Consider the following 230,686-nt stretch of genomic DNA (forward strand, 5'->3'; position numbering starts at 1 on the left):
TGGCACGATTGAAGTTAACAAGAACATCCGTAATGGCGTTGACATATGTAACGGCTATCTTGTTTTTATAGACTCGATTAGAGAAGTACGTTTTTGTGCCCATCGCCATTCTCCTTTCCCTTCATAACTAAATGATATCAGAACAAATGTTTGGTGTCAACACAATTTTATCTCCTCCGGAGGGGCGAATCATCCCCCACTTATTATTGGTGTTACCCACCTTCACATAATGGAAGTAGGGGTCTTCTCGCCCGTGAAAAGATAAAAGCGACCAAAGTGGCCGCTTTTATTTTGCATATTCAACTGCTCTCGTTTCCCGGATTACCGTCACTTTTATATGGCCTGGATAATCAAGCTCATCTTCAATACGCTTACGAATATCTCTGGCAATTTTTAGTGATTCTAAATCGTCAATCTCATCCGGTTTCACTATAATTCGAATTTCACGTCCCGCTTGAATCGCAAAGGATTTCTCTACACCTTCATAGGATTCCGAGATTTCCTCCAATTTCTCCAACCGTTTGATATAATTTTCGAGAGTTTCACTTCTTGCCCCTGGTCGAGCAGCAGATAAGGCATCTGCGGCAGCAACAAGTACAGCAATGATAGAAGTTGGTTCTTCGTCTCCGTGGTGTGAAGCAATGGAGTTGATTACCACTTCGTTTTCCTTATACTTCGTTCCTAATTCTTTTCCGATTTCCACGTGACTTCCTTCCACTTCATGGTCGATCGCTTTTCCGATATCATGAAGTAGTCCAGCCCTGCGAGCGAGCGTTTCATCCTCACCTAGTTCGGCAGCTAATAGACCAGAAAGGTAAGCAACCTCTGTTGAGTGTTTTAATACATTTTGACCATAGCTTGTCCGATATTTTAAGCGACCAAGTATTTTAATAAGGTCTGGGTGCAATCCATGAACACCAACCTCAAACGTTGTTTGTTCCCCTACTTCACGAATATATTCATCTACCTCACGTCTGGATTTTTCAACCATTTCCTCAATTCGCGCTGGATGAATTCTACCATCTTGAACGAGCTTTTCAAGCGCAATACGCGCTGTTTCTCGTCTAATCGGATCAAATCCTGATAGTATGACGGCTTCAGGAGTATCATCAATTATTAAATCGATTCCTGTTAAGGTTTCTAACGTTCGTATATTACGGCCTTCACGACCAATAATACGACCCTTCATTTCATCGTTTGGTAGGTTTACAACGGATACTGTCGTCTCTGCAACATGGTCAGCTGCACAACGCTGCAAAGCAAGCGAAAGAATACTTTTGGCCTTCTTATCTGCTTCCTCTTTGGCCCGGTTCTCAGCCTCTTTTATCATTAACGCCGATTCGTGGGATACCTCATTCTCTACACGCTCTAAAATAATCTGTTTTGCTTGATCAGATGTATAACCAGAAATGCGTTCGAGCTCTGTCTGCTGTTTGCCTAACATAGCTTCCACTTTGCTTTCCGTTTCTTCAATTTGTTGTTGTTTTGTTGCTAGAGAATCTTCCTTCCTCTCCAACATTAGTTCACGCTTATCCAGCGTTTCACCTTTACGGTCCAGATTTTCTTCTTTTTGCATTAGACGGGTTTCTTGTTTTTGGATTTCCATTCGTCTTTCACGAAGTTCTTGGTCTACCTGCTGACGAAGTTTGTGATTTTCATCCTTCGCCTCCAAAAGCGCCTCTTTTTTGGCGGCATCTGCGTTCCGATACCCTTCTTCAACGATTTGCTTTGCCAATTGTTCTGCACTAGAAATCTTCGCCTCAGCAATAGATTTACGAATCACATACCCAACAACAATACCGACGATTAGGGCAAGCAAAATGGAGATGATTAAGACAACCATGGTTTCACCTCCTCTTGCTATAAACTTGTACAATTCATTCCAGTCGGCATGTACAACGTTTCATTAAATTAACCTTTATTCGATAATGGATTGTATAATAAATAAACAATTATACATACTAATTTTAATCTTGGTGCCATCTATTGTCAAGGAAACGTCAAATTTATGTAACATACATTTCAAATATTTTCATAAGTTATGTTGTTTCATAGCATCTGTTGTCGAACTAATTTCAGAATTTGCAGTGTAAAAACGCGCGAGATTTTTGGGATTCGGGGTACTTTTCTTATTTGTTTCTGTAAATGGGTGTTCTATTTTTTAATATTTATAAAAAAAGGATACGAATCGATGTCCGATTTGTATCCCTAATTCATAAATATGTGATAGAATGTTCGGTTTACATGTCCAAAGCTTCTTGAGCGTCCTCTGCTGCTTCTACTTCTGTGGTGTCTAATCCGTGATGCTTTCTTATGAGACTATGAATCTCATTCATAATTTCTACATTATCCTTTAGGAACTGTTTCGCATTTTCGCGGCCTTGTCCAAGACGCTCTTCATTATAGGAATACCATGCACCACTTTTTTGCACAATATCTAGTTCTGAGCCAATATCGATTAGTTCTCCTTCTTTTGAAATTCCTTGTCCGTACATAATGTCCACTTCCGCTTGTCGGAAAGGAGGAGCAACTTTGTTTTTAACAACTTTAATTTTAGTTTTATTTCCAATCATTTCATTACCTTGTTTAAGGGTTTCCGCACGACGCACTTCAAGTCTTACAGATGAATAGAATTTAAGGGCACGTCCGCCAGGGGTTGTTTCTGGGTTTCCAAACATAACGCCTACTTTTTCTCTTATTTGGTTAATGAATATAGCTGTTGTCCTTGACTTATTGATTGCACCAGAAAGTTTTCTAAGTGCTTGTGACATTAATCTGGCTTGTAGGCCAACGTGGGCGTCCCCCATCTCTCCTTCGATTTCCGCTTTTGGTACTAAAGCGGCAACGGAATCAATGACGATCATATCAACAGCACCACTACGTACAAGAGCTTCCGCAATTTCAAGCGCCTGTTCACCCGTATCTGGCTGAGATAGCAGGAGATCATCAATATTAACACCAAGATTTCTTGCATATACAGGATCAAGCGCGTGCTCCGCATCGATAAATGCAGCTTGTCCACCAGTTCGTTGTGCTTCTGCAATTGCATGAAGTGCTACAGTCGTTTTACCAGATGATTCAGGTCCATAGATTTCCACTACGCGTCCACGTGGGTATCCACCAACTCCAAGTGCTACATCCAATGCAAGAGAACCACTCGGAACGGTGGCTACTTTTTGTTCGGCTGATTCTCCAAGTTTCATAATCGAACCTTTACCAAATTGCTTTTCTATTTGTTTTAACGCCATATCTAGTGCCTGTTTACGATCACTCAATCAAATTTCCTCCTTATAGTACATCCTCTTCCATCAATCTACTACTATCATAACTTGTTTTATGAGATTTGCCAAGTAGTTAATCGAATAAATGTTCTCTTATTTTTGCAAGTTAATAATACAACGAAAAAAGTACTTTCTATACACAATAATTGTTTTTTTGTGGTTCAAAACGTAATGAAAACAGTTTTCCCGATTAGCGAGCGGACTCGTAATTCTTTTTAATTTGTTGCCAAAGAAGCTCATAGCCTTTTTTGACAGTTCTATTTCTAATCGTCTCACGATCACCAGAAAAAGTATATTCTTTTACTACAGTTGGAGATCCCTTTTGAGAAATCGCAATATACACTGTGCCGACTTTTTTCCCTTCTGATTCGTCTGGGCCTGCTACACCAGTAAAACTAACGCCAATTGATGCATCCAATTTCTTCATTACATTTTCCGCCATTTCGGTTGCGCACTGCTTACTTACTGTGCCGTGTGTTTTAATCGTTTGATCGGAAACACCTAACACTTTCTGCTTTACAGAAGTAGCATAGCATACAATACCACCTTGACATACGGAAGAAGCTCCAGAAACTGCGACCATTTTATCCATGAATTTCCCACCAGTAAGACTCTCTGCGGCAGCAATTTTCCTTGTGGATTCTTTTAATAATGACACAACTTTTTGTTCAATCGTTTCTTCGTCATACCCATAAAAATAGGAACCAGAAATGGCTAGGATTTCTTGTTCTGTTTGATTGAGCATATCATCTGCTATTTCTTTTGTTGCTGCTTTTGCCGTTATACGGATCGCTACTTCTCCTTCTGAAGCGAGTGGCGCAATTGTCGGGTTATCTTGGTTTACGATAAGCTTCTTTAAGTCATGTTCTAGTTGGGATTCTCCAATTCCAATAAAGCGTAACATTCGTGATTGTATTACTGCATTCAAATGCAACTTATTTTTGAGATGAGGCAGTGCTACGGTGGAAAGCATATGCTTCATCTCCCTTGGAACTCCAGGCATAAATACCCATGTGGTATCGTCATAATCGATGATCATCCCAGGTGCCATTCCAACTTCATTTGATAGAACGTAGGCTCCTTCAAAGATTCTCGCCTGCTTTCGATTATTTAAAGTCATTTGCCGGTTGGCACGCTTAAAATACCCTTCTATTTTGTGCATGGATGCTGGCTCTTCAATCAAATGAAAGCCTGTTATTATTTGAAATGCTTCTCTTGTTAAATCATCGTCTGTTGGTCCAAGCCCACCTGTAACAAAAACAAGTTCAGACCTTTTTCCTGCATGTTCAAACGTATTGGAGACCCGTTCCAGATTATCCCCAACAACACTATGATAAAGTGTATGAATCCCATATTTGGCAAGTTGTTCTGAAATCCATTGTGCGTTCGTATTTGATATTTGTCCTAAAAGAAGCTCGGTGCCAACTGCTACAATTTCAGCTCTGACCTGTCCCATTATTTAGAATCCCTCATTACATGCCAATTTTTCACAAAGTAATCTACTCCAGAATAGATTGTGATGATCAGTGCTATGTAAAGCATGATGCTACCAAACGGAAATCCAATGTAAGAGAAAGGAAAATTATGCAGTAATAAAACGGAAACCGCAATAATTTGTGTCCATGTTTTTAATTTCCCTGCCTGGCTAGCAGCTAATACAATGCCCTCTCCAGCAGCTACAAGGCGTAGTCCCGTAACAGCAAGTTCTCTACTAATAATTAAGATTACAATCCAGGCTGGTGCAAACCCCATTTCAACCAAAAGGATTAGTGCAGCAGAGACGAGCAGTTTGTCGGCAAGTGGATCTAAAAATTTCCCAAGATTTGTTACAAGATTAAATTTTCTAGCGTAGTACCCATCAATCCAGTCCGTTGCAGATGCAATAATAAATAAAACGCCAGCAACTAAATGCGAAATTGGTAATACTCGTTCCCCAATTGGAATTTCACCCCAATCAAATGGAACGCTTAAAAGAAGAATAAAGATAGGAATTAAAAAAATACGTGAAAGTGTGATCCGATTCGGTATGTTCACGGGGTTAAAGCCTCCTGTAAAGTTCATTTTCACAATACAAACCCTTCCCGCACTATAAAGGTGGAAAGGGTAACAGCATGTACAATTTCTATTTCGTTTGGTTGCCTATTTCAATCCAAATCCTTTGAAGCACTTCTTCGTTTGGATCGACTTCATATGTTAATGGTACTCCATTTATGGATATAGCTAAATTCGGAGCACTTCCAACCCGAAAGTACAATTTTTCTTCCCCTGTCAAATCAAATTGGATTGGCGATTTATCGGCCTGTAGAGTTTGTGAATAGAAAGATTTACCCTTGCCATTTTCCACCTGTAACCATGATTTCGTGTCTGTTTCAAATTCTACCACAACACTGTCTCCAGGGTTCACTAGTTCGTAAACTGTGACAGGTTCACCTGACTCTGTATCTTGATTTACGACGTTTAGTTGAGGTTCTTTCTCTGCTGGTTTTTCATCAGATTCATCTTCTTTGGGTGTTTCAGAATTACCCCCATTGTTATTGTCTGATTCCTCATTATCCGTAGATGCTTCGGGATCATTAGGTTCTTCTGGATCAGATTCAATTATAATTTCTTCTTCTCCATTATCTTGTTGCCCAGACTGGGGGGCATCGTTTGTAACAGATAGCTGATAAAAGTACCAAACAAGAAAAATAGCACCGACAATTAATAAAACAACCGCAACAGACGGTAAGAAAGAGAAAATAGCAGGACTTTTTGATGAAGAAGCACTTTCTTTTCTATTTCGTTGTGCACGTGTATATTGAATAGAGCTATCATCTGTTACTTTTGGTAGCTCAGACTCATACTCCTCCATTAATGCTTCAGAGTCTATACCTACTGCTGCAGCATACTCCTTGATAAACGCCCGAACATAAAACCTACCTGGCATTACATCAAAATTACCCTTTTCAATTGCCTGCAAATATCTTTTTTGAATTTTGGTGATTTGCTGCAATTCCTCAAGGGTTATGTTCTTAGCCTCTCTAGCTTCTTTAAGTCTCGCTCCTATTTCCATATTTAAAACACCATCCATTTTTAAAAATCAAGCATGGAAAATCCATCGTCTTGTGACATGCTTGGTTTCTCCATTGTGTCATACGTGATTTCCTCGTTTTCATCGCTTCTTAATTCTATAATATAATCAAAGTCATCAAGCTTGTATTCCGTCTGTTGGACAAACATATCTGGATGCTCCACAACTTTTGTTGCTGGAAGTCGTATGATCTCTCTTACAAGTTGCCAATGCTTTTCGCTTGCACGTCGGGTTGAAACGATTCCATCAATGATGTACAAATTATCTTCGTTGTATTCATCTTCAATTAATTGACTTCTAATTGTTTGTTTTAATAATGTACTGGAAACAAATAACCATCGCTTGTTTGCGCAGACGCTAGCAGCAACAATCGATTCTGTTTTTCCTACACGTGGCATCCCCCGGATACCAATTAGTTTGTGCCCATCCTTTTTAAACAATTCAGCCATGAAGTCGACCAATAGTCCTAATTCATTTCGTACAAATCGAAATGTTTTTTTATCATCCACATCACTATGTATATATCGACCATGACGTACTGCAAGTCGATCCCTTAGCTTTGGTTTTCTAAGTTTTGTTATGTTAATCGTATCCATTGTTTGTAAAATCGATTTTAAACGTGTTATTTGTTCATCGTGTCTAGATAAAAGCAACATCCCACGCCGGGAATTTTCCACACCGTTAATTGTTACGATGTTAATGGAAAGCATCCCTAATAATGAGGATATATCACCTAATAAACCTGGTCGGTTATACTGGATTTCGTATTCAAGATACCACTCTGTCTTTTCCATAAAAAAGCTCCTTTTCCAATAAGAAATCCTGTTACTTTCATCATATATGATTTTTATCGTTTAGAAAAGCAATTCTTAGAAGAAATTACTCCTTTCACACTCATTTGCATGGAAATGAGAAAAATTGCTCAACTTTTGTCGTGATGTACAAGTTCACATAGAAATTGCTCAATTCAAATTTCAACTGGTATGGAACTGTAAAGATAAACAAAACCCCTGCTATAAATAATCAGCAGGGGTTTTGAATGTGATGTAGTTATCTGCCATTGCCTTGATTTTGAACTAATTTCACCATTGCATTTGCAATTGCATGTTGTTCATTTTTAGAAGCAGAATTCCATAATTCACGTAGTACCGCTTCTTGATCGTTTTTCGCATCCACTTTTGTGGCTAAATAATCACCAATCTCAAATGCTAAATCATTAACGGCATTTTTATTCATGCCTTGCCCTTCCGCCTGATTTAAACGATCCCCTAGAAAGTCTTTCCAGGATTCAAAATTTTCAAGAACAGACATTTTAACTCCTCCTTCATTCTTCTTTCGACTATAGCTTTTGATTTTCCGAAAAGTTTATACATAAAGAATGAATGAATGAATTCAAATGTCACCATCCGCCAGAAACTGTCATCATTTCCCCATGAATATAAGCGGATCTTTTATCCATAAGAAAAGAAACAGCATGGGCAACCTCGTCAGGAAGACCTTCTCGATTGAGAGGAATTTCCTCTATAATTGCCTTTTTTTCTTCTTCCGTTAAATTGCGATTCATCTTTGTATCGATAAAGCCTGGGCTAATTCCGTTTACACGTATGCCACTACGCCCGACTTCTTTCGCTAACGCCTTCACAAAAGTATTCTGTGCACCCTTGACTGATGAATAAACAACCTCACAACTGGCACCTACCTCCCCCCATATGGAAGAAATAAGAAGGATGTGTCCCGTTTTTCTTTGTAGCATATCCGGGAGAAACTGCTTCGTGATCATCCAAATAGCCTTTACATGTAGACTGAGCATTTGATCCATAACGTCCTCTTCTGTATCCTGAAAAAGCCCGTTATGTGCCATACCATTCACAAAAACAATCGCGTCGTATGTTGGATGTGTTTGTGAAAGAAACGTTTGTATGCCCTCATTTGTACTTAAATCCGCTTGCATAACATTAAGTACTGATTCGAATGGTAGCACTCGTTCCAGTTGTTCAATAGCTTCTTTATTTTGGTTGTAATGAAGAACTAGCTGCATTCCATCCTTGGCTAATTGTTTTGCGATGGCTACGCCGATTCCTCCACTTGCTCCTACGAGTAAACATGTTTTTCCCATACCCGATCTCCTCGTATAGTATATTTAAGAAGGAACGATCTGGCAAACGGAAATCCTGTCTTCGTCAATCCATTGTTCAACAAATTGGTTCGCCTCTTTTACTGTTAGCTGTTCAATCTCTGGCAGGACATTAAATAAATCAATGCCAAGCAAGTGGTAGTGTGTGAACTGGTTCGCCACAAATTCAAGTGAGTTCATCGCCCTTAAAAACATGCCGATTTTTTTCCGTTTCATCCGTTGAAAATCCTCTTCCTTAATGGACGAGTTTTTTAATCGGTGTAACATTTCCTGAATCGTATCGGCTAGCTGATCGGGTTTTGTTGAGTTCCCGCCAATAATGGAAAATCCAAAATCCCGCTCCAAATTCGTTTCAAATTGAAAGCTATGATCAATTAAATCCTGCTCATAAAGTTCTTGGTAAAAGGAGCCACTTTTTGAAAAATAATAATCAAGTAGCATCTCTGTCAAAAGCTCGTTGTGCAAAAATTCCTGTTCTGAATTCAATTCCCCTTTTTCTTTAATGCCTACCATACATTTTGCAGTTGATACTGGCATTTTTATGACACGCTTTTTTTCTGCTACACGAGCAGGTTCATTAGGAAAAGAGCGCTTTATTTCTGTTGGTTCAACAAAAGATTTGTTTGCTTGATTTTCTTCAATGAGCTTCATCATTTCTTCCGGATTGAAATTGCCTGCAACAAAAAATGTCATATTCGATGGGTGGTAAAATGTGTTGTAGCACGTGTATAACGTATCTTTCGTTATGTTTTGGATCGAATCAACCGTTCCAGCAATGTCAGTTCGCACAGGGTGTTTTTCAAAAAGACTTTGAATCGTTCCAAAAAAGGAACGCCAATCTGGTTGGTCATCATACATTTTTATTTCTTGACCAATAATGCCTTTTTCCTTTTCAACGGATTGTTCGGAGAAATAAGGTTCCTGCACAAAGTCAAGCAAGGTTTTTACATTTTCTTTTATATTTGTAGTTGCAGAAAAAAGATACGCAGTTTTAGTAAAAGAGGTAAAAGCATTTGCTGAGGCTCCTTGTTTTGTAAAATCCTGAAAAACATCCCGATCTTTTTTCTCAAATAATTTGTGCTCAAGAAAATGGGCAATCCCATCTGGAACCGTCACTTCCTCTGTCTCCCCAATCGGTACGAACGTTTGATCAATCGAACCATAATTAGTAGAGAATATTGCAAAAGTCTTGGCCATTTCTGGCTTAGGCAATAGAAAAATTTGTAAGCCGTTCTCTAGTTTTTCGGAATAAAGGGTTTCTTTTAACTGGTCATACGATGTTTTATTCATTCATATCTCCCCCTCATTTGTTAAAAAATAGACCGTATCCAATTCGATTTTTGTTGCTACGTTCATTAAGTCGGCTTTTGTTACGTTTTTTATTCGTTCCATTACTTGCTCAGGTGTTATTTTGCTTTTCGCCAGTACCTGATGGTATAAAATCTCAATTAACCCTTGTGGATTATCCATTGTCTCTAATAATTGGTTAACGACAAGATTTTTTGTTTCTTTAACCTGTTCCTCGGTGAAATTACCTTGTCTCATCTGTTCCATTTGCTCTTGAATGATGTCATTCGCTTTGTCAAAATCAGTTGGAGCAATCCCACTGAAAACAAGCAATAGGCCTTTGTGACTTTCAATCCTTGATGCGGCATAGTAGGCTAAACTGTTTTTTTCTCGAACATTAATAAATAGCTTAGAGCTGGGGAATCCACCAAAGATACCATTAAATACCTGCAACGCATAATAGTCGTCATCACCGTACGTAATGTTCGTACGATAACCGAGGTGTAGTTTCGCCTGTTGAATGCTTTGTTTTTCCACAATATTTTGTACTTCTCTTTTTTTATGAACATCTTTGGCGTTACGATCGTTATGATCGATCGATTCCTCACGTTCTTTGAAATGCTTGTTTACTAAGCCCTTTACGTAAGATGCATCAAAATCACCTAGCACATATACATCCATTTGATCCTCTTTCAACAATTGTTGATAATATTCAAATAAACTGTCAGGAGTAATTGTGTCAAGATCCTCTAAGTAGCCATGAACATGTAAACGGTATGGTTCATCTTTACACATTTCGTCTATTAAGCGCATATTGGCATAAGCCATTTTATCATCGATGATCGAGTCTATTTTTGCTTTTAATGTTTGCTTTTCTCTTTTTACAATTGTTTCGTCAAACATGCCATCCTTCGACTTTGGTTCAAAAATAATCTCACTGAGTAAGGTTACTGCACGATCAAATATGTCTTCCTTTGTTGTCAAGTACGTCTCATTTGCAAACTCGAGCCGGAGGGATAGGATGTGCTCCTCCCCTTTTTTAGAACCATCAATGGATAATGTCGCACCAAAAAGATCATCTAAAGCGATACGTAATGCTCTTGCATTTGGATGGTTTTTCGTACCCTGTTGCAAGATATATGGAAGCAATGCACGCATCGTAATGGTTTCCCTTGTTAGTGGAGCCTTCAATTTCACAACGATATTAATCGTTTTATATTTTTCACTTGTAAGGAAGTGAATGTTGTAGCCATTTTTCTGGACAATTTCTTCTTCTGTTGATTTCATAATAGACAGATCCTCCCAAAAATAAAGGTACTCTTAGCATTTCATAAAGGTTAAAATATATCCAGTCTTTCGTATGTATTTCATGTATTTCATATCCTATGTTAAGAAAAAATTTGTTGATTGTAAAAAGATAAAACCAGGGTTTACCAGGTTTTATCTACTACCTTTAATATATGGTTCTCCATTTGCTTTTGGTGCTTCTGCTCTTCCAATAAATCCAGCCAAAGCTAGTATGGTTAACACGTATGGCGCAATCAATAAATAAACCTGTGGAACATTTTCTAATAAGGGAACACCGGAGCTAATGACACTTAAACTTTGAGCTAGCCCAAAAAACAATGCTGCACCCATCGCTCCAAGCGGATGCCATTTACCAAAAATAACTGCGGCAAGAGACATAAAGCCTTGTCCTACAATAGTGGAACTGGAAAAATTAAGGGCGATTGTTAAAGCAAAAACAGAGCCACCTAAACCACCAAGTGCACCTGAAATCATTACAGCGATATACCGCATTGCATACACGTTAATCCCATTCGTATCTGCTGCCATCGGATGTTCACCAACAGAGCGAAGACGTAGACCAAACGGCGTTTTATAAAGGATATACCATCCGACAAAGGCTAACGCGATCGCTAAATAAGAAGTCAAGTACATATTTTGAAAAAACAAACGACCGAGGATCGGAATATCGGCGAGTATTGGAAAATCAATTGTATAGAATGGATAATCAACCATATCTGTTTGCCCTTTACCGTACCACTGTTTTGTTAAAAAGACACCTAAACCAAGTGCCAGAAAATTAATCGCAACACCACTTACAACCTGATCAGCACGAAAGGATACTGAGGCAACAGCATGTACAATGGAGAAAACCGATGATATGACCATGGCAACTAGGATCGATATCCATGGAGTTGCTGCACCAAATGTTTCACCAAAAGCAAGGTTAAAGACAATTCCAACAAATGCCCCCATTACCATTAAACCCTCTAGTCCAATGTTAACAACACCAGATCGCTCACTAAACACTCCTCCTAGGGCAGTAAAAATAAGAGGGGCAGCAAAAAACATAGCTGGTGGAATGATGGACTGTAATACATCTATAAAACCCATTTTATTTGCCCTCCTTTTTCAAACGCAGTAGAACCCAACGGATCATATAGCTTGATGCGACAAAGAAAATAATTAATGCGATGACAATTTCAACTAATTCAGTAGGAACACCTGCAACTGTTGGCATATTAAGTGCACCAATTTTCAAGACTCCAAATAATAGCGCAGCAAGGACAACACCAAGTGCCGTGTTACCACCTAATAATGCAACCGCGATACCGTCAAACCCAATATTTGTGAATCCAGATTGAACAGATATGTAACCAAATGTTCCTAAACCTTCCATAGCGCCTGCGAGACCTGCAAATGCTCCTGCAATTACCATGGACAATATGATATTTTTGTCAACGTTCATTCCTGCATAATTAGAAGCATGCCTATTATACCCAACTGAACGCAATTCATAGCCTGCTGTCGTTTTTTCTAAAAGAAACCACATGATGAAGGCAGCAAATAATGCGACGAGAATACCATAATGAAGACGGGAATAATCCGTTGCTTCCATTAACCAATTAGACATGAAGGATGCAGACTCAGGTACTTTTTCTGTGGAATCTTTTTGATCTGTCAGTACATTCCGCACAATAGCGTTTGTGGTAAAAAGTGCGATGTAGTTCATCATGATCGTAATAATTACTTCATGAACACCTAATTTTGCCTTTAACAAGCCTGGGACAAATCCCCAAATGGCTCCTGCTATTGCGGCGGCAATTACAGCTAATGGGAGGTGTATGATCATTGGCGCTTCTATCGTAAGTCCTACCGTAACGGCTGCCAACCAACCTACAATAACCTGGCCTTCTGCACCAATATTAAATAGCCCCGTACGAAAGGCAAAAGCAACAGACAACCCAGTTAGAATATAAGGGGTGACTTGCCGTATTGTTTCTCCAAAGAAATACAGATCGCCAAATGAGCCATTCCATAATGCTTGGTAACCAAGTATTGGATTATAACCAAAGGCAAGCATAATGATCGCTCCAGCTAATAACCCTAGCAACACAGAAACCACTGGAACGATAATGTTAAAAAAACGGTTAGAATACATTACTGCACACCTTCTTTCTTACTCGTACTCCCTGCCATAAGAAGACCAAGCTCTTGCTCATTTGTATCTTCAGGTTTAACACTTGCAATAATTTCACCATCAAACATGACGACAATGCGGTCGCTTACATCCATAATTTCATCCAATTCAAAGGACAATAACAGAACAGCTCTTCCTTTGTCACGCTCTTCGATTAATTTTTTATGAATAAACTCAATTGCACCTACATCTAGACCCCTAGTTGGCTGAGCGGCAATTAATAAGTCTGGTGACCGGTCAACCTCTCTACCTACAATGGCTTTCTGTTGGTTACCACCAGAAAGTGCCCTTGCTTTTGTAAATTCACTCGGAGTACGAACATCATATTCTTCAATCAACTTTTTCGCCTTGTCAAAAATAGTATGAAAGGAAAGGACACCGTTTTTGGAATACGGCTTTTGGTAATACGTTTGCAATACCATATTTTCACCAATAGAAAAATCGAGAACAAGTCCAAATTTATGGCGATCCTGCGGGATATGAGAAACACCAGATTCTGTAACTTTTCGTGGTGATAAGTTGGTTATTTCTTTATTGTTCAATTGAATACTGCCAGACTCTACCTTTACTAGTCCTGTAATTGCTTCAATTAATTCCGATTGACCATTCCCATCAACACCCGCTATCCCAACAATTTCTCCACCGTTCACTTGAAGGTCCAGCCCTTTGATCACTTCTAAATTCCTGGCATCCTTTACCCGCAAGTTTTTCACAGACAGAATCGTCTCTTTCGGTTCAGCTGGTTCTTTTTCAGTTTTAAAACTAATTTCTCTTCCGACCATTAGAGATGCCAGTTCAGAAGGAGTCGTCTCAGACACATTTACTGTCCCTATGCCTTCCCCTTTTCGAATTACCGTACATCTGTCACAAACCTGCATGATCTCTTTTAGTTTATGGGTAATCAAAATAATAGATTTACCCTCATTCGTTAAGGACCGCATAATTTCTATTAATTCATTAATTTCTTGAGGGGTTAAAACAGCGGTCGGTTCATCAAAAATAAGGACGTCTGCTCCCCGATAAAGAGTCTTTAATATTTCTACACGCTGTTGCATTCCAACCGAAATATCGCGAATTTTAGCAGTTGGGTCTACCTTTAAACCGTAGCGTTCTGAAAGTTCTTTTACCTCTTGTTCAGCACGTTTTAAATTAATTTTGCCCCCTTTTTTGGGCTCGTTTCCTAATATGATGTTTTGCGTGACCGTGAACGTATCCACCAGCATAAAATGTTGATGTACCATCCCAATGCCTAAATCATTCGCTACATTTGGGTCGGTAATTTTTACTTCTTTCCCTTTAATACGAATTTCACCTTTTTCCGGCTGATACAAACCAAATAAAACGTTCATGAGTGTCGATTTCCCTGCACCATTCTCCCCTAACAATGCATGAATTTCTCCATTCTTTACTTGTAAGGTAATATTATTGTTCGCCACGATTCCAGGAAATTCTTTTCGAATGTTGAGCATCTCCACAACATAGTCGTTCACTGTATTCACTCCTTGATTACAATAAGACTGATTACCCGCACATAAAAGTTCTAGCACATTAAAAAATCACCAAAAGAAAAAGCTGGAAAATTAGGTTCCCTTTTCATTTGACGGTTTTCAACCAAAAACCATAATAGCTAAGAAAAAGGCTAGAGTTTTCTAGCCTTTTTCAATTATTTGTTACGAAATATTTAAAGTGAATTAATATATGTCTCAAGATCGTCGCGAGTACTAGGAACCTTTAAATCACCATTAACAATTTTTTCCTTCCACTCTTCAATCGCTGAGATAATGTCTTCTGTTAATGCTTCCTTGTTTGAACGAGCAACACCTACACCATCATCTTTTAAACCAAATTCTAATTTTTCTCCCCCTGGAAATTCTCCGTTCATTGCTTGAGTTGCAACTTGTTCAACTGCAACGTCAACGCGCTTCACCATGGAAGTTAGTGTAACGTTCGTATCCCCAATCGCACCTTCTTCGTTTTGGTCACGGTCAACACCAATTACCCATACATTTTGGTCCGGATTGTTCTTCTTTATGTCTTTTGCCTGTGCAAACACACCGTTACCTGTTGCACCTGAAGCATGATAAATTACGTCGATCCCTTGACCATACATATTAGAAGCGATGATTTTTCCTTTGTCAGGTGCATCAAATGCACCAGCGTACTGTACGTCAATCTCAATATTTGGATTTACGGATTTTGCTCCAGCACGAAAGCCTGTTTCAAACTTTTTAATTAAATCCGATTCAATTCCACCGACGAAACCAAGCTTGTCCGATTCTGTTTTCATCGCTGCTGCAACTCCAGCAAGGAAAGAACCTTCATGCTCTTTAAACGTAATACTTGCAACGTTTGGTTGCTCCACGACATCGTCTACGATGGCAAAATTTGTTTCAGGATTTTGGCCTGCTACAGTGTCAACCGCATCTTTTAATTTAAACCCAATACCATAAATTAAGTTAAAGTTTTGGCGAACTAAACGGTTTAGGTTACTTAAATAATCTGCATCACTTTGTGATTGAGCATAATCATAACCAGTTTTTTCTTCTAAACCGTTATTCTCACCAAATGATTGCAAACCTTCCCAAGCAGATTGGTTAAAGGACTTGTCATCGATACCACCAACATCTGTTACCATAGCCGCGCTAAAGTCTCCACCTGCTTCCGCTTGCTCTCCATCTGTTCCTTCTTCATTTTCTGATGCATTTTCTTCACCATTTTCATCGTTTGAACCACCATTTGAACCTTCTTCTTCAGAAGAACCACATGCGCTTAAAATCATTCCAAACGCTAGTAACACTACAAATAATATTAGAAAACGTTGTTTTTTCAAAAAATTACCCCCTACATTTGGTTTTGTTCACTTAGTTTTTACAAAAGTTCCTAGCAATTATACAAGCTTCGTTCAGAAAACATCACCCCCTATAAAGTTGGTAGGGAAATAGTATAAAGCTACGTCAGAAAACCCTTACATCCTTTTTCTCAGCACATAAAATAGAAAAACATCCGATCGAAAATAATTTAACGAATAAAGAACTGGTTCGTCACTGCTTGTGTAGTGCATTTGTTTAAGCAACAGAAGCGATTGATCGGGCTCACAATGTAACACAGGAGAAATACGTTCATGATAGCCTATTGGCTCTATATATGTCACAGCATATGCGATTTGTTTGCCAGCATACATTTCAATACTTCGAAATAAGGAATCCTGTTTATGTATTTGATTAACAGGCACAAACTGCTCTGGGATTTTATCAATGCAATAAACAACCGGCTCACCATCTGCTGTTCGTACACGTTCGATCTCCGCTATTTGACGCAAAGAAACCTTTGAAAACCTGTCCTTGTCCGCATCGGTGGGCTCAATCAATTCAGTTGATAAATATTGGGAACCAGGCTCTTTCCCAGAACGTTTAATCATGTCTGTTACACTATTTAATTGTTCAATTCCCGACGAAAAAATGGCTTTTGCATTCACAAATGTCCCAACCCCATGACGTCTCGTAACAATGTTTTCTTCTTCTAGCAGACGGAGAGCTTCCCTTAATGTTGCCCTGGATACACCTAGGTTTTTAGATAATTGAAATTCAGAGGGTAGTCTTTCTTTTTCTTTATAGACCCCATTTTTTATATCTCGTTTTATTTGATCGATTACTTGCAAATATAACTGACGTGTATCTGCTTTAATGGACATGGTGTTCCCTCCAAAAACAAAGTTGCATTTAAGAGATCTGACATCTGACGTATGACACTTTATTCGACATTAATATAACATTTTTTCCTTTAGAAATAAATAGTTTTATACAGAGGAGGTCCAAAAAGTCACCAAATGATAAGCGGCACATCTCGGGCCCACACGATGTGGGTCATGCAGGCATTGCCACAGGACGTGGCGGTCTTAGCCTGTATTCCTTAAATGACTTGTTTCTAATTTGATGACTTTTTGAACACGCACTTATACGTTTACGATGATTTTTCTTCTGTTACTCCTGAAACAAGAACGACCCTCGGCTTACTACCTTCGTATGGGCCGACAATTCCTCTTTCCTCCATCGCATCAATCAATCTAGCTGCCCTTGTATAACCAATTCTGAATCTGCGTTGTAACATAGAAACACTTGCACTTTGCATATCAATCACGAGTTGAACCGCATCATCATATACATCATCATTAATCTCTTGCTTCACTTCACTTTCTTCCTCTGGTATCATTTCATCTTGATATTGTGCTTTTTGCTGTTCAATACAATAATCGACAACTCTTTCCACTTCTTCATCTGACAAAAAAGCACCTTGAATACGTGTCGGCTTCGATGATCCAACTGGTATAAATAACATATCACCCTGACCTAACAATTTCTCAGCGCCACCAGAATCCAATATCGTTCTTGAATCGGTACTTGAAGAAACGCTAAAAGCTATTCTAGAAGGAATATTTGCTTTAATTACACCTGTAATGACATCAACAGAAGGACGTTGTGTTGCAATGATCAAATGAATACCTGCTGCACGAGCCATTTGTGCCAATCTTGTAATCGCATCTTCCACATCATTAGATGCAACCATCATTAAATCAGCAAGCTCGTCCACTAATACAACGATGTAAGGAAGCTGTGGTTGTTGATCCGTACTCGTTTGATTGTATTTTTTAATATACTCATTATAACCTTCAATGTTTCTTGTTCCAGTGTCAGAAAATAGCTCGTAACGCCTTTCCATCTCATCTACCACCTTTTTAAGTGCGCGAGATGCTTTTTTTGGATCGGTTACAACTGGTGCCAACAAATGTGGGATGCCATTGTATATATTCAATTCCACCTTTTTCGGATCAATCATCATCATTTTTACTTCGTGTGGCTTGGCACGCATCAATATGCTCGTAATAATTCCATTAATACACACACTTTTCCCGCTTCCAGTTGCACCTGCAACAAGTAAATGTGGCATTTTATTAAGCTCAGCCATCACAGCATCTCCTGAAATGTCACGACCTAAAGCAAAAAATAGTTTTGATGCCTGTTGCGCTTGTTTCGTTTCCAATACCTCTCTTAATGAGACCATCGCAACTTCTTGATTTGGAACCTCTATCCCTACTGCCGATTTACCTGGAATTGGTGCTTCAATCCGTATATCTTTTGCAGCAAGAGCAAGGGCAAGATCATCATGAAGGTTTACAATTTTACTTACCTTAACACCGGCATCGGGATAAATTTCATATTTTGTGACCGCTGGACCGACATGCACTTTTGTCACTCTTGCTTTTACTCCAAAGCTATGAAACGTCCTTTCTAATTTACGTACGACAGCTTGAATTTGCGAGCGTTCCTGTTGTTGTGCATTGTGTGTTGGTTCTGTTAACAAATCCATTGGAGGTAAGGTGTAATCCATATTTTCCACTTCTGACATCGGCAGGTTTTCTAATATTTCATCCTCTTCGTTCGTTTGGCTCTTTTCATTTTGGACATTGTTATCTTTTGTATTTTTTTTCGTTTTGTTTGAATAAGCAACATCGGTAAAATCCTGTATTTCTGGTTCGATTACATGCACTTCATCACTATTATCAAGCACACCTTTATCAGCTCCTGTTTCGATTGGGACAGACCACATTTCTTCAGCGACTTGTTTTTGCTTTGCTTCTCTTTTTTCTTTCTTTTCCTTTTTCATTTGCTTCAGTTGTGCCAGCTGCATTTTCATTTGTTTTTTTGTTTTGGAATAGACATTGCTGAAAAAATCTGAAATAGAAATTTCCGTTAAAAACAATCCTCCAACAATTAGCGAGAATACTGCTACGATCTTTGCACCTACAGCAGAAAACAAATAATAGCAAAAAGCAAATAAAAACGCACCTACCATACCACCGCCTAAGTTAGAAGACGGCACCGTTCCATCCATGTAAGCAAAAATGTGTCCCCACGTTGTTTTAATGATAGACGGTGTTACGGCTTGCGAGAGAACCGCTTCGAATGTTTGGATATGTGTAAGCAAGAGAATACCTAAAAAAATAATATAAAGTCCGATAAGACGTTTATGTAAAAAAGGAAGTAACTGCCTTTTTATCATCAAATAGAGTCCTGTTCCTGCTAGAAATAAGGAAGCTAGAAAGTACCATATTCCAAAGAAAAACCGAAATATATTTTCTAAAATAGTAGGAATGGCCCCATCGCTTATTATGTTAGCCCCACTTCCAAAAACCGCTAAAAACACGAGCAGTAACCCTAATACTTCATACTTAACCTGTTTATTTAATTTGTTCGACTTTTTTCTGCTTTTTCTTTTTTTAGCCATGTTTTTTCACCACTATTTTCATTAATCTTTTACTCTCAGAGTAAAACTATCATTCCAGCCTAGTTCATATCAATAGCATAAACCCTTGCCATCGATTCTGACAAGGGTTACTTTGCTTTTCATGCTAACTTGTTTTTTGTGTCCCATTTTCTATGAAATGATCGTACCTGGTGCTAAATCACTTTTCATAAAATCCTGTGGGTTGGTTGATAGAACTTGTACAATTCGATAAGATCCATTTTTAAGTCTTGTAGCTTGAACACTCACTCCATTTACCGAGATTAATTCGAGATTGGAGTATTTCGATTGGTCTTCAGGAAAAATATCATGTTCACTTAACGGAGTATACAATATCATTGTACAAACTTCCCGTCTTCTGGTTTATTTGCTTCTATTAATCCATTTAGCTTGACCATTGCTTCTTGAACGCCACCTACTTCGTTAATTAATCCATATTTCACAGCATCTTCTCCAATTACATTTGTACCAATATCTCTTGTCAAATTACCTTTTTCAAACATCAATTCCTTGAACTTTTCCTCTTTAATATTAGAATGGTTCGTAACAAAGTTGATGACTCTATCTTGCATTTTATCTAAGTATTCAAATGTTTGTGGGACACCGATGACGAGACCAGTTAAACGAATGGGATGGATGGTCATTGTTGCCGTTGGTGCAATAAATGAAAAATCTGTCGAAACCGCAATTGGTACACCGATTGAGTGCCCACCACCTAAGACAATCGATACGGTTGGCTTTGAAATAGAAGCGATCATTTCAGAAACAGCGAGACCGGCCTCCACATCTCCTCCCACCGTATTTAGAATAACAATTAACCCCTCGATTTTCGGATTTTGTTCAACCGCAATTATTTGAGGAATTAAATGTTCATATTTTGTCGTTTTATTTTGTGGTGGCAATGTGACATGACCTTCCACTTGTCCAATGATTGACAACACATGAATATTTGAATCAGGCGCCTGTGCCACGTTTGATTGGCCTAATTGTTGAATCTTTTGTACAAGAGAAGATGGTTGACTTGATGGATCTTGTTCGTCTTGTTTTTGCGTGTCTTTGTCCTTATCCATTATTTAAAACGCTCCTTTCCTGTCCTTACTATGGTAGTATGGACAATCCAAAAGCGATACATACAAATGATATAACTGTGTTCGGAACTGATTTTCATTTTAAATGATAAATACATGTAGTATTTAATACTACATGTATTTTCTCTTACTACGTTATCGTGTACTTAGTAAGATCGAAAGTTCATTTCTCTCTTCTTCCGTTAATGGTACGAGTGGTAGCCTAACATCACCCACATCAAATCCTTGTAATTGTAGTGCTGTTTTTACAGGTGTCGGTGATGGAGCCATAAACATCCCCTTCATGATTGGTAATAATGAACGATGAAGCGCCGCTGCTTCCTTTACATTTCCATCATCATAGGCTTGGAGCATTTTCTGCAATTCCTTACCAATTACATGCGACGCAACGGAAACAATACCAGTTCCACCAATAGCTTTTATTGGGAGGGTCAAGGAATCATCACCACTATATACCGTAAAGTTTGCATCTGTTTTTTCAATGATCTCAGAAATTGCTTCAAGATCACCAGTAGCTTCTTTTGTCGATACGATATTAGGTATCGCAGCCAATTCGATGATCGTTTCAGCTTCCAATTTTGATGCGGTTCTTCCAGGAACATTGTACAGCATGATTGGCAGATTCGTCTCTTTTGCAATTGTCGAAAAATGTGCATACAAGCCACGTTGATTCGGTTTATTGTAATAAGGAGAAACGACTAGGAGCGCTTCAACCCCAGTTTCTTCTACTTGTTTCATAAACTCAATTGTCCCTTTAGTAGTATTGCTGCCTACCCCTGCAATCACCGGAATTCGGTTGTTAACAGCTTTTACTACATGCTCAAAAAGAATTATTTTTTCCTTTGAACTTAGAGTTGGTGATTCACCAGTAGTACCTGCCACCACTAAACCATCCGTACCATTTTTTATCAAATACTCTACTAATTCGGAAATTTTTTCTACGTCAAGTTTCTCATTTATATCAAAGGGCGTCACCATTGCGGTCAATACTTTTCCGAAGTTCATTTTTGGCACTAAACTCCTTTCCTGACTTAAAGTGCGTGTTCAAAAAGTCAGCAAATTAGAAGGTCGACTAATGTCGCCACGTCCTGTGGCAACGTCGACACTAGCACGTCCTGTGCGTCGCAAGCAGGTCGAGGCGGCGTAGTTTTGAGTAACGGAACGTATGCTTTTAATACGTGAGTAACGGAAAAACAAGCCATTTAAGGAATACAGGCTAAGACCGCCACGTCCTGTGGCAACGCCTGCATGACCCACATCGTGTGGGCCCGAGATGCGCCGCTTATCATTTGGTGACTTTTTGAACAACATCTTAAATAGAGGCATTCATAAGTTATCTTAGAATTCCTCTAAATCCAACTGGAATGTATCATGCAATGCATTCACTGCAGTAATTAAATCCTTTTCGGGAATTAATACCCAAATTGTTGTATGGCTGTCTGCTGATTGAAGAATTTGAATGCCTGAATTGGTTAAGGTATGGACAATTTTAGCTGTTACCCCTGGTACACCAGTCATCCCTGCTCCAACCATCGAAACTTTAGCACAATTTTTCGTGAGCTCCGGTTTGTATTGTAAGCCTTGAAGAACTTCGACCGCTTTATCTGTATGCGCCTCCTGAATGGTATAAACAACTCCAGTTGGCGAGATATTAATAAAATCTACTGAAATACCTGCTTCAGCCATCGCTTTAAACACTTCAGATTGTAGTTGATATGGCTCTTCTTTTGCTTTTACTCTAATTTGTGTAATTCCCGATATATGAGCAATACCAGTTACTAACCGATCTGGTATATCACGTCCTCTTTCTGGATCTCTAGAGGACGTTACAAGTGTACCTAATCCTGTTGAATTCGTTGATCTTACTCGGATAGGCACTTCTGCTTGCATGGCAATTTCAACGGCTCTAGGATGGATCACTTTTGCACCCTGATAGGCTAGGTTACATATTTCTGTATAGGTTACGACATCCATTGTTCTAGCCGATTCTACTACCCTTGGATCTGCAGTCATAATACCTTCCACATCCGTGAAAATGTCGATGTAGTTGGCTTGTAACGCTGCACCAAGTGCGGCTGCAGACGTGTCACTTCCACCTCTACCGATCGTCGTAATATCACCATTTTCATCCTGGCCTTGAAATCCCGCTACTACAATAACATCATGATTTACTAATTCCCTTAAAATCCGATCTGTCTTCATCGATTTTATTTTTGCTTCTGTAAAATCACTCGTTGTCACGAAGCCTGCTTGTGCACCAGTAATTGCCATGGAATGGATTCCTGACTTCTTCAATTCATTCGAAAAAACGACAGATGCGATCGTCTCCCCACAGGAAAGTAACAAATCCTGTTCTTGCTTTGATATAGACGTTTTTGGGAACCCGACTAATTCTAATAAAGAATCGGTTGCATAGGGATCAGGATGTCGTCCCATTGCTGAAACTACTGTGACAACCTTGTATCCCTCACTAAGGGCAGTGTTAATATGATTGATTGCTTTTGCCCTCGTTTCCTTATTCTGTACAGACGTTCCACCAAATTTTTGGACTAAAATATTCATTTATGACACCTGGCCTCACAACAAATTGTATTTCACTAAGCTTTCTGCAATTTGAACGGAATTCCACGCCGCTCCCTTTAGTAAATTATCTGAAACGATCCAGAGATGAAATCCATTCGTTGTGTCCAGATCTTTACGGACTCTACCAACAAATACATCACTTTTACCAACTGCACTTAATGGCGTTGGGTACACTTGGTTAGAAGGATCATCTTCCAATACTACTCCAGCCGCGCCATTAAGTGCACGCTGAATGTCCGCTACACTAGTATTCTCTTGGTCTATTTCAACGTATACACTTTCAGCATGTGAAGTGAAAAAAGGAAGACGCACACATGTCGCAGCAACAGATAGCTCTGGAGCATGCATGATTTTTTTCGTTTCGTTGATCATTTTCATCTCTTCAAACGTATACCCATTTTCCTGAAAAACATCTATTTGAGGAAGTGCGTTAAATGCGATCGGATAATGATGTGTTTCATTCTTTACAGGTAAAATTTCTGGTGTTAGCTCTTCTCCATTCAAAAAGTCTTGAGACTGTTCTCTTAACTCTTCCACTGCAGCCGTACCAGCTCCTGAAACGGCTTGGTATGTTGATACAATAATACGTGACAAACCAAACGCATCTTGCAGTGGCTTTAGTGCCGCCACCATTTGAATGGTTGAGCAATTTGGATTTGCAATAATACCTTTATTGTTTTTAATATCCTCTTCGTTTACTTCAGGTACGACTAAGGGAACATTTTCATCCATTCGATACGCACTTGTATTATCAATTACAACAGCACCGCGCTTTACCGCTTCTGGTGCAAATTTTTTAGAAACAGATCCTCCCGCGGAAAACAAAGCAATCTGCACATTTTCAAAGCTTTCTGGTGTAGCTTCCTCAACCGTAAATGTTTCACCCTTGAAATTTATTTTCTCACCAGCCGAGCGGCTCGATGATAATAATGTTAGCTGTTCAATCGGAAAGTTCTTTTTTTCTAATGTTTCCAGCATTTTTTGTCCTACCGCACCTGTAGCACCTACTACGGCAACATGATATCCTTTTGTTTGATTTCCCATGTAAAATCTCCTCTCCGTTACTTACATATAAATAATAAATAGAATACTCAATAGTATATATTCTACCATACTCTGTTGTAGGAGAGGTAAAGAAAGGTCGAATTTACCTTTGTGCGTGCGGAATAATAATTGGCTGTAACTGTTTAAACTCTAATGCACTTTCGACCGTTGGAACTAATTGCTTCATATCTGCAACTAATGAATTCGGTTTTTTCTCTGGATTGTCTTGCCCAAATGGAATAAAGTAAATGTACTTCGCAGCCATCAATTTCATTAAATTCACTCCGTTAAATCCTAAGGCATCATTTGTTGAAATACCTAACACAACTGGATTTTGATTACGCATCGTTGCCTTTGCAGCCATTAGTGGTGGGCTATCGGTCAATGCGTTTGCAAACTTGCTCAATGAATTACCAGTTAACGGAGAAATTACCATGCAATCCAATGGGTTTTTTGGTCCGAGCGGCTCTGCTTCAGGTATGGTTTTAATCAATTTGTTTCCCGTTATTTCTTCTATTCTTTTTAAATGATCCTTTGCATTCCCAAAATGGGTATCTGTGTTTTGAACGGTATAGGAAACAATCGGAACCACTTCTGCTTTTTCCTCATGTACCAATCTTTCTAACTGTGGAAAAATTTCTTCGTACGTACAATGGGATCCTGTTATTCCAAAACCAATCCTTTTACCTTCTAAAGACATTTTACATTCCCCTTTCTTGGAAGTGCTCTTTTACAAGCTGACTAATCACACTGCCTAGAATTCCACCTGCTGTTTTAGGTGCAACAATTCCTGGAAGCCCAGGTGCCATCAGTGCTTTAATCCCTCTCTTTTTTGCATAGTCAAAGTCTGTTCCACCTGGCTTTGAAGCAAGATCTATAATGAGAGTATGTGATTTCATTTGTTGGATCGCACTTTCCGTGACTACTAATGCAGGAATTGTATTGATTAAAATATCACATGCGTCAACATGGTGATCTAGGTCTTGAATCTCAAAAGGTGTAAGTCCCATTTCTTTTATTCTTGCGATATCCGCTTTATCCCTTGCTCCTACTGAAACATGTGCTCCTAATGCAGAAAATTTGCTAGCAACACTCATTCCAACTCTGCCTAAACCTAGAACAATTACGTCGGAGGAGTGTATCGTAAAATCGGTATTCTGAATCGCCATCATAATTGTTCCTTCTACTGTTGGAATAGAGTTATAAATTGCAACGTCATCACGGTTGAACAATGGAATTAATGTTAAATTTGCTTCCTCGATCACTGTTTTATTTAAATAATTCGTTGTAATTCCTGTAAATACGAGACAGTGTGTTGGTAGTTTTTTAAGCCAGTTTGACGTTATTTGGATATCTTTATCTGTAAATACCGTTTCAACAAATCCATTACCATCTGAACCAGGAACAGGTAAAATAATCGCATCTAGATCTTCTGGTTCTAAATCATCAAAATCAACTTGATGTGCACCGACAAAACCTTCTTTTAATTGGTCAAACCCTACAAGTGAAATTTTTGCATTTGTAGATGTAGACAACTCCTTAATCATTTCTAAATATCTAGCGTCCCCGCCAATAATGGCTATGTGTTTATTCGTATTCATGCTTTCACCTCTCAAAAGGTTTATCGCTACTCTTTGTTATACTATGAGGAAACAAAGAGATAGTGATAATTCTTTTAGTGGAAGTTCAAAAATACCACTCATTTCCTCTATGAACCACTTTTTATAGCTTAAAAACGAACAATAGAAAAAAGGACGATAACCAATTTGGTATCGTCCTTTGAGTAACTACTATTCCTGATATATTGTATTTTCGAACAATGGAATGGCGCACTCCACCCCTATTTCAGCTTGTATTACGATGTAGGGTTGTTTTTTTCAATAATGATCATATCTTCCCCTACTTTTTTTATATCTTTCCAATAAATTCTTTGGTTACTTTCACCCTCCTTCTTCATCCCAAACCACTTATAATTAGGAATGACGAAGGATTTAATTTGACCAGTTCTTTCATCAATCTCTAAATCCGTTTGACCTAGAACACCTAATCTGGAACCGCTCCTTACGTCAACAATTTCCTTCCCACTAAGATCCCTAAACCGCATTGGAGATCCCTCCTTATTCTCAACATGGATTCAACATTCTGGTGTTCCGTTCTAAGAAGATACTAATGCACTAGATGATTGTTGATCAAAAATCAGTTGAATAACCTCATTTATGGAAGTATGGTTGACCGCATTAATTGCAGTGATCATTTCGTCAAGTGTACGATGTCTTTTTAAAATTAATTCGTTTTTTCCATTTCTGCTCATTCTTGCATTCGTACTTTCTAAGCTTAACATTAAATTACCTTTTAATTGTTCTTTACTATTGATCAGTTCTTTATCTGTTAAACCATTTGTCATTAAGTCTTGTATCGTAACATCAATTGTTTCTCTTAAGACTGGTAGATGTTCCTTACTTGTTCCAACATAAATTGTCAGTAAACCATTATCAACAAAAGAGCTATGATATGAAAATACCGAATATGCCAATCCTCTTTGCTCACGAATCTCCTGAAATAATCTTGAACTCATACTTCCGCCAAAAACATTGTTCATGACAATTAAACTGTACATTTTGTCCGCATCAACAGGTAAACCCCTATACCCAATGCAAAGGTGTGCCTGCTCCGTTTCTTTCCTTTTCTCAATATGTTTTGACAAAAAGGATGGTGTTTCAAATGACTTCTTTGTCTGACTCGTTGTATACGTACCAAAGCGGTTTTCTATTGTTTTTATATACGTTTCGTCTACATTACCTGCAACAGATATCACTACATTTTCAGGCCCATAATACTGATCCATATAAGATCGCAAGTCATCAGCTGATAAAGAACGCAGTGTGTTCTCCGTACCTAAAATCGGAAAACCGAGTGGATGCTTTCCATAAGATGCCTCCGAAAGAAGATCGTGTACAATGTCATCAGGCGTATCTTCAGACATCTTTATTTCTTCCAACACTACTTTTTTTTCTCGTTCCAGCTCCTCTTTGTCAAACGTTGAATGAAAGAACATATCACTTAAAATATCCAAAGCATAATCTTTATGTGTATCCATTACCTTGGCATAGAAGCATGTATATTCCTTTGAAGTGAATGCATTCACTTGTCCGCCTATTGCGTCAAATGCCTCAGCAATATCTTTGGCCGACCTTTTTTCTGTTCCTTTAAAAAACATGTGTTCTAAAAAGTGTGATACCCCATTATTAAAATCTGATTCACTTCTGGACCCAGTATAAACCCATATCCCAATTGTAACGGATCTTACTGCTGGCATATCCTCTAGTACAATTCTTAATCCGTTCTTACATGTGTGTGTATGTAGCAATTTATTGCGCCTCCTAGTTAGGTAAATAATTTTCCTAGGCTAGAGTATACATTTCTTGTTCTCTAATACCTTTTCTCAGTTAATAGTTTGTCTACAGTACCAATTTTAAGATTTTTCTGTTTTATTTTTGAAATCAAATCATTTAAGCCTTTTTCAATAACAGGAGTAGGATGCATCAAGATCATCGCACCTGGTTGTATATTCGCCATAACACGATTTACCATAACAGATTTGGTAGGTTTCCGCCAATCGATCGTATCCACTGTCCATAGAAGCGTCTCCATTTGAAGAGTTGAGGCGCCTTCTACTACACCGTTATTGAAGCTACCGCTAGGCGGAGCAAACCATTTTGGTTTTGTGCCGATGATTGCCTTAATAATGTCGTTCGTTTTTTGGATTTGTTGGGTACTTTCTGCTTGAGATAAACGTTTCATATCTGGATGGTTATAGGCATGGTTTCCTATTACATGACCTTCCTCTTTTATCATTTTTAATAGGTCAGGATTTTTTTTTGCCCATTGTCCTTCGACAAAGAAAGTGGCTTTCACATTATTTTTTTTTAATGTTTGAAGAATACTCGGAATATATTCGCCACCCCATGATACATTGATTAGAAAAGAGACCATTTGTTTATCAGGATTTCCTCTGTAAATTGGGGCTGGCGGAAGATCTTCCAATGTTACTTCAGGTTTAATCTGTTTAAAGACAAGTAACGATTCATCGAATTCCCCTTTTTCCTTCATTCTATTAAAGGATTTTTTGACATCCACCTTTAGTCCATTTAAGCCAGGCGTTTTTTTCCAGACTTTATCAATCACAGCATTTTGTGGTTCCTCTTTATATTCTTCGCTTTTTCTTTTAATTTCGTTATAAAGGCTTTGATCTTTTTTAGACATAGAGCTGACCGGTGCTGCAAGATTCTCCATCTTATTCATTTGAAAAGGGTTTGGTTCTGTTTGATAGGCAACAACTAAAAGAATCATAAAAGCCATAACATGGATAACGACACGATTCAATCTGCATCCCTCCTTGTTTTAACCTATGAAAAGGAAGGACAAGGTAGAACATTCCATTTCAATACAAAGATGGATCTCTAGCTATACATTAAAAAAAGAAACTGGTAATCCAGTTTCTGTCTTTATTTTACACATTTCAATTTATGAAGATTTTCCCTTTTCTTCGATTAAAACGGCTTTACGTGAAAGATTAACGCGTCCTTGGTTATCTATTTCCTTTACTTTTACCATGATTTGATCACCGATAGATACAACGTCCTCAACCTTACCGATTCTCTCTTCTGCCATTTCGGAAATATGGACAAGTCCTTCTTTTCCTTTATAAAGCTCAACAAAGGCTCCAAACTTTTCAATCCGTTTGACAGTACCTAAGTACATTTCTCCAACTTCTACTTCCCGAACAATATCTTCTATAATCTTCTTAGCTTTCTCATTCATCTTTGCTTCAACCGAAGAAATAAACACATTTCCATCTTTTTCAATATCAATTTTAACGCCAGTATCTTCAATAATTTTGTTTATTTGTTTTCCACTTGGCCCAATTACATCTCGGATTTTTTCTGGTTTAATTTTCATTGTAAGAATTTTTGGTGCATATTTAGAAAGCTCTGTTTTAGGTTCTTGAATTGTATCCAGCATATGACCTAGTATATCCATACGTCCTTTTTTTGCTTGAGTCAATGCTTCCTCCAAGATTTCCTTCGATAAACCTTCTATCTTGATATCCATTTGTAAAGCAGTTACCCCGTTGGCAGTTCCTGCTACTTTAAAGTCCATATCACCTAAAAAGTCTTCCATACCTTGAATATCCGTTAAAATGGTATAATCATCACCAGATTTAACCAATCCCATCGCAATTCCAGCAACAGGAGCCTTAATTGGAACACCTGCATCCATCATTGCCATCGTGCTTGCACAAATACTTGCTTGTGAAGTGGAACCATTTGATTCTAACACCTCGGAAACAAGTCGAATGGTATACGGGAAGTCCTTTTCAGAAGGAACTACAACTTCAAGTGCTCGTTCTCCTAGCGCACCATGTCCTATTTCACGTCGACCAGGACCTCTAATTGGACCAGTCTCTCCTACACTAAAGGAAGGGAAGTTATAATGATGCATGAAACGCTTTGAATCATCCAAATCCAGTCCGTCCAAAATTTGAACGTCACCTAGAGCGCCTAATGTACATACACTTAGTGCTTGGGTTTGTCCTCTTGTAAATAGTGCTGAACCATGTGTTCTCGGTAACACTCCAGTTCGAGAAGACAAAGGGCGGATTTCATCTACTTTACGGCCATCTGGACGAACTTTCTCTTTCGTTATTAGATGACGTACGCCATTCTTAACCATCTTGTCCAAAATAGCTTTTACTTCTTTAACTGTCTGTTCTTCTGCTTCTTGTGATTCGTATTCATCGACAATGGTTTGTTTTGCCAAGTTTATTGCATCTTCACGAGCATGTTTGTCAAAAACCTGGATAGCTTCGTGAATTTTTTCTTTTGCTTTTCCTTCAACCTCTGCGGTTAAATCTGGGTCAAGCTCTACAAGATTAATTTCCATTTTTTCTTTTCCAACTGCAGCGACCACTTCTTCTTGAAACGAAACAAGACGTTTAATTTCTTCATGACCAAACATGATGGCTTCAAGCATTACTTCTTCGGGAACTTCATTAGCTCCAGCCTCTACCATATTAATAGCATCCTTCGTTCCAGCTACAATTAAATCAATATCACTTTTTTCCTGTTGGTCAATCGTTGGATTAATGATAAATTCTCCTTCAATCCTACCTACAATCACCCCAGCAATCGGTCCACCAAACGGGATGTCAGAAACTCCTAGCGCTAGAGAAGAACCTACCATCGCTGCGATTTCTGATGAGCAGTCCTGGTCTACGCTCATTACTGTACTGATCACCTGAACCTCATTACGAAATCCATCTGGAAATAACGGACGAATTGGACGATCAATTAATCGAGATGTTAAAACTGCTTTTTCACTTGGCCGTCCTTCCCGTTTAATAAATCCACCTGGAATTTTTCCTACCGCATACAACCGCTCTTCATAATTTACTGTTAGAGGAAAAAAAGGTAAATCTTTTGGTTCCTTTGATCCTGTTGCAGCAACTAATACAGATGTTTCTCCATACCGAACCATACACGCACCATTAGCCTGCTTTGCAAGCTCTCCGACTTCAACGGTTAAGGTGCGACCTGATAGATCAATGGAGAATACTTGTTTTTCTTCTGCCATTTTGATTTGTACCCCTCTCAACTAATTGTACTTTCATTCGTATTCTTACAATTTCAAAAAATTATATGTAAGGTTTTTCACGTATAGAAAAAGCGGGAGATCTCCCGCTTTTCAATAGACTTAACGACGCAAGCCAAGTTTTTTAATTAATTCACGATAACGTGTTACATCATTTGAACGCAGGTAGTTAAGTAAGTTACGACGTTTCCCTACCATTTTCAATAGACCACGACGTGAATGGTGATCCTTCTTATGAACACGTAAATGTTCATTTAAATTCGTGATGTCTTCCGTTAGGACAGCAATTTGAACTTCTGGAGAACCAGTATCATTTTCATGAGTTTTATACTCATTAATGATCTCATTCTTACGTTCTTGTGTGATAGCCATCCTTTCACCTCCTAAATATTAATAATCCCCACTCCCCTAGCAAGCGTTGGTGAATCGCACTGCCAAGCGATGGTTCACGTATAATAGATTACATCTTTTTAGCCGAAATTGCAAGTATTAGCAAGTAACTGAAGTGAATTATTGCGATTATTTTATTTGGTTGTAAAGTAGCTCCGAACGTTTTGTTCATCTTGCTTCAATTGGTTAACCAATTCTTCTACACCGTTAAACTTTTTCTCTTCTCTAACAAACTGCTGCCATTCTATTGTTAATTCTTCTCCATAGAGATCTCCTTGATAATCAAGCAGATGAACTTCTATCGAAGGTGCATCTGGTTTGTCCTGAAAAGTTGGTTTGTAGCCAAGATTAGCCATGCCTTTATATTTATTTTTATGATGCATTACATGTACTGCATAAACCCCCACCTTTGGGAGTAAAAAAGGATCACGAGGCTCAACGTTTGCTGTTGGGTAACCGATCGTTCTGCCACGCTTGTCTCCTTCTACCACAATTCCTCTCACCCTAAGGGGACGATCCAAAAGTTGGTTGGCTTCTTCCATATCTCCTTCGGCTAAGTAGGATCTAATTAACGTAGAACTAATCTTTGTTCCATTATTGACTATTTTAGGAATGATCGTCACTTCAAATTGGTTATCCGAATGAAGTGGCAAGGTAGCAGTAGACCCTTTCCCTTTGTATCCATAGCTAAAATCAAAGCCTGCTACTAGGTGTTGAATACGTAAACCAATAATAAAATGATCAATAAAAGCTTTTGGGTCTAATTGAGCAAGCTCACTGTTAAAGTGAATAATATATAAACGATCCACACCCATTTCAGTAATGAGCGCTTCTTTCTCCTTTAAAGGTGTTATGTAGTTTACGTGCTTCCGGTCTTTTTTTAAGACAACAGATGGATGAGGATCAAATGTAATAACAGCACTTTCTTGGTCATTTGCTTTAGCAATTTCCACTGCCGTTCCGATTACCTTTTGATGTCCCTTATGGATACCATCAAAAAAACCGATTGCTGCTACAGTGTCTGGTAGATCCGTTTTCGTTAAGTTGTGTGGATACGCTAACGTGTATGTTTTCATCCTATCACCTACTTTCTATTCGTTAAAAACACGAACTGGTTTAATCTCGCCAGCATTTTTAGGGTTAACCTGATAAATAGCCAAAAGCTGATCCTGAAATTGAATTCTGAATTTGTCTGTTTTTAATACTTGCTGAGGTTTTTCTAATTTCTGTCCGTGTAAAATTTTTACAGAAGTTGATTGATCAACCTCATATACATCAAGATGATCAACACCCTTCTCCACTGGAGCCAAAATATGTTTCGTGTTTCCGTCCTTTATGGCCTGCTCTATTTGCTCAAACGTATAGCTATGCTGGGCTTCAAAAGAACCAGTAGAGATACGAGTTAGATCATACATATGGGCAGCATACCCTAGTGCTTTACCAATATCGACACAGAGGGTGCGAATATACGTCCCCTTTGAACATTTTACAAGAAAATCGAATGTAACGCCATCATCTTCCTTCTTTATGCTTCGTGGATTCAATTGTATTTGATGAATGTTCACCGCTCTAGTTGGCCGCTCAATCGTTTTTCCTTCTCTTGCGTATTCATACAGTTTTTTTCCATTGATTTTAACGGCAGAATACATTGGAGGTATCTGTGTGATCTCTCCTTTAAATTGATTGAATACGTGGTTGATTGTTTCCATTGATGGTACTGTGTCAATGGGTGTTTTTTCCACAATGATTCCATGACGATCTTCTGTTTCAGTTGTTGCACCTAAATAAATAGTTGCTTGATACGTTTTGGTTGTGTCTGTTAAAAAAGGGACAATTTTCGTAGCTTTCCCAATACAAATCGGAAGAACCCCTTCTACCTCTGGATCTAGTGTACCAGTATGGCCAACCTTCTTCGTCCCGAAAAGTTTTCTTATCTTTATGACACAATCGTGAGAAGTCATCCCTTTTGGCTTCCACAAAGGAAGTATACCATTCATTTCCATCCCTCTCTTTTGTCCGATCTCCTATTTCTCGCCCGCAATTCTTTATGTACAAACGTAAAACCCTTGTTGCAAGAGACAAGGGTTTTGCGTTTGTAGCTTAATTATGATCGTTCAGTTCTCTTAAGATATGCTCGATTCGATTTCCTTTTTCGATTGCTTCATCAAATTCAAATAAAAGCTCAGGAGTTTTTCTTAAGCGGATTCTTTTTCCAATCTCTGATCGAATAAACCCTTTAGCCTTAGCAAGACCCATTAAAGTGTCTTGCTTTTGCTTTTCATCGCCTAACACAGAAATAAACACCTTTGCCTGTTGAAGATCACCAGTCACCTCGACATCTGTAACCGTAACAAAACCGACTCGTGGGTCTTTAATTTTTTTTCCCAAAATGTCGCCCAGTTCTTTTTTCATTTGTTCTCCAACGCGATTCACTCTAAGATCGCTCATCTTATCACCTCTTTTTTAGGAGGGTATTTGTTTTATGAAAAGCGGATTTAAGTCACACGCACTTTTACAGCTTATAACCATTCCTTATTCGTTCTCCCGCGTTCTATTTCAGGAAAGGAATCCATCTTTTTTAAAGCGTGCTCGATTACTCGTTCTGCTTGCACACGATCACTAGATACAGTGACTATTCCAACAAGTGTTCGTTGCCAAAGGTCTTGGTAATCTAATTCACTAACCGATACATTATATTCATTTTGCAATCTGGTAACAATCTTTTTTACAACGGATCGTTTTTGTTTCAGGGATTGTGCATGATAGATCAAACACTCTGCTTCCACAAATAAGATCATGTCCTTTTAATTTCTTCCATTACATATGCTTCAATGATATCTCCTTCTTTCACATCATTGAAATTCTTAATGGTGATACCACATTCATAATTTTGCGCAACTTCTTTCACATCATCCTTGAAGCGCTTCAATGTGTCAATCTCTCCCTCATATTGGACAACACCATCACGAATGATACGAACTCCGGAGTCACGAGTAATCTTTCCATCTGTTATATAGCTTCCAGCAATTGTACCTATTTTTGAAACTTTGAAGATTTCTCGGACTTCTGCCTGACCAATAACCTTCTCTTCGTATTCTGGATCAAGCATACCTTTCATTGCGGATTCGATTTCCTCGATCACCTTATAAATAACGCGGTGTAAGCGGACATCCACTTTTTCTGATTCAGCTGTTTTTCTTGCGTTTGCATCTGGACGAACATTAAAGCCAATTACAATTGCATTGGATGCAGACGCTAAAATAATATCGGATTCCGTGATCGCACCAGCACCAGTGTGAATGATTTTAATCTTAACACCTTCAACATCAATCTTTTCTAATGAGGATGCTAATGCCTCAACTGAACCTTGGACATCAGCCTTTAAAACAAGGTTAATTTCTTTCATATTCCCTTGTTTGATGTGTTCGAACAAATCGTCTAAGCTTACTTTCACTTTATCGTTTCTTTTTTCTACGATATGTTTTTGTTGTCTCGCTTCCCCTATTTGGCGGGCTTTTCTTTCATCTTCAAATACCATGAATGGATCCCCTGCCTCTGGGACACCACTTAGACCCGTAATCTCTACAGGAGTTGATGGTCCAGCGGTTTTTACTCTCCGCCCTAGGTCATTTACCATTGCTCTTACACGGCCAAACGTATTTCCGACTACGATCGAATCACCGACATTCAGTGTGCCGTTTTGCACAAGTAAGGTTGCAACAGATCCGCGTCCTTTGTCAAGTTCCGCTTCGATCACTGTTCCGGTTGCGTTTCGATTCGGATTTGCCTTTAATTCTTCCACCTCAGACACGAGTAAGATCATCTCTAATAAATCATCTATTCCCTCTTTCTTAATTGCAGAAAGTTGGACAAAAATCGTATCACCACCCCAATCTTCTGGGATAAGACCATGCTCAGAAAGCTCCTGCATAACACGGTCAGGATTTGCTCCTTCTTTATCGATTTTGTTAACCGCGATGATAATTGGAACTTCTGCTGCCTTTGCGTGGTTGATCGCCTCAACTGTTTGAGGCATTACTCCATCGTCCGCGGCAACAACTAAGATCGCAATATCGGTTACCTGAGCTCCACGTGAACGCATACTCGTAAAAGCAGCATGACCTGGCGTATCCAAAAAAGTGATCCTTTTATTATTTTCTACTATTTGATAGGCACCAATATGCTGGGTAATACCACCAGCTTCTCCTTCCGTTACTTTCGTGTCACGGATTGAATCAAGTAATGTTGTTTTTCCATGGTCAACATGCCCCATAATCGTAACTACTGCTGGGCGTTCAATTAAGTCTTCTTCCTTATCTTCAGTGATAAAATTGTCAAAGTCAGTAGCATCTAATACAATTTCTTCCTCAACCTCAACACCATATTCTTCACAGATTAATTCAATGGACTCAGCATCAAGATTTTGGTTTTTTGTAGCCATTACACCTAACGTCATTAACTTCTTAATGAGTTCAGATGTATCCTTGTTAATCTTTTCGGCCAAATCACTAACTGTAAGTCCTCCAGAATACGTGATTTTTTCTGGTGTAGCAGGCTTTTCCTTTTTCGGCGGATTTACTTTAGCTTGAGATTGGTTATTCTGCTGCTTTTTTCTATTATTTTTGTTCGTACCTTTCCCCTTTACACTTGGTTGACTTTGGCTACTTTTTTGTTGGTTCGGTTTCTTATTTGATTGCTTTTTTTCTATCTTTTGATTCGAGGAATTTTTAGCTTGCTTATTGTCACGTTGTTGAACCGTTTTATCATTTTCGCCTTTACCTGGTTGCACTTTATTACTTCCTTGGTTAAACGATTTGTCTAATTCCACCTTCGTTTGATCAGATATCGTAGACATATGATTCGAAACCTCTACATTTAGTTCTTTTAACTTATTAATAACCTGTTTACTTGATAACTTTTTTTGTTTAGCATATTCATATACACGTAATTTACTCATACGTTCACCCCCGAATAGATTCATCGAGTATTAATTTGATTTTGTTAGCGAACCCATCATCTAGGATTGCGATAGCCACTCTTCCAGATTTACCGATTGCCTGAGAAATCGTATCACGATCATCTACAACATAGAATGGCACATTATAAAACTGACATTTATCGGACAGTTTTTTTCTCGTTTGTTTTCCAGTATCGTTAGCAAGCAACACGATTTTAGCCTTCTGTCTTTGGATGTCTTTCACAATGTTCTCCTCACCTAATGTGCATTTTCTTGCACGCATTGCGAGACCTAACAAATTCAAATATTTATTACTCAATTTTATTACCTTCTATTAATTGTTTTAATTGTTTATAGATTGATGGATCAATTGTTGTATTTAATTGACGCTCCAATGCTTTTGTTGTTTGTGCTTTATCAATTACATCGAATTGTTTTGTCACGTAAGCACCACGTCCATTTTTCTTTCCAGTTGGATCAACAAATACTTCCCCATCCTTGTTCCGGACAACACGGACTAATTCTCTTTTTGGTTTCATTTCGTTTGTGACAACACATTTTCTCATAGGAACCTTTTTCGCATGCACCATTTCGTTTACCTCCTATTCAAACAGATCGTCATCAATCTCAGAATAAGAATCTATTGTAAAAGAATCCTGTATAAGTCCTTCTTCTTTTGCTTCAGACTCGCTTTTTATATCGATTTTCCAACCAGTAAGTTTCGCAGCTAATCGAGCGTTTTGTCCGCGTTTGCCAATTGCCAACGAAAGCTGATAGTCAGGAACAATCACAGTCGTAGCCTTTTCTTCCTCATTTACGAGAACATCCACTACTTTAGATGGACTTAGCGCATTAGAAACATATATGATTGGGTCTTCTGACCATTGAACAATATCAATTTTTTCACCCTTTAACTCATTTACAATTGCTTGGACACGCTGACCTCTTTGACCAACACATGACCCGACTGGATCAATCTCTGGATCGGCTGCGTACACAGATATTTTAGAACGATCCCCTGCTTCACGAGCAACAGAACGAATTTCAACGGTTCCATCATAGATTTCTGGAACTTCCATTTCAAATAAACGTTTTAGTAACCCTGGGTGTGTCCTTGATATAAAAATCTGTGGCCCTTTGTTGGAATTTTCGACTTTCGTTACAAAAACCTTCAGTCGTTCATGTACGTTGTATTGCTCTGTTGGCATCTGTTCTCCCTCAGGTAACCTTGCTTCTACCTTCCCTAAATTCACATAGACAAATCTTGGGTCTTTTCGCTGAATAATACCTGTCATAACGTCTTCTTCACGATCAACATACTCGCTAAAAATGACGCCTCGTTCCGCTTCTCGCACTCTTTGTGTCACAACCTGTTTTGCTGCTTGAGCCGCAATCCGACCGAAGTCTTTCGGTGTAACCTCTACCTCTACAATATCGCCTACTTCGTAATTTGGGTTGATCTCGTTAGCTTCTGTTACGGACATTTGTTGATGAGGATCTTCTACTTCCTCGACAATGTCTTTTCTAGCAAACACATGCATTGTGCCTGATTCTTCGTTTAAATCGATTCGAACATTCGTTGCAGACTTGAAGTTCTTTTTGTAAGCAGAGATTAAAGCGGCCTCTAAAGCTTCCATAAGAACGTCTTTATTTATTCCTTTCTCCTTTTCCAAATACTGAATGGCATCAAAAAGCTCAGAACTCACGTGATTTTTCCCCCTTTAATTAAATGTTACTGCCAATCGTGCTTTCGCTATTTTTTCATAAGGAAGTTGAATTTCTTTTTTATTTGCTTTCACTTTAACCTCTAATGTAACAACATCATCCTGAAAAGACTTCAACTTTCCCTCGATCTCTTTAGCACCATTTATAGGCTCGTAAAGCTTTACATAAACCGCATTACCTATATTGTCTTCAAAGTCCTGTTGATTTTTAAGTGGACGTTCGACTCCCGGTGAAGAAACCTCTAAGAAATAAGGAAAGGTAACTGGATCTTGTTCATCTAATTTCTCACTGAGTTTTTCCGATACACGACCACATTCCTCAATATCGACTCCCCCATTTTTGTCAACAAACACGCGTAAGTACCAATTATTACCTTCTTTTACAAATGAAATATCTACAAGTTTTAACTGCAATTCATCAAGGATTGGTTGAACAAGTTCTTCCGTCATTTCTGTTACATTGGTACCCAACCTTCACCCTCCTTTTCGATATTCTTCCTAAAATAACCTAGTATGCTTAGTATGAGCAAAATCTCAACATTCATTTAGGCTTTTAAATAGAGATCATTCTACAGTTTTAACGATAAAACCCTTGCCATTAAAGTAATTGGCAAGGGATAACAAAAGCTCATCATATTCCCAGGTCATTTCGCCTAAAATAGAACCGTAACAAAAGAAACGAGTATGAAGAAAGAGTGGGGGGCGCCCACTCTTTTCTTTCCTTCGTATCATTCCTAACCATGTAAAATATATCACATGTTAGTAAATGTTGCAAGGAACCAGTTTTAAGAGGTTGACTTTTTGAACTTCCTCTTTAAGAGGTTTAAAACAAGGACAGTTGATTTTTATCTGCCATCCCTTCTAAGCAACCATGTTGATCAAGGTATTCTAAAACTGTTTTTGAAATACGACTTCTTTCTCGTAAATCTTCCTTAGATAAGAACTCCCCTTCTTCTCTTGCTTTTACAATGTTCAAAGCAGCGTTCGTCCCAAGTCCATCAACAGCATTAAATGGTGGAATTAAAGAATTTCCGTCAACAATAAATTCAGTTGCACTTGAACGATAGAGATCAACCTTTTGCAATGAAAACCCTCTTTCACACATTTCCAAAGAAAGCTCTAATACGGTAAGAAGATTTTTCTCTTTTGGTGACGCATCATTGCCTTTCGCTAAAATTTCTTCGATTCGCTTCCTGATCGCAGATGATCCTTTTACCATTGTTTCTAGTTCAAAATCATCTGCACGAACGCTGAAATAAGCCGCATAAAAGAAAATCGGGTAATGCACTTTGAAATACGCTATACGAACGGCCATTAATACATAGGCTGCAGCATGGGCCTTTGGAAACATATATTTTATTTTTTTACAAGAATCAATGTACCAATCTGGAACACCGTTTTTTTTCATTTCCACGATCCATTCGTCTTGCAATCCCTTTCCTTTTCTTACAAATTCCATAATCTTAAAGGCCAAGGATGCATCTAACCCTTTGTGCATTAAATAAACCATAATATCATCACGACAACCGATAACGTCAGGAAGCTTACAAATACCGTTATTGATCAACTCCTGGGCATTACCAAGCCACACGTCCGTTCCGTGTGATAGTCCCGAGATAATGACGAGCTCACCAAATGAATTTGGCGTTGTATCTTCTAACATTTGGCGAACGAATTTTGTTCCAAACTCTGGAACACCAAGTGTCCCTGTTTTACACATGATCTGATCTGAGGTAACACCAAGAGATTCCGTACCAGAAAATATTTTCATAACCTCTGGATCATCGATTGGAATTTCTTTCGGGTCTAATCCACTTAAATCTTGTAACATTCGAATAACGGTAGGATCATCGTGACCTAGTATATCAAGCTTCAACAAATTATCATGAATCGAGTGGAAATCAAAATGAGTCGTTTTCCATTCAGAATTCCGATCATCTGCTGGGAATTGGATTGGTGTGAAATCATATATTTCCTTATCATCTGGAACAACAATTATTCCACCTGGGTGCTGTCCTGTTGTACGTTTCACACCCGTACAGCCTTGAACAAGACGTTCAACCTCAGCTCCTTTATAATGGAGTTGATGATCACTAGCATATCCCTTCACATAACCGAATGCCGTTTTTTCTGCCACTGTACCAATCGTCCCTGCTCGATATACATTATCTTCACCAAACAAAACTTTTGTGTAATTGTGCGCCTGTGGCTGGTAATCACCTGAAAAGTTCAAATCGATGTCGGGAACCTTATCACCTTTAAACCCAAGAAATGTTTCAAATGGGATATCTTGCCCATCTTTTTTCAATGGAGAGTGACAGGTTGGGCATTCTTTATCAGGTAAGTCAAAACCACTTGCATATGACCCGTCTGTAAAAAATACATTGTATTGACAGCTAGGACAAACATAATGAGGTGGTAATGGATTCACCTCGGTTATTTCTGTCATTGTTGCGATAAGCGATGAACCAACAGATCCCCTAGATCCAACCAAATACCCATCCGTTAAGGACTTTTTAACGAGTTTATGAGAAATTAAATAAATAACCGAAAAACCGTTACTTATAATGCTGTCTAATTCTTTTTCTAATCTTTTTTCGACAATTTCCGGTAAATCATCTCCATAAATTCGTTGGGCACGAGCATAGCTCAGCTCTCTAATTTCTTGATCGGCACCATCGATATTCGGGGTGTATAAATCTTCCTTGACAGGTTTCATTTCTTCAATGGAATTTGCAATATGCTGTGTGTTTTCAACTACTATTTCCTTTGCTTTTTGTTCACCTAAAAAATGAAAGCTTGATAGCATTTCGTTTGTCGTTCTAAAATGCACTTCTGGTAAGGTTTGTCTACTTAACGGATTACCGCTTTGTGATGCGATTAAAATTTGGCGATACAGTTTTTCATGCGAATGAATATAATGTGTGTTCCCTGTTGCAACCGCTTTTTTTCCTAATTTATCTGCCAATTCTACTAAATTTTTAATAATATCAAATAAATGTGCTTCATTATGAACGAGTTCCTTTTCTATTAGGTGATAAAAGTTCGTTGGCGGTTGTATTTCGATGTAATCGTAGAATGCTGCTACCCGTTCTGCATCATCCTTTGATTTTTGCATCATCGTTTCAAACACCTCGCCTTTATCACAACCTGAACCAATTATTAACCCTTCTCTGTACTTTTGTAAGACAGACCTTGGAATACGAGGAACGCGATAAAAGTAGTTAATGTGTGCCATTGAAACAAGCTTATACATATTTTTTAACCCTATTTCATTTTTAGCGAGAATTGTGCAGTGGTATGGCCTAGATCGTTGGTATGCTTTGCCTTCTCCCATGTGGCGATTAAACTCGTTATGATAATAGATTTCATTTTTGGTAGATTCCTTGATTAACTTCCACATAAGATACCCTGTTGCTTCCGCATCATAAATTGCTCGGTGATGTTGAGTTAGTTCTATATCGAGAAATTTACAAAGTGTATTTAGTCGATGGTTTTTTAACTCTGGAAACAAGAATCTAGCTAGTTCGAGCGTGTCAATTACTGGGTTGCTGGCTTTTTCATACTCAATACGTTTTAGCCCTTCATTAAGAAACCCCATATCAAAACTAGCGTTATGTGCTACTAAGATCGCATCCCCCATCCATTGATGAAAATCTTTCAAAACGTCTCCTATGTCAGGTGCATCTTTGACCATGTCGTCTGTGATACCTGTTAAATCGATCGTTGTTTGGGAAAGGGTTTGGTGTGGATTCGCAAACGACTCAAACCGATCCACGATTTCACCATCTTTTATTTTAACAGCTGCTAGCTCAATTATGGTGTCGTATACGGCAGATAAACCAGTAGTTTCCACGTCAAAAACGACGTACGTGGCACTTGCTAATTCAACGTCATGCTCGTTATATGCGATAGGGACACCATCATCAACAATGTTTGCTTCTAGACCATAAATTATTTTCACTCCATGCTTAGCACCTGCAGCATATGCTTCTGGAAAGGACTGGACGACAGCATGATCGGTGATCGCAACTGCTTGATGTCCCCACTTTGCCGCTTGCTCAACTAATTTTGAAGCCGACATAACTGCATCCATTTGGCTCATTGTTGTATGCGCATGAAGCTCGACACGTCTCTCATTTTCTGGGGATGTATCTTTACGTTCTTTAGGCTTCATTTCATTGATATCCTGTACCATCATCGTTAATTCGCTTGTATAGTTATCCGTCTGAATACTTCCTCGTGCCTTTATCCACATACCTTGTTTTAATTGCTGAAACTTTTCTGCATCCTCGTCACCCTTTGAGAACATTTTCAAATGGAAAGAATCTGTGTAATCGGTAACCTTTACAATTAACAAATGTCTTCCAGAACGGAGCTCTCTTACATCCACATCAAACACGTACCCTTGGATGGTTACTTTTCTTTCCTCTTCTAGGATGTTCTCCATCGGCTGTATTTCATCTTGAATTGGATAACCGATCATAACAGGACCTTCACTGCCATTCTGATCCTGTTTCTTTTCCCGCTCTTCTTTTTCACGTACTGTCTTTAGCACCAATTGCTGGTCTTCAAGTGCTTTTTGTTCCCTGAATTTTTCTATTTCCGCCATTTCCGTTTTTACATCGATCGTTAGCATGTAAGACATTGCACCAATTTTCTTGCAATATAGCTGAAAGGCATTTTCTAATCGCTTTTTTAAAGCGGTAGCTTCTGCTTGATTTCTAGCAGTTAACTCAATTTTATTGCCATTTACTCGTGGCTTTTGATCATGTACTAAATCGCGGTAGGCTGGAGATAGTTGTCCTGTTTCTTGAATGAATGCTTGCCAATATGTACATACATCATCATCATGTAATGCTTTATTTGAAGTCTGTATCGTCCAATCTACATTGGCTATATGAGAAAATGTTGTCTGCAGTTTCATCGTAAAGATACGGTAAATATCGGGTGGCAGTACGTTTGTAAGCTGTATGTGAAAGTGCCAAGCTTTTTCTATTTTGAACACTTCCAGTTTTTGAAGCTTGCTTTCATGAAAGTACTTGGATACCATTTCTTCAGGCATTTCGATCTGCTGTAACAAAAGTTGCATTTTTTCATGTTGGGAAATATCCATTTATTTCTCCCTCCCCGTATCTAAATTGAAAAAAATTATTACGATATCTATTTTACTACCAATGAAAACCCTTGTCATTATGAAATAACAAGGGTTTTCACACTCATTTTATGGAAATGTGTTGTTACAATGCTAATGCTTTTGTTACACGATCTAATAAATGAGACACGTGCACTTCTTCCTGTTGCCCTGACTTTCTTTCTTTAAATTCAACGTATCCTTCGTCAGCACGTTTTCCAACCGAAATCCGATAAGGGATCCCGATCAAATCACTGTCTGCAAATTTCACTCCTGCTCGTTCTTTGCGATCATCGTACAATACTTCTATCCCAGCATCCTCAAGTATTTGATGGATTTGTTCTGACAATGAAACTTGTTCTTCTTTTTTTACATTTAACGTTAATAAATGGATCTGGAAAGGCGCAATGTTTTGCGGCCACGTAATACCATTATCATCATGGTATTGTTCCACAACTGCTGCAAGTGTTCGGGAAACACCGATTCCATAACAGCCCATTATCATTGTATTTGCTTTACCTTGATCATCAAGGTAAGATGCATTCATTTTTTCAGCATAGAACCGTCCTAACTTGAATACATGTCCGACTTCAATTCCTTTTGCGAACTGAATCATGCCGTGTCCATCAGGAGAAACATCTCCTTCTGTAATAAAACGAAGATCATGGTATGCCTTCACCTTAAAATCACGTTCAGGATTGACGTTAACAAAGTGATACCCATCTTCATTTGCCCCACAAGTTGTATTAACCATATTCTTTACGGCGTTGTCTGCAAGCACATCTACTGTGTCAGGGGCTCCAATTGGCCCAAGGGATCCAAATCCAGCACCAATTGCACTTTTGGTCTCTTCTTCCGTTGCCAGTTCAACGGTACTTGCTTTATAAATATTTTTTAATTTTATATCATTCACTTCATGGTCTCCACGGGTAACGACCAACACTAGTTGATCATCGACTTTAAACATTAATGCTTTTAGACCTTTGTCAAGTGCATGATGTAAGTACTCTGCAACATCTTTCATTGTCTTCTGATTCGGAGTAGCTACCTTTTCAATTGGTTGAAGTGCTTCCTCTGGTTTCTGGTAGGAAGTTATCACAGGTGCCATTTCGATGTTTGCTGCATAGGATGAAGTATCTGAATATGCGATTGTATCTTCCCCAACATCAGACAGTACCATGAATTCATGTGTATCCTTTCCCCCCATCGCCCCCGAGTCAGCAATCACAGCTCTAAAATTTAAATGGCATCGTTCAAATATCCTATTATAAGCATCAAACATTTTTTGATAAGATCCATCTAAGCTTTCAAAAGAATCGTGAAAAGAATACGCATCCTTCATTATAAATTCTCTTCCACGCAACAATCCGAACCGTGGTCTTTTCTCATCACGAAATTTCGTTTGTATTTGGTAAAGCATTAGTGGAAGCTTTTTATAGCTTTTGACCTCGTCACGAATAATACTAGTGATCACTTCTTCGTGCGTTGCGCCAAGAGCAAATTCACGTTGATGACGATCATTTAGTCGTACTAATTCAGGGCCAAATGTATTCCAGCGCCCTGATTCCATCCATAATTCTGCAGGTTGCATTGCTGGCATTAACATTTCATGTGCCCCTGCTCGATTCATTTCTTCTCGTACGATTTCCTCCACTTTTCGTAATACACGCTTTCCAAGTGGTAAGAAACTATAGACCCCAGAAGCGGTCTGCCGGATGAAACCAGCGCGAACTAATAATTGGTGGCTTTTCAATTCTGCTTCAGCAGGGGTTTCTCTTAGTGTAGGCACTAGCATTTCACTTTGTTTCATCCTGTTTACACCTCCATATTAAGTTTTCATAGACATACTATAAGTGCGTGTTGAACAACCTCTATAAAAATAACCGTTGAATGTCGTTCCATGTAACCACAATCATCAATAACATAAGCAGTGCAAAACCTATAAAATGCACAACTCCTTCTTTTTGTGGGTCAATCGGCTTTCCTCTTACCGCTTCAATTCCTACAAATAGCAACCTACCCCCATCTAATGCAGGCAACGGTAATAAATTAATAATACCTAGGTTAATACTTAATGCTGCAGTCCAAGTTAGATACGTATATAAGCCTCTTTGAACAAACTGATCTGTTGCATCATAAATTCCAACTGGACCAGAAAGCATATCAATTGAAAACTGACCAGTCACAAGCATACCGAGGTTAACTAAAATTAACTTTGTCCATTCATATGTTTGAACTACGCTGTTTTGTACGCTTTTTATTACTGATTTTTCTAGTGCTAGTTGAACACCTATTTGACCGATAGTCGTGCCTTGTGTTTCCACTTTTTGTGGGATTACCGTTAATTCTTGTGTCTGATCATTTCTATTTATGAGCATCGTCAACTCTTCTTCAGGGTTATCTTGGATAATTTTCGTAAATTCCTCCCATGTGCGAATCGATTCCCCTTCAATCTGAACGACTTTATCCCCTTTTTGAAAACCAGCCTCTAATGCTGCACTATCTGGTTGAACGTCTCCGATTATCGCTTCCTCGGCGGGTACCCCTTGGATCAAGCCTATGATTAAAAACACAAAAATCGCTAGAACAAAATTCATCATCGGCCCTGCAAATAGCTGCATTGCTCGTTGTGGAATGGTTTTGGAGGCGAACTGTCGATCATAAGGAGCAATTTGCGTTTCCTTTTCATCCATGACAAAAAAAGCTTTCGGATCGACATCAAAGATTAATTTTTCATCTTCATCCACTTCATAACCATGAATTTTAAGGCTGTGATCTAAATCGGCTTTTTCCACTTCAATAACCCGTGCATGTGAATGCTTAGATTTATTGTTCACAATAATTTTGTTCACTTTTTGCTGCTCATTAAATTCTAATCCGATATGATGACCTGGCTTTAATTCAATTATTTCAGGGTCTTCTCCAGCGACGCGAACATAGCCCCCAACGGGTAATAATCGAATCGTATATACTGTTTCGTCCCACATAAACGAGAAGATTTTTGGCCCAAAACCAATCGCAAACTCTCTCGCTAGCATTCCTGAACGCTTTGCAAAAATTAAATGTCCTAACTCATGAACAAACACAAGTAGACCAAACATGAAAATAAAAGCTATGATCGTAGTCAAAAGAAGCACCTTCCTTTATTCTATAAAAGATTTAACAAGTACCCGTGTTTGTTGATCAACCGTCAATATCGTGTCTAAATCGGGATCTTTCGTTACTTCGTGCTGATCTAGCGCACGAGCAATAAAGTCTTCAATCATTAAAAACGAAATATGTCCCTTCAGAAACAGTGAAACAGCAATTTCATTGGCTGCGTTTAATACCGTCGTCATTGACCCCCCCATTTTTCCTGCTTCGTATGCCATTTTTAAACAGGGGAATCGCTCAAAATCCATATTTTCAAAGTGTAGCTTCCCTATTTCTATTAAGTTTAACCTTTTTGATACTGGAAGTTCAAGTCTAGCGGGATAAGTTAGTGCATATTGAATAGGTACTCTCATGTCAGGTGATCCAAGCTGTGCTATGACACTATTATCATTATACTCAACCATGGAGTGAATAACACTTTCTCTATGCATGATGACATCAATTTTTTCATAAGGGATGTCGAATAACCAGTGTGCTTCAATCACTTCAAGTCCTTTGTTCATCATGGTAGCTGAATCAATGGTGATTTTTGCTCCCATATTCCAATTTGGATGTTGGAGTGCGTCTTCTACTGTAACGGATTGAAGCTCGTCTCTTTTAACGTCACGGAAGCTACCACCAGATGCGGTTACGATTAAACGATTCATATCCTGTCGATTTTCACCATTTAAACTTTGAAAAATTGCTGAATGCTCACTATCAATTGGTATCATTTTCACGTTATTTTTTTTAACTTCTTGCATAACAAGGTGCCCCGCAGTAACAAGCGTTTCTTTATTTGCCAGCGCAATTGTCTTTTTTGCTTTAATCGCTTCTAGTGTTGCAGTAAGTCCAACGCTCCCCATAACCGCATTCACAACGATATCCGTGTTGGAGTCAATGCTAATCTCCACCATACCATCATTTCCAACTAAAATATTGGTATGCAGCTCGTTTAATTTATTTTTTGTTATCTCGTCTTGTACGACTACTTTTTTCGGATTGAATTCTTTGATAATGTTTATTGCTTTCTCTATATTTCGGCCAAATGCGATTGCATACAGCTCAAATTCATCTGGATGTTGCCTCATAACATCCAACGTTTGCAATCCGATTGATCCGGTCGCACCTAATAAGGTAATGCTTTTCATATGACACACTCCTACTCCATCCTATGAGATAAATTGGATAAAATGCAATAATGGAAAAATAAATATTAAGCTATCAAACCGATCCAAAATACCACCGTGACCAGGTAAAAGATTGCCTGAATCTTTTACGTCATAGTATCTTTTAAAAGCAGATTCCACGAGATCTCCAATTTGACCAAATCCAGATACCAAAATGGTAACGAGGAGAACCAGTACTGTTGAATCACGAACAGGAACGATCAATTGAAGGATTAATGCAACAATACAGGCAAGTACAATACCACCGATTGCACCTTCCACGGTTTTATTCGGACTGATCTTTGGCCATAGCTTTTTCTTTCCAATAGCTCGTCCAAAAAAATAGGCTCCCGTATCTGTTGCCCAAATGACTAGAAACGCGTAAACAATATAAATCAGTCCTGCTTCTCTCGTTTCCATTAAATAATAAAAACCCATTCCGACATAAATCGCAGATAGGATAAGGAACCCTACATCCTCAAATGTAAATCTATTTTTAACTAACACCGTATAGGCTAATAATAACAGTACCGCTAGCAGTGTAATTTCAGATTTTTCCAAATAAAAGTTCTCAAGCCATGACCATTCATCATATGGAAATAATAAAAACCATAATAACAAAAATACAGTCGTAGAAGGGATAAAATACTTCGTTGTCTTTCTCATTTTTAACAACTCGTACAATCCAATTGATGCAATCATATAAATTAAAAGCTTAAATATCCATCCACCAAATATAACAATAGGAAGAAAAAGAAGGATTGCAACCACAGCTGTTATTATTCTTTCTTTCATCCTTTTTCAGCCCCTTAAATTCCGCCATAGCGACGCTTTCTAGTTTGGTAATCAGCCAGCGCCTTTTTTAACAATTCTTCACTAAAATCTGGCCATAATACATCTGTAAACCAGAATTCTGTATAAGCGGATTGCCATAACAAAAAATTACTTAAGCGCTGCTCACCACTTGTTCGTATTAATAAATCAGGGTCTTTCAAATTATGGGTGAACAAATAGTTTGAAAACATCGATTCATTAATGTCATCATTCGAGATTTTATTTTCATGGATATCTGATACTATTTGCTTTACTGCGGATATCATTTCATACCGACTGCCATAATTCAACGCAAAGTTCAAAAGTAAGCCATTATTGTTCTTTGTTTCTTCTTTCGCATGTTGAACCGCGTCTTTCGTATGATATGGAAGTCCTTTAAAATCACCAATTGTTTGAACCTTCACGTTTTTCTCTATTAATTCGGGTAAATATGTATTTAAAAATTCTACTGGCAGCTTCATTAAATATTCTACTTCATTTTTAGGGCGCTTCCAATTTTCTGTAGAAAAAGCGTATAATGTTAATACTTCTATTTCATACTTAATCGAAGCTGTTACTATTTTTTTCACAGTACTCATACCTTCTTTGTGACCAGCAATTCGAGGGAGTCCGCGTTTGTTCGCCCAGCGGCCATTTCCATCCATAATGATCGCAACATGTTTTGGCAAATTATCCATTTGCAAATAAAGGGGACATGGATCGTCTTGTTCATTCTTTTTAAAAAAGGGAAGTTTAATTGGCATAAGAATAATCCTCCATCAGGCCAAGGGAAATTTATCGTGTTTCTTCTTTCATCATTTGTTACATTTTCATTTTAGCATACTATTTTAAAATTTGGACCTGGTGCTAGATTTAAATGGAAATAATCACCTGTAGTATGAGAAAAACCCTCTTCATAGTAGAGGGTCATCTTTACTCATTTTACATGGTTACAACTTAAACTTCCATAATTTCTTTTTCTTTGTTCTTTGCATGTTGATCAATCTCGCCAATGTGGTGATCTGTTTCTTTCTGTACATCATCTTGAAAACCGCGCAGCTCGTCTTCTGTCAGGTCACCGTTCTTTTCTAATTTCTTCAACTGGTCATTTGATTCACGTCGAATATTGCGAACATTTACTTTCGCTTCCTCCGCGTATTTCCCTACAACTTTTACTAATTCCTTGCGTCTTTCTTCTGTTAGTGGCGGTATATTAATACGGATCACATTCCCATCACTGGATGGCGAAAGTCCTAGATCTGCCTTTTGAATGGCTTTCTCAACATCTGAAATAGATGATTTATCAAAAGGTGTAATTAACAACAGTCTCGCCTCAGGAGTTGAAATGGTTGCTAATTGATTAAGTGGAGTGGAAGCACCATAATAATCTACATACACACTATTTAATAGGGACGGATTTGCTCGACCAGCTCTAACAGTTGCTAATTGTTTTGAAAAAGATTGAACTGCCTTTGACATTTTTTGTCTTGTTTCATTTATAACAGTTTGTGACATCTTTTTATTTCCCCCTTATTACTGTTCCTATATTTTCTCCTAAAACGGCCTTTTTAATATTCCCATTCTCTTTTATAGAAAATACAAGTAATGGAATATCATTATCCATACAAAGTGAAGAAGCTGTTGAATCTAGTACCCCTAATCCTTCATTTAATACATCCAGGTAAGTTAATTCCTCATATTTTATCGCATCTTGATCCCATTTTGGGTCAGCCGTATAAACGCCATCTACATTGTTCTTCGCCATTAAAATGACTTCTGCTTCAATTTCAGCTGCTCTTAGTGCAGCTGTGGTATCTGTTGAAAAATACGGATTTCCAGTTCCTGCGGCAAAAATAACGACTCGTTTTTTTTCAAGGTGGCGAATCGCTTTTCTTCTAATATACGGTTCCGCTACTTGACGCATTTCAATGGATGTTTGTACCCTTGTTGGTATACCGAAATTTTCTAAACTATCCTGTAGAGCTAATGAATTCATGACAGTTGCAAGCATACCCATGTAATCTGCATTGGCACGGTCCATTCCCATCTCGCTACCTACTTTTCCACGCCAAATGTTGCCACCACCAACAACGATTGCTACTTCCACACCTAATTCTGATACTTCTTTAACCTGCGCCGCAATGGATTGAATAATCTTTGGCTCAATGCCGTATCCTTGTTCACCACTTAATGCTTCTCCACTTAATTTTAACACAATTCTACGGTAGCGAGCTGTTATCATAATTACCTCCATATAATATGTAATTTTTAATCTTGGTGACGAATGAACGTCTATGCGAAAACAGGGAACACTTTGTGCTCCCTTGTTTTCCAGTCTAAGTGTTATTTCTTCACTTGACTCATAACTTCTTCAGCAAAATTGTCAACACGCTTTTCCATTCCTTCGCCAACTTCATATCGTACAAAGTTTTTTACAGACGCTCCCTTACTCTTCACATAAGCCTTTACCTTTTGGTCAGGATCCTTGACAAAGTTCTGTTCAAGTAAACAAACTTCTTCGAAAAATTTACTAAGGCGACCTTCTACCATTTTTTCAACAATATGTTCTGGTTTGCCTTCGTTTAATGCTTGTGTTTTTAACACTTCACGCTCACGATCAACTTCATCTGAAGAAACTTCATCACGAGATATAAAACGAGGATTCACTGCAGCTACGTGCATCGCAATATCTTTAGCAGTTTGCGGATCATTATTACCTTCTAAAACGGTTAAAACACCGATGCTTCCGCCCATATGAAGGTATTCACCAAAGGCGTCATTGTCACCTTTTTCTTGAATAACAAATCGACGTAAGGAAAGCTTCTCACCAATTTTCGCGATGTTTGAATTAATATATTCCTGAACGGTTTCTCCATCTCCATGCAGCTTTTGCTCTAACGCTACTTCTACAGATTCGGGTTGTTGCTTTACTAAGTGTTTACCCAACTCAGCAAGTAATTGTTTAAACTGATCATTTTTTGTGACAAAATCTGTTTCACAGTTCACTTCAAACAATACTGCTGTATTTCCGTCGACTTCGATATATGTCGAACCTTCTGCAGCAACACGATCTGCTTTTTTCTGTGCTTTTGAAATACCTTTTTCACGAAGGAAATCAATTGCTTTGTCGATATCTCCTTCCGTTTCTTGTAATGCCTTTTTACAGTCCATCATACCTGCACCAGTTTTATCGCGTAGTTCTTTAACCATTTTTGCAGTAACTGCCATGTTATTTTCCTCCTTGAGAGTTATATGTAGATAGAATTCTTATCTTGAAAAAAGGTGATAAAAGGTTCCCCTCTTATCACCTCAAACCTTTGTTACTCTGTAACAGCTTCAGCTTCTTCCTTTGTTTCAGCTGGGTTCTGTGTTTGCGCTTCTTCCGTTACTTCTCCTTGTTTCACTTCTAGTATAGCATCTGCCATTTTAGAAGTGAGAAGCTTAACGGCACGTATCGCATCATCGTTTGCAGGGATGACATAATCGATTTCATCTGGATCACAGTTTGTATCAACAATTCCAATTATCGGAATGTTTAATTTATGCGCTTCCGCAATTGCAATTCGTTCCTTACGAGGATCAATTACAAATAATGCATCTGGTAACTTAGTCATTTCTTTTATTCCACCGAGAAATTTGACAAGTCGTTCTTTTTCTTTTAGAAGATCTACAACCTCTTTTTTAGGTAGTACTTCAAATGTACCATCTTCCTCCATGCGTTCAATATCTTTCAAACGATTGATACGTTTACGAATTGTTTGAAAGTTCGTAAGTGTTCCACCTAACCAACGCTGGTTAACGAAGTACATTCCTGAACGAATTGCTTCTTCTTTGACAGATTCTTGTGCTTGTTTTTTAGTACCTACAAAAAGAACGGTACCACCATCAGCAGCAATTTCTTTAACGTAGTTATATGCTTCATCAACCTTTTTAACTGTTTTCTGCAAGTCGATGATATAAATTCCGTTACGTTCCGTGAAGATATACTTCTTCATTTTCGGATTCCAACGGCGAGTCTGGTGACCAAAGTGTACACCAGCTTCAAGTAGTTGTTTCATTGAAATAACTGACATTCTTTTTCCTCCTAATTGGTTTTTTAGCCTCCGCTTGCGTCATCTTTATGCTAGGACTCGTTATATTCAACCAGCAACACCTACATAAATTAACAAGCGTGTGTATTAACACCAAAAGTTAATATACCATATCCATATCGAGCAAGCAAGTATATTATTCGTTTTCAGGGTGGAATTTAAGCATTAGTTCCACCTCAGTCCTCCCACAATGAAGCTCTCTCGCAATTGTATCTATTGATCTCCCTTGATCATAAAGAGCATAAATCCTTCCGCGTAACGATTGTTCTAATACATCTTTTGACTCGTTTGTAATGGGAGGGTTATACAGCTCTGGTGGATCTTCTTCCCAATCCTCATCAACTGATTGAATGTCCTTTTCTTTGTGATTATCCTGTTTCATGCTTGTAGTATTACCTTTTCTTGTCAAGTAATTCAAAAGTTTATCGTTTTCTGCTTTAACCTCTTCCAGATAACCAGTGAAAACTTCTTCTATATCTCTCATCATCTTTTCTTCGTTTAACTGATTACTAGTACTGTTTTTTTGCCTGGTATACAAATAATAGAGTCCGACAATTGTAAACAGATGAAGTAACAAACTAACTAAAATAAAAATTGAACTCATACGAATCCCTCTATCCAATTACATCAACCGTTCCTCCCTGATAATGGTGATTGATGCTTTTATTCATCTTCCTATGTGGGTTGGTGCTTTTGGTTTTTAGTGAAGCGAACTCGTTTCAGCAAGCTGAAACATCGGGGAATCAGATGGAGTCTCGACTCCACCTGATTGGAAGTTCCCACCTACGCTTCGCTTAGAGGTGGGGGTCTAAAACCCTAAAACCATTTTAAAATTAATTCCCTACCTTTTCCATGACAGCCTTTAATTTATAAATTGCTTTTTGATGTATTTGAGAAATTCTTGAAGTGGTTAACCCCATTACTTGACCGATTTCAGTTAAGGTCAACTCTTCCTTATAAAAAAGACTTATAACCAATTGTTCCTTTTCGTTCAATTGATGGATTCCGTTCGCCAGTTCTTCGTGTGTTTCCGATCGGGTAAGTAATTGTTCTGGTTCCATAGCTTTTTCATCTGGCACCATATAACCAATCCCTGATACATAATCTGTATCGCTTTGAGTTGGCTTTTCTTCAATTGAGAGGAGTTTAGAAAACAACGTATCTTTAACGGATTCTTCCACCTCATGTTCGGTCATATTAACTCTCTTAGCCACTTCCTTAGACGTAGGTTTTCGTTGAAGTTCTTGTTCGAGTTGCTGGTAAGCATGATCCACATTTTTTATCTTTTCTCTCGTAGATCTCGGCAACCAATCTTCCCGTCTTAGTCCGTCCAATATAGCACCACGAACTCGGAAAGAAGCATAGGTGTCAAATTTAAGTTGACGGTTCGGTTCGTATTTATTTAATGCGTCATACAAGCCTAGCAAGCCAAAACTCTCCAAGTCGTCCTTACTTACATTGGAAGGGAGATGAATCGAAATGCGTTGAACATGAAATGAAACGAGATAAAAATATTTATTAATTAATTCATTTGCTGCGTCCTGGTCTTTATCCTTTGTCCAACTCATCCAACACTGTTCTTCGTGTTGAAACATTTGTTGTGGCAAAGCATTCACTCCTTTCCCAAATGAATCGATTAGTTTGGTGCTGCTCTTGTTCAACTACCATTATCATTTATAGGGACTACAACGACTGTGGAAGCTGAATTACAAAACGAGTTCCTTGATCCAACTTTGTTTCAAATAAGAGGGAACCGTCAAGTATTTCTACTTTGTTTTTCACTACATCCATTCCAACGCCTCTTCCTGACACATCTGAAAGCTCGCTAGCAGTTGAAAATCCACTCTCCATTACAAGAGCAATCATTTGATGATCTGATAAAGTATCAGCTTGTTCCTTCGTTAACAATCCATTAGCAATTGCCTTTTCTGTAACCCTTTTTTTATCCATACCAGAACCATCATCTGATATTTCAATGCATACATAGTTTTCACTGTGATAGGCTTTTAATTGAATAACACCTTCATCAGGTTTTCCTTTTTCAGCACGTATATCAGGCATTTCTATTCCATGGTCAACAGCATTTCTGATTAAATGAACAAGCAAATCACTGAGTTCATCCACAATCGACCTTTCTATTTCTGTTTCCCCACCGATAATATCTAACTTTATTTGTTTGTTTAATTGACGGGAAAGCTGACGAACCATTCTAGGAAAACGATTAAACACATAATCGATTGGAACCATTTTCATGTTAAGCATGATCGATTTGATTTCATCTGTAATTTTTGTCATACTATTGACCGTTTCTTGTAAATTGCTATGTTTCAAGTCATGAGCTAGTAAATCAAGTCTGTCACGATCAACGACTAGTTCCTCGAACAGGTTCGTTAATGCATCTAATTGATCCATGCTTACTCGAACAGTGGTGCTGTTTCTTTTCTTTGTTTTTAATGGCTTTTGAAGTTTTACGACTGTTTCTTTTCTAATCTCACGCTGCCTACTTGCATCTTCACTAACATCTATGAGCATTGCTTCTAATTGGTCAACCGCTTCAAATAAGACATCTAACACGCTTGAATCAACGATTAATCTCTTATTTCGAACTGCCTCCAACATATCTTCTATTTTATGGGTTGCATTTGTCATGTCCTGTAATTTCAATGTCGCGGACATTCCCTTCATTGTGTGTACAGATCGAAACATTTCATTTATCGCATCTTGATTAGAAGGGTTTTTGTCTAATTTTAGTAGTTGGCTAATAAATGTTTGAAGATGCTCTTTGCTTTCTTCAATAAACACATCTAAATATTGGCTTGTTTCCATTGATGTATCACCTAACTTTTTGAACTTCCTCTATTAGATTCTCTATCGTTCTCTAAAAAAATGTTTCAGTTTCGTGACGAAAGCAAATGGTGGTTTTTTGGATGACGAACGATTGACGTTCTGGTCAAGATATTGTTGAACGATTTGAGTCATTGTAATCGTAATATCTGCTTTTGGACGGAACAACAAAAAGGGAACTTGACTCGTAACCGCTTGTAACACAATTTTGTCTTCAGGTAAGATACCTAAAGGAATAAGTTCCTTTTCTAAAAAACTACGAACAACATGCTGCAATCTTTCCATTGTCTGTTCGCCGATTCTCCTATTTAAACTTCTATTAACAATAAGATACATAGGTAAAAACGGGCTTTTCCTTGAGGCATGTTTAATCATAGCGTAGGCATCTGTCATTGAAGTTGGCTCTGGTGTTGTAATAACGATACACTCATCTACCGCAAGCATGTAATAACTGCTTGCTTCTGTTATTCCTGCACCCATATCAAAAATGATAAAATCGTAATCATTTAACAAATGGTTCAACTGATGCAAAAAATAATCGAATTTGGTTTCATCCATCGTAAATATGTCGGTTAAACCCGACCCGCCAGCAATATAGGAAAGGCTATTTGGCCCTGTTTCTACAATGTCCTGAATCGTCAGTTGTTCATCAAACATGTTTACGATCGAATTTGATGCGGTTAATCCAAGTAAAATATCAATATTCCCCATACCTATATCTAGGTCAAATAGCAAAACCCTTTTATTGTGGTTGGCTAAACAGAGGGAAAAATTTAATGCAAAGTTAGACTTCCCCACTCCTCCTTTTCCACTTACAACCGCTATCGTTTTAGCTTGTCCAATAGTGCGAAGCGACTCAATTTTTTTACGCAAATTCTTGGCTTGATCATTCATGCTGATAGTCACCAACTAACATTTCACTAAGGGAATCAACTCGAATCTCTTTAATATCATCTGGTACGTCTTGACCATTTGTTATATAGGAAATACCGACCTGATGGGAAATACATAAATTTAATATGGATCCATACTGAGAGGTTTCATCACTTTTTGTGAAAATGAGTTGTCCGATTGGAATGTTGTGAAATTGAGAGTATATGTTTTCAAGATCTGATTGCTTCGTCGTAAGTGATAAAACAAGATATGTTTCGAATTCTTTGTCAAAATCAAACATATTCCGAAGTTCTTCTACGTACAATGGATCCCTAAAATTTCTACCCGCTGTATCTACTAATACTAGATCATAGTCTTTAAACCTTTGCTTTGCATTTCGATAGTCTTCTAGATTATATGCAATTTCGATCGGAACATCTAATATTTTTGCATATGTTTTCAATTGATCAATAGCAGCAATTCGGTATGTGTCTGTTGTAATAAAAGCTACTTTCTTCTTATCCTTCAATACACTTTCCGCTGCTATTTTAGCTATTGTTGTTGTTTTTCCAACCCCTGTCGGACCAACTAAGTGAACAAATTTTTTATCATAGCGAATTCCGCCGAAAGTACAATTTGCAAGCTGCTTCTTTATTTCCTGTTTTAATGCAGTTCTCATTTGCGATTCCGAGTCTTGCCCATGTTTAAGCGTTTCTTGCATCACATTTTTCGTTATTTTTCCCGCAATTTCCGGATTCACTTCTTGCTCAAGCAAAAATTTAAAGATCGTATCAAAATCACCATATTGAATCACATTTTGTTGAATGGTATGTTTTTCTATCCATTTTTTAAGCTCTCTAATTTCCCTAACAACATCCCCATTATTTTCGTTTAATACGGCTTGTGAAGCTTTTGTTGGCTTGGAAACCTTCTGAATCGTATTTGTCGTTTCTGTTCTCTTTGGCTGGGGATCCATCGCAGCAATAAGTTGGATATTTCGCTTTTTAAAAAATCCTAGAAATCCGCCTTCCACTATTTCTTTAGAATTTAAAATGACCGCATCCGCCCCGAATTCCTTCCGTACTCGTTTCATTGCTTCAGTCATTGTCGGTGCAACTATTTTTTTTACTTTCATGCAACATTCACCACCCCTATGCTTTGAACCTCAATATCAGGACTAAGTTCATTGTATGACAGTACGACAACTTGAGGCATAAAACGGTCTAACAATTGTTTCACATACATTCGAATTGCTGGTGAACACAAAATAATCGGTGTTTCTTCTTGAATCGATACTTGTTCCAGCTTTTCACTTACAGAACGAATAATGGTTTGTTGGGTGCTTGGATCTAACGATAAATAGTTGCCGTGTTCCGTTTGTTGAATTTGATCGGCAATTAACTTTTCTACATCGGAAGCAATGGTAATTACTCTGATCAGGCTTCCTTCTGCAACATACTGTTTACTAATTTGCGTTGCAAGCGATTGCCTGACATACTCTGTTAACAGCTCGGTATCATTGGTCATTTTTCCAAAATCAGCTAATGTTTCAAAGATTACTGGCAAATTACGGATCGAAATGTTTTCCCTTAGTAGCTTAGACAAAACCTTCTGAACATCCCCGATAGAAAGCGGATCTGGAACGACTTCCTCTACAAGTATTGGATATGTTTCTTTTAAATGATCTACTAACTGCTTGGTTTCTTGACGCCCTAACAATAAATGAGCTTGCTGCTTTATCACTTCCGTAATATGTGTCGACACAACAGATGGAGGATCCACAACAGTATAACCTAGTAACTCTGCATCGTCTTTGACGTCTTCGCTAATCCACTTTGCTGGGAGTCCAAAAGCTGGCTCTTTCGTTGTTATTCCCTCCAAATCGTCTTCATCTTCTACCCCAGGACTCATAGCAAGGTAATGATCTAGAAGAACTTCTCCATTGGCAACCTCATTTCCCTTTATTTTAAGTCGATACTCGTTAGGGTTCAACTGTATGTTGTCTCTAATCCGAACTACTGGGATAACAATTCCTAGTTCAATGGCTAGCTGTCGGCGAATCATTACAACCCGATCTAACAAATCTCCTCCTTGTGCAGCGTCGGCAAGTGGGATAAGTGCATAGCCGAATTCAAATTCAATCGGGTCTAAACTGAGTAAGCTCGTAACATTTTCCGGGGATTTCATACTCTCACTTTCAGCCTCTGCCTGTTCTTCTTCACTTGGCGGCTCTTGGAGTCTTTCTGTCCTTAATAACCAATACCCTCCAAACCCGAGAAACAATGCAATCGCACTCGTTAAGAAAAAATTAATCGGGGTTAAGCCTAGTAAAAAAATGGTTCCAGCAGCAATATAGAGTAACTTTGGATAGCGCAACAGTTGATTTGTTACGTCTGTTCCTAAGTTCCCTGTAGACGCAACTCTAGTGACAACAATACCTGTAGCAGTTGCGATTAACAATGCAGGAATTTGGCTTACCAAACCATCACCAACCGTTAACCGCATATATGTATTTATTGCCTCTGTAAAGCCCATTCCTAACTGAACCATCCCAATTATTAGCCCAAAAACAATATTGATCAATACGATTACAATACCGGCAATGGCATCCCCTTTGACAAACTTACTCGCACCGTCCATTGCTCCATAAAAATCTGCCTCGTGTTCAACTTTTTCTCTTCTTTCCTTTGCTTGTTGTTCGGAAATCAACCCTGCATTTAAATCCGCATCAATACTCATTTGCTTCCCTGGCATTGCATCTAACGTGAACCGCGCAGCTACTTCAGATACACGTTCTGCACCCTTGGTAATAACAAGAAATTGTATAATAACTAGAATTACAAAAACAACAAATCCAACTAGTGGATTGTCTCCTATAACAAAGGTACCAAACGTTTCAACCACACCCCCTGCATTTGCTTCAGACAAAATCGAACGGGTAGTTGATACATTTAAGCCTAGACGAAACAGGGTAAGAAGCAGTAACAAGGAAGGAAAGATTGAAAATTGCAATGCTTCCTGCATGTTCATTGCCACCAAAATAACTAGGAGGGCTAATGTAATATTTAGTAAAATGAAGATACTTAAAAGCCATCCCGGTAATGGAACAACAAGCATCACAATGATTAAAATGACACCCAATAATACGGATAGGTCACGAACAGCCATATCTTTCTCTCCTTAAAGAGGTTGTACCCTCTACACTTTCTTTTTCAACTGATAAACGTACGCTAATATTTCTGCAACAGCTTGAAAAAATTCTTCCCCAATAACATCTCCAATTTCTACTTGATCGTACATCGATCTAGCCAATGGACGATTTTCAACCATGGACACTTGGTGGGCCTTCGCTATTTCTTTTATCTTAAATGCAATATGATCTACACCTTTAGCGACAACATATGGGGCATCTGCTTTTTGTTCATCGTACTTAATTGCAATGGCATAATGGGTTGGGTTGGTAATAATGACATCAGCCTTTGGAACTTCACTCATCATTCTTCTCATTGCCATTTGACGTTGTTTTTCTTTTATTTTTGATTTAATTAACGGATCCCCTTCAATGTTTTTATTCTCGTCCTTAATATCATTCTTTGACATTCGAATATTTTTTTCGTAATCATATTTTTGATAAACAAAATCGATAGCAGATAATAGTAAAAGGACAATCGAGGCCATAATTCCCATTACTACAGTTGTATTACCGAAAAAAGCTAGCGAGCTTTCAACATCTTTTCCAGACGTCATCATCATTTCGTCTTTATTGAACCAGAGGACCGAAAATGTGACGGTACCAATAAAGACGATCTTTAAAAGAGATTTAACGAGCTCAACAAGTGCTCTGGCAGAAAATATCTTTTTCGCTCCTTGAATCGGATCTATTTTTTTTAAGTCAAATTTCAACGTCTCTGTTGTATACAAAAACCCAATTTGCGTTAAGTTCGATAGTAATCCAGCTACTATGGCAACACCCATTATCGGTGCGACTGCTTTACTCATCTCCAAGGTTGACTCAAAAAAAATTTGGCTGACACTTTGTTCTGTTACTTCCCATTGAATATATTCTGTAAAGGACAGTGTAAACATGCTGGTCATCACATTTTTCATATAGTCACCAACAAAAAGGAATAAAAAGAATATCAATAACAGCATAATAGCTGTGTTAACATCTTGGCTTTTGGCAACCTGTCCTTTTTTCCGAGAGTCCTGTCTTTTTTTGGGGGTCGCTTTTTCAGTTTTTTCTCCTGCAAAAAATTGCAGATCTAATGTTAATTCCATCTTTACACACCCCCAAATAGCTGCATAAGTCCTCGCATCGTTTGAAGCAACAGGTCGAACAAATTTCTTACTAACATAATGTAAATAGCCATTGAAACGAATAGTATGACAAAGCCAACTAAAATTTTCAGTGGAAGTCCCACTACAAATACGTTTAACTGTGGAACCGTTCTTGCAATGATTCCCAATGCCACGTCAACTAAAAATAAACTTCCAACAACAGGGATGGCCATTTGAAATGCGATAACAAACATTTTATTAAAAGTACTCATTACGAACGTAACAATGGATTCATTCTCAAATGGAACGAAACGATCTATTTCGATAAATTGATAGCTGTAGAAAATACCATCAATTAATAGATAATGTGCATTCACAGCCAATAAAAATAACAAAGCAATGGTATAAAGATATTGACCCATTAAAGGACTTTGCGCACCTGTTTGTGGATCGATGACATTCGCGATCGCAAACCCCATTTGGTAATCGATGAATCCTCCTGCAATTTGGATAGCAGATAAAATAATAAAAGCAATAAGTCCAATTAATAATCCAACTGCAGCTTCTTTTAGTAGTAATAAAAGGAATATCTCATCCAATGGAATAACAGGGATATCAATCGTATAATACATCATCCACGCTAAAAAAAATCCAAATCCAATTTTGAAAAAACTCGGTATATTTCGATACGAAAATATAGGTACCGTAACAAAAAAGGATGTAACTCGAACTAAAATTAATAGAAATGCTGGTACACTTTCTAATGGAATCAAACTAATCATTGTTTACCCTACAAACATCGTTAAATTTTTAAATATTGTTGCCGTGAATTCAACCATTTTCGACAACATCCAAGGCCCAAAAAAAACAAGTCCGACTAAAACGGCGACGATCTTCGGGATAAAAGCAAGTGTTTGCTCTTGAATTTGAGTTGTAGCTTGAAAAATACTTACAAGTAATCCGACACCAAGAGCCAGGATTAATAAAGGCCCTGTAACCAACAAAATCGTATATATCCCATTTTTTGCAAGAGAAACGACAAATTCACTACTCATCACATGCCCCCCTTTTTTGAACAACCTCTTAAAAGCCTTGGAGAAGGGAGTATGTTATTAAATACCACCCATCAACTAGTATGAACAAAAGTATTTTAAACGGTAACGAAATCATTACTGGCGGCAGCATTAACATCCCCATTGACATTAGTACACTTGCAACCGCCATATCAATAACTAGGAATGGTACAAATATCATAAAACCCATTTGAAACGCCGTTTTTAATTCGCTTATCGCAAACGCGGGTATAAGGGTCGTCAATGGTATGTCCTGCACTGTTTCTGGTTTTTCTATTTGCGCATAATTCATAAATAGTGCTAAATCCTTTTGCCTCGTATATTCCGCCATGAAATCTTTTATTGGAACAGTGGCTCGAGTGTATGCTTCATCTAATGTAATTTCTTCACTAAATAACGGCTCAAGCGCTTCTTCATTGATTTGTTGAAAAGTAGGTGCCATCACAAAAAAGGTTAAAAATAGTGCAATCCCTATTAATACTTGATTTGGCGGCATTTGTTGTGTTGCAAGTGATGTTCGAACAAAGGATAGAACAATGATAATTCGAGTAAAACTTGTCATCAGAATTAAAATGCTTGGCGCAAGTGAAAAAACGGTCAACAATAACAATAGCTTTACAGATGTTGATACATTTTGCGGATCAGAGCTTGAAAAAATATTCACAAATTCATCCATTCGTATCGTCATCCTTGTCTTTATGTTGATCCATTATTTTCCTTCTACCTGTTTTCAACCGACTTAATTCATTTCTTAACAATTGTTGAAATCCATCTTGATCGGCTTTATTTCCGTTTTTACCCGCACCACTTTTACTTGATGAAAGCAACGATGAAAATACATTCATTGGTCGGAGGGTGTCCACATCATTTTGATTTACTAGTGCGTCTTTTGTACTTTCGTCTGTGATTTCTGACAGCATTTCTACATTTTCACCAACTCCAATGACAAAAACCCTATCCCCAATCCGGACGATTTGAATCGATTTGTTTGGGCCAAGTCCAACGCCCCCTAAGTTCTCCAAAGTACGAACCTTATGAAATGCTTTGTTTTTACTGTTCATAAATTTTAATAAGAAATAGATGAGTGCCAACACAAGAATAAGTGCAAGAAAAAGTTTGACTATATCCAAAAATAAAGAAGAATTCGATTCCGATTGGTTATCATTAAATAAAGGACTACTATCTGTTTCATTAGTAGAGCTCTGGTCCAACTCGGGACAATTCGCATCTTGTTCAATACATTGCTTTGCGTTTTTTGGTGCCCCCTCAACTTGATCTGGGGAAAGAATTCCAATCACCAAAATAGTACATAAGATAGCCCATACTAATTTTTTCATATTAATCTCACAACCTATTCCAACACTTTTTGAATGGATTCCATTACACGATCTGCCTGGAATGGTTTCACAATAAAGTCCTTTGCTCCAGCTTGAATCGCATCCACAACCATCGACTGCTGTCCCATGGCCGAGCACATAATTACTTTTGCCTCTGGGTTTATTTTTTTTAATTCCTTTAAAGCCGTTATTCCATCCATTTCTGGCATCGTTATGTCCATGATCACTAAGCAGGGTGATAATTCTTTATATTGATCAATTGCTTGAAGGCCATCTTGTGCCTCCCCGACTACTTCGAATTCATGTTTTAACAAAATATCCTTGAGCATCATACGCATAAATGCCGCATCATCGACAATTAGTACTTTGTTCGCCATAATAACCCCTCGCTTTTTGCTAATTCAAATGTTTCAAACGATCTGATTGGCTTAAAATATCTGTAACACGAACACCGAAATTTTCATCTATTACAACGACTTCCCCTTTCGCTATTAATTTATCATTCACTTTAATATCAACTGGTTCTCCTGCTAGTTTGTCAAGTTCAATGACAGAGCCAGACGATAAATCTAAAATATCTTTAATCGTTCTTTTAGTTTGTCCAAGCTCTACTGTTACTTGAAGTGGTATATCTAATAGCATATTTAGATTTCGTTGTTCACCTTTTGTTACATTCACATTTTCAAAGTTTGAAAATGCTGCAGGATGCATCTGAACGTTTTGATCTACCATATTTGCACCAATGTACCTTGGTTCCTTATCGGTGTTATTAGCCTGATAAGTTTTGTTTGTTTCGTTGGTATGCTTCGTTACAGAAGCTGTTTCTTCTTGATTATCCATCGGGTTGAGCAATTGATCTACGAGTTCCTTAGCAAAATGAACAGGAACGAGCTGCATGATGTTTGAATCAATTAAATTACCTATTTTAATGTTAAAAGAAACCTTAAACAATATTTCTTGAGCTGGAATAACAGCACTTCCATTATCCTCCGTATCCAAAACGCTTATGGAAGGAGGGGAAATAACGATTCGCTTTTTAAATATCGTTGACATACTTGTTGCAGCTGTACCCATCATCTGATTCATTGCTTCCTGTACAGCACTTAAATGAATATCGTCCAGTTGCTCTGCTGGGTTAACGCCGTCCCCCCCAAGCATTAAATCCGCAATAACAGCTGCATCTATTGTTTTGATGACGAGTAGGTTCGTTCCTTTAAATCCTTCTGTATAGTTTACTTGAACACCGACTTGTGGCTGTGGAAATTCATCTTGTAAATTTTCCTTTAAAATAAGAGATGTTTCAGGTGTAGTGATATCCACCTTTTGGTTGAGAAGCTTAGACAGAGTAGTTGCTGAACTACCAAACGAAATATTTCCAATTTCCGCTAATGCATCCTGTTCCAATTCGGATAAATAATGTTCCATTAATGGTTTTTCCGTATGTGGTTGTTCTGAGTTTGGATTTGTACTTTCTTCTGTTTTTTTTAAAAGCGCATCAATTTCGTCTTGTGACAACATGTTATCGTCATTCATCCTTATTCCCCCCTTTAATATCATCGATAACTTGTACGGCAATTTTTTTCTTGCTTTTACCTGGCTGCACATAAAACTTTGGTGCTTCATCGACCATTAACACTAATGGATCGTGAATAGATTGATCAAGCTGGATCACATCATTTTCGCTTAAGTCAAGAAAATCATTGATTTGAATGGAAGCATTTCCCAAAACCGCACTTATCTTTACTTTTGCTGTTTCGATGTTTTTCGTTAAATTATCGTATTCTTCAGGTTTCGTCTCTTTTGATCCAGTTTGCATCCAGTAATGCACAGAGAGTTTTGGAATAATTGATTCAAGCACTACATGTGGAATACAGATGTTAATCATTCCGCTACTTTCTCCGATCGTTGTATTTAAGGATATAACTACAACCGTTTCGTTCGGTGATACCATTTGTAGGAACTGAGGATTGACTTCAAATTCCTCTAGCATAGGGTCAATTTCTGCTAGAGAACTCCATGCTTCTTTTAGATTATCCATCGCTTTTTCAAACAACTGGGACATTAATAGCGTTTCGATTTCTGTAAGGTTCTCAATCTTGTTTACAGTGTTCCCTTTTCCTCCAAGCACTCTGTCCAACATCGCATAAGCAATATTCGGATTGAATTCTAGCAAAATACGCCCATCTAACGGTGGAACACTATAAATATTTAATATCGTCATGTTAGGAATGGAACGTATAAATTCTTCGTAAGGAATTTGGTCTACAGATGCAACTGAAATTTGCGCGTATGTCCGAAGTTGGGTTGAAAAATACGTCGTTAACAGCCTTGCAAAATTTTCGTGAATTCTAGCTAGACCTCGAATTTGATCCTTTGAAAAACGGAGGGCTCGTTTAAAATCATATACTCTTATTTTTTTTGTTTGTTGATCATGTTCTAGTTGGTTTGCATCCATTTCACCTGACGAAAGTGCAGATAGTAATGCGTCGATTTCGTTTTGGGATAATACTTCATCTGCCAACAATGTCACCTCCAGTTCAGGAACAATTACGTTATATAGATAATCAGGAATTCATCACATGATACACGTTTACTTTTATTGCAAAATCTTATCGATCGTATAAACATCAACAATATTTCCGTTTTTCATCAAACCATTCATTTTCGTTGCGAGCATTTGCTCGAGGTCTGTGAGTGAACGATTAAAATCTTCCTCATTTAATTTAACGAGCTCCTTAATTAAAATGTTTTTAAGCTGGAATTCTCGTTTTTCTGCTTCTTCTTTTGCTTTTCTACTATCAGTTACAATTTTGAATTGCAAGCGAACAAAGCTACCATCCTTTAAATCCCCTGTAATCTCAGAAGTTTGATAAGAATTCTCGATCATTTCATCCAGTGTTGGTTCTCCACTAGTCTTTTGTTCCCCAAAAACGTCTAAAACGTAAAGGAGTGCGCCGACTCCCATAACAGTTATCGTGACCAATATTGCGATCATGGTTTTCATTACTTTACGATTCACCGCTGTCACCTGCTTTTTGTTGGATAGCGACGATCCCAACCTGTTTGTAGTAATTTGTCATCAATTGAACGATTTCTCTTTCGGATTCTTTTACGACTAATCTTTTGTTGTTCACTAATGTAATGGTCGTGTCAGGAAAGGATTGAATTTGCTCAATCAACATAGCATTTAATAAAAAAGAATCCCCATTTAAACGTGTGACTGAAATCATATTGGAGGGGGAGCAATGGATTAAACCAGCCCCCCACACCTCCCTTATTTATCGTTTGAGATTAACAAGCTCTTGCAAAATCTCATCAGAAGTCGTGATAATTCTTGTGTTTGCCTGGAAGCCACGCTGTGCCACAATCATTTCCGTGAATTCTTCAGCTAAGTCTACATTTGACATTTCAAGTGCTCCTGAAACTACCGAAGCAGTACCATTTTGTTCTGGAATAACAAGATCATTTACACTATCAAAATTCCCATCATCCGTGAAAACACCTGCATTAATTGTTAGCTGAAATGTATTGGAACCTGATTTTTCGAGTCCACCAGGGTTAGAGAAATTAGCTAGTCTGATCTGTCCTGCATTTTGGACTACCCCTGTTTCATCCACATAGGTGACAGCTCCATTGTTTTGAATACTAAAGCTCGCTGCTTCAGCCGGAATTTGAAGTCTATCCACATTCCCATTATTTTCCCCCAACAAATACTTACCATCTGAATTTACAATATAGCCATCGTTATCCAAGTAAAAATTCCCTGCACGGGTAAAGTTAATCGTTGTTTCTGCTAAGTCTACCCCTTGAGTAGGATCGGGGTTCCCGTTACCATCCAATGGATTCACTAGATTTTGACCGAGTACAAACATGCCATCTCCTTCTAAAGCCAGATCTAACGGCCTGTTCGTCGTTTGCCTGTTTCCTTGTGTTTGGATGTTGTCAACTGACCCTACCTGTGAACCTAACCCTACTTGAGATGGATTTATTCCACCACGTAGTGCATCCCCATTTTGCACTACCGGACCTTCTGCTCCAGATAATGACTGACTCATCATGTCTTGAAAAGTTGTACGTCCCTTTTTAAACCCACTCGTGTTTACATTAGCTATATTATTACCAATCACGTCTAGCTTCGTCTGAAACCCCTTCATTCCCGAAATTCCCGCATACATTGAACGTAGCATATATGAACATTCCTTCCTATTTTAGGTTGAATAAACCACTTTCTGTCATTCAGTGGTTTCGTAGGCTTCCTGTTAAGGTCCAGCCCTTAATCATCTAACAAAATCGTCCCATTAATATTTGTAAAAATTTTACTTGACGCTTCACCTCGATCCAAAGCTGTTACAATTGTTTTGTTTTTTGCACTTACTAATAGGGCAGCATCTTTTGTCACTACTAGAGAATCTGTTATTCCTTTTTGACTCGCTTCATCGATCTTCTTAGAAATTTCCATCCATTGTGTTGAATCAATCTTAATGTTTCGCTCTACTAGTCTTTGTTTCGCATGCTTACTAATCTTTAAATCTTGTACCTCTGCCAAAACATCCGAAAAAGTGGATCCACCTTGCTGTTGAACAGGCTTTGTTTGTTTTGGTAATGGAAATGGCTGTGGGCGTAACTGCTGTATGCGATGATCCATTTACGTCACCCCTTTTTACACTTTGGGCTCACTAACTCTCGTTATACTCTCAACATCTATCTTGTCACCACCATCTAACTCTAGTAATGCAACCCCATCCTTTTGACTCACAGCTACGACGAGACCCTGTTTAGAATCTACTACTTTTCCAGTTTCATCATTTAAAACCGGATAGGTCACTTTCTTACCAATCAGGTTGCTATACTGTAGTACTGGTGAAACAGTCTGGCTTTTTACGAGCTGTTCAATCGAACTAGACATATTCATCGTTTGCTCCAATGAGGAAAAAGTCGTCATTTGAGAAATAAATTCTTTATCATCCATTGGTTTCAAAGGATCCTGGTTCTGTAACTGCGCCATCAAAATTTTCAAAAATTCATCTTTACCAAGCGAAGAACTTGTTGATCCTCTTACTGTTTGATTCGTTAAATAATTAGCAGGATCAATTTTTGTCATGTTTTTATCACCTACACTTTCTCATTCACCAAAATGTCATGAAAGCTTAATTCAGATGGTGTGTTTCCTTGATTTTGTTGTTGGCTCTGCTGTTGCTGTTCATCCTTTGCTGCATCTTTAAATCGTTCTTCTTGTTCAAGACTATATAGATCACCTAGAGAAAGCGGATCCGTCTTTTCAATTACTACTTGTTGCGGTGAAAACATATGTCTTAGCTGTTGCAAATTGCCTTCAAGCATGTCTTTGGCCACCTGTGTCGTAACAGAAATCTTCACGACCATTTCTCCATTTAATTGCGTGAGCTTAACGACCATATCTCCCATATTTACCGGTTTCAATTTAATCGCCAATTGCTCCATTCCATTCTTTTGCAGAAATTTACTTGTCTTCAAAACACGTTGCAGCTCCTGCATTACCTGCTGTTCCTTCGTCTCTTGGTTAGCCGTTTGGTTAACATAGATGACATACTGTTCAAGTTTAGTCATAGGTTGTTGGGTAGGTGTAAGATTGGATTCCTTTATTTGTACGGATTCATCTGCTTTGTACCTTGCTAACGCATTGCTTACCCATTTACTTACGTCTGCGGAGGTTACTTCCGCATTATTTGCATATCTTTGTTGACCAACTAAAGTACTTCTATTCTGGTATGTTTGAATCAACTGGGTCCAGATGGCTTGTTCCTTTTGTGTGCCCTTATTCGTTAACACCTGTGAAGCATTATCGTTTTTACTAGTTTGCTTTGTTACTGCCACCCATTGCTCCAACAAATTTTTAAGTACAGCCGCTTGTTTTTTGGTAGGTGCTTGATCCTCTATGCTTTTTAAGACATTGATTGCCTTATCCCATAAAGCGGATAACAGCATGCCATCGTTTATCAAGTCAGGCTGAACATTTGTCTTTTCAGCCGATTCCATTGGCATCCATTCTTCTAGACTTTGTTCTAATGTCATACCTTGTTCCCCTAATTTCCTTAGTGCAGATTGCAGCTCCTTTACCAACGCGTCACTCATCAAGCCCGTATTTCCTGTTTCACCATCGACATCAGCTAAAAGAGCTCTAAGTTCTTTTAACTGCGCTTTTGAAAATTTTGAAAGTAGTGTTTGAGTACTTATTTCCACTGTTGTTCCTTCTATTGATAAACGATTGGAGCTACTTTTTGTTGGATCAAGTAACTGTTTTATTTGTTCAATTATAGTAGAAACGAGTTGATTGCCATCCGTTACGGTTGCATCTGTTGTATTAGAAGATTCTTTTGCTTGATTCAGAAGCGTAACAAAACGATTCGTAGACGGTGTTTGAACATTACTTTTCTTGGTGAAATCGACTAGTGATGGCGCTTGTTTTATTACCATTCCCGCAGCTTTCATCTTATTATCACCCCCCTTCAATCATTCATCTCTTCACCATTTAATAAGACACTGGCTAATTTAGCCGCTTCCGCTGGTTCCATCGCTGCCAAAACATTCCCACGTTGTTCGGTAGGTAACGTTTCGAGCAATTTGGTCGCGGTCTTAATCTCAAGGTTAAGTAATATTGGGGCAGCAGCTTCAGGATCCATTTCTTTAAACGATGCTGAGAAACTTTGTAGTCGATCATTTGCTTGTTGTTCGGTTAGCTGAAGCTCCTCCTTCTCCTTGATCAGTTTTTCCAATTCCTTATTTAAATCAGCAATTTTCCCGTCCTTTTGCTGTATAGCTAATTCTAATTCGGTAATCGTTTCATTTTTCTTATTCAACTCATTTTCGAGAGAACTTGCTTTTTTCTTTTGTTCCTCTTTGGCCATTTCTTCCTCTGTCACAACCAATTTAGAAACAAATGGTACGTTGTTCACCAATTGTTTTGCCTTATTACCAACGTTTATACCAGCTAATGCAGCAATGATAGTGGCAAGTACAAGGGCAAAAATAAATGGAATAACGACGATGAATAGCCACTGAAATGGACCTGTTGAAGCGTTCGTTTCCTTGTAATTTTTCCCTGCCATATCCTCACCTATTTCCGTTTACATATTGTCGGATCGATATTTCATCCATTTGTTCATTTTCTTGCTTTGTCAGCTTTTGATGATAAACGATAAAATCATTATGGATTAACTGCTCCATTTTTTTTACTTCCATATGTGCATTTGTCAATTTACCTTGCTGTTTTTCCATTTCTGCCCTTGCATTGTTGACAGCAATTTGAACATGTTCTATTTGGTGTTTTAATCGTTCAAGATAGCTATGCTGAAACGTGATCGTTGCAATTGGTGCTGATCCTGAAAGTGTAGAATGGTACTCTCGTTCCGCTTCTTCTTTTTTCTTTAACAAATGAAAAAGCTCCATTCCGATCTCTTCAAAACTGTCAACGGCTTTTTTATACATCTTGTAGGCGTCGGTTTTTTCGTGTTCTCTTACTTGTAAAATTTTTGTGTAGGACGATGTCGCCATTAATCATCACTCCCAAAGGCTAGACTGTGTAGCTCCTTTAAAGAAGCATCCCTTGTTGCTATTTCTTGGACAGATTGCTTTAAAAAATTAATTATTTTAGGGTGGTACCGTATCGATTCATCAACATCTCGCCGTGTCCCTTGTTTATAAGCACCAATCTGTATTAGCTCTACATTCTCTTCATAAGTTGCCAGGAGGGAACGAATTCGCTGTGCCGCATTTATATCGTGGTCAGAAGTAATGTGTGGCATCACTCTACTAATCGATTTAAGAATATTGATAGCGGGAAACTGTCCTTGTTCCGCTAATTTTCGATCCAGAACAAAGTGACCATCAAGAATCCCTCTTACCGTATCTGCAATCGGCTCGTTTAGATCATCACCATCAACTAGCACCGTATAAAAAGCTGTTATGGAACCATATTTACTTGTTCCAGTACGTTCCAGTAGTTTTGGTAAATTCGCAAAAACAGACGGTGTATAACCTTTGGTAGTTGGTGGTTCCCCTGTTGCCAATCCAACCTCTCTTTGAGCCATTGCAACCCTTGTCACGGAATCCATTAGCAAGTTTACTTGGAATCCTAAATCACGAAAGTATTCACTTATTGCTGTTGCAGTATAAGCACCTTTAATCCTCATTAGTGCTGGCTGGTCGGAAGTAGCTACGATAACAATTGATTTCTTTAATCCTTCCTCACCAAGATCCGTTTCGATAAATTCTCGCACTTCTCGGCCGCGTTCACCGATAAGGGCAATAACATTAATATCTGCATTACTGTTTCTTGAGATCATTCCGAGTAATGTACTCTTCCCAACTCCACTACCTGCAAAAATGCCTATTCTTTGGCCTTTCCCAACCGTTAACAACGTGTCGATCGCTCGAACACCCACCTGGATCGCTTCCCTAATGGGTGGTCTTTCTAACGGGTTAGGAGGTGATTGTTCAGTCGGATATGTCGTTAATCCCTTTGGTAGAGCTGAATGATCGAGAGGGTTTCCTAATGAATCAATAACCTTTCCTATTAACCCTCTCCCTACTTTTACTTTAAGCGACTGGCCTGTAGACTCTACGAAACTACCCGCCCCTATTTCCTTCAATGAATCATATGGCATGAGTAGAACCTTCTCATTGTAAAAGCCGACTACTTCACTCAAAATCCGTTTCTTTTTTTGGCCAAGTGTATGAACGTAGCATACATCCCCTACACTCACTTCTGGACCTGTAGACTCGATCATCAGACCAACAACGCGATGGACCTTTCCATACCGTTTGTAGGTATCTATTTGGTCGATGGCATTAAAATACATGTCAAGGTTCACGGGATTCCTCCTGGGATAACTCATTTGCGTGTTCAAACAGTTTTGTCCTTATTTCAATCAATTGACTATCAATACTTGCGTCGATTCTTCCAAAAGAAGACTCAACAATACAACTTCCAATCGGCAAATCTCCATCAGGATACATCATCAGATCTGCCTGTGTACGCAAAATGGTTTGCAGCTCTTCCTTTTGATTTAAAAGGAGCGGATAATCATTCGGATGTGCATAAACGGAAATGTTGTCTTGATCCCGAACTTCCTTTAATACACCCTTCACTATTTCGATAAAATAGTCTGGCTCTTCTTCTAGTTTCATTCTTACTATTTTCGAAGCTGCTTTTAATGCTAAAGCTAAAATCGTTTGTTCACTTTGTTGAAGAATGGTAGCATAATCCTTTTTGGCGAGTTTCAGAACGTCTTGAGCTTCTTTCAAATATTGTTGATATTGTTCTCGGCCTTCTGCTTGTCCTGCCTGTAATCCATCTTGGTAACCTTTGTTTTCTGCTTCTGCTAACATGCTCTTTCTTGATTGTTCTAAAGCATCTTTTCCTTCTTTTATCTCAGACTTTGCCTTAGCAAGAATGTTGGCAGCTTGAGCCTTTGCCTCTTCAACAGCTATGTTTGCAGATGCTAACTTCCTATCAATTTCCTGTTCTATGTCAGTGTCTATAGTTGAATCATCAGGCTTTGGTGCGATGTTTGTGGTAATCGGCTTAATTTCTATAACCTTCGTTTGTAAGTCAGAACGACTATATTTATAAATTCTAGACAATGATATCGTCACCTCCGCCACGAGCAATCACAATTTCTCCTGCTTCCTCGAGTCTGCGAATCGCAGCTACGATTCGAGTCTGTGCTTCCTCAACATCACGCAGTCGAACAGGGCCCATAAATTCCATTTCTTCTTTAAACGTTTCCGCCATTCTTGTTGACATATTTTGAAAGACAATTTCTTTTACTTCTTCACTTGCAACTTTCAGTGATAAGCGAAGATCATCATTTTCAACTTCTCTAATAACACGCTGAATAGCGCGGTTATCGAGGGTAACAATATCTTCAAAGACAAACATTCGTTTCTTAATTTCTTCTGCGAGTTCTGGATCTTGGATTTCAAGCGCATCTAATATGGTTCGTTCGGTACTGCGATCTACACCATTTAAAACTTCCACTACAGCTTGGATACCACCCGTTTTTGTATAGTCTTGAATCAAACTGGAGGATAAGTTTTTTTCTAAAACCTGCTCAACCTGACTAATTATTTCAGGTGAAGTAGGATCCATAATAGCAATCCGTTTCGCTATATCAGCCTGTAACTCCTGTGGAAGATTTGATAGTATCTGACCAGCTTGTTCAGGATCCAGATAGGATAGAACAAGTGCTATCGTTTGTGGATGCTCATTTTGGATGTAATTTAATATTTGAGAAGGATCCGCTTTGCGCGCAAAATCAAATGGTCTCACTTGTAATGTTGATGTCAATCTATTGAGAATATTTGTTGCTTCTTGTTGACCTAAAGCTTTCTCCAAAACTGTTTTTGCATAATTAATACCACCTTGAGTAATGTAGTCCTGTGCAAGGGCGATTTGATGAAATTGGCTCAAGACGTCTTCTTTTTGCGCACCTTCTACCTTTTTTACGGAAGAAATTTCAAGCGTCAGTTTTTCGATTTCTTCCTCTGTCAAATGCTTAAACACCTTCGCAGAAACATCAGGACCTAATGATATAAGTAGTATGGCAGCTTTTTGTCTTCCAGTTAATTCTTCTTTTTGCCTTACCATGTTTATGCCTGCCCCCTAGTCTTCCGCAATCCAGCTTCTAAGAAGCTTAGCAAAATCCTCTGGTTCATCGCTGGCCATTTTTTCAAGTTGTTTGCGACGTAACGAAGATTCTGTTTCTTCACTCTCTTCCATATTCGGAACTGCCATTGGCTGTTGGTCTTCCATTTGCACATCTTCCACTACTCCCTCTTTTTTCCTACGACGAAGTAATGTTCCAACGAGCAGTAGAATGACAAGTAGCAGCCCAGCACCTACTCCATACAACCACTTTGGAATAACTGGTGCTACATTTTGTGGTAACCCTGGTTTACCGTTAAATTCTTGAAATACGATTGACACCTTTTCAGTCGGATTCACATTGCCGTAATCTTTCGCGATTGTAGTGGATACAATAGAGTTTAGTATAGAAGCTATTCCTGCACGGACAGCATCTTCCTCTTCGGCAGACAAATATTGTGTTTCTCCGTTTTCGCCAGTTTGTGATTTTGAATTATCTATTGCTACTTGGATACCTAAATCACGAACTTTATATGGGCTTTCCACTATGTTTTTTTTGATTCTGTTAAATTCATTATTTATCGACTCTTTTACCATTTCATAATCGCCGTTGTTACCATCTCCTGCTGCAGGGTAATTCGGAACATCTTCATCACCTGTTCCAACTTCACCCCCAACTGGTGGATTTCCAGTATATGTTTCTCGAATCGTTTCCACGCTCACTGGAAGTCCTTCCATTTCTTGCTCACTAACTGGCTCAACAATTTCTTCTGTTCGATTTTCTTGGGTGAAATCGATATCTGTTGTCACAGATACCATTACTTTATCTTGTCCGATCATCTGTCCTAACATCTGTTGCACGCGACGCTGTATATCTCTTTCCGTCTCTTTCTTTACATTTTGTTGATACGTGTACATGTCTGTATTACCAAAAGAATTTGTATTTTTTAAATCAAAATACTCAAAATATTGGTTCATGATGACGATATTATCTGTAGGGAGGTTTGGAACAGACTTCGAAACGAGTCGATAAAGAGATTCAATTTGATTACCTTTCGGTTGATAGCCTGTTTCCGTATTAATAACGATCGATGCAGAAGCCTCTTGACTAGCATCACTTACAAAAACAGGGGCTTGCGGCTTGTTGATCATGACTTTGGCGTCCTTGATCCCTTCAATGCTCTTAATTAAATTTGCAAGCTCTGTCTGCATAGCATCCAGTTTAATGACGTCAAATTCATTATCGGTCATCCCCCAAGAGGTGTTTGCACTAAAAAAGGAATAATCAATATTTCCACTATCTGGAATCCCTAGTGTTGCAAGATCGACAAGTAAAGTGTCAACCTGCTCTTCTGGTACAGTAATCGTTTGACCTGCATTTTCTAGCCCGTACTTAATGCCACGGCTGTCTAATTCGGCTTTAATTTGGCCCACTTCTTGGATTGATAAATTATTGTATAATGGCACCATTTTTGAAGTGGCTGCAAGCGTACTGGTCAAACCTATTAAAACAATCAAGGCAATCACTGAACCAAGTAACAGCATTTTCTGTTTCCTTGAACGGTCTGCCCAAAAGACTGTGATTTTCTCTTTATATACTTGTAATCTTTGTTTCATAATTGTCCCCACCAAACCGACATATTTCTATGGATAACGCTATTTGGAAGAAGTTTCATAAACTTCATGCCTATACTTGCATTCTCATGATTTCGTTGTATGCATCGATTGCTTTACGCTGTACTTCGACCGCAGTTTGGAGAGTTATACTTGCTTTTTGTGCGGCAATCATTACATCGTCTAAATCAGTGATCTCTCCTTTTGCAAGAGCTTGTGTTTTTTTGTCTGAGACGACTTGTGCTTCGTTCAATTTTTCGATTGCCCCCTTTAGGCTTTGTGCGAATTCTTGCTGTGCTTTACCAGGAGAAACTTTAGTTGGGGTCATCTTGTCGATGAAATTAGTAGTTTGCATAGCACCTACTTTACCAAGTGAATCCATTTACATATACACCTCACTTCTAATCAGAGACTCGAATTCTATTCTTACTTATTTGCCAATTTCTAATGCTTTTAATAGCATGTTCTTCGAAGCATTTAGTGACGTGACATTAGCTTCATAAGACCTTGTTGCACTCATTAAGTCAACCATCTCTTTTAAAGGGTCCACGTTCGGCATCTGTACGTAACCATCGGCATTAGCGTCAGGGTGACTTGGGTTATACATTAATTTAAATGGTTCATCATCCTCTGTGATTTTTGACACAACAACGCCCTGTCCTGGGGTTGAGGATCGATTGGTGGCCTGTTCTAAGAAAGACCGAAAGCTTTGATCCTTAGGTTCAAAGACGACCATTTTTCTTCGATATGGTTCATATTCTCCATTTTCGTTTACTGTTGCACGTGTTGTCTGCGCGTTCGCAATATTGGAGGATGTTATATCCATTCTTAACCTTTGTGCCGTCAACGCACTTGCGCTAATATTTAATGATTGAAAAATGCTCAACCTTATCTTCCCCCTCTAATGACTGTTTGCAGACTAGAAAATTTTCCATTGATGCGATCTACTAAACTTTGATAATAGATTTGATTTTTTGCAAGTTCCGTCATTTCTTTATCCATATCGACATTGTTTCCATTTTGATTATATGTAGTTGACTGGTTTGTCGTAATTTTAAATGTAGATTCATTCACATTTGAACCAAAAGCAATGTGTTTTGGATTTGTTCGTTTCGCCCGAAAAGTAGAACTCTGTAATGTTTCATTAAGAATCGATTTAAACGCAACTTCCTTCGTTTTGAAATTAGGAGTATCTACGTTGGCAATGTTGTTCGAAATTGTCTTGTTTTTTAAAGAAGCATAATCTAATGACTGTTCCAGCGTTTGTATTGTGTTTCCAAACAACGACATATTTATCCCTCCTTTTTTTCAACCCTCATAAAAAGTCTATTCCTATCGAATATTGTAATTTAATTCATATCATGTGTCTATGGAATTTTGTAGAATATGGCTTTAGTTCCCTTTTCTTTTTACGGATTTTGGGTCTTTCGTATGAACTTTAAACCAGTATATTCCACGCAGGCTAAAATTGTCGTCTTATTGTTTTAATTGTCACTTGTTGCTATTATCACACATTAATGAATCAATGGAAATACTTATTTTGAATGTAAAATTATAGAATGAACAACTAGACGAAAAGATAGAGGATCCATCGAAAAAAAAATGAAAACAATAAAAAACCTTATTCTGCTTTTACAGAATAAGGTTTTTTATTTAACTAATTTTTCATTTTTTGAAGCTCAACAAGGAACTTATTATTTAGCACTTTGATATATGTTCCTTTCATTCCTAATGAACGGGATTCAATCACACCTGCACTTTCAAGTTTCCTCAATGCATTTACGATAACGGAACGTGTTATTCCTACCCGATCGGCAATCTTACTTGCAACAAGTAGTCCCTCATTACCATCGAGTTCTTCAAAAATGTGTTCAATCGCCTCTAACTCACTAAAAGAAAGAGAGCTAATGGCCATTTGAACAACCGCCTTACTTCTTGCTTCTATTTCAATTTCCTCGGCTTTTTCGTGTAGAATTTCCATGCCAACAACAGTAGCACCATATTCCGCAAGTAGCAAATCATCGTTGTCAAAGCTTGCAGACAGTCTGCTTAATATTAATGTCCCTAAGCGTTCGCCCCCACCAATAATTGGCACAATCGTTGTCAGGCCATTTTTAAACAAGTCGGGATTTTCAGATGGAAATGCTGTATATTTGCTGTCGATATCAATATTCGGTGTTGTTTCTTGTATACCAAACAAGCTTTGTGTATATTCTTCTGGAAATTGTCTCTCCTCTAACATAGTCTTCATTCGGTCATTCTCAATCTGTTGATTAATCGCAAATCCGAGCAGCTTTCCTCTTCTACTTAAAATAAAAATGTTCGCAGTAATGACATCACGCAGTGTTGCAGACATATCATTAAAATTCACGGACTTTCCTGTTGTTTTTTGCAACATTGCATTCAGTTTCCTTGTTTTGTCTAGTAATTCCATGTTATCCTCCAATTTCCCTATAGAGAGCTTCTATAGTATATATTGACTTAAATCTTTATTTTTAGCAATTGAACTTAATTTGTCATTGACATAGTGTTTCGTGATTTCAATCGTTTCCATCGTTATGTCTGGAGCTTCAAATGACAATTCCTCTAGTAGTTTTTCCAATATGGTGTGTAGTCGCCTAGCACCAATGTTGTCTGTGTCTTGGTTAACCTCGTATGCAATTTCTGCAATCCTCGTTACAGCGTCATCTGTAAATGTAACATTTATACCTTCTGTACCTAATAATGCTTGGTATTGTTTAAGAAGCGCGTTAGACGGCTCAACTAGAATCTTCTTAAAATCTTCAACTGATAATTTGTCAAATTCAACCCTGATCGGAAAACGACCTTGCAGTTCTGGTATCAAATCTGACGGCTTTGCCATGTGGAAAGCACCTGCAGCCACAAACAAAACATGATCGGTTTTGACGGGGCCATGTTTGGTCACTACCGTCGATCCTTCAACAATCGGCAGTATGTCTCGTTGAACACCTTCTCGGGATACGTTTGCAGATTGGTCCCCTTTTCCAGCCACTTTGTCTATTTCATCAATAAAGATGATGCCAGCCTGTTCTGCTTTTTGAATAGCTTCTAGCGTCACTTCATCCATATCGATTAATTTTTGTGCCTCTTGCTGAGTCAATACCCTCCTTGCTTCAGAAACAGGTAATTTTCTTTTCTTTTTCTTTTTAGGCATAAACTGACTAAATGCATCTTGCATGTTCATTCCCATTTGCTCCATGCCTGAGCCTTGGAGCATGTCAAACATAGAAGGAGATTGCTCTTCAATGTCAATGCTTACCATTGTATCCTCTAATTCGCCTAGTGCAAGTTTGTGCTCAACTCGTTTTCTTTTATTTTCAATGTCTTGACTTTCATCGGGTTGCTCTTCTTGATCAGGATCATCCGCCTGTTGTGCGGAAAATATCATTTCAAGAGGATTTTTAAAGTTTGATTGTTTTTTAACCTTTGGAACAAGTAGTTTTACCAATTCCTTATTTGCAAGCTGTTCCGCTTTATCCTGCACGCCTTTCATCTTATCTTCTTTTACAATGCGTACCGACATTTCAACAAGATCTCGAACCATCGATTCCACATCTCGTCCTACATAGCCTACTTCTGTAAACTTTGTCGCTTCAACCTTTACAAAAGGGGCACCAACAAGTCTTGCGAGTCGTCTTGCCACTTCTGTTTTTCCGACACCTGTTGGCCCTATCATCAAAATATTTTTCGGAACAATTTCATCTTTCAATTTATTATCTAAATGCATTCGACGATATCGATTTCTTAATGCAACAGCTACAGATTTTTTTGCGTTTTTCTGGCCAATAATATATTGATCCAATTGCTCAACAATCTGCTTCGGCGTATAATTTATCGCCATTTTGTTTTCTGCCTCCTTATCATTCCAGTACTTCTAGCGTAATTTGGTCGTTCGTAAACACACATATTTCACCAGCTATTTCAAGGGATGCCTGTGCAATTTCCTTCGCTGAAAGCTCCTTTGCATACCCTCTTAGCGCTCGACCTGCACTCAATGCATAATTCCCACCTGAACCAATCGCCAAAATACCATCATCTGGTTCGATGACCTCACCTGTACCAGAAACGAGAAACATCTGCTCTTTATTCATTACAATTAACATTGCTTCCAGTCTGCGTAGCACTTTGTCACTTCTCCATTCCTTCGCTAGTTCAACAGCCGCTCTTGCAAGGTTACCGTTATATGTTTCTAGTTTTCCCTCAAATTTTTCAAATAGTGTAAAAGCGTCCGCCACTGAACCAGCAAAACCTGCTAATACCTTTCCTTTATATAACGTACGAACCTTACGTGCTTTATGTTTCATCACAACTGCATTTCCTAATGTCACTTGGCCATCTCCACTCATAGCACTTTGGCCATTATGCTGAATAGCAAATATAGTCGTTGCGTGAAAATCATGATTCATCGTCAGATTCCACCTCTTTCATTGTTTCCTTTTTGTCAGCTCTAGGATGGCTTCCCATATATATTGTACGTAAACGGTCTTTCGTCACATGTGTATAAATTTGTGTAGAAGACAGATGTTCGTGTCCAAGTAATTCTTGAACCGCCCGCAGATCCGCTCCATTGTTTAACAAATGAGTTGCAAAGGTATGTCGAAGCTTATGTGGATGTAAATCGATTGTAAGGGCTGCTTTGTTTACTATTTTATCCAAAATAAATCGAATTCCTCGAGTTGTTAATGGGTTGCCATGTGCGTTCAAAAAAACTACTTCTGTCTTGTTGTTGGCTTTTTTTAACATTTCGGTTCTACCATTTTTTATGTATTCCTGTAGAGCACTTTCGGCAAATTGACCAAACGGAACATACCGCTCTTTTCTCCCTTTTCCATGCACCAGCATCGTACCCATATAAAAATCGATATCTGAAAGTGTTACGTTCACACATTCACTGACCCGTATACCAGTAGCATATAATGTTTCAAGGATGGCTTGATCCCGCTGCCCTAAACTAGTGGATACATCACTTACAGTAAAGAGTTTTTCTAATTCCTTTTCATATACAAAATCAGGGATTGGGTGATCTGCTTTTGGAAGCGATACACGAAGAAATGGGTTACCAGATAATTTTCCTTCTCGCTCCATAAATTTATAAAAACTTCTCGTACTAGAAATCTTTCTTGCGATCGTTCGTTTCGTCAGCTGTTGATCATATAGTGTAGTCAAAAACAACCGAACTGTATGATAATCTACATCTTCAAGTGCTGAAATCCCTTCCAATTCTAAAAAGTGTTGAAAGGATTTCAGATCATTCAGATAATAGCGAACAGTATACGGAGACGCATTTTTTTCGATTTGTAGATACTCCATAAATGCTTTGTTCTCTTTTTCAAAAATTCCCCTCACCCCTCAAGGCGTATAAATAGTAACATACATAACGAATGAAGTGCAATAAAGTTAACACAATTGTAACAAAATTCTGAATTGCGCTTTACATCGCTCCATTATATCGTATCCTATTTTGATCTATTTAAAACTAAAAATTAGAATTTTTTTTACTCTTTAGCTAAAATGCCCTTTTTATTGTTATCTGTCAAGTAAATGAGCTTGCCAAAGCATAATTATAGCTTTACATGAAAAGACTGTCAATCAATTGAATTTATTTTTAAATCCGTGAACATCCTCTTTTAAGTGAATCTTTCAATAAGAAGTGACCCAACTTTTATCTAAAGAGGAACTTTCGTGTTTGAAAAACCTACATGTAAAAGTAAAAAACTACTTGAATGTTTTCAAGTAGTTTTTTTATAGTGATCCTAATTATCCTGCTTATCTTCTTTATAATCACAATTTGTACATTGTACTTGTGTACCTTTTTTTGATTTCTTTTCCACTAACAACGAATCACATTTCGGACAAGGCCTTGTAATTGGTTTATCCCATGAGATAAATTCACAATCCGGATATCGATCACAGCCATAGAAAGTTCTATTTTTTTTAGACTTTCTTTCTACTACATTTCCCTTTTCACATGTCGGACATGTTACACCAATCTCTTTTAATATCGGCTTGGTGTTTCTACAATCAGGGAAATTAGAGCATGCCATGAATTTCCCGTACCTTCCCATTTTGTAAACCATATCATGGCCACATTCCTCACAGGACTCTCCAGCTGGTTCGTCTTTTATTTCAACCTTTTCCATTTCTTTTTCTGCTATTTCTAATCGCTTATCAAAGCCTTGGTAAAATTCATCAATGAGTTTCACCCATTCTATTTTCCCTTCTTCAACCGCATCAAGATCCTTTTCCATTTTTACAGTGAAGTCAACGTCAACGATCTCCGGGAAAAATTCCTCGACTAATTCAATAACGATTAGACCTAGTTCGGTCGGTACGAACCTTCGATTATCTAACGTTACATAGCCCCTCCGCTGAATCGTGTCAAGAGTTGGGGCGTATGTAGATGGCCGACCAATCCCTTGCTCCTCCATCGCCTTAACCAGTCTTGCTTCGGTATAGCGAGGAGGTGGCTGAGTAAAATGTTGATTTGGTTCAATACTTTTGGCTTCAACCTTTGTTCCTTCCTGTAAATCTGGCAGTAATTTATCTTCTTCTTTTTTATTGTCATCGTTTCCTTCAATGTAAATTTTCATAAATCCTTTAAACTTCACCTTTGAACCAGTTGCTCGAAACTCCACTCCTTCATTCATAAGGTGAACGGTCATTGTATCCATAATTGCAGGTGCCATTTGACTTGCAACAAATCGATCCCAAATCAGTTTATATAAGCGATATTGGTCACGAGATAAAATACTTTTGATCGATTTAGGGTCACGACTTACCGAAGTGGGGCGGATGGCTTCGTGTGCATCTTGAGCACCCTCTGCATTTTTCCGCTTTTTATTCTCCCCTAGAAATTCTTTACCGAAATTCTCTTCCACATATTGGGCAGTATCTTTTTGTGCTGTTTCGGATATACGTGTAGAATCGGTTCTCATATAGGTTATAAGACCTGTTATGCCTTCCTTTTTACCTAAGTCGATCCCTTCATATAGCTGCTGTGCTACCATCATTGTCTTTCTTGCGCGGAAGTTTAGTTTCCTCGCAGCTTCTTGTTGAATAGAGGATGTTGTAAACGGCGGAGATGGATTCCGTTTACGTTCTCGTTTGTTTACTTTTTCAACAACAAATTTTTTCCCTTTAAGTTTGGAAAGGGTTTTTTCTACTTCTTCCTTATTACCAAGTGCTTTTTTCTCCCCATCATATCCGTAGAAGACACCTTCAAATTCTTCTTTTCCTTTTAAAAAGTTCGCTTCGATTGACCAATATTCTTCGGGTTTAAATTGTTCAATTTCTTTTTCCCTATCACTAATCATTTTAACTGCAACAGATTGAACCCTACCAGCACTAAGGCCTTTTTTTACTTTCTTCCAAAGTAATGGACTAATATTGTAACCTACTAATCGGTCTAAGATCCTTCTCGCTTGTTGTGCATCAACTAAATCCATATCAATTGATCTTGGGTGCTTAAAAGATTCTTTGATCGCTTCCTTTGTAATTTCGTTGAAAACGACTCGACACCCTGAGTTCTCATCGATATTTAAACTGTGGGCTAGATGCCAAGCAATCGCCTCACCCTCTCTGTCGGGGTCTGCTGCAAGATATACCTTTTTCACTTTTTTTGCGGCACTTTTTAATTCTTTTAAAACGGGACCCTTGCCGCGAATCGTAATATATTTCGGGTTAAACTCTTCCTCCACGTCAACACCCATTTGACTTTTAGGCAAGTCTCTCACATGTCCCATCGATGCTTTTACTTTATATTTTTTTCCTAAATATCGCTCAATTGTTTTCGCTTTAGCTGGAGATTCTACAATTACTAGATAGTCTGCCATGTTTTTTCCTCCCAGGAGGTACTTTTCTATTTTTATTAAATTGATTTCTTCATTGTTCGCGCACATTGTTTACTATAGCCTAAATTTTGATAAATGAATCGACGGTAAATCTTCCCTGATAGTAAATACTTTTTTAAGGTTTGTCAAACATCATTCTTTTATTACGTCATAAACAGGGCATCATTTTCTTCGTTATCCGACAATATCCGACTCCATTTGTCCTGTAAATCGTTCCAATCGCTTATTATTTCATGGGTATTTTGAACTAATTTAGCACCATCTAAAATCATTTTATGACAACCACTAGATTGAGGCGACAAAATCGATCCTGGAACAGCATATGCTTCTCTGCCTTGCTCCAATGCTTGATCAACTGTTATCAATGAGCCGCTTTTATCTTTTGCCTCGACAACCAATGTCCCAAAGCTTAGTCCACTTATAATTCGATTTCTTTCGGGAAAATGAAATTTTTGAGGAGGAACATGTGGTGCATATTCGGAGAGAACGAGTTGGGTTGAAGCAAGTTGCTGAAAGAGACCTTGGTGTCCCTTCGGATAAATGTGCTCAAAACCACCTCCTAAAACAGCAATCGTCCTGCCTGAATAGCTCATCGTAATCCGATGTGCCAAACCATCAATCCCCATTGCCATTCCACTTACAATTGTGAACCCATATTCAATTAATGGTTTTAATAAAAATGTCATTTTTTGCATCGCTTCTTTAGTCGGATTTCTTGTTCCGACCACACTTAATGATGGATGTGACTGCAAGATACTGACATCTCCCGTCGCATAAAGTACAAACGGAGGATCGATAATGGTGCGTAATATTTTCGGATATTGTTCATCAAATAGCGTAATAATCTTGTAGGTTTTCATGTCCTGGAAAATGGTTGATAACAGTTGTTTGTCATGGAGGTCTTGATACAATTGAGTAGCTCTAGAACTGGGAAGGGAAAAGTTGTGCGTAAATGAAGAAATGGGCCAATGATAGAGATGCTCAAGAGTTGGATCTTTTTTTAATATCCTTCTAATCAAAGGTCTAGTTGCACCTCTTGCACGATGCAGGTGGATAAGTCTTATTCTTTTATTCATATGATCACTCTTTCGATAGAATATAGGATGGAAACAAAAGGATAGTGGGGGCAATAGAGGATGAAGAGGTTGTTCAAAACTGTGCCGCCTCGATCTGCTTGCTTCTAATTTGCCGACTTTTTGAACACGCACTTGAAGGAGAAAATAGGCTGACCCAAAAAGCCAGCCTATTCAAATAACTATTCATTAGTGTGTTTTACACTTGTCATATAAACCATTATCTTTTAGCACATTTATTAAGGTATCTCCCATTACGGCTGGAGTTTCTGCAATCTCAATTCCACAGCTATTCATCACTTTAATTTTTTCATCAGCTGTACCTTTTCCACCAGATATAATGGCTCCAGCGTGCCCCATACGTTTTCCTGGAGGTGCAGTAGCTCCGCCAATAAACCCTACAACTGGTTTCGTCATGTTCGCTTTTACCCACTCTGCTGCTTCTTCCTCTGCGGTTCCACCGATTTCACCGATCATCATAACAGCATGTGTATCTGGGTCATCGTTAAATGCCTTCAGTACGTCAATAAAGTCGGTGCCATTAACTGGGTCACCACCGATACCAACTGCAGTAGATTGACCAAAGCCTTGCTCAGAAAGCTGATGTACAGCTTCATACGTAAGTGTACCAGAGCGTGACACAACACCGACATGACCTTTTTTATGAATGTATCCAGGCATAATGCCGATCTTGCACTCTTCTGGAGTAATTACACCAGGACAATTCGGGCCAACAAGACGGGTCTTTTTGCCTTCCATATAGCGTTTTACCTTCACCATATCCATTACAGGGATATGCTCTGTTATACAAATAACAAGATCTAATTCAGCATCCACCGCCTCTAAAATAGCGTCTGCTGCAAAAGGTGCTGGAACGTAAATAACCGATGCATTTGCTCCTGTTTCATCTACCGCATCCTTTACGGTATTAAATACTGGTACACCTTCTACTTCTGTTCCGCCTTTTTTTGGTGTGACACCACCAACTATTTTCGTTCCATACTCAAGCATTTGTTTTGTATGAAAAAGTGCTGTTGAACCTGTAATACCTTGAACAATCACTTTTGTATCTTTATTTACAAATACACTCATTTTCGTCCGTCCTTTCTATATAATTGGGTAGCTGCTCATTTTTACTTTACTAAAGAAACAATCTTTTCTGCACCGTCCGCCATGGACTCAGCAGCCGTAATATTAAGGCCAGATTCCGATAGAATCTTCTTACCAAGATCCACGTTCGTTCCTTCTAGACGAACGACCAATGGTATGCTTAATCCAACCTGTTTTGTTGCTTCAACTACGCCTTCAGCAATAACATCACATTTCATGATGCCGCCAAAAATATTAACAAAGATACCTTTTACATTAGAATCGGACAAAATGATTTTAAATGCCTCTGTTACTTTCTCTGCAGTAGCACCGCCCCCAACATCAAGGAAGTTTGCGGGATCACCGCCATAATGTTTAATAATATCCATTGTTGACATTGCAAGGCCAGCACCATTGACCATACAGCCAATATTACCATCCAAAGAAATATAGCTTAAATCGTATTTAGATGCTTCAATTTCTTTTGGATCCTCTTCATCTAGATCACGGTAATTTACAATATCCTTTTGACGGAAAAGTGCATTATCATCAAAGTTGAATTTTGCATCCAGCGCTAATACGTCTCCCTCTCCTGTTGTAACAAGTGGATTGATTTCAGCAATGGAGCAATCTTTTTTAACAAAAACTTCATAAAGACCCATCATAAACTTGACGGCCTTAGACAATGTTTCCTGTGGTATGTTAATATTAAAAGCTAACCTACGAGCCTGGTATGGAGAAAGACCTACTACTGGATCAATTACCTCTTTAAAAATTTTCTCAGGTGTTTTCTCTGCTACTTCTTCAATTTCTGTACCGCCTTCTTCTGATGCCATCATGACAACCTTTGATGTTGCCCGATCAAGCACGACTCCAACATAATATTCTTTTTGAATATCGCAGCCTTCTTCTATCAGTAAACGTTTTACTTCTTTGCCTTCTGGTCCAGTTTGGTGTGTAACAAGTGTTTTGCCTAAAATTTCTTCAGCATATGTACGCACTTCATCCAGCTTTTTGGCAACTTTGACTCCACCTGCTTTACCCCTACCACCAGCATGGATTTGTGCTTTTACAACTGTAACATCTGTACCTAAAGCTTGTGCAGCCTCAACTGCCTCATCAACGGTATATGCAACACGGCCATTTGGCACAGCAACGCCGAAATTTCGCAATATTTCTTTGCCTTGATACTCGTGAATGTTCATTATTCATCCTCCCATCAATTTTGTCACTGCATTTACATTGTATAAAAAAGAGTCGTATATTGTCCACAAATAGCTATTGTTTTAAATGTCTATCTATTTGAAAAATATAGGCAAAGACTTCTGCAGTAGCTTGATAGAGCTCTTCTGGAATTGTTTCATTTATAGAAAGTTCGCCTAAAAGTTCAACGAAACTATGATCTTCTTGAATAGGAATGTTGTTGTCTTTCGCTTTTTGTATCATTGTTTCGGCTGTATAGCCCCGACCACTTGCAGTTACTTTTGGGGCTGTGTCCTTCATTTGATCATAACGAAGCGCCACAGCCTGCTTCTGATTATTTTTATGTGTTGTCATACTCGAAAATCCACCCCCTGTTTGATCTTGGGCTGACCTGAAAAGCTGTTGTTTTCCGCTTGATGTTGTTCTTGATGAATCGATTTTACTTTAAGAGAAGTTACATGATAGTTCAGTCGTTTTAAACCTTCTGTTAATGTTTGACGATAAGAAGCAACTAGTGGCCCAATAAGTTTATGGTCATTGTAAATCGTTATGTGTAAGGCTTTTTTTTGTACATTCATATCTATTATTGTTTCTTCCAGTTTTTCTAGGTTAAGATAAAATAAAATTTGACAATCGTTTGGGTCAAGTTTACCTTGTTCATTTTTATGGCCGTTTATGTCAACACGGATGTCTTGTTTTAAACCCAAACTTCCGCCCGGAAACTGGAAACTTAGTTGAATGAATGTATCTGTTTCTTGTTGTGTCATGAGCTGTGCGCCACTTAGAGCTTGAGCCACTTCTGGTAAAAGTTTAGCTAAACGAATCGTTTCCTTTGTTGTAATTGCTTGGTAAATAGAAGGTGTGATCGGTAGCTGACGTCTAAATAACTCTACTAAGATAGAAATGGTCTCGTTTTTATTTTTTGAATTCCCAAGTATGTCAAAAGCGTTCTGCAATTCAGCCTTCGAAAATGGTATTTTTTGCTGTAGTAAGCTTTGAAATAAACGGCTTTGTTCCTTCGTACTTGTGAAACGAAGCTCCTGTAGCAATTGCTCGCTATTCAATCGTGTTTGGTCAAGTGGTCTTTCTGTAACGACTTTTAATCGTAAGTATTGCCCAACTGAACCAACTCGAAATAAATAATTTGTGTTAACATTTAACGCAGCTTTAAGCTGAGCAATCATTTTTTCATTGCCAATTTTCACAAGAGCACGTTCATTAGGATAGAACTTCAGAATTTTACCTGTTACCATTTGTCCGGGTTGTAATGATACGTTCCTGTTAGCTCCACTATTTTGCAATGATACGTTCCTGTTAGCTCCACTATTTTGCAGTGCTTGTAACACAGTACTGATCGTACGAACCCCCATCTTAATCGCCCCCTTGCTGTACCTTTATACGATTAATTGGCGCAAAAGTTTTACGGTGATAAGACGTTGCACCATACCTTTCAATTGCTTCCAAATGCTTCTTCGTCCCATATCCCATATTCGTATTAAAATCGTACATCGGATGTTTCTCATGTATTTCCCTCATTATTCTGTCTCTTGTTACTTTTGCGATCACACTTGCAGCTGCAATAGATACACTTTTTTGGTCACCTTTTGTAAGCGCCTGACTGTTACAAGGTATGTCAGGTAAATGAATCGCATCAATTAATACATAATCTGGCGAAATAGCTAGAGAAAAAAATGCTTGTTTCATTGCCTTTTTTGTTGCTTGAAAAATATTGATCCTATCTATTTCATCACTTTCGACAATTCCAACCCCATAACTAGCAGCCTCTCGTATAATAATAGGATAATATTTCTCTCTTGCTTTTTCCGTTAACTGTTTCGAATCATTCAGTCCAGGCAAATAAAAATCCTTTTTTAATACAACACACGCTGCCACTACTGGTCCAGCTAATGGCCCTCTACCAGCTTCATCCATTCCAGCAATCCATTGTTTCCCGGCTACATATTGCTCTTGCTCATATGTAAGCATTCTCTGATACTTTTCCTTCAATTCTAACTGTTTTTGTTGAACCCTGTCATACTTTTCGATTAATTGTTGTATCCCTTTTCGCTTATCTTGACGAAGCTGTATCAGCATTTCTTCCGATAATTCTTCTTTAAATAAAAGATTACTTACTTCTGTAATGGTATATGTTCGATTCATAGTCACTCCCCCGTGTCTTTTCCTATATTATCGACACTTTTTGAACATCCTCTTTTATTAAAAATGAAAGGTACCATCCGTAGATGCATACCTTTTTTTGAGTTGCTTTTTCATTTTCGTTGTTTTTTCATGGAAAAAGTTGATCAGGACTTTCTAACGTCAGTCTGCCTAATCGCCCTGATCGAACATCACGAATAATAATGTCTGCTGTTTTTTCAAAATTAACCCTGCCCCCACTTTCCAGGCAGCCCCGCTTACGTCCAATTTGTTCAAAAATATCTACCATGTCCGTTACATTAGGGTCAACAGCAAATCGATCTTTTAATACGTTAGGATAATGCTCCTGCATATAACGAATAACAAATGCAGCTATATCTTCTAAAGTGAGTAACTGATCTTTTATCGTTCCAATTGCAGCTAAACGGTAACCTACTTCTTGGTCTTCAAACTTTGGCCAAAGGATTCCCGGCGTGTCTAGCAGTTCAAAATCCTTTTTCACTTTGATCCACTGCTGTTGAGTCGTTACACCTGGCCTGTCACCAGTTTTTGCTATTTTCTTGTGGGCCAAACGATTAATAAGTGTTGATTTCCCTACATTTGGTATACCGATAATCATCGCTCTAGCTGGACGAGGTCTAATTCCCTTTTTCAGGAGTTTATCAAGCTTATCTTGACCAAGCTCTTTAGCTGAAGAGACTACAGCTGAAATGTCCTTTGACTGTTGAACATCAACTGCGACAGCAGCATGGTTTTTACGATAAAAAGATACCCATCGATCTGTAAAATCAGGATCTGCCAAGTCTTTTTTCATTAATACAACAAGTCTAGCTTTGTCTTGAATCACTTTGTGTAACATTGGATTTTGCGAGGAATAAGGTGCTCTAGCGTCCACCAATTCGATCACAAAATCTACTAACTTTAATTTTTCTTGTACTTGTCGTTTTGCCTTTGCCATATGGCCAGGAAACCATTGAATTGTCATGCGATCACCCTACTACTTAATAAGTTGAATACGATCAAGTGGCCAATACTGAAATGAGGCTTTACCAACCAACCTGTCATAAGATATAAATCCTAACATACGACTATCAGTTGAGTTACTGCGGTTATCCCCGAGAACGAGTACGGAATCTTCTGGGACCTCACTTTTTCCATTTGGAATGTCTTCAATCGTAAAGTTATTCGTATATCGTTGATTTTCCCCTAATTTATTTAATGTATCGTTTAAAAATGGTTCGTCTATTTGCTTACCATTTATGTATAGTTTGTCATCCTTTACTTCTACCTGATCACCAGGCAGCCCAATAACACGTTTTATATAGTCTTCTTCTAATGTTGCGTTGAACACAACAATATCAAATCGATCTGGTTCCCCGATTAGATACGAGAATTTGTTCACGATAAGGCGATCTCCATCATGGAGTGTTGGTTGCATGGAAGGCCCGTCCACTACGATCGGTGTAAACAAAAACATTCGCACAACAAAGGCCAATAAGCCAGCAATAAGAAGTGCTTTTAACCATTCTAGCCATTCGTTTTTATCTCTGGCCATACCCTTACCTCCAATATTTTGTGCGCAATTCTATGATGCGCGATCTCTTTTCAACATTTTTTTTATATACGGAAAAAAGGAGCTTGACGTATGTGCAAGCCCCCTTTCCAATAATTGATTAGCGAATTTCTTTAATACGTGCAGCTTTCCCGCGTAGGTTACGTAGATAGTAAAGTTTCGCACGACGGACTTTACCACGACGAGAAACTTCAATCTTATCTACTCTTGGAGAATGAACTGGAAAAGTACGTTCTACACCAACTCCATAAGATATCTTACGAACGGTGAAAGTTTCACTGATACCACCATTTTGACGCTTAATCACAACGCCTTCAAATACCTGGATACGCTCACGATTACCTTCCACAACTTTCACGTGAACCTTTACCGTGTCACCAGGACGGAAATCAGGATGATCACTCCGAAGCTGGTCTTTTGTTATTTCATCGATTATGTGTTGCATCTTGTTACACTCCTTCCAAACTAATGCTCATATCTAGTATAATACAAGTTTAGGACAGCGGAACATCGTTTATACGGCCTAAGTTTTCTACTTAAGCACAACAAATAATATACCATATTTATCATCTTACTTCAACTACAAGTTAATTATCAGTGAGGTCAGATTTATTCAACCATTCTTGATCCGTTTGTGACAATGGATAATGTTCTAATAAATCTTTTCTACGTTCATACGTCCGTTTTAAGGACTGCTGTTTCCGCCATTGTTCAATTTTTGCGTGATTACCAGAAAGTAAAACTTCTGGTACCTTCATCCCTTTATAATCAGCTGGCCTTGTATAGTGAGGATGTTCGAGTAAACCAGTAGAAAAAGAGTCCTCTGGGGCTGATGCTTCATTTCCAAGAACACCTGGCAGCAATCGGACTACGCTATCAATAACAACCATTGCTCCAAGTTCGCCACCTGTTAACACATAATCTCCAATAGAAATTTCATCAGTGGCTAAATGTTCTCGAATACGCTCATCATATCCTTCATAATGACCACAAATAAATACGAGATGCTCTTCCTTTGAAAGCTCTACAGATTTTTTCTGTGTGTGTGTTTCCCCTTGTGGACACATAAGTATTACTCTAGGCTTCGTTTTACTCTTTTGTTGAATAGCTCCAACCGCATCAAAAATAGGCTGAGGTGATAATACCATGCCAGCTCCACCACCATAAGGATAATCATCTACTTTATGATGTTTATTTTCAGTGTAATCCCTGAAATTAACAAAATTGTATTGAAAAGCGCCTAATTCATTTGCTTTCCTCAGAATCGACGTTTCAAAAACGCCCTGAAACATTTCTGGAAACAAAGTAAGGATGTCTATCCGCATTAGTCAATCAACCCTTCAAGCGGCTCTATTTTGATCGATTTCGTCTCTATGTTCACTTCTTTTACTACATCATCAATATAGGGAATCAATACATCCTTTTTCCCATTCCGCTGCACGACCCATACATCATTTGCCCCAGGAGAGAGTATTTCTTTGACAACGCCAAGAGCTTCTCCAGTCATTGTATAAACGTGGCACCCAATAATTTCATGGTAGTAGTACTCTCCTTCATCTAAAACACCAAGCTGATCTTCACTTACCATTAACATTGTTCCCATAAGCTGTTCCACATCATTGATCGAATGATGTGACTCAAAGTGTAACAAATCAAATTGCTTATGCTTGCGATGTCCGTCAATTACTAATGGAATTGGATCTGATTCTTCACGCTTTTTGTAGTAGAGCGTTTGACCTTTTTGAAATCTTTCTTCAAAATCTGTTATACGAATGACACGAACTTCGCCATTAATACCGTGCGTGTTGACAATCTTCCCAACATTGTACATACTGCTCATTTTTGTTCACCTACTATTTGATTCGAATAACGGTTCCGTCTTTTACTATGATTGCCCTTTCTTTCATCAGTTCATCCCAATTTAAACCTTCATTAACTTCAACAAGAGCTTCAACTTCATCTTCAGTAATCTCACTACCAAGCGGTAGTATGTCTAATTGTTCTATTTGAAAATCAATCCATTTTATTTTGTCTTTTCGTTTGGATATTTCTGCATGAAATCGTTTTGTTACATCCTCTTTGGAAACGCCTGATTTATGCTGAAGCTTACGCTGTTCAAATTGAAGCTGTTGACACTCTTGTTCAAGCTGCACCTTGTGCTTATGAAACTGATTTTCAATTTTTGTTTTACTACTTTCCGTTAAGACCTGTTTAATGGGTATTTTTTGTATTATTTTCATCTTGCGCTCCAGCCTTTCTAAAAAAGCATAGATGGAACAGTGATCACATTATAAAATACGTACTTAAGTTATATCTTAGTAAAAAAGGGAAAGGTAAGACCCTCTCCCACTTTACATTATATCAAGATAAATACGCTTTTTTGAATCCGATCCAGCAGCATAGACAATTGTCCGTATCGCTTTAGCGATACGCCCATTTTTTCCGATTACTTTTCCCACATCTGTTTGATTCACAGTTAAATGATACGTGATTTTGTGTTCTTCTTCCTTTTCTGTTACAACAATTTCGTCAGGAAAATCAACCAGTGGAGTAACGATCGTTTCGATTAAGGCTTTCATGATATCACACTACTTTACTTTTGGTTTTTAAGGTCGTGGAATTTCTTCATGATGCCTTCATTTGAAAACAAATTGCGAACTGTATCACTTGGCTTTGCACCTTTTGCCATCCAGTCTAGAGCTTTTTCTTCATCCAATTTTACTTCTACAGGATTAGCTACTGGATTGTACGTACCAATTTGTTCAATTAAACGTCCATCACGAGGTGAACGTGAATCTGCCACAACTACACGGTAAAATGGATTTCTTTTTGAACCCATACGCTTTAAGCGAATTTTTACGGCCATGTTTTGCACCTCCAATTTAATAATCATTTCACAATTTTAGATTGTATCAGAAGTTCATTTGTCTGTAAAGTGTTTTTCCATTACATGAAAGGGAAATTAAATCCCTTTCCTTTTTTTCCTTTTTGCATATTGGACATTTGTTTCATCATTTTTTTCATCTCTTCAAATTGCTTTAATAAGCGATTCACCTCAGATACCGTTCTACCTGAGCCTTTCGCGATTCTTTTTTTTCTATTTGCATTAATGATACTTGGCTCTTGTCTTTCTTTTTTTGTCATCGATTGAATGATGGCTTCAACATGAACAAGCTGTTTTTCATCAAACTGAATATTTTTTAACCCTTTCATCTTATTGGCGCCTGGTAACATGCCAATGATATCCTCTAATGGACCCATGTTTTTTACCTGTCCCATTTGCTCCAAAAAATCATCGAAAGTAAAGGAGGCAGAACGCATTTTTTGCTCAAGTTCTTTCACGCGCTTTTCATCTACATTCTCTTGAGCCTTTTCGATAAGGGATAGCATATCACCCATACCAAGAATTCTAGATGCCATTCTCTCCGGATGAAAGTCTTCTAATTCGTCTAACTTTTCACCCATTCCCGCAAATTTAATCGGCTTATCTGTAACAGCCTTAATGGATAGAGCTGCACCACCTCGAGTATCCCCATCTAATTTAGTAAGAACCACACCCGTTAAATCAAGCTGATCATTAAAACTCTCTGCTACATTGACAGCATCCTGCCCTGTCATTGCATCTACTACAAGGAAAATTTCGTCAGGATTGACACTTGCTTTTATTTGCTGTAGTTCGTCCATCAGGTCATTGTCCACATGCAGTCTACCTGCCGTATCCACAATGACATAATCATTGTGTTCTCGTTTAGCTTCCTCAACAGCCTTGGCTGCAATATCGACAGGGTTTGCCTCCGTACCAAGAGAAAACACTGGCATATTTAATTGCTTACCTAACGTTTGTAATTGATTTATTGCTGCAGGCCTGTATACGTCCGCTGCAACTAGCATCGGATTTCGGTTATATTTTTTTCTAAGCAGGTTTGCCAATTTCCCTGTAGTAGTCGTTTTACCTGCACCTTGCAAACCTACCATCATGATAACGGTTGGCGGACGATCTGCTACAGCGATCTTACTTTGTTCGCCACCCATTAATGCTGTCAGTTCCTCTTTTACAACTTTAATAACTTGTTGTCCAGGTGTTAGGCTCTCCATTACTTCTTGGCCAACTGCTCTTTCTTTTATGCGCTTAATAAAATCTTTGACCACTTTAAAGTTCACATCTGCCTCTAATAAGGCTAAGCGAACTTCTCTCGTCATTTCCTTCACATCTTGCTCCGTGACTTTCCCTTTTCCTTTGATTTTTTGGATCGTTTGTTGGAGCCTCTCAGATAAACCTTCAAATGCCATAGAAGGAGTCCTCCTAATCTAATTCTTTTAATACATCAACCAATTGTTTTATATGTTCTACATCTTGATTGGTTAATGCCTGTTCCATTTCTTCTAGCAGCGTTTTTCTTTTCAAAAATTTGCTATATAACTGTAGCTTTTCTTCATAAGCCTCGATCATTGCTTCTGTTCTACGTATGTTATCATAGATTGCTTGTCTAGACACATTGTGCGATTCTGAAATCTCTCCTAGAGAGTAATCTTCTAAATAATACATTTCCATATAATTTCTTTGCTTAGGTGTCAGTAGTGCTTGATAAAAGTCGAATAGAAAATTGATTCGCGTTGTTTTCTCTAACAATATAAGCACTCCTCATCCAATGTTTTAAAACAATGTTCTTTTTCCTATTTTAGCTTAAAAGGCTATGGGTGTGCTATAACTTCATCCTGAAAAACGAGCTATTTTTCTTCTGTTTCTTCTAACATATCCGCAAACAAGCCATAAACAAATGCCTGTGCATTAAATGTTTCTAGATCGGATAGCTTTTCTCCTAAGCCTACAAACTTTACAGGAAGATGAAGTTCATTCCGAATCCTTAGAACGATTCCCCCTTTAGCTGTCCCATCTAATTTCGTCAGAACGATACCAGTAACGTTTGTTGCATCCGAAAAAGTTTTCGCTTGACTCATTGCATTTTGGCCAGTTGTTGCATCCAACACGAGCAAAACTTCGTGGGGTGCACCAGGGATTTCTCGCTCTATTACACGTTTCACCTTAGAAAGCTCATTCATTAGATTGACCTTGTTTTGCAGTCTCCCTGCTGTGTCACATAAAAGAACATCTGCTTGACGAGATTTGGCCGCTTGAATTCCATCAAAAATAACGGAGGCAGGATCACTTCCAGCATTATTTTTAACTACTTCAACACCGACCCTTTCACCCCATGCCTCTAGCTGTTCAATTGCACCAGCACGAAAAGTATCTCCAGCAGCGAGAACAACCTTTTTTCCACTTTGTTTTAATTTATGAGCAACTTTACCAATCGTAGTTGTTTTTCCAACCCCGTTAACACCGACGAATAACATGACAGTAAGCCCTTGATCTGCATACGTTAATTTCTCTAACTCTTCACTGTCCTCGCCATAATAAATATCAACAAGTTTTTCAGAAATAACTTCCTTTACCTCTTTTGTTTCCTTAATGTTTCTTCGCTTCACTTCCATCTTTAATTCATCAATTAATTCCATCACTGTAGATACACCGACATCTGCAGAAATAAGAATCTCTTCTAAGTCCTCAAAGAAATCCTCGTCCACTTTTCGGTACTTTGCGACGAGGTCATTTATTTTGCTTGAAAAAGAAGTTCTCGTTTTTGATAACCCTTCTTTATAGTTTTCTGTTGACGTATCTGGATTGTCAGCGAATTTATCTTTCAGTTTTTTTAAAAAACCCATTACCTACTTCCTCTCTTTACGATTTCACTAGTTCTGCTGTATCTTCGAATCGAACGGATACCATCCGAGAAACACCGGATTCCTGCATAGTGACACCGTATAATACATCTGCTTCTTCCATTGTTCCCTTCCGATGCGTTATGACGATGAACTGAGTCTTTTCACTAAACATTTTGACATAACGCGCAAACCTGTTTACATTCGCTTCATCAAGCGCAGCTTCCACTTCGTCTAAAACACAAAATGGTACAGGTCGAACCCTTAAAATAGCAAACAATAGGGCAATTGCGGTAAGTGCTCTCTCTCCACCAGATAACAAGCCCAAGTGTTGTAATTTCTTACCTGGTGGTTGTGCAATAATGTCCACACCAGTATCTAAAAGGTTTTCCGGTGCCGTTAATTTAAGCTCTGCCTTTCCTCCTCCAAACAGTTCCTGAAATACAATCCGAAATTCTTCTTTAATTTTCGAAAACGTTTCATCAAATTTACGTGTCATTTCACCATCCATCTCTGAGATGACATCATATAATGTTGCTTTTGCTTGGACAAGATCGTCTTTTTGTTCGGATAGGAATTGATAGCGCTCTTCTATTCGTTTATATTCATCAATTGCACCAATGTTAACCGTACCAAGCTCATCAATAGCTCGTTTTATTAATCGAACAGAACGCTTTGCTTCATCCAAATCCTCCGCTTTCTGAAAGGTGTTCTTTGCTTTTTCAAATGTTAAAAGATACTCTGTTTGGAGATGGCTAAGTCTGTTTTCTAATTCAACGTCCAATCGATTTGCCTTTACTTCTTTATCTTGTAATGCTTGTAATAAAGAATGATGCAGCCTGTTTTGCTCTTTCATTTCTCTTTCCTGATCCTGCATTTTTTGAGAGCGGTTATAGCGCTCTTGTCGTGTCGATTGAATCAAGGATGTTACATGATCTTTATCCGATTGTTTTTCCTCTATTTGGACTGCTAACTCTTCTTCTGTTGCTTCAGATTCATTTAATTGGATAAGTTGATCCCACTGCTCCTGATTATCGTGTAATGCTTGCTTCACTTCTTCTATTCCTGCTTCAAGAGTCCTCGTTTTTTCCTGTTGATTCTTGACCCGCGCATCCTGTTGAGCAAGGGTCACTTCTAACTCATGATGCTTCGTCTGTAGCTGTGATTTGTTCTGTCGATTTTCGGTTTGTTGGGCAGTTAATGTATCCATTTGATGTTGGATTTCTGCCAGCTCATTTTCAAGCCTTATTAAAACTTCTGATAATTCCAAGTCTCGTTGTTTTAAACTATCCGAATCCTTTTCAAATTGCTCGTTATCCTGATCATAAACCGATAAATTTTCACTCACATGACTTAATTTAATTTCAAGCTCCGACACCTTTGCTTGGGACTCTTGTTCCTGTTGTACCTTATCATTAATGAGGCTTCGTTGTTCTTCTAGCTTGTCTTCTTGTGTTTTGATAGCTTGTTTTAGCTTCGTCACCTTTCGTTCAAATTGCTCGGCTTTCGCTTCAAACTCCGTAAGCTTTTCGGTTACTTCATTCAGATCCTTTTCTCTTGTGAAAAGAGACTGGTTTGTTTTCTTCTTAGCACCACCAGCCATCGAGCCTCCAGGGTTTACAACATCTCCGTCTAATGTTACAACACGAAATCTCCGATGCAGTCTCGCTGCAATCTCGTTTGCAGATTTTAAATTCTTAGCAATGATGACATTCCCAAGAATGTGCTTAATTGCTTGTTGATACTTTGACTCAAACTCGACCAAATCGGACGCAACCCCAACAAAGCCTTCTATATTCCAAATACCATTTAGAAGATCCTTTGAAATTTGTTTTGCTTGTATCGTGGATAATGGTAAAAATGTTGCACGACCCTTGTTGTTTTTTTTCAGCCATTGTATCGCATTACGTGCTGTAGCCTCATCTTTCACGACAATATGCTGGGCCTGTCCGCCCAAAGCTGTTTCAATAGCAGAAATGTAGTCATTTGGCACTTGAATAAGCTCGATCACAGCCCCTTCAATGTTGAAAAGAACTTTGTCCTCTCTAGCTTTCAATATTTCTTTTACACCTTGAAAAAAACCTTGAAAATCCTCTTTCATTTCTTCAAGCATTTCTTTTTTTGACTTTATTTTTTCAATATACTGATACCCTTTGTACAGCTTTGTCTGTGCCTCTTGATAGCTTTCATTGTCTTTTTCTAAACGGAGCTTTTCTTGATGAAATATTTGTTCTGCCTCTTGCCTTTTTCTTTTTCGCTCGTCTAGCGTCTGGTAAAGAGACGCTAATGCAGTTTTAATTTGATCACGATCATGAATGATTTCCTCGAATTTTTCGCGCTGCCTATTTCTTTTGAAGGCGATTTGCTCTAGCTGTTTTGCAAGAGATTGTCTTTCATTTCGAGTAGCTGCCTGATCGTTTAACCTGTCGATATATTCACTCTTTAATTCTTCAATGTCGTTATCCATTCCACCGTCTGCTTGATGGAGTTTATTTGCTATTTCATCCGCCTGTTTCTTTGTTTTCTTCATTTGTTGTACACATTCATCTAGCTTTGCTTTTTCTATTACGAGTTCTGATAGTAAGCTTGCCTCACGTTGTGTTAACTCCTCTTGTTCATGCTCCAATTTCGATCTATTTTGTTCAAAATGCCGAAACCTCTCATTGATTAGCTTCCTATTTCCTTCTAAGTTTTCTAACTCTTGTGTTAAAACGAGCAGCCGTTCCTGCAATTTTTCAATTGATTGATCCAATTCATGTAATGCACTTCTTTCGTTCTCAATGCTGGCATCCTGTTGCTGTACTCGTGTTTTTAACTGCATTTCCTGCTCTCGCTCATTATCTATTTCACGAAGTAATTGCTGCCATTGGCTGTGAAGGGTTTCAATTTCTGCTATAAGTAACGAAATTTCTTTTTCTTTTAATTCTTCCTTTTTTATTAAATAGTCTTCAGCAATTGCTGCTTGTTCCTTTAATGGGTCTAATTGACCTTCTATTTCAAAAATAATGTCTTCGATTCGATTCAAATTTTCCTGTGTTTCAGCTAACTTGTATTCTGCTTTCTTTTTTCGTTGTTTATATTTTAAAACTCCAGCCGCTTCCTCAAAAATAGACCTTCTTTCTTCAGGCTTAGAACTTAAAATTTCCTCCACCTTACCTTGGCTAATAATCGAAAATGCTTCCCTGCCAAGACCAGAATCTAAAAACAAATCAATGATATCTTTAAGCCTACAAGGTTGTTTGTTGATTAAGAATTCACTTTCCCCTGAGCGATAAACCCTTCTTGTTACACTTACTTCTTCAAAATCAACTGGAAGCGTCTTACAACTATTGTCAAGGGTTAACGTAACATCCGCAACATTAAGAGCTTTACGTGAATCACTCCCTTGAAAAATGATATCCTCCATTTTAGAACCGCGAAGTGATTTTGCTGACTGCTCTCCTAAAACCCAGCGGATCGCATCTGTAATATTACTTTTTCCGCTTCCGTTTGGGCCAACAACAGCTGTCACCCCAGGAACAAACTCAACTGAAATTCGTTCTGCAAATGATTTAAACCCTACGCTTTCTAAACGTTTTAGGAACATAGTCATTCTCCTATACGATCATAATCATCTATCTTTTTGAACACGCACTTATATTTATTGTTTCATTTTTGATTTTTTCAACCTATTTATTTTATCATAAAGATGTAGGTCTTAATAGGTTGCCAATGATAAAGTAAAGAGGAGTTGTTGAAGTGAGTTTAAATGAACCAACAGAAGAAAACCTTAAAATTATTATTGATGAGATTGCAGCACGGTTACAGGTCGTAAACCGATCGATTATGGATCCAAAGGACTACAATTTATCAAAGTATGACGAAATTAAATCATTGTACGATTTAATTAAGCAAAAAGGACACCTAAGTGTCGCTGAAACTCAAGCTTTCAAACAAGAGTTGGCAACAATGCGGAAATAAGCATTTTATAATCAGGAAATTATAATATCTGATAAAGAACTGACACCGATTGGTCGGTATCAGTTCTTTATCAGGCAGTTATGAATGATCGTTTCCAAATTGATCTAATGCTTTTTTTGCAGCACGTTGTTCGGCTTCTTTTTTTGTACGACCATAACCGATTCCAGCAGTTTGTTGTTTAATCATCACTTGTGCAACAAATTCTCTATTATGGGCAGGCCCCTTTTCGTTCACGATTACATACTCCACATTGCCATCTTTGTTACTTTGAACAATTTCCTGAAGCTGGCTTTTGTAATCCATCGCATGTGAAAAAGCACCTTTGCTTATTTTTGGATACACATATTTTTCAAGAAAGGTGAGAACCACATCAAAACCCTGATCAAGATAAAGAGCACCAATAAAAGCTTCAAAAACATCTGCGAGTAATGCTGGCCTATTTCTACCTCCAGTCATTTCCTCCCCTTTACCAAGAAGGATGAGTTCACCAAATTGCAAATCAATTGCAAAGCTTACTAAAGAGGGTTCACATACAATGGCAGCTCTTAACTTTGTCATTTCACCTTCTGCCATCTTTGGATAACTTCTATATAAATATTGTGATATCCCTAGTTCTAACACAGCGTCACCTAAATATTCCAGTCGTTCATTATCCTCAAATACTTTTTTTCGATGCTCATTCACATAAGATGAATGGGTAAAAGCTTGTCTCAGGATCGATTCATCGTTAAATGTAACTTGTAATTTTTGCTGCAACTGTCTAAAGTCCATTCTTATGCCACCTATTCCAGATTTAAGCAAGACCCCACCACTTCTAGTAGTGGGGCTTGTTTTGGTTTAAAGAGGTTGTTCAAAAAGTCACCAAATGATAAGCTGCGCATCTCTTCGTTGGCTTGTTTTTTCGTTACTCACGTATTAAAAGCATACGTTCCGTTACTCAAAACTACGCCGCCTCGACCTGCTTGCTTCTAATTTGCCGACTTTTTGAACACGTACTTAAAATAGAAAAGTCTATATTTATTATAGCGTGCTGTTTATGTAGTTAACAGCATCACCAACAGTTGCAATCTTTTCCGCCTCTTCATCAGAAATCTCTGTGTCAAATTCATCTTCAAGCTCCATTACAAGCTCAACTACGTCTAACGAATCCGCTTCAAGATCCTCTTTAAAGGATGCCTCCATTGTTACTTTGGACTCTTCCACATCAAGGCGATCCACAACAATTTTTTTGACTCTTTCAAACGTATCAGCCATTACAAACTCACCCCCTTTCAAGTGTTTATCAAGAAAATTTTACTCATAATGATAAGGAAGTTCGACTAAGTTTTCCACGTCCTGTGGTAACGTTGAACTGACCTACGTCGCCATGCGTCCCTACATCACCATTCCGCCATCAACATGGATGGTTTGCCCTGTCACATAATTGCCATCCTCTGAGGCGAGAAAACGTACAACCTTTGCTACGTCTTCTGCTTTCCCTAATCGCTCCAACGGAATCATTTGAAGCATACTGTTGCGTTGCTCTTCTGTTAAAAGATCGGTCATATCTGTTTCAATAAACCCTGGAGCAACCGCGTTAACAAGAATATTTCTTGTGGCAAGTTCCTTTGCTGTTGTTTTCGTTAAACCAATTACCCCTGCTTTCGCAGCAACATAATTTGCTTGCCCTGGATTACCTGTTACCCCAACAATCGACGCGATGTTTATAATTTTCCCACTTTTTTGCTTCATCATTTGCCTTGAGACGCCTTTGGTACAAAGAAATACACCCTTAAGGTTCGTTTGAATAACTTGATCAAATTCTTCTTCTTTCATACGCATGAGCAAATTGTCTTTCGTGATCCCAGCATTGTTAACTAAAATATCTAGGCTGCCAAATTGCTCAACTACTGTCTTGATCATTGCTTTTACGTCTGCCTCATTCGCCACATTTGCTTGAATTTTAATAGCATCAGAAGCATATTGTTTTATTTCATCGACGACTTCCTGCGCCTTTTGCTCACTACCAGCATAGTTAACGGCCACATTGGCGCCTTGTTTTGCTAATTCCAAGGCAATTGCCTTACCTATACCTCTTGAGCCACCAGTGACAAGGGCTACTTTTCCTTTTAACATTAGGATTCCTCCTTATACCAATCAATAAACGTCTGAATTGACTCTTGGTCTTGAACAGCAAAAGTTTTCATTCTACGATTCACTTTTTTTACTAATCCAGATAATACCTTACCATTTCCAACCTCTACAATCGCATCTACGTCTTTTTCTAAAATATGTTGGATGATTTCTTCAAAACGAACCGGTGCATAAAGCTGCTTGATCAAAAGCTCTTTGATCTCTTCTTTCTGTGTAACAGGTTGTGCAGTCACATTAGCAAAAACAGGGATCTCTGCATCTGTTAGGCTTATCTCAGCAAGCGCTTTTGCTAACTCATTGCTAGCAGGCTTCATAAGTCTGGAATGAAACGGTCCACTCACATTTAAAGGAAGAATGCGTTTGGCACCTTTATTCTTCAAAACTTCTGTTGCCTGGTCAATCCCAGCCTTTGTTCCAGAAATAACAATTTGACCAGGACAATTTATGTTTGCTATATCTACTACCTCATTCGTATCATTAAGATCCTCTAATGCAGATTGAATTGTTTCCTCGTTCAAACCTAATATCGCGGCCATTGCACCCCTACCAGCAGGATATGCTTCCTCCATCAATTGGCCTCGCTTTTGGACAAGCGGAATTGCTTCCTCCAATTGCAGTGAGCCTGAAGCAACTAATGCACTATACTCTCCTAGACTGTGTCCAGCAGTAACAACTGGTTTAATCCCTGCTTCATAGAGCAACTGATTAATAAGAGACGAAGTTAGCAATAATGCTGGCTGAGCATTTTCTGTTTTTGTCAATTCCTCTTTCTGCCCATTAAACATTAGTTCTGTAATGGAAAAGCCTAGTAGATCATTAGCACGATCAAATCGTTCACGAATATGATCATATGTATTGTAAAGTTGTTTTCCCATCCCAACCTCTTGTGAACCTTGACCTGGAAAAACAAAAGCTACCCGTTTCATACCCTCTTATTCCCCCTTGTTTAATTCCATCGAATCAATCGTTGTTTCAATTGTTCCGGTTACGTTATATGCAGCCATATGACGTGCTTGTTTGATTGCATTATAGATTGCCCTACTTTTAGAGGACCCATGTGCCTTAATCACAGGTGCAGAAAGGCCAAACAACCCTGCCCCACCATATTCAGAGTAATCAAGTCGGTTTTTTAAAGTCTTTAAATCATTCTTTACTAACCCTGCCGCTATTTTTGATTTCATGTTCGTCATAAAAACTTCTTTTAACATATCGAAAAGATGGATTGCTGTACCTTCGAGTGTTTTCAATGCGATATTCCCACTAAATCCATCGGTTACGACCACGTCTGCCACACCGTTTAACAGATCTCTTGCTTCCACATTTCCCACAAAATGGATTGGCGCATTCTCAAGCATAGCGAACGCTTTTTTTGTTAATTCACTTCCTTTTCCTTCTTCAGTTCCAACATTTAACAACCCGATCTTAGGCGATGTAATCCCTCTTACTTTTTCACTATAAACAGAGCCCATGATGGCATACTGCAAAAGATGAATGGCCTTTGCATCGACATTCGCACCGACATCTAACAATAAGAAGCCTTTTCCGTTAACAGTTGGGAGGGTGGGACTTAAGGCAGGGCGATCAATCCCTTTGATCCGGCCGACTACAAATAATCCAGCACTCATTAGAGCACCTGTGTTACCTGCTGATATACACGCCTCTGCTCTTTTTTCTTTCACCTCTTTTGCCATTAATACTAAAGAAGCGGTCTTTTTTCGCCGAACAGCTCTAACAGGTTCATCCTCACTCGTAATATATTCCGTTGTATGTAGTATTTCTATATTCGTATCATCTGTTAAAAATGGAGAAATTTTTTCCTGATCCCCAACGAGCGTAATCGTTAAATCAGAAATCTGCCGAACAGCTTCCATCGAGCCTAAGACGATCTCTTTTGGGGCATGGTCTCCACCCATTGCATCAACTGCGATTCTCATCTGTTTCTACTCCTTTGTGTTCATTAGAACGATACATCTCAAACACCCCTGAAAAAACGTGATCCTGATCAACATAGCTGTCAACTTCGACAACGGTTCTTCCCTTTGGATCCTTGCCAGTAACAGTTGCCTTAGCGATTACTCTTTCACCACTTTTAACCTGGCGCATAAACTTAATGTCAGCGCGTGCTGTTAATGCAAGCTCATCATTTATTACGGCAACTGCAAGAGAATTTGCTTGTGCAAACAGATGATGACCTCTCGCAATTTGATTCCTTGAAAAAACATGTTCCTTACTAATGTCAAGGATAGATATCGCTCGGTTATCTAATTCCAAATCAACCATTTCTCCGATAACTTCATCAATTGGCAGTGCCTTTACTGTCTCATTCCACTGATACGTTGCAACGGATTTAATACGTTCTCGTAATTCTGGAATGGACATCTCCATTCGGTCTAATCGAATTGTTTGGATACTCACTTCAAAACGTTTTGCCAATTCTTCGTCCGTTACAAACGGCGTACTTTGAATTGCTTCACGCAGCAATGTTTGACGTTCCTTTTTATGTGTTTTCATGTTTACACCATCACTTTTCCAAATCAACTCTATCCAAACTAAAAAACAGAATTAAGACTAGGTACTAGTAGTAATATATAATAGGAAAGCTATTTATGCAAGCAATGTTCAATCAAGGACTTGTCCAGAAAACACATCTTCTTCCTCCAATTTTATCTTTAATCCTCGATACGCTTCCTCTGCTAATCGATTTTCTGCAATCATTACTTGCGCATCATTTCTTGCAGTTTCTAAGGCACGGTAATCATGGATCATGTCTGCTACTTTAAACTCAGGCATCCCACTTTGTTTTCTTCCAAAAAAATCACCTGGACCCCTCAGCTTTAAATCTTGTTCCGATAATGCGAAGCCATCTGTCGTTTCGGTCATGATTCTCATGCGTTCTTTTCCAATCTCGCTCTTTGGATCAGCCAACAGTATACAATAGCTTTGTGCGTTCCCTCTGCCGACTCTTCCTCGCAACTGATGTAATTGAGACAGACCGAAACGCTCTGCATCATAAATGACCATAACAGTGGCATTCGGGACGTTTACACCGACTTCCACAACCGTTGTTGAAACGAGTACTTGTATCTCATTTTCAGCGAAGTTTTTCATAACCTGTTCCTTTTCGACTGTAGAAAGTCTTCCATGCATAAGGCCAACCTTAAAATCTGGTTCAAAAAAAGATCGTAACTGTTGATGTAGATCGATGGCATTTTGGATATCTAGTTTATCTGATTCCTCAATTAACGGGCAAATAAAATACGTTTGATTTCCCTTTTTAAGCTCTTTTAGAACAAATTGAATAACCCTATCAAATGTGTTTTGTTTCGCCCAGTACGTCTTGACGAACTTTCTGCCAGCAGGCATTTCGTCAATAACGGATACATCCATGTCTCCAAATGCCGTTATAGCTAGAGTTCGAGGAATCGGCGTTGCAGTCATAAATAGTACATCAGGATTGAGACCTTTATCCTTTAAAGCCCTTCTTTGCTCCACTCCAAATCGGTGCTGCTCATCAACGATCACCAATCCGAGGTTTGAGAATTGAACCTCATCTTGTATTAGAGCGTGTGTTCCTACTAAAATATCAATTTCACCAATTGCAACTTTTTGTAGTATCTCTTTCCGTTTTTTTCCTTTAACAGAACCTGTCAGTAACGAGACAGTAGCATATCCTTCAAACGTTTTCTGGAGTGATCCAACATGCTGTTCGGCTAGGACTTCAGTTGGTACCATCAGGGCAGCTTGTTTTCCGGCCGTAATAGACGCATACATACTAATGGCTGCAACAGCAGTTTTGCCTGATCCAACATCACCTTGAAGCAATCGATTCATTCTATACGGAGATTTTATATCCTGTAGTATTTCCTTTAATGATTTTTCCTGTGCATTCGTAAGCGTAAATGGCAGAACGTCTATAAATTCCTCCACTTTTTCTGCTTGGAATTTTTGTTCGTTTCCTGCTGCCGCCTCACGTTTATGTTTTCGCAAAAGCTGAATTTTTAATTGAAACAAAAGAAATTCTTCATATGTAAACCTTCGTCTAGCATGTTTTAACTGTTGATGGGTTTCGGGAAAATGCATGTGTACTAGTGCATCGCTTCGACTTGGAAGCTTGTATGCATTCAAATATTCAGTAGGAAGAATTTCGTCTACCATAGAGCCATATTGGTTCAGTGCGATACGCATGATTTTTCTAAGTTTGGCATTAGATAACTCGCCTTTTAGACCATATATTGGCTGGATTTCTGAAGATTGATTCATTTGTCCTAGTATGTAATTACTTACTGTTATTTGTAGTCGGTGGTGATCCCATTTTCCTGTTAATGTAATCGTATCCCCCGCGTTTATTTGATTTTTGGCAAATGCACGATTAAACACCACTGCTTTTATCACGATGTTTTCTACTTTTACTTGAAAAGTTAGACGTGACTTTTTTCTTCCATAAAAAGTTAGGGAAGGTTTATGAACAACCTCCCCCTCGATCGTTACTTTGTCATCATGGATCAATTCACTTAATGGCTTTACTTCATAAACGTCATACCGGTTCGGAAAATAAAAAAGCAAATCGTTAATGGTTTCGATTCCCATTTCCGAAAAAGTTTCCTGTAACTTTTCCCCAACACCACTTAAGTTTAATAACGATTGATCGAACACAAAAATCACTCTTTCTCTAACGGGATTCCATATATCTTTGATGCAAGAGCACGCCCAGTTGGGGTTGCAGCAAGCCCCCCTTCACCTGTCTCTCTTAAAGTGGTTGGCATCGTTCTCCCGATACGATACATTGCTCCGATTACTTCATCACACGGAATTCTACTTGTTACACCAGCGAGTGCCATGTCAGCAGAGACAATTGCATTCGAAGCACCAGCTGCATTACGTTTCACACATGGTACTTCAACTAGTCCTGCTACAGGATCACATACAAGACCAAGCATGTTTTTTAGAGTTATGGCAAATGCTTCTGCGCTTTGTTGTGGCGTTCCACCTGCCATTTCAACGATAGCCGCAGCAGCCATAGCTGCAGCTGACCCTACCTCTGCCTGGCATCCTCCAGCTGCACCTGAAATGGAAGCATTATTAGCAACTACGAAGCCAAAGGCACCAGATGTAAATAAATAGCGAACCATCTGCTCTCTCGTGGGATTTAACTTATTTTTCACTGCAAAAAGTGTCCCTGGTACACAACCAGCACTACCGGCAGTTGGAGTTGCACAAATCGTGCCCATTGCGGCATTCACCTCATTTGTTGCAACAGCTTTACTTACGGCATCTAATAGTAATGTCCCTGACAATGGCTCTTTTTCTTTTAAATAGGTTTGAAGCAGGACAGCATCTCCTCCAGTTAACCCTGATCTAGAAGTAACACCTTTTAATCCATCTTCAACTGCATTTTCCATGATTTCCAAGTTTCGTTCCATCTGTGACATTACTTCTTCTCTTGTTTGCTCACGATAATCCATTTCTTGTCTGATCATGACTTCTGATAGTAAGATTCCCTCTGATTCCGCAATTTCAATTAGCTCAGCTACATTACGAAACATAAGAATACACCTCTCTCCATTGGTTTGATAGCATCTTGCTGTCAACGAACGATCTTTCCATTCTTTCTTCAAAGAGCTCATTCAAGTGCGTGTTCAATCTACAATCTTTGCGATTTGCAATATGTGCTCTCTCTTCTCTAATTCTTCCATAATAGAGTCATCTACATTTTGATCTACTTCTATTACCATCATCGCTTCTTTTCCGACGTCCTTACGTGATACTTCCATTCTGCCAATATTTATCTCATGTTTTGCCAAAATTTGCGTTATCGAGGCAATCGCACCATATCTGTCGCTGTGCAAAACTAAAATGGCTGGGTGGTTTCCAGATAGCTTTAACTCAAACCCGTTTAATTCAGTGATCTCTACTTTTCCACCACCTATTGAAATACCTACGAGTTCTTGCTCATCTTTGCCGTCACCCATTTTGATCCGTGCAGTATTGGGGTGCTCTGTTGCTGCATCCTCTTCATAAAAAGATACCTTCAGCCCCTTATCCTTTGCTAGATCAAGAGCATCCTTTATCCGCGTATCATCCGTATCAAAATCTAGCAATCCACCAACAATGGCCACATCTGTGCCATGTCCTCTATATGTTTTGGCAAATGATCCATATAGGTGTATCTCTGCCCATGTAGGTTCTTTACCAAATAAATTTCTTGCTGCTCTGCCTATTCTAGCAGCACCAGCAGTATGAGAACTCGAAGGCCCAATCATGACTGGACCTATAATATCAAATACAGATTTATACTTCATACTTCACATCTCCCATTATTATACTGGATGACGAGCCATTGTAACAGTACGGGCTACCGAAATCCGTACACTTTTTCACAATTTTATTATAACGTTTTTGCGACATAATTTAAACCGCTTTCATATAAATACAAGTGCAAAAGCTAACCCTCACACGATCTGGTGAGGGTTAGCAAAAATTATTCAATTGCAATAATGTAGGAATAGATAGGCTGATTTCCTTGATGGACTTCTACTTCGATATCTTCGTAATGCCGCTCGATAAACACCTCTAGTTTCTCACGTTCTTCATCACTTGCGTCTTCACCTTGAAAAATAGTTAAGATTTCATCCTCGTCTTCATCAATCATTTCCCGAAGCAATGATTGAACCGTTTCAAGCTGATTCTTGTTCGTCGTCTGTATCTTCCCATCAAAGATTCCCATAAAATGGCCTTTTTCGATTGTCATTCCATCAATTTGGGTATCCCTTACTGCATATGTGACCTGACCTGTTTTAACATGTTTGCTTGCCTGTAGCATCGTGTCTTTGTTATCATCTAGACTAGATTCAGGATGGAATGCTAACAGGGCACTCATCCCCTGAGGAATTGTCTTTGTTGGAACAACTGTAACATTTTCACTAGCAAGCTCAGCAGCTTGATCAGCTGCCATAATAATGTTTTTATTATTTGGAAGAATTATGACATTTTCCGCATTTGCTTCTTTAATAGCATTCGTTATATCTTGTGTACTCGGGTTCATTGTTTGTCCACCTTGAATCACTACTGTTGCACCAAGGTTTTCAAATAGGTTTTTCAAGCCCTCCCCCATCGCAACGGTTACAATCGCAAAAGCGGCTTTTTCTTTTTTGTTTTGCTTTTTATCTCCAACAATAGACGTGTGTTGCTCCCTCATATTCTCAATTTTAAGATTGATAAGGCTTCCATACCTTTGCCCCATTGTTAAGACATCACCTGGATATTCTGCATGAATATGAACCTTTACTATTTCATCATCAGACACAACTAGTAGAGAGTCACCATGATTACTTAGTTCATTTCGAAAATCGTTTTCGTGAAAAGGGGTATCCTGCTGTCTCCGGTCATCTAACTTCACCATAAATTCTGTACAATAGCCAAACTTAATATCCTCTGTATTCATAAAATCCTGCGCAAGCTTGTGGTGCTCAGCATTTACCATTTCATTCATTGCAACAGTATTTTCCACGCCCGCCGGTAGCTCTTCACCCTTTAAAGCAGCAAGAAATCCTTCATAAATCGTTACGAGACCTTGTCCACCACTATCAACCACACCTACTTCCTTTAAAACCGGAAGTAAGTTAGGCGTACGTTTCAGCGATGCTTTCGCTTCTTTTAATACCCCTTCTAATAAGGAAATATGATCGCTATGCTCTTTTGCAAGAAGCTGACCATGAGCAGCAGCATCTTTAGCCACTGTCAAAATCGTTCCTTCCACTGGTTTCATTACAGCTTTATAAGCCGTTTTCACTCCTAATTCAAGCGCATTAGCCACTTCTTTTGTCGTTAGTGTTTTTTTTCCTTCCAATCCTTTTGCAAAACCTCTAAATAATTGGGACAAAATAACACCCGAGTTTCCCCGGGCACCCATTAATAGACCTTTTGCAAAAGCTTGAGCCACATCAGAAATTTGATCCGCATTTGTTTCTCGAACTTCATCTGCACCAGATGTCATCGATAGGTTCATGTTTGTACCAGTATCTCCATCAGGAACTGGAAATACATTCAAGGCATCGATCATGTTCGCATTGTTGGTTAAATGGTGTGCTCCAGAGAGTACCATTTGTTTAAATGTCGTTCCATCTAGCGTTCGTACCGCCACTCTTATTTCCTCCTTCTAAAACGTACGAATAAAAATGTAGGAAGCATGCCTCGTTCTTATATCGTGTACTCGTATAGTTTGTTAACGTGTTTGTTTTTTTTTATTGAAAATCTTTTAGTGGGTGTAGAATCCTTTTAATCTTTAGCGACTTGCACACCTTGAATGTATATGTTGACGGATTGAACGGACATTCCAATTGTCTTATCAAGTGTGTATTTCACTTGTGATTGTACGTTATGTGCTACCTCAGAAATCTTCGTGCCGTAACTAACAATAATATACATATCAATATGGAGGGCTTCCCCTTCCTGCCGTACGACCACACCTTTTGAAAAGTTTTCCTTGCGGAGAATCTCTGCAATTCCGTCTCGCAATTGATTTTTTGAGGCCATACCAACAATTCCATAACACTCGATCGCAGCACCACCTGCAATAGTTGAGATAACATCATTGGTAATCGTTACTTGACCATCATTTGTATGAAGCTCAATGGACATATACATCCTCCTTCATTATACCCTAAAATGTAAGGTCATTTTACTATATCAAACGAAAAAACAAAAGCAAAACCATTATAAATCATCATAAATGCAAGTTTAAAAAATCCTCTATAATCGACCTATTTTATCCATCTATTTTTATTCAACTATTTTTATTCAACTATTTTTATTCAACTATACAATGGACGATAACGCTTCATCTGTCAAGTTTTTTTAAGAGTGCCTCTAGTTATGTATGAAAAGTGGCAACGTAATGATTGCAATATTTGTAGTCGTATGATAAGTTATGTAAGTATGTAATCATTTTGATGCAGTAGTAGGAGGGATAAACATGGGACGAAAGTGTGTTGTAACAGGACGCGGAACTAAAACAGGAAACAACCGTTCTCATGCTATGAACGCTAATAAACGTAGTTGGAAAGCAAATGTTCAAAAAGTACGCATTTTGGTAGATGGTAAGCCAAAGCGTGTTTACGTATCAGCGCGTGCACTTAAATCTGGCAAAGTAGAGCGTGTATAATACTTGCCCTTTTATGTACTACAAAAAGAGCACCCGAAATGGGTGCTCTTTTTGTTAACCCTTCTTAAATGTACCGATAAGAACACGAATAAAGCCACCAATGAACCTCGGGAGTTTAAAGGTATAAAATTTCATGAAATCCCCCTCCTCTTTTCCGTATAACAACAAGCTTCAGATCACTTCTGGCTATCTTATACTTTATGAGAGAATATAAAATCTATGAACAAAGTACAAGAATAATTTCATATGTTTCCAAAGAAAATGTGAAATTTAACTATGTTATCAGTACATCACGGCTCTTTATTACTAATAATATGCTAACATCATATGAAAAAGTACCAATTTTTTAAAATGAGCTTGTTAGAAATACTTATTCGTACGTGCTTAGGGGTTCAGGATCGTTTGTATTGCTTTTGCACGATCATTTTTATTAAATACCGCACTACCAGCAACCAGTACATTGGCACCAGCTTCCATACACAGTGGAGCAGTTTCAGGATTGACTCCACCATCGACTTCAATCTCAAAAGAAAGCCCTAGCTCTTTTTTCCATTCAGCTACCTTTTTAATTTTCGGTAGCACCATATCCAAAAATGTTTGTCCCCCAAATCCTGGGTTTACGGTCATTAGCAAAACAAGATCTACTTCTGGCAATATAGGTTTTATTGTCTCAACTGGTGTAGCAGGATTGAGAACAACTCCGGACTTTACTCCCGCTCTATTAATAAGTTGGATCGTACGATGAAGATGCACACACGCTTCCTGATGAACAGAAATAATGGTTGCACCCGCATCGGCGAACTGCTGAACATATCGATCTGGGTTTTCAATCATAAGATGCACGTCAAGAGGCAAGTCTGTGACTGGTCGTATCGATTTTACAATAAGTGGGCCAATCGTAATGTTGGGAACAAACTGCCCATCCATTACATCTACATGAATATAATCGGCACCTCCCTTTTCCACATCCATAATTTCTTCCTTAAGAATAGAAAAATCAGCCGACAAAATAGACGGCGCAATTTTGGTCATAGTTAATACCTCGGCTTTCTATTGTTTATTTCATCGTAAAATGACAAATAGTGGTCATATCGATAGTTTGGAATTTCACCCGCTTTGACTGCATCTTTCACCGCACACTTTGGTTCTTTATTGTGCATACAGCCCCTGAACTTACATGCATCCTCCAATGCCTTCATTTCTGGAAAACAATTCGGTAAATCCTCAAGCTGTACATCCGTAAATTCTAATGAACTAAAACCAGGAGTATCTGCGACAAGTCCTCCACTTACCTCCATTAATTCTACGTGCCTCGTTGTATGTTTTCCTCGCCCTAAACTTTCCGAAATTTCGTTTGTTTCGATAGCTAGTTTAGGATTAAACGCATTGAGTAGTGATGATTTTCCAACACCAGACTGTCCGGCGATTACCGAAGTTTTATTTTCAAATAAACCTGTAATACTTTTTAGTTCAGATAAGTCTTTAATGGAAAGTGCATGGACAGCATAACCAATTTTTCGATAGTCTTGTAAATACTGTGCAATGAATTGATATAGATCCTTTTCTACTAAATCCATTTTACTCACAAAAATAACGGGTTCAATTTGCTTCGACTCGATTAAAACAAGAAAACGATCTAATAGTAACGAGCTAAAGCCCGGCTTGGTAGCTGATACAACAATAATAGCTTGATCAATATTTGCGATCGGCGGGCGAACGAGTTCATTTTTTCTTGATTTTACCTTTGTTATATAACCTTCCCCTGGATTACTTTCATCAAATTCAACATAGTCCCCTACCAAAGGGGTCACTTTATTTTTTCTAAAGACCCCCCTGCCACGGCACTGAAAGATGTGAATTTTCGTTTGGACATAATAAAATCCGCTTAGCGCCTTTACTATTTTCCCTTCAGGCATTTATTCACCTCCATCATCTGGATATGGTACCGTCTTTTCAATTACAATCTCATCATCCCGCATTACCTTGTAAACAGCCTCACCATTAGGTGGAATCGTAATCTTTATTTCATATTCTGCATCCTCTGTTATAGAGTCTTCCTTAAAAACCTCTGTTAAGTCATTGTCAAAATCATCCACGTAAATTCTAACTGTTTGTGGCTTTGGTTCTTTATTTCCATTTCCATTTCCATTGCCATTGGATTGTTCACCAGTATATGGAACACTGAATGTTACAGTTTGCGTTACAGGTGGTTTTTCCTCTGGTCCTTTTGAAATGTATAGATCTACAACAGATCCCTGTGCAACTTCTTGAAAGGCTCCTGGTTCCTGCTTGATCACATTTCCTTTTTCTACATCATCGGAATTTTCTTCAATAATGTTTACGGATAGATTTTCCCCCGCTAAATATCTTGTCGCATCCTGCTCGCTCATTCCTACTAATGATGTCAATGTCACAGGCTCTAACCCTTTACTAACTTCAAATTGGACCTCTGTTTCTTCTGGAACGACTTCTTCTCCTTGCTGTGGTCGGATTTGTGCTATGATTTCACCTTCTGGTTTATCGGAATACTTTTCTTCAGCACTGACATCCTTGTATCCTGATTGTTGTAATAGCGTTTTCGTTTGGCTATAATCCTTTCCAACGTAATCTTCAAATGGCACTGTTTCTTTTCCCTTACTTGAATAAACAACGATGGCGGTACCTTCTTTTACTACTTCTCCTGCCTCTGGGTCTGTATTTACTACATACCCTTCTGGAATATCATCTGAAAACGCAGACTCCCGCTTCACATCTAGATTTAATTTACTTAACTCGTTAATTGCTTCTTCATATTCCATTCCTTCGACATCAATGATTGTTACATCATCTGGTTCAAGCATAGCTGGTACAATCAATAATGCAGCCACAATTGCTGTAAGCAGTCCAATAAGAATAGAGGATACCCAAATCATCTTTTTTCTTTTTTTCTTTTTTAGTTGTTCCTTTGCTTTTACGCCATTTGAGCCGTGCACAATCGTATCTTGTGTTGCATTATGTTGCTTAAACGTATCATTTGTAATGATAGGAATGGCCTTTGTTGCTTCTCCAGTATCCTCTGGAATAGTAAACTTTGCTTCGTTTATTCGATTTGGGTCTAATGCTGTTACTAAGTCATGCTCCATTTCATGAACCGAATCATATCGGTGAAACGGATCCTTGGCTGTTGCTTTTAATACAATATTTTCAATACTTTGTGGTATGTCTGGATTCCACCTACGAATCGACGGTGTATCGCTTTGTAAATGCTTTAATGCAATCGAAACTGCAGACTGACCAGAAAATGGAAGTCTTCCTGTTAGCAGTTCAAATAAGACGATGCCAAGTGAATAAACATCTGACTTCTTGTTTGCCATTCCGCCACGCGCTTGTTCTGGAGACAGGTAATGTACTGAGCCTAAAACGGAATTTGTTTGGGTTAAGGAGGTTGCACTGAGCGCTACTGCTATACCAAAATCCGTTACTTTCACATGCCCATATGGATCAATCAAAATATTCTGGGGCTTAATATCTCGGTGTATAATATCATTTTCGTGAGCGTGTGTAATGGCAGAGGTTATTTGCTTCATAATGTCTATTGCTTCATCGACTTCAATTGGTCCATATGTCTGTATGTATTTCTTTAATGTCATCCCATTGACATATTCCATTGCCATGAAGTAAATGCCATCTTCTTCCCCAACATCGTAAATACTAACAATATTTGGGTGTGAAAGACTTGTTGCGGATTGTGCCTCTCGATGAAATCTGGCAATAAATTCGTCATCATTACCATATTCAAGACGCAGCACTTTAATTGCCACATCTCGATCAAGAATGACATCTCGAGCAAGGTAGACGTTAGCCATGCCACCTCCACCAATTGTCTTTTTAATTTTGTATCTTTCATTTAAAATCTGCCCTTCCAACATTATGCGTCACCTTCTTCCTTTGACACATCATACGTAACAAGGGCGATAGAAATATTGTCTTCTCCACCTCTACCTTTTGCAACCGAAATGAGCTGTTTTCCAATCTCCTCAAGCTGATCAAATTGAGTAATCGTTTCGGCAAGCTCTGGTTCATTAAATTTGTTGGACAGACCGTCTGAGCATAACAGCAATGTATTGCTTTCTTCCCAGCCTATAGACGAAATATCTGGTTGGATAGAAGGTTCTGTTCCTAACGCCTTTAACAAAACATTTTTTCTAGGATGGTGCTCTGCATCCTCCTTAGAAATTTGGCCAGATCGGAACAATTCATTTACTAGAGAATGGTCTTCTGTCAGTTGTTTAAAACCTTGTTCATTTGACAGGTAACATCTACTATCACCTATATTTGCTACCGAAACAAAATCATCCAGGCATATTGCAGCTACTATCGTTGTCCCCATCCCTTGATATGCTTCATTTGTTTGGGCATATTGATAAATGGATGTATTTATTTCTATTACAGTTTCCATTAGCCATGTTTCTGCTTCATCGGGGGTGGTGAAGAAATCCGTTTTTTCCCATTTTTCTTGTATCGTAGTAGTAGCAATTTCACTTGCAACATCACCGGCATTATGGCCACCCATACCATCAGCAATAACAGCAAGTAATTGATCACCTTTGTTTCGGAACACTCCACCAGCATCCTCATTATGATTTCTTACTAATCCTGTATCTGTTAAAAAATAAGCCTGCATCCCATCACCTCATTCTTCTCTAGCAACCGTTTTGCTTCGGTTGAAAACGCACTATAAAGCTTTTTACCTTCGATTGCTTGTTCATTTTTTCTTGAGTCTCGTTAAAAAGAAACCGTCCGTATTAAAATCTTGCGGAAATAATTGAAGTCCCAGTTTTGACAGGCCCGTCACCGATTGAACCTGAACGGGTAGTTCCGACTGGAAATCTAGATCGACTTCAAACTCCGTATTTTTTTCTAAAAAGGCTTGTACCACTTGTTCATTTTCAGTTTTGTCAACTGTGCATGTACTATATAACAACTTTCCGTCTTTTTTTAACAATGGTGCAACTTTTTCTAATAAATTTAACTGAATGGCAGCTAATGCAGCGATATCTTCTTCAACCTTATTGTATTTAATATCTGGTTTGCCTCGCAACACGCCTAATCCAGAACACGGGGCATCCAAAAGAATTCGATCGAATGTTTCATTTTGGTGGAAATCCGCTAAATTTCTAGCATCTCCCTGCTTTGCTTCTATAATGGTTAAATCTAGTTCGGTTGCTTTTTTCGTAACGAGCTTTGCCTTTTTTTCATGCAAATCATAAGCATAAACCATGCCCTCATTTTTCATTTTCTCAGCAATATGGGTCGTTTTCCCCCCAGGAGCACTACAAGCATCAAGCACGGTCATACCTGGTGATACATGCAGTATTTCTGAAACGAGCATCGAGCTCTGATCTTGAATCGTAACAGCACCTTGTTGAAATAGAGAGCTACGAAGAATATTGCCTTCATTTATCAAAATGCCTTGGGGGGATAAACTGGAGGATTCTACTTGAAAGCCTTCTTCCTCCAGCCGTTTGATCGCATCCTCCCTAGTCCATTTTAACACTTGTACTCGTACGCTCATTGGTTTTTGTTCTAAATTTGTCAAACACATTTTTCTTGTGATGTCGATCCCATACATGTCTACCCATCTTTTGATCAACCACGCTGGATGACTTGTTTCAATCGACAATCGTTTAACCTCATCTGTAATGGTAGATATATCTGGAGCACCGTGACGTTGAAACGCACGTAACACGCCATTTACAAAAGAAGCCATTCCTTTATGTCCTTTTTTCTTTGCTATTTCTACCGATTCATGTATAACAGCGTGGTCAGGTACTTTATCCAAATAATGCATTTGATAAATGGACATATAAAGGAGCCATTTCACCCATGGCGTTACTTTTTTCTTCTTGTCCACAAATGCTTCCAAAAAAAAGTTTAGTGTCAATTTGCGCTGAATCGTTCCATATACGATTTCAGTTAAGAGAGCCTCGTCTCGTTGGCTAAAGCTCTTATTTTTCAAGGTTTTATCAATGAGCAAGTGACTGTAGCCACCACTCTCGCCGACTCGCATCAAAATATCTAGTGTCGTTTCTCTAAGTTCATATTTAACCATTGCTTTCTCCTAATGTATCCCCTATATGTAGATCACTACCAATTCCTCTAATAAAGTCACCCGCATGCATTCTTTTTTTTCCTGCTGGTTGTAGACTTGTTATTTTTACCCCTTTTCCATTTCCACAGGCAACGACAAACCCATCCTTTTGTATGTCTACAATTTCACCAGGATCAGCGGTAAAGGTACGTTCATCCATTTCTGCCCACCATAGTTTCATTATTCTATCTTTATAGTAAGTGAATGCGACTGGCCATGGATGTAAACCGCGAATATGATTGTAGATTTGTGTGTGTGTCCTATTCCAATCAATCATCTCCTGTTCACGTTTGATCGTTGCAGCAAACGTTGCCTCACTTTCGGTCTGTTTAACTGGTTCTATTTCACCAAGAAACAGTTTAGGTAACGTATCCTTTAACAATGCCGCTCCTGCCTCTGACAGTTTATCATGCAGGATTCCAACATGGTCCGTTTCTTCAATACGAACGTGTTTTTGGGACAATATATCTCCTGCATCAAGCTTTTCAACCATGTACATAATCGTAACGCCCGTCTCTTTCCTACCTTGTAGGATGGCATGATGAATCGGGGCGCCTCCACGCAATTCTGGAAGCAACGACGCGTGCACATTGATACATCCAAAAGACGGAGCGTCTAGTAGCTCTTTAGGTAAAATTTGCCCAAAAGCTGCTGTAACAATTAAATCTGGATTGTAGGTCAGTACGTCTTTATAGGCGAGCTTTATTTTTTCTGGTTGAAAAACTGGAATCGTATGTTTTTCTGCTTCTGTTTTTACTGGTGGTGGTGTAAGAATTTTTTTTCTCCCTTTTGGACGATCTGGTTGGGTGACAACGAGCACAACCTCATACTCGTCTTTTAAAAGTTGTTGCAAAATTGGAACAGCAAAATCGGGTGTTCCCATAAAAACAATTCTTTTACTCATTTGTTACTCCTTCCTACATTAATTGATATGGCTGAAGATCCACACTAATTTGCAGATCATTTTGTCTTATGTCATCTTCAAAAAATGTGACGATACGCTTAATGATTTTTCTTTGATTCGGTTCATTTTTGTATTTTACCATGCATTGGTAACGATATCTATCTTTGATCCTAGTTAGCGGTGATGGTGTTGGCCCTAAAACGTTCGCTTCTGAAGAAAGATGTTTAGCAAGTAGCTGTGCTATTTTCTTCGTCGTCTCGATTACCTTCACCTGATTTGGATGTGCTACAGTAATTAACGTTAAATAGTAATATGGTGGATAATGAAACGTTTTTCTTACTTCCATTTCCTTTTTAAAAAACCCCTCATAATTATACGTTTTCGCGAACTCCACACTATAATGATCTGGTGAATACGTTTGGACGATTACTTCCCCAGGTAACGTATGTCTACCTGCTCTTCCACTTACTTGGGTCAATAGCTGGAACGTTTTCTCGGATGCTCGAAAGTCTGGTAGGTGGAGGAGGGAATCAGCTGCCAGTACCCCAACCAATGTGACAGTCGGAAAATCTAGTCCTTTTGCAATCATTTGTGTCCCGAGTAAAATATCTGCCTCATGGTTCCCAAATTGATTTAACAATTTTTCGTGGGAGCCTTTTCTTCTTGTTGTATCTACATCCATTCGAACGACTCGAGCTTGTGGGATGAGCTGTGTTAAAGCTTCCTCTACTTTTTGCGTACCTGTTCCAAAATAACGAATCGTTTTACTCTCACAATCAGGGCAGCTCGTTGGCATGGTCATTTCATAAGAGCAATAATGGCACTTTAAACTTTCATTATTCCGATGATACGTTAAGGCGATGTCACAATGGGGGCATTCGATGACATAACCGCAATCGCGACACATGACAAAGGTAGAATAACCTCGCCGATTTAAAAATAAAACGATTTGTTCTCCTTTTTCTAGTCGATCTTCTATCTTATCCTTTAACGCGATCGAAAACATGGAACGATTCCCCATATGTAGTTCGTTTCTCATATCAATAAGCTGTACTTCTGGCATTGATGCATTGTTCATACGTTTGGTTAGTGAAAGCAGCTTGTAAACTCCTTTTTGGGCTCGTGCAAATGACTCAAGCGTAGGAGTTGCTGACCCTAAAATTACTGGACAGGAATGCTGTTCACCACGATAAATCGCCACATCCCGTGCATGATAACGCGGATGATCTTCCTGCTTATAACTTGTTTCGTGTTCCTCATCAATGATGATAATCCCAAGATTTTCGAATGGGGCAAAAATAGCTGAACGTGCACCAACTACAACTTGCACCTCTTTTCTTTGCACCTTTCTCCATTCGTCATATTTTTCACCTGCTGAAAGAGCACTATGTAAAACAGCGACTTTACTGCCAAATCTCCCTTTAAAGCGTTTGACCATTTGTGGAGTTAATGCTATTTCTGGGACGAGGACAATTGCCTCTTTTCCATTCTCAAGCGCACGTTGAATCGACTGGAGGTATACCTCGGTCTTTCCACTTCCTGTCACTCCATGTAATAGAAAGACTGCTTCTTCACCGCTTTTTAGATTCTCGTAGATCGGTATCATCACATTATGTTGTTCTTCTGTTAGCGGTAATGCCGTCGTTCTTTCGTAGTTTTCCTCTTGATACGGATTGCGGTAAACCTCTACTTTATTTTCTACTAAGAAACCTTTGTCTATAAGTTGTTTAATGGTAGACCTACTAGTATGTAACCTTGAAACGAGTTTACTTTGTAAAATAGGTTCAGGATGCTCCGCAAAAAATTCCAACAACTGTTTTTGTTTTGTTGCTTGGTTAGACAGGTTTGCTATTTCTTCTTCTAGTTGAAAGGGTTTCAAATTAGTTGTGATAAACGTTTCTTTTTTCTTCGTTTCTTTTGATTTCACTAAGTAATTTATTTCTATTAATCCTTCTTGCACGGCCTGTTGCAGCTTCCTATAGTCCCCTTTTCGTTCCGTGAATTCTTCATATGACATAAATTCTCTACCTGCAAACATCTTTGTTAATGCGTCCGATAAGCCTTCGTTTGTTAGTTTGTGCAGCTCTTTCTTGTAGGTTGCCTTTAACGCCTGTGGGAGCATCGCTTGAAAAACAGAAATATAAAAGCTTAATGTTTTTTCTGTTAACCATTTACCTACATCTAGCAGTTCTTTTGTAAAAACTGGAACAACGTCCATTAAGTCCACGATGTCCTTTAGCTGGTCAAAATCAGAGTGATCGGTTAGTTCCATCACAAAGCCCATTACTTTTCTCGGCCCAAAAGGGACAATTACCCTCATCCCTTCTTTGATTGCCCCAAGCAAGTACTCTGGAATATTGTAATCAAATAATCGATTCGTCTGAGTAGCAGGGACGTCGACGATTACCTTTGCAATATTCACAAACCTTCCCCCATGTCTGATACGATTAATTGAAGCAGTCCTTTTGCGATTTCATCTTTTGATGACAAAGCTAATTGCTGCTGCTTGCCTGATGTATGAAGATAGGTCACCTGATTCGTGTCTTTACGAAAGCCCGCCCCCTCGGCAGTTATGTCATTTATAACGATTGCATCCAAGTTTTTTGACACGAGCTTTTTCCTTCCATACTCAAGATACTTATCTGTTTCTGCGGCAAATCCAACCAAAAACTGAGATGATTTTCTTTTACCTAGCTCTTTAAGTATGTCCTTTGTCCGTTCCATTTCTAGGATCAAGTCATCCTGCTTCTTCTTCATTTTATGTTCAAATGTTACCTTTGGACGATAATCAGCGACAGCTGCTGCTTTAATAACAAGATCATTATGATCAAATGCTTCGATCATGTTGTTATACATATCTTCTGCCGTTTGCACATCGATTCGCTTTACCCCTTGAGGCGTCGTCAAGTCGACAGGCCCAGAAATAAGTGTGACCGTTGCACCTAGGTTGGTTGCTTGTCTTGCCAAAGCGTATCCCATTTTTCCTGAAGAATGATTGGTGAAAAAACGTACTGGATCCACGCTTTCTTGTGTCGGTCCTGCTGAAATAAGGACATTTTTTCCTTCAAGTAGACCACGGGATGCGTGATCGTCTTGATCAAGAACTTTGATTATCGTTTCTGGTTCTTCTAATCTTCCTTTTCCAACATAGCCACATGCTAAATAACCGTCACCTGGCTCAATAAACTTGTATCCCCATTGTTCAAGCTGGATCAAATTTTTTCTTACTGCTGGATGTGCGTACATATGCACATTCATTGCAGGGGCAATATATACATCCGCTTCTGTAGCTAAAATGGTTGTAGACAGCATATCATCCGCGATTCCATTCGCAATTTTCCCAATCAAGTTTGCTGTTGCGGGAGCAATAACAAACAGATCAGCCCAATCCGCAAGATCAATATGTGCAATTTTTTCAGGATTTTTTTCGTCAAATGTATCTGTGTATACTGGTTGTCTAGACAACGCCTGAAATGTTAATGGAGAAACAAATTCGGCTGCACTTTTGGTCATGATCACCTTAACACTTGCCCCTTGCTGTGTTAATTTGCTCGTTAAAGAACATGCCTTATAAGCAGCGATTCCTCCCGTAACCCCTAGTACGATATTTTTCCCATTAAGCATGATGCTTCCCCTTTCTCCATACCGATCAGGTTCTTGTCTTATTTATATCATATTTCGCTTTTTATTACGAAATCTGAGGAACTGTGGAAGAAAACTAGTAAACCCTCGCTATCGATAGCGAGGGTTACTTGCGAAGCAACGCTTTATTCAAATTCGAGATGTTCCTCATCCACTGTATATGTTAGTTTATCAGCTAATATTTCCTCTAAAGCGATTCCAACGTACTTAAAGGATTTGGGTTTTTCGATGAGCATGGACTTTTCATCTTGCATTTGTCGTGCTCGTTTTGCAGATAAAGTTACCAAAGTGTACTTTGAATTAATTTTTGTTTGTAAAGAATCAATAGATGGTTCTAACATCATGAAAAATCCGCCTCCAATGCTTTTTTATATTGCTTTGCAACTCGTTCACGCTTACAGTGCTCACTCTGGACAATCGATTGAATTTTTTGTACAGCTGTTTCGATTTCGTCGTTAACTACTACATAATCGTACGCATCCATCATTTCAATTTCTGTCTTTGCAGCAATAAGGCGATTTTTTACAAGTTCCTCTGACTCTGTACCACGATTGATAATACGATTTTTCAATTCCTCCAAACTCGGTGGAAACAAAAAGATAAAAACGCCTTGAGGAAAATTTTCTTTAACCTGAAGGGCCCCTTGGACTTCAATTTCCAGGAAAACATCTTTTCCATGGTCAAGCGTTTCTTCCACATAATCTCTTGGAGTGCCGTAATAATTCCCAACATATTCAGCATACTCCAAAAGCCTATTCTTTTTTATTAAATCCTCAAACTCTTGTTTTGTTTTATAGAAGTAATCTGTACCTTCTTTTTCCCCCTCTCGTATCGAACGGGTGGTCATTGAAATGGAGTATTTTAAGTCTGTTGCCCGGTCAAAAAGTGATTTTCGAACCGTTCCTTTCCCTACTCCTGAAGGTCCTGACAAAACAAACAAAATCCCTTTCTCATCAATCAACACATTTCCTCCTAGTTATTCATCTGAAATCTCATCATGACTAATAACCCGTTGTCCGACAGTTTCAGGTTGAACTGCGGATAAAACAACATGGTCACTATCTGTTATAATAACTGCTCTCGTTCTCCGACCATATGTTGCATCTACCAGTTTATTATTGTCTCTAGCGACTGTAATAATTCGTTTAATTGGTGCTGACTCTGGTGAAACAATTGAAATAATTCGATTTGCTGAAACAACATTACCAAAGCCAATATTAATTAATCGTAAGCTCAAAACGGCTCCCCCTTATAAATAGCGCCCAGTATAATCAATAGTAATATTTCTAATTATAGTTTGTATTCGGAAAGTTGACAAATGTAATTATTCTACATTTTGTACCTGTTCCTTTATTTTTTCAATTTCGCTTTTCAATGCAACAACCCATTCACTGATCTGTGGATCATTTGATTTGGAGCCAATCGTGTTTGCTTCTCGATGCATTTCCTGTGTAATAAAATCAAGTTTTCGGCCAATAGCCCCACCATTGTTAAGAGTGTCACGAAACTGACTTACATGACTGTTCAATCTTAAGACTTCCTCTGTAATATCCCCTTTCTCCGCAAGTAAAGCAATTTCCTGCAAAACTCTTGATTCCTCATTAACGAATTCATCTTTCGTATATTCCAGTATACGTTTGCGAATTCTTTCCCGATATTCTATTATAACAGTCTCTCTTCTCTCACCCAAATTTTTAACGATATCTTGAATGATGCCAAGTCGAGTATCCAATTCACTATGCAATTCAGATCCTTCTTGAATTCTCATCTCATAGACTTGCTCACAGGCAATCGTGATGGCATTAAGAATGGATTCTTTCATCTCATCGTGACCTTGTTCTACCTCTTGTACGGTAAGTAGCCCGTCAACCGTTGTTACCATATCTACTGGAATCTCACCTTTTAAGTCATACTGCTCTTTTATGTTATTCAAACTTGTTACAAACTGATCTAGTAACCCCCAGTTCACAACAAGCTCTTGTTGAATAACACCTTCCCCTTCCATACTAATGAAAATATCCAATCTGCCTCGGTGAAAAAAAGATTGTATGGTCTTCTTAATCTTATCCTCTAAGAAAAGAAGGGAACGCGGGATCTTAGTAGAAATGTCAAGAAATCGATGATTAACACTTCGGATCTCAACTGTAATTTTTGCTTTGTGGAAGGTCGTTACGTCTCTACCGTAACCAGTCATACTTGTTACCATATGTATCACATCCATCTTACTTCATTATGTTAATTGGTACAATCCGTATTCTATCTTATGATAACAAAAAAATGGTATATTGCCTAAAAAAACGAAACCCTCCTATGTGTCAAGTTTTTCTCGATGTAGTTATAATACCAATATTTCCAGCACTCTATTTTTGTACACTTTTTCCGAACCTACCGCGCTTCGCTTGCTATCCCATACGTTCATAGGTGGAAATAGGGGTATGAAGTTTTCATAGGTTGCAAAACTGTGATAGAATGCACCACCACATTCAGTATAGAGCCAAAATACTAGTGGAAGGTGCACCAATTATAAGTGGTAATAAACAAAGGAAACCGTTTCTATTAGACGGCCTCCTTCATTAGTAAACTTGTACTTCACCCATTAAAGCATGTGATATTACCTTCTCTGTCTTTGAAAACGTCATCCACGTCTCGGTTGTCCCATTTTAGCCACAACGTGGTTCGACAAATAAAATCGTCTATTTTGATTGGCTTTTCCATTGATTCACATGTTGTTGGAGTAATTTAATCTCCTTTTTAAATACCTCGGTCTCCTGATCTGACAGATCTTTTTCGCCATATCGTACTTTCTCGTAGAGATAAATGGCATTCTCACGCATTCCCATTCGTCGAAGCCAGTCTTGCAAGGTCTCCCAAGGTTTTCGGCCAATTCCTTGTTGAAGAGCTAGTGTTTCTATTTCAAAAACTTTCTTACGAACAAACAGTGTTGGTTTGGAAAATTGCTTTCTTTTAGATAAACGCGTTTTCTTTTTAAAATCTCCATAATCAATCGTATCCAAATCCTTTTTATCCAGGCTTACCTCCTCCTCTTGGCTGGGGAGCTTTTTTTTATATAAAAAAAAGGCTAGCAAAAGCAGGAATAGAAGTAATAATACTCCTCCCGTAACCTCCCACCCTATAGAAGCATTAGAAACCGTGTTAGTGACCTGACCTGATGGTTTCTCCCCTGTGAAAGGTAAGCCATTAAATGCAGAGTCAATATCTATGGATCTGGAGGAATTTATACTTATATCAGATTGGCGAAATCCAGAAAGATATAAAAGGGAGCCTATCAAATAAATTATTGATTGCGTTATCACCAGCCAAAGGGTAGACAAAGTCCAACTGACTAGCGGAAACAATCCCCAAAATATAAGTCCCAAACAGAAAAACACACTAAGAAACAAGGCTATGCCAAAAAGATCTGCGCCCTCCATTTTCCTCTGTTGAAAATGGAGATGCCTCCACCAATACCCACATATAAAAACCATAATCGTTATGATGCCCATCCAAATGACTTTATCATCATAAAAAAAGATAATATCAATAAAGATTAGCCCCAAAGTATAGGTTAAAATGGTGAAATCATGTTGCTCGTCCACTGCTTCATCATGGGCAATTAGACGCCAATAAAAAAATAAAGCGATAGCTATTGCGGCAATAATAGAAAACTGGAAAAACGTCGTACTTGCATCTACAAGGCCCGGAACGAACAACAATACCATCATATGGGTCTTAATATAGCGTTTTAACAAGAAATACAACAAGGGGGCTGACAAAAGTAGCAGCAGGTACTCCCAGAAAGGGAGGGATTGAGTATATAAAAATAAAGGTACGTATAAAAAATACAATAGCAAGCCTTCCAAGATAAACGGATAAATTTTTGTGGTAAATCCCTGTTTTCTCATTCAGTCCCCTCCTTGCTTTTAAGGGGCACAAGGGATGCTCCATCTCCAACTTCTAATATATGGTATATCGTTTGGTTGTTGAAAAGTGTAAATTGGTGGATGGTTGGATCGACCTGGCCTACTAGAATAATTATTCTGTGTTTATTTTCTGCACTCAATGAATGTAGAAGCTGTGAAAACTTGAAAATACTTTCTTTATGTTCAATATGAGCTAATAGCTCTAGCGCAGCCTTTAAGTCTTCCATTGCCTGCCCACTGCTATAAGTCCTCAAGTGTGAACTACCGATGGATTTCATATTAAAATGGACTTCCACAGGATAACCCTGTTGAGCAGCATAATAACAGAGGTAAGCAGCTTGAGAAAGAAGTCTTTCAATACCAGGCGAGATATATAAATTTCCTAACCGGCTTGATTCACTAACATTCACTACTATGGTCAATGTTATATCCTGCATTCGATCGTAAACTTTTGTTTGTAAAGCATTTTTTCGCATAGATGCATTCCAATGAATATAGCGAAAATCATCAGTTGATACATACTCTCTTACTCCATGTACACTCTGCAAATCCTCAAAAGGGGAGAGGAGGGAACGGTCTTCTCCCAAGGCCATATTGAAAAAGGGTTGAAGTCCCTGTACTTCCATAGGCTTTGGATACACTACTACTTTAGTACGGTATTTCTGTTGATAACTTAACGAAAAATGCTTCATAAGAAATACAGGAAATGAATAGTTAATATGTGTAATGGTGGCAACGCCCCGTTTTTTCGCAATGAACGGCAGATCAACACTGACGTTGTTATTGCTTGGAACAGATAGAGGAATCCTATATGTATAATTACTTTGTTTAGCTTCAGTTTTACGGAAACGCTCGCCTACAAGATTATCGTTCATCTGAAACGTTAGTACTCCATTGATGATAGAAATAAAGGAAGCATTAACTAAAGTAATAGACATTTTTGTCTCTTCCCCTACAAACATTCTAATCGTTTTCTCAGGATTAGTAAGGTGAAGCTGTTGGCCAACTCGTTGATCATAAAATTTGCCCGCCCCTATTAAAGCCATTAACACGGCAACAAGAAGGAAGACTAGACGATGGCCCGATATAATACCTACCAAGCTAAAGATAAAACAAAAAGCCAGGATGATGTCAAGTTGGCGACCAGCTAAGATGTTATTCCTCCAACTCATCTTTCGTAGCTACCTACTTCTACAGGTACTTCGATCCCTTGAATTATCTCCAAAGCTACCTCTTTTTTCGTTCTCCGGATTGCCCCTTCCATCGATAAGACCAAACGGTGCTCAAGGACATAAGGAGCAAGATCTTTCACATCTTGTGGAACTACATAAGCCCTTTCCTGCAACAGTGCCTGAGCCCGGGATGCTTTCATTAAAGCTAAAGCAGCTCTAGTACTTGCGCCTAACCTCACATCAGGATGCTGTCTACTTTCTCTGACTAACGCTAATAGATAATCCTTAAGGATATCGGAAAACGTAACGTTATTTACTTTCCCCTGTAACTCAACGATATCCTCCGTTTTTAAAGAATACGATAAATCATGAAAAGGATCCCGTTCCTGATAGGATGATAAGATTGCTTTCTCTTCCGCATGTTCAGGATAGTCAAGGTTGACCTTGAATAAGAACCGGTCTAACTGCGCCTCTGGAAGAGGAAAGGTTCCTTGATTATTTTCTACTGGATTTTGCGTTGCAATCACTAAAAAAGGCGAAGGCACAAAAAGGGTTTCCCCATCAATCGTCAACTGGTTTTCTTCCATTACTTCTAGTAAGCTCGATTGGGTTTTTGGGGTTGCACGGTTAATCTCATCTGCTAATAATAGATTAGTCATAGCCGGTCCTGTACGCATTTCAAATTCTTTTGTTTTTGGATTAAAAAATTGAATCCCCGTAACATCACTTGGTAATACGTCGGGAGTAAATTGAACTCTACTAAACTGGCCCTTTATTACCTTGGCGAGGCTTTTTGCTAATTTCGTCTTTCCGGAGCCAGGAACACTTTCTAGGATAATATGCCCATTTGCCAATAAAGCTATGAACATTAAGTCAATAACATGGTCTTGTCCAATAACAACTTGTTTTATAGCTTGTTGAGCAGCTTGAATACTACTAATTAACGATTTCAATTTTATCCCCCCTTATCTTCAATAGGCTTTTTAACTTCTAAAAAGTCCTTTTTAAAAATGACTATACAAAATAATTCCCTAATTATTTACTCTAGGTCAAATTCAAAGGGTTGTTCAGTAATACTCAGACACAGACTCACACCCATTTAACACAGGTTAATTTCCATTATTAGAAACGCGGTAGATTCGGAAAAAGCGTACAAAAAGCTAGTCAAGCATACATTTATGATAAAGTGCCTTTTTTTTTTTGCTAGAAAATAGCTTCATATACCCACGAGAATTATTTTACAAAAAAGAAACCCATCTAAGGCGGTCTTTTTTATTCTTCTAGCCAATTATAGTAAGGTTTATCTCCACTTGATGATAAACGATTTAATTCTTTCAGACTCCAATTTACCTTCTGAATTAGTGCATCTGCTTTTTTCATAATGTAATTTTTTTCTATTACGTCGGTGGAGACATAGGAATAGAGAGCATGGGATTTTATCTCATGCTTTTTTTAATACCATTATCCTTCTCCTTCATTTTCGAGAAATTACTTGCCCCCTATAAATCTCTTATAAAGAACCATACAGATAAATACAATTAGAACAATAACCAAAAGGATAAAAATTATTCCTGAGATCAATTTAAATGTGACCATGAATATACACCTTTCATTTTAATTTATCCTAATATTTACTTTTTCACAAAAAAAGTAAATATTACATTGATTCCAAATAAGGAATATGGCAGTATTAATATAAATATTAGAAATTTTTTAAGATTTTAGTTTATTTAAGTTTAAATTAAAAGAAAGGAGAAATCAAGATTACATAAAACTAACTCTATTATCTTTTAAATCTAATACCTTAAAAATCTAAAAATAGGAAGGGGAATTATAATGCATAAATCTACCAAAAAAATAGATTTATTTTTGTATTTCTATTAGCGATGTTTTTTGTAGGTAGCATGTCAGTAAGCGCTAGCACGAACAATGATAATGGAGTAGATGCTTTAAATCAAAAACTAGAAGAACAAAAAATTGAAGAACAAACAGGTCAGAGTTTAGAAGAAGGTATAGAGGTGGAAGTTGGAAAGCCTTTAACTGTAGAATTTGAAGATGGTAGTTCTGTGACACACTTAGTTGAGATAGAAGAACCAAAAACAAACACCAAGTCAGATTTTAGTCTTCTTACCATTAGTGGGAATACTTACTCTTATACTAAAATATACGAGGGGTTGATATTTGGATCAGCTAGAATAAAACTAGGTGTAGAAGGTGTTAAATTTACAGATTATGCTGGTAGAGGTGGGTCTGTTTCCGTAACAGGAGCATTTCAAAATGTAGTAGACACCTCTTGGGCATCGGTAAATAAAGAAAGCACAAATTACAAGTATGTGGGACTAGCTTCTAACGTAAGGGTTGTTAGAGCAAGAGCTAGAGGAGATATATTATTTAATGTTTCAGGAATACAGAAACAACAAACTTATGATTTCGCAATCGAAGTTAGCCCAATCGATAAAACAAGTGTTAGATTAATTAGTAATTATTAATTACCCTTATAGCTATCTCCCCGCCTATTTTCCGGGCGGGGAGATAGCCTGCTTATTCACCATAAATCCCACATCTTAACCCAAGGATATGTATTTTCAGGAAGATAGAAAGTTCGTTCTTCAAGTGGTTTAATCAGACTCATATCTGCTTTTTCATATGTAATGCAAATCGGTTCTGTTGTGAATTGTATCAAAAGGAATGAAATGCCTTCAGGCCTTAAACTGAGAGAAGAAGAGTGAATATTTAATAAAAAAAGACCACCTAAAAAAAACAATACTGTAATTAGAGATAGACCTTAACGTAGTTTACGAAGGGTTTATCTCTTTTTATTTTACTTAATTGACAATAAAACACTATTTATAAAGTAAAGTATACAAAGTAAAATACGAAAGTGCTTTCTATTTTATACACAAGGAGGATATAGTCATTATTTAAAGTAATTCAAATCAAAGGTGATAACTACTTTTTTAATAATTTGTAGAGGATGTTTTTTATGAGAGTTCAGGAGATTATCGTCTCTGATAATACAAGGAGATATTTACTTGTAGATCAAAATGGAGAGTTTGTAAAGCCTGTGGTGAAGTTCCTAAAATATAAAGACACCACGGGATCCGCCAGAAATACATTACGTTCCTATAGTTATGCTGTAAAATTCATAAACAACATTCAGAGTGGAATGATTTCAGCCAATTAAAAAGAGAAGACATTGAGAAATTTCTAATTCACTTTAATCAACTTTATGAGGGGTTAAGTCTAGGGCGTAAGCGACTATTACTTTCGACAGTTAATTCTTTTTTAGAGTATCTACAACGATTTGAGCATTCTGATGCACCACTAAAGCCAACAAGTACATTGTTTTTCAAAGAAGACTTTCCAAAGAATCAGAAGCAAAAAGAAGATCAAATTAAATATATTCCTGAAAGCGTCATAAATCAATTGGAGTTTCTTTTAAACCAGAATCCAGATGACGTCATTCCACTGATGAACGATATAGAAAAGGATTATGTCCCTATTGTGATATTACTTATGGCAACTGGTTGGCGAATTAGTGATATTTTAAACCTCCGGTTCCAAAATTGTTTGATAGCCACAAACAATGGCTATTATTTACAAGGAGATATTCCCAAAACTGACGTGAAACAACATCGTGTCCCTATCGATGAGGAAGTAGTTAGGGCTATACAAACCATTATAGAGCAAACAAAAGAAAAGTCGACACGAGAGAACAATCCCGAAGGGTATTTATTTGTTCGAACAAGTGGAAAACGTAAGGGTAAACCTTTTGCGGGTCAAAGTGTGCAGCGAGCATTAAATTGTTGGGCTGAAAGATACAAAACCCTTGATCAGCACGGTAACATCTATCATTTTGGAAACCATGCCTTCCGGCATACAAAGGGAGTAGAATTAATTAACCTAGGCATGAACTTAACCCATATCATGAAGTGGTTTGCCCACGCATCACCTGAAATGACATTGATGTATGCCAAAATTGCAGATGATACACTTAGAAAGGAATGGGAAAAGGCACAAAAAAAAGGGATCTCTCTTACGAGTTGACCTTGGGGACGCAAGAGTATCAGAAGTGAATTTAGATGAGGACCTGATTCATTGGGAATACATTCGAGGTAACATAGAAGCAGTTCGGGTTCCTTTAGGCTATTGTTTAGCCTCTAAGAAAGAGGGTTGTCCATATGTAGTAACACCTTGTTTAACATGCTCAAACTTTTGTACAACACCTGAAAATCTTCCTGACTTTGAAAGAGAAATCAAAAAGATTGAAGAGCACATAGAAATGACTAAACACTATCCAATATACAACAAAAAGACGAAAGAACAATTGATCAATCTAACAAAGATTAGGTACCAACTTACCGACGGTAAGTTACACCGTGGGAATAGTGCCAAAAAAATATTATTACAAGCCCAGAAAGCAAAAGAAGGTGTGATAACATAGTGAAACACAAAAGGAATACAGAGGCAGTAGTTGCATTTGCCAAAAAGAAAAAAGAAGAAACGGCGGAAAAGGTTGAACAAGCGATAAAACAATTGATTAAGCAGAATGAACGAATAAATTTCAATACTGTTACCAGCGCAGCAGGGGTTTCCAAGTCTTATCTTTACAATCAACCTGAACTAAGAAAAAGAATTGAATCTCTTCGTCAAAAACAAAATAAAGTGGCATCTCCAAAAAATATTAAGAAGAACATGAATGACGAAAACCAAGATAGCTTAATTCAAGTATTCCGAGAACGTATTCGAGAGTTAGAAAAAGAAAACAAACAATTAAAAGACGAAATCAAAAGAATTAATGGAAAGCTTTATGAAAGTTTCTAAATACTGCTTTAGCATAAAAGGTTGAAAAAGGGCCTCACGTAGTGTATATATACACTACGTGAGGCCTTAGGTTTTTTCTATACTTTTATTTTTCTAGTCTTGATTTTTTATAGAAGAGGGTTTCTTTTTTTGCTATTTTTTTGAAAAACCAAAAAACACGGTTGGGATAGCACTTAATGCTAAAATAAAGATCCAATCTCTTAAACTCAAATCTACGGTATGGAACACTTCTTGAAGGGGTTCCAAATAGATTACAATGACGAGAAGCAGTACTGAAGAAATAACAGCTCCGACTAGATAAAGGTTTTGAAATGGGTTTCTTGCAAATACGGAATGCTCGCTTCTGCAATCAAAAACGTGTATTAGTTGTGCCATAACCAATGTTGTGAATGCGATCGTTTGAGCGTATCTTAATGATTCAGGATTGCCTTGATACGCCATCATGAAAGCAATAAGCGTGATGAGGCCAATCAATAATCCCCTACTAACAATTTTGAAGCCTAATCCTCTTGCAAACACCCCTTCTTTAGGATCTCGTGGCTTACGTTTCATCACATTGTCTTCCGCTTGATCAAGTCCAAGTGCCATTGCTGGTAAACCATCTGTTACAAGGTTTACCCAAAGGATTTGGACTGGAATTAATGGTAAGGGTAGAGCAAGGAGCATTGCAAAAAGCATAACCAATATTTCACCAACATTGGATGCTAACAAATAACGAATAAATTTCCGTATATTTTCGTAAATATTTCTACCCTCATAGATCGCTGATTTAATTGTGGCAAAATTATCATCTAACAGAATAAGTGAGGAGGCTTCTTTTGCAACATCTGTTCCGCTTTGCCCCATACTTATCCCAATATCACTTGCCTTAATGGCCGGTGCATCATTTACTCCATCACCGGTCATTGCTACAATGTGTCCTTTGTTTTGAAATGCTTTTACAATTTTCAATTTATGTTCTGGGGTAACACGAGCAAAAACATAGACGTCCTCTACAATCGTGCTTAGTTCTTCTTCTGTCATATGACTGAGCTGATGCCCTTCCATAACTCGTCCATTTTTTGGCATTAAATGAAGATCTCTTGCAATCGCTTGTGCTGTTTTCACATGGTCGCCAGTAATCATTACGGTTTTGATTCCTGCGTTATTACACTCTAAAATAGCATCCTTCACTTCTTTACGTGGTGGATCAATCATACCCGTTAGACCGACAAAAGTGAGATCCTTTTCTAATAGCGCTTCATTAAATGGATGATCATTCCCAATTTCTTTCACACAAATTGCGATGGTTCGTAAGGCCTTGTCTGCCATTTGATTTATTTCACGATTTATTTGATTCTGATCTTTTGCCCGTAGCGGCCTTTTCTCCGATTGATCTGCAATAAACGTAGTACGTGGAAGCAACATGTCAGGTGCTCCCTTTGTTACGACAAAGCGTTTTTTATTTTGATCTTCTACTACAACCGTCATTCTTTTTCGATCAGAGTCAAAAGGAATTTCGTGAACAATTGTAAACTGAGCTGTAAAATCTTCCGAGATCCCTGCTTTTCTCGCAGCCGCTAAAAGTGCACCTTCCGTAGGATCACCATCTATCATCCATTTCCCTTTTCTTTTTAATAAAGAAGCATGATTACACAATGTCCCATACAGCAAGACATGATTGATATCAGGGTTCTTTATCTGCTTATTGTCAAGATAAAAAGCCCCTTTCGGATTATAGCCTTCACCTGTAACATGTATCGTCTGATCGTTTACGTATATTTCTTTTACGGTCATTTGATTTTCCGTCATTGTACCTGTTTTATCTGAGCAAATAACAGAAGCACATCCTAGCGTTTCCACGGCAGAAAGTTTACGTACAATTGCCTTTTTTCGAATCATTCGCTGTACACCCAAGGATAGGGCAACCGTAACAATCGCTGGAAGGCCTTCTGGAATCGCAGCTACGGCAAGAGACACACCCGCAAGGAACATTTGATATGTCGGATGCCCTTGGTAAACCCCAACAACAACCACAAATGCAGTTAATAGTAACGCAACAATAATTAAAATTTTCCCAAGCTCTGCAAGCCTTCTTTCAAGTGGTGTTGCCATTTGTTCCGTTTTAACTAACAGAGACGCGATTTGACCCATTGCGGTACTCATGCCTGTTCCAACCACAATTCCTTCGCCGCTCCCTCTTGTTACAAGTGTGCCCATGAATACCATATTGTTTTGGTCCTGAGGCTCCAAATCCTCTTGTTTAATCGCGGTAGCGTGCTTTGCAATCGGTAAAGATTCCCCTGTCAATGCCGATTCTTCCATTTCAAGACTGCTAGATTTAGAAAGACGAATATCTGCTGATACCCTATCCCCACTTGAAACACGAATTACATCCCCAACAACAACCTCACTTGACGGGATCTTCATCCATCTCCCATCCCGCTTCACATTTGCCATTGGAGCAGATAACTCTTTTAATTTCGAGAGTGATTTCTCTGCTTTTTGTTCTTGAAAAAAACCAATAAAACCATTAATTAAAACGATTACCATAATCGCAATCGCATCCACATATTCTCCTAGCAATCCAGAAACAAGCGTTGCTGCTAAAAGAACGAGAACCATGAAATCCTGAAATTGCTTTAAAAAAACAAGCCAAAGTGGCGTTTGTTTGCCCTCTTCTAACATATTAGCTCCAAGTTTTTTCAGTCGTTTCGAGGCTTCATCTGTTGTCAAACCCTGGCTTGTCTTTACACCTAGTTGCTGCTCCATATTTTTTAAGTCTAATTGGTACCATTTCACATCACATTCCTCCATGTACGAGTCAGTCTGTTCTATATGTATTCAGACTCGTCCTAAAACATGCTATAATTAGGTATTGAGGTGATCCATATGGTATTTGACGGTATCGTCACCCGTGCTGTAGCGCATGAACTTAGTCATGCCCTAGCATCAGGACGATTAATGAAAGTACATCAACCGACCAACACGGAAATTATTTTGACGATTCGTAGCAAAGGAGAAAATCAATCCTTACTTCTCTCTGCACACCCTAGCTATGCTCGTATACACATAACAACCGATTCTTACCAAAACCCGAAAGAACCTTCTATGTTTTGTATGCTGTTGCGGAAGCATATAGTTGGTGGCTTTATTGATAAAATAGAACAACACGAAATGGAACGCATTATTCACATTGATATCAAAGGTAAAAATGAAATCGGGGATGAAACAAACAAACGGCTAGTGATCGAAATTATGGGAAAGCATAGCAATATCGTACTGATCGATCAAGAAAAAGAGTACATATTAGACAGTATTAAACACGTCTCACATGCTCAGAGTAGATATCGTACCATTTTACCTGGTCAAGCATACAAGTTACCACCTGATCAAGGAAAGATTAATCCTCTTTCCATTGATGGTGCATCATTTGTGAAAAAATTGGATTTTAATGCAGGTAAGCTAGACAACCAAATGGTAAGCAAAATAATGGGGTTATCTCCTTTCATTTCCAAGGAAATATCGAATCTTGCCCACTTAGGCTCTCAATTTGAATATAAAGAAGCTTTTGAAGTCGTCCAAACTTGGATCCTTCGTCACGAATATAAACCAGCTATTTTCAAACGAGAGAAAGATGATTTTCATGTATTACCATTTCAATCAATTGGTGAAGAAGGAGAAATCTTTTCCTCTGTAAGCACGATGCTTGATCATTATTACTCTGGTAAAGCGGAACGTGATCGCGTCAAGCAACAGGCTGGTGATCTATTACGATTTCTAAAAAATGAACGTGAAAAAAATACTAGAAAAATGAAAAAGCATCAGCAAACCATTCAAAAGGCTGAAAAAGCTGATCATTATCAACGTTTAGGCGAGCTTTTAACTGCACATCTCCATACCATTAAGACAGGTGACAAAGTAGCTCAAGTTATTGATTATTACGATCCAGACCAAAAAGAAATCACGATTGAATTAAACCCGAATAAAACACCGAGTGAAAATGCTCAAAGCTACTTTAAGACCTATCAAAAATTAAAAAAATCAAAACAAATGGTTATACAGGAAATAGAAAAAGCAGAACAAGAAAATGCTTACTTAGACGCACTTGTTCAACAAATTGATGGCGCAAGAGAACAAGACATCGAAGGTATTCGTGAAGAACTCCGGGAGGAAGGCTACCTAAAGGCAAAACCGAAACAAAAAAAGAAATCCCAAAAACCAAAGCACCCCGAGCCAGAACAGTTTATCTCAACAGATGGAGCAACTATTCTTGTAGGGAAAAACAATAAACAAAACGAGTATCTTACCACCCGTCTTGCAGATAAAAACGACATTTGGCTACACACGAAGGATATCCCTGGTTCTCACGTTGTCATCCGTGATAAAAATCCGAGTGAGGAAACCTTATTTGAAGCTGCTCAGTTGGCCGCCATTTTCAGTAAATCTAAGCAGTCCTCATCGGTTCCCGTTGATTATACAAAGGTTCGGCACGTAAAAAAACCAAATGGCGCCAAACCAGGTTATGTCACCTACGACAACCAAAAAACGTTATTTGTAACACCAGAGGCGGACTTTCTTACTAAATTGAAAACAATGAAAGAGTAAGCACATTTTAAAAGAGTTTTGAAGAGGACATATATTCCACTATTTATCTAAAAAGATGTTAATTTAATGCAAATGAGTTTCCGTTTTTTTATGAATTAAAAACAATGATACTAAGGAAAGACAAACATCGCATATACTTCTTCAAAAGGGATTGATCATTGCACACGAGGAGTGTTAGGATGGAAAAAATAATCGATCATATCGGAGTTGCGGTTCGAAACTTGGAAACCAGTATTGACTTCTATAAAAACACATTAGGAGCCAAATTAATCGATCGCTATAGAAGTGAAGCAAAAGGTGTAGAAAGTGAAATCGCAATGATGGAAGTAAATGGAGCTATAACAGAGTTACTGAGCCCGACGAACAACACAACTTCCCCTATTGCTCGTTTTATTAAGCAAAAAGGGAAGGGGGTTCACCACATTGCCTATCGTGTAGAAGATCTTGACATTGCGTTAAAAGAATTGGAAACGCAAGGTATTCGGACGTTAGCAGATACGTTTAGAACAAACAAACACGGAAGGCGATTAATATACTTAAATCCAGTTGATACAGAGGGAACCATCATTGAATTTTGTGATTATCCTAATGGAAAAGATATTACTTTGAAAAAATAATCCCGTCTTGAGCACAACAAAATTTTCCATTTTAATTAAACTGAAGATTATTGGGCAGTATAACCACCATCTATTACAGTGGCTTGCCCAGTAATCCCTTTGGCTTGATTACTAGCTAAGAACATAGAGTAATCAGCGATTTCTTGAACTTTAAGTAATCGTTTTTGTGGCACTAGAGGAAAAATCACTTCTTCTAAAACCTTTTCGAATTCTATGTTTCGATTTTCAGAAAAAACGCCCCAAGCAAAGCGCTCAAATCTTAACCTTGCTTGGAGCTATTCATTGATATCTTATCGTTTACCAACGTGCTGTAATCATTTTACGTCTTGTATAAAACGCTACCCCGTCCTTTCCGTTTGCATGTAAGTCACCGTAGAAGGAGTTTTTCCAACCAGAGAATGGGAAGAACGCCATCGGTGCTGGTACGCCTACATTCACACCTAGCATACCCACCTGTATATTTTCTCTAAAGTAACGAACATCACTTCCATTTTGAGTAAACAAACACGCACCATTACCAAAATCTGACTGGTTCGTTAAGTCAATCGCCTCTTCTAAAGAGTTAACTCGAACAACCGAAAGCACAGGTGCAAATATTTCATCCTTCCATATTTTCATAGAAGGTTTTACATTGTCGAAGATCGTTGGGCCAATGAAGTAACCTTCTTCGTGAAAAGATTCATCTTTACGACCATCACGGATAAGCGTCGCACCCTCCCTTTCACCGATATCAATATAATTCGCAGTTTTTTCCTTATGTTCCTGACGAATAACTGGGCCTAGGAAAACACCTTCATCAAGACCATTTCCCATTTGAAGTTCATTCGCGTTTTCATTAAGCTTTTGAACAAGCGAATCTGCTACATCACCAACTGCTACTACTACTGAACATGCCATACATCTTTCACCTGCTGAACCATAGGCTGCTGCAATAACTTCCTTCACAGCTAAATCCAGATTAGCATCAGGCATTACGATCGAGTGATTCTTTGCACCCGCTAACGCTTGAACGCGTTTGCCGTTATTAGCTGCTGTTTTATAAATATACTCTGCAACGGGCTGAGAACCTACAAAAGAAATAGCTGGAACATCTTTGTTCTCAAGTAGACCATTCACGACATCGTGAGCGCCATGAACGATATTCAGCACTCCATTTGGAAGTCCTGCCTCTTGAAATAATTCAGCTAAACGATTAGCTAATAAAGGAGTACGTTCAGATGGCTTTAGAATAAAGGTATTGCCCATTGCAATTGCAAGCGGGTACATCCAGCATGGAACCATCATCGGGAAATTAAAAGGAGTAATTCCACCTACAACGCCAACCGGATATCGATACATACCAGATTCAATATTGGAAGCAATATCAGGAAGCTGTTCCCCCATCATTAACGTAGGCGCACCAGCTGCAAATTCAACACACTCAATACCACGTAAAACTTCACCATAAGCCTCTTTATAACTTTTTCCGTTTTCTTTCGTAACTAATTCCGCTAATTCATCCCAATTATCAACTAACAGCTGTTGGTATTTAAACAAAATCCTTGCACGTTTTGGTACTGGAGTTTTACTCCACATTTTAAAAGCCTCTCTTGCGACTTTAGCAGCGGTTTCTACATCCTCCTTTGTAGAAATTGGCACTTCACCTAGTATTTCCCCAGTAGCTGGATTCGGAACACTTTGATATTGATCGGTATTTGCTTCAACCCATTCACCATTAATGAAATTTTTTAATTTTTTAATTGCTGTTTGTGTCATATTAAAAACTCCTCTCGATTTATAAATTACGAATTAAAAAATAGAATATAAGATTACCGCCAAGACCAAAACGGCCGTCGGCAATAGAACACTTAGCATGAAGAATATTTACACCTTTCATAGTTAGATAGATTAGTAAACCAAGAGATACTATTAAACCGATCAACCCTAACATAATTTTCTCTCCCCCCTATTCCCTATCTCACTTTGTTATCAGTTGAGAAATCATAATTAAAACAAATATGGTAAAGTTCTTCGATTTCTAACTTTGTTGGTACTTTTGGATTATTACCTGGACTACCACTTGCCAAGGCATCATTCGCCATTTTGCTGACAACGCTTTCAAATGGCTGCTTTTCAATTCCAAATCCACTTAAATTAGGGATATTTAACTGCAAACAAAGATCCCTAACGGAAGAAACAGCAATCTCAGCAGCTTCTTTGTTTGTTTTACTATTTGCCTCAGGAGAGAATATCCTACCTAAATCCGCCAAACGATCAATGGAAGAATCCTTGCTAAATTCTAAAACTGCTGGTAAAAGCATTGCGTTGGAATATCCATGTGGTACATGGAAGAGAGCACCAATAGGCCGTGACATCCCATGAACCAGACAAACAGATGCATTTGTAAAAGCCATTCCCGCTTGCAATGCACCTAATGACATCGCTTCCCTAGCATCTAAATTTTCACCATCTTCGTATGCTTTTAGTAAATTATTAACGATTAATTTCATTCCAGAAAGTGCGGCCATATCCGTCATTGGATGAGATAATCGGGAAATATATGCCTCAATTGCGTGACTTAACGCATCGATACCTGTCGCTGCAGTAACACTCTGAGGTGATGTGATGGTTAACAACGGATCAACGATAGCTACTGTTGGCATAAATGCTGGCTGTTTAATCATCATTTTGACATCATTTGATGTGTTTGTGATGACAGTCACATCCGTTGCTTCAGAGCCTGTTCCTGCGGTGGTTGGAATTGCAATATGCGGAATTGCTGCTTCCTTCGCTATTTTATTTCCTCTCATATAGTCACCAATATAACCACCGTTCGTTGCTAAAACTGCAATTGCCTTTGCTGTATCAATACAACTTCCACCACCAAGAGAAATAACAAAATCACATTGTTCTGCTTTAAGTAGTTCCAAAGCCTCCGTTACATATTTGTCAGTTGGCTCAGATTCAACTCCCAGATAAACAACATTTTCAACGTTTTCCTTAGAAAGATAGTTTCTACAAGAATTTACATAACCAAGGGTATCCATTATCTTATCACTAATGATAAGCGCTTTTTTTCCGCTTAAAGCTGCCTCATTCCCTAGCTTTTCCAACGAGTTTCGCCCATAATTAATTGTTTGGGGCGTGCGAAAAATAGCGTAATTATCCATCCTGATTCCTCCTTTTTTTGTCTTCACAAGTATATATGCAAATAACATGCCAATAAGGAGAATGCGCATTCACTGTTATGTACGAACTGAATGTAGTCCGAACACTACACTTTTGTATATAAATTGTAGTGTTCGGACTACATTCAGTGTAACGTATGTTAAATTTTTTAAGCTTTTGATATAAAGTTGTTCGATGAATGCCTAATTGATCTGCTGCCTTTGATTTATTTCCTGCAGTCTGAACTAAAGCTGTCAAAATTAACTCCTTTTCTCGTTCATTACCTAGGCTTTTAGCCTTGTCTAGTAGGTTTGATTTTTGATTTAATTCATCACTAACCCCGCTTATATGACCTGTTTCCTTTACCATATTATAAGGCAGGTGATGAGTATCAATTACAGTCCCATCAACAAGTGTTACTAATTTTTCGATCGTGTTAACCAGTTCTCTAACATTTCCACGCCAATGGTAATTCATAAATGCAGAGACCGCTGCAGAAGTAAACATTTTTTCTGGTGTCTGGAATTTATTACAGACCTCTTTTACATAATGTGAAATCAGCGGGGGAATATCTTCTTTTCGTTTACGCAATGGCGGAATAGGGAGCTCAATAACATTAATTCGAAAATATTGATCCTCACGAAACTCACCCATTTCAACCATTTCCATTAAATTGCGATTTGTTGCGGCAATGATTCTTACATTCATTTCATAATTTTTAACACCGCCAATACGTACAACTTCTTTTTCCTGTAATACCCTTAGTAACTTGATTTGCATCGTAAGCGGCATTTCTCCAATTTCATCAAGAAATAGGGTTCCATTTTGAGCTAATTCAAATTTACCTGGTTTTCCATTTTTTTTGGCACCAGTAAAGGCACCTTCTTCATAACCAAATAATTCAGATTCAAATAAATGTTCTGGTATAGCACCACAGTTTAAACTAATAAAAGGGCCTGAGGAAAATGAGCTTAAATTATGTATACTTTTAGCATATAATTCTTTTCCTGTTCCACTTTCGCCAGTAATTAAAACAGGTGCAAACGATTTTGCTGTTTTTCTTGCTAACCTCTTTACATTTGAAGTACTTTCACTAACCCCAACAATTTGATCTAGTGTAGTCTTTACAGTTTGTTGACTTTTAACCATAAATGGTTGCTCACGTATTTCTTCTCGAATCTTATTCTTCTGTAATCTTTCATACATGTGATACAGTTCTGTTACACCTTCAAAAATTAGCATTCCAATTTCACCTACAATTCTATCCTTATTCCAAATTGGGATACGATGTACAACCATAGATTGCCCTTGGATATTTTGTAAAACACCCCGCTCAGGTATAGCCGTTTTGACGGTAATATGAAGCTTAGTATTTTCTATTACCTCTGTGACTGGCCTTCCAACAGCATCTTCACGTTTTATTCCAGTAAAACGACTATATGCCTCGTTAAATTCTAATAAAATACCTTGATCATCAACAACAGCTATGCCTTCATATGCACTCTCTAAAATAACTCTTAAAATTCCCGTATTGTTCTCTGACTCAATTGACTCACGGACATACTTGGATAACCCCTTTATCAGATCCTCTCTTTCTAAAACACCAATTAATTTGTCTTGTTCATCGACTACTAGGAAGTGTTCACAAGATAACAAGTGTATATCTAATAAAGTATCATCACAGCGCACTTGGGAAAAATTCTGTTCGGAAATTTGATTGAGTACCTTTTCATCCATATTTTTATTAATAAGGAAGTGATGAAGAAGTAACTTCGTTGTGAGCACACCAATTGGGCGATTCATTTTATCAACAACTGGCATAAAATCAACACGAAGTTGATCAACTACCTGAGCCGCCTCCGAAATTGTATAATCACCACGAATAAAATAAGGATTCGGAATCATCCATCTCTCTACCTTTAGTAATTTCTCATCTGCAATTGCTTCATCAAAGCTGTTAATGAAATGCTGAATCGACATAATTGACCTCTCTCCCAAAAAATATATTTATTAAAAATGAACATTCATTTGGTTCCAACTGAAAATATAATAAAAATCAAAATGCATTGATATTCTATTCATTAAATTATATGAAAAGTGACGGAAGCTTTCAATTTATATTCTATCCAAGCTACCAAACTAGATTTTATTTTAGAGAAGGATTATTATTCTGATGAAAAGAGCCAAATAAGGTATCATAATAAGAAGTAGATTGATATACTTTACTCGAACATCTTTAAAAGTGACAAATGATCATGCATGCGATTCCACTTTGTTTGTGATAATCATTATTCACCTATTCTTGAGGCTGTTCCATGCTTTTAAAAAAGCCCTCTGAAACCTTATCATTTGTAGTAAGGGAAGACTTTTCAAACAATTACTTTTGTAATTTCATCGATTAATTTGATGTATCTTAAGGTAGTTATGGAGGAAAATATGAAGTTACCATTTCAAGCTAAACGTGTTTTTCAAATTGCAGCACCAGCAATTGGTGAATCTTATTTACAAAGTTTGTTAGGGGTCATTGATTCCTTTTTTATCGCCCGACTCGGTTTGTTAGCAATTAACGCGGTCGGGATAACCAACATTTACAGTATGACCTATATCGGCGTGTTTACTGCAATATCTGCTACATTATCCGTGTTTTTGTCAAGAAGCTTTGGGGCAAAAAATACAGATCAAAGTAAATCTGTCTTATTCCATGGCTTGTTAATTGCGACGATTATTGGATTACTCTTTTCTGTGCTATCCGTTCTATTTTCAAATTTTTTACTAAACTTAGCTGGAGCAGATGATGCATTAAAAAAGACAGCTTTTTTATATTTCAATGTTGTCCTTGGACTGACTCCATTTATTGCACTTTTCACAGCACAATCAGCTGCTTTTCGTGCCATCGGTGATACTCGAACACCGTTTCGCGTTGGGGTAGAAATGAACATTGTCCACGTCATATTCGATTACATTTTGATTTTTGGACTTGGTCCCATTAAAGGATTCGGATTAGCCGGTGCGGCAGTAGCAATGATTTTGGCAAGAGTTTACGCTTTTCTCAGGCTCTTTTTAAAATCACAACAAATCCCTTCCATTGCTTTGTCTGTTAAAGATCTTAAAATCGTAAGAACCTTAACAGGAAGTATGACGAAATTTGCCATTCCTGCTGTTCTAGAGCGTCTATCAATGAGGCTTGGTCAGGTCGTTTACTTTGGGTTAATTGTTCGAATGGGTACCGAAACATATGCGACACATAACATCGCTGGTACATTGACAACTTTTTCTTACACAATCGGTGGAGGTTTTGCAATTGCAGCCACCACTTTAATTGGGCAATCGATAGGTGAAGATAACATAAAGGAAGTAAAAGAGTACCGAAAGTGGAGCTATCTTCAATCAGCTTTTTTTATGACAGTAGTTACCGCACTTTTAGCTTTGTTCAGTCCTTGGATCGGGCGATTATTTACGGACAATTCTACTGTAATTAGTTTACTAACCGTTATCTTGTTAATTGACACGATTGCCCAGCCATTTCTTGCATCTGTATTAGTCGATACATCTGCAGTTCAAGCGGGCGGAAATAGCTCCTTCCCAATGATTGTAACGATGATAGGCATTTGGGGAGTTCGTACTTTAGGTGTATATTTTTTCGCCTGGAAACTTGGCTTTGGTTTACCAGCTGTCTGGATATCGATCGCAGCGGACAATGCGCTAAGAGCGATCCTTTTCAGTTGGTACCGTCGAAAAAAGGTAGTGGTACGGGGATTAAGCTAAAAGACTCCCTAGGACTGGAACGGAAATTTTTTTGGTGTATTGAGTTCTTAACCTATAACTATCTAAACTTCTGCAATTAAACACAAATAGGCTTCATTAAACCTTTAAGGAATACAATATTCATCAGAATTGCGTATCTTATGAATAATTTCGGTGCCAAAGAATAAGAAAACAGCATTTAGAAAGCACAAAAAGTTAACAGTAGATAATTAAATCAATTTAACATTTACAAAGAGACTATCTGTAACTTAGGATAGTCTCTTTGTAAAATTAATCATATTTTTTTCTTGGGTCACGGAATGAACTCGAAAAAGATTGGTTGTTGTTGTAACTCTCCCCTTCCGCTGAAAGGTTGTACCTTCCTTAATCCGCCCTTGCTTCACTTGTTTCAGCGTATCCGAATAACTAGAAATAGAAGTGGTGTCAAATGCCCAGTACTCTGTCTCGATGCGACGCTTCCCTTGCTTCTTAAAGAATTTCATGCGTGCTTCTTCATCAATCGACTGAAAAAAGATCACTGCTTCGTTGGGATGGGATATCTTGGCCGAATGGATGGATATGTAGCTTTTGCCAATGAGGAAAGCGACTGAGCGCATTATTTTCCTCAAGAATCAAATAATAAGCAAGCGATCGTATTTACTTATAGATATCTGGGAAACAGGCTTTCAGATCAGCAGTAATACCTGTGGCATCTCCAATGGTTTTCTCGTTATACATTACAGGAATGCAGGCTATTATTTGTAGTTAACCATTAAAGGAAGGAAAATCTAAATTTTCTCGATACTCCGTCGCAGAGGTGATTTATTTTGAAGAAAAAACTTTTATTAATTATTGCAGTATTTTATTTCTTTATAGGGTTTAACCCGAGTATTGGTAATGCAAAAGAATTTAAGCAATCATATTGCACGGCAGAAGATGTTTTACTCGAAATGCTAAAACCCGATATTGATACCATTATAATGGATAAATACGGAAAAACATTTTCATGGGATTATACAGAAAGTGGAGGACTGGTTGATCTTAAGCTTGTTCATGATTTATCTATACCTAAGTGGTTCGAAGCAACACTTTCCGTAGAATCTAAAGAAATAGGAAAAGAGAATCCAAAAAGAGGGCAGTCTATAATAAGATTAAAAATCATACCTGCTTCTTTCTCTCGAAATGATAATGCAGTGAATAAGGTTAAGGTGATTAACTTTCAAGACGCAAGGAAGGTTGATTAAATTATCCCTCTAGAGTTAATAGAAATTATTTGGCTCTCTTCCAAATATGGTAGTGGAAATTAACTTCGACCATCTCTTTGTGCGACGGGCGGTCGCATCATTCATGTGTTAAAGCAAGAAGCGTATTTCAAGCACGTGAATTTGTGTACGTTACATTGTAAAACGGCACGGAATAAAAATCACAAGAGAAATACGCCACGAAGGTTTAAGTCCTTCCTTGGAGCTGCTCATACAACCTAAGTAGCCTAATCTAAGGAAATATCGTGAGTTGTCCGAAGAAGATGTGGAATCGAGAGACCCATTGGCGGAAGTGTAGACCCAAATGCCAGACCTTTGGTGGAGCCTCAACATCAATTGCTGCAAGAAGCAAGCCTGTTGATAAGTTAATTTATCCGCAGGCTCGAAAATCAGGTTAATATGTTTAGGATATATCAAATCCCTTAAACGGAAGTGTTACTGGTCCTTTTCGGTAATACTGTGTTCGTTCCTTTGCAATGTATTCCACATTAAGGTTTATTTTATCTGAATGTAATGCTTCCCCTTTTACTATATCTCCAATAGCAATGAGGAAGTCTCCATTGTCAATAATAGATGAAACCTTACAGTCAAAATAGGCAACAGCATCCTTTAAAATAGGGCAACCTGTTTCAGCATACATAAACTTATCTTCACCAAGAGCCTGAATGGAGTGGTCTCCTGAAAAGAACTGATCATGAAATTCTTCCTGATCAAAAGCTGCCAAACTTAATGCCCTCACACCAGATTCCTTTACAACGTCTGCACCCTCAAATTCTTTTGGGAAACAGGTTAACATGCGTGGCGGCTCATGGGAACACTGTGTTGTCCAACAGCCAAAATGAAAATGACCACGCTTGCCATCCGTTGTGGATACAAAGAAAACACCACGCGATCTTAAATCATAAATCGAACTATATGGGTCTAAATCTTGTCTTGAATCCATTTAATCCCCTTCCATTTTTAGAGGATGTGCAAAAAGCCTCCATTTGTTAACGATGTAATTTCTAATTTGTTGCTTTTTATACGAAAACTTGTGACTTTAGTCCAGTTTTTGTTCATCGTGGTGTCCGGAAAGTAAGTCATCGGGGCTTTCCCCGTTATTAATCATCACATTTGATTTGTGAGTTGAAGTAATAGATTATGCATTATAAATTATAAAATAAGTTTTTTTCTAACTTACAATTTTTTTAATTACAAGATCTACTGATATTAAGAAAATGAGGAAAAATATGCCATATGGACTATTCTTTTTTTATGAAAAATTATGATAAATTAAAATTGTAGTATAATTGAAGAAAGAGGAATGGACATGAAAAATGTCAAAAAGGTATTAGTTGCAGTGGTTGCCGGTGGTATTATATTTAGTAGTGGGATTTCAAGTGTTTTTGCTCAAGTACCCGTTGATGCTGGTTTAAATCCGGCTAACGAAACGAAAATTGGAGTAGATTCGGCATCCTTTACAAAAAGGTTATCTTGGGGAGGGGGAATATCAAATACTTATTATCCTGGATTCCCGATATTTATAACGAGGGAGGTTTCACTCCGAGTGCGGCATAAAGTTCTTTCTGTTTCTTCGTCATTTCTCCCAATACGCGACCGTGTTCAGGCGTCTCCAGTAGCTCAATGATGTCTAATTCATCGAGCAGTCCTTGTATCGTCCACTTTTCAAATAGAGCGGCATCCTGCATCTTCTTTTTGATGTAAGATAAGTAAATAAGTGCGATAAATTCCACAAAAAGCTTACCGTTGAGTGATAATTCGGAGGAAACTTGTAATCGTCTGAAGTTAAGGCGCTCTTTAAGATTGCCGAATCCTTTCTCTACAATATCTTTACTGCGATAGAGGGAAAGCGACTGAAATGGTTCTTTGATCTCATTGCTCAGTAATGCAAAGTAACCATAATTTTGTGCGGCTTCGCGCATCGCTTCTTCTCTTGGTTTGATTTTTCGACCGCGCTTTGGCGTTTCTGTCACCTCAAAATATTTTTGATAATCCTTCATACGGTACTCTTTAAGCGTATTCTCAAGCAAATCATGGTGTAAGCTTGTTAAATATTCATTCATGTCTGCTTGGTCTTTCGCTGCTTTTTCCGGATTGTAAAACAATAAAAGGTAGGCGCGTCTCTTCTCCTTCAGTATATCCCCTTTGTAAGGTCGTTCCTGCTCATAATCCCATGTTATTTTTCTGCATATCCCGTATGTACCAAATTGCGTTTTGAAGTTCGCCCAAAGTTTGAGGTTCTCTCGCTCCTCCTCCAACACTTCTTTCACATATTTAAGCCCTAATTTCACTCCAATGATGAATTTTTGATGATGCTTATAGAGAGTATTGATATTTTCTCTGCTGTAGAATCCCCTGTCGAAGATGACGTTGACTTTTTTATAACCCATCACATCAAATTCTTTCATCAGCTGCTTGACCGTTTTCATATCCGTCAAGTTCCCAGGCAGTTTCCGATAATAGAAGGGAAGGCCTGAATCCTCCCCGAAAAGGAGGGCGAGGTTTAATTGCGGCAGTATATCATGTTCTTTGTTTCGCCCTTTCTTCACTTGTTTCAGTGTATCCGAATAACTGGAAATAGAAGTGGTGTCAAATGCCCAGTACTCTGTCTCGATGCGACGCTTCCCTTGCTTCTTAAAGAATTTCATGCGTGCTTCTTCATCAATCGACTGAAACAGATCACTGCTTCGTTGGGATGGGATATCTTGGCCGAATGGATGGATATGTAGCTTTTGCCAATGAGGAAAGCGACTGAGTGCATTATTTTCCTCAAGAATCAAATAATAAGCAAGCGATAGTATTTGCTTATAGATATCTGGGAAACAGGCTTTCAGATCAGCAGTAATACCTGTGGCATCTCCAATCTGATCAAATAAATAGGTTGCCCCGTAGAAGCTTCTTTGAAGTTTCGTAATCGGAACCGGTCCGGGTTTCAGCGGTGTATCTTGGGCATCTTGGTTCTTGCGATAAGCTCTGGTAGGTACAATATTACCAGTGTCGGGATCCACTTTTCCGATGAGTGTTCGTTTCGCCCGTGATTGTTTTTTCTCTTTATCCCAATAAGATTCATTGCGATACGCATATGTAATACCTGTCTTATTGTTCCTCTGATAAATGATCCCCATCTCTCCATCACCTCGTTATACATTATAATATGTAACGATGAAAAAGTCAATAGAAAAACCGCTTAATGATGCGTGTTTCAGCATTTTTTAGCGGTTTTCTCGTTATACATTCCGGGAATGCAGGTTATTATGTCAAGTATTATAATGGTTTAACCACAGGCTTTTATGATCCAAGTGCTAATTATTATTCTACTTACTATTCTAAAACCTATAATAAAGGTTCATTAAGTACGAAAACATGGTATACAAATTTATATGTATCCAACGGTGATAACGATAGAGCTTACGGCAGCGTAACTTTAAAAGATCGGTAATCTATAAGATTATAATGGAAAGATTACCCTAGTTTAATAGAAAACTAGGGTAATAATTTGTTGGGAGTGAGAAAGATATGCTCAGAGTGGAAAAAATACAAAAAGTATTCAATAACAAATCCTTCTCTACTGAAGTTTTAAATGATATCAGTTTGTCTATTTCTAAGGGTTGTTGGCTATCTATTGTAGGCCCATCGGGGTCGGGTAAATCGACACTATTAAATATTACATCTGGATTATTAAAACCGGATTCAGGGAAAGTTTTTTTCAATGACCGAAATGTTTATGAATTAAATGACCAAGAGCGGAGTAATTTGCGAAGAAAACATATCGGGTTCGTTTTTCAAGACTTTAAACTGTTGCCATACTATTCGGTTTTGGACAATGTCATTTTACCTCTGTACTATGACGAAGAAAAAAATAAGTTATATGAAAGAGCAAAGGAATTATTGCAAGTAGTTGGTATTCGTGAATCTTTATTTTTCAGGTTACCTGAAGGCCTGTCAGGGGGAGAAAAGCAACGTGTGGCAATAGCGAGAGCTTTAATTGCCAATCCTGAAGTATTAATTTGTGATGAACCGACTGGAAATTTAGATTGGGAAAACCGTAATCAAATTATAAAATTGTTTAGTTCCTTAAAAGAACAAGGAAAAACGATTGTTTTGGTTACCCACGACACAAACATGGCTGATTGTGGAGATGAAGTCTATCAATTATTAAACGGAAAAATCGCGTTAATTGAGGCCGCCGTATGATTCGCCTTGCTTGGAAGCGGATAAAAAACCGTAAGCTAACAACAATTATTATATTGATTGCATTTATTAGTATCTTTACTCTTATTCCAGTTGGATTAGATCAGTCAAAAACATCAATATCTACCGTTCATGAATCAATCGCGGAGTATGGACGAGGAAGTTATGACTTACTCGTTAGACCCTCTTCTTCCCGAACATTAATTGAACAGAAATTAGGAATGGTTGAAGAGAATTACATAGGGGACAGTAAAGGCGGAATATCATTAAAGGAATGGAAAAAGATTAAAGATGATCCGAATATCGAGGTGGCCGCTCCAGTTGCTTCACTTGGATATTTTAGGGGAAGACAACTTTCCGTTGAACTACCTGTGCTAGAAAACCCAACTATGTTTACCTATCAATTTTATACATCAAACGGTAACACTAAATATCCATTAGGATCAAAAGAATCTATTATGTACTTCAAGCAGTATAACCCTGGTTTTATTCAATTTCTAAAAAATGGGGAGAACAATGCCATAAGCTCGGCAATGACTGTCCTTATGCCAGAGAATTATAATCTACTAGTAGCCATTGACCCACAAAGTGAAAAAAAATTAACAGGTATTGATTTTTCCAACCTAAATATTGAAATTAAGGATCCAACATTAGATACCATCTTACAAAATTATGGAAATCCACCGGTCATGAAGGTATTGCAACGGGATGACTTGAATATCCCAATATATATGAACTTACAAGTGGAACAATTAAATGTGAATTTAGATGATTATTTAAATCTACTAAGATTAAAAAATGATGAATTCTTAATGTCGGCTTCGACAGAAGATATAGCGGCTGTATTTAAAAAATTGGAACAGGAGGAATTGGAAAAGAGCGAAATATTTAAAATTGACTTGTCAGGTTATCAAAAACCATTCGATGGAACAGCAATACTTTTAAATGAAAAATTTGAACCGGCAGTAGCAGAGAGATATATGTCTGATGCTGACACATCTACCTATTATGTAGCATCAAAAATCCACTATCAAAACGTGGATAATTTGCTAAAGGTTAACATTACTCAGAATGGAGAACCTCCTTCCTATAAAGATATAAGCAAAAAGGGTATTTCTATGAAAGAGTCGATGGAAGTACCGTTCATTACCTATCAAACGGGAACCTTTTCACCTGTTCAAGAACAGGAGAATCATTTGGCGGCCAGTCCATTAGGGATTTACGGGGAGATGAAGGCGACAACAGGGGATGGTACGGTACTGACTCCAACCACGATACCTGGAAGCTTTATACCTTCACCAGCCAGCGGCGTCACCACCCTTGAAAATGCAGAAATGATTAAAGGAGATAAGCCGATTGATGCGATTCGGGTAAAAATTGCCGGAATTACCAATTACGATGAAGTAGCACAGAAAAAAATAGAAAAGGTGGCAACCGAATTATTACAAAAGGGCTATGAAGTAGATGTTGTTGCCGGTTCTTCCTTCAAAAAAATGACATTAGATGTAGAAGGAATTGGAAAAGTGAATGAGTCTTGGACAACGTTAGGTGTTGCTCAGGAATTGACAGGAACTTGGAATGTGATGAATTTGTTAACTACGATTTTATTATGCGTATTTGGATTACTATGGCTTGTTTTTCGGTTAACATTTGAGAGACATGTGCTTTCCCAAGAGAATTCGACTCTTTCTATTATCGGTTGGAAACAGAGTAAGATATTTTTACGTAATTGTGTGGAACAATACATGATTATCACAGTTGCATTTGTTGTTTCGCTTATTCTACTGGTTATACTTCAAGCGGAAGCAATGATGTATTGGGTAGTTATCATCCTGTGGTTTGTATCAATCCTAGCATCCACGCTTTTATTGAATAAAAAAGCAAAACGTACTAACCGAGTGGAGACCTATAAAAAGTTTGCTTCTATTTTCTACTATAAACGATTGATTATACCGATGATGTTGATACTATGTCTTTCTGTTTTATTAATTTCTATACAAATAGCTGCTCTAGGGGATGCATTTTATAAGTCAACAGAAACTACGTTAGGACAATTTATTGGTGATCAAACAATTTGGTTCCAACTCATTGTCACTACGCTTGTCGTTTATTTAAGTATTGCTTCATTTAGTGAAGGTCTAAATACATTGTATATGGAAAGAAAGCAAGAGTTTGTGATGTACCACGTAATCGGATGGACAAAGAGGAAAATTTTAAGGTACATCTTCAAAGAGTCAACTGCATGGTTTCTTTTATCCAGTCTCACTGGCAGTATTATTAGTGGAACCATTCTTTATCAACTAGGAACTTCTGCAGTTTGGATTTTAATTGGCCTAGGAATTTCTTTCATAACTATGGCGATAATAGTAAGCATAATCATACTCACACATAAAAACGTTGTAGGTCATTAATAAGGTCAACAACCCAAGTACAAGTTCTATAAATTGACTTCCACCTTGGAGGTCAATTTTTTTACACTGCAATTGTCATAAAGGATCGTCTTATGTCTTATATATGTACAAAGTGGTTTCACTTAACATGCTGTAACAGATTATACAGGCTAGTAGAGGAGGTATGGTATGGAACTGTTTGGGAGTTACCTATTAGCGGTGGTTGAAACAGGAGGAATATTCGCACCTTTACTATTTATCAGCTTTCATTTACGAGACCATTGTTTTTTCTTCCAGTGGTGTTCATCTGTATTTCAGGTGGAATACTGTTGGTGCAGTGGCAGGAACCGTATATTCCATTATCGGTTTACACTGTCAAGTATGGGCTTCAACGGGTTTATTCGTTGGGTGCCCAAAACGTTTAAATCTTAAAGGAAAATTAATTGGGAAGCATTCAGTGTTATATTCTTCGCAAATTGCAATCCTTCGTCCTATTCCATTTATACATTTTCATCTTTTATCACGTTGTTTAATTGAAGTTACACAAGGTTTTGAGGATATACGAAATCATCTTTATTGACAAACGTACCAATAGTGCTTGTGTATACATCAATAGGGAGATAAATCTCGAACTTATCTCCCTTTTATATCGTTGTTTTTCTGCTTGCCTTATTACCGCTTATTTACATCTTAAGAAGGAATGAGGTAATTATAAAGTGGAATGAGTTTTTCCCGGCTCGAACGTAAAAGAAATCCATTTAAAAGAACTGGATCAGCGAAATTAAAACGTTCACACGCATACACAAGTCATATGTTTGCCAATAAATCACAAAAGCAAAACGCAAATTACGCAAAACTACACTTGTTTTTGCAGGTGACTACAAGCGTATCAAAGCAATAATACCGAAATAAGCTATTATTTAAACTAAAACTAAATGGATATACAATGAGATAGATTTGTATTAGGAGGGTATTAATATGCCACGTGTAAAAGGTGGAACAGTTACGCGCGCTCGTCGTAAACGCGTACTAAAACTAGCAAAAGGTTATTATGGTTCAAAACGTACGCTATTTAAAACAGCTAAGCAACAGGTAATGAAATCAGGTCAGTATGCTTATCGTGACCGTAAACAAAATAAACGTGTTTTCCGTAAACTTTGGATTGCTCGTATAAGTGCTGCAGCACGTATGCACGATATTTCTTTAAGTGGAAGAAGAAGCGAGTAGAGAACTAACGGGTATGAAACAACAAGAACTCAGATTAAGACTAGTCGAACTAAAAGAGAGTAGAAAAGATCAAATAGATTTAGTAGGGGAATTTAAGCAACAAGAAGCTTTGAACTCGCACTTTTAGTTTAACTTTTCTTACTTAACCCCCAATGCTTCCTTTAAACGATTACGATCAAAACTAGTGAAAACCTCACCATCAATTAAAATAGTTGGAATCACTCTCTTGCCACCGTTTGCCTCCAACATTTTATTGAAAATTTGATTTTCCATCACATTTTGATCCTCATAAACAAAGCCGTTTTCCGAGAGAAACTCCCTCGCTTGTCTACAAGAACTTCATGGAGGTGCATGGTACACGACAAGGTCAGGAATACCTTTCTTGTAATCTCGTAAGGAAACGCTGTGGCGCTCTTCTATGTGTGGTAATGTCAAATCGATTTGATAGCAATAAAAAGAAACATCTGTTGCTGGGATATTTGGAAATAATCTTTCTCGAAGTTGCCATGTATCTCCTGAATTTACTTGCAAGTCTAGGATCGTATGACCATTGAACTGTTTTTCGGTGTTTAATTTCATTTCAAACTCCTGTGTTACTGGAAGTTTGATATTTTGTTCTCCCTTGAGTGTGACAATATATGAAAACGTTATATCGTTAGTGGTTATTGCTCTATTTAAGCGTTCACTATATTCATCACTTTTGTTAAATAGCATCAAACCGTGATCGTTCTCATCAAAAACATGCAACACACCTGCAGAAACGCTCGTTTCCATTTCGGCCAACCATCGATTGTGTTGAAACAAACGGTTTAGCAATGTTCCGTTTTCTGATTTTTCTTTTGGATGGGTCAATATCCCCTTTGGTTTTTTAACAATCATGACGGAAGGGCTTTCATACCAAATGTCTAAAGAATCTTGATCAATTGGTATCAACGGTTTTTTCTCCATTTATCTAACCTCCTTTTTGCTATTCTAACATAATGTGGAAAAGAAACCTTTTGAAAGGTTCTTCGAGATTGTGCATGCGCTATCTTATGATCTGTAGTATTTCATAGCTCTCATCTTCCAATACTACAATGATCCGTTCGTCTGTATTTGTTTTGAATGTAACTGTGATCGAACCATTTGGAGTCGATTCCCCTGAAAAATATCTTCCTTTACTATAATAAGTAACAAGAGCATCCTGCCAATTCTCAATTTTAACTTGATTCTCATTTTCTAACGCTCGATACGCTTTTTCACGAATGAGACTTTTGGGGAAATGATTCTTTTCTGCTAAATAAAATTGAATTTTCTCCTCAAATTGGGGTAAATCTTCACTAGAATATATTTCTTCTTTCACTAACTCAAACGGATCCTCTATGAATTGCTTTTTACCATCCTTCATAATAAGCGCTTGATCCTGATACTTGATTACAGGCCCAGAAATGCCAAGCGCTTCTTGTGTAGATTGTCCTGGCATCATACGAGCACTTGTGAAAACGATCACCTGATCATCTGGGAACATTAATTCACCATAGTTATCTGCTACTACCAGTTTATTTTTCGCCGCTTCAAGCTCAGCGTCTGATATATTAAATTTTTCATCGATACCTTCTTTTTTAATCTGCTCATATTTCGTAATTATTGCTCCCGGATTGATCACGGTAATCATTTGTCCTTTACTTAATTTGTCATCATAGCTTTTTACCACTCGAATTTTCGCTTTTGTGTACGCCATTTGGTTCTCAGGATTGATAAAGGATTTAATTCCAATCACTTTTCCCTTTGTAATGCTGTCCGAATTAAAAATGATATCCTTCAATGTGTTAAAATATAAGATATCAGCTGTTAATTTAGGCGAAGAGCGATTATTGTCTGTTAAATTCTCTAATTCAAGCGTGCTAGGATCAGTTATATATCCGTTCCTTTCTAATTTTTCTTTTTCTTTTTCTTGATCAACCAAGGGGATTGGATTTTCTGGTGGACTTTCACTAGCCAAATTTGTCTGATCGCCAGTTTCCCCTTGAAACAAACCGTTCGTAGTTGGAAAAATCAAAAAAGCAACGGTGAATACCGTAACAAGAGTCAGAACAATCGGGAGAACGTATTTTCTTTTACCTTTTTTTTGATGTACCAATTCCCATGTGTCCTGAAAAGTGACGCGAGTTGAGTGAATATCTAAATTTTCATGCAACACTTGTTGAATTTTTGAACGATTTGCATTCTGTTTCATTCATTACCCTCCCATTCACCGTTATATTTTTGCCTTATTTTTGTAAGTGCATAGTGGAGTCTCGACTTACATGTCCCCAGCGGGATTTTCAATACTTCTGCAACTTCCGAAAGCGTTAGTTCCGCATAAAAGTGCAAGTAAACTACTTCCTTACTCTTCCTTGATAACTGATTAATCTCATTCCAGAGTTCCGATTTCCACTCACCTCGCAAAACTTCTTGCTCTACTACTTCTCCTTGAGAAATATCTGTTGTTACACCCACAAGGTTTAATAGCTTATGTTTACGGATCATATTTCTAGTAATATTGATGGTGATCTTGTACATCCATGGTTCGATTGGTTTGGCAGAATCGTACAGATGAAATTTCTTTATTATTTGAATAAACGTTTCTTGTGTAATATCATCTGCAAGCACACGCGACTTCGTTAACATATAAGCTGTTCGATATACCATATCAGAATGCTTTCGGAAAAGTTTAGCCATATCTTCCTTGTGGGGATGCTCCGTCACTTCCAATCCCCCCTTTCCTTAGTAATCACCCTATATACAATCGGGAATCACATTCTGTTCGGTTTTTATTGCATTTTTTTATGTGAGTCATCAGTTTAGGGAGATTTAAGTACGTGTTCAAAAAGTCCCCGAATTAGAAGCAAGCAGGTCGAGGCGGCGCTGTTTTGAGTAACGGAAAAACAAGCCATTTAAGGAATACAGGCTAAGACCGCCACATCCTGTGGCAACGCCTGCATGACCCACATCGTGTGGGCCCGAGATGCGCCGCTTATCAATTGGTGACTTTTTGAACATCCTCTTTAGGCCAACAAACTCACAATCCACCCCCCTATCCAAGCAAATAATATTCCTAAAATCACCGAGGTAGATACGTAAATCACGGCATTTTTCATCTCTTGTTTTTGCAGCATCTGGATCGTTTCATACCCAAATGTTGAAAAAGTCGTATAGGATCCCAAGAACCCTACTCCAATAAGAAGCCAAATCCATTCAATAATACTGTTATGTACGTACAAAAGTGCAAAAATACCAAGAAAGAACGAACCAGTAACGTTCATAGTCCATGTGCCCAAGGGAAAAGTTTTTGACGACTTTTGGGTTATCCATTTCCCTAAAAGATAGCGAGTAATTGCTCCACCTATGCCCCCTATTCCAACAAATAACATTATTCTGCACCCTCTTCTCTTTTTCTATTTGGTTGAAAAGATGCCAATCTAGCTCCAGTAAAAGCCAGTCCTATGCCGCCTATAACACTTAAAAGGATATAAAGTAAAGCGATCATAAATTGACTATTTTGTATCAAATTAATTGTTTCAACGGAAAATGTTGAAAATGTGGTAAATGAACCGATCAGTCCAGTCCCGATCGCAAGTTTTAGATTTGGATTAATGCTCCACCTTTTTGAAGTAATCGTAAAAAACCACGAAAGGATTAAACAGCCAATAAGGTTTACTGTCCATGTTCCAAATGGAAAACCATTTGTTGATGGAATCCATTCCCCAACTAAGTATCGCAAAATGGCACCAATAAAACCTCCTATTCCAACTGCTAAAACATTCATGATCATCCTCCTCAAATATTATGTTTAGACTAATTTTAAGCTTTTACTAACTTTGTGGTAAAGGGAATGTTCATTGTTGAATTCCTTTATTATTGTATTAAGTAAATTTGAACAGTCTCTATTATTATCTAGTGACACTTCTTTTATATTATCATTCACCTAGTTCACCTTTATTTAGTTCGTCTGTTTTAATGAATTCAATTTTACATATATGTCTTCTCTTCCGCCATTAAATCAATCATAAATGGACAGTATGATCTCTTTTCTTGGTATTGACACCTTTCTTAATTCGCTAACAAAAGTGTCCAAATCGTAAGGGACATACTGTTGCCAAATATGATAATCTTTCTTATCAATATCAATTATTCCATATCGTGCATATGGCTGATTATAACAACCTAGTGACCCAGAATTAAAGAACGTTGTATTTTTGCATTTAAATTGATGGTTACTATGGTCGTGGCCAAAACAAACCAGTGAAAAATCATCCAAATCATTTATAACAGAAAATTTTTCAGGAGAAGGGAGGCCAGTTACATCAAAAGGGTCTTCGCTTATATGCGCTTGCCGTAACTTTTGCTGCATGGGGTAATGAATAAAATGTAGATGATGGTGATAGATTGTGAGATTAATGACGCGAGGAAGTTTTTCTAGTTCCGGAATATGGCTGTCATCTATTCTTTCTCCAATCCATTCATGATGGGGCATGACATCCACTCTACTTTTCGGATAAGGTTCTTTTTTCAAAATAGCTAATACTGCTTCATCATGATTTCCAGTAATTATTTCAATATTATTCAATTCGAACAAAACATCTAAAACTTCATTGGTATATGGACCAATTCCAATCATATCACCAAGACAGTATATATAATCGACTGATTTACTTTTAATGTCATTTAGAGCGGCATTTAGTGCGTAGATATTCCCGTGTATATCCGTTATAACCGCAATTCTGTATATACCCATCCTCCTCCCTCTCGTCAATTGAACTTTGATCGGTTTTTATAGCAGGCTAATTACAGCAACCACAACATTAAAAACTTGGAATGAATTGAAATAAATATAGTGTTTATTAATTTTCAATAGTATATTCCATCAAAGGTAGTAGACGATCTTCGAAAACGGTAGACGGTGTTTCTCCAATTTGCTTAGCCCCCATTTTTTCATAAAAGCCTTTTGCATGAGGTAAGATTTAACGGTAGAATCTATCGCCAGTCTAAACTTGGAGTTAATGTTGTTGATGTCCGCCTGATTAGTGATAAATCCTTGATCATCGATTTCACAAAACCGTCCTATTGGTTTTATTTATGCCATTGAATCCTCCGTTCGTAAAAAATGAACTTCATTCTTCCATTTCATTTAGCTTTTCGCCTGCTTACCATTCTAACACCACACTTAATGAAAAAAACGAACAAACTCCAAAGAATACTCTAAAATTGACAAGTCCATTACAATTGTATATCCTCTGATAATTTTAACAGCTAATTTAAAGAACATCGACTATATGGAACTAATCGGAGGCAGCAATTACGACAAATATAGAATAAATGAGAGAGAAACTGTCGTCTGTAAATCCTTAGGGCAATTAATATATAGTAAGCATTGATTTATATTTTAATTTCAATATGGTATAATTCGCTTAAGATTAGAATAAAACTAAAAAAGACCACAGCTACCAACTGTGGTCCTAGATAATCGGTTCCCCCAGAGGGATCGGCTATCCTTGTTAGGAGTAGACCTCACCTAATCACTTAGCGGGTAAATAGGGAGGTCTATTTTTTGTTGATCAAAGAAATGATCAATGCGAGTAATGCAATCAAGAAGGTACCAAAACCAATCAGTACCATAAAACTCTCATACATACCCATAGGCATCACCCCCTTTCAATGGGGTTAGCCGACCGCTCCCTAAAAGAACATTATCTTACTAGATTATATCATAGAACAACCATTAAAGAACAATCGTTCGCCATTAAAAAAGCCTTAGAACAGCTTCATGTTTCAGCTAACGAAAGCATATTTGTTGGGGATCATCCGGAGAATGATGTAAAAGCTGCTCAGCATATAGGTATGACAGGTGTTTGGAAAAAAGATGTGCAGTGGGGTAACGCCGAAGCAGACTTCATCATTGATGATTTGACAGAATTACCTAATATCGTTGAAAAGCTAAATGAACTAAATTGGTAATTGCTGAACATATATAGCGAAAATCACCTGAATGAAATAGTCATATTGTATTCCGTTCATGTAGAAGAGGGACAAGGTTCCTGTCTCCTGTCCCCTTGTCCCCTACAAAACCAACTGATCCCTCCAGCTAATCAGGTCATTTTTTTCTTTTAAACTTATCGTTTGGTTTTCCACAAGTACTTCGATTAAACGATCAAAGTCAGTGATAGTTTGAACACGATAACCCTCTTCATTAAAGCTCGTCTTTGTCTTCGGTAATCCATAGCTAAATATGGCAAAGACACCTAGAACTTCTGCCTTTTCTTGCTGCAACGCGTCTGCAACTTTGATGCTGGATCCTCCAGTTGAGATCAAGTCCTCGATAACGATGCTCTTTTGTCCCTTTGTAATTGCCCCTTCGATTTGGTTCTTCTTACCGTGTGCCTTTGCTGATGACCGAACATAGACCATTGGTAGATGGAGCTTTTGTGCTACCCATGCAGCATGTGGTATCCCTGCTGTTGCACATCCCGCAATTACGTCTGGCTTTTCATCTAATTGTTTAATCATGGTCACAAAGGCGTCCGCGATTTTTTCACGAATGTCAGGATAGGACATTGTTAATCGATTGTCACAATAAATAGGAGATTTTATTCCAGATGTCCATGTGAAGGAATGGTCTGTTTTAATTTGAACCGCTCCAATGCGGTGTAAATCAGCTGCAATTTTTTGTTCAACTGACATGGTTCCACTCCTTTTCCGCTTGTTGGTAGGCTTCTTTCGGATCCTGGGATTTCGTTACACTTCTGCCGATAACGATCGCATCTGTTCCTATTTCTCTAGCATATGTTGGCGTAGCTACCCGCTTTTGATCCTGATGACTAGACTTTTCTAAACGTATTCCTGGTGTCACGGTTAAAAAATCAGATCCACAAGTTTCTTTGATTTGAGTAACCTCATGTACGGAGCAAACGACTCCGTCTGCCCCACTTTCCTGTGAAAGTTTAGCCAGATGGGTAACGGTTGTTGATAGCTCATGTCGTATTAATAGATCTTCTCGAAGTACGTTTTCGTCCATTGATGTCAAAACGGTTACAGCAATTAACTTGGGAACGTTACCGTTAACAGCACCTTCCTCCAAGCCTTCTTTTGCTGCCATGATCATCTCCTTGCCTCCAAGTGCATGCACATTGACCAGGTCAACACCTAAACTTGCTATGTTTCGCAGCGCATGTCTCACCGTTGTAGGAATATCGTGAAGCTTTAAATCCAGGAAAATAGCATGATCGTTTCGTTTTAGTTTTTTGATAATGGCGGGGCCTTCTCGGTAAAAAAGCTCCATACCAACCTTTACTGGAGCTCCTTCTAAGTTATTTGTCGTGAGAAAGTGCTCTGTTTCCTCCCAATTCGGAAAATCAAGTGCGAGATAAATAGGATGATTCATGGGGATGCCCCTTTCCGATACAATCTTCTACTGATGTGAATCCATATTTTTCTAGCGCTTGAGGTAGAGCTTCTATGATTTCAGGGCATACGAATGGATTTTGAAAATTAGCCGTTCCAACTGCTACTGCAGAAGCTCCTGCTAATAAAAATTCTACGACATCCTCTGCTGTTGTAACTCCTCCCATTCCGATAATTGGAATGGAAACGTGCTGTTTTACTTCATAAATCATTCGGATCGCGATCGGCTTGATAGCGGGTCCGGATAAGCCGCCTGTTTGGTTCGCTAAAAGAGGACGTTTGGATGGTAGGTGTATTTGCATGCCTGTTAGCGTATTGATCATAGAAAGACCATCTGATCCAGCTTCTGCAACTGCCTTTGCCATTGCAACGATATTACTTACATTCGGTGATAGTTTTACATACAAAGGAACCTTACTTACTTCTTTCACCTTGTAGGTCACTTCGCGAGCAAGATCAGGATCGGTACCAAATTGTATGCCACCTTCTTTTACATTAGGACAGGATATATTTAATTCCAGAGCATGAACGAGTTCTGACTCAGAAAGTTTCCTTGCAACATGAACATACTCCTCGACACTACTCCCAGCCACATTCGCAACCACTGGTACATCGAATGATTGTAAAAAAGGAAGCTCCTCATCAATAATGGTGGCAACCCCAGGGTTTTGGAGGCCAATGGCATTTAGCATACCTGAAGCTGTTTCCGCTACCCTTGGCGTTTGATTCCCATACCGTTTTTCCTGTGTGGCAGCTTTTATAATGATCGCACCTAGTTGATGTAAATCGTATAGCTCGCTAAATTCCCGCCCGAATCCAAAGCATCCTGACGCTGGCATGATCGGATTTTTCAAGGATAATCCCGGTAAATCAACACGTAGAGACATCATAGCACCACCTCTTCTGCCTTAAACACAGGGCCATCTTTACATATCTTCCGGAACCCTTCTCCATCTGCTATTGGGACAACACATGCATAGCATGCGCCGATTCCACAGCCCATCCGTTCCTCGATGGAGATGTAGCCTTTTTGACCTTTTAACTGATGGGTAACCGCTTTTAACATCCCAGTTGGACCACAAGTAAAATAGGAACCAAAGTCCGAGACAGGTGGAACAACATCCGTCACAAACCCTTTATGACCATAGCTCCCATCATTCGTTACGATCTGTACACCCCCTAGTAGGGAGAATTCTTTTTCATAAAATACATGTTCCTTCGTTTGAAAACCTAGAATGGAAGTAACCTCTATACCTTGTTCACGAAGTCGTTTTGCAAGGTAGTACAGTGGAGGAACGCCTATTCCACCTCCAATTAACAAAGCTTTTTGAATGGCTAGATCCTCTACTGGATAACCCTGTCCGCAGCCTATTAGTACGTCTAACTCATCACCTACTTGACAGTGACTCAATTCGTTTGTCCCGCCACCGATCACTTTAAAGATAATCGTAAGCGTGTTCTGAATAGGGTCAACGTCTGCTATCGAGATGGGTCTTCGTAACATGTGTGCGGAGCCATTCCCTATTCTGATATGGGCAAACTGACCTGGTGTTGGAATAACGTTCATTTCTTCTACTGTCAGCTCCATCTCATACGTATCCTTCGCAATCTTCCTTTTATCGGCCAAAACAGCTTGTGCTTTTTTCATGGTGCGAGCACAGCCTCTCTTTTTACAATTGGACTTGCTGAAAAGGTAGTTGTTTCAATCACATTTGCGATCGCTTGAGCGGTATCGAGACTCGTCAAACAAGCGATTCCATGTTCGACTGCCTCACGTCTGATTCGAAATCCATCTGATCTTGGCTGTTTTCCACTCGTTATCGTGTTGACGACAAATTGAACGCGTCCATTTTCGATAATCGATAGGACATTTTCACCGTCTGAACCAATTTTTCCAACCATTGTTACGGAAATTCCAGCTTCTGTTAAATAAGCCGCTGTTCCTGCGGTTGCATAAAGCTGAAAACCAAGCTGATCAAATTTCTTTGCAATATCTAAGCATTCTTGTTTATCTTTGTCTGCAACAGTAAGTAACACCGAACCTTCTTGAGGTATCGATAACCCCGAAGCAATCAGTCCCTTATAAAGCGCTTTTTCCAACGTTTTATCATGTCCGATAGCTTCACCAGTCGACTTCATCTCTGGGCCTAAGATCGTATCAACACTACGTAACTTTTCAAACGAGAATACTGGTACTTTAACCGATACGTACTCCTGCTCTGGTAAAACACCCTTGGCATAGCCTAGGTCTGTTAAGGATTCACCTAAGATACTTCTGGTCGCTAAATTCGCCATCGTAACGCCAGTTATTTTGCTAAGGAATGGGATGGTGCGACTTGCTCTTGGATTTACCTCTAAAACAAACACTTCATCTTGGTGGATGACAAACTGGATATTGATTAATCCTTTCACTTGAAGGCGTGTAGCAATTTTCATTGTCGCGTCTACACATTGTTGCTTCGCTTTTTCACTAATTCTTTGGGTTGGATAGACGGCAATCGAATCACCCGAATGGACGCCAGCCCGCTCTATATGCTCCATAATTCCTGGAATAACCGTTGTTTTTCCATCGCTAATGGCATCTACTTCCACTTCAATACCAGTCAAGTACTTATCGATTAGAATGGGGTGCTCATTATGCGTCTTGCTCGTTTTCTTTAAATAGCCTTGTAGTTCGACTTCCGTATAAATGATCTCCATTTGACTACCTCCGATCACATACGAAGGTCGAACCAATACCGGATACCCAATTTCCTTGGCAGTCTGAATCGCCTGATCTAAGTGGTGCACACTTCTACCTTGTGGCTGGGGAATATTTAATTCGTTTAAAAGGTTTTCAAATTTGTCCCGATTTTCCGCCAAGTCGATTGCTTCTAGTGATGTTCCAAGAATGGTAACGCCTCGTCTTTCTAGACCCTCTGCTAGATTAATAGCCGTTTGTCCTCCGAATTGAACGATGACTCCAAGCGGTTTTTCGGTTTCAATAACGTGCATAACATCTTCTAATGTTAGTGGTTCAAAATAAAGTTTGTCAGAGACGCTAAAATCTGTTGAAACCGTTTCTGGATTACTATTCATAATAATCGCTTCATAACCAGCCTCTTTAATAGCTAGAACCGAATGGACCGTGGCATAATCGAATTCAATCCCTTGCCCAATCCTAATTGGACCAGAACCGATCACAAGAACTTTTTCTCTATCAGAACGAATCGATTCGTTTTCCTCCTCGTAGCTACTATAGAAATAAGGGGTTTCCGATTCGAATTCAGCTGCACACGTGTCCACCATTTTGTAAACAGGTAACAAACGATGTTCTTTTCGTATGTTATAGACTTCATCTACCGATTTTCCCCATAACCGAGCGATGTGGGCATCGGAAAATCCAGTGTGTTTTGCTTTGGTCAATGTCTCGATCGAGTTTATGTTAGTGGCAATCTCACCTTCTATTTCGATAATGTTACTCCATTTATTAAGGAAATAGTAATCAATTTTCGTCCAGTCGTATAATTGTTCGACCGTGATTCCTCTTCTTAATGCTTCCGCTAAAATAAACAACCGTTCATCATCCGGATGTTTGAGTCTCTCTTCTACTTCCGTATCTGTCAGCTCTGACAAGTGATTTAGCCAAAGCTCCTCTGTCTTAATATCCAATGAACGGATGCCTTTCAACAGAGACTCTTCAAATGTCCGGCCAATTGCCATTACTTCTCCCGTTGCCTTCATTTGTGTTCCTAGCTTACGATTCCCAGATGAAAATTTATCAAACGGAAAACGAGGTAGCTTCGTCACGACGTAATCTAACGCAGGTTCAAAGCATGCATACGTTTTACCAGTTATCGGGTTCATGATTTCATCGAGTGATAATCCTACCGCTATTTTCGCTGCAATTTTAGCAATCGGGTAGCCTGTTGCTTTTGAAGCAAGTGCAGAAGAACGGCTCACTCTTGGATTTACTTCAATAATGTAGTACTGAAAGCTATGTTGGTCTAGGGCCAATTGGACATTACACCCTCCTTCGATTTTTAATGCTCGAATAATTTTTAACGAAGCATTTCGAAGGAGCTGGTATTCTCGATCACTTAATGTTTGAGACGGGGCTGTAACGATCGAATCTCCGGTATGAATCCCAACAGGATCAATATTCTCCATGTTACAAACAACAATCGCTTGATCCTTTTTGTCTCGCATTACCTCATATTCGATTTCTTTGAATCCTGCAATGTTTTTTTCGATTAAGCATTGACTAACTGGTGAGAGGGAAAGACCATTTCGGGTTATTTCCAATAATTCCGCTTCACTATAACACATCCCACCACCTGTTCCACCAAGTGTGTAAGCTGGTCGAACAATCACGGGGTAGCCTATTTTTTCTGTAAATGCTTGTGCTTGATCCACCGTATTTACAATCGCACTGTCGGGGACAGGCTCTTGTAGTTCATGCATGAGATCCCTAAACTTTTCTCTATCCTCTGCCTGTTGAATTGCGTCTAAGGATGTACCTAATAATTCGATGTTGTATGTGGTTAATATGCCCGTGGCTTCTAATTGAACCGCCATGTTAAGGCCTGTTTGCCCACCTAATGTTGGTAAAACCGCATCTGGACGTTCTTTCCGAATGATCTTTTGTAAAAACTCGACACTTAGTGGCTCCATGTAGACAACATCTGCAACGGTATGGTCTGTCATGATCGTAGCAGGGTTGGAATTCGCCAAAATGACCGTATATCCTTCTTCTTTTAGTGCCTGACATGCTTGGGTACCAGAGTAATCAAATTCTGCTGCTTGACCGATGACAATTGGGCCTGAGCCAATCACTAATATTTTATTTATATCTGTACGCTTAGGCATGCTGTTTCCCCCTTGTTGATAGATTGGAAGGTTTCGATCATAGATAGAAACTGGTCAAACAAATGGTTGGTATCTTCTGGCCCTGGTGAACTTTCAGGGTGGTATTGTACAGAGAAAGCTGGATGAATGTTGTGCCTTATTCCTTCTACCGTTCCATCGTTTAAAGCAATTTGTGTTAAAACTAAATCTGTTTTTACAAGTGAAGCTTCTTTTACTGCATACCCATGGTTTTGAGACGTCATATACGTTTTGTCTACTTCTAAATCTTTGACAGGATGGTTAGAACCACGGTGTCCGAATTTCATTTTTTCTGTATCCGCACCACTTGCAAGTGCAAGAAGCTGATGCCCCAAACAAATACCAAAGACCGGTATCTCCCCTAGTAATTGCTGAACCATATCAATTGCTTCTGGAACGTCTTTCGGATCCCCTGGGCCGTTTGTCAGCATAACGCCATCAGGATTTAATCGTTTTATTTGATCAGCTGAATAGTGGTGTGGAACTACCGTGACATGACAATTTCGCTTCGTTAGTTCCCTAAGAATTCCGTGCTTCATCCCAAAATCAACTAGCACGATGCGGTACCCTCGTCCAGGTACAACATATGGGTTGGCGGTAGACACCATTTCGATTTGATTCCGTAATACAGGAATTTGTTCGAATATGGCTGAATGATCTTGTTCATCTGAACCTACTTCGGTTAAAATCCCCCTCAATGTGCCGTGCTGTCTAATTTTCTTTGTTAATTTTCTTGTGTCTATTCCGTATATTCCTGGAATATCATGTGCCTTCATAAATAAGTCAAGGCTTTCTTCACTTCGAAAATTAGATGGATCATAACATAGCTCCTTTACGATTAATCCGTAAATGGAAGGCGTTATCGTTTCGAAATCGTCACGGTTTATTCCGTAATTTCCGATTAACGGGTACGTCATCGTCACAATTTGTCCGCAATAAGATGGATCAGATAAAATTTCTTGATAACCTGTCATCCCAGTATTAAACACTACTTCACCTATTGAGCTGTCTCTACTTCCAAATGCATTTCCGACAAATGTTGTCCCATCCTCAAGCACGAGTTTTCGTTTTTCCATGTGCTGCCTCCTCAAAAACGATTTTTCCTTCAACTATCGTTAGGACTGGGATTCCTTCTACGTCCCAATCATGAAACGGTGTGTTTTTTCCTTTTGATAAAAAGGTTTGTGTATCGATTTTTTCTCTTTTTGATAGGTTGATAACCGTTATATCTGCTGCTGCCCCTTTTGTTAATGCTCCGTAAGGCATATTAAACACTTGTGCAGGTTTGATCGTAAGGAAATCCACTAATTGTTGGAGCGTTAATTTTTCGGTTTTTACAAGGTGCGTATACAGTAACGAGAAAGCTGTTTCTAATCCAACAATACCGAATGGGGCAAGCTTTAGTCCTTGGTTTTTTTCCTCTTCGGTATGTGGTGCATGGTCAGTGGCGATGAAATCGATGGTGCCATCTACTAACCCTTCCAATAATGCTTGTTGATCTGTTTTTGACCGAAGTGGCGGATTCATTTTTACATTTCCATCATCAGATTGGATGGCCGTTTCGTTTAGCAACAAGTGATGTGGTGTTACCTCAGCTGTCACGTGGATTCCTGCACGTTTCGCGTCTCTTATTACCCTGACAGATTCTTTTGTGCTAACGTGACAGACATGATAATGACAGCCTGTTGCTTCTGCTAATAACACGTCTCTTGCAATTTGAACGGATTCACAAATCGATGGAATACCTGGTACACCAAGACGTTCACTTGTCGCTCCTTCGTGGATCACCCCATTGTGTATCAAGGTGTTTTCCTCACAATGGGCAACAATTGGTAGGTTGGCTGCTTTAGCCTGCTTCATCGCTTGGAGCATTTGGTCGGCCGATTGAACTCCTACTCCATCATCTGTTAAAGCAAAAACTCCCGCTTCCTTTAATGCAACTGCATCCGTTAATTCTTTTCCTAGTAACCGTTTTGTAATCGAACCATATGGCAGCACTCTTATGGAGGCTGTTTCTTTGATTTTTTCATATATACTTTCGACAACTGTAACATCCTCAGGAACTGGTCTTGTATTCGGCATAGCACAAATGGTTGTGTATCCCCCTCGTGCCGCTGCCTTTGTTCCTGTTTCAATCGTTTCCTTTGCCTCCCCACCTGGCTCACGAAGATGAACATGGACATCAACAAACCCTGGTGTGATCAAATTCCCATGACAATTAATCGTTTCTGCCTCACCTTGACGTTCAACGGTGTCTCCTATTTCTTGGATTACTCCATTTTCGATCCTTATCTCACATGATTGTAACCGATTATCGACTAATCGCACTGCGTTTATTAAAATTGTCTGCAACATGAGTCCCCCTATCCTCTAGTAACTGGCTAATAATGGCCATCCTGACAGCAACACCATTTCTCATTTGCTTAAATATCCTAGAACGTTCACATTCTACAAGAGAATCATCAATTTCCACTCCTCTATTGACTGGTGCTGGGTGCAAAATAATCGCATGATTCTTCATTCTGCTTTCCCTTTCTATTGTTAAACCATAGGATGTGAGGTAGTCATCACTATTTCTACTCTGGATACTGTCATGCCTCTCGTGCTGAATTCGGAGCAGCATGACGACGTCACACATCTCTACTGCTTCATCCATACTTACATATGAAAAGGGTAAGGATTCATCCTGCCAGCTTTCCTGGGCTGACAAACACACTTCTGCTCCAAGTGTTTGTAATGCATATGCATTTGATCGAGCCACTCTGCTATGCTTGATATCACCAATAATCGCTACTTTGAGACCGTTAAATCGATGAAATTCTTGATAGATAGTAAGGAGGTCCAGCATAGATTGGGTTGGATGCTCTCCCTTACCGTCTCCTGCATTAATCAACGGAACCGTTATCCCATTCTTTAGTTGTTCCAAAACATTCTCCATTGGGTGTCGAATGACTAATATCGAGGCACCAATTGCTTCTAACGTTTTTGCCGTGTCATAAAGCGATTCACCTTTTTGTACACTCGAGCTTTCTTGAGAAAAATCTAACACTTCCATTCCTAATCTGCGTTCTGCTACAGTAAAGCTCATTTTCGTTCTTGTACTTGGTTCAAAGAAAAGATTTGCCACAAAGAGTGGGGTTTCTCTCGATACAATTTTTGTTCGTTCCACTTGATCCGCTCGTTTTAGCAGCTTGATTATTTCATGTTCAGACAGATTTTTCATTGATAGAAAATGCTCCATATCTCATCATCCTCCTTTTATAAAGTGAAACTTCATTCAGTGGGGGGTTACTACCCGTTAACTTGCGATAAAAGGTATAAAAAAACTCTTTGCGAAGAGGTCGCAAAGAGGTAGACGTGTAGAAAAGGTACACGTATCCTATAGGCGACCTTTGGAACCTCTCTGGATTCCTTTTAAAGGTCTGTAATTTATTTTTCGTAAATACTAACTTCATCAGATTGATCCGTTTCATTTAACTGAACAGTAATCACTTCATCCTGTGACGTAGGAACGTTTTTTCCGACATAATCAGCTCGAATCGGCAGCTCCCGATGTCCTCGGTCGATTAAAACAGCGAGCTGAATACTTGATGGTCTTCCTTGATCTACAATTGCATCCATTGCGGCTCTTACAGTTCTTCCTGTAAATAAAACATCATCGACTAAAATTAGCTTTTTTCCTTCAATCGAATCTTCAATATGGGTTTTATTTATTTTTGGTTCCTTTCGATCATCTACTGTTGAGAGATCATCCCGGTACAAGGTAATGTCTAATTCCCCAGTTGGAACCTCTACCCCTTCAATTTGAACGATTTTATCTTTTAAGCGTTTTGCAAGTGGCACTCCCCTTGTTTTAATACCGACAAGGATCAAATCGTTAACCCCTTTATTTCTTTCAAGAATTTCGTGGGCAATTCGGGTTAATGCACGTTGAATAGCTGCTTGATCTAAAACAGTTGCTTTTTTCTGCAATGTTCACCCTCCGATTCTATTCCCATTATAAAACCCCTTTTCTCCATGAAGAAAAAAGGGGTTGGATATACGTATAACCAGTTTTATCCGCTTCCTTCTCAGCCTCACGGGACTGTCTTAAAGGTTCTTATTATTTCTGTTTATTATTCCAAAAAAAGTCGACTATGTCAACACATTTTACGCAAATTATCCAATTCTTCCTCTAAGGTTGCTGGCAATTTCTCATGAAAGGACATCCATTCTCCTGTAGCAGGGTGGGTAAATCCAAGTGTTGAGGCGTGAAGTGCTTGTCCTTCAAGATCAAGCGTTTTTCTCGGGCCATATTTAGGATCACCCGCAATCGGATGGCCAATGTAATGCATGTGTACGCGAATTTGATGTGTCCGACCCGTTTCCAATACACATTGCACAAACGTAAATCCATCAAATTTCTCTTTCACTTCAAAATGTGTGACAGCGGCTCTTCCACCTTCTACAACCGCCATTTTCTGTCGGTCCTTTGGATCCCTCCCGATCGGAGCGTCAATCGTTCCATATTCGTGGGAAATGGAACCATGAACAAGTGCTAAATATTTTCTTTCCACTTTTTTATCCTTTAATTGCGATGCAAGTAAAGCGTGTGCGTGGTCATTTTTTGCTACTACTAAAAGTCCACTTGTATCTTTATCAATTCGATGAACGATTCCAGGTCTAATCGTTCCATTTATACCTGAGAGGTCCTGGCAATGATACAACAATGCATTGACAAGTGTCCCACTCATATGTCCCGCCGATGGATGCACGACCATTCCTTTTGGCTTGGATACGATCAATACATCACTATCTTCATACAATATATGAAGTGGGATGTTTTCAGCTTCTACTTTTAACGGTTTTGGATCAGGGATATTCCATGTAATAACATCACCCGGTTGACATTTGAAATTGCTTTTTATGTGTTCACCATTCACCATGACATAATCATTTTCAATCCATTGCTGCGCTTGCGATCTAGAAGCATCGTCATTTATTTTCGCCAATAGTTTATCGATTCGAAGGCCTTTTTCATTTGCCTCAACTTGATGACTCTGTTCTGTCATGGTCTTTATCTTCCTTTCTTCTTCCGTTCATCTAAAAATGTTGCAATAAGGATAAGAATAACACCGACAACAAGGGATGAATCGGAAACATTAAAGATTGGATAATTGTAAGAGCCAATGTATACGTCAAAAAAATCAACGACTTCTTTTCGAAACAATCGGTCGATAAAGTTTCCGATTGCTCCACCTAGGACAAATCCTAGTCCAACACCCATTAACTTACTTTCCTTTGCATATTGTTTCATATAATACATGACAATGATTATTACAATCGTCGTGATAATGTAAAAAAACATCATTCGACCTTGTAAAATACCCCAAGCAGCACCTTGATTTCGATGGGATGTAATATAAAAGAAATTTTCTATTACTGGAATACTTTCTCCAAGCTCCATCGACTTGACAACGTACCATTTTGACAGTTGATCGATTGCAATCATGACAATTGCTATTATGTAGTAAATATATAGCACATATTTCTCCTCCGATCTTTCTCAAATGCCCTAATTATGAAATAACCATCAACATTACTCCTTAGCATTTTACCATAAAACGAATACAAGTATAACTAATTCTAAAATTGTCGGCCAACATGTAAGAAGGATCCCTCCCGCAAACACGGTTGGGATCCTTTTCAGCTTCTCTTCATAAAACATGAACAAACAACTTACCCTTGATAATGTTTTGTAACAATAGTAGCACAACGTGAACAGAGTTCTGGATACTGGTCATCTGAACCAACTGTTTCTGAGGCTACCCAGCAACGCTCACATCGCTTGCCTGGATGTTTTTCAACTAAAACGGAGACGTGATCGTATGTCTTGGCATCTGTTAGGTCGTCGCTTACTTCCGTTTCAGAAACAATTAACAGTTGATGCAAATGGCCGATATTGTTAAGCAATTCCTTCGTAGCTGTATCCTTAGGTGCGATCGTTACCTTTGCTTCTAATGATTTTCCGATAACTTTTTCGGCTCTTGCTTCTTCTAGTGCCTTCAGTATGTCGTCACGAACCTCCATAAACTGATCCCACTTATTTTTTAGGTTTTCACTACCTTCCACTTCCCTTGGTGTAGGCATATCCGTAAGCTGTGCATTTTCTGCCTCTCTACCAGGGATATATTGCCACACCTCTTCTGCAGTATGAGGAAGAAGTGGAGAAAGTAGTTTCACTAAAGCATTTAAGATTTCATAGTAAACCGTTTGGATACTACGACGTCTAGGATGATCTTCACTTTCAATGTAAAGAATATCCTTGGCAAAATCTAAATAGAAGGAACTTAATTCGATTGAGCAAAAGTTATGAATCGAGTGGTAGACAGTAGAAAATTCATAACGATCATATGCAGAAAGAGCTTTCTTCACCAACTCCTGAAGCTTAACAAGCATATAACGATCCACTTCCTGTAAATCTTCTTCTGCTACCGTGTTCTGTTTTGGATCAAAATCATGCAGATTCCCGAGCATAAACCTGAACGTATTCCTGATTTTGCGATATCCTTCAGAGGTCTGTTTGATAATATCATCCGAGATTCTAACATCGGACTGGTAATCAACCGATGCAACCCACAAACGTAAAATGTCTGCTCCATATTGCTTCATGATTTTAGATGGAACGACAACATTTCCTACAGATTTACTCATCTTGCGCCCTTCTCCATCCAAAGCAAATCCATGACTGATAATCGTCTCGTATGGTGCCTTCCCTGTAACAGCAACCGCTGTCGACATGGAGGAGTTAAACCAACCCCGATATTGATCTGATCCCTCTAAATAGATGTCTGCTGGCCGTTGTAATTCCGGTCGCTCTTGTAATACTGCTTCATGTGAGGAGCCGGAATCAAACCATACATCCATAATATCCATTTCTTTTGTAAATGTACCGTGTGGACTATGTTCAGATGTGAATCCTTCTGGCAATAAGTCTGTTGCCTCCCACTCAAACCATACATTTGAACCGTGCTTACGAAATAGATCAGACACATGCTGGATCGTTTCATCTGTTATAATTGGCGTCTTATCTTCTCCATAAAATACAGGAATCGGGACTCCCCATGTACGTTGCCGTGAAATGCACCAGTCTTCACGGTCGCGTACCATGTTAAATAATCTTGTTTCACCCCAGTTAGGGAGCCAGTTTATACGCTTAATTTCCTTTAGAATGTCTTCACGAAAGTCCTTAATCGACGCAAACCATTGGTCCGTTGCCCGGAAAATAGTTGGCTTTTTAGTTCTCCAATCATGTGGGTAGGAGTGTGTAATAAACTGCAATTTAAGTAATGCTCCGACTTCTTCCAGCTTTTCTGTAATCATTTTATTCGCTTTATCATAAAATTCGCCTTCAAAGCCTGGTGCATCGCTTGTGAATTTACCTTTTTCATCTACAGGACAAAGTACATCTAATCCGTATTGTTTACCAACATAGAAGTCGTCTTCCCCGTGTCCTGGTGCGGTATGCACACACCCAGTACCACTTTCTGTTGTAACGTGATCACCTAATACAATCAACGAATCACGATCATAAAATGGGTGCTTTGCTACAACGCGATCTGCTTCGTGTCCTTTAAAAGTCTTTACAACTGTAGGATTTTTCCAATCTAATACTTGACTTACCTCTTCCAACATATCATGAGCAATCACAAATTTATCTTCTTGTACTTGTACGACAGAATAGTCAAGACTAGGGTTTAGACTAATAGCTAGGTTAGCTGGAATCGTCCATGGTGTTGTTGTCCAAATGATAAACTTTTCATCACCGGTTAATAGTGACTTTCCATCCTTTACTTCAAACGCTACATAAATAGACGGGGACCTTTTATCTTGGTATTCAATTTCGGCTTCGGCTAAAGCTGACTCTGAGGAAGGTGACCAATAAACAGGCTTTAATCCTTTATAGATGTAGCCCTTTTTCGCCATGTCACCAAACACCTTGATTTGCGCTGCTTCATAGTCTTTTGTAAGCGTTACATATGGATTCTCCCAATCACCACGAACCCCTAGCTGTTTAAACTGAGTCCGTTGACGATCAATTTGTTCCAACGCATAGTCTGCACATTTTTGTCTAAACTCTGCAATACTCATTTTTTTACGATCGATCTTTTTTTTCTTTGTTAAAGCCGTTTCAATTGGTAGCCCGTGTGTATCCCACCCAGGCACATACGGTGCATCGTATCCTGCCATTGATTTATACCGAGCGATAAAATCTTTTAAAATTTTATTTAAGGCATGCCCCATGTGTAAATCACCATTTGCATATGGCGGGCCATCATGTAAAACAAATAACGGTCTTCCTTTTGTACGTTTTTGAACCTTATCGTACATGTTCGCCTTGTCCCATTCTTCTTGCATAACTGGTTCTTTGTTTGGCAAATTCCCACGCATTGGGAAGTCTGTTTGCGGCATTAACAACGTGTTCTTATAATCCAATTGTATAACCTCCTTATGGCTTATCGTAGTTTTAAAAATAAACGAAAAAAGCCCCTCACATCCCAAAGGGACGAGAAGGACTCGCGGTACCACCCTTATAGATTTGATCGGTCTTTGCAATGATCAAATCCACTTGCAAATTCGTAACGTGAATGAATCGTCCAATTCTACTCTATTTTCGATTGGAAGCTAAAAGGTGATTTTCTAAAAGGAAACTGTGCCAGGCTCACACCTTCCCTGACTCGCTTAAACAGTTGATTTCTTTTGTACTTTCCTTATCATCGCAAATAACATATGAACCTTGTAGGATCAAGTTTTCATTTTTTTAAGAGGATGTTCAAAAAGTCACCAAATGATAAGCGGCGCATCTCAGGCCCACACGATGTGGGTCATGCAGGCGTTGCCACAGGACGTGGCGGTCTTAGCCTGTATTCCTTAAATGGCTTGTTTTTCCGTTACTCACGTATTAAAGGCATACGTTCCGTTACTCAAAACTACGCCGCCTCGACCTGCTTGCTTCTAATTTGCCGACTTTTTGAACACGTACTTTAACTTATCTTTATGTTTAAGAATTATATGTAAAATTTCATTAAACGTCAAGACCTATGAATTGTTTTCCGCTGGCTCTTTGTCATAATCCAATTCACCGCTTATTTCTATATCAAATAATCCATCCCAATCGTCACTCTGAACCATTTCTAATTGCGCTTCCACTAGCATCTTTAAGCGGGTTCGAAACACCTTTGCTTGTTTTTTTAGTTCTTCCACTTCGATTGTAATACGCCTTGATTTATGCAGTGCTTCGTTAATAATTCGATCTGCATTCTTTTCAGCTTCTTTGATGATCAGTTTCGATTCCTTCGTTGCATTACTCTTTACTTCTTCAGCTGTCTCCTGTGCAATCAATATTGACTTATTTAACGTTGTCTCTATATTGGTAAAATGACCCAATTTCTCGGATTGTTGATCCAGTTTTTCTTTTAATTCCTTTTTTTCACGAATAACCATTTCATAATCTTTGATAACCTGATCCAAAAATTCATTTACCTCATCTTCATCATACCCTCTAAATCCTCTTGTAAACTCTTTATTGTGAATATCAAGTGGTGTTAATGGCACACCTGCCACCTCCTTGCTAATTATTCGTGTCTTATTCCTATAAACGAATTGAAAATTTTATAGAAGAATTTCATAGAACTAGTATAGAAATAGTTCGACAAAAAGGAAAGAAATCCTTCAAAAAATAGTATTTATTTTAATTTTTCGATTGTTATTTTCCACTTTTCTTTTTTCGTCATCCCATCAACTCGTGTGATTTTCCCTCTTCCTTTGCCTCTTAAGGAAAGCAGATCTCCTTCTGCTAATTTAAAGGCAGGGTCTTCTATCACACGAAAATTCACTTTCACAAGCCCTTTTTGGACAAAGGTTACTGCTTGTTGTCTAGAGATTCGAAACATTTCCTTTAGAACAACATCTAATCTTAGGGAGGATACAGTAGCATCCTGCTCAACCCAAGATTCATTTGTCACTATTTTTTCATCCAAATCCTTGTCGATAAAGGTTACCTTAGCCATTTTCACTTCATTAAAATTCATTTTAACAAAGGAAGCAATATCTGCTGTAACTACAATTTGAATGATTCCATTCCCAACCGTAATGTCCCCTATTTTTTTTCGCTTCATACCAAGGGATAAAAATGCACCGAGAACATCGCGGTGTTCTAGCTTAACAAATTTATCAGGATACTTCGCTTCCAACAACACAATTTGATAGTCTTCCTCTGTAAGTTCAACATAATAAGGAGCCAATACCGCCCGCTTTCTTTCAGCAGCATGACCGCCATATACACCCCAAACAACATCATCGCTATTACCGATGATAGAAGAAAAAATCGTTTGTTCTCTTGGATCCAAAAAATCGGTTAGCTTCGATTGATAAGACGTTTCAACAGCTTGTCTCCAGGAAAGTACTTGATCAATGAATGGATGCTCTTCTTTTCGAAAGTGCTGATATAAATCCATACATTCACCCCCTTAAAAATGGCCGTTAAAAAACTTGGCGTTAGGCCAAGTTTTTATTATCAAACCCTATAGAGGTTGTTCAAAAAGTCACCAAATGATAAGCGGCGCATCTCTTCGTTGGCTTGTTTTTCCGTTACTCACGTATTAAAAGCATACGCTCCGTTACTCAAAACAGCGCCGCCTCGACCTGCTTGCTTCTAATTTGCCGACTTTTTGAACACGCACTTATACGATCATTCTAAATAATTGTACAAGTCCACTACGAGCAAAATTTAAAACAAGAATTGCCACAATCGGCGAAATATCGATCATACCTAAAGGCGGGATAATCTTCCGAAAGGGCTCTAAAAATGGCTCGCTAATTTTCGCCAAAAACACACCGAAAGATGATTCCCTTGCTCCAGGGAACCAAGACATAAAGATATAAGCGATTAACGCATATGTATAAATCATAATTGCATAATCAAGAATTACATATAATTGGTACATTTCTATAAACCACCTCTTTTTTTCTATTCTTCGATCACTAATTCAGAAATAGAACCTGAAACATCAACATTATCAGGTGTGCAAAGAAAAGTATGCTCCCCTAACTTCTGAATGTTCCCTGCAATAGCATACACCGTCCCACTAAGAAAGTCGATTATTTGCTTGGCTTGTGCATGATCAACTCTTTGTAAGTTAATAATAACGGATCGACGGTTTACAATATGATCCGCTATTTCCTGTGCTTCACTATACGTTCTTGGCTCACAGAGTATGACTTTCGACTGTGAAGTAACACTCTTTAAGCTTACAACTTTTGAACCTAATTGGTTTTGGCTCGATCGATTATCGGAATTCTGTAGCTGCTGTTCTGCCTCTACGTATTCGTATTCATCTTCTAGTGTAAAAAACGTTTTAATTTTATTTCGTAAGCTCATTGCTTTTCACCTCAACGATTTGATTCCCCCACAAGTTTGGAGCCAATACGTACATGTGTTGCACCTTCCTCAACCGCAATTTGATAATCATTGCTCATTCCCATGGATAAATAGTTACAAGGGGCATGAGCGTAAGACTTCGATCGAATTTGGTCGCGTAGCTCTCGTAAAGAACGAAATGTTTTTCGTAAAATTGCTTCATCCTCAACAAAAGGTGCCATTGTCATTAGTCCAATTACTTCAATATTAGGATAGTTCCCTAATTGCTCGATAAAGGGTAGCACATCCTTTTTCAATAAGCCATGCTTTGTATTCTCTTCACTAATGTTAACCTGTATAAAGCAGGGCATTTTTTTTGAAGTGCGTTTCTGAATTTCTTTGGCCAAAGACAAACGATCCAAAGAATGAATCACAGCAACTTGATCAATGATCTCTTTCACTTTTCGAGATTGCAATGTCCCGATAAAATGCCATGTCGCTGTTTGAGACAATTGTTCGAATTTTTCATTAAGTCCTTCAGCACGATTTTCACCTAGATGACGTATCCCTGCATCAATTGCTTCCTTCGCTCGTTCAATTGTAACATATTTCGTCACAGCAATGATATTTACTTCTTCTGGATTACGTCCAGCTCGTTCACAAGCCTGTCTGATTTTTTCCTGTATGTCTGCTAAATTTGAAGCAACGTCCATGTATATCCCCTTCCACATAAAACGAAAATACGATATCCTCTATTTGAGGAAGCTATTCATGGTATCCAATAAATCCAATCATTCTTCCTGTTTTGCCATTATCCCTACGATGGGAAAAAAACGTTTCATCTTCCTCAAATGTACAATAATTTGATATATGTATATGAGTGTTCTGAATTCCAGCTTGTAAAAGAATTTCATGATTTAAACGTTTTAAGTCTAGCATATAATGGCCATTTTTTGTAGGCTTTGTCGTTTTTTCTTTAAAATGGTGTGGAATATGGGATATGACCTTATCATCTACTTCATACTGTGTTTTACCAATACACGGTCCAATTGCAGCCTGTATATTAGTAGCTTCAACACCCACTTCTTTCAATTTATCTACCATCACCTTTGCCATTTCATGCACAGATCCGCGCCATCCTGCATGGGCAATCCCAATCCATTTTGTTATCGGATCAAAAAAATACAGTGGAACACAATCAGCAAATAAGGCAGTAAGTAGGACGCCTTTTTTGTTCGTGATCATACCATCACACCCAATGATGGCGTCGTGGTGATTCCGAATACCTTTTCCTTTTTGTTCTGCTGTCACCACAGCAATATCTGTGCCATGAATTTGTTCGGCAAACACCCATTGCTCTAATGGAAATTCAAGCTCATGAGCAAGCTTGTTTCTGTTTGCAATGACGTCTTCTTTTTTGTCTGGTACGTGCAATCCAAGATTCATACTTCGATACGGAGAGCGGCTAATACCACCTTTTCTCGTTGATATCCCAACTCGTAGGCGATCATCGACGGATTCCCACTCTTTTAAGGATAAATAGGATAGATTTGTTCGTTGAAAAGAGTCTGCCATACGTTGCATCCCACCTTGTTTTTTTCCATTTTACCATACAGAACCTGTTCCCCAAATACTAATTTTGCTGATGATCTACTTGATTTAAATAAAGAGTGGGTTGTTGCACCTTTTTTACAAGAATAACATCCTCACCAATTGTCAAGATATGATTCCATGGAATGATTATTTCTTCTTCGCTTCCAAATAGGCCCATTACTTTCCCTTTTAACCCGATAACGAGTGCCTGTATGCTTCCTGTATCTACATCAATTTCTAAGTCTGATAAATGGCCAAGTCTTTTTCCATCCTCCACAACGACAATATCCTTCGTTTGCAATTCAGATAATGTACGCAATGATACCACCTGCCTTTTTACAACTATATGCAGGAAATGTGCTATTTTTTCGTTTTTATTCATTAAAACGTTAAAAACCCCTTGCCTATTAATAAAATAGACTAAGGGGTTCATTTGGCTATGAGATTACTCAAACATTTGTTTATTCATTTCATGAATAGCTGCTTTTTCCAATCGAGATACTTGTGCTTGTGATATGCCAATTTCTTCAGCAACTTCCATTTGTGTTTTCCCTTGAAAAAATCGTTTGTTAAGAATCATTTTTTCTCGTTCATTCAATCGATGCATGCCCTCTTTTAGTGAAAGCTTGTCTAACCAAAAGGTGTCTTTATCTTTTTCATCACTTAGTTGATCCATAACAAATATTGGATCGCCACCATCATTGTAAATTGGTTCAAACAGGGATACTGGATCTTGAATCGCATCCATAGCAAAGACTATGTCTGAATGCGGCACCCCTAATTCTTCAGCGATTTCCATTGGTGTAGGATCCTTTGATGTCTTACTAATTAACTTTTCTCTAACTTGCAGTGCTTTATATGCTATATCCCTTAATGATCTTGAGACTCGAATAGGATTATTGTCTCTTAAGTATCGACGGATTTCTCCGATTATCATCGGAACGGCATAAGTTGAAAATTTAACATTATGACTCAAATCAAAATTATCAATTGATTTCATTAAACCGATACAACCAACTTGAAATAGGTCATCTACATATTCACCACGGTTATTAAATCGTTGAATAACACTTAGAACAAGCCGTAAATTTCCATTCACTAACTGTTCTCTTGCGGATATGTCTCCTTCTTGCATTTGGCGAAATAATTTCCTCATTTCTTCATTTTTCAAAACAGGTAATTTAGAGGTATCTACCCCACAGATTTCCACTTTATGTCTTGTCATGTTCTACCCTCCCGATTGGAGATCTATTCATGGAACAGTATCTCCCCTGGGAAGGAATTTTATGCAAGTCGTTCTTTCTCTTAACCAGCTGTAAACGGTTTAATTACTATTAATAAAGGGTTAGACCATTTTATTAAATTCTTTTTTCAGCCTCCGGATAATCTTTTTTTCTAAACGTGAAATGTAGGATTGCGAAATGCCTAACATGTCCGCAACATCCTTCTGTGTTTTTTCCTCTTCTCCAATCAAACCAAATCGAAGCTCCATAATTTGTTTTTCTCGATCATTAAGCTGCTCCAGTGCTTTTTTCAACAAAGATTTATCTACATTTGCTTCGATTCCCTTCGTGATAATATCGTCATCCGTACCTAGAACATCTGATAACAGAAGTTCATTTCCATCCCAATCAATGTTTAAAGGTTCATCAAATGAAATTTCAGATTTTAATTTATTATTTCTCCTCAAGTACATTAAAATTTCGTTCTCAATACATCTCGATGCATAAGTAGCAAGTTTGATTTTTTTTTCGGGATTAAACGTATTTACAGCTTTAATTAAACCAATTGTACCAATACTAATTAAATCCTCAATATTAATTCCAGTATTTTCGAATTTGCGAGCAATGTATACAACTAAGCGCAAATTTCTTTCAATAAGCATGGATCTTGCGGCTTTATCTCCAATGGGTAATCTTTTCAATAACTCCGCTTCTTCTTCTTTTGACAAAGGAGGTGGCAATGCCTCACTTCCACCAATATAATATATTTCTTTCGTTTTAAATCCTAATTTTATTAATAGGTTATACCACCATAATTGAATTTTTAATTTCCACTTTTTCATCTAGTAATCTCTCCTTTGCCTCTGTTTTATGCGGAAGAAATGACCGATTGCTTCACTATTTTGGGATGTAACAAACAGTGATAGCTTCCATCAGTTGCTAAATCCCCAAATTGTAGGCCAATTAATAATTTGTTTGTGGATAATTCCGTATTATTGTAATGCAATAACAAGGACTCTGGTTTAATTGCAATCATGAAGGTACGATTTCCATCTACTCCTTGATATGGGACGATGTGCATTTTGCCTTGCCAACCTTCAGGAACAGCTTCAAAGTCCAGCGTTTCCTGTGCGCCCTCGAGTAATGACCATTCCGTTTTACTAAACCAATTTGCCAGAAAGCTTTGGTCACAGATGATTACTGGTCTTTGAGATAGTGGATCGACAAGCTGGTTCCCACTATCAATATAACCAGTAGTTGAAAAACGCTTTCCCTTCATTTGAATCGTAACCTCACATAGTTGGTCATAATGTATTTTTTCGCCTTCTTGCCTGTCCATTCGGGATTTCGTAAACCACCAAATAATAGGAAATCCAATGGCGACAAATATCCAACTGATTTGATCCCCGTATCCTGTCTTGAAGGTTAACATGGCATTCCCTGTTGTATTAAACTGTTGTCCAAGTAAAAAATGACTGGCGATTAATCCACCTCCAAGAGTGAAAGTGATAAAATAAAAAGAAAGGATTCTTTTTATATACTGTCTCGTATTCTTAAATCCAAATGCACACCATATAATGATGAAGGAATATAATCCTTTCCCAAGTGGAGAAGTAAGAAAAGAGTCTGGAAAATAAATTGTAAGAGGAACAATAATCGAGGCTACAAAGGCCCCGAATGCAACACGTAATCTCTTAGTATTATCTTTTGTGATCCATTGTGTTAACAGAAGAATCATAAAGTCTAACAATAAATTCAGTACCCAAACTGCATCTAAGTAAATCTCCACCTTTTTCTTCCTTTCGAATCAAGTGCATTTATGAGGATTTGAAGCTAGTATAACGAAGATGAAAACAGAAGTCTGTCACATTTTGTGTTCTATCAACGACTTATTTTTAGAACTTATTAGTGATTTTGTCGGAAGCAAAATGAATATAAGTTGGAAGCAGGAAGTCGGAGATTGGAAGTCGGAAGTTAGAAACAGGAAAAGAAAAAAAGGATCAAAAGATATAATTCCTTTTGATCCTTCTCAAATCTATGTTTGAATTTTATTCGATTTTATCTTCTTCGATTTCGATTTCGCAAAAAGGTAGGTATATCTAATGTATCTTCTTCTTGCTTTACTTTTTGCTGTGTTTGGGTCTCACGACGTGGATCTTCCCTGCGTCTTTCAGTTGACGCTTGCTGGGCTGTATTTACTACTGGACGTTGCTTTGGTTGATTGCCGCTCGATAATTTAGATTCTTCAAAGCCTGTTGCGATAACAGTTACAACGATTTCCTCTTTGAGATCTTCATTAATAACAGAACCAAAAATAACATTCACTTCCTGGTCTGCAGCAGACGTAACGATATCCGCTGCTTCTTGAACCTCATACAAGCTTAAATTGGCACCTCCGCTTATATTCATTAATACACCATGTGCACCATCAATAGAAGTCTCCAGAAGTGGAGACGATATAGCTTTTTTTGCTGCTTCAGTTGCACGGCTTTCTCCAGTTGCAACCCCAATTCCCATTAATGCTGATCCTTTGTCAGACATGATTGTTTTCACGTCCGCAAAATCAACGTTAATTAGCCCTGGTACAGCAATTAAATCAGAGATACCTTGTACACCTTGCCTAAGAACATTGTCGGCTTCTCGGAATGCTTCTAGCATCGGTGTATTTTTATCAACAATTTCGAGTAAGCGATCATTAGGAATGACAATCAGCGTGTCCACATTCGTTTTAAATGCGTCAATTCCAGTCATTGCTTGTGTTGATCTTTTTCGACCCTCAAAAAGAAACGGACGAGTGACAACACCAACCGTTAACGCACCTATCTCTTTTGCAATCTGTGCAATGACAGGGGCAGCACCAGTTCCTGTACCTCCACCCATTCCAGCTGTAACGAATACCATGTCGGCACCTTGCAATGCTTCTTCAATTTGTTCTTTGCTTTCTTCAGCAGCCTTGCGACCAACCTCAGGATTCGCACCTGCTCCCAGACCCCGTGTAAGCTTCGTACCTATTTGCATTTTAACTTCTGCTTTTGATAAATTTAGAGCCTGTGCATCCGTGTTGACAGCGATAAATTCCACACCTTGTACTCCGTGCTCAATCATTCGATTAACCGCATTGCTACCGCCACCACCAACGCCGATTACTTTGATCGTTGCTAGCTGATCCAAATTCGTATCGAAATCTAACATCTTTCGTTCCTCCTAAATTTGCAAGATTACAAGATTCGTTGAAGTTATGTTCATTTCCATGTCATTTAAAGCGCACTTTAATCGAAAAAATATTTAAACAGATTAGCGATTCCTGAATCCTTTTTCTTTTGCACTGTTGTTTCATCGTTTTTCTGTGTTCTTTTTATTTTCTTAGACTTCGGTTCCTCATACATCGTTACAGATTGAAACAATTCTTTACCTTGTATTTTCGCATTACGATAGGCAAATTGCAAGATACCTACGCCTGAAGTATATTGAGGCTCTCTAACCCCAATATAATCTGGAATAGCAACCCGAACATTTGTCTGAAATATATCTTGAGCGAGATCAAGAACGCCAGGCATACTCATGGATCCCCCTGTTAGTACATATCCACCAGGGATTTCCTGATATCCCATTTTTCTAATCTCACTTTCAGCAAAAACAAATATTTCTTCTAATCTAGCTTCTATCATATCAGAAATTTGCAGCTGATTAAATGTTTGTCTTTTGTTACTTCCAATAATAGACGCTTCAAAGGTTTCCTCTTCTCTCGCATCGTCAAAGAATGCATGGCCATGATTTACTTTAATTTCTTCCGCTTCTTCAGAGGATGTGCGAATACCAATTGAAAGATCCTTTGTAATGTTGTCTCCACCTAACGGAATAACACTAGTAGAAACGAGATGATCATTTTCAAAAATGGAAACAGTTGTACTACCGCCACCAACATCAATTAAAGCGACACCAAGGTTTTTCTCATCCTTTGATAAGGCGATCGAACCAGAAGCAAGTGGCTGTAAACAGATATCAAGCACCTCAAGATTAGCTCGTTCCACGCACTTCAAGATATTATGTAAAACTGTCTTAGAGCAAGTAATAATCGTTCCTTCCATCTCTAATCGTACACCAATCATTCCTCGAGGATCGTTAATCTCATCAAGTCCATCAACAATAAACTGTCTTGGTATAACATCAATAATCTCGCGTTCAGGTGGAATGGAAATTACTTGTGCTGCATCGATTACTCTATTGATATCATCGTTCCCTATTTCCTTGTTATCACTAGAAACCGCAACAACGCCATGGCAAGGCTGCAAATTTATATGGTTACCGTCTACTCCGACAACCACCCGATCAATGTGCATATCCACCATACGTTCCGCTTGTTCGACTGCTGTTTTAATGGATTGTACAGTTTGATCTATATCAACAATGGCACCTTTTTTCATTCCGTTTGATTTCGCTGTACCAACTCCAATAATATTTAAAGAATCCTGTAGTACTTCACCAATTATCACTTTAATTTTTGATGTACCGATGTCTAGACTAACCAATATCTCATTGTTCAATGAAAGGCACCTCCTAATTTAAGGCATCTGAATAGTTCAAATATTAACGAAAAAACGAACAAATTACAATCCATTTTTATTGTTTACTATCAGATTGTTAAAAATTACTAATATTTTTCAATACACGATGAAACTTATTACAAAATTCTTCTTTAATATAAAGGATATTCAACATAAATCGACGATTCCCTTTTATTTTCTTTTAAATTTCTCTAATTTCTTATGTTTCGACAAATTTTCCATGAAACACCTGCGTATGATGGATAGATTTTGAAAAAGTCGTACTCCAAATGCGAAAACAGCTGCTAGGTACAAATCGATGCCTAGCTGTACACCGAGAAAGGCAAGCAGTGCTGCAAGCGAAACATTAAAGAAAAAGCCAGATATAAATATTTTTTCATCGAACTTATTCTCTAAATGTGCTCGAATCCCTCCAAATAATGTGTCAAATGCAGCCAATACTGAAATAGATAGGTAATTCGCATATTCTTCTGGAATCGTAATATTAGACAAGAAACCTAACAAAATACCAACAACCAAAAATAGTGCTGGTAACCACATTAATTCTCACCTGCTTCTTCTATCTCTTTCACTTTAATCCATTTAACATTGATCGTTCCATCATATTTAGGTAGCGTAATATCATCTTCCAATGTTGCAGTTATATCTAGTGCATCAATTGCAAAGTTATCTTTTGAATTACTAACTTGCAAATAGTCGAAAAGTTTTTTAGGGTTTTCGGCTAAAACCAATATTTTTATTGGCAGAGATGGTAGTGGTTGGTTATTGACATATGTTTTACCATTAACATATCGAATCGGGCTGAGATTTGTAATTCTTTCATTTTCTATCGCGATCTCTTTTGCTCCAAAACTATTTAATTCATTGATTAACCGGTTTAAATGGTCTGGTGTAAGGCTTGGATATTGTTGTAGTTCATCTGATTCGACAAAAATAGGTTCAATTGTAAGCACAACTCCAGCTCCAGTAACCTCCGTAAGACCAGCTTCTTGAGTCAAATTCTCAATGGAGTTCTTTATTGTTTGAAGCTTTTCTTCTTCCGTTTGTTTGTCATACTTTTCAATTGTCTGATCTGTTTGTTCTATTTGTTTATAAAGACTTTGTTGAAGTTTCTGCTGTTCTTGAATGGCTGTTCGAACCTCCCACAGGTCTCTTGTATCGCGTTTTTTTGGAATTTGCGTTGATTGAAACTGCACGGCTATCATTATACCAGTAAGTAGACAAATAAAGGAAACAAGAATTAGATGCTTCTTTTTCATTGCTACCACCTGTCTCCTGAAACTCTTGATTCCATATCAACACGATCCTGTTTTTCAATTTCAACCTCTATATTATCACTTACAAGAAGATCGACTACTCCATTCGTTAACGTCACACTTGAATAAAGCACCTCAGGATTTCCAATTGCAGACACAACAAAAGGTGCTGGGTACGGAATCCCATCCACAGAAACAACAGGACCAACACATGAAATATAGCTATCACGATAAATCCTTTGACCGTTAATCGCCACCGCATTTGCCCCAGCACTTAACAGTTCGTTCATAACTAAGTAAATGTGCCGTTCATGAACAAGATAATTGTTCGGATTTTCTTCAGATGGTACATAGTCTGCATCTCGTAACGTTACTTCAATCCCTTCTCCAGTAATTGGAAGTTCCCCAACGAGAATCTGTAAATCTTTTTTTCTTTCCACGTACCTACTAATTAATTGTTGCTGTTCCCCTAGTTTTCCTTCTAACTGCTGGAGGTTTTGACGTTTTTCTTCTAATTCATTTCTGAGCTCCTTATTCTGTTCTTCTAGTTGGATTAACTGCTGCCGATAATAATAATCTTTTTCCCATTGTTGATCAGATAGTTGAATGACGTTTGATTCATTTTTTGTGTATTGGTAGCTGAATGAAACAAGAAACCCTAACACCAGAAAAACGAAAGAAAGGATAACGTGCCTACCCTTCAACTTCATTTTCATTCTCCTTCGTTTTAGGCATTTCTTCATCAGAATTGGCGCTAAATTCCTGAAAATAAGCTCCTACCCCAATATGTATCACTCCAGAACCCTTCTTACTTGCATCAATTTGTGAGGCAATTGAAGGGTATAGTTGCATTCTTTTTGAAAAATTACGAATCGATGCCTCTACCAGAAATCCATCATTCATATATAGTATGATTCGATAGGGGTTGTCCTTTTGAGGCTGCCATTCGATTTCAGAAATTAAATCCACTACACGATCTGATAAGGCATTTAACTCATTTGTCATTTCTTTCAAATAAATTTCTTTCGTAAAACCACTTAACAACGGAGCATCCCCAAGAGAAGGTTCCCCTTGTTGTTTGTCCAAAACTTTTCCGGTTTCTAAAATTGGACTCCAACTCCCATTTACTTTTACATAGGCAACTCGATCATATTCTTCTACCTCAATACGAATGGTTGATGGGAATTTCTTAGAGACCTGAACACTCTTAATAAGAGGATTATTCTTTATTGAAGTTTCCACTTTATTTTTATCAACGCTCCAAAAGTTGTCTTTTTTCGAAAGACCACTTTGTTCCTTTATGTACTGTTCCTCGAGAAATGCGTTACCACTCACAGCAACATATCGAACATCACTGAGGGAGGATTGTAAATAAATGATAATGGAGATTAACACAAAGAAAACAGAGAGATAAAAAATCAAGCGTCGGTTTGCTTTTTTCTTCCGAGCCTGCTTTAGTTTAGGAATTCTGTCTTCAATCGACACAACCTTCTTTTTGTTCATCTAAGGTCTTCCTTTAAAAAGATTTTACGCATATTTAAATTATATCACATTTTTATTCTTTATCCGACCTACTTCCAAACAATTTTCAACTTCATTTTACTAAACGTTCATTTAATAGTGCATGTTCAAAAAGTCACCGAATTAGAAGCAAGCAGGTCGAGGCGGCGTAGTTTTGAGGAGCGCAGTGTAGACATAACCTACATGAGCACCGGAAAAACAAGCCAACGAAGAGATGCGCCGCTTATCATTTGGTGACTTTTTGAACATCCTTTAATGAACAAAAAAACTCCTTCCCCATTAAAGGAGAAAGAGATGTTAAGTTAAATTTTCGCATATTTACTTATATTCAACAGAATTCCGACAGAGAAAAGTGTAAGGGTTAATGATGAGCCACCATAACTAATAAATGGTAATGTTATCCCGGTAACAGGTATAAGCCCAATAACCACGCTAATATTGATCATCACCTGTATCGAAATCATCCCGATAATCCCTAACCCCAGTAAACTTCCAAATGTATCTGGTGCAGCTAAGGAAACACGAATCCCTCTCCATAAAAGAAGTAAAAACAAGAGTAGCACGAACGTTCCACCGATAAACCCCAATTCTTCTGCCAGTATTGCAAAAATAAAATCATTTTGCGGCTCAGGCAAGTAAAAAAACTTTTGCAGACTTTGGCCTAAACCTAGCCCCATTAGTCCACCAGGCCCAATAGCATAAAGGGATTGAATAATTTGGAATCCATCCCCTAGTGGATCCTCCCACGGATTTAAAAATGCCGTAATTCGATCGATACGGTATGGCGCGGACGCTATTAATCCAGCAAAACCAACTAAGCCAAGTAGTCCCAATCCGATAAAATGTGAAATTCTAGCTCCTGCTACAAAGATCATCACCATGCTGGTTAAAACAAGAACCATACCTGTACCCAAATCGGGTTGTAGCATGATAAAGCCAAATGCAACAAATACAAGTAGAAGGGATGGAAGAAAGCCCTTTTTTAAGGATGTAATATACTTTTGGTGGATGGATAGATATGTAGCTAAAAAAATGATTAATCCAAGTTTCATGAACTCAGAAGGTTGAACACTAAAGGCACCAACCCCTATCCAGCTCCTAGCTCCACCACGGACCATTCCAACTCCTGGAATTAAAACAGCTAATAGTAACAGGAAACAGATAAGTAAGATCGGCTTTGCGTACTTTCGCCAAAAATAATAAGGAACATTCATGACACCATACATGGCGATTATCCCAACAACAGCGAACAGCAACTGCCTTTTAGCAAAGAAAAAAGAATCATTAAATCTGTAATTAGCCCAAATAGCCGAAGCACTATATACCATTACAACTCCAACGGTTAACAAAGCTAAAATCACGATCGTTAGTATTAAGTCTGGCGCGTGTTTACTCTGCGCCTTTTGTCTCCATTTAAACAAAAAGACACCCCATCTCCAAAAAACATCAGAACGTGGGGCTTGGCCATAATAGTGCGTGTTCAAAAAGTCGGCAAATTAGAAGCAAGCAGGTCGAGGCGGCGATGCTTCTGAGAACCGCAGTGTAGGCTTTCCCTACATGAGGACCGGAAGAACGAGCCATTTAAGGAATACAGGCTAAGACCGCCACGTCCTGTGGCAACGCCTGCATGACCCACATCGTGTGGGCCCGAGATGCGTAGCTTATCATTTGGTGACTTTTTGAACATCCTCTAATAGAGAAGAGAGCCTTCTCACTATAAAAAAAGAGGAAGAACTCGATGCAACATGTAAAACAAGCCCCTATTCTAATGTATGCACAGCTTCCGTAAACATGTCTCCTCTTTCTTCAAACGTTGCATATTGATCCCAGCTTGCACATGCTGGTGAAAGAAGTATGATGTCCTGTTCACTAGAGAGCTCATACGCTTTTTGTACGGCATGTTTTACATTATCGACGAATTTCACTGTATCTATTCCTGCCTGGTGTGCAGTTTTAGCTAATTTTTGAGCTGTCTCTCCAAAAACCACCATGGCTTTTACTTTTTCTAAATGTGGGATTAAATCATCAAATGAATTCCCTCGATCTAATCCTCCAGCGAGCAATATGATCGGATGTTCAAAAGCTGCTAATGCCTTGGAGGTTGCTAAAATGTTGGTTGCCTTTGAATCATTATAAAATAATCTTCCATTTCGATTATCTACAAACTGTAAGCGATGTTTGACACCTGTAAACGTCTTAAGTACATCTTGAATGGCTGCTGTTGTCACACCGTTTAATTTAGCTGCACAGACTGCCGCTAAAATATTCTCTAAATTATGTTTTCCGACGAGTACGATATCGGAAAGTAAAATGATTTCTTCCTCTTTAAAGTAAATCGATGTGTTGTTACACCAAGCTCCATCTATACATCTCTTTGTAATAGAAAAAGGAACTTTGATGGAAGGTGCTTCCTGAACAGTATCCACTACTTGTTCGTCATCCGCATTGTATACAATAAAGTCGTGTTCCGTTTGATTTTTAAAAATATTGCTTTTTGCACGTTTGTAGTTTTCAAACGACTGATGATAATCAAGATGACTTTCAAATAAATTTAGAAGTACGGCGATATCAGGTCTAAACGTTTCAACACCTAACAATTGAAAGGAGGAAAGCTCTATGACCATACTTTCATTTTGTTCAAGTGATTGTGCTACCTCCGTTGCTACGTTTCCGATATTTCCAGCAATTTTAGCCTGTTGATTACTATTTTTCAACATTTCATAAATTAACGTAGTAGTAGTCGTTTTCCCGTTTGAGCCAGTTATTCCGATCAAATGGCCATCAACAAGGCGTGAAGCCAATTCGATTTCCGTTATAATAGGTAGCTCTCTTTGTTCTGCTTCTGCGACGATTACATTGTCATAAGGTATGCCTGGGTTTTTAACTAATAAATCAACATCGTCCAAAACAGAGATAGGGTGTCCACCTGTAACCACTTCTACACCCATCTCTTCTAATTGTCGTACAGCTAAATCAGTAGGCTTAGCCTTTAAATCATTTACTCGTACCTTTTTACCACTTTGTTTTAAAAGCTTAGCAGCGGCAGTCCCGCTCTTCGCTAATCCCAATACTAAAATTTTCTCATACGGTAAGTCCACAATTTTTTTCATTATAACCACACCTCAATATAAATACCCAAAGCAGCGAAAATAAATCCAACCATCCAAAAAGTTGTGACAACTCTCCATTCTGACCAACCCATCAGCTCATAGTGATGGTGTAGTGGACTCATTTTGAAAACGCGCTTTCCAGTTGTTTTAAATGATATGACCTGTATGATAACAGAAAGCGTCTCAAGGACGAATACGCCACCAATTATAACTAATAGAATTTCCATTTTTGTAAGGATGGCGATCGTTGCGATCGCTCCTCCCAAAGCTAAAGAACCTGTATCCCCCATAAACACTCTTGCCGGGTGCGCATTAAATACTAAGAAACCTAACAATGAACCTACAACCGCTAGCGAAAAAATGGTGATTTCAAACTGTGGGAAACCATACCAAGCTAAAATGCCAAATGCACCAAAGGCGATTGCTGCTGTACCAGCCAAAAGTCCATCCAATCCGTCTGTTAAATTAACGGCATTAGATGTCCCTACAAGCATGATCATGATTAAAACAGCATAGCCAAAGCCCAGTTCCCATTGTATATTCGTGCCAGGAACCTGTATATATGTAGGGAAACCTTGCTGTCGTAAAATAAAGTAAAAAATAATGGAAATCACCACTTGGCCAAGAAGCTTTTGTTTGGATGTTAGCCCCAAATTCCGCTTCAATACCACCTTTATAAAGTCATCAAGAAATCCTAATAACCCAAAACCTAATAAAACAAATAATAGCAAAAACACTTCAAAATTTAGCGGGTTAGGATTAAATTTACTTGTCATGACAAGCGTGGTAATTGTAATGCTAATCACGATCATAACCCCACCCATTGTAGGGGTGCCCGTTTTCTTTTGATGGGATTGTGGCCCTTCCTCACGTATACTCTGTCCAAACTTTAGTCGTGTTAATACCGGGATTAACAAAGGAGAAACGAGGACGGTTATTAAAAAGGCAATTGCCATTGTCACTATTAAGACGTATTCATTCAATTACATTCCCTCCCTTACTACAGTTACCGTCCTTAAACATCTACAAATGTGTGTTCAAAAAGGTCAGCTGTGACTTCATGTATATTCTTTACAAGGATATGTTTTCTAATAGCGAGCGTTCAAAAAGTTGCCGAATTAGAAGCAAGCAGGTCGAGGCGGCGTAGTTTTGAGGAGCACAATGTAGACATAACCTACATGAGCACCGGAAAAACAAGCCAACGAAGAGATGCGCAGCTTATCATTTGGTGCATTTTTGAACATCCTCTAATAGCGTTTCTAGTTTAACCCCTCGTGAAGCTTTGAGTAATACAATCGTGTCTTCGGTTAGATGACCCTTTAATTCTTGAAGTAGGTCATCCTTCTTATAAAAGTGTTTTGCAAGAGTCGGTAGCTTGCGACTATGTAGTTCCTCTGTAATTTCTTTTGCGTCATTTCCTAATGTAAATACAACATCTATCTCGTTTGTAATTACGTTCGCCACTTCTCGATGGAATTGCTTGGACTCTTTCCCTAGCTCATACATATCCCCTAATATAACAATCTTATTTTTAAAGGAATGCATATTTGCAACAACCTCAATGGATGCCTTCATAGAGGTTGGCGAAGCATTATAGGCATCATTAATAATCGTTGATCCATTTATTCCTTGCACGATTTCAAATCGCATTCCAGACAACGATAATGTTCTTAAAGCCTGTTTAATCTTATCGAGTGGAACATTGAGTAAATTACCAAGCGTTATGGCGTATGTAGCATTTTTTGCATGATGTTTCCCTAGTAATTTCAATTCGTACCGTTCTTCACCGTTTATCGAAAATGTCGTAGCTTCAGTGGTCATGAAAACGTCGTGCACAACAATGGTATTTGACGATGAAAAACCACAACTAATGACTTTTTCTTTACGATGAAGTGGCTTCAATAGTGCTTCGTCTCCGTCTAAGAGAAGGAAGCCATTTTTGCTCATTCCTGCAAGAATCTCTGACTTTGCTTGTGCAATCCCTTCTCTAGAACCTAAATATTCAATGTGTGATTCTCCTATATTTGTAATCACACCATAATCAGGCTCAGCAATCAAGGACAATTGTTCAATTTCACCAAAATGGCTCATTCCCATTTCTAAAACCAGTATTTCTGTAGTTCCATCCATAGACAAGATCGTTAAAGGCAGTCCAATATGGTTATTCAAATTCCCTTGCGTTTTATGGACTTTATACTGTGACTCTAGAACACCTGCAACAAGATCTTTCGTTGTTGTCTTTCCATTGGAACCAGTAATTCCAATTACGATCGGATTCACCTTTTTACGATACCAATAGGAAAGGCGCTGTAGAGCTACAAGTGGATCGTCTACAAGGAACACAGGAAAATCTGTAGGAAGAAAAGCAGGAATATCTTTATCTTTCTGCCATAAACAAGCCACTGCACCATTGTTAAATGCTTGTTTAATAAATGAGTGCCCGTCAAATGACTCTCCAATAAGTGGAACAAACAATGATTTTCTCGACTGTTTCCGGCTATCTGTAACGACCTCCGAAATGGAGATCGAATCGTGCACAGCACCTTGATGTTCTGGAAAAAGTTCTTCTATTTCTCTTGTTGAAAATAGCATCATTTATTTCTCCTTATTTAGTATTTCCAAAATTGCTTGAACAGTTACCTTCCGATCGTCAAATTCAATCGTTTCATCACCAATAATTTGATAGGTTTCATGACCCTTACCTGCAATTAGTACAATGTCGTTCTTTTTTGCATTTTTAAGGCTATCATAGATTGCCTGTTTTCGATCGGGAATCACCTTATATGTGTCACTGGTTAAATCTGCCGTCATATCCTGTAGAATACGGATAGGATCCTCTGTACGCGGATTATCTGAGGTAAATATAGCCTGATCAGCATATCGCATGGCAACTTGCGCCATTTTAGGGCGTTTCGTTCGATCCCGATCTCCACCACAACCAATAACTACTGAAACATTTCCTTTTGCGATTGACTGAACGGTCTTTAACACGTTTTCAAGCGAATCAGGAGTATGAGCGTAATCAACAACTACACCAAAGGGTTGCCCTACATCTACTGGCTCGAACCTGCCTCTCACACCAGTTGTTTTTTCAAAAGCTGATTTGATCGATTGTAATGGGACATGATCACATAGTGCAGCTGCAGCAGAAGCGAGCATATTATACACACTAAATTCACCCATTAGTTTGCTCACAATTTCAATGTTTCCTTTAGGAGTGACAAGTGTAAATCTCGATCCTTTTGCATCAAGTTGGATGTCTTTTGCAATTACGTCTGCTTTATGATGGATTCCATATGTTACAACATGCTGCGCAGTACTTTTTATTAAAACCTTACTACTGGAATCATCTGCATTTAAAATAGCAAACTTTGGTTTGTCTCGATTATAAGTGTTGCCTAGCATGGAAAACAGAAGGCTCTTCGCTCTAAGGTAGTCATCCATATTCTTATGATAATCTAAATGATCTTGTGATAAATTGGTAAAGATACTAATATCAAAGTCGCAGCCATATACTCGACCTAAATCGAGTGCATGGGATGAAACCTCCATAATAGTCGTCTTCACATCTTCTTCAACCATTTGGTAAAAACTTTTTTGCAAAAATAATGCATCAGGGGTTGTGTTTTTTACAGAAAAAACGTTTTCCCCTATTTTCATTTGAATGGTACCAATCATCCCTGTTTTCACCTGTTGTTCGCGAAAAATCGCTTCTAGCAAGTAAGAAACCGTTGTTTTACCATTCGTACCGGTTATGCCAATCAAAGACAAATTCTTTGTTGGACTTTTATAGAAGGCATCAGCAAGAATGGCTAAAGCTCTTGTAGTATCCGACACTAGAATTACTGGAACGGAAACGTTTAGTTCTCTTTCTGCAATAATTGCAACTGCTCCGTTAGCTTCAGCCTGTTTCGCAAAGTCATGCCCATCAACCGTGTAACCTTCTATGCACATAAATAGATGTCCTGGTTGTACTGCTCTTGAATCCATTTCTATCCCAGTGATCTCTATTTCATCAATGGAGGAAGTTGCTTCATACCAATGCAAGGCATGAATAAGGTCGATTAGCTTCACTAGTTAACACACCCTAACTTTACATGAACCCTGTATGCTACCATATATCTATTCCGACATGAGGGTACGTAGATTGGATTTGATCTTTGCCTAGAACATTTTTAAAGTCCGCACTCAAAAAGGAAAAGACCATGTATATTATAACAGAAGTTACCTTACATCTCGATTAAGAATGAAATTAATTTTGTTTCGGCTTACTTTCGGATAAATAAATACGTACCTTCTTTCCTTGACCAATTTTTACCCCCGGATCTGGAGATTGGTCAATAATATATTCCCCTGAACCACTTGTTTCAACAGAAAGATTCACTTGATAATTTACTAAATCTGATTTTTCCTTCCCGATTAAATCGGGCACTTCCACGAGTGGCTGTTCTGTCCACTTATACTCTTTTTGCAAACCATCTGTTCGCTTTTCAACCCCAAGTGCACGTAAGCTGTCATCCATAATATTCCCAACAATCGGTGCTACTACTACCCCACCAAACTGAACCGTTTCTTTCGGATTATCGATTGCAACGTATACAACTAATTCTGGATCATCTGCAGGAGCAAATCCGATAAAGGAAAGAATATAGTTATTTTTCATGTAGCTACCATCTTTCCCTACCTTTTGTGCAGTACCTGTTTTTCCACCTACACGGTAACCTTCGACATACGCTCCACGTCCTGTTCCTTTTGCAACAACACTTTCTAAAGCATTTCGTATTTCTTTAGAAGTACTTTCAGAAATCACTCTTCGTTTTAGTTCAGGCTGTACTTTTTTCGTGATTTCACCTGTTCTTGGATTAATAAATTCTTTGGCGATAAATGGCTCATATAAATAACCACCATTAACAGCTGCTGATACAGCCATTACTTGTTGGATCGGTGTGACAGATACACCTTGGCCAAATGCAGTTGTCGCAAGCTCAACTGGTCCGATATTTTCTGGTTTAAATAGTATTCCTTTACCCTCACCTTGCAAATCAATTCCAGTTTTCTTCCCAAAACCGAAATTTTCGATGTAAGAGAACAACTTCTCTTTTCCTAGCTTCTCTCCTAATGCGACAAAACCTGGGTTACACGAATTTTGAACAACCTCTAAATACGTTTGAAGTCCATGCCCACCACTCTTCCAGCAATGAAGTGTAGCACCCTCTACCTTAATGGATCCATCATCATTATATGTATCCTCGTTTAAATCTACCGCTTTTTCCTCTAATGCAGCTGCAAGGGTAATAATTTTAAACGTCGAACCTGGTTCATAGGTACTCCAAATCGGCAAATTCCGGCTATAAACATCTGAATCTACTTCTTGATAATTTGCTGGATTGAAAGAAGGTCTCGTCGACATGCCTACCACACCACCAGTATCTGGGTCTACTGCAATCGCTAATGCTCCATCAGGGTTATATTTAGAAACAGCTATGTCTAATTCTCTTTCTATTATTGTCTGCACTTTTGAATCAATCGTTAATTTTAAATCATTTCCATCTTTTGGAGGTGTATAGACATCGGCAATCTTTGGCATTCGCTGTTCTTTTGCATCTGAGAAAAAGGAAAGACTCCCTTCTTCCCCGCTTAACATCTCATCATAATAAAGCTCTAATCCCATTAACCCTTGGTTATCTATCCCAGTAAACCCTAATACTTGTGATAAAAATGTACCATTTGGGTAATAACGCTTTGAATCCTCCGCTATATAGACCCCGTCCAAATTCAAATTACTAATTGCATCTGCTTGTTCTTCTGAAATCTTTATTCCCTCAGGGCGGATTTCTTCAATATTAGCTTTTTTCGTAACATGCTTATAAGCTTTATCAACAGGCATGTCTAATATTTTAGCTAATTGCTCTGCCACTTTTTGTGGATTTTTAATTTGTTTAGGCACAACCATAACAGAGGGGGCAGAAACGTTTCCCACTAGAATCTCACCATTTTTATCCATTATTCTCCCTCGTTCTGGCTCAAATATGATATCACGACTCCTTGATTCCTTTGCTTGGTCTACCAGCATATCGCCTATTACAAATTGTACATAGCCTAGCCGTACATCCATAATGGCAAACATTAAAATTGCCAATAGAAAAACAGTGACTAATCGTTTTCTCATGGTTACGTTGGATACTCGTCGTTTCATCGTACATCTCCTTACTTTAGAAAGGTATGCTTGTATCCACTATATGAAAATAAGAAAACGATTAGAACACTGCTTGTACGAACGCGATAGGTTCAAACTAGTTAGTTTTCTGGTGTGCGATCATTTTGATTTATGTCTTGTTTTTCGCCATCCTTTAATTCTGATGGAAAAGCGGGTGGGGAGAACTCTACGGCCAAATTACTTTCATCTTCCAAAGACGCCCCACTTTTTATGCTCTGTTGTACTCCATACCCATTTCCCTTGGTTTCTATATTTAGCTGAAACAGGCTACCAAGGCGTAACACATCTCTAACGGACCAACCAGTTATATCAGGCATTTTCGGTTTATCCGATACGAGTAGTACACGTTCACCAGGTAATATAGTAGAGCCGACTTTTGGGCTAATTCTTTTAATTGTACCGCCGTTTCCAATCACAACAGGGTTCCCACCAAGATCAATTATTTTTTTCTGAGCATCACGGACGGGAAGCCCAACAACATCCGTGATTTCAGCGGCATTGATTTCTTCTTGATTATCCTGGTCAGGTTCAATATTCAAGTAATGTAAACCGTTTTCCATTACATTTTTAAAGATGAATGACACAGGCGCTGAACCAGATTCGGTTGGATCCAATTTTGGTTGCTTAACGGAAACGTACATGATCAACTCAGGGTCTTCCTTTGGAGCCATTCCTAAAAATGAAAAAATATAATTTTCTTTTCCTGTCATGTAGTTTCTTGTTTTTGAATCCGGTATTTCAGCGGTTCCTGTTTTTCCTGCAACCGTGTAATCTGTTAACTTATAGGACTGTCCAGTACCAACATCAGAGGTTATTACTGTTTCTAACACGTCGATGACTCGTCCAGCTGTTTCAGGTGAAATCGGGGCGCCAACAACCTCCGAATTGTTTTCCTGTAAAACATCCCCTGATTGAGAGTCGATTACTTTTGATACAACGTAGGGGCGCATCATTTTCCCTTTATTTGCTATTGCTGATGCCGCCATCATTTGTTGGATTGGGGTAACGGTTGAACCTTGTCCAAAGGCTGTTGTTACTTTTTCAACTGGATAATTATATAGAATCTTTCCGGAAACTTCACCAGGCAAATCGATTCCAGTCGGTTGGTCAAAACGAAATGCCTTTAAATAATCGAGAAAGGTTTCTGTGCCAAGCTCTTCCCAAGCTAATTTAGCTGCTGCCACATTAGAAGATCTTTGAATGCCTTCTTTGAATGATATTGTCCCCCAATCTTGTTGCCAATCGTTGATCGTAACACCATTCATTTGTTCATTTGTATAAGAGCCTGACTTATACATTTTATTTGGATCCCATACCCCCTCTTCTATCGCAGATGCTAATGTAAATATTTTCATCGTCGAGCCTGGTTCAAATGGAGTTGAAATGGCATCGTTGTACCAATTTTCCACCTCACCCATGTTGTTCGGGTTGTAGCTAGGTCTGTTGCTCATTGCTAAGACTTCGCCTGTTTTTGGATTCATTACAATCGCGGTCATTCGTGAAGGTTCGTATTGCTCTTGTACCTGGGACATGGAATTCTCAAGTAACGTTTGGATCTTTTGGTCGATCGTTAAATAGATGTCATCACCATTCTCTGGTTCCTTCACGATTTCTTTCGGATTTAATAATTTCACATTAAACAAATCCCGTTGGTAAGAAATATTTCCTTGCTTCCCAGTTAACACCTCGTTCATTTGCTTTTCGATCCCAGTAACACCAGATATGTTTCCATTTTCCTTTTGTGCAAGTCCGATAACCCTAGAAGCAAATGTACCATTAGGATAACCACGAATAGATTCTTTTTTGAACTGAATTCCAGGTAAATTAAGTTTATCAATTTCTTCCTTTGTACTCTGGGATAGCTCTCTTCCACTCTTACCAAATTCGACCTGGAATTGCCCTTGGTCGATTCCTTTTTGTATTCGATTTTCTATTTCATTGGTGTCCATATCTAATATCGGTGCTAGTGCTTCTGCGGTACTGGATGGATCCTTCACATGCATCGGGGAATCTGGATTCGTCGTATACGATTCATCTACAATAGCAAAAAGACGGTACGTAGCCCGATCATACGCTAGGGTCATGCCGTTACGGTCAAGAATTTGTCCCCGTTTAGCCTCCAGTGTATATGAGGTCGTCCGTTGTTCGTCCGCCCACTTATTTAATGAAACCCCTTGTACTTTGCCTGTACCTTGAATAAATAAAAAACGTCCAGAAATAATTAAAAAGATTGCAACAAAGCCGATCATTAATACGGATGACATGAAATGGGTTGTGTTATTTTTTTTCATGCCCGATCTCCACCCTTGCTAATTGGAAATTTTATTCGCTTGTTTTACTTTTGCATTTTGAATCTTTAATCCATTTTCTTTAGCAATTTTAATAATTCGATCTGGATTACTCAATTCCTTCACTTTATATTCTAATGATTCGTTCTGCACTCTTTGCTTATTGACGGACTCCTGTAAATTCTGTACATCTCTATTTAATGCATCGGCAGAAGATGCAAAAGAAACTACAAAAATGAGTACAACGAGTATTATACCACCAAATAGTGCATAAAGAGCTTTTTCACCTGGCGTTATCCAACGTTTTTTATTAACTTTAACCTTAGCTTGACGCTCTGGTTCAGGATAGTAACTCGGACGTGGCTGCTGTTGCCAGCTTCTCGCAGTATTTGCACTCATATCTTACTCCACCCTTCTTCGTATTGATAATCGCTCGTCCATGGCTTCGTTTTTTCTATAATTCTTAATTTAGCGGAACGGGAGCGGCGATTCTTTTCTAATTCATCTTCACTTGGTACGATTGGCTTTTTCGTTATTAATTGAAACGGAGCTTGATGTTCCTCTGGGATGACTGGTATATTTTTAGGAAGTGGTGGTACTGTACTCCACTTTTTAAATGCCTGCTTACACAACCGATCTTCTAGGGAATGGAACGTTATAACGGAAATACGACCACCAATTCCTACGATCTCAGCCGCTTGATGAAGGGCATCATAAAAAGCGTTTAATTCATCATTCACACCAATTCGAATAGCTTGGAATATCCTTTTTGCTGGATGTCCACCCTTTCTTCTTGCAGGAGCTGGAATTCCCTCCTTTATCAACTCAACAAGCTCAAATGTTGTTTTGATAGGAGCTTCTTTGCGCTTTTCTTCTATTTTTCTTGTTATTTGCTTGGAAAACTTTTCTTCTCCGTATCGAAAAAAAAGTTTTACTAGTTTTTCATACGGCCATTCATTGACAATCTGAAATGCAGAAATTTCTTGTGATTGATTCATCCTCATATCTAATGGGGCATCATACTGATAGCTAAAGCCTCTTTCCTTTTGGTCTAACTGTGGAGAAGATACCCCTAAATCAAACAGAATTCCATCTACGTCTGTTATGTTTAAGTCGTGTATTTCCTTTTTAAGCTCACGAAAATTTTGATGAACATAATAGATGGTATCCTGATAGGACTCTAATCTTTTTTTTGCTGCCTCTAATGCATGATTGTCTTGATCAAAAGCAATTAACGTACCTTCTGATCCAAGCTGGCGGACAATTGCCTCGGCATGACCACCTGCCCCTAACGTACAATCTATGTATGTTCCATTTGGCTTAATCTGTAAACCTTCGATTGCCTCTTCACGTAACACGCTATAATGTTCAAACACCTTTTCACCTGCTTTACATTGATATTGAATATTGCGTGTTTAACCCATATTTCATCCAGAACTAGATATCAAAGTCCAGCATATTCTCCGCAATCTCAGAGAAAGACTCCTCAGATTGTTCAAAATATGTTTCCCATTCACTGCTTGCCCAGAACTCAATCCGATTTGAGACACCAATCACAACACAATCTTTGTCTAAAACTGCATATTTCCTAAGTGGTGCTGGAATATTTATTCTTCCCTGTTTATCTACTTCGCATTCGACCGCACCTGAAAAAAAGAAACGGGTAAATGCGCGGGCATCTTTTTTTGTTAATGGGAGCTTTTTTAATTTTTCTTCGAGTATGTGCCATTCGTTCATGGGATAGGCGAATAAGCATTGATCAAGACCACGGGTCAAAACAAATGTATCTCCAAGTCCGTCGCGAAACTTGGCAGGTACTATTATTCGGCCTTTTGTATCGATCGTATGTTGGAATTCTCCCATGAACATTGAGTCCGCCCCCCACTTTCTGTTTTCATGTTACCACATTCCCCCACAATCCACCACCTATTTTTTAAAATTTAGGTCTAAGGTCGAGTATTAACGCATAGCAGTCATTGTAGTGCGCAAAAAACACCTGTCTGATCCTTTACTAGACAGGTGTTTTTGATAATAGTTCGTATTTTTTAATAAAAGTGGAGGGATGTGGAGGTGCGATTGATCACAGATAAACAATAAAATGTTTTGCTTCTTCATTATAGGTTCGTTTGGTTAATTCTTGTATAAAGGAAGGGCCATATTCGTTGATAAAGGCCAATATATTCCACGTTCTTTCCTGTAACCCATTCCTAGGGTGCAGCATCGTTTCGATGGTATCAAATTTAACAAGCTGATCTTTCACCCTTTCCTGCACTGCATCCATCAAGCGTTTTTCTAAATAGTCAATGTCACGCATGAGATAGGAAATGTTCTTTTCTGCCAGCTCGCCTAAATCGGGCCGAATGTCCTTTGCAACTTCACGTAATGGCTGGTGACTGTCGCATAGTATTTGTTTGAATTGTTCTATCATCGTTTGAATTGGTGGTGAAGTTTGTGCACTTAGCCAACTCATTTTTTTTGCAAGAACCCCATTGTTAATTGCGCTTTCTGGTTGAATCGACAAGTTTTCTAACTGCTTTGAAACTCCTCGACTCATAAACGTAAGTGAAATCCTTGGAACAACTGGCGGCATCTTTAAACCGATACATGCAAATGCAGGCTTTAATACCGACCAATAACTAATTTCCCCTGGGCCAGCAACAAAAGCAATGGTGGGAAAAAGAAGCTCTTGCATTAATGGTCTAGTTACGACATTATTACTTAACAGTTCGGGCTTTTCTGACGCTATATGTAACAATTCCTCCGTGGTGAATGTACACTCTTTTTGTTTTCCCTCCCATTCCCCTTTTTCTGTCCGTTTTAATAAAATTCTTTCCCCATCTTTATGATAAAAAAGGTGGGCATCTGTCTCCTCAATATCAAGTGGAATGCCGAATCCATTTTGGCTTTGTGCCTGTAATGCCTGGTATACACCTTTACTCATTACTTCTTGATTTTCAATGATTGTTTTAAAATGATCCCGCTCTAGCTTTCGAATAGAATGATCTCCCGAGTCGATTAGCACGACACCTTCCTCGTGAAACAACTGGTGAACCAAGCGAGCAAAAAAATCGACGTACGTTTCTGCATCCTGAATGATCTGTTGGATCGACATATACAGGTCGTATGTGTATTCTGTTTCGCCAAGTTGATTAAATATGTTTGCAACCCACTTGTTCGCATAACTTTTGTCCATAATCAAATGTGATGCAGACATTTTTTCTGTAACTCGATGACCAATTCTTTCTTTTTTCATCCCGTGTACGTCTTCCGTAAAAATATGATTAATCTCCTCGAAGTCATGATCTTCACCCGCAATCCAAAAAACGGGAACAACTGGAACTCCTAATTTTTCCTGTTTTTGCTTTGCCAGCGTAACAATCGAAATAATTTTGTTGATCGTATATGTAGGGCCCGTCAACAAACCCGCCTGCTGACCACCTATTACAACAACACTGTTTGAATCTGTTAGGCGCTGTAATTGTTCAAAGGTCTTCGTAGGAGCATTCCATTTTTTGTTCATGTCAATCAGAACATCAACTAGTTGGTTTCGATTAAAGTCTTTTTCCATTAGATCTTTTAACCTTAACCAATCGGTTTCATCCTGGAAAGGGGAATAATCAAATTGATCCATCATTACTTTGTTATGATTTCGATATGCTGTTAAAGTTGGATTCTCTTTTTCTAACTTTATTTGTTCGATTTGCATCGATTTCATTGACTCCTTTTAGAGGATGTTCAAAAAGTCACCAAATGATAAGCGACGCACCTGCTTGCCCACGACGGGCTGATCCGGCGTTTTGACACAGGACGTGTCAGACGTTAGCTGGGCTTCTAATTTGTCGACTTTTTGAACACGCACTTTTATTGAATACTCATCCGTGTATAAATAAGTATGTATTCTATTTATACTACCTTTTCCATGTATTTTACCTAAAACGAAGCAGGAATTCACTTGTTCTGTTTATCATCTTAACAAACACACACTTCAACCTTCCTTCCAACCCCACTCGATCGCTTTAATACTTTGAAAAACAAAAGAAGTAGTTGGAAGTTCTTGGTTCAACCTAAGTAAATATCCAGATATTCCGTCAATCTCCGTTTTTCTTCTTTCTTTTACATCCTTTAACATCGACGATTCATTCTCACTTGTATTCAATATAATCGATTTGACACGTTCCCACTGCCGCTGCCCGGACAGACCAAGTGCCTTTGTCGCTTCCTCGCACAAAGTACGTGCTACATCATGTAGATAGGGATTGTCCACTATCATCCCATTTTTCACTTGGAATAAAGCCGTGATTGGATTAATCACGGCATTGACAACCAACTTTTCTGCAAGCATCGTATACCAGTCGTCAGCTTTAACAAATGGAAATGCATCTATATGAAGGCTTTGTATAAGTTCATCGATGAAGCCGTTTTTACCAGTGAAATGAGCTAAACGGATAGCTCCTGCACCTGTATGCTCTACCGTTAAATCGTCCTTTTTGAATGATCCGTGTTCTACAATTCCTAAAACAATTGGTTGACGCAATGATCTCGATTTTATATAGTCAACATGGCTCATTCCATTCTGTAAAAATACAAGGGAACCCTTTATCTTTGTTACATCCATTGCTGACAGAACTTCATTTATATCATATTGCTTAACACATATAAAGTATAACGCTTCTTCCGCCACTTCCGATAATAGTCGAGCTTTTACGGGAATCACATTGTTTGATGGAAGGAGCGTTATCCCATTTTGATTGATGGCATTTTTTTGTTCATCACGACGCACATAAAAGGTGACCTGATGATGTTCCATAGCTAACCAGGAACCAACAAGTAATCCAACTGAGCCAGCTCCTACAATTCCAATGTTCAATCTATATTCCTCCATTCCATTTATCTAGAAAAAACACTTCCTTCAACCGTTCATTCATGAACATTTTGAAGACGGATGACAAGTTCATTTCATTCTTACTATTTTTATATTATAATAAGATTGAGAGAGAGAACAGGAAGGGGCTTTAAAATGGAAAACATAAAAGTTGAACGGTTGTTAGTTAATTATAAAACACTTGAAAAGTTTAAAAAGTTCAAGGAATATGGTAATCAAGAGTTGTCGATGTTAGAAGACTTGCAAAGTAACATTGTGGAAAACGACAGTGAATCTCCGTTTTTTGGAATTTATTATGGAAACGCTCTAGCCGCAAGAATGAGCCTATATAAAGTGAAGGCAAAGTATGACAAATACTTTGAACCTCCACAAGATTATTTGGAGTTATGGAAACTGGAAGTATTGCCTGATTACAGAGGAAACAATTATGGTAAGGCCCTAGTTGATTTCGCAAAAAGCTATAACCTACCGATCAAAACAAACCCTCGTATTAATTCTCACGGTTTTTGGGAGAAGATGGGCTTTCAAAAAGCAAAATACGAAATGGAAAGAGACTTTGGTCAAAACCCGATGATTTGGGCACCAGAAGGAATTAGCGAAAAAAATATTATTACTGAAAAATGATAGAGGTTGTTCGAATTGAACACGCGCCTATAGTGTCTAACCAAAATATTCCCTTGTCTATTAAGCAAGGGAATATTTATACATAAACAAATGACCTAAACGATTAAACCAACGATACACTAGTTTGCCTCCTGTTTGCTGTCATCTTTATGAGAGGATTCAACCCAATCCCACAGCTGCCCCATTTCTTTCCATGCTGCATGATACCTATTTAACTGTTCTTTCAATTCCTGTATTTCTTTTTTTAAATCCTGTAATTGATCTTCATTAGAATTCATTGGCTTGCTAGAAGAACTATCTATTTTCATTTGCTCAAGCAAAGAAATAGCCGTTTCAAGAGGATTATGTTCAGTATGTGTTTCTTTAGGAGCATGAGTAGTATCTTCTAATAATTGCTTTTCTCCTTGTTTTCTTTCCTGCTTTGCTAGCTGAACAGCCTTTTGGTATTGTTTCCTAATGGTAGCATTCCAACGAAATCCGCATGCAGCAGAAGTTCTAGATAGTTTCTTTGCCACTTCCTTAAAAGCTTCTAATTGGGTTTTACCTTCGCGAATATGACGCAATACTGTTTCTGCAAGTAATATATCTTCATCTTCTGTCCACGCATCTTGTCTTGTATGATTCATTTCTTCCCTCCTCGTATCCGTTTGCTATCAATGTATGCGAGAAATAGGGGTGATAGAATCATTCTTTCTATTTTTTTGCTTTTCGATCTAAAAAAGCATTTACTGCGTCTTTATGGGATGGTGATTCCCATAACCTAGCACAATTTCTTACTTCTTCGTCCATTAGCGCGGATAGAGATAGCATAGAGAGCTTTTTACTATATTGTTGTTTAAGCAATCGAACTAATTCAACAGGTTTTGATAGAAAAGGGGATAGTATACGGTTATAATCGTTTAATTCTTCTCTACTTACTAACTTATTAATCCAGCCCCATTCCTGTACTATTTTACTATTATACATTTCTGATTCCATCAACCATTGATAGGCACGGATAGGTGTGATTCGTTCATACAACAACACACCACCGCCCCATCCCGGTGTTATGCCAAGCTGTCCTTGAACAAACCCAAAGGACTGATTTTCTACTGCAAAGCGAAAATCGCAAGCTGTCGCAAGCTCACAACCACCACCTCTTGCTTCACCATTTAATAAACAGATTGTGGGAACAGGAAAAGAGGCGATTTGATACAACACTTGCTTCATTTGATATAGAACATGGAATGCTTGATCTGCTGACAAGTCCCCATGAAGTTCTGTTAGATCACCACCGGCACAAAATGTTTTGTCACCTTTTGCGGTGATCACCAAACATTTGATGTCCTGTTCATTTTCTGCTTTAGTGACTGCATCCGCTAATTCACTTGCCATTTTTGACGATACTGCATTACGCTTTTCTGGTCGATTAAGTGTTAAAATAATAAAACCGTTGCGATCATGTTCATATTCGATTGTTTCGTATGCCATTCGCTTAACACTCCGTTTCACTTTCGCTTTTATACTTATATAGTTTACCATACGCACCACCAAAATCGAAAAGGACGTCTGATGTAATCAGACGTCCTTTTTCTAGCATGAGCAATGAGGATATTTATCGCTCATTCGTAATTATATAGCTACTCGATAGCATTTACTGTTCAACCACTTGTTTTCCATCATATTGTCCACAAGATTTACAAACATGGTGGGGTTTTGTGTACTCACCACAATTTGAACATTCTACCATACCAGGTACGTGTAATTTCTTATGCGTACGGCGTTGATTTTTTACTTTTTTAGACGTTTTTCTTTTAGGTACTGCCATGTCTTACACCTCCTTTATATCCAAAACGACAATCTCTTAAAGAGGATGTTTTTTCAAAAGTTTGAATGGTGGTTTAACCATCACTCTGTCTTTTAACGATTTTCCCCTATATCGTCATCATCAAGTAATGACTGTAATTTTTGCAGACGTGGATCCACTTTCTTTTCCACTTTATCTGTAACTGTTAATTCCCAGCCTTCTCCTTTTGTTATTGCATTTTCGAGGACTTTTTCATCTTTTGAAAACACACGAAAAGGAACTTCCAATAAAACATTTTCCTTGATATATGGTGTTAAGTCAAGGATTTCTCCATCAATCGGATGAATTTCTGATTCGTCCCCTTCCTTATAGTACGGAGAAGTGGAGAAAATCTCCTTCGTTTTTATATGGAAAGGATACGGAACGTCTGCAAGTGTACGCGCACAAGGTAAAACCATTTCTCCGTCAATGGTAAAATCTAACGTAATTTCGTTACCTTGCATTGTGCCTTGCCCTTTCACATGAACGGGCTTCATTTTTCTAATATCATTATTCATTTCTTCTAATTCCGACACATTAACAAATTCTTCAAAATAATAAGGACTAGATCCATTTATTTTAAACTTTTGAATCGGAAATTTCATTTGAATCACCCCATGGCAACAAAGGTTATTTTAAAAGGAATTAGGCATTTTGTCAACATTTTTTCTTTACAGTGCGCAGTGCGGTTATTCACATGTACCAACAATGATGCACATTTTTATACTATTTGGTAAACTAATACTAATCATACATAGGAGCTGTTGAAACATGGAAGCATGCGGTCTTATTGTCGAGTATAATCCTTTCCATTATGGACATCAACTTCATTTCTCTCAATCCAAACAGCATTCTGGTAAAAAATGCATGATCGCTGTTATGAGCGGTAATTTTTTACAACGTGGTGAACCAGCCATCATAGATAAATTCCACCGAACTACTATTGCGCTGCAGGCAGGTATTGACCTTGTTGTTGAACTGCCATTTGCCTACAGTGTTCAAAACAGCGATCTTTTTGCAAAAGGTGCCATTTTAACATTAAAACAATTAGGTGCATCAGCGATTTGCTTTGGTAGTGAACATGGGGATATAGCTGATTTCATTCATGCCTACGAACTTTATCAAGGAAAACAGGCACACTTTAAACAAGAACTCAAAAAACAACTTGTTACAGGACTGTCTTTCCCTGAATCCAGCAAACGAGCATACCAGTCTATTGGCCTTGACCAGGGTAACATAGATTTGACAAAACCAAACAATATTTTAGGGTTTAGTTATGTAAAAAACATTTTCGATTACCAAGCAAATATGGAACCATTAACGATTAAACGATCAAAAAGCGGATACCACGATCCAGAGATCACGCACCGAATAGCTAGTGCGACAAGTATACGAAGCGAACTTTTTACACACCATTCGATAACAGATAAAGCCGCCAATTCTCTGCCTTTAGATGCACAGCGAGAACTACAGTCCTATAAAAAAAAGACTGGGTTCTGGCACAATTGGGAACGATACTTTCCGTTTCTGCAATACCGAGTTCTAACAATGACAACAGAAGAGCTTCATCAGATAAACGGTATGGAAGAAGGGTTAGAAAATCGCATCAAACAAACTGCAGAAAAAGCAACAAGCTTTAACGATTGGATGCAATCAGTAAAAACTAAACGCTACACATGGACACGACTTCAACGACTTTTCACTCATATTTTAACCAATACGAAAAAAGTTACACTAAAACCATACATAAATGAATCAAGAATTCCTTATATTCGGTTACTAGGGATGTCGAAAACTGGTCAGTCTTATTTAAATGAACAAAAGAAAAAAATAGATGTACCAATGTTAACTCGAATTCAACATGGAATCCATCCCTTCTTAGACCTTGAGGAACGTGTTTCTGATGCATACTATAGTGTTCTACCACCACTAGTAAGACAAGACTTAAAGCACCAGGAGTTACAGCCTCCTATTCGAATTTAAGTGCGTGTTCAGAATGTCGTCGCTTATCATTTGGTGACTTTTTGAACAATCTCGATGATGCTAAATACTTGATGGGTCCGTTGCTTTAAGTGACAAACGGACCCATAGGTATTCTACATGTTTCCTATTTTACTTTTTTGGCTTTAATTTTTCTAAATAGTTCAGCGCGTCTTCAAATGTGTCAACAGGCACAATTTTCATGTTCGAATCAATTTCCTTTGCTGTCTTTACAGCAACTTCATAATCTGAACCTGATGCGCCATTTTCATTAGGGGCAAAGAAAATAGAACAGCCTTCCTCATTAGCTGCAATCACTTTTTTGTCTACTCCACCAATAGGTAATACTTTTCCATCGTACGAAATCTCACCTGTACCTGCAATTTGGTATCCTTTTGTTAAGTCATTTTCTGTTAACTGATCGTATATTTCCAGTGAGAACATGAGGCCAGCACTCGGACCACCGATATTTCCACTAGAAAAAGTGATATCAGGACTTACTTCTACACTCCGATCTGTAACAAGTTGAATACCAACCCCCACTTTGTCATCTAAATCCGGGAATTTTTCTAGTGTAATGCTTTCTTTTAGTTCCTTACCATCTCTTTTCACCGTTATATCAACAGTATCTCCTGCTTTTTTGGTTTCCACAAACCCAATTAAGTCATCTGTTTGCTCAACTGGCTGACCATTAACTTGAGTAATATTATCCCCTGCTTGGAGTTTTCCATCAGCAGGCATTCCCTCAATAACAGCAACAACATAAACTCCCTTATAATCTATTTCAATATCTTTATTTGCTGCCTTATACGCTACAACCGTTGCTGCTTCCTGAGAGTTTTCCATTAATTGAAGCTGAGCATTAAAATATTCGTCTTGCGTAATTCCTTCTGGCATTATTTGGTCAATTGGATAGATTTCTTGATAGGGTAAAATCTTTGCCAAAACATATTGAACAACGTTTGCTTGTCCGCCTCGTACCGTTACTAAATGCATATCCCCTTTGCTTTCAAATCCACCATCTACTTTTATTACAGGATTGAGAGGATCTGCACCACCAGGCTTATAGACATAATAAGGAAGGCGATAAACTACGAGAAATACTGTAAGAACAACAACAATTAGTGCAACAATAAAATATCGTTTATTTCGAATTTGAGTCATTTTTATTCTCCTTCCATGCTTCAATACAGGTGATAATGTCACCTAATTTAGTCGTGGCTTCTTCTTCTCCTTTTTCAATAATTTGCTTTGTGTTTGTAAATGCACGAGTACTATACTCGGTAACATCAGGCTTTAGCATAATGTTTGTATCCATTTCACCATGCTTTACTAGTTCATCTTGCATAATATCGATACTCTGTAACATCACATCGTAGATCGAGTGAATCTCAGTTGTAGGTGTAAAATGAGCACAATCAACCGCAATTACGATATCTGCCCCCATTTCTCTTGCAATAGAAACGGGTACTCGATCAATTACGCCACCATCGACATACAATTCCCCGTTAATTTCTTCTGGAACAAAAATGCCTGGAATAGAAATGCTTGCTCGGATAGCTTGTGCGATATCCCCTTCATAAAATACTTTTTTATGACCTGTATACAGATTGGTAGTTACGATTCCAACCGGTATTTTACACTCCTCTATCTTTTTTTGATATGTAAACAGGCGAATATAATCTTTAATTCTGTCACCCTGAATGAAACCCATTTTCGGTACTGTAAAATCAAGGAAGTATTTCCGCTTAAATGCAAGTGCCATTCGATACAAATCTTTCATTTCCTGTCCTGAAGCATATAATGCACCTACAAGCGCACCCATACTACTTCCAGCTATAAGATGGACTGGAATTTTATTTTCAGTTAAAACCTTTAATACTCCTAAATGGGAAAAGCCCCTTGCTCCCCCTGATCCTAAAGCTAATCCTATCGTTGGATTTGACAACAATTCTCTCTCCTTAGACAAACGTTTTACATATCATATGGCATAATTGGAGGTTCTATGAGCGTATATTGATAAAAGAACTGCTTGTACTGTACAACGTATTACAAGCTATTCACATTTTACTATTATCAAAAACGGAAGTACAGAAAAGTGAAGTGTTTGACCGATAGGGGGCTTGATTAGTGAAAGCAAAGTTAATGTCTTTAGGCTTTGCCGGAACTGCCTTTTTTATTGCTATTTCTTTGATAAAATTTCCAGATGAGGCATTAAAGGCAAGTATTCGCGGACTTAATATGTGGACAGAGGTCGTATTTCCATCCCTCTTGCCTTTTTTTATAACAGCTGAGCTTCTTATCGGCTTTGGGGTCGTTAAGTTTATTGGTGTGTTGTTTGAACCAATTATGCGTCCATTATTTAACATACCTGGGGCAGGCAGCTTTGTATGGGCAATGGGAATGGCGAGTGGTTATCCCTCTGGAGCAAAACTAACGGCAAGACTAAGACAAGAAGAACAACTAACGAAAACAGAAGCAGAGCGTCTTGTATCCTTTACGAATTCATCAAATCCGCTCTTTATTTTTGGTGCGATTTCTGTCGGCTTTTTTCATGATGCACAACTGGGCATTCTGTTAGCTGTGAGTCATTACGGCGGAAATACCTTAGTAGGTGTTTGCATGCGCTTTTACAAAAGGAAGGACCGGTCTAAAAGAAGCATACATGAAAGACGGTCGATCTCACTATCTAAGGCTTTTCGTGAACTACATCATACCCGAATGAAGGATGAAAGACCTTTGGGTAAAGTTTTTGGTGATGCTGTCATCCAATCGATCCAGACCTTATTAATGATTGGAGGATTCATCATTATGTTTTCCGTATTTACAAAGCTATTGTTTCTGGTCGGTATCTCTCAGATGATTTCTAATTTCTTAGAAATCATCCTAAATATGATGACATTACCACCTGAACTGGCTATGCCAATGTTTTCAGGACTTTTCGAAATAACATTAGGTGCACAAATGATCTCTGATTTAGATTTTTCCAATATGTTACCAATAGCAATTATCTTGAGCATCATTTTAGCTTTTAATGGCTTTTCAGTCCAAGCGCAAGTAGCAAGTATAATAGCAGATACAGACATCCGATTTGCTCCCTACTTTTTTGCAAGGCTTTTACATTGTGTCATTGCGGCATTGTTAACGATTATCTTATTCAAACCGTTGTATTTAAATGAGCAAGCGACACAATTTCAAAATATTCCTGTATTTGCTTATGAAAAAACGCAAATATGGTCGGTGTTACTCGAATGGCTATCTACCTTTGGACCAATCCTTACAATTAGCACTCTCTTTATAGGTTGCATCATTCTTGCACGTCGCTTTAGGATCCGGTAAAAGTGCGTGTTCAAAAAGTCGGCAAATTAGAAGCAAGCAGGTCGAGGCGGCGCTGTTTTGAGTAACGGAGCGAAAGCTTGTTGCTTCGAAAGCATTGCCTCGCACGAAGAAAAAGTGTTCTTCTTTTTCTAAGGATATGCTTTTAATACGTGAGTAACGGAAAAACAAGCCAGTTAAGGAATTACAGGCTAAGACCGCCACGTCCTGTGGCAACGCCTGCATGACCCACATCGTGTGGGCCTGAGATGCGCAACTTATCATTTGGTGACTTTTTGAACAACCTCTAAAAGTGCGATGGCTGACCAATACACATGGTCAGCCATCTACTGCATTACGCTGGAACTTCTTTATTAATGCACGTTCCACAACCTCTGGAACCAAATCTGACACATTGGCATGGTATTTCGCAACCTCTTTCACGATACTAGAGCTTAAAAAAGAGTATTGATTATTCGTCATTATAAAAAATGTTTCAATTTCCTCATTAAGCTTGCGATTCATCGAAGTGATTTGCATTTCGTATTCAAAGTCACTGACAGCTCTCAACCCACGTAAAATAGCGTGAGCGCCTTTTTTTGTTGCATAATTCATTAATAGATCACTACTCGAATCAACTGTTACATGATCGATATCCTTTGTGGCTTCCTCTAGTAATGAAATCCGCTCTGCAACGGAAAATAATGGGGCCTTGGATGTATTATGAAATACCGTTACAATCACTTCATCAAAAACGTTTGCACCTCTTTGAATAATATCCAAATGACCGTATGTAACTGGATCGAAACTTCCCGGGCAAATTGCCAACCTACTCACACTGTGACCTCCTCTGTTAATTGGTATAATGAAATCGCTGTAGTATTTCCGTATGTGTCTGACTTCAGTCGTTTATAATTAGCTACTTGGTCTGGCAGTCTCACTTTTGCCTCGTGTTCACACACAATCATACCACTTTCCGTTAACAAACTGTACTGACCAGCCGTTTCTATTAATTGTTCATAGGAAACCTTTCCATATGGCGGGTCAAGAAAAATGTAATCAAAAGCTAATTCTCGCTTTGCTGCCGCTTTTAACGCACGAAATGCCTCTGTTCGAAACACTTCTGCACGATCCTCGATCCTTAGCATTTTTACATTATCGTAAATGGTCTGAATTGCCTTTGGTTGTTGATCAACAAAAATAACCCTGTCTAGTCCCCTGCTAATTGCCTCAATTCCTAAATTACCACTTCCAGCAAAAAGGTCTAAACCAATTCCGCCATCAAAATAAGGACCAATCATTTGGAACAATGCTTCTTTCACTTTGTCTGTTGTTGGCCTTGTCAGTCGACTTGGTACAGCCTTTAGTGGCCTACCTTTATGTACACCAGCAATGACTCTCATTAGCAGGCACCTCTCTTTTATTATTCGTGATTTATCCTACCATAAAAATAGCTGAACAGGAAATGGATGAAAGGAACCTTCTTTCGTTAAGGCTTGTTGCCGACACGAAGTTATTTTTTTTCAAACTTACGTATATAATTTATTTGCTTGTCCATAATAACTTAGTGAAGCGGCTAACAAACAAGTTGGTTGCTTCAAGAACACGGAGAAGACTTACGTTTCCCCATAAGTTCTTCCTCCGGTTTCTCCTCTCCCTTTGCCTTTTTGTTTTCTAATTAGAAAACAAAAAGGGCCTGCAGATGATCTCTGCAGGCTTTTTTTATCGTATTTAGTTGTTTCTTAATCACAGTAGCTCCACACATTATATTCCCATTTTATAATCATATTCCTTCGCTTTGTCTGGCTTTGCATTGTCGTATTCAGTGGGAATAAATGGTTTAAAGGAAGGTGCAGTTTTCGAGACAAATGGAAGTCGATTTAACTTATTTTCTATTTCACCTAGATCTTCTTGATTCACATACAATACCGCATATTTTTCACTTTTTGACACGTAGATTAGGTGGCCAAATCGTTTTAAATGTTTTACATTTTTCATATGTTGGAACCAAACAATCAATCCTTGCCTTTTCGTCCTCATCCTTATTCCTCACTTCTAGTATCATTGGATTTGCATCACTTTTCTTGTAATGGGGGACAAAACTTTTATTAAGACGCCCTGCAACCACAACCACTGCTACCACTGCCACAACCACAGCCACCTTCTGTTAATGCGGCTCCATCCTTTGGTACTTTAATTTGTGCACTAACACTAAATGCAACGTGTTGACTAACTTCATCTAGCAGCTTCTGTAAGTTTCTTTCTGCAATTTTGTATGCAGCTACTTTATCATTCATATCCATATCCCTTTTCGTAGTACGGATTTGTTTCATAATCGTATTATAATCAGGGTGATATCTCCCAAATCTCTCTACATCTTCATATTGTTCCTTTGTGCGTTGAAAAACAGATATGAGATGCTGTGCTTCTTTATCTTGATAAAGGTCAGACTTAGCCCTCTGATATGCTTCCATCACATCGGACTGTAGAATGATCCTTCCTATTTCTTCGGATTGATCTAAAATATCTACCATTTCCATCGTGGCGATCATTTTCCCACCTCCGAACCTATCATATCAAATTTTACGTATAAAGAAAACAGGTTCAATCTTCTGTTGAACCTGCTAGCTGCATGAGCATGGATACCATTTGTAATTTACCTCCAAATTTTTCGATTTTTTGAGGAAGGGTTCTACCATAGAATACTTTTGCCTGTTCCTCTAACACTTGAATTTGACTCGGATCCCTTGTTAAACTACGATACCAATCTGGATGCATTCGAATAAAATGAAGTAAGTCTGATCTTGACCGTAAATAGTAATATAAAGAAGGCTGCATCATGATGTCCTCCTAATCTTTATTCATGTAATATGGTGGATATGGTGGATATACGCCTGATTTTTGTTTTTTGTAGTCCTGATATTGCCCAACCAATTGCTGTATATTTGAAACAGCACCATTCAGTTGTTCAATGTGCCCTTGAACCTTTTCTACATCTATTTTTTCAGCTATTTTCATTAAATTTTCTACTAATTCCTTTTGTTTGTTTTTCTTAGCAGATTTTTGACTTTTCTTCTTGATCCCTTTCTTTTCTCCAACTTTTTTATAGTTTTCCCAGTATGGATCGTCTTCTCCTAATAATACCCACTTCTCATAATAGGGTTGCCAGCTCTCCCCAGATTGTTTCACCTTTCGAATCAATTCTGGATGAGATTTAACAAAGGATTTAAACTTCTCAACAGATGAATCTAACTGTTTGTCAGCCACCAATAATCACCTCAAATATGTCATCCTGCCTTTCGTAGTTATTAGTAGTTTATGTAATTATATAGGCAGTGTGACGGAAAAAATATTCATGTTTTGTGTAATGCTTGTAGAGGGTGTTCAAAAAGTCATTGTTTTTTTAAAAAATTTTGGGTGTAATAATATCGGTATACGCCAACACCTAGATCTGAGTAATCATCTGTTAACATAGCCTTTCTATGCCCCTCACTATTTAGCCAGCCTTCCACTGCTGCAGGGGCATCTGGATATTGTGCTGCTATATTTTCTCCAGCAGCTGAATAAATGATACTCTTTTCTTTTAACCTTTCCTTTAATCCGTTTCCATCAGGTGAAAAGTGAGAAAAATAATTGTTTAAAGCCATGTCTTTACTATGGCCAAATGCTACTTCAGCCACACGGTCATTCCAGTCGAGCATTGATTTATCAAATCGATTTCGAATAATATTTGTCAAGTCAAAAACCTGCTGTTCCATGCCTGAATCAATCTCTTTCCATTCCTCTTTACTGTTTGTCGGTTTTTCTGGAAGTTCCCCACGATAGGAAATCTTGTACGGTCGCTGCAACAATAGAACAGATGTATTTAGCACTCGAATGGATGATAAGCTTTCGGTAAAACGATCAAAATAAAACTGAATAAAAATATCATCTTTTACTTTTACCAAAGGTCGTGTTTCTAATTGATCTTTCGTTAGTTTGAACTCATATGTTTGAAATTCCTCTGATAACGAAACCTTTTCGTTAAAATCAAATTGCTCATTCACTTCACCGTATCCTTGTCCGATTTGAGCCGGTTCTGCAGATAGATTTTCTCCTGTTGCATATACAGTAACGACCTTATCATTTTCTACACCGAACTGGATATATTGATTTTCTTGATTGGTATAGACCCACCATGTATACCCATATGAACTTAGGTCTTTACGCGTAGGTGCACCAAATTCTCCTTTCAATGTACTAGCTGTTTTACCAATCCACTTATAGAGCTGGCCGTTTAGCTTAATGGTATCTTCTTCATTTTGCTTTGGTGAATCCTTAGGTGAATCTCTTTGGACTTGTTCTAAACTCAGATCATCTTTCGTATCTGTCTCACTATCATTCACCTCTGACGCATCAAATGAGTAAGCATAATAGGCTCCTCCACCTAGTAATAGTAATAGAACGAATAATTTTATTCCCCTCATAACCCTTCTGTCTCCTTTTCTCTTCTTATCACTATTATAGTAAAGAATCTATTTTTTATGATAGAAAAGAGAAATCCATAATATTTAATATGTAAAAGACCTCCATTAGAATGATGGAGGTCTTTTATCACGCGGATCTTTGTCAAACTCAATTCTATTCTTTAATGAATTCCATGGTGATGGTGTTCAGAAATTTCTTCTAAAGCCTGACCAGCCGCATCGTTTGATTTTCTCTCAAGTGCCAAATCACCTAGAGAGACAATTCCAATAAGTTTTCCGTTTTCAACAATAGGAAGTCTGCGAATTTGTTTCTCAGCCATAAATTTGCTTGCTTCTTGCACACTCATTCCAGGATCAGCGGTATATAAATCGTCACTCATAACCTCTCTTATTTTTGCGGAACCATCTTTTTTCGCAGCGTATCCACGTAATACAAGGTCTCGGTCTGTTACCATCCCAATAAGTTCGCGGTTTTCCTCGCAAACAGGTATAGCACCAACATCATGATTCTTCATTTCATTAGCAACTTTGCTTAATTCATCATCCAGTTTACAAATAGTCAAATCTGTAGCCATAATATCTTTTACCGATTTCATTTAACATTCCTCCCTGAACAATTATAGGATTACTTAAAAAGAACCCTCGATATCATGATTCCCTAAACAAAAAATAACTTGCATGAAACTTTTTGAACAACCTCTTTTAGTGCGTGCTCAAAAGAAAAGGCACCCTGCTCCCATGGCAGAGTACCTTAAGTCCATTTTATTCTTCGTTTTATTGGATATCATCTAAAGAAACTACACCAACAAGATTACCATTGACCGTAACAGGAAGTCGGCGAACGTTATGCTGTGCCATTAACTTTTTTGCTTCATCTATACTTGTGTCAGGCTCAACGAAAGCTAAATCACCATTCATTATTTCACTTACTTTAGTAGTCCCGGGTTTTTCTTCTGCAAACCCTTGTAAAACGATGTCATGTGCAGTTACCATTCCTACTAATTTTTGTTCAGAGTCACATATTGGTATTGTGTCCAAGTTATGCTTTTTCATCATTACGGATACTTCTTTCAAATCGTCCTCAGGCTTAGAAAATGTAACATCCTCTTTCATGATATCTTTAACCGAGTTAACGATATGAAAGCTTTTGATATCCTCTGTTACACCTTTAACAATATGAAATGCACGTTCCACTAAGCTGTCTGGAAATCCTTCTTGTTCTCCATACTCTACGCCGTGTGGGTAATAATGTTTCCCTAACAAAGGGGTGTTCAACTTCAAAATAGCATCCCCACTATCTACATCTCCTTCAAGTGCGTAACCTAGAATTCGAATATAATAAGTAATATTTTTTTCACTCGAACCAATTTTGTAATCATACGTAACCCGTTCATAATCCCATTGACCTGCTCGCACAAAAAGGTTGTTTTCCATAAAATGGTCTAATGGTTTTAATTCAATCGTCATTCCATCAATGCCTGTTCCTTCAATCTTCATTCCTTCCACCTCACAAAATTGATATGTATCTAAAGTAATAATAGTATGAATTAGGTCAAGTTGCAATCGATTAAAGCCATTCATTCTAAATCAAGCACAAGTATGCAGTGTTTTGTTATTGGGAAAAATAAAAAATACAAGCCTATTATCTATTCAAATAGTACACTACATGTTATATTCTTATTAGATGCTGTACCTTGGGAAAGGAGATTCATACATAAATTGTTTCGTTATTTGTCTAAACGCCAATGGATCCTAATATTATTAAGTGTTTTACTGATTTTGATCGGTTATTTTATTCTACCTGTATCTGTTCCACTAATTTTGGCTTTTATAACAGCCTTATTTTTAAACCCTTCTATAAGGTGGGTACAGTTCAGATTTAGATTAAATCGGAAAGTTTCTGTTATTATTATTTTTTTATTGTTTTTAATTGTACTAAGTGTAATCGGAACCTATGTCGTTACACGCGTAGTGACACAAATGATTAATTTTACTGAGAATGCTCCTTCCTATGTCACACAATTAAATGCAATTTTCGCTCAATGGGAAAGTGATTTAAACCGTTTTACAAAGGACCTCCCTAAAGAATTTGTGGTGCAACTAACACAAAGTATAAAAGATAACATAGACGCATTAAGTGAATTAGTAAAAGACCGTTTTCGAATAAATAAAATTGCTTCCGCGGCTGCACAAGTTCCACAATATCTAGTTAGCCTACTTGTGTATATGATCGCACTTTTCTTATTTATGCTTGAAATACCAAGGTTAAAAACAATGGTGTATGAACACTTAACAGATGAAACGGCAGAAAAGGTTCAATTCATGAACGCAAGATTAGCTTATGTTATTCTAGGTTTTTTAAAGGCCCAATTCTTGGTAAGTATCATTATCTTCGTCGTTTCACTTGTAGGTTTACTCATTATTGCACCAGAATTTGCAGTTATCATGTCACTAATTATTTGGATCATTGATTTTATCCCAATAATTGGATCCATTATTATTTTAGGGCCATGGGCGATCTATATGTTTCTTGCTGGAGACATTACAGCTGGTACCCAACTATCGGTTTTGGCTCTCTTATTACTTGGTATCCGAAGAACTGTAGAACCAAAAGTAATGGGACGGCACATTGGACTATCACCACTAGCCACTTTGATCGGGATGTATATCGGATTACAGCTTTTTGGAGTAATTGGATTTGTACTAGGGCCATTGTTAGTAATAGCTTTTAATTCAGCTAAAGAGGCTGGAATCATTAAATGGGATTTCAAGATTTAAGAGGCGTTGGAAATTGCAAATTGTTCACTATATTTTCAGATAAAAGAAATCGGCAATAATGCCGATTTCTTTTATCTATGCTTCTCTTCAAAAGACTTATTTCTAATATACAGTAATACACCATCGTCTTCACTTATACATGTAAATCCAGTTCCATGTAGCACCTTTTGAGAAGCAATATTCTTTTTTTTACAGTGTGCTTTGATTCTTTCGACGCAGTTAGCAAAGGCCCAGTGACAAAGTGTTGAGACTGCCTCTGTTGCATATCCCTGACGCCTTCTGTTTGCAACTACGTAATACCAGATCTCTGCTTCTTTCTCCGAATTTAACCTTCCCTTAAACCCAATCTCACCAACAACTATATTTTTACTTTTGTCTTTTATAATCCATGGTCCAAAACCTAATTCTTTCTGATCTGACTCGAGTTTTTCAAGGTAGTATGGAAGGATTGCCTTTAATCCATTAGACGGCCAGTTGTCATTGGGAACTGTAATACATGGAGATGCAAAAACTGCTGAACCTTTTAGCAACTGGTTGCCAAACTCAAGGGTAATAGGGGTTAACGTTATTCTTGAACTTACTACATCCATCATTGCTGATCCTTCTTTCCAGATCTCTTATGAGTACTTTACTAAAAGCCAAGGATTGCTTTGATCATACTTGTCTTTTCCCCACCCTCATAAAAAATATAAAGCAGTAAGTACACGAAAACACCTGTAATCGCAGTAAAAAACCAAATGACACTTGTTACTGGACCAATTTTTCGATGTTTTGCGATCCTTCGCTTAAAAGCTAAATTAATTGTAACGATTCCAAAAACAGCTCCAGTTGTGGCTAAAAAGATGTGAAAAATCAAAAAGATGGTATAATACAGCTTTACATCATCAGGTCCTCCAAAGCTTGTATTTCCTATAAAAATAGTTCGAGATGCGTATATGATAAAGAATAACAGGGCACTAACCGCTGCCGAAAGCATAGTACGCTTGTGTGCTGTGTATTTGCTTTGTGAAACAAAATACCAGCCGATTGCAACTAGAATAGCACTTAATACGATAAAAAAAGTACTTAACGTAGGTAATAACGGTAACATGGACAACATTCCCCACTTTCTTATTATTTCCCGTTTCATATATGTATGTCCGTCAAAAGAGACAAGGTTAACTACACTATATCATAACCATTCTTCCTTTGTAGATGATGAGTTGGTCAATTTTATGAATTTTCCTCATTGCACTATGATCCATAACCAAAAAAGACTAGGGGGTTTCCCTAGTCTTTTTCCTTACCACCAAGTAATGACGGAAAGCGTCAATATAGTTATTGTAGCAACCGTTAATCCTCCATAGAACATAAATGCTGGCATTTCGTGGTCTTTATTTTTCATATGCATAAAATAATAAAGTTGAAATATGACCTGCACAACTGCAAGGATTAAGAGAACTGGGATCACATACAATTTATCAAACTCAAAAATGACCATGGAAAACGCAATGAGCGTAAAAACGATCATTAGAGTAAATGTGATAAGCTGTTGTTTCATTTCTTCTTTATTTTTTTTTCGGTTGTATTCTGAAGAAGAATTGGAGTTACTTACCATAGTTTAACCCACCTTTCCCATTAAGTATACAACGGTAAAGATAAAAACCCAGACGACATCAATAAAGTGCCAGTACAAGCTAGCAATATAAAATTTCGGTGCGTTGTATAAGTTTAACCCACGTTTTGCATTTCGAATCATTAGGGTAATAATCCATAATAATCCAAAGGTTACGTGACCACCGTGGAAACCAACTAATGTATAAAATGCAGATCCAAATGCTGACGTTCTAAAAGTAAAATCCTCATTTGTAATGTAATTGGTGAACTCATAAATTTCAAAACTTAGGAAACCAATCCCCAGTAGAACGGTAACACCTAACCAGAGTTGCATTTTACCAAAGTTATTGTTTTTCATATGATACATGGCGTAAACACTCGTTAAGGAACTGGTTAAGAGTAACATTGTCATGACAAAAACTAGCTCAAGCTCAAAAATTTCTTCTGCTGCAGGCCCACCATTTGTAGATCCTTTAAGTGCTAAGTAAGTCCCAAACAGACTCGCAAATAGAACGGTTTCACCACCAAGGAAGAACCAAAACGCAAGAAATTTATTTTTTCCTTCAAGGGTTGCCTTTTCAGGATTATGTGGCATTTTTTCGGGATTTAGTGTGTGATCACTCATTACAATCCATCCCCCTTTTCAAGGTCTTCTTTATGAATATGATGACCGTGATCATCCTTAACAGATCGAACAAACATCGCCCCAAATGTAATCAACATTCCGCCAATTAAAACAATTAACCACCTTAGATCATCTACTTGATAAATAAACCCAAAGCTAGCGATAAATAAACCAAGTGACATGACAAAAGGTAATATAGATGAATTTGGCATATGAATATCATCTAATGGCTCAGAAGGCATTAGATTTTTGTTGCCTTCCATTTTTTCAACCCATAGTGCATCTAAACCTCGAACTAGTGGGATTTGTTTAAAGTTATAATGCGGTGGTGGGGAAGCAATCGTCCATTCTAACGTTCTACCGTCCCAAGGATCATTGCTAACTTTTTCTCCTTTAATAGCAGTGTACACCACATTATAGAAGAATACGATTACACCAAATGCCATTAAGAAAGCACCAATTGTACTGATTAAATTTCCATTATCCAACCCTTGGCCTGGTAAGTATGTCCAAGTACGTCTAGGCATTCCCATTAATCCAAGGAAATGTTGGATAAAGAATGTTAAATGAAATCCTATAAAGAAAGTCCAAAATGTAAGCTTCCCCAATTTCTCATTCAACATTTTACCGAACATTTTAGGCCACCAGTAGTGTAAAGATGCAAATATACCGAATATTACCCCACCTACAATTACATAGTGGAAATGGGCAACAACGAAGTAGGAATCCTGATATTGATAATCAGCTACCGCTGAGGCGAGCATCACACCTGTCATCCCACCTAGTGTAAAAGTAGGTATAAACCCGAGTGCCCATAACATTGCGGTTGTGACCCTAATACTTCCGCCCCACATCGTAAACAGCCAATTAAATATTTTCACCCCAGTAGGAACGGCAATTGCCATTGTAGCTACTGCAAATATTGCATTAGCAGCAGGACCTAAGCCAACGGTAAACATGTGGTGTGCCCACACCATAAATCCTAAGAAACCAATTAAAACAGTGGCGAACACCATTGCCGTATACCCGAATAAACGCTTTTTAGAAAATGTAGGTATTACTTCACTAAATACTCCAAATGCTGGGAGTATTAAAATATAAACTTCTGGGTGACCGAAGATCCAAAAAAGGTGTTCCCAAATGATTGTATTACCACCCATGTCTGGATTAAAAAATGCAGAACCGAATAAACGGTCAAACATCATTAAAAATAGACCAACTGTTAATGCCGGAAAAGCAAAAAGAATTAAAGCACTTGTTACAAAAATAGTCCACGTAAAAAGTGGCATACGCATGTAAGTCATTCCTGGTGCACGCATGTTAACGATGGTTACTAAAAAATTAATTCCACCAATTAAAGTTCCTGCACCAGAAATTTGTAGACCTAGTACGTAAAAGTCGACTCCGTGGCCTGGTGAGGTTGTTGACAAGGGAGCATAGGCTGTCCAACCTGCATCAGGAGCACCTCCTAATAACCAACTAGCATTTAATATAAGTCCTCCTGCTAGAAACAACCAAAAACCCAAAGCATTCAAAAAAGGAAAAGCAACATCTCGAGCCCCAATTTGTAATGGAACTACCGCATTCATCAGGGCAAAAATAAACGGCATCGCGGCAAAAAATATCATCGTCGTTCCGTGCATCGTTAAAAGTTCATTATAAAAACCTGCGCTAACAAAATCATTCGCTGGTTTTATTAGTTGAATCCGAATTATCATGGCTTCTAATCCACCTATAATGAAGAAAAACCCTCCACCAAATAAGTAAAGGTGGGCAATTTTCTTATGGTCAACTGTTGTTAAATAGTCCCATAAGATTGCACCAAAGCCTTGTTTCTGTGCAATTGCTGTACTCACTATTTTTAACCTCCCTTAACCTATATCCATTCCTTTTACTCACTTTCTGCATCTTCTGGGGTAATTTCTGATGGCTCTAACTGTAACAAATAATCCGCAATTTTACTTGCCTCTTCTTCCGTTACTTCTTTATAATTACCCGTCATTTTGTTTCCTGGTTTAATGCTTTCAGGATCCATTATCCAATCTACAAGGTTTTCTTTTGTCGGATCAAGTATTCCAGCGAATTTCGTTCTTGAACCAAAGCTTGTCAAGTTAGGACCAATAGCTGTTGGTGAGGACCCAAGAGCATGACAACTAATACACCCTTTGTCTGAAAAAAGTTGTTTCCCTTCCTGTGCACTAGCAGTTTCTGGCTCAGCTTCAGGGTCAACATTCTTCATATCCGTTACCCATTGATCAAATTCATCTGGACTAACTGCGACTACTCTAAAATCCATTAATGAGTGTGATGGACCACATAATTCTGCACATTTACCCCAATATACTCCTTCTTCTTGTGCTTCAATAAACATAGTGTTTTCATTCTCTGGGTTTACATCCATCTTCCCAGAAATAGAAGGTAGCCAGAAGGAGTGAATCACATCACTCGATTTCATATCAATATAAACTCTTTCACCAGTCGGTATGTATAAGTCCTGACTAGTTTGTACGTCTAGGTCATCATAACTGAAGTTCCACCAATATTGATTGCCCGTGACATTAACATTTAATAAGTCAGATCCTTCCGGTTGACCTTCCGCAAGGTCAAAAGTAGCGGTTACAGTAGGCACCGCAAGAATAAGCAACAAGATGATAGGGATCACAGTCCAGATCACTTCAAGTACTTTATTCCCCTCTACCTGTTTTGGAATAACATCCTCTTGGCCTTTCTTTTGCCTAAAACGGAAAAATACAAAGGTATAAATGACCATTACTACTAAGAATACAAAAACCATTATAACGATTGATAGTATAATGAGGTCAAGTGACACCTGTGCCCCGTAACCTTTGGGATCTAGGGCAGTCAAATTTTCGAGTCCACAGCCTGACAACACTAGAGCCGTAGATCCTAGAATGAATAGAACTCGGAATTTTCCCATCCAACCTTTCATTGTAATGATACCTCTCTTTCTAATATAATTCCTTGTTATAATTTATTTAACAACTATCCTACAAAATAGTAGGATAGTGTAGTTAAAAGATGGTCGGAAACGTTACAACAACTACAGTTACACATAATATGGTCAAGTAGTTCAATGAATAAACAAACATCCAAGTTGCCCATTTTTTATCACTTTTCACATAAAAGCCTGTCATACCAAGTATTAACCAACCAATGTTAAGTAATGTCGCAATGATTAGAAAAGTTAAGCCAAGTGAATATAAATAAAAAGGCAACGGCAGAAGGCATGCTACATAAACAACCATTTGACGTTTGGTAATTGAGAATCCATGTATTACGGGCAGCATTGGAATTCCAGCTCGCTTATATTCTTTACACTTTTTCATTGCAAGTGCAAGGAAGTGCGGAGTTTGCCAAATAAACATAATTAAAAACAAGATGAAAGCAACCATATGAAATTTAGGTTCAACAGCAGCCCATCCAATAAGTGGTGGTACAGCTCCAGACAAACTACCTATCGCTGTATTAATCGTATATCTTCGCTTGGACCACATCGTATATAGAACGACATAAGCAAACCAACCAAATGCCCCTATAATTGCAGCTTGAACAGTTGTCATTAAAAGAAGCGTTACACCAGTAACAGAAGTAGCAATCCCTAATATAAGGATCGTTTGTAAAGGAATAGACCCTGTAACTGTTGGTCGTTTTTTCGTTCGATCCATAACAGGATCAATATCACGATCATAATAATTATTAATGATACAACCACCAGCAATAATTAAAGCAGTCCCTGCCATTGCAAATAAAAAAGTTTGCCAGTTTTCTAAAAAGGAGGAGCCTGTATAATAAAGCGCTAACCAAAATCCAACAAATGCTGTCATTAAATTCGAATTTATAATCCCAACTTTAATAAGTGCCTTAAGATCTGACCATAAAGTAGTAACCTTTTCCTTATTCCCCGTATTTCCAATAACAGGTGAGGAAGATGTAATTTCCACCTTATTCAATGCTATTATCCCCTTCCAGCCCCGATCAAATCGAATATATTATCATTTGAAGTCGTTTTGTTTGGGTTGTTGTTTTGTTTAGTCTTAATAAAACAAACGAACTTATATTATTGTATCACGTATTTAATATTCAATCTAATATAGAATCTGTTTTAAACAGGATAAAACGACAAATCATGTGACGATTTTGTGAAAATACGACTCAAAACTAGGTTATCTTGTATATACCAAGTATGATGGATCAAATCTGCTACTTGACGTTTATTATTTTCCGTCTTGAAGAAATTTATCCAAATCCCCCTATATATTTCTAGCAAATAAAGGTCGACATTGCAAGGCTTTTTTACTTTTAAAGAAAATCTCAATGAGCGGTTGTTCAAAAAGTCGCATTTAAAGATGAAAGTTTTACAGCAACATGGTAATATAGCATTTGTATGTTTAAAAAATTTTTTCATAGAACTTTCATGTAGTCTTGATAGATGTAGAGCGAACTCGTTTCAGCAAGCTGAAACATCGGGGAATCAGATGGAGTCTCGACTCCACCTGATTGGAAATTCCCACCTACGCTTCGCTTAGAGGTGGGGGTCTAAAACCCTAAAACCATTTAAAGATAAAAACGTATATAGGAAGTGGAGAATGGCAGGTGCATACATGAACAAACTACTTAAAACAATATCGATATTAGCAACATTTGGAATGCTACTCGTTTTGGTCGGTGGAGCACTCGTTACGAAAACAGAATCAGGAATGGGGTGTGGTTCTAGTTGGCCGCTTTGTGACGGAGAAATCATCCCCTCTGTGATTACACCGGAACTAATCATTGAACTAAGTCACCGCCTTGTTTCAGGGGCTGTAGGTATTCTTGTTCTCTTATTATCTGTACTTTCTTGGAAATTTATCGGACACATACGAGAGGTTAAACTTCTATCCTTTACGTCCTTGTTTTTTCTAGTATTACAAGCACTCATTGGAGCAGCTGCAGTTATGTGGGGGCAATCCGATTTTGTATTGGCCATGCATTTTGGAATATCCCTTATATCATTTGCTTCTATCTTTCTTTTGACCCTACTGATTTTTGAAATAGATAAAAAATTTGATGCTCGATCCTTAGTAATTGAACCAAAACTTCGAATGCAAATATATGCATTAACTGCTTACATTTTAGTAGTCGTTTATACTGGAGCGTTTGTTCGCTATGCCGATGCAAGTATGACCTGTGGTTCGTGGCCACTATGTTCCTCGACAACTCCTTTTTCCGATTTATACTTCGGTCAGTGGATACAAATGGGTCACCGCTTTGCTGCAGGAATAGCATTTGTTTGGACCGTTCTCCTATTTTTTAAAATCATAAAAAGCTATAAAGGAAACAGAGTAATGTTAATCGGTTGGACTGCTGCATTGATCTTAATGATTCTTCAAGTAACACTAGGAGCTATGATTATCTTTACTATGCTTAACCTATATATTGCATTATTACATGCATTAGTAATCACTTGCTATTTCGGTGTGCTTAGTTACTTTGTTTTACTATCCACACGAAGCGCTAAATACGAAAAAGAACGAGCCGAATCCGAATAGAAAAGTTTTGTACTCTAATAAAACACCCAAAAGGATCTTCTCCTGGGTGTTTTATCTTTTTAATAATTACTCAAACTCAATGAGTAATTCACCTACTTGAATGGCGTCTCCATTTTTGACAAAGATATTTTTAATTTTCCCTTCATACGGAGCTTGCACGGTTGTTTCCATTTTCATCGCTTCCGTAATCATGAGGTGATCCCCTTTATCAACCTTTTCACCAACTTCAGTTAATAAGTTCACAACTGTTCCTGGCATTGTCGCTGCAATGTGTTTATCATTACTTGGATCTGCTTTTACCCTCGTTGCTATGGTTGATTTAACATTCTCATCTTTGACAATGACTTCTCGAGGTTGCCCGTTCAGTTCAAAATAAATCACCCTTGTTCCATCTAGTTGAGGCTCACCCATTGATATTAGTTTCACAATTAAGGTTTTCCCTTGTTCAATTTCCACCTCAATTTCTTCACCTAGTTTCATTCCGTAAAAAAATGTAGGGGTATTCAGTACAGACATATCTCCATATGTTTCATAAAACCTATGGTAGTCCATAAAAACCTTTGGATACAATGCGTGTGAAACAATGTCAAAACTAGTCACTTGTCGATCGAGTTGTTTAAACAAGGTTTCTTTTAGTTCCGTAAAATTGACAGGATCAAGTAGTTCTCCTGGTCGAACCGTAATTGGCTCCCTACCCTTTAGGATGATTCGTTGCAATTCCTGTGGAAAGCCTTGGTATGGTTGACCTAAATAACCTTGGGCTAACTCAATAACTGAATCAGGGAAATCAAGTGATTCTCCTCTTTCGTAAATATCATCCTCTGTTAGATTGTTTTGCACCATAAATAATGCCATATCACCAACCACTTTAGAAGAAGGTGTTACTTTTACAAGATCACCAAACATATCGTTCACTCTACGATACATCTTTTTCACTTCATCCCAACGACTCTCCAAACCGACAGCCTTAGCTTGCTGTCTTAAATTACTATATTGACCACCAGGCATTTCATGTTCATAGACTTCAGAATGTGGCGAAACCATTCCACTTTCAAAATCTTTGTAATAATTCCGAACGTCCTCCCAATAATGGCCAAGCTTTTCATAAGATTCTACTTGAATAGTTGGCTTTCGCTTGTTTCCTTCTAACGCATAGTAAAGACTCGTAGCACTTGGTTGTGAAGTTAAACCAGCCATCGGACCACTTGCAACATCGACAACATCCACACCGGCTTCAACTGCCCTTGCATAAGTAAATATTCCATTTCCACTCGTGTCATGTGTATGCAAATGAATCGGGATATTAATCGTCTCTTTTAAAGCACTGATTAATTGATAAGCAGCTTCTGGTTTTAGTAACCCAGCCATGTCCTTGATGCCTAGAACATGAGCACCAGCACCTTCTAATTCTTTTGCTAACTTCGTGTAGTATGCTAAATTATATTTCGTTCTCTTTGAATCCAAAATATCCCCAGTGTAGCACATCGCAGCTTCCGCAACCTTGTTATTTTCACGAGCCGCATCAATCGCAAGCGTCATACCTTCCACCCAATTTAAACTGTCGAAAATACGGAATACATCAATCCCAGCATTGGCGCTTTGTTTTACAAATTCACGAACGAGGTTATCGGGGTAGTTTTTATACCCTACCGCATTGCTAGCACGCAAAAGCATTTGAAACATTACGTTCGGCATTTTTTCACGTAGCTTAAGCAATCTTTCCCATGGATCTTCTTTTAAAAAACGATAGGACACATCAAAAGTTGCTCCACCCCACATCTCTACAGAAAACAGTTCTGGCAATAGACGTGCGGTAGGTTCTGCTATTTGAACTAAATCCTTTGTCCGAATCCTTGTAGCCAATAGAGACTGATGCGCATCACGAAAAGTAGTATCTGTTAAAAGAACTTCTTTTTGATCTTTTAACCATTCAGCTAATCCATCAGGGCCTTTTTCGTCCAGGATTTGTTTCGTTCCTTTTGGCATTTCTTCAGAATATTTCAACTTCGGAAGCCGTGGCTTTTCAAAACTAGGTTTTTTCTTTTTATCAAGTCCTTCAAACCCGTTGACAGTGGTATGCCCAATATAAGTTAACATTTTTGTTCCACGATCTTTTCTCTTCGGGAAAACAAATAGTTCAGGTGTCTGGTCAATAAAAGTCGTATTGTATGCACCAGAAACAAATTTTTCATGTAAAATAACATTTTCTAAAAATGGGATGTTTGTTTTAATCCCTCTAATTCGAAATTCTTTTAAGTTTCTCACCATCTTTTGTGCTGCCTGTTCAAAAGTTAATGCCCATGTCGAAACTTTAACGAGCAATGAATCATAGTGCGGGGAAATAACCGCCCCTTGAAACCCGTTACCTGCATCCAACCGAACTCCAAAACCACCACCAGAACGATAAGCCATAATTTTACCAGTGTCAGGCATAAAATTATTTAATGGGTCTTCCGTTGTAACCCGGGACTGGATAGCGAATCCATTTGTTTGGATATTCTCTTGGCTAGGTATACCTATTTCTTTACTAAATAGAGAGTTACCTTGTGCTATCTTAATTTGCGACTGCACAATGTCAATCCCAGTAATTAATTCTGTAATCGTATGTTCAACCTGCACCCTCGGGTTTACCTCAATGAAAAAGAATTCATCATTGGTTACGAGAAACTCAACTGTACCTGCATTAACATACTCCACATTTTCCATTAATTTCACTGCTGCATCGCAAATTTCATGCCTCAGAACATCTGACAGAGATACACTTGGAGCAACCTCGACAACTTTTTGATGACGTCTTTGAACAGAACAATCTCTTTCATATAAATGTACGACATTTTTATCCCAATCCCCAAGTATTTGTACTTCAATATGCTTCGGGTTTTCGATCAATTTTTCTACATATACCTCATCACTTCCAAATGCAGATTTTGCTTCTGATTTTGCCCGTTCATACGAATCTGCTAAGGCGCTAGCACTTCTTACAATCCTCATACCACGACCACCACCACCTAACGATGCCTTAATGATAATCGGATAACCGTGCTTATCTCCAAATGCTTCCACCTCTGCAAGATTTTCAACTGGGCCATCCGTTCCTGGGATAACGGGAATACCTGCTTCAAGTGCTTGGTATCTAGCTTTCACCTTATCTCCAAACATATCTAAGTGTTGACTAGTAGGGCCAATAAAGATGATTCCCTCCTGTTCACATCTCCTGGCAAAATGAATATTTTCAGACAGTAGGCCATACCCTGGATGAATGGCATCGACTCCAACATTTTTCGCAACTTCAATAATACCTTCAATATCTAAGTATGCATCTATCGGTTTTTTTCCCTCTCCTACCAAATAAGCTTCATCCGCTTTATATCGATGGAATGATCCAGTATCCTCTTTCGAATAGATCGCTACAGTACGAATATTTAATTCCGTACACGCACGAAACACCCGAATCGCAATTTCGCCACGATTTGCTACTAATACTTTTTTAATTGTCTTTAATGTTGCCATGATTGTCCTCCTTTAAATTTTGAATAGCTCTTATATGTTGGATTTTTTCTTTAAGGGGTTTGGTGTCTGTGTTTATTGAACCCTCTTTTGATCGAACAGAATATGCAATGTTGTTTAAAACACCCATTGAAAATAACATTATTACGAGGGACGATCCTCCATAGCTTACAAACGGAAGCGGCACACCAGTAATTGGCAACAATCCGCTTATTGCACCTAAATTTATCGTTGTTTGAATACCAATCATACTAGCTATACCAATCGAAAGTAATGCTCCAAAACTATCATCACAGCGTCTCGAGATATAAATACCGCGCAACACAATAATAGCTAGCATTCCAATTACGATCATAACACCAACAAACCCCAACTCCTCTGCAATAACTGCCATGATGAAGTCCGTGTGGGGCTCCTGTAAATATCCTAGTTTCTGAACACCTTGTCCAAGGCCTTCTCCTAGTATACCTCCAGTGCCAATTGCAACATAGGATTGAATCAAATGATAGCCATCATCTTTCGGATCTTCAAAAGGCTCATATGCACCAGAAAACCGTGCAATTCTTTCATCTGTCACCATATTAGGTATAGCAATAACAACAAAGGAAACACCAATTGCAATAAGAATAAATAGATGCTTAAATCGAATACCAGAACTGAAAATGACGCTACAAGCGATTAAGAAAATGATAGCAGCTGTACCGATATCTGGTTGGAGAGTAATTAACCCTAAGATAATACCTGTCATGACAAGTGGTGGGAGAACGGCTTTACTAAAGTCAGCAATATAGTTTTGCTTTTTTGAATAAATGGATGCTAAATAAATGATTAAAACAATTTTAGCAAGTTCTGCGGGCTGAAAACTAAGTGGTCCAAAATCATACCAAGACTTTGAGTAATTAACTTCAATACCAAACACAAAAACTCCTGCTAATAATCCTAAAATGCCTATTACCATTATTTTCACAAACTTCTGATAATAGCGATAAGGAAAAGCGCATGCTAAGATAAATATTACGAAACCGATCATAAACCAGATTAACTGCTTCCACATATAATAATTTGCTGGATTATTTTCAACGACGGCAAGCACCATACTAGCACTATAAATCATAACAATTCCAAATGCAGAAAGGAGTAATGGAGTAATAATTAAGGTGAAATCGAAATCCTTCCATTTGTGTTTCATTGTTTAACTCCTTTTATGAAAGATTACTAGGATGTGTGTGGGTTTAAGTTACTAGATTCACATGACCACTGATGAGAATGGTATCCGCACTTAGAAAAACACTTTTCTGAAATAAGGAAATATAATTACTTTTCTTTAAGTGTAAAAAAAACCTTGCCTTGGGCGAAGGTTCTTTTTTGATACAAATGAAAAGGAAAGTTTTAAAAGACTAGGAATTTT

General features: G+C 38.2%; 222 protein-coding genes, 6 pseudogenes and 1 other annotated feature (1 of these 229 cut by a window edge). Of the genes and pseudogenes, 20 read left to right on the forward strand and 208 right to left on the reverse strand.

Translation table 11 applies throughout. From position 1 onward, the window contains the following. Positions 1-286: 286 nt before the first annotated feature. The 99 genes from rny to smc form a co-directional block, all read right to left on the reverse strand. Positions 287-1,843, reverse strand: a complete 1,557-nt coding sequence (gene rny, locus NC797_RS03180) for a ribonuclease Y (protein WP_272435231.1) — start codon at positions 1,841-1,843, stop codon at positions 287-289. Positions 1,844-2,240: 397 nt separating this feature from the next. Continuing rightward, complete coding sequence (recA, locus tag NC797_RS03185; protein WP_272435232.1) at positions 2,241-3,275, reverse strand: recombinase RecA; 1,035 nt, start codon at positions 3,273-3,275, stop codon at positions 2,241-2,243. 196 nt (positions 3,276-3,471) lie between these two features. Then, entirely contained in the window at positions 3,472-4,737 is a 1,266-nt protein-coding gene (locus tag NC797_RS03190; RefSeq protein ID WP_272435233.1) for a competence/damage-inducible protein A, read from the reverse strand. Next, entirely contained in the window at positions 4,737-5,315 is a 579-nt protein-coding gene (pgsA, locus tag NC797_RS03195; protein ID WP_272435234.1) for a CDP-diacylglycerol--glycerol-3-phosphate 3-phosphatidyltransferase, read from the reverse strand. Before pgsA ends, NC797_RS03190 begins: the two co-directional genes overlap by 1 nt. Before the next feature lie 88 nt (positions 5,316-5,403). Then, a complete protein-coding gene (locus tag NC797_RS03200; protein ID WP_272435235.1) occupies positions 5,404-6,333 on the reverse strand; it encodes a helix-turn-helix domain-containing protein in 930 nt (309 codons plus the stop codon). A 20-nt stretch (positions 6,334-6,353) separates the two neighbouring features. Then, positions 6,354-7,145 carry a YmfK family protein gene (locus NC797_RS03205; protein ID WP_272435237.1) on the reverse strand — a complete coding sequence of 264 codons (792 nt, stop codon included), beginning with the start codon at positions 7,143-7,145 and terminating at the stop codon, positions 6,354-6,356. 256 nt (positions 7,146-7,401) lie between these two features. Beyond that, positions 7,402-7,662 carry a DUF3243 domain-containing protein gene (locus NC797_RS03210; protein WP_272435238.1) on the reverse strand — a complete coding sequence of 87 codons (261 nt, stop codon included), beginning with the start codon at positions 7,660-7,662 and terminating at the stop codon, positions 7,402-7,404. An 88-nt stretch (positions 7,663-7,750) separates the two neighbouring features. Further along, a complete protein-coding gene (gene ymfI / locus NC797_RS03215) occupies positions 7,751-8,467 on the reverse strand; it encodes an elongation factor P 5-aminopentanone reductase (protein ID WP_272435239.1) in 717 nt (238 codons plus the stop codon). A 24-nt stretch (positions 8,468-8,491) separates the two neighbouring features. Further along, positions 8,492-9,775 carry an EF-P 5-aminopentanol modification-associated protein YfmH gene (gene yfmH / locus NC797_RS03220; protein ID WP_272435241.1) on the reverse strand — a complete coding sequence of 428 codons (1,284 nt, stop codon included), beginning with the start codon at positions 9,773-9,775 and terminating at the stop codon, positions 8,492-8,494. Continuing rightward, the gene (gene yfmF, locus NC797_RS03225; RefSeq protein ID WP_272435243.1) at positions 9,776-11,059 is read right to left on the reverse strand and encodes an EF-P 5-aminopentanol modification-associated protein YfmF; all 1,284 of its coding nucleotides are present in this window, start codon (positions 11,057-11,059) and stop codon (positions 9,776-9,778) included. Between the two features lie 153 nt (positions 11,060-11,212). Continuing rightward, positions 11,213-12,172 carry an ABC transporter permease gene (locus tag NC797_RS03230; protein ID WP_272435244.1) on the reverse strand — a complete coding sequence of 320 codons (960 nt, stop codon included), beginning with the start codon at positions 12,170-12,172 and terminating at the stop codon, positions 11,213-11,215. Position 12,173: 1 nt separating this feature from the next. Beyond that, on the reverse strand, positions 12,174-13,220 hold the full coding sequence (locus NC797_RS03235) for an ABC transporter permease (RefSeq protein ID WP_272435245.1): 1,047 nt from the start codon (positions 13,218-13,220) through the stop codon (positions 12,174-12,176). Further along, a complete protein-coding gene (locus NC797_RS03240) occupies positions 13,220-14,728 on the reverse strand; it encodes an ABC transporter ATP-binding protein (RefSeq protein ID WP_272435600.1) in 1,509 nt (502 codons plus the stop codon). The genes NC797_RS03235 and NC797_RS03240 overlap by 1 nt, the downstream gene beginning before the upstream one ends. Positions 14,729-14,940: 212 nt before the next feature. Beyond that, the gene (locus NC797_RS03245) at positions 14,941-16,089 is read right to left on the reverse strand and encodes a BMP family lipoprotein (protein ID WP_272435246.1); all 1,149 of its coding nucleotides are present in this window, start codon (positions 16,087-16,089) and stop codon (positions 14,941-14,943) included. Between the two features lie 135 nt (positions 16,090-16,224). Further along, positions 16,225-16,950 carry a GntR family transcriptional regulator gene (locus NC797_RS03250; RefSeq protein ID WP_272435247.1) on the reverse strand — a complete coding sequence of 242 codons (726 nt, stop codon included), beginning with the start codon at positions 16,948-16,950 and terminating at the stop codon, positions 16,225-16,227. A gap of 269 nt (positions 16,951-17,219) precedes the next feature. Then, a complete protein-coding gene (locus NC797_RS03255) occupies positions 17,220-19,541 on the reverse strand; it encodes an FtsK/SpoIIIE family DNA translocase (protein WP_272435248.1) in 2,322 nt (773 codons plus the stop codon). Positions 19,542-19,691: 150 nt separating this feature from the next. After that, positions 19,692-19,898, reverse strand: a complete 207-nt coding sequence (locus NC797_RS03260) for a YlzJ-like family protein (RefSeq protein WP_272435249.1) — start codon at positions 19,896-19,898, stop codon at positions 19,692-19,694. Next, positions 19,895-20,629: a ClpP family protease gene (locus tag NC797_RS03265; RefSeq protein ID WP_272435250.1), complete on the reverse strand. Its 735-nt coding sequence runs from the start codon at positions 20,627-20,629 to the stop codon at positions 19,895-19,897. The genes NC797_RS03260 and NC797_RS03265 overlap by 4 nt, the downstream gene beginning before the upstream one ends. A gap of 153 nt (positions 20,630-20,782) precedes the next feature. Beyond that, complete coding sequence (gene dapA / locus NC797_RS03270; RefSeq protein ID WP_272435251.1) at positions 20,783-21,652, reverse strand: 4-hydroxy-tetrahydrodipicolinate synthase; 870 nt, start codon at positions 21,650-21,652, stop codon at positions 20,783-20,785. Positions 21,653-21,985: 333 nt separating this feature from the next. Further along, entirely contained in the window at positions 21,986-23,209 is a 1,224-nt protein-coding gene (dapG, locus tag NC797_RS03275; protein WP_272435252.1) for an aspartate kinase, read from the reverse strand. 15 nt (positions 23,210-23,224) lie between these two features. Further along, positions 23,225-24,274, reverse strand: a complete 1,050-nt coding sequence (asd, locus tag NC797_RS03280; protein WP_272435253.1) for an aspartate-semialdehyde dehydrogenase — start codon at positions 24,272-24,274, stop codon at positions 23,225-23,227. Positions 24,275-24,377: 103 nt separating this feature from the next. Further along, on the reverse strand, positions 24,378-24,974 hold the full coding sequence (locus NC797_RS03285; RefSeq protein ID WP_272435254.1) for a dipicolinate synthase subunit B: 597 nt from the start codon (positions 24,972-24,974) through the stop codon (positions 24,378-24,380). 1 nt (position 24,975) lies between these two features. Continuing rightward, a complete protein-coding gene (gene dpaA / locus NC797_RS03290) occupies positions 24,976-25,875 on the reverse strand; it encodes a dipicolinic acid synthetase subunit A (protein ID WP_272435256.1) in 900 nt (299 codons plus the stop codon). 254 nt (positions 25,876-26,129) lie between these two features. Next, complete coding sequence (locus tag NC797_RS03295; RefSeq protein ID WP_272435257.1) at positions 26,130-26,378, reverse strand: YlmC/YmxH family sporulation protein; 249 nt, start codon at positions 26,376-26,378, stop codon at positions 26,130-26,132. Positions 26,379-26,429: 51 nt separating this feature from the next. Further along, a complete protein-coding gene (locus NC797_RS03300) occupies positions 26,430-27,641 on the reverse strand; it encodes a M16 family metallopeptidase (RefSeq protein WP_272435258.1) in 1,212 nt (403 codons plus the stop codon). Between the two features lie 62 nt (positions 27,642-27,703). Continuing rightward, positions 27,704-28,657: a polysaccharide deacetylase family protein gene (locus NC797_RS03305; RefSeq protein ID WP_417168678.1), complete on the reverse strand. Its 954-nt coding sequence runs from the start codon at positions 28,655-28,657 to the stop codon at positions 27,704-27,706. Positions 28,658-28,798: 141 nt separating this feature from the next. Next, positions 28,799-30,907: a polyribonucleotide nucleotidyltransferase gene (gene pnp, locus NC797_RS03310; protein WP_272435259.1), complete on the reverse strand. Its 2,109-nt coding sequence runs from the start codon at positions 30,905-30,907 to the stop codon at positions 28,799-28,801. 120 nt (positions 30,908-31,027) lie between these two features. Beyond that, on the reverse strand, positions 31,028-31,297 hold the full coding sequence (gene rpsO, locus NC797_RS03315; protein WP_272435260.1) for a 30S ribosomal protein S15: 270 nt from the start codon (positions 31,295-31,297) through the stop codon (positions 31,028-31,030). Positions 31,298-31,449: 152 nt separating this feature from the next. After that, positions 31,450-32,391 carry a bifunctional riboflavin kinase/FAD synthetase gene (locus tag NC797_RS03320; protein WP_272435261.1) on the reverse strand — a complete coding sequence of 314 codons (942 nt, stop codon included), beginning with the start codon at positions 32,389-32,391 and terminating at the stop codon, positions 31,450-31,452. 15 nt (positions 32,392-32,406) lie between these two features. Continuing rightward, complete coding sequence (truB, locus tag NC797_RS03325) at positions 32,407-33,312, reverse strand: tRNA pseudouridine(55) synthase TruB (RefSeq protein WP_272435263.1); 906 nt, start codon at positions 33,310-33,312, stop codon at positions 32,407-32,409. Between the two features lie 103 nt (positions 33,313-33,415). Then, positions 33,416-33,763 (reverse strand): 30S ribosome-binding factor RbfA, encoded by a 348-nt coding sequence (gene rbfA / locus NC797_RS03330; RefSeq protein ID WP_272435264.1) that lies wholly within the window; start codon positions 33,761-33,763, stop codon positions 33,416-33,418. Between the two features lie 71 nt (positions 33,764-33,834). Then, a complete protein-coding gene (locus NC797_RS03335) occupies positions 33,835-34,113 on the reverse strand; it encodes a DUF503 domain-containing protein (protein ID WP_272435265.1) in 279 nt (92 codons plus the stop codon). Beyond that, positions 34,110-36,272: a translation initiation factor IF-2 gene (gene infB, locus NC797_RS03340; RefSeq protein ID WP_272435266.1), complete on the reverse strand. Its 2,163-nt coding sequence runs from the start codon at positions 36,270-36,272 to the stop codon at positions 34,110-34,112. Before infB ends, NC797_RS03335 begins: the two co-directional genes overlap by 4 nt. Positions 36,273-36,276: 4 nt before the next feature. Beyond that, on the reverse strand, positions 36,277-36,591 hold the full coding sequence (locus tag NC797_RS03345) for a YlxQ family RNA-binding protein (protein WP_272435268.1): 315 nt from the start codon (positions 36,589-36,591) through the stop codon (positions 36,277-36,279). Then, a complete protein-coding gene (rnpM, locus tag NC797_RS03350; RefSeq protein ID WP_272435270.1) occupies positions 36,584-36,862 on the reverse strand; it encodes an RNase P modulator RnpM in 279 nt (92 codons plus the stop codon). Before rnpM ends, NC797_RS03345 begins: the two co-directional genes overlap by 8 nt. A gap of 12 nt (positions 36,863-36,874) precedes the next feature. Then, positions 36,875-37,978, reverse strand: a complete 1,104-nt coding sequence (nusA, locus tag NC797_RS03355; RefSeq protein WP_272435271.1) for a transcription termination factor NusA — start codon at positions 37,976-37,978, stop codon at positions 36,875-36,877. Between the two features lie 15 nt (positions 37,979-37,993). After that, complete coding sequence (rimP, locus tag NC797_RS03360; protein WP_272435272.1) at positions 37,994-38,467, reverse strand: ribosome maturation factor RimP; 474 nt, start codon at positions 38,465-38,467, stop codon at positions 37,994-37,996. 352 nt (positions 38,468-38,819) lie between these two features. Further along, positions 38,820-43,112: a PolC-type DNA polymerase III gene (locus tag NC797_RS03365; protein ID WP_272435273.1), complete on the reverse strand. Its 4,293-nt coding sequence runs from the start codon at positions 43,110-43,112 to the stop codon at positions 38,820-38,822. Between the two features lie 124 nt (positions 43,113-43,236). After that, positions 43,237-44,940, reverse strand: a complete 1,704-nt coding sequence (locus tag NC797_RS03370) for a proline--tRNA ligase (protein ID WP_272435274.1) — start codon at positions 44,938-44,940, stop codon at positions 43,237-43,239. 61 nt (positions 44,941-45,001) lie between these two features. After that, the gene (gene rseP / locus NC797_RS03375; protein ID WP_272435275.1) at positions 45,002-46,258 is read right to left on the reverse strand and encodes an RIP metalloprotease RseP; all 1,257 of its coding nucleotides are present in this window, start codon (positions 46,256-46,258) and stop codon (positions 45,002-45,004) included. Positions 46,259-46,273: 15 nt separating this feature from the next. Continuing rightward, on the reverse strand, positions 46,274-47,413 hold the full coding sequence (dxr, locus tag NC797_RS03380) for a 1-deoxy-D-xylulose-5-phosphate reductoisomerase (protein ID WP_272435276.1): 1,140 nt from the start codon (positions 47,411-47,413) through the stop codon (positions 46,274-46,276). Positions 47,414-47,434: 21 nt separating this feature from the next. Then, positions 47,435-48,226: a phosphatidate cytidylyltransferase gene (locus NC797_RS03385; RefSeq protein ID WP_272435277.1), complete on the reverse strand. Its 792-nt coding sequence runs from the start codon at positions 48,224-48,226 to the stop codon at positions 47,435-47,437. A 14-nt stretch (positions 48,227-48,240) separates the two neighbouring features. After that, positions 48,241-49,008, reverse strand: coding sequence for an isoprenyl transferase (locus NC797_RS03390; RefSeq protein WP_272435278.1), 768 nt, complete (start codon positions 49,006-49,008; stop codon positions 48,241-48,243). Between the two features lie 193 nt (positions 49,009-49,201). Further along, the gene (gene frr, locus NC797_RS03395; protein ID WP_272435280.1) at positions 49,202-49,759 is read right to left on the reverse strand and encodes a ribosome recycling factor; all 558 of its coding nucleotides are present in this window, start codon (positions 49,757-49,759) and stop codon (positions 49,202-49,204) included. 4 nt (positions 49,760-49,763) lie between these two features. Next, positions 49,764-50,486 (reverse strand): UMP kinase, encoded by a 723-nt coding sequence (gene pyrH, locus NC797_RS03400; protein ID WP_272435281.1) that lies wholly within the window; start codon positions 50,484-50,486, stop codon positions 49,764-49,766. A 101-nt stretch (positions 50,487-50,587) separates the two neighbouring features. Next, a complete protein-coding gene (tsf, locus tag NC797_RS03405) occupies positions 50,588-51,472 on the reverse strand; it encodes a translation elongation factor Ts (protein WP_272435282.1) in 885 nt (294 codons plus the stop codon). Positions 51,473-51,564: 92 nt separating this feature from the next. Beyond that, the gene (gene rpsB, locus NC797_RS03410) at positions 51,565-52,317 is read right to left on the reverse strand and encodes a 30S ribosomal protein S2 (protein ID WP_272435283.1); all 753 of its coding nucleotides are present in this window, start codon (positions 52,315-52,317) and stop codon (positions 51,565-51,567) included. Between the two features lie 154 nt (positions 52,318-52,471). Then, a complete protein-coding gene (locus tag NC797_RS03415) occupies positions 52,472-52,939 on the reverse strand; it encodes a DUF6115 domain-containing protein (RefSeq protein WP_272435284.1) in 468 nt (155 codons plus the stop codon). Between the two features lie 229 nt (positions 52,940-53,168). Next, positions 53,169-53,942 (reverse strand): FliA/WhiG family RNA polymerase sigma factor, encoded by a 774-nt coding sequence (locus tag NC797_RS03420; protein ID WP_334313196.1) that lies wholly within the window; start codon positions 53,940-53,942, stop codon positions 53,169-53,171. A 76-nt stretch (positions 53,943-54,018) separates the two neighbouring features. Then, positions 54,019-55,161 carry a chemotaxis protein CheA gene (locus tag NC797_RS03425; protein WP_272435285.1) on the reverse strand — a complete coding sequence of 381 codons (1,143 nt, stop codon included), beginning with the start codon at positions 55,159-55,161 and terminating at the stop codon, positions 54,019-54,021. Positions 55,162-55,203: 42 nt separating this feature from the next. Continuing rightward, positions 55,204-56,073, reverse strand: a complete 870-nt coding sequence (locus tag NC797_RS03430; protein ID WP_272435287.1) for a MinD/ParA family protein — start codon at positions 56,071-56,073, stop codon at positions 55,204-55,206. Continuing rightward, positions 56,066-57,187 (reverse strand): flagellar biosynthesis protein FlhF, encoded by a 1,122-nt coding sequence (flhF, locus tag NC797_RS03435; RefSeq protein ID WP_272435288.1) that lies wholly within the window; start codon positions 57,185-57,187, stop codon positions 56,066-56,068. The genes NC797_RS03430 and flhF overlap by 8 nt, the downstream gene beginning before the upstream one ends. Further along, positions 57,184-59,220, reverse strand: a complete 2,037-nt coding sequence (gene flhA, locus NC797_RS03440) for a flagellar biosynthesis protein FlhA (protein WP_272435289.1) — start codon at positions 59,218-59,220, stop codon at positions 57,184-57,186. Before flhA ends, flhF begins: the two co-directional genes overlap by 4 nt. A gap of 30 nt (positions 59,221-59,250) precedes the next feature. Then, entirely contained in the window at positions 59,251-60,330 is a 1,080-nt protein-coding gene (flhB, locus tag NC797_RS03445) for a flagellar biosynthesis protein FlhB (RefSeq protein WP_272435290.1), read from the reverse strand. 2 nt (positions 60,331-60,332) lie between these two features. Then, positions 60,333-61,112 carry a flagellar biosynthetic protein FliR gene (fliR, locus tag NC797_RS03450; protein WP_272435291.1) on the reverse strand — a complete coding sequence of 260 codons (780 nt, stop codon included), beginning with the start codon at positions 61,110-61,112 and terminating at the stop codon, positions 60,333-60,335. A 3-nt stretch (positions 61,113-61,115) separates the two neighbouring features. Next, a complete protein-coding gene (gene fliQ / locus NC797_RS03455) occupies positions 61,116-61,385 on the reverse strand; it encodes a flagellar biosynthesis protein FliQ (RefSeq protein WP_272435293.1) in 270 nt (89 codons plus the stop codon). 28 nt (positions 61,386-61,413) lie between these two features. After that, positions 61,414-62,079 carry a flagellar type III secretion system pore protein FliP gene (fliP, locus tag NC797_RS03460; protein WP_272435295.1) on the reverse strand — a complete coding sequence of 222 codons (666 nt, stop codon included), beginning with the start codon at positions 62,077-62,079 and terminating at the stop codon, positions 61,414-61,416. Next, a complete protein-coding gene (locus NC797_RS03465; RefSeq protein WP_272435297.1) occupies positions 62,072-62,740 on the reverse strand; it encodes a flagellar biosynthetic protein FliO in 669 nt (222 codons plus the stop codon). The genes fliP and NC797_RS03465 overlap by 8 nt, the downstream gene beginning before the upstream one ends. Positions 62,741-62,754: 14 nt before the next feature. Further along, a complete protein-coding gene (locus NC797_RS03470) occupies positions 62,755-63,117 on the reverse strand; it encodes a response regulator (RefSeq protein ID WP_272435299.1) in 363 nt (120 codons plus the stop codon). Positions 63,118-63,136: 19 nt separating this feature from the next. Continuing rightward, complete coding sequence (fliY, locus tag NC797_RS03475) at positions 63,137-64,273, reverse strand: flagellar motor switch phosphatase FliY (protein WP_272435300.1); 1,137 nt, start codon at positions 64,271-64,273, stop codon at positions 63,137-63,139. Next, positions 64,266-65,261: a flagellar motor switch protein FliM gene (gene fliM, locus NC797_RS03480; protein ID WP_272435301.1), complete on the reverse strand. Its 996-nt coding sequence runs from the start codon at positions 65,259-65,261 to the stop codon at positions 64,266-64,268. The genes fliY and fliM overlap by 8 nt, the downstream gene beginning before the upstream one ends. Positions 65,262-65,336: 75 nt before the next feature. Further along, complete coding sequence (gene fliL, locus NC797_RS03485) at positions 65,337-65,759, reverse strand: flagellar basal body-associated protein FliL (RefSeq protein WP_272435302.1); 423 nt, start codon at positions 65,757-65,759, stop codon at positions 65,337-65,339. Further along, on the reverse strand, positions 65,749-65,970 hold the full coding sequence (locus tag NC797_RS03490) for a flagellar FlbD family protein (protein WP_272435303.1): 222 nt from the start codon (positions 65,968-65,970) through the stop codon (positions 65,749-65,751). Before NC797_RS03490 ends, fliL begins: the two co-directional genes overlap by 11 nt. A gap of 48 nt (positions 65,971-66,018) precedes the next feature. After that, on the reverse strand, positions 66,019-66,927 hold the full coding sequence (flgG, locus tag NC797_RS03495) for a flagellar basal body rod protein FlgG (protein WP_272435304.1): 909 nt from the start codon (positions 66,925-66,927) through the stop codon (positions 66,019-66,021). A gap of 86 nt (positions 66,928-67,013) precedes the next feature. Next, entirely contained in the window at positions 67,014-67,385 is a 372-nt protein-coding gene (locus tag NC797_RS03500; RefSeq protein ID WP_272435305.1) for a TIGR02530 family flagellar biosynthesis protein, read from the reverse strand. 15 nt (positions 67,386-67,400) lie between these two features. Continuing rightward, a complete protein-coding gene (flgD, locus tag NC797_RS03505) occupies positions 67,401-67,841 on the reverse strand; it encodes a flagellar hook assembly protein FlgD (RefSeq protein WP_272435306.1) in 441 nt (146 codons plus the stop codon). A gap of 11 nt (positions 67,842-67,852) precedes the next feature. After that, positions 67,853-69,208, reverse strand: coding sequence for a flagellar hook-length control protein FliK (locus tag NC797_RS03510; protein WP_272435308.1), 1,356 nt, complete (start codon positions 69,206-69,208; stop codon positions 67,853-67,855). A gap of 17 nt (positions 69,209-69,225) precedes the next feature. Further along, entirely contained in the window at positions 69,226-69,825 is a 600-nt protein-coding gene (locus NC797_RS03515) for a MotE family protein (protein WP_272435309.1), read from the reverse strand. 4 nt (positions 69,826-69,829) lie between these two features. Next, complete coding sequence (gene fliJ / locus NC797_RS03520; RefSeq protein ID WP_272435310.1) at positions 69,830-70,270, reverse strand: flagellar export protein FliJ; 441 nt, start codon at positions 70,268-70,270, stop codon at positions 69,830-69,832. After that, positions 70,270-71,589, reverse strand: a complete 1,320-nt coding sequence (gene fliI, locus NC797_RS03525) for a flagellar protein export ATPase FliI (protein WP_417168679.1) — start codon at positions 71,587-71,589, stop codon at positions 70,270-70,272. The genes fliJ and fliI overlap by 1 nt, the downstream gene beginning before the upstream one ends. After that, complete coding sequence (fliH, locus tag NC797_RS03530; protein WP_272435311.1) at positions 71,579-72,361, reverse strand: flagellar assembly protein FliH; 783 nt, start codon at positions 72,359-72,361, stop codon at positions 71,579-71,581. Before fliH ends, fliI begins: the two co-directional genes overlap by 11 nt. Beyond that, positions 72,354-73,367, reverse strand: a complete 1,014-nt coding sequence (fliG, locus tag NC797_RS03535; protein ID WP_272435312.1) for a flagellar motor switch protein FliG — start codon at positions 73,365-73,367, stop codon at positions 72,354-72,356. The genes fliH and fliG overlap by 8 nt, the downstream gene beginning before the upstream one ends. A gap of 15 nt (positions 73,368-73,382) precedes the next feature. Beyond that, entirely contained in the window at positions 73,383-74,981 is a 1,599-nt protein-coding gene (fliF, locus tag NC797_RS03540) for a flagellar basal-body MS-ring/collar protein FliF (protein WP_272435313.1), read from the reverse strand. A gap of 70 nt (positions 74,982-75,051) precedes the next feature. Then, entirely contained in the window at positions 75,052-75,333 is a 282-nt protein-coding gene (gene fliE / locus NC797_RS03545; protein ID WP_272435604.1) for a flagellar hook-basal body complex protein FliE, read from the reverse strand. A 75-nt stretch (positions 75,334-75,408) separates the two neighbouring features. Continuing rightward, the gene (flgC, locus tag NC797_RS03550) at positions 75,409-75,864 is read right to left on the reverse strand and encodes a flagellar basal body rod protein FlgC (protein WP_272435314.1); all 456 of its coding nucleotides are present in this window, start codon (positions 75,862-75,864) and stop codon (positions 75,409-75,411) included. 2 nt (positions 75,865-75,866) lie between these two features. After that, a complete protein-coding gene (gene flgB, locus NC797_RS03555) occupies positions 75,867-76,268 on the reverse strand; it encodes a flagellar basal body rod protein FlgB (RefSeq protein WP_272435315.1) in 402 nt (133 codons plus the stop codon). Positions 76,269-76,635: 367 nt separating this feature from the next. Next, the gene (gene codY / locus NC797_RS03560) at positions 76,636-77,412 is read right to left on the reverse strand and encodes a GTP-sensing pleiotropic transcriptional regulator CodY (protein WP_272435316.1); all 777 of its coding nucleotides are present in this window, start codon (positions 77,410-77,412) and stop codon (positions 76,636-76,638) included. Positions 77,413-77,442: 30 nt separating this feature from the next. Continuing rightward, positions 77,443-78,840, reverse strand: coding sequence for an HslU--HslV peptidase ATPase subunit (gene hslU / locus NC797_RS03565; RefSeq protein ID WP_272435318.1), 1,398 nt, complete (start codon positions 78,838-78,840; stop codon positions 77,443-77,445). A 19-nt stretch (positions 78,841-78,859) separates the two neighbouring features. Continuing rightward, positions 78,860-79,405 (reverse strand): ATP-dependent protease subunit HslV, encoded by a 546-nt coding sequence (hslV, locus tag NC797_RS03570; protein ID WP_272435319.1) that lies wholly within the window; start codon positions 79,403-79,405, stop codon positions 78,860-78,862. Further along, positions 79,395-80,309 (reverse strand): tyrosine recombinase XerC, encoded by a 915-nt coding sequence (xerC, locus tag NC797_RS03575; protein WP_272435320.1) that lies wholly within the window; start codon positions 80,307-80,309, stop codon positions 79,395-79,397. The genes hslV and xerC overlap by 11 nt, the downstream gene beginning before the upstream one ends. A gap of 443 nt (positions 80,310-80,752) precedes the next feature. Continuing rightward, positions 80,753-82,831, reverse strand: coding sequence for a type I DNA topoisomerase (gene topA, locus NC797_RS03580; RefSeq protein ID WP_272435321.1), 2,079 nt, complete (start codon positions 82,829-82,831; stop codon positions 80,753-80,755). Positions 82,832-82,992: 161 nt separating this feature from the next. Beyond that, positions 82,993-83,925, reverse strand: a complete 933-nt coding sequence (gene dprA, locus NC797_RS03585) for a DNA-processing protein DprA (RefSeq protein ID WP_272435322.1) — start codon at positions 83,923-83,925, stop codon at positions 82,993-82,995. Positions 83,926-84,111: 186 nt separating this feature from the next. Further along, on the reverse strand, positions 84,112-85,014 hold the full coding sequence (gene sucD, locus NC797_RS03590) for a succinate--CoA ligase subunit alpha (protein ID WP_272435323.1): 903 nt from the start codon (positions 85,012-85,014) through the stop codon (positions 84,112-84,114). Between the two features lie 41 nt (positions 85,015-85,055). After that, positions 85,056-86,216, reverse strand: coding sequence for an ADP-forming succinate--CoA ligase subunit beta (gene sucC / locus NC797_RS03595; RefSeq protein WP_272435325.1), 1,161 nt, complete (start codon positions 86,214-86,216; stop codon positions 85,056-85,058). 73 nt (positions 86,217-86,289) lie between these two features. Then, a complete protein-coding gene (locus NC797_RS03600; protein WP_272435326.1) occupies positions 86,290-86,568 on the reverse strand; it encodes an EscU/YscU/HrcU family type III secretion system export apparatus switch protein in 279 nt (92 codons plus the stop codon). Continuing rightward, positions 86,565-87,584 (reverse strand): hypothetical protein, encoded by a 1,020-nt coding sequence (locus tag NC797_RS03605; protein WP_272435327.1) that lies wholly within the window; start codon positions 87,582-87,584, stop codon positions 86,565-86,567. Before NC797_RS03605 ends, NC797_RS03600 begins: the two co-directional genes overlap by 4 nt. Position 87,585: 1 nt before the next feature. Then, positions 87,586-88,374 (reverse strand): ribonuclease HII, encoded by a 789-nt coding sequence (locus NC797_RS03610; RefSeq protein ID WP_272435328.1) that lies wholly within the window; start codon positions 88,372-88,374, stop codon positions 87,586-87,588. Positions 88,375-88,501: 127 nt separating this feature from the next. Then, complete coding sequence (gene ylqF, locus NC797_RS03615) at positions 88,502-89,356, reverse strand: ribosome biogenesis GTPase YlqF (RefSeq protein WP_272435329.1); 855 nt, start codon at positions 89,354-89,356, stop codon at positions 88,502-88,504. 12 nt (positions 89,357-89,368) lie between these two features. Then, entirely contained in the window at positions 89,369-89,926 is a 558-nt protein-coding gene (lepB, locus tag NC797_RS03620; RefSeq protein WP_272435330.1) for a signal peptidase I, read from the reverse strand. 118 nt (positions 89,927-90,044) lie between these two features. Next, positions 90,045-90,389, reverse strand: coding sequence for a 50S ribosomal protein L19 (rplS, locus tag NC797_RS03625; protein ID WP_272435331.1), 345 nt, complete (start codon positions 90,387-90,389; stop codon positions 90,045-90,047). 142 nt (positions 90,390-90,531) lie between these two features. Next, positions 90,532-91,269 (reverse strand): tRNA (guanosine(37)-N1)-methyltransferase TrmD, encoded by a 738-nt coding sequence (gene trmD, locus NC797_RS03630; protein WP_272435332.1) that lies wholly within the window; start codon positions 91,267-91,269, stop codon positions 90,532-90,534. Continuing rightward, the gene (gene rimM, locus NC797_RS03635) at positions 91,269-91,784 is read right to left on the reverse strand and encodes a ribosome maturation factor RimM (RefSeq protein ID WP_272435334.1); all 516 of its coding nucleotides are present in this window, start codon (positions 91,782-91,784) and stop codon (positions 91,269-91,271) included. Before rimM ends, trmD begins: the two co-directional genes overlap by 1 nt. Before the next feature lie 13 nt (positions 91,785-91,797). Beyond that, positions 91,798-92,184: a YlqD family protein gene (locus NC797_RS03640; protein WP_272435335.1), complete on the reverse strand. Its 387-nt coding sequence runs from the start codon at positions 92,182-92,184 to the stop codon at positions 91,798-91,800. Between the two features lie 111 nt (positions 92,185-92,295). Then, on the reverse strand, positions 92,296-92,523 hold the full coding sequence (locus tag NC797_RS03645; RefSeq protein ID WP_272435336.1) for a KH domain-containing protein: 228 nt from the start codon (positions 92,521-92,523) through the stop codon (positions 92,296-92,298). A gap of 14 nt (positions 92,524-92,537) precedes the next feature. Next, the gene (gene rpsP / locus NC797_RS03650; RefSeq protein ID WP_272435337.1) at positions 92,538-92,810 is read right to left on the reverse strand and encodes a 30S ribosomal protein S16; all 273 of its coding nucleotides are present in this window, start codon (positions 92,808-92,810) and stop codon (positions 92,538-92,540) included. Between the two features lie 80 nt (positions 92,811-92,890). Further along, the gene (gene ffh / locus NC797_RS03655) at positions 92,891-94,234 is read right to left on the reverse strand and encodes a signal recognition particle protein (protein WP_272435338.1); all 1,344 of its coding nucleotides are present in this window, start codon (positions 94,232-94,234) and stop codon (positions 92,891-92,893) included. Positions 94,235-94,247: 13 nt separating this feature from the next. After that, a complete protein-coding gene (locus NC797_RS03660) occupies positions 94,248-94,574 on the reverse strand; it encodes a putative DNA-binding protein (protein WP_272435339.1) in 327 nt (108 codons plus the stop codon). Positions 94,575-94,672: 98 nt separating this feature from the next. Further along, positions 94,673-95,668 (reverse strand): signal recognition particle-docking protein FtsY, encoded by a 996-nt coding sequence (gene ftsY / locus NC797_RS03665; RefSeq protein ID WP_272435341.1) that lies wholly within the window; start codon positions 95,666-95,668, stop codon positions 94,673-94,675. 16 nt (positions 95,669-95,684) lie between these two features. Continuing rightward, complete coding sequence (gene smc / locus NC797_RS03670; RefSeq protein ID WP_272435342.1) at positions 95,685-99,251, reverse strand: chromosome segregation protein SMC; 3,567 nt, start codon at positions 99,249-99,251, stop codon at positions 95,685-95,687. A gap of 152 nt (positions 99,252-99,403) precedes the next feature. On the opposite strand from smc, the gene NC797_RS03675 reads away from it, so the two are divergent. Continuing rightward, positions 99,404-99,625 carry a DUF1128 domain-containing protein gene (locus NC797_RS03675; RefSeq protein WP_272435343.1) on the forward strand — a complete coding sequence of 74 codons (222 nt, stop codon included), beginning with the start codon at positions 99,404-99,406 and terminating at the stop codon, positions 99,623-99,625. Positions 99,626-99,703: 78 nt separating this feature from the next. On the opposite strand, the gene rnc is transcribed toward NC797_RS03675, so the two are convergent. From rnc to NC797_RS03730, 11 genes are all read right to left on the reverse strand, one after another. After that, positions 99,704-100,396, reverse strand: coding sequence for a ribonuclease III (rnc, locus tag NC797_RS03680; RefSeq protein WP_272435344.1), 693 nt, complete (start codon positions 100,394-100,396; stop codon positions 99,704-99,706). Positions 100,397-100,645: 249 nt separating this feature from the next. Further along, positions 100,646-100,879 (reverse strand): acyl carrier protein, encoded by a 234-nt coding sequence (gene acpP, locus NC797_RS03685; protein WP_272435345.1) that lies wholly within the window; start codon positions 100,877-100,879, stop codon positions 100,646-100,648. 120 nt (positions 100,880-100,999) lie between these two features. After that, on the reverse strand, positions 101,000-101,740 hold the full coding sequence (fabG, locus tag NC797_RS03690) for a 3-oxoacyl-[acyl-carrier-protein] reductase (protein ID WP_272435346.1): 741 nt from the start codon (positions 101,738-101,740) through the stop codon (positions 101,000-101,002). Further along, on the reverse strand, positions 101,740-102,684 hold the full coding sequence (gene fabD, locus NC797_RS03695) for an ACP S-malonyltransferase (RefSeq protein ID WP_272435347.1): 945 nt from the start codon (positions 102,682-102,684) through the stop codon (positions 101,740-101,742). The genes fabG and fabD overlap by 1 nt, the downstream gene beginning before the upstream one ends. Before the next feature lie 6 nt (positions 102,685-102,690). After that, positions 102,691-103,692, reverse strand: coding sequence for a phosphate acyltransferase PlsX (plsX, locus tag NC797_RS03700; protein ID WP_272435348.1), 1,002 nt, complete (start codon positions 103,690-103,692; stop codon positions 102,691-102,693). After that, positions 103,676-104,269, reverse strand: a complete 594-nt coding sequence (gene fapR / locus NC797_RS03705; RefSeq protein ID WP_272435349.1) for a transcription factor FapR — start codon at positions 104,267-104,269, stop codon at positions 103,676-103,678. Before fapR ends, plsX begins: the two co-directional genes overlap by 17 nt. Before the next feature lie 108 nt (positions 104,270-104,377). Then, positions 104,378-106,411 carry an ATP-dependent DNA helicase RecG gene (gene recG / locus NC797_RS03710; protein ID WP_272435350.1) on the reverse strand — a complete coding sequence of 678 codons (2,034 nt, stop codon included), beginning with the start codon at positions 106,409-106,411 and terminating at the stop codon, positions 104,378-104,380. Between the two features lie 5 nt (positions 106,412-106,416). Then, complete coding sequence (gene sdaAA / locus NC797_RS03715) at positions 106,417-107,301, reverse strand: L-serine ammonia-lyase, iron-sulfur-dependent, subunit alpha (protein ID WP_272435351.1); 885 nt, start codon at positions 107,299-107,301, stop codon at positions 106,417-106,419. 93 nt (positions 107,302-107,394) lie between these two features. Next, complete coding sequence (gene sdaAB, locus NC797_RS03720) at positions 107,395-108,057, reverse strand: L-serine ammonia-lyase, iron-sulfur-dependent subunit beta (RefSeq protein ID WP_272435353.1); 663 nt, start codon at positions 108,055-108,057, stop codon at positions 107,395-107,397. Positions 108,058-108,236: 179 nt separating this feature from the next. Continuing rightward, on the reverse strand, positions 108,237-109,898 hold the full coding sequence (locus NC797_RS03725) for a DAK2 domain-containing protein (RefSeq protein ID WP_272435354.1): 1,662 nt from the start codon (positions 109,896-109,898) through the stop codon (positions 108,237-108,239). A gap of 134 nt (positions 109,899-110,032) precedes the next feature. Continuing rightward, positions 110,033-110,395, reverse strand: a complete 363-nt coding sequence (locus NC797_RS03730; protein WP_272435356.1) for an Asp23/Gls24 family envelope stress response protein — start codon at positions 110,393-110,395, stop codon at positions 110,033-110,035. A 334-nt stretch (positions 110,396-110,729) separates the two neighbouring features. On the opposite strand from NC797_RS03730, the gene rpmB reads away from it, so the two are divergent. Then, on the forward strand, positions 110,730-110,918 hold the full coding sequence (gene rpmB / locus NC797_RS03735) for a 50S ribosomal protein L28 (protein WP_272435358.1): 189 nt from the start codon (positions 110,730-110,732) through the stop codon (positions 110,916-110,918). A gap of 54 nt (positions 110,919-110,972) precedes the next feature. Here rpmB and spoVM read toward each other — a convergent pair whose 3' ends face one another. From spoVM to NC797_RS03810, 16 genes are all read right to left on the reverse strand, one after another. Further along, positions 110,973-111,053 (reverse strand): stage V sporulation protein SpoVM, encoded by an 81-nt coding sequence (spoVM, locus tag NC797_RS18405; RefSeq protein WP_272466787.1) that lies wholly within the window; start codon positions 111,051-111,053, stop codon positions 110,973-110,975. Between the two features lie 249 nt (positions 111,054-111,302). Then, positions 111,303-111,950, reverse strand: coding sequence for a ribulose-phosphate 3-epimerase (gene rpe / locus NC797_RS03740; protein ID WP_272435359.1), 648 nt, complete (start codon positions 111,948-111,950; stop codon positions 111,303-111,305). A gap of 2 nt (positions 111,951-111,952) precedes the next feature. Next, on the reverse strand, positions 111,953-112,834 hold the full coding sequence (gene rsgA / locus NC797_RS03745) for a ribosome small subunit-dependent GTPase A (protein ID WP_272435360.1): 882 nt from the start codon (positions 112,832-112,834) through the stop codon (positions 111,953-111,955). Further along, complete coding sequence (gene pknB, locus NC797_RS03750; RefSeq protein ID WP_272435362.1) at positions 112,835-114,826, reverse strand: Stk1 family PASTA domain-containing Ser/Thr kinase; 1,992 nt, start codon at positions 114,824-114,826, stop codon at positions 112,835-112,837. Continuing rightward, positions 114,826-115,581 (reverse strand): Stp1/IreP family PP2C-type Ser/Thr phosphatase, encoded by a 756-nt coding sequence (locus tag NC797_RS03755; RefSeq protein WP_272435364.1) that lies wholly within the window; start codon positions 115,579-115,581, stop codon positions 114,826-114,828. Before NC797_RS03755 ends, pknB begins: the two co-directional genes overlap by 1 nt. 81 nt (positions 115,582-115,662) lie before the next feature. Further along, positions 115,663-117,009, reverse strand: a complete 1,347-nt coding sequence (gene rsmB / locus NC797_RS03760) for a 16S rRNA (cytosine(967)-C(5))-methyltransferase RsmB (protein ID WP_272435365.1) — start codon at positions 117,007-117,009, stop codon at positions 115,663-115,665. Beyond that, positions 117,002-117,952, reverse strand: a complete 951-nt coding sequence (gene fmt, locus NC797_RS03765; protein WP_272435366.1) for a methionyl-tRNA formyltransferase — start codon at positions 117,950-117,952, stop codon at positions 117,002-117,004. Before fmt ends, rsmB begins: the two co-directional genes overlap by 8 nt. 13 nt (positions 117,953-117,965) lie before the next feature. Then, positions 117,966-120,374, reverse strand: coding sequence for a primosomal protein N' (gene priA / locus NC797_RS03770; protein WP_272435367.1), 2,409 nt, complete (start codon positions 120,372-120,374; stop codon positions 117,966-117,968). Next, complete coding sequence (gene coaBC / locus NC797_RS03775; protein WP_272435369.1) at positions 120,371-121,576, reverse strand: bifunctional phosphopantothenoylcysteine decarboxylase/phosphopantothenate--cysteine ligase CoaBC; 1,206 nt, start codon at positions 121,574-121,576, stop codon at positions 120,371-120,373. The genes priA and coaBC overlap by 4 nt, the downstream gene beginning before the upstream one ends. 143 nt (positions 121,577-121,719) lie before the next feature. After that, entirely contained in the window at positions 121,720-121,938 is a 219-nt protein-coding gene (gene rpoZ, locus NC797_RS03780; RefSeq protein WP_272435370.1) for a DNA-directed RNA polymerase subunit omega, read from the reverse strand. Further along, positions 121,935-122,555, reverse strand: a complete 621-nt coding sequence (gene gmk, locus NC797_RS03785) for a guanylate kinase (RefSeq protein WP_272435371.1) — start codon at positions 122,553-122,555, stop codon at positions 121,935-121,937. The genes rpoZ and gmk overlap by 4 nt, the downstream gene beginning before the upstream one ends. 15 nt (positions 122,556-122,570) lie before the next feature. Then, positions 122,571-122,831, reverse strand: coding sequence for an extracellular matrix/biofilm regulator RemA (gene remA, locus NC797_RS03790; protein ID WP_093210849.1), 261 nt, complete (start codon positions 122,829-122,831; stop codon positions 122,571-122,573). 87 nt (positions 122,832-122,918) lie between these two features. After that, positions 122,919-123,800 (reverse strand): YicC/YloC family endoribonuclease, encoded by an 882-nt coding sequence (locus tag NC797_RS03795; protein WP_272435375.1) that lies wholly within the window; start codon positions 123,798-123,800, stop codon positions 122,919-122,921. Positions 123,801-124,287: 487 nt separating this feature from the next. Further along, complete coding sequence (locus tag NC797_RS03800) at positions 124,288-125,496, reverse strand: DUF4129 domain-containing protein (protein ID WP_272435376.1); 1,209 nt, start codon at positions 125,494-125,496, stop codon at positions 124,288-124,290. Next, positions 125,493-126,686 carry a DUF58 domain-containing protein gene (locus NC797_RS03805; RefSeq protein WP_272435377.1) on the reverse strand — a complete coding sequence of 398 codons (1,194 nt, stop codon included), beginning with the start codon at positions 126,684-126,686 and terminating at the stop codon, positions 125,493-125,495. Before NC797_RS03805 ends, NC797_RS03800 begins: the two co-directional genes overlap by 4 nt. Beyond that, positions 126,683-127,639 carry an AAA family ATPase gene (locus tag NC797_RS03810; protein WP_272435378.1) on the reverse strand — a complete coding sequence of 319 codons (957 nt, stop codon included), beginning with the start codon at positions 127,637-127,639 and terminating at the stop codon, positions 126,683-126,685. Before NC797_RS03810 ends, NC797_RS03805 begins: the two co-directional genes overlap by 4 nt. A gap of 951 nt (positions 127,640-128,590) precedes the next feature. On the opposite strand from NC797_RS03810, the gene NC797_RS03815 reads away from it, so the two are divergent. From NC797_RS03815 to NC797_RS03830, 4 genes are all read left to right on the forward strand, one after another. Continuing rightward, positions 128,591-129,175, forward strand: a complete 585-nt coding sequence (locus NC797_RS03815; protein ID WP_272435379.1) for a hypothetical protein — start codon at positions 128,591-128,593, stop codon at positions 129,173-129,175. Between the two features lie 853 nt (positions 129,176-130,028). Continuing rightward, complete coding sequence (locus NC797_RS03820) at positions 130,029-130,733, forward strand: tyrosine-type recombinase/integrase (RefSeq protein ID WP_272435380.1); 705 nt, start codon at positions 130,029-130,031, stop codon at positions 130,731-130,733. Between the two features lie 25 nt (positions 130,734-130,758). Further along, the gene (locus tag NC797_RS03825; protein WP_272435381.1) at positions 130,759-131,130 is read left to right on the forward strand and encodes a hypothetical protein; all 372 of its coding nucleotides are present in this window, start codon (positions 130,759-130,761) and stop codon (positions 131,128-131,130) included. Further along, positions 131,130-131,510, forward strand: coding sequence for a DUF6262 family protein (locus NC797_RS03830; RefSeq protein ID WP_272435382.1), 381 nt, complete (start codon positions 131,130-131,132; stop codon positions 131,508-131,510). Before NC797_RS03825 ends, NC797_RS03830 begins: the two co-directional genes overlap by 1 nt. Before the next feature lie 132 nt (positions 131,511-131,642). Here NC797_RS03830 and NC797_RS03835 read toward each other — a convergent pair whose 3' ends face one another. Continuing rightward, positions 131,643-134,291: a calcium-translocating P-type ATPase, SERCA-type gene (locus tag NC797_RS03835; RefSeq protein ID WP_272435383.1), complete on the reverse strand. Its 2,649-nt coding sequence runs from the start codon at positions 134,289-134,291 to the stop codon at positions 131,643-131,645. Positions 134,292-134,381: 90 nt separating this feature from the next. Between NC797_RS03835 and NC797_RS03840 the strand changes: the two genes are divergently transcribed. After that, a complete protein-coding gene (locus NC797_RS03840) occupies positions 134,382-136,097 on the forward strand; it encodes an Rqc2 family fibronectin-binding protein (protein ID WP_272435384.1) in 1,716 nt (571 codons plus the stop codon). A 179-nt stretch (positions 136,098-136,276) separates the two neighbouring features. After that, a complete protein-coding gene (locus tag NC797_RS03845; protein WP_272435385.1) occupies positions 136,277-136,714 on the forward strand; it encodes a VOC family protein in 438 nt (145 codons plus the stop codon). 47 nt (positions 136,715-136,761) lie between these two features. Here NC797_RS03845 and NC797_RS03850 read toward each other — a convergent pair. The 4 genes and pseudogenes from NC797_RS03850 to NC797_RS03865 all read right to left on the reverse strand — a co-directional run. Beyond that, positions 136,762-136,935 (reverse strand): annotated as a pseudogene (locus NC797_RS03850) (SDR family oxidoreductase); the annotation flags it as partial. A 76-nt stretch (positions 136,936-137,011) separates the two neighbouring features. Then, entirely contained in the window at positions 137,012-138,469 is a 1,458-nt protein-coding gene (locus NC797_RS03855) for a CoA-acylating methylmalonate-semialdehyde dehydrogenase (protein WP_272435386.1), read from the reverse strand. Positions 138,470-138,666: 197 nt separating this feature from the next. Beyond that, the gene (locus NC797_RS03860; RefSeq protein WP_272435387.1) at positions 138,667-139,863 is read right to left on the reverse strand and encodes an iron-containing alcohol dehydrogenase; all 1,197 of its coding nucleotides are present in this window, start codon (positions 139,861-139,863) and stop codon (positions 138,667-138,669) included. Further along, positions 139,856-141,841: a sigma-54-dependent Fis family transcriptional regulator gene (locus NC797_RS03865; protein WP_272435388.1), complete on the reverse strand. Its 1,986-nt coding sequence runs from the start codon at positions 141,839-141,841 to the stop codon at positions 139,856-139,858. The genes NC797_RS03860 and NC797_RS03865 overlap by 8 nt, the downstream gene beginning before the upstream one ends. A 456-nt stretch (positions 141,842-142,297) precedes the next feature. On the opposite strand from NC797_RS03865, the gene NC797_RS03870 reads away from it, so the two are divergent. Further along, positions 142,298-143,626, forward strand: a complete 1,329-nt coding sequence (locus NC797_RS03870; RefSeq protein ID WP_272435389.1) for an MATE family efflux transporter — start codon at positions 142,298-142,300, stop codon at positions 143,624-143,626. A gap of 359 nt (positions 143,627-143,985) precedes the next feature. Here the strand turns inward: NC797_RS03870 and NC797_RS03875 are convergent. Then, positions 143,986-144,325, reverse strand: a pseudogene (locus tag NC797_RS03875) (IS1634 family transposase); the annotation flags it as partial. A gap of 107 nt (positions 144,326-144,432) precedes the next feature. On the opposite strand from NC797_RS03875, the gene NC797_RS03880 reads away from it, so the two are divergent. Then, positions 144,433-144,849 (forward strand): DUF3888 domain-containing protein, encoded by a 417-nt coding sequence (locus tag NC797_RS03880; RefSeq protein ID WP_272435391.1) that lies wholly within the window; start codon positions 144,433-144,435, stop codon positions 144,847-144,849. 421 nt (positions 144,850-145,270) lie between these two features. Here the strand turns inward: NC797_RS03880 and NC797_RS03885 are convergent, their stop codons facing one another. Both NC797_RS03885 and NC797_RS03890 read right to left on the reverse strand, forming a co-directional pair. After that, positions 145,271-145,810: a flavin reductase family protein gene (locus NC797_RS03885; protein WP_272435392.1), complete on the reverse strand. Its 540-nt coding sequence runs from the start codon at positions 145,808-145,810 to the stop codon at positions 145,271-145,273. A 577-nt stretch (positions 145,811-146,387) separates the two neighbouring features. Continuing rightward, positions 146,388-147,992, reverse strand: a complete 1,605-nt coding sequence (locus NC797_RS03890; protein ID WP_272435393.1) for an IS1634 family transposase — start codon at positions 147,990-147,992, stop codon at positions 146,388-146,390. 391 nt (positions 147,993-148,383) lie between these two features. Between NC797_RS03890 and NC797_RS03895 the strand changes: the two genes are divergently transcribed. The 4 genes and pseudogenes from NC797_RS03895 to rplT form a co-directional block, all read left to right on the forward strand. Next, entirely contained in the window at positions 148,384-149,061 is a 678-nt protein-coding gene (locus tag NC797_RS03895; RefSeq protein WP_272435394.1) for an ABC transporter ATP-binding protein, read from the forward strand. Beyond that, a complete protein-coding gene (locus NC797_RS03900) occupies positions 149,058-151,469 on the forward strand; it encodes an ABC transporter permease family protein (protein WP_272435396.1) in 2,412 nt (803 codons plus the stop codon). The genes NC797_RS03895 and NC797_RS03900 overlap by 4 nt, the downstream gene beginning before the upstream one ends. A 700-nt stretch (positions 151,470-152,169) precedes the next feature. Then, positions 152,170-152,360: pseudogene (gene rpmI, locus NC797_RS03905) on the forward strand (50S ribosomal protein L35). A gap of 66 nt (positions 152,361-152,426) precedes the next feature. Beyond that, positions 152,427-152,657, forward strand: a pseudogene (rplT, locus tag NC797_RS03910) (50S ribosomal protein L20); the annotation flags it as partial. A 156-nt stretch (positions 152,658-152,813) separates the two neighbouring features. On the opposite strand, the pseudogene NC797_RS03915 reads toward rplT, so the two are convergent. The 9 genes and pseudogenes from NC797_RS03915 to NC797_RS03955 all read right to left on the reverse strand — a co-directional run. After that, a pseudogene (locus tag NC797_RS03915) lies at positions 152,814-152,996 on the reverse strand (glutaredoxin family protein); the annotation flags it as partial. Positions 152,997-153,014: 18 nt separating this feature from the next. After that, a complete protein-coding gene (locus NC797_RS03920) occupies positions 153,015-153,623 on the reverse strand; it encodes a pseudouridine synthase (protein WP_272435397.1) in 609 nt (202 codons plus the stop codon). A 79-nt stretch (positions 153,624-153,702) separates the two neighbouring features. After that, positions 153,703-154,890 (reverse strand): hypothetical protein, encoded by a 1,188-nt coding sequence (locus tag NC797_RS03925; RefSeq protein WP_272435398.1) that lies wholly within the window; start codon positions 154,888-154,890, stop codon positions 153,703-153,705. Continuing rightward, a complete protein-coding gene (locus tag NC797_RS03930; protein ID WP_272435399.1) occupies positions 154,887-155,402 on the reverse strand; it encodes an RNA polymerase sigma factor in 516 nt (171 codons plus the stop codon). Before NC797_RS03930 ends, NC797_RS03925 begins: the two co-directional genes overlap by 4 nt. 299 nt (positions 155,403-155,701) lie before the next feature. Further along, the gene (gene crcB / locus NC797_RS03935; RefSeq protein ID WP_272435400.1) at positions 155,702-156,067 is read right to left on the reverse strand and encodes a fluoride efflux transporter CrcB; all 366 of its coding nucleotides are present in this window, start codon (positions 156,065-156,067) and stop codon (positions 155,702-155,704) included. Further along, positions 156,067-156,462, reverse strand: a complete 396-nt coding sequence (gene crcB / locus NC797_RS03940) for a fluoride efflux transporter CrcB (RefSeq protein ID WP_272435401.1) — start codon at positions 156,460-156,462, stop codon at positions 156,067-156,069. The genes crcB (NC797_RS03935) and crcB (NC797_RS03940) overlap by 1 nt, the downstream gene beginning before the upstream one ends. Before the next feature lie 234 nt (positions 156,463-156,696). Continuing rightward, a complete protein-coding gene (locus NC797_RS03945) occupies positions 156,697-157,431 on the reverse strand; it encodes a metallophosphoesterase family protein (protein WP_272435402.1) in 735 nt (244 codons plus the stop codon). A gap of 106 nt (positions 157,432-157,537) precedes the next feature. Continuing rightward, a pseudogene (locus tag NC797_RS03950) lies at positions 157,538-157,651 on the reverse strand (GNAT family N-acetyltransferase); the annotation flags it as partial. 586 nt (positions 157,652-158,237) lie between these two features. Further along, positions 158,238-158,333, reverse strand: a complete 96-nt coding sequence (locus tag NC797_RS03955; RefSeq protein WP_272435403.1) for a putative holin-like toxin — start codon at positions 158,331-158,333, stop codon at positions 158,238-158,240. 18 nt (positions 158,334-158,351) lie between these two features. Here NC797_RS03955 and NC797_RS03960 point away from each other — a divergent pair, with 18 nt between their 5' ends. After that, positions 158,352-158,651: an HAD family hydrolase gene (locus tag NC797_RS03960; RefSeq protein WP_272435404.1), complete on the forward strand. Its 300-nt coding sequence runs from the start codon at positions 158,352-158,354 to the stop codon at positions 158,649-158,651. A gap of 102 nt (positions 158,652-158,753) precedes the next feature. Here NC797_RS03960 and pyrE read toward each other — a convergent pair whose 3' ends face one another. From pyrE to NC797_RS04160, 40 genes are all read right to left on the reverse strand, one after another. After that, positions 158,754-159,374, reverse strand: a complete 621-nt coding sequence (gene pyrE, locus NC797_RS03965) for an orotate phosphoribosyltransferase (protein ID WP_272435405.1) — start codon at positions 159,372-159,374, stop codon at positions 158,754-158,756. After that, complete coding sequence (gene pyrF, locus NC797_RS03970) at positions 159,364-160,074, reverse strand: orotidine-5'-phosphate decarboxylase (RefSeq protein WP_272435406.1); 711 nt, start codon at positions 160,072-160,074, stop codon at positions 159,364-159,366. The genes pyrE and pyrF overlap by 11 nt, the downstream gene beginning before the upstream one ends. Continuing rightward, positions 160,046-160,981 (reverse strand): dihydroorotate dehydrogenase, encoded by a 936-nt coding sequence (locus tag NC797_RS03975; RefSeq protein ID WP_272435407.1) that lies wholly within the window; start codon positions 160,979-160,981, stop codon positions 160,046-160,048. Before NC797_RS03975 ends, pyrF begins: the two co-directional genes overlap by 29 nt. Further along, positions 160,981-161,742 (reverse strand): dihydroorotate dehydrogenase electron transfer subunit, encoded by a 762-nt coding sequence (locus NC797_RS03980; protein WP_272435408.1) that lies wholly within the window; start codon positions 161,740-161,742, stop codon positions 160,981-160,983. Before NC797_RS03980 ends, NC797_RS03975 begins: the two co-directional genes overlap by 1 nt. After that, complete coding sequence (carB, locus tag NC797_RS03985; protein ID WP_272435409.1) at positions 161,739-164,942, reverse strand: carbamoyl-phosphate synthase large subunit; 3,204 nt, start codon at positions 164,940-164,942, stop codon at positions 161,739-161,741. Before carB ends, NC797_RS03980 begins: the two co-directional genes overlap by 4 nt. Next, positions 164,921-166,036, reverse strand: coding sequence for a glutamine-hydrolyzing carbamoyl-phosphate synthase small subunit (gene carA / locus NC797_RS03990; RefSeq protein ID WP_272435410.1), 1,116 nt, complete (start codon positions 166,034-166,036; stop codon positions 164,921-164,923). Before carA ends, carB begins: the two co-directional genes overlap by 22 nt. Then, complete coding sequence (locus NC797_RS03995) at positions 166,011-167,312, reverse strand: dihydroorotase (protein ID WP_272435411.1); 1,302 nt, start codon at positions 167,310-167,312, stop codon at positions 166,011-166,013. Before NC797_RS03995 ends, carA begins: the two co-directional genes overlap by 26 nt. Continuing rightward, a complete protein-coding gene (locus NC797_RS04000) occupies positions 167,272-168,201 on the reverse strand; it encodes an aspartate carbamoyltransferase catalytic subunit (RefSeq protein WP_272435412.1) in 930 nt (309 codons plus the stop codon). Before NC797_RS04000 ends, NC797_RS03995 begins: the two co-directional genes overlap by 41 nt. A 188-nt stretch (positions 168,202-168,389) precedes the next feature. Then, a complete protein-coding gene (gene pyrR / locus NC797_RS04005) occupies positions 168,390-168,932 on the reverse strand; it encodes a bifunctional pyr operon transcriptional regulator/uracil phosphoribosyltransferase PyrR (RefSeq protein ID WP_272435414.1) in 543 nt (180 codons plus the stop codon). 167 nt (positions 168,933-169,099) lie between these two features. Beyond that, positions 169,100-170,011 carry an RluA family pseudouridine synthase gene (locus NC797_RS04010; protein WP_272435416.1) on the reverse strand — a complete coding sequence of 304 codons (912 nt, stop codon included), beginning with the start codon at positions 170,009-170,011 and terminating at the stop codon, positions 169,100-169,102. Between the two features lie 5 nt (positions 170,012-170,016). After that, positions 170,017-170,484: a signal peptidase II gene (gene lspA, locus NC797_RS04015; RefSeq protein ID WP_272435417.1), complete on the reverse strand. Its 468-nt coding sequence runs from the start codon at positions 170,482-170,484 to the stop codon at positions 170,017-170,019. Positions 170,485-170,678: 194 nt separating this feature from the next. Beyond that, on the reverse strand, positions 170,679-173,435 hold the full coding sequence (gene ileS / locus NC797_RS04020) for an isoleucine--tRNA ligase (protein WP_272435418.1): 2,757 nt from the start codon (positions 173,433-173,435) through the stop codon (positions 170,679-170,681). Positions 173,436-173,498: 63 nt separating this feature from the next. After that, positions 173,499-173,726 (reverse strand) — a binding site (T-box leader). A 312-nt stretch (positions 173,727-174,038) separates the two neighbouring features. Next, positions 174,039-174,554 carry a DivIVA domain-containing protein gene (locus tag NC797_RS04025; RefSeq protein ID WP_272435419.1) on the reverse strand — a complete coding sequence of 172 codons (516 nt, stop codon included), beginning with the start codon at positions 174,552-174,554 and terminating at the stop codon, positions 174,039-174,041. Positions 174,555-174,685: 131 nt separating this feature from the next. Next, complete coding sequence (locus NC797_RS04030; RefSeq protein ID WP_272435421.1) at positions 174,686-175,456, reverse strand: YlmH family RNA-binding protein; 771 nt, start codon at positions 175,454-175,456, stop codon at positions 174,686-174,688. A 225-nt stretch (positions 175,457-175,681) separates the two neighbouring features. After that, on the reverse strand, positions 175,682-175,945 hold the full coding sequence (locus NC797_RS04035; RefSeq protein WP_272435422.1) for a YggT family protein: 264 nt from the start codon (positions 175,943-175,945) through the stop codon (positions 175,682-175,684). A 23-nt stretch (positions 175,946-175,968) separates the two neighbouring features. Next, entirely contained in the window at positions 175,969-176,379 is a 411-nt protein-coding gene (locus NC797_RS04040) for a cell division protein SepF (protein ID WP_272435423.1), read from the reverse strand. 11 nt (positions 176,380-176,390) lie between these two features. After that, positions 176,391-177,071, reverse strand: a complete 681-nt coding sequence (locus tag NC797_RS04045; RefSeq protein ID WP_272435424.1) for a YggS family pyridoxal phosphate-dependent enzyme — start codon at positions 177,069-177,071, stop codon at positions 176,391-176,393. Positions 177,072-177,123: 52 nt separating this feature from the next. Then, positions 177,124-177,933: a peptidoglycan editing factor PgeF gene (gene pgeF, locus NC797_RS04050; protein ID WP_272435425.1), complete on the reverse strand. Its 810-nt coding sequence runs from the start codon at positions 177,931-177,933 to the stop codon at positions 177,124-177,126. Between the two features lie 58 nt (positions 177,934-177,991). Continuing rightward, positions 177,992-178,333, reverse strand: a complete 342-nt coding sequence (locus tag NC797_RS04055) for a YlmC/YmxH family sporulation protein (RefSeq protein WP_334313184.1) — start codon at positions 178,331-178,333, stop codon at positions 177,992-177,994. A 63-nt stretch (positions 178,334-178,396) separates the two neighbouring features. Next, complete coding sequence (gene sigG, locus NC797_RS04060; protein WP_272435426.1) at positions 178,397-179,176, reverse strand: RNA polymerase sporulation sigma factor SigG; 780 nt, start codon at positions 179,174-179,176, stop codon at positions 178,397-178,399. Between the two features lie 120 nt (positions 179,177-179,296). Next, on the reverse strand, positions 179,297-180,016 hold the full coding sequence (sigE, locus tag NC797_RS04065; RefSeq protein ID WP_272435428.1) for an RNA polymerase sporulation sigma factor SigE: 720 nt from the start codon (positions 180,014-180,016) through the stop codon (positions 179,297-179,299). 26 nt (positions 180,017-180,042) lie between these two features. Next, the gene (spoIIGA, locus tag NC797_RS04070) at positions 180,043-180,963 is read right to left on the reverse strand and encodes a sigma-E processing peptidase SpoIIGA (protein ID WP_272435429.1); all 921 of its coding nucleotides are present in this window, start codon (positions 180,961-180,963) and stop codon (positions 180,043-180,045) included. Positions 180,964-181,232: 269 nt separating this feature from the next. Continuing rightward, the gene (gene ftsZ / locus NC797_RS04075; RefSeq protein ID WP_272435430.1) at positions 181,233-182,366 is read right to left on the reverse strand and encodes a cell division protein FtsZ; all 1,134 of its coding nucleotides are present in this window, start codon (positions 182,364-182,366) and stop codon (positions 181,233-181,235) included. Between the two features lie 77 nt (positions 182,367-182,443). Further along, positions 182,444-183,718 (reverse strand): cell division protein FtsA, encoded by a 1,275-nt coding sequence (gene ftsA / locus NC797_RS04080; RefSeq protein WP_272435431.1) that lies wholly within the window; start codon positions 183,716-183,718, stop codon positions 182,444-182,446. A 192-nt stretch (positions 183,719-183,910) separates the two neighbouring features. Next, positions 183,911-184,279, reverse strand: a complete 369-nt coding sequence (locus tag NC797_RS04085) for a small basic family protein (protein WP_272435432.1) — start codon at positions 184,277-184,279, stop codon at positions 183,911-183,913. After that, positions 184,279-184,998, reverse strand: coding sequence for a DUF881 domain-containing protein (locus tag NC797_RS04090; RefSeq protein WP_272435433.1), 720 nt, complete (start codon positions 184,996-184,998; stop codon positions 184,279-184,281). Before NC797_RS04090 ends, NC797_RS04085 begins: the two co-directional genes overlap by 1 nt. Positions 184,999-185,000: 2 nt before the next feature. Beyond that, the gene (locus tag NC797_RS04095; RefSeq protein WP_272435434.1) at positions 185,001-185,705 is read right to left on the reverse strand and encodes a DUF881 domain-containing protein; all 705 of its coding nucleotides are present in this window, start codon (positions 185,703-185,705) and stop codon (positions 185,001-185,003) included. After that, positions 185,689-186,498 (reverse strand): cell division protein FtsQ/DivIB, encoded by an 810-nt coding sequence (locus NC797_RS04100; protein ID WP_272435435.1) that lies wholly within the window; start codon positions 186,496-186,498, stop codon positions 185,689-185,691. Before NC797_RS04100 ends, NC797_RS04095 begins: the two co-directional genes overlap by 17 nt. A 320-nt stretch (positions 186,499-186,818) precedes the next feature. After that, a complete protein-coding gene (gene spoVE / locus NC797_RS04105; RefSeq protein WP_272435436.1) occupies positions 186,819-187,937 on the reverse strand; it encodes a stage V sporulation protein E in 1,119 nt (372 codons plus the stop codon). Between the two features lie 339 nt (positions 187,938-188,276). After that, the gene (murD, locus tag NC797_RS04110; protein WP_272435437.1) at positions 188,277-189,626 is read right to left on the reverse strand and encodes a UDP-N-acetylmuramoyl-L-alanine--D-glutamate ligase; all 1,350 of its coding nucleotides are present in this window, start codon (positions 189,624-189,626) and stop codon (positions 188,277-188,279) included. Then, a complete protein-coding gene (gene mraY, locus NC797_RS04115) occupies positions 189,626-190,582 on the reverse strand; it encodes a phospho-N-acetylmuramoyl-pentapeptide-transferase (protein WP_417168683.1) in 957 nt (318 codons plus the stop codon). The genes murD and mraY overlap by 1 nt, the downstream gene beginning before the upstream one ends. Positions 190,583-190,847: 265 nt before the next feature. Beyond that, complete coding sequence (locus NC797_RS04120; RefSeq protein ID WP_334313183.1) at positions 190,848-192,221, reverse strand: UDP-N-acetylmuramoyl-tripeptide--D-alanyl-D-alanine ligase; 1,374 nt, start codon at positions 192,219-192,221, stop codon at positions 190,848-190,850. After that, on the reverse strand, positions 192,222-193,700 hold the full coding sequence (locus NC797_RS04125) for a UDP-N-acetylmuramoyl-L-alanyl-D-glutamate--2,6-diaminopimelate ligase (RefSeq protein ID WP_272435439.1): 1,479 nt from the start codon (positions 193,698-193,700) through the stop codon (positions 192,222-192,224). A 178-nt stretch (positions 193,701-193,878) separates the two neighbouring features. Then, positions 193,879-195,822 (reverse strand): stage V sporulation protein D, encoded by a 1,944-nt coding sequence (locus NC797_RS04130; RefSeq protein ID WP_272435440.1) that lies wholly within the window; start codon positions 195,820-195,822, stop codon positions 193,879-193,881. A 101-nt stretch (positions 195,823-195,923) separates the two neighbouring features. Continuing rightward, entirely contained in the window at positions 195,924-198,134 is a 2,211-nt protein-coding gene (locus NC797_RS04135) for a penicillin-binding protein (RefSeq protein WP_272435441.1), read from the reverse strand. Positions 198,135-198,152: 18 nt separating this feature from the next. Continuing rightward, positions 198,153-198,530 (reverse strand): cell division protein FtsL, encoded by a 378-nt coding sequence (ftsL, locus tag NC797_RS04140; RefSeq protein WP_272435442.1) that lies wholly within the window; start codon positions 198,528-198,530, stop codon positions 198,153-198,155. Continuing rightward, the gene (rsmH, locus tag NC797_RS04145) at positions 198,527-199,507 is read right to left on the reverse strand and encodes a 16S rRNA (cytosine(1402)-N(4))-methyltransferase RsmH (protein ID WP_272435443.1); all 981 of its coding nucleotides are present in this window, start codon (positions 199,505-199,507) and stop codon (positions 198,527-198,529) included. Before rsmH ends, ftsL begins: the two co-directional genes overlap by 4 nt. A 61-nt stretch (positions 199,508-199,568) precedes the next feature. Then, positions 199,569-200,000 carry a division/cell wall cluster transcriptional repressor MraZ gene (gene mraZ / locus NC797_RS04150; RefSeq protein WP_272435444.1) on the reverse strand — a complete coding sequence of 144 codons (432 nt, stop codon included), beginning with the start codon at positions 199,998-200,000 and terminating at the stop codon, positions 199,569-199,571. 211 nt (positions 200,001-200,211) lie between these two features. After that, positions 200,212-201,837, reverse strand: coding sequence for a bacillithiol biosynthesis cysteine-adding enzyme BshC (gene bshC, locus NC797_RS04155; protein WP_272435445.1), 1,626 nt, complete (start codon positions 201,835-201,837; stop codon positions 200,212-200,214). Positions 201,838-202,116: 279 nt separating this feature from the next. Beyond that, the gene (locus NC797_RS04160) at positions 202,117-202,998 is read right to left on the reverse strand and encodes a 2-dehydropantoate 2-reductase (protein WP_272435446.1); all 882 of its coding nucleotides are present in this window, start codon (positions 202,996-202,998) and stop codon (positions 202,117-202,119) included. Between the two features lie 150 nt (positions 202,999-203,148). On the opposite strand from NC797_RS04160, the gene NC797_RS04165 reads away from it, so the two are divergent. Then, on the forward strand, positions 203,149-203,637 hold the full coding sequence (locus tag NC797_RS04165; RefSeq protein ID WP_272435447.1) for an N-acetyltransferase: 489 nt from the start codon (positions 203,149-203,151) through the stop codon (positions 203,635-203,637). A 119-nt stretch (positions 203,638-203,756) separates the two neighbouring features. Here the strand turns inward: NC797_RS04165 and NC797_RS04170 are convergent, their stop codons facing one another. The 4 genes from NC797_RS04170 to NC797_RS04185 form a co-directional block, all read right to left on the reverse strand. Then, positions 203,757-204,263 carry an RsfA family transcriptional regulator gene (locus tag NC797_RS04170; protein WP_272435448.1) on the reverse strand — a complete coding sequence of 169 codons (507 nt, stop codon included), beginning with the start codon at positions 204,261-204,263 and terminating at the stop codon, positions 203,757-203,759. A 67-nt stretch (positions 204,264-204,330) separates the two neighbouring features. Beyond that, a complete protein-coding gene (locus tag NC797_RS04175) occupies positions 204,331-205,158 on the reverse strand; it encodes an enoyl-CoA hydratase/isomerase family protein (protein WP_272435449.1) in 828 nt (275 codons plus the stop codon). A gap of 112 nt (positions 205,159-205,270) precedes the next feature. Next, positions 205,271-205,444, reverse strand: a complete 174-nt coding sequence (rpmF, locus tag NC797_RS04180; protein WP_272435451.1) for a 50S ribosomal protein L32 — start codon at positions 205,442-205,444, stop codon at positions 205,271-205,273. A gap of 92 nt (positions 205,445-205,536) precedes the next feature. Next, positions 205,537-206,067, reverse strand: a complete 531-nt coding sequence (locus NC797_RS04185) for a YceD family protein (RefSeq protein WP_272435452.1) — start codon at positions 206,065-206,067, stop codon at positions 205,537-205,539. 166 nt (positions 206,068-206,233) lie between these two features. Between NC797_RS04185 and NC797_RS04190 the strand changes: the two genes are divergently transcribed. Continuing rightward, complete coding sequence (locus NC797_RS04190; RefSeq protein WP_272435455.1) at positions 206,234-207,445, forward strand: nucleotidyltransferase; 1,212 nt, start codon at positions 206,234-206,236, stop codon at positions 207,443-207,445. Positions 207,446-207,574: 129 nt separating this feature from the next. Here the strand turns inward: NC797_RS04190 and NC797_RS04195 are convergent, their stop codons facing one another. After that, entirely contained in the window at positions 207,575-208,606 is a 1,032-nt protein-coding gene (locus tag NC797_RS04195) for a SepM family pheromone-processing serine protease (protein ID WP_272435456.1), read from the reverse strand. Then, complete coding sequence (locus NC797_RS04200) at positions 208,587-209,390, reverse strand: patatin-like phospholipase family protein (RefSeq protein WP_272435458.1); 804 nt, start codon at positions 209,388-209,390, stop codon at positions 208,587-208,589. Before NC797_RS04200 ends, NC797_RS04195 begins: the two co-directional genes overlap by 20 nt. A 182-nt stretch (positions 209,391-209,572) precedes the next feature. On the opposite strand from NC797_RS04200, the gene ylbJ reads away from it, so the two are divergent. Continuing rightward, positions 209,573-210,781 (forward strand): sporulation integral membrane protein YlbJ, encoded by a 1,209-nt coding sequence (gene ylbJ, locus NC797_RS04205; RefSeq protein WP_272435459.1) that lies wholly within the window; start codon positions 209,573-209,575, stop codon positions 210,779-210,781. A gap of 315 nt (positions 210,782-211,096) precedes the next feature. Here the strand turns inward: ylbJ and coaD are convergent, their stop codons facing one another. The 9 genes from coaD to NC797_RS18355 form a co-directional block, all read right to left on the reverse strand. After that, a complete protein-coding gene (gene coaD, locus NC797_RS04210; RefSeq protein ID WP_272435461.1) occupies positions 211,097-211,594 on the reverse strand; it encodes a pantetheine-phosphate adenylyltransferase in 498 nt (165 codons plus the stop codon). After that, the gene (rsmD, locus tag NC797_RS04215; RefSeq protein ID WP_272435462.1) at positions 211,591-212,160 is read right to left on the reverse strand and encodes a 16S rRNA (guanine(966)-N(2))-methyltransferase RsmD; all 570 of its coding nucleotides are present in this window, start codon (positions 212,158-212,160) and stop codon (positions 211,591-211,593) included. The genes coaD and rsmD overlap by 4 nt, the downstream gene beginning before the upstream one ends. 361 nt (positions 212,161-212,521) lie before the next feature. After that, the gene (locus NC797_RS04220) at positions 212,522-212,797 is read right to left on the reverse strand and encodes a YlbG family protein (protein ID WP_272435463.1); all 276 of its coding nucleotides are present in this window, start codon (positions 212,795-212,797) and stop codon (positions 212,522-212,524) included. A gap of 68 nt (positions 212,798-212,865) precedes the next feature. Continuing rightward, positions 212,866-213,309 (reverse strand): YlbF/YmcA family competence regulator, encoded by a 444-nt coding sequence (locus tag NC797_RS04225; RefSeq protein WP_272435464.1) that lies wholly within the window; start codon positions 213,307-213,309, stop codon positions 212,866-212,868. A 52-nt stretch (positions 213,310-213,361) separates the two neighbouring features. After that, positions 213,362-213,595, reverse strand: a complete 234-nt coding sequence (locus tag NC797_RS04230) for a YlbE-like family protein (protein WP_272435465.1) — start codon at positions 213,593-213,595, stop codon at positions 213,362-213,364. Positions 213,596-213,607: 12 nt separating this feature from the next. Then, complete coding sequence (gene ylbD / locus NC797_RS04235) at positions 213,608-214,024, reverse strand: spore coat protein YlbD (protein WP_272435466.1); 417 nt, start codon at positions 214,022-214,024, stop codon at positions 213,608-213,610. 125 nt (positions 214,025-214,149) lie between these two features. Beyond that, positions 214,150-215,223: a CAP domain-containing protein gene (locus NC797_RS04240; protein ID WP_272435467.1), complete on the reverse strand. Its 1,074-nt coding sequence runs from the start codon at positions 215,221-215,223 to the stop codon at positions 214,150-214,152. Positions 215,224-215,384: 161 nt separating this feature from the next. Continuing rightward, positions 215,385-215,819 carry a CBS domain-containing protein gene (locus NC797_RS04245; RefSeq protein WP_272435468.1) on the reverse strand — a complete coding sequence of 145 codons (435 nt, stop codon included), beginning with the start codon at positions 215,817-215,819 and terminating at the stop codon, positions 215,385-215,387. A 178-nt stretch (positions 215,820-215,997) separates the two neighbouring features. Next, positions 215,998-216,720 carry a YugN family protein gene (locus tag NC797_RS18355; RefSeq protein WP_334313182.1) on the reverse strand — a complete coding sequence of 241 codons (723 nt, stop codon included), beginning with the start codon at positions 216,718-216,720 and terminating at the stop codon, positions 215,998-216,000. A 222-nt stretch (positions 216,721-216,942) separates the two neighbouring features. Between NC797_RS18355 and ytvI the strand changes: the two genes are divergently transcribed. Next, positions 216,943-218,001 carry a sporulation integral membrane protein YtvI gene (gene ytvI, locus NC797_RS04260; RefSeq protein WP_272435470.1) on the forward strand — a complete coding sequence of 353 codons (1,059 nt, stop codon included), beginning with the start codon at positions 216,943-216,945 and terminating at the stop codon, positions 217,999-218,001. A 71-nt stretch (positions 218,002-218,072) separates the two neighbouring features. On the opposite strand, the gene NC797_RS04265 is transcribed toward ytvI, so the two are convergent. The 7 genes from NC797_RS04265 to cyoE form a co-directional block, all read right to left on the reverse strand. Next, a complete protein-coding gene (locus NC797_RS04265) occupies positions 218,073-218,594 on the reverse strand; it encodes a GNAT family N-acetyltransferase (protein WP_272435471.1) in 522 nt (173 codons plus the stop codon). Between the two features lie 38 nt (positions 218,595-218,632). After that, positions 218,633-219,091, reverse strand: coding sequence for a DUF420 domain-containing protein (locus NC797_RS04270; protein ID WP_417168680.1), 459 nt, complete (start codon positions 219,089-219,091; stop codon positions 218,633-218,635). A gap of 192 nt (positions 219,092-219,283) precedes the next feature. Next, positions 219,284-219,598 (reverse strand): cytochrome c oxidase subunit IVB, encoded by a 315-nt coding sequence (gene ctaF, locus NC797_RS04275; protein WP_272435472.1) that lies wholly within the window; start codon positions 219,596-219,598, stop codon positions 219,284-219,286. A gap of 3 nt (positions 219,599-219,601) precedes the next feature. Next, on the reverse strand, positions 219,602-220,222 hold the full coding sequence (locus NC797_RS04280; protein ID WP_272435474.1) for a cytochrome (ubi)quinol oxidase subunit III: 621 nt from the start codon (positions 220,220-220,222) through the stop codon (positions 219,602-219,604). Then, a complete protein-coding gene (gene ctaD, locus NC797_RS04285) occupies positions 220,222-222,078 on the reverse strand; it encodes a cytochrome c oxidase subunit I (protein ID WP_272435475.1) in 1,857 nt (618 codons plus the stop codon). Before ctaD ends, NC797_RS04280 begins: the two co-directional genes overlap by 1 nt. Before the next feature lie 35 nt (positions 222,079-222,113). After that, on the reverse strand, positions 222,114-223,172 hold the full coding sequence (gene coxB / locus NC797_RS04290) for a cytochrome c oxidase subunit II (RefSeq protein ID WP_272435476.1): 1,059 nt from the start codon (positions 223,170-223,172) through the stop codon (positions 222,114-222,116). An 82-nt stretch (positions 223,173-223,254) separates the two neighbouring features. Beyond that, entirely contained in the window at positions 223,255-224,193 is a 939-nt protein-coding gene (gene cyoE / locus NC797_RS04295) for a heme o synthase (protein ID WP_272435477.1), read from the reverse strand. A 651-nt stretch (positions 224,194-224,844) separates the two neighbouring features. Here cyoE and NC797_RS04300 point away from each other — a divergent pair. Then, a complete protein-coding gene (locus NC797_RS04300) occupies positions 224,845-225,771 on the forward strand; it encodes a COX15/CtaA family protein (protein WP_272435609.1) in 927 nt (308 codons plus the stop codon). A 66-nt stretch (positions 225,772-225,837) separates the two neighbouring features. Here NC797_RS04300 and pyc read toward each other — a convergent pair whose 3' ends face one another. From pyc to NC797_RS04315, 3 genes are all read right to left on the reverse strand, one after another. Beyond that, the gene (gene pyc / locus NC797_RS04305) at positions 225,838-229,281 is read right to left on the reverse strand and encodes a pyruvate carboxylase (protein WP_272435478.1); all 3,444 of its coding nucleotides are present in this window, start codon (positions 229,279-229,281) and stop codon (positions 225,838-225,840) included. Then, positions 229,259-230,467, reverse strand: coding sequence for a putative lipid II flippase FtsW (ftsW, locus tag NC797_RS04310; RefSeq protein WP_272435479.1), 1,209 nt, complete (start codon positions 230,465-230,467; stop codon positions 229,259-229,261). Before ftsW ends, pyc begins: the two co-directional genes overlap by 23 nt. A gap of 208 nt (positions 230,468-230,675) precedes the next feature. Further along, a protein-coding gene (locus NC797_RS04315; protein WP_417168681.1) for an Fpa/YlaN family protein crosses the window boundary here: on the reverse strand, positions 230,676-230,686 show its final stretch. 286 nt of this gene lie beyond the right edge of the window; only the last 11 of its 297 coding nucleotides appear in the window; its start codon lies beyond the right edge, outside the window — the gene reads right to left on this strand; its stop codon occupies positions 230,676-230,678.

Origin of the sequence: Terrihalobacillus insolitus, assembly GCF_028416575.1 — a bacterium.
Lineage (GTDB): Bacteria > Bacillota > Bacilli > Bacillales > Amphibacillaceae > Terrihalobacillus > Terrihalobacillus insolitus.

Bases quoted from the DNA above. Each gene is read 5' to 3' on its own strand.
- flgG (WP_272435304.1), bottom strand. From the start codon at position 66,927: ATGCTACGTTCAATGTATGCGGGAATTTCGGGAATGAAGGGGTTTCAG.
- NC797_RS03500 (WP_272435305.1), bottom strand. From the start codon at position 67,385: ATGGATCATCGCATACAGCAGTTACGCCCACAGCCATTTCCATTACCA.
- NC797_RS04035 (WP_272435422.1), bottom strand. From the start codon at position 175,945: ATGTACCAATTATATGTAATTCTTGATTATGCAATTATGATTTATACA.
- ylqF (WP_272435329.1), bottom strand. From the start codon at position 89,356: ATGACAATTCAATGGTTTCCTGGCCATATGGCAAAGGCAAAACGACAA.
- NC797_RS03755 (WP_272435364.1), bottom strand. From the start codon at position 115,581: ATGCAGGCTTATTTTTTAACAGATACAGGATTAGTAAGAAATCATAAT.
- xerC (WP_272435320.1), bottom strand. From the start codon at position 80,309: ATGGAGTATCTACAAATCGAAAAAAATGCGTCTCCGTATACTGTTCGC.
- NC797_RS03885 (WP_272435392.1), bottom strand. From the start codon at position 145,810: ATGGATTCAAGACAAGATTTAGACCCATATAGTTCGATTTATGATTTA.
- NC797_RS04055 (WP_334313184.1), bottom strand. From the start codon at position 178,333: ATGAATAAAAACGAAAAAATAGCACATTTCCTGCATATAGTTGTAAAA.
- dxr (WP_272435276.1), bottom strand. From the start codon at position 47,413: ATGAAAAGCATTACCTTATTAGGTGCGACCGGATCAATCGGATTGCAA.
- flhF (WP_272435288.1), bottom strand. From the start codon at position 57,187: ATGAAAGTAAAAAAAATAGTTGCACCGACAATGACTGAAGCAATGAAA.
- rnc (WP_272435344.1), bottom strand. From the start codon at position 100,396: ATGGACTTTAGACAGTTGCAGCAAAAATTACAAGTTACATTTAACGAT.
- trmD (WP_272435332.1), bottom strand. From the start codon at position 91,269: ATGCGGATAGACATCCTTACTTTGTTTCCAGAAATGTTTCAGGGCGTT.
- NC797_RS04225 (WP_272435464.1), bottom strand. From the start codon at position 213,309: ATGATCGCCACGATGGAAATGGTAGATATTTTAGATCAATCCGAAGAA.
- lepB (WP_272435330.1), bottom strand. From the start codon at position 89,926: ATGGCCAGAGATAAAAACGAATGGCTAGAATGGTTAAAAGCACTTCTT.
- rpsO (WP_272435260.1), bottom strand. From the start codon at position 31,297: ATGGCTATCACACAAGAACGTAAGAATGAGATCATTAATGAGTATAAA.
- pyrE (WP_272435405.1), bottom strand. From the start codon at position 159,374: ATGTCAGTTGAACAAAAAATTGCAGCTGATTTACACCGCATTGGAGCG.
- rimM (WP_272435334.1), bottom strand. From the start codon at position 91,784: ATGAGCAGTATGTACAATGTTGGGAAGATTGTCAACACGCACGGTATT.
- fliR (WP_272435291.1), bottom strand. From the start codon at position 61,112: ATGATTAGTTTGATTCCATTAGAAAGTGTACCAGCATTTCTATTAATT.
- mraY (WP_417168683.1), bottom strand. From the start codon at position 190,582: ATGGCAATTGCCTTTTTAATAACCGTCCTCGTTTCTCCTTTGTTAATC.
- rsmD (WP_272435462.1), bottom strand. From the start codon at position 212,160: ATGAGAGTCATTGCTGGTGTACATAAAGGTAGGCCACTAAAGGCTGTA.
- rny (WP_272435231.1), bottom strand. From the start codon at position 1,843: ATGGTTGTCTTAATCATCTCCATTTTGCTTGCCCTAATCGTCGGTATT.
- fabD (WP_272435347.1), bottom strand. From the start codon at position 102,684: ATGAAACGGGTAGCTTTTGTTTTTCCAGGTCAAGGTTCACAAGAGGTT.
- mraZ (WP_272435444.1), bottom strand. From the start codon at position 200,000: ATGTTCATGGGAGAATTCCAACATACGATCGATACAAAAGGCCGAATA.
- flhA (WP_272435289.1), bottom strand. From the start codon at position 59,220: ATGGCTGTTCGTGACCTATCCGTATTATTGGGTGTCATTTTAATCATT.
- sucC (WP_272435325.1), bottom strand. From the start codon at position 86,216: ATGAACATTCACGAGTATCAAGGCAAAGAAATATTGCGAAATTTCGGC.
- NC797_RS04000 (WP_272435412.1), bottom strand. From the start codon at position 168,201: ATGGAGCATTTTCTATCAATGAAAAATCTGTCTGAACATGAAATAATC.
- dapA (WP_272435251.1), bottom strand. From the start codon at position 21,652: ATGAACTTCGGAAAAGTATTGACCGCAATGGTGACGCCCTTTGATATA.
- NC797_RS03645 (WP_272435336.1), bottom strand. From the start codon at position 92,523: ATGAAAGCCTTAATCGAAACGATCGTTACTCCACTGGTTGATTTTCCT.
- NC797_RS04220 (WP_272435463.1), bottom strand. From the start codon at position 212,797: ATGAGGACGAAAAGGCAAGGATTGATTGTTTGGTTCCAACATATGAAA.
- flgB (WP_272435315.1), bottom strand. From the start codon at position 76,268: ATGTCGTTGTTTGGAAACACAATACAAACGCTGGAACAGTCATTAGAT.
- infB (WP_272435266.1), bottom strand. From the start codon at position 36,272: ATGAGTAAATTACGTGTATATGAATATGCTAAACAAAAAAAGTTATCA.
- hslV (WP_272435319.1), bottom strand. From the start codon at position 79,405: ATGAATCATGATTTTCACGCAACGACTATATTTGCTATTCAGCATAAT.
- NC797_RS03190 (WP_272435233.1), bottom strand. From the start codon at position 4,737: ATGGGACAGGTCAGAGCTGAAATTGTAGCAGTTGGCACCGAGCTTCTT.
- NC797_RS03470 (WP_272435299.1), bottom strand. From the start codon at position 63,117: ATGGCGAACAAAGTACTAATTGTCGATGATGCGGCATTTATGCGTATG.
- smc (WP_272435342.1), bottom strand. From the start codon at position 99,251: ATGTTCCTAAAACGTTTAGAAAGCGTAGGGTTTAAATCATTTGCAGAA.
- NC797_RS03945 (WP_272435402.1), bottom strand. From the start codon at position 157,431: ATGGGTATATACAGAATTGCGGTTATAACGGATATACACGGGAATATC.
- NC797_RS04040 (WP_272435423.1), bottom strand. From the start codon at position 176,379: ATGAGCTTACGAAATAAAATTAAAACGTTTTTTACACTAGAAGATGAA.
- frr (WP_272435280.1), bottom strand. From the start codon at position 49,759: ATGTCACAAACTGTTATAAATGAAACAAGACAAAAAATGTCAAAGGCA.
- ymfI (WP_272435239.1), bottom strand. From the start codon at position 8,467: ATGGGAAAAACATGTTTACTCGTAGGAGCAAGTGGAGGAATCGGCGTA.
- yfmF (WP_272435243.1), bottom strand. From the start codon at position 11,059: ATGAAATCAACAGAAGAAGAAATTGTCCAGAAAAATGGCTACAACATT.
- pgeF (WP_272435425.1), bottom strand. From the start codon at position 177,933: ATGGCAGACTCTTTTCAACGAACAAATCTATCCTATTTATCCTTAAAA.
- NC797_RS03240 (WP_272435600.1), bottom strand. From the start codon at position 14,728: ATGCTCAACATTCGAAAAGAATTTCCTGGAATCGTGGCGAACAATAAT.
- NC797_RS03855 (WP_272435386.1), bottom strand. From the start codon at position 138,469: ATGACACAAACAGCAATTAAAAAATTAAAAAATTTCATTAATGGTGAA.
- tsf (WP_272435282.1), bottom strand. From the start codon at position 51,472: ATGGCAGTTACTGCAAAAATGGTTAAAGAACTACGCGATAAAACTGGT.
- NC797_RS03840 (WP_272435384.1), top strand. From the start codon at position 134,382: ATGGTATTTGACGGTATCGTCACCCGTGCTGTAGCGCATGAACTTAGT.
- codY (WP_272435316.1), bottom strand. From the start codon at position 77,412: ATGGAATTACTAGACAAAACAAGGAAACTGAATGCAATGTTGCAAAAA.
- plsX (WP_272435348.1), bottom strand. From the start codon at position 103,692: ATGAGAATCGCAGTTGATGCAATGGGTGGAGACCATGCCCCAAAAGAG.
- NC797_RS03370 (WP_272435274.1), bottom strand. From the start codon at position 44,940: ATGAAACAAAGTGAAATGCTAGTGCCTACACTAAGAGAAACCCCTGCT.
- fliF (WP_272435313.1), bottom strand. From the start codon at position 74,981: ATGAAACAAAGATTACAAGTATATAAAGAGAAAATCACAGTCTTTTGG.
- NC797_RS04230 (WP_272435465.1), bottom strand. From the start codon at position 213,595: ATGCAGCCTTCTTTATATTACTATTTACGGTCAAGATCAGACTTACTT.
- NC797_RS04120 (WP_334313183.1), bottom strand. From the start codon at position 192,221: ATGATGCTATTTTCAACAAGAGAAATAGAAGAACTTTTTCCAGAACAT.
- fliY (WP_272435300.1), bottom strand. From the start codon at position 64,273: ATGAATGACGATAACATGTTGTCACAAGACGAAATTGATGCGCTTTTA.
- NC797_RS03415 (WP_272435284.1), bottom strand. From the start codon at position 52,939: ATGAGTTCAATTTTTATTTTAGTTAGTTTGTTACTTCATCTGTTTACA.
- NC797_RS03335 (WP_272435265.1), bottom strand. From the start codon at position 34,113: ATGATCTTATTTGTGGAAGCAGAGTGTTTGATCTATCATGCACAATCC.
- NC797_RS03430 (WP_272435287.1), bottom strand. From the start codon at position 56,073: ATGAATGATCAAGCCAAGAATTTGCGTAAAAAAATTGAGTCGCTTCGC.
- NC797_RS03805 (WP_272435377.1), bottom strand. From the start codon at position 126,686: ATGAGTTGGAGGAATAACATCTTAGCTGGTCGCCAACTTGACATCATC.
- NC797_RS04175 (WP_272435449.1), bottom strand. From the start codon at position 205,158: ATGGTAAACTATATAAGTATAAAAGCGAAAGTGAAACGGAGTGTTAAG.
- NC797_RS04085 (WP_272435432.1), bottom strand. From the start codon at position 184,279: ATGTGGTTACCAGCACTATTTTTGGTTGTTGGTATTTTGTTAGGTTTC.
- NC797_RS03235 (WP_272435245.1), bottom strand. From the start codon at position 13,220: ATGTATTCTAACCGTTTTTTTAACATTATCGTTCCAGTGGTTTCTGTG.
- asd (WP_272435253.1), bottom strand. From the start codon at position 24,274: ATGGGAAATCAAACAAAAGGATATCATGTTGCCGTAGTAGGTGCTACA.
- fliQ (WP_272435293.1), bottom strand. From the start codon at position 61,385: ATGAGTAGTGAATTTGTCGTTTCTCTTGCAAAAAATGGGATATATACG.
- NC797_RS03800 (WP_272435376.1), bottom strand. From the start codon at position 125,496: ATGAGAAAACAGGGATTTACCACAAAAATTTATCCGTTTATCTTGGAA.
- dapG (WP_272435252.1), bottom strand. From the start codon at position 23,209: ATGAATATTTTAGTCCAAAAATTTGGTGGAACGTCTGTACAGAATAAG.
- ftsY (WP_272435341.1), bottom strand. From the start codon at position 95,668: ATGGGTTTTTTAAAAAAACTGAAAGATAAATTCGCTGACAATCCAGAT.
- NC797_RS03610 (WP_272435328.1), bottom strand. From the start codon at position 88,374: ATGAATCGAACATATACCATTACAGAAGTAAGTAATCTTTTATTTAAA.
- ffh (WP_272435338.1), bottom strand. From the start codon at position 94,234: ATGGCATTTGAAGGTTTATCTGAGAGGCTCCAACAAACGATCCAAAAA.
- NC797_RS03890 (WP_272435393.1), bottom strand. From the start codon at position 147,992: ATGGGGATCATTTATCAGAGGAACAATAAGACAGGTATTACATATGCG.
- coxB (WP_272435476.1), bottom strand. From the start codon at position 223,172: ATGAAAGGTTGGATGGGAAAATTCCGAGTTCTATTCATTCTAGGATCT.
- fmt (WP_272435366.1), bottom strand. From the start codon at position 117,952: ATGAGTAAAAGAATTGTTTTTATGGGAACACCCGATTTTGCTGTTCCA.
- ctaF (WP_272435472.1), bottom strand. From the start codon at position 219,598: ATGGTAAGTAACTCCAATTCTTCTTCAGAATACAACCGAAAAAAAAAT.
- crcB (WP_272435401.1), bottom strand. From the start codon at position 156,462: ATGAATGTTTTAGCAGTTGGAATAGGAGGTTTTATTGGTGCCATTTTG.
- rsmB (WP_272435365.1), bottom strand. From the start codon at position 117,009: ATGGTTAAATATGAACTTAGAGAAACGACACTAGATATTTTGATGCGA.
- sucD (WP_272435323.1), bottom strand. From the start codon at position 85,014: ATGAGTGTATTTGTAAATAAAGATACAAAAGTGATTGTTCAAGGTATT.
- NC797_RS03390 (WP_272435278.1), bottom strand. From the start codon at position 49,008: ATGCCAATTAAACTTCCCTTTTTTAAAAAGAATGAACAAGACGATCCA.
- rpoZ (WP_272435370.1), bottom strand. From the start codon at position 121,938: ATGATGTTAGAACCATCTATTGATTCTTTACAAACAAAAATTAATTCA.
- NC797_RS03230 (WP_272435244.1), bottom strand. From the start codon at position 12,172: ATGGGTTTTATAGATGTATTACAGTCCATCATTCCACCAGCTATGTTT.
- fliG (WP_272435312.1), bottom strand. From the start codon at position 73,367: ATGGTAAGGCAAAAAGAAGAATTAACTGGAAGACAAAAAGCTGCCATA.
- flgD (WP_272435306.1), bottom strand. From the start codon at position 67,841: ATGACAAAAATTGATCCTGCTAATTATTTAACGAATCAAACAGTAAGA.
- NC797_RS03640 (WP_272435335.1), bottom strand. From the start codon at position 92,184: ATGAAAATAATACAAAAAATACCCATTAAACAGGTCTTAACGGAAAGT.
- NC797_RS03425 (WP_272435285.1), bottom strand. From the start codon at position 55,161: ATGGAAACAAGCCAATATTTAGATGTGTTTATTGAAGAAAGCAAAGAG.
- murD (WP_272435437.1), bottom strand. From the start codon at position 189,626: ATGAAAAAAATTGTGGACTTACCGTATGAGAAAATTTTAGTATTGGGA.
- NC797_RS04280 (WP_272435474.1), bottom strand. From the start codon at position 220,222: ATGAGTGATCACACACTAAATCCCGAAAAAATGCCACATAATCCTGAA.
- rpmB (WP_272435358.1), top strand. From the start codon at position 110,730: ATGGGACGAAAGTGTGTTGTAACAGGACGCGGAACTAAAACAGGAAAC.
- NC797_RS04245 (WP_272435468.1), bottom strand. From the start codon at position 215,819: ATGAAATCGGTAAAAGATATTATGGCTACAGATTTGACTATTTGTAAA.
- NC797_RS03515 (WP_272435309.1), bottom strand. From the start codon at position 69,825: ATGGCAGGGAAAAATTACAAGGAAACGAACGCTTCAACAGGTCCATTT.
- fliJ (WP_272435310.1), bottom strand. From the start codon at position 70,270: ATGGCGACATCGTCCTACACAAAAATTTTACAAGTAAGAGAACACGAA.
- NC797_RS03465 (WP_272435297.1), bottom strand. From the start codon at position 62,740: ATGAAAAAATTAGTATGGGCTATCTTATGTACTATTTTGGTGATTGGA.
- rnpM (WP_272435270.1), bottom strand. From the start codon at position 36,862: ATGGTGCATGCGAAAAAGGTTCCTATGAGAAAATGTGTTGTCACAAAC.
- NC797_RS03600 (WP_272435326.1), bottom strand. From the start codon at position 86,568: ATGACAACACATAAAAATAATCAGAAGCAGGCTGTGGCGCTTCGTTAT.
- NC797_RS04170 (WP_272435448.1), bottom strand. From the start codon at position 204,263: ATGAATCATACAAGACAAGATGCGTGGACAGAAGATGAAGATATATTA.
- NC797_RS03385 (WP_272435277.1), bottom strand. From the start codon at position 48,226: ATGAAAGAAAGAATAATAACAGCTGTGGTTGCAATCCTTCTTTTTCTT.
- NC797_RS04265 (WP_272435471.1), bottom strand. From the start codon at position 218,594: ATGATGGATGTAGTAAGTTCAAGAATAACGTTAACCCCTATTACCCTT.
- NC797_RS03260 (WP_272435249.1), bottom strand. From the start codon at position 19,898: ATGATATTGTATACTCCGTTAAGTGAACATGATATTTTTCCTGAAGAC.
- fabG (WP_272435346.1), bottom strand. From the start codon at position 101,740: ATGTTAAAAGGAAAAGTAGCCCTTGTCACTGGTGGCTCAAGAGGTATA.
- flhB (WP_272435290.1), bottom strand. From the start codon at position 60,330: ATGGAATTAACATTAGATCTGCAATTTTTTGCAGGAGAAAAAACTGAA.
- sdaAA (WP_272435351.1), bottom strand. From the start codon at position 107,301: ATGTTTCGTAATGTAGCTGAGCTAATTGAAATTGCGGAATCAGAGGGA.
- NC797_RS04100 (WP_272435435.1), bottom strand. From the start codon at position 186,498: ATGAACAAAAAGAAGGTTGTGTCGATTGAAGACAGAATTCCTAAACTA.
- rpsP (WP_272435337.1), bottom strand. From the start codon at position 92,810: ATGGCCGTAAAAATTCGCTTAAAGCGTATGGGTTCAAAAAGAAATCCA.
- carA (WP_272435410.1), bottom strand. From the start codon at position 166,036: ATGGAAAAACGAAAACTCGTGCTTGAGGATGGGACAACATTTGTCGGA.
- bshC (WP_272435445.1), bottom strand. From the start codon at position 201,837: ATGCAAATCGAACAAATAAAGTTAGAAAAAGAGAATCCAACTTTAACA.
- NC797_RS04270 (WP_417168680.1), bottom strand. From the start codon at position 219,091: ATGTTACCGTTATTACCTACGTTAAGTACTTTTTTTATCGTATTAAGT.
- pyc (WP_272435478.1), bottom strand. From the start codon at position 229,281: ATGGCAACATTAAAGACAATTAAAAAAGTATTAGTAGCAAATCGTGGC.
- NC797_RS04030 (WP_272435421.1), bottom strand. From the start codon at position 175,456: ATGGATTTATATCAGCACTTTCGAAAAGAAGAGCATCCATTCATTGAT.
- fapR (WP_272435349.1), bottom strand. From the start codon at position 104,269: ATGAAAACACATAAAAAGGAACGTCAAACATTGCTGCGTGAAGCAATT.
- spoVM (WP_272466787.1), bottom strand. From the start codon at position 111,053: ATGAAATTTTATACCTTTAAACTCCCGAGGTTCATTGGTGGCTTTATT.
- ftsW (WP_272435479.1), bottom strand. From the start codon at position 230,467: ATGAAACACAAATGGAAGGATTTCGATTTCACCTTAATTATTACTCCA.
- rsgA (WP_272435360.1), bottom strand. From the start codon at position 112,834: ATGCCTGAAGGGAAAATAGTAAAGGCGCTAAGCGGATTTTATTATGTC.
- NC797_RS03490 (WP_272435303.1), bottom strand. From the start codon at position 65,970: ATGATTTCAGTCACACGTTTAAATGGGGATTCTTTTTTATTAAATGCT.
- NC797_RS03980 (WP_272435408.1), bottom strand. From the start codon at position 161,742: ATGAAAAAAGCACAAGCTGTTTTGGCCGATAAAAGGAAGATTGCGAAG.
- NC797_RS03795 (WP_272435375.1), bottom strand. From the start codon at position 123,800: ATGGTAACAAGTATGACTGGTTACGGTAGAGACGTAACGACCTTCCAC.
- NC797_RS04300 (WP_272435609.1), top strand. From the start codon at position 224,845: ATGAACAAACTACTTAAAACAATATCGATATTAGCAACATTTGGAATG.
- sdaAB (WP_272435353.1), bottom strand. From the start codon at position 108,057: ATGAAGTATAAATCTGTATTTGATATTATAGGTCCAGTCATGATTGGG.
- ftsL (WP_272435442.1), bottom strand. From the start codon at position 198,530: ATGAGTGCAAATACTGCGAGAAGCTGGCAACAGCAGCCACGTCCGAGT.
- NC797_RS03870 (WP_272435389.1), top strand. From the start codon at position 142,298: ATGAAGTTACCATTTCAAGCTAAACGTGTTTTTCAAATTGCAGCACCA.
- NC797_RS03815 (WP_272435379.1), top strand. From the start codon at position 128,591: ATGTCAGTAAGCGCTAGCACGAACAATGATAATGGAGTAGATGCTTTA.
- NC797_RS04240 (WP_272435467.1), bottom strand. From the start codon at position 215,223: ATGAGGGGAATAAAATTATTCGTTCTATTACTATTACTAGGTGGAGGA.
- NC797_RS04135 (WP_272435441.1), bottom strand. From the start codon at position 198,134: ATGAAAAAAAATAACACAACCCATTTCATGTCATCCGTATTAATGATC.
- NC797_RS03895 (WP_272435394.1), top strand. From the start codon at position 148,384: ATGCTCAGAGTGGAAAAAATACAAAAAGTATTCAATAACAAATCCTTC.
- NC797_RS04185 (WP_272435452.1), bottom strand. From the start codon at position 206,067: ATGAAATTTCCGATTCAAAAGTTTAAAATAAATGGATCTAGTCCTTAT.
- coaBC (WP_272435369.1), bottom strand. From the start codon at position 121,576: ATGCTTAATGGGAAAAATATCGTACTAGGGGTTACGGGAGGAATCGCT.
- NC797_RS04095 (WP_272435434.1), bottom strand. From the start codon at position 185,705: ATGAAGTTGAAGGGTAGGCACGTTATCCTTTCTTTCGTTTTTCTGGTG.
- dpaA (WP_272435256.1), bottom strand. From the start codon at position 25,875: ATGAATACGAATAAACACATAGCCATTATTGGCGGGGACGCTAGATAT.
- NC797_RS03365 (WP_272435273.1), bottom strand. From the start codon at position 43,112: ATGGATATTTCCCAACATGAAAAAATGCAACTTTTGTTACAGCAGATC.
- NC797_RS03250 (WP_272435247.1), bottom strand. From the start codon at position 16,950: ATGTCCATTAAAGCAGATACACGTCAGTTATATTTGCAAGTAATCGAT.
- rpsB (WP_272435283.1), bottom strand. From the start codon at position 52,317: ATGTCAGTTATTTCAATGAAACAACTACTTGAAGCTGGTGTACACTTT.
- NC797_RS03320 (WP_272435261.1), bottom strand. From the start codon at position 32,391: ATGAAAACATACACGTTAGCGTATCCACACAACTTAACGAAAACGGAT.
- NC797_RS03265 (WP_272435250.1), bottom strand. From the start codon at position 20,629: ATGGATAAGGACAAAGACACGCAAAAACAAGACGAACAAGATCCATCA.
- NC797_RS03955 (WP_272435403.1), bottom strand. From the start codon at position 158,333: ATGGGTATGTATGAGAGTTTTATGGTACTGATTGGTTTTGGTACCTTC.
- NC797_RS04165 (WP_272435447.1), top strand. From the start codon at position 203,149: ATGGAAAACATAAAAGTTGAACGGTTGTTAGTTAATTATAAAACACTT.
- NC797_RS04045 (WP_272435424.1), bottom strand. From the start codon at position 177,071: ATGGACGTTGCTTCAAATTTAGCAGACATACAGGAAAAAATCAGACAG.
- NC797_RS03920 (WP_272435397.1), bottom strand. From the start codon at position 153,623: ATGGAGAAAAAACCGTTGATACCAATTGATCAAGATTCTTTAGACATT.
- pnp (WP_272435259.1), bottom strand. From the start codon at position 30,907: ATGGCAGAAGAAAAACAAGTATTCTCCATTGATCTATCAGGTCGCACC.
- NC797_RS04190 (WP_272435455.1), top strand. From the start codon at position 206,234: ATGGAAGCATGCGGTCTTATTGTCGAGTATAATCCTTTCCATTATGGA.
- NC797_RS04195 (WP_272435456.1), bottom strand. From the start codon at position 208,606: ATGACTCAAATTCGAAATAAACGATATTTTATTGTTGCACTAATTGTT.
- NC797_RS03295 (WP_272435257.1), bottom strand. From the start codon at position 26,378: ATGCGGTTTAGGGATCTTAGTGGGAAGGAAATTGTTGACGTAAGGAGC.
- truB (WP_272435263.1), bottom strand. From the start codon at position 33,312: ATGAATGGTATACTTCCTTTGTGGAAGCCAAAAGGGATGACTTCTCAC.
- rplS (WP_272435331.1), bottom strand. From the start codon at position 90,389: ATGCAACACATAATCGATGAAATAACAAAAGACCAGCTTCGGAGTGAT.
- fliE (WP_272435604.1), bottom strand. From the start codon at position 75,333: ATGCAAACTACTAATTTCATCGACAAGATGACCCCAACTAAAGTTTCT.
- NC797_RS03210 (WP_272435238.1), bottom strand. From the start codon at position 7,662: ATGTCTGTTCTTGAAAATTTTGAATCCTGGAAAGACTTTCTAGGGGAT.
- sigE (WP_272435428.1), bottom strand. From the start codon at position 180,016: ATGAAAAAGTGGAAATTAAAAATTCAATTATGGTGGTATAACCTATTA.
- NC797_RS03200 (WP_272435235.1), bottom strand. From the start codon at position 6,333: ATGGAAATAGGAGCGAGACTTAAAGAAGCTAGAGAGGCTAAGAACATA.
- NC797_RS03605 (WP_272435327.1), bottom strand. From the start codon at position 87,584: ATGGGGGTTCGTACGATCAGTACTGTGTTACAAGCACTGCAAAATAGT.
- pyrF (WP_272435406.1), bottom strand. From the start codon at position 160,074: ATGAATCATCCTATTTATCTCGCACTTGATTTTCCGAATTGGGAGGAA.
- NC797_RS03960 (WP_272435404.1), top strand. From the start codon at position 158,352: ATGGGGTTAGCCGACCGCTCCCTAAAAGAACATTATCTTACTAGATTA.
- carB (WP_272435409.1), bottom strand. From the start codon at position 164,942: ATGCCTAAGCGTACAGATATAAATAAAATATTAGTGATTGGCTCAGGC.
- rbfA (WP_272435264.1), bottom strand. From the start codon at position 33,763: ATGAGCGATCTTAGAGTGAATCGCGTTGGAGAACAAATGAAAAAAGAA.
- NC797_RS04010 (WP_272435416.1), bottom strand. From the start codon at position 170,011: ATGACAGAACAGAGTCATCAAGTTGAGGCAAATGAAAAAGGCCTTCGA.
- NC797_RS03205 (WP_272435237.1), bottom strand. From the start codon at position 7,145: ATGGAAAAGACAGAGTGGTATCTTGAATACGAAATCCAGTATAACCGA.
- NC797_RS03865 (WP_272435388.1), bottom strand. From the start codon at position 141,841: ATGTCGATTCAGCATTTCATTAACAGCTTTGATGAAGCAATTGCAGAT.
- pyrH (WP_272435281.1), bottom strand. From the start codon at position 50,486: ATGATAACAGCTCGCTACCGTAGAATTGTGTTAAAATTAAGTGGAGAA.
- NC797_RS03845 (WP_272435385.1), top strand. From the start codon at position 136,277: ATGGAAAAAATAATCGATCATATCGGAGTTGCGGTTCGAAACTTGGAA.
- NC797_RS03900 (WP_272435396.1), top strand. From the start codon at position 149,058: ATGATTCGCCTTGCTTGGAAGCGGATAAAAAACCGTAAGCTAACAACA.
- NC797_RS03925 (WP_272435398.1), bottom strand. From the start codon at position 154,890: ATGAAACAGAATGCAAATCGTTCAAAAATTCAACAAGTGTTGCATGAA.
- pknB (WP_272435362.1), bottom strand. From the start codon at position 114,826: ATGTTGGAAGGGCAGATTTTAAATGAAAGATACAAAATTAAAAAGACA.
- yfmH (WP_272435241.1), bottom strand. From the start codon at position 9,775: ATGAATAAAACATCGTATGACCAGTTAAAAGAAACCCTTTATTCCGAA.
- crcB (WP_272435400.1), bottom strand. From the start codon at position 156,067: ATGTTATTTGTTGGAATAGGGGGCATAGGTGGAGCAATTACTCGCTAT.
- NC797_RS04130 (WP_272435440.1), bottom strand. From the start codon at position 195,822: ATGAAACGACGAGTATCCAACGTAACCATGAGAAAACGATTAGTCACT.
- fliP (WP_272435295.1), bottom strand. From the start codon at position 62,079: ATGGATGAATTTGTGAATATTTTTTCAAGCTCTGATCCGCAAAATGTA.
- NC797_RS03975 (WP_272435407.1), bottom strand. From the start codon at position 160,981: ATGTCTCTACGTGTTGATTTACCGGGATTATCCTTGAAAAATCCGATC.
- sigG (WP_272435426.1), bottom strand. From the start codon at position 179,176: ATGACAAGACATAAAGTGGAAATCTGTGGGGTAGATACCTCTAAATTA.
- NC797_RS18355 (WP_334313182.1), bottom strand. From the start codon at position 216,720: ATGAAGATTGAAGGAACAGGCATTGATGGAATGACGATTGAATTAAAA.
- ftsZ (WP_272435430.1), bottom strand. From the start codon at position 182,366: ATGTTAGATTTCGATACGAATTTGGATCAGCTAGCAACGATCAAAGTA.
- NC797_RS03285 (WP_272435254.1), bottom strand. From the start codon at position 24,974: ATGTCTTTAGAAGGTAAAAGGATTGGTTTTGGAATAACAGGATCCCAT.
- dprA (WP_272435322.1), bottom strand. From the start codon at position 83,925: ATGAATAAAAGAATAAGACTTATCCACCTGCATCGTGCAAGAGGTGCA.
- rpmF (WP_272435451.1), bottom strand. From the start codon at position 205,444: ATGGCAGTACCTAAAAGAAAAACGTCTAAAAAAGTAAAAAATCAACGC.
- NC797_RS03255 (WP_272435248.1), bottom strand. From the start codon at position 19,541: ATGGCTAAAAAAAGAAAAAGCAGAAAAAAGTCGAACAAATTAAATAAA.
- NC797_RS03860 (WP_272435387.1), bottom strand. From the start codon at position 139,863: ATGGATAATTACGCTATTTTTCGCACGCCCCAAACAATTAATTATGGG.
- hslU (WP_272435318.1), bottom strand. From the start codon at position 78,840: ATGGCGATAAATTATACGCCGAAGCAGATTGTTGAGCAATTGGATCAA.
- rpe (WP_272435359.1), bottom strand. From the start codon at position 111,950: ATGACCAAAATTGCGCCGTCTATTTTGTCGGCTGATTTTTCTATTCTT.
- NC797_RS04090 (WP_272435433.1), bottom strand. From the start codon at position 184,998: ATGAAAAAGAAGCATCTAATTCTTGTTTCCTTTATTTGTCTACTTACT.
- NC797_RS03510 (WP_272435308.1), bottom strand. From the start codon at position 69,208: ATGAAAGCTGCGGGAATGGTAATAAAACAAGCGCCATCACTAGTCGAT.
- acpP (WP_272435345.1), bottom strand. From the start codon at position 100,879: ATGGCTGATACGTTTGAAAGAGTCAAAAAAATTGTTGTGGATCGCCTT.
- topA (WP_272435321.1), bottom strand. From the start codon at position 82,831: ATGGCAGACTATCTAGTAATTGTAGAATCTCCAGCTAAAGCGAAAACA.
- NC797_RS03730 (WP_272435356.1), bottom strand. From the start codon at position 110,395: ATGTCCATTGAGCTTCATACAAATGATGGTCAAGTAACGATTACCAAT.